The organism is Bradyrhizobium sp. 160 (genome assembly GCF_023073735.1).
Classification (GTDB): Bacteria; Pseudomonadota; Alphaproteobacteria; order Rhizobiales; family Xanthobacteraceae; genus Bradyrhizobium.
This window is the reverse complement of sequence record NZ_JADPKD010000063.1, coordinates 1-227365: the sequence shown is the minus strand read 5'-3', so window position 1 is coordinate 227365 and position 227365 is coordinate 1. Positions and strand designations below refer to the sequence as shown.

The 227365-nt window shown below is 63.4% G+C and carries 208 protein-coding genes, 1 tRNA gene, 8 pseudogenes and 1 riboswitch (1 of these 218 cut by a window edge); of the genes and pseudogenes, 124 read left to right on the top strand and 93 right to left on the bottom strand.

Going from position 1 to position 227365, the window contains the following annotated elements:
* Positions 1–931, bottom strand: partial view of a thiamine pyrophosphate-requiring protein gene (locus IVA98_RS26705; protein WP_247355775.1) — the 5' portion only. Its footprint begins 857 nt before the window's first position; the window shows 931 of its 1788 coding nt (coding positions 1–931); it begins with the start codon at positions 929–931; its stop codon lies off the left edge, out of view.
* Between the two features lie 144 nt (positions 932–1075).
* Here IVA98_RS26705 and IVA98_RS26700 point away from each other — a divergent pair, with 144 nt between their 5' ends.
* The 7 genes from IVA98_RS26700 to IVA98_RS26670 all read left to right on the top strand — a co-directional run bounded on the left by IVA98_RS26700 (position 1076) and on the right by IVA98_RS26670 (position 8920).
* Positions 1076–1450 (top strand): PRC-barrel domain-containing protein, encoded by a 375-nt coding sequence (locus tag IVA98_RS26700; protein ID WP_247333031.1) that lies wholly within the window; start codon positions 1076–1078, stop codon positions 1448–1450.
* A gap of 362 nt (positions 1451–1812) precedes the next feature.
* On the top strand, positions 1813–2967 hold the full coding sequence (locus IVA98_RS26695) for an HlyD family secretion protein (protein WP_247355774.1): 1155 nt from the start codon (positions 1813–1815) through the stop codon (positions 2965–2967).
* Positions 2964–4583, top strand: coding sequence for a DHA2 family efflux MFS transporter permease subunit (locus tag IVA98_RS26690; protein WP_247303261.1), 1620 nt, complete (start codon positions 2964–2966; stop codon positions 4581–4583). Before IVA98_RS26695 ends, IVA98_RS26690 begins: the two co-directional genes overlap by 4 nt.
* A 94-nt stretch (positions 4584–4677) precedes the next feature.
* Entirely contained in the window at positions 4678–5679 is a 1002-nt protein-coding gene (locus IVA98_RS26685) for an NAD(P)H-dependent flavin oxidoreductase (protein ID WP_247303260.1), read from the top strand.
* A 104-nt stretch (positions 5680–5783) separates the two neighbouring features.
* Entirely contained in the window at positions 5784–6203 is a 420-nt protein-coding gene (locus tag IVA98_RS26680) for a hypothetical protein (protein WP_247303258.1), read from the top strand.
* A 190-nt stretch (positions 6204–6393) separates the two neighbouring features.
* Positions 6394–7968, top strand: coding sequence for an alkaline phosphatase D family protein (locus IVA98_RS26675; RefSeq protein ID WP_247303256.1), 1575 nt, complete (start codon positions 6394–6396; stop codon positions 7966–7968).
* 133 nt (positions 7969–8101) lie between these two features.
* Positions 8102–8920, top strand: a complete 819-nt coding sequence (locus IVA98_RS26670; RefSeq protein ID WP_247303254.1) for an aldo/keto reductase — start codon at positions 8102–8104, stop codon at positions 8918–8920.
* Between the two features lie 66 nt (positions 8921–8986).
* Here the strand turns inward: IVA98_RS26670 and IVA98_RS26665 are convergent, their stop codons facing one another.
* From IVA98_RS26665 to IVA98_RS26650, 4 genes are all read right to left on the bottom strand, one after another.
* A complete protein-coding gene (locus tag IVA98_RS26665; RefSeq protein WP_247303252.1) occupies positions 8987–9220 on the bottom strand; it encodes a hypothetical protein in 234 nt (77 codons plus the stop codon).
* A gap of 86 nt (positions 9221–9306) precedes the next feature.
* The gene (locus tag IVA98_RS26660; protein ID WP_247303250.1) at positions 9307–9759 is read right to left on the bottom strand and encodes a hypothetical protein; all 453 of its coding nucleotides are present in this window, start codon (positions 9757–9759) and stop codon (positions 9307–9309) included.
* 304 nt (positions 9760–10063) lie between these two features.
* On the bottom strand, positions 10064–11296 hold the full coding sequence (locus IVA98_RS26655) for an aminotransferase-like domain-containing protein (protein ID WP_247303248.1): 1233 nt from the start codon (positions 11294–11296) through the stop codon (positions 10064–10066).
* A gap of 52 nt (positions 11297–11348) precedes the next feature.
* Complete coding sequence (locus IVA98_RS26650; RefSeq protein WP_247303246.1) at positions 11349–11876, bottom strand: DUF3124 domain-containing protein; 528 nt, start codon at positions 11874–11876, stop codon at positions 11349–11351.
* A 67-nt stretch (positions 11877–11943) separates the two neighbouring features.
* Between IVA98_RS26650 and IVA98_RS26645 the strand changes: the two genes are divergently transcribed.
* The 4 genes from IVA98_RS26645 (at position 11944) to IVA98_RS26630 (ending at position 17424) form a co-directional block, all read left to right on the top strand.
* The gene (locus IVA98_RS26645) at positions 11944–13674 is read left to right on the top strand and encodes a cation:proton antiporter domain-containing protein (RefSeq protein ID WP_247303244.1); all 1731 of its coding nucleotides are present in this window, start codon (positions 11944–11946) and stop codon (positions 13672–13674) included.
* 171 nt (positions 13675–13845) lie between these two features.
* Positions 13846–14922 (top strand): 3,4-dihydroxy-2-butanone-4-phosphate synthase, encoded by a 1077-nt coding sequence (gene ribB, locus IVA98_RS26640; protein WP_247303242.1) that lies wholly within the window; start codon positions 13846–13848, stop codon positions 14920–14922.
* Positions 14923–15111: 189 nt separating this feature from the next.
* Positions 15112–16326, top strand: coding sequence for an acyl-CoA dehydrogenase (locus IVA98_RS26635; protein WP_247303240.1), 1215 nt, complete (start codon positions 15112–15114; stop codon positions 16324–16326).
* Between the two features lie 180 nt (positions 16327–16506).
* The gene (locus IVA98_RS26630; RefSeq protein WP_247303238.1) at positions 16507–17424 is read left to right on the top strand and encodes an MBL fold metallo-hydrolase; all 918 of its coding nucleotides are present in this window, start codon (positions 16507–16509) and stop codon (positions 17422–17424) included.
* 71 nt (positions 17425–17495) lie between these two features.
* Here IVA98_RS26630 and IVA98_RS26625 read toward each other — a convergent pair whose 3' ends face one another.
* Complete coding sequence (locus IVA98_RS26625) at positions 17496–18350, bottom strand: DUF1499 domain-containing protein (RefSeq protein ID WP_247303236.1); 855 nt, start codon at positions 18348–18350, stop codon at positions 17496–17498.
* Between the two features lie 204 nt (positions 18351–18554).
* Positions 18555–20183, bottom strand: coding sequence for a fatty-acid--CoA ligase (locus IVA98_RS26620; protein ID WP_247303235.1), 1629 nt, complete (start codon positions 20181–20183; stop codon positions 18555–18557).
* Positions 20184–20248: 65 nt separating this feature from the next.
* On the opposite strand from IVA98_RS26620, the gene IVA98_RS26615 reads away from it, so the two are divergent.
* Positions 20249–21325: an extensin family protein gene (locus IVA98_RS26615; RefSeq protein ID WP_247303233.1), complete on the top strand. Its 1077-nt coding sequence runs from the start codon at positions 20249–20251 to the stop codon at positions 21323–21325.
* A 35-nt stretch (positions 21326–21360) separates the two neighbouring features.
* On the opposite strand, the gene IVA98_RS26610 is transcribed toward IVA98_RS26615, so the two are convergent.
* Positions 21361–22047, bottom strand: coding sequence for a L,D-transpeptidase (locus IVA98_RS26610; RefSeq protein WP_247303231.1), 687 nt, complete (start codon positions 22045–22047; stop codon positions 21361–21363).
* A 341-nt stretch (positions 22048–22388) separates the two neighbouring features.
* On the opposite strand from IVA98_RS26610, the gene IVA98_RS26605 reads away from it, so the two are divergent.
* Positions 22389–23366: a magnesium transporter CorA family protein gene (locus IVA98_RS26605; RefSeq protein WP_247303229.1), complete on the top strand. Its 978-nt coding sequence runs from the start codon at positions 22389–22391 to the stop codon at positions 23364–23366.
* A 290-nt stretch (positions 23367–23656) separates the two neighbouring features.
* A complete protein-coding gene (locus tag IVA98_RS26600; protein ID WP_247279174.1) occupies positions 23657–23875 on the top strand; it encodes a hypothetical protein in 219 nt (72 codons plus the stop codon).
* 96 nt (positions 23876–23971) lie between these two features.
* Here the strand turns inward: IVA98_RS26600 and IVA98_RS26595 are convergent, their stop codons facing one another.
* Positions 23972–24724 carry an SDR family NAD(P)-dependent oxidoreductase gene (locus IVA98_RS26595; protein WP_247303227.1) on the bottom strand — a complete coding sequence of 251 codons (753 nt, stop codon included), beginning with the start codon at positions 24722–24724 and terminating at the stop codon, positions 23972–23974.
* A 35-nt stretch (positions 24725–24759) separates the two neighbouring features.
* Complete coding sequence (gene pdxH, locus IVA98_RS26590; protein WP_247333039.1) at positions 24760–25401, bottom strand: pyridoxamine 5'-phosphate oxidase; 642 nt, start codon at positions 25399–25401, stop codon at positions 24760–24762.
* 113 nt (positions 25402–25514) lie between these two features.
* Between pdxH and IVA98_RS26585 the strand changes: the two genes are divergently transcribed.
* On the top strand, positions 25515–25922 hold the full coding sequence (locus tag IVA98_RS26585) for an RT0821/Lpp0805 family surface protein (RefSeq protein ID WP_247355773.1): 408 nt from the start codon (positions 25515–25517) through the stop codon (positions 25920–25922).
* Between the two features lie 186 nt (positions 25923–26108).
* Complete coding sequence (locus IVA98_RS26580) at positions 26109–27071, top strand: DnaJ C-terminal domain-containing protein (RefSeq protein ID WP_247355772.1); 963 nt, start codon at positions 26109–26111, stop codon at positions 27069–27071.
* A gap of 378 nt (positions 27072–27449) precedes the next feature.
* Here the strand turns inward: IVA98_RS26580 and IVA98_RS26575 are convergent, their stop codons facing one another.
* Together IVA98_RS26575 and IVA98_RS26570 are read right to left on the bottom strand one after the other, a co-directional pair.
* Positions 27450–28220, bottom strand: coding sequence for an anti-sigma factor family protein (locus tag IVA98_RS26575; protein WP_247303221.1), 771 nt, complete (start codon positions 28218–28220; stop codon positions 27450–27452).
* Between the two features lie 103 nt (positions 28221–28323).
* Positions 28324–28812 carry an RNA polymerase sigma factor gene (locus IVA98_RS26570; RefSeq protein WP_247303220.1) on the bottom strand — a complete coding sequence of 163 codons (489 nt, stop codon included), beginning with the start codon at positions 28810–28812 and terminating at the stop codon, positions 28324–28326.
* A 170-nt stretch (positions 28813–28982) separates the two neighbouring features.
* On the opposite strand from IVA98_RS26570, the gene fabI reads away from it, so the two are divergent.
* The 4 genes from fabI to IVA98_RS26550 all read left to right on the top strand — a co-directional run bounded on the left by fabI (position 28983) and on the right by IVA98_RS26550 (position 32978).
* The gene (gene fabI / locus IVA98_RS26565) at positions 28983–29798 is read left to right on the top strand and encodes an enoyl-ACP reductase FabI (RefSeq protein ID WP_247303219.1); all 816 of its coding nucleotides are present in this window, start codon (positions 28983–28985) and stop codon (positions 29796–29798) included.
* Between the two features lie 12 nt (positions 29799–29810).
* Complete coding sequence (locus tag IVA98_RS26560) at positions 29811–30410, top strand: histidine phosphatase family protein (protein ID WP_247303218.1); 600 nt, start codon at positions 29811–29813, stop codon at positions 30408–30410.
* Between the two features lie 176 nt (positions 30411–30586).
* The gene (gene aroC, locus IVA98_RS26555) at positions 30587–31675 is read left to right on the top strand and encodes a chorismate synthase (protein WP_247303217.1); all 1089 of its coding nucleotides are present in this window, start codon (positions 30587–30589) and stop codon (positions 31673–31675) included.
* Positions 31676–31787: 112 nt separating this feature from the next.
* Positions 31788–32978, top strand: a complete 1191-nt coding sequence (locus IVA98_RS26550; protein WP_247303216.1) for an adenylate/guanylate cyclase domain-containing protein — start codon at positions 31788–31790, stop codon at positions 32976–32978.
* Between the two features lie 120 nt (positions 32979–33098).
* On the opposite strand, the gene IVA98_RS26545 is transcribed toward IVA98_RS26550, so the two are convergent.
* The 6 genes from IVA98_RS26545 to IVA98_RS26520 form a co-directional block, all read right to left on the bottom strand.
* The gene (locus IVA98_RS26545) at positions 33099–33860 is read right to left on the bottom strand and encodes a hypothetical protein (RefSeq protein WP_247303215.1); all 762 of its coding nucleotides are present in this window, start codon (positions 33858–33860) and stop codon (positions 33099–33101) included.
* A 77-nt stretch (positions 33861–33937) separates the two neighbouring features.
* Positions 33938–34243 carry an ATP-dependent Clp protease adapter ClpS gene (gene clpS / locus IVA98_RS26540; protein WP_057753578.1) on the bottom strand — a complete coding sequence of 102 codons (306 nt, stop codon included), beginning with the start codon at positions 34241–34243 and terminating at the stop codon, positions 33938–33940.
* Positions 34244–34286: 43 nt separating this feature from the next.
* The gene (locus IVA98_RS26535; RefSeq protein ID WP_247303213.1) at positions 34287–34628 is read right to left on the bottom strand and encodes a putative PII-like signaling protein; all 342 of its coding nucleotides are present in this window, start codon (positions 34626–34628) and stop codon (positions 34287–34289) included.
* Between the two features lie 2 nt (positions 34629–34630).
* On the bottom strand, positions 34631–35059 hold the full coding sequence (crcB, locus tag IVA98_RS26530; RefSeq protein WP_247333044.1) for a fluoride efflux transporter CrcB: 429 nt from the start codon (positions 35057–35059) through the stop codon (positions 34631–34633).
* A gap of 6 nt (positions 35060–35065) precedes the next feature.
* The gene (gene crcB, locus IVA98_RS26525) at positions 35066–35455 is read right to left on the bottom strand and encodes a fluoride efflux transporter CrcB (RefSeq protein WP_247303210.1); all 390 of its coding nucleotides are present in this window, start codon (positions 35453–35455) and stop codon (positions 35066–35068) included.
* Between the two features lie 19 nt (positions 35456–35474).
* On the bottom strand, positions 35475–36680 hold the full coding sequence (locus IVA98_RS26520) for an MFS transporter (RefSeq protein WP_247303207.1): 1206 nt from the start codon (positions 36678–36680) through the stop codon (positions 35475–35477).
* Positions 36681–36795: 115 nt separating this feature from the next.
* Positions 36796–36873: riboswitch (Fluoride riboswitch) on the bottom strand.
* A gap of 273 nt (positions 36874–37146) precedes the next feature.
* Here IVA98_RS26520 and IVA98_RS26515 point away from each other — a divergent pair.
* Positions 37147–38010, top strand: coding sequence for a DUF1194 domain-containing protein (locus tag IVA98_RS26515; protein WP_247303206.1), 864 nt, complete (start codon positions 37147–37149; stop codon positions 38008–38010).
* 179 nt (positions 38011–38189) lie between these two features.
* Positions 38190–38825, top strand: a complete 636-nt coding sequence (locus tag IVA98_RS26510; protein WP_247303204.1) for a hypothetical protein — start codon at positions 38190–38192, stop codon at positions 38823–38825.
* A 42-nt stretch (positions 38826–38867) separates the two neighbouring features.
* Here IVA98_RS26510 and IVA98_RS26505 read toward each other — a convergent pair whose 3' ends face one another.
* Complete coding sequence (locus IVA98_RS26505; protein WP_247303202.1) at positions 38868–39035, bottom strand: nucleotidyltransferase domain-containing protein; 168 nt, start codon at positions 39033–39035, stop codon at positions 38868–38870.
* Positions 39036–39143: 108 nt separating this feature from the next.
* Here IVA98_RS26505 and IVA98_RS26500 point away from each other — a divergent pair, with 108 nt between their 5' ends.
* On the top strand, positions 39144–39743 hold the full coding sequence (locus IVA98_RS26500; protein ID WP_247303200.1) for a hypothetical protein: 600 nt from the start codon (positions 39144–39146) through the stop codon (positions 39741–39743).
* 93 nt (positions 39744–39836) lie between these two features.
* On the opposite strand, the gene IVA98_RS26495 is transcribed toward IVA98_RS26500, so the two are convergent.
* The 9 genes from IVA98_RS26495 to IVA98_RS26455 form a co-directional block, all read right to left on the bottom strand.
* Positions 39837–41084, bottom strand: a complete 1248-nt coding sequence (locus tag IVA98_RS26495; RefSeq protein WP_247303198.1) for a class I SAM-dependent RNA methyltransferase — start codon at positions 41082–41084, stop codon at positions 39837–39839.
* Entirely contained in the window at positions 41077–41811 is a 735-nt protein-coding gene (locus IVA98_RS26490; protein ID WP_247303196.1) for a TlyA family RNA methyltransferase, read from the bottom strand. Before IVA98_RS26490 ends, IVA98_RS26495 begins: the two co-directional genes overlap by 8 nt.
* 28 nt (positions 41812–41839) lie before the next feature.
* Entirely contained in the window at positions 41840–42394 is a 555-nt protein-coding gene (locus tag IVA98_RS26485) for a nucleoside 2-deoxyribosyltransferase (protein WP_247303195.1), read from the bottom strand.
* Positions 42395–42573: 179 nt separating this feature from the next.
* Complete coding sequence (gene dxs, locus IVA98_RS26480) at positions 42574–44502, bottom strand: 1-deoxy-D-xylulose-5-phosphate synthase (RefSeq protein ID WP_247279195.1); 1929 nt, start codon at positions 44500–44502, stop codon at positions 42574–42576.
* A gap of 590 nt (positions 44503–45092) precedes the next feature.
* On the bottom strand, positions 45093–45344 hold the full coding sequence (locus IVA98_RS26475; protein WP_008551229.1) for an exodeoxyribonuclease VII small subunit: 252 nt from the start codon (positions 45342–45344) through the stop codon (positions 45093–45095).
* A gap of 73 nt (positions 45345–45417) precedes the next feature.
* The gene (locus tag IVA98_RS26470) at positions 45418–46347 is read right to left on the bottom strand and encodes a histone deacetylase family protein (protein ID WP_247303194.1); all 930 of its coding nucleotides are present in this window, start codon (positions 46345–46347) and stop codon (positions 45418–45420) included.
* Between the two features lie 136 nt (positions 46348–46483).
* A complete protein-coding gene (locus IVA98_RS26465) occupies positions 46484–48139 on the bottom strand; it encodes a bifunctional metallophosphatase/5'-nucleotidase (protein ID WP_247303193.1) in 1656 nt (551 codons plus the stop codon).
* 261 nt (positions 48140–48400) lie between these two features.
* Positions 48401–49159 (bottom strand): enoyl-CoA hydratase-related protein, encoded by a 759-nt coding sequence (locus IVA98_RS26460; RefSeq protein ID WP_247303192.1) that lies wholly within the window; start codon positions 49157–49159, stop codon positions 48401–48403.
* Positions 49160–49703: 544 nt separating this feature from the next.
* Positions 49704–51482, bottom strand: a complete 1779-nt coding sequence (locus IVA98_RS26455) for an acyl-CoA dehydrogenase family protein (protein ID WP_247303191.1) — start codon at positions 51480–51482, stop codon at positions 49704–49706.
* Positions 51483–51753: 271 nt separating this feature from the next.
* Here IVA98_RS26455 and IVA98_RS26450 point away from each other — a divergent pair.
* A tRNA-Gln gene (locus tag IVA98_RS26450) sits at positions 51754–51828 on the top strand.
* A gap of 7 nt (positions 51829–51835) precedes the next feature.
* On the opposite strand, the gene IVA98_RS26445 is transcribed toward IVA98_RS26450, so the two are convergent.
* Positions 51836–53119 (bottom strand): site-specific integrase, encoded by a 1284-nt coding sequence (locus IVA98_RS26445; protein ID WP_247355771.1) that lies wholly within the window; start codon positions 53117–53119, stop codon positions 51836–51838.
* Positions 53120–53519: 400 nt separating this feature from the next.
* On the opposite strand from IVA98_RS26445, the gene IVA98_RS26440 reads away from it, so the two are divergent.
* From IVA98_RS26440 to IVA98_RS26425, 4 genes are all read left to right on the top strand, one after another.
* Entirely contained in the window at positions 53520–53729 is a 210-nt protein-coding gene (locus IVA98_RS26440) for a helix-turn-helix transcriptional regulator (RefSeq protein WP_247355770.1), read from the top strand.
* Positions 53730–53858: 129 nt separating this feature from the next.
* A complete protein-coding gene (locus IVA98_RS26435) occupies positions 53859–54314 on the top strand; it encodes a hypothetical protein (RefSeq protein ID WP_247355769.1) in 456 nt (151 codons plus the stop codon).
* 6 nt (positions 54315–54320) lie between these two features.
* A complete protein-coding gene (locus IVA98_RS26430) occupies positions 54321–56057 on the top strand; it encodes a virulence-associated E family protein (RefSeq protein ID WP_247355780.1) in 1737 nt (578 codons plus the stop codon).
* A gap of 996 nt (positions 56058–57053) precedes the next feature.
* The gene (locus IVA98_RS26425) at positions 57054–57593 is read left to right on the top strand and encodes a terminase small subunit (protein WP_247355768.1); all 540 of its coding nucleotides are present in this window, start codon (positions 57054–57056) and stop codon (positions 57591–57593) included.
* Between the two features lie 190 nt (positions 57594–57783).
* Here the strand turns inward: IVA98_RS26425 and IVA98_RS26420 are convergent, their stop codons facing one another.
* The gene (locus tag IVA98_RS26420; protein WP_247355767.1) at positions 57784–58791 is read right to left on the bottom strand and encodes a hypothetical protein; all 1008 of its coding nucleotides are present in this window, start codon (positions 58789–58791) and stop codon (positions 57784–57786) included.
* Complete coding sequence (locus tag IVA98_RS26415) at positions 58781–59641, bottom strand: hypothetical protein (RefSeq protein ID WP_247355766.1); 861 nt, start codon at positions 59639–59641, stop codon at positions 58781–58783. The genes IVA98_RS26420 and IVA98_RS26415 overlap by 11 nt, the downstream gene beginning before the upstream one ends.
* A 97-nt stretch (positions 59642–59738) precedes the next feature.
* Here IVA98_RS26415 and IVA98_RS26410 point away from each other — a divergent pair, with 97 nt between their 5' ends.
* The 6 genes and pseudogenes from IVA98_RS26410 to IVA98_RS26380 all read left to right on the top strand — a co-directional run bounded on the left by IVA98_RS26410 (position 59739) and on the right by IVA98_RS26380 (position 68656).
* Positions 59739–60740 (top strand): alpha/beta hydrolase, encoded by a 1002-nt coding sequence (locus IVA98_RS26410; protein WP_247355765.1) that lies wholly within the window; start codon positions 59739–59741, stop codon positions 60738–60740.
* Positions 60741–60802: 62 nt separating this feature from the next.
* Positions 60803–61216, top strand: coding sequence for a hypothetical protein (locus IVA98_RS26405; RefSeq protein WP_247355764.1), 414 nt, complete (start codon positions 60803–60805; stop codon positions 61214–61216).
* Positions 61217–61254: 38 nt separating this feature from the next.
* Positions 61255–62595: a S1 family peptidase gene (locus tag IVA98_RS26400; protein ID WP_247355763.1), complete on the top strand. Its 1341-nt coding sequence runs from the start codon at positions 61255–61257 to the stop codon at positions 62593–62595.
* A gap of 372 nt (positions 62596–62967) precedes the next feature.
* Positions 62968–63506: pseudogene (locus IVA98_RS26390) on the top strand (terminase small subunit).
* Between the two features lie 191 nt (positions 63507–63697).
* Positions 63698–67633 (top strand): P-loop NTPase family protein, encoded by a 3936-nt coding sequence (locus tag IVA98_RS26385; RefSeq protein ID WP_247355761.1) that lies wholly within the window; start codon positions 63698–63700, stop codon positions 67631–67633.
* A gap of 330 nt (positions 67634–67963) precedes the next feature.
* The gene (locus IVA98_RS26380) at positions 67964–68656 is read left to right on the top strand and encodes a recombinase family protein (protein WP_247355760.1); all 693 of its coding nucleotides are present in this window, start codon (positions 67964–67966) and stop codon (positions 68654–68656) included.
* A gap of 124 nt (positions 68657–68780) precedes the next feature.
* Here IVA98_RS26380 and IVA98_RS26375 read toward each other — a convergent pair whose 3' ends face one another.
* Positions 68781–69176, bottom strand: coding sequence for a hypothetical protein (locus IVA98_RS26375; RefSeq protein WP_247355759.1), 396 nt, complete (start codon positions 69174–69176; stop codon positions 68781–68783).
* The gene (locus IVA98_RS37740; RefSeq protein WP_524536415.1) at positions 69076–69462 is read right to left on the bottom strand and encodes a DUF6602 domain-containing protein; all 387 of its coding nucleotides are present in this window, start codon (positions 69460–69462) and stop codon (positions 69076–69078) included. The genes IVA98_RS26375 and IVA98_RS37740 overlap by 101 nt, the downstream gene beginning before the upstream one ends.
* Between IVA98_RS37740 and IVA98_RS26370 the strand changes: the two genes are divergently transcribed.
* Positions 69364–69618, top strand: coding sequence for a hypothetical protein (locus IVA98_RS26370; protein ID WP_247355758.1), 255 nt, complete (start codon positions 69364–69366; stop codon positions 69616–69618). The genes IVA98_RS37740 and IVA98_RS26370 overlap by 99 nt on opposite strands.
* A 30-nt stretch (positions 69619–69648) precedes the next feature.
* Here IVA98_RS26370 and IVA98_RS26365 read toward each other — a convergent pair whose 3' ends face one another.
* Positions 69649–69891, bottom strand: coding sequence for a hypothetical protein (locus IVA98_RS26365; RefSeq protein ID WP_247355757.1), 243 nt, complete (start codon positions 69889–69891; stop codon positions 69649–69651).
* A gap of 451 nt (positions 69892–70342) precedes the next feature.
* Here IVA98_RS26365 and IVA98_RS26360 point away from each other — a divergent pair, with 451 nt between their 5' ends.
* On the top strand, positions 70343–70804 hold the full coding sequence (locus tag IVA98_RS26360; RefSeq protein WP_247355756.1) for a DUF3010 family protein: 462 nt from the start codon (positions 70343–70345) through the stop codon (positions 70802–70804).
* Positions 70805–70976: 172 nt separating this feature from the next.
* Positions 70977–71900 (top strand): protein kinase domain-containing protein, encoded by a 924-nt coding sequence (locus IVA98_RS26355; RefSeq protein ID WP_256468182.1) that lies wholly within the window; start codon positions 70977–70979, stop codon positions 71898–71900.
* A gap of 421 nt (positions 71901–72321) precedes the next feature.
* On the opposite strand, the gene IVA98_RS26350 is transcribed toward IVA98_RS26355, so the two are convergent.
* Both IVA98_RS26350 and IVA98_RS26345 read right to left on the bottom strand, forming a co-directional pair.
* Positions 72322–73305, bottom strand: coding sequence for an SMP-30/gluconolactonase/LRE family protein (locus IVA98_RS26350; protein ID WP_247355754.1), 984 nt, complete (start codon positions 73303–73305; stop codon positions 72322–72324).
* 11 nt (positions 73306–73316) lie between these two features.
* On the bottom strand, positions 73317–73985 hold the full coding sequence (locus tag IVA98_RS26345; protein WP_247303190.1) for a GntR family transcriptional regulator: 669 nt from the start codon (positions 73983–73985) through the stop codon (positions 73317–73319).
* A 143-nt stretch (positions 73986–74128) separates the two neighbouring features.
* Here IVA98_RS26345 and IVA98_RS26340 point away from each other — a divergent pair, with 143 nt between their 5' ends.
* The 5 genes and pseudogenes from IVA98_RS26340 (at position 74129) to IVA98_RS26320 (ending at position 78191) form a co-directional block, all read left to right on the top strand.
* Positions 74129–75145: a TRAP transporter substrate-binding protein gene (locus tag IVA98_RS26340; RefSeq protein ID WP_247303189.1), complete on the top strand. Its 1017-nt coding sequence runs from the start codon at positions 74129–74131 to the stop codon at positions 75143–75145.
* A 20-nt stretch (positions 75146–75165) separates the two neighbouring features.
* Positions 75166–75681 (top strand): TRAP transporter small permease, encoded by a 516-nt coding sequence (locus IVA98_RS26335; protein ID WP_247303188.1) that lies wholly within the window; start codon positions 75166–75168, stop codon positions 75679–75681.
* Positions 75682–75715: 34 nt separating this feature from the next.
* On the top strand, positions 75716–76996 hold the full coding sequence (locus tag IVA98_RS26330; RefSeq protein WP_247355753.1) for a TRAP transporter large permease subunit: 1281 nt from the start codon (positions 75716–75718) through the stop codon (positions 76994–76996).
* A 27-nt stretch (positions 76997–77023) separates the two neighbouring features.
* Positions 77024–77519, top strand: a pseudogene (locus IVA98_RS26325) (type II 3-dehydroquinate dehydratase).
* A 15-nt stretch (positions 77520–77534) separates the two neighbouring features.
* Positions 77535–78191: a hypothetical protein gene (locus IVA98_RS26320; RefSeq protein ID WP_247355752.1), complete on the top strand. Its 657-nt coding sequence runs from the start codon at positions 77535–77537 to the stop codon at positions 78189–78191.
* Positions 78192–78376: 185 nt separating this feature from the next.
* Here the strand turns inward: IVA98_RS26320 and IVA98_RS26315 are convergent, their stop codons facing one another.
* The gene (locus IVA98_RS26315) at positions 78377–79264 is read right to left on the bottom strand and encodes a VOC family protein (RefSeq protein ID WP_247303184.1); all 888 of its coding nucleotides are present in this window, start codon (positions 79262–79264) and stop codon (positions 78377–78379) included.
* A 280-nt stretch (positions 79265–79544) separates the two neighbouring features.
* On the opposite strand from IVA98_RS26315, the gene groES reads away from it, so the two are divergent.
* The 3 genes from groES (at position 79545) to IVA98_RS26300 (ending at position 81939) form a co-directional block, all read left to right on the top strand.
* The gene (gene groES, locus IVA98_RS26310; protein WP_247279209.1) at positions 79545–79859 is read left to right on the top strand and encodes a co-chaperone GroES; all 315 of its coding nucleotides are present in this window, start codon (positions 79545–79547) and stop codon (positions 79857–79859) included.
* Positions 79860–79895: 36 nt separating this feature from the next.
* A complete protein-coding gene (gene groL / locus IVA98_RS26305; protein WP_247303182.1) occupies positions 79896–81515 on the top strand; it encodes a chaperonin GroEL in 1620 nt (539 codons plus the stop codon).
* Positions 81516–81603: 88 nt separating this feature from the next.
* Complete coding sequence (locus IVA98_RS26300) at positions 81604–81939, top strand: hypothetical protein (protein ID WP_247333053.1); 336 nt, start codon at positions 81604–81606, stop codon at positions 81937–81939.
* Positions 81940–82286: 347 nt separating this feature from the next.
* Here the strand turns inward: IVA98_RS26300 and rpoH are convergent, their stop codons facing one another.
* Entirely contained in the window at positions 82287–83174 is an 888-nt protein-coding gene (rpoH, locus tag IVA98_RS26295) for an RNA polymerase sigma factor RpoH (protein ID WP_247303180.1), read from the bottom strand.
* Positions 83175–83639: 465 nt separating this feature from the next.
* On the opposite strand from rpoH, the gene IVA98_RS26290 reads away from it, so the two are divergent.
* On the top strand, positions 83640–83873 hold the full coding sequence (locus IVA98_RS26290; RefSeq protein WP_247303179.1) for a hypothetical protein: 234 nt from the start codon (positions 83640–83642) through the stop codon (positions 83871–83873).
* 20 nt (positions 83874–83893) lie between these two features.
* Here the strand turns inward: IVA98_RS26290 and ftsH are convergent, their stop codons facing one another.
* Together ftsH and IVA98_RS26280 are read right to left on the bottom strand one after the other, a co-directional pair.
* On the bottom strand, positions 83894–85735 hold the full coding sequence (gene ftsH, locus IVA98_RS26285; protein WP_247303178.1) for an ATP-dependent zinc metalloprotease FtsH: 1842 nt from the start codon (positions 85733–85735) through the stop codon (positions 83894–83896).
* A 245-nt stretch (positions 85736–85980) separates the two neighbouring features.
* On the bottom strand, positions 85981–86256 hold the full coding sequence (locus IVA98_RS26280; RefSeq protein ID WP_247303177.1) for a hypothetical protein: 276 nt from the start codon (positions 86254–86256) through the stop codon (positions 85981–85983).
* Positions 86257–86503: 247 nt separating this feature from the next.
* Between IVA98_RS26280 and IVA98_RS26275 the strand changes: the two genes are divergently transcribed.
* The 3 genes from IVA98_RS26275 (at position 86504) to IVA98_RS26265 (ending at position 88374) form a co-directional block, all read left to right on the top strand.
* A complete protein-coding gene (locus IVA98_RS26275; RefSeq protein WP_247303176.1) occupies positions 86504–87691 on the top strand; it encodes a CaiB/BaiF CoA transferase family protein in 1188 nt (395 codons plus the stop codon).
* Positions 87692–87970: 279 nt separating this feature from the next.
* Positions 87971–88198 carry a hypothetical protein gene (locus IVA98_RS26270; protein WP_524536413.1) on the top strand — a complete coding sequence of 76 codons (228 nt, stop codon included), beginning with the start codon at positions 87971–87973 and terminating at the stop codon, positions 88196–88198.
* The gene (locus IVA98_RS26265) at positions 88195–88374 is read left to right on the top strand and encodes a hypothetical protein (RefSeq protein WP_247279214.1); all 180 of its coding nucleotides are present in this window, start codon (positions 88195–88197) and stop codon (positions 88372–88374) included. The genes IVA98_RS26270 and IVA98_RS26265 overlap by 4 nt, the downstream gene beginning before the upstream one ends.
* 51 nt (positions 88375–88425) lie before the next feature.
* On the opposite strand, the gene IVA98_RS26260 is transcribed toward IVA98_RS26265, so the two are convergent.
* Positions 88426–89148 (bottom strand): DUF72 domain-containing protein, encoded by a 723-nt coding sequence (locus IVA98_RS26260; protein WP_247303174.1) that lies wholly within the window; start codon positions 89146–89148, stop codon positions 88426–88428.
* A 91-nt stretch (positions 89149–89239) separates the two neighbouring features.
* Here IVA98_RS26260 and IVA98_RS26255 point away from each other — a divergent pair, with 91 nt between their 5' ends.
* Positions 89240–89458, top strand: coding sequence for a hypothetical protein (locus IVA98_RS26255; protein ID WP_247279216.1), 219 nt, complete (start codon positions 89240–89242; stop codon positions 89456–89458).
* A 12-nt stretch (positions 89459–89470) separates the two neighbouring features.
* Here the strand turns inward: IVA98_RS26255 and IVA98_RS26250 are convergent, their stop codons facing one another.
* From IVA98_RS26250 to IVA98_RS26235, 4 genes and pseudogenes are all read right to left on the bottom strand, one after another.
* Positions 89471–90619, bottom strand: coding sequence for an amidohydrolase (locus tag IVA98_RS26250; protein WP_247333054.1), 1149 nt, complete (start codon positions 90617–90619; stop codon positions 89471–89473).
* A gap of 273 nt (positions 90620–90892) precedes the next feature.
* Positions 90893–91981 carry a mandelate racemase/muconate lactonizing enzyme family protein gene (locus IVA98_RS26245; RefSeq protein ID WP_247303169.1) on the bottom strand — a complete coding sequence of 363 codons (1089 nt, stop codon included), beginning with the start codon at positions 91979–91981 and terminating at the stop codon, positions 90893–90895.
* Between the two features lie 74 nt (positions 91982–92055).
* A pseudogene (locus IVA98_RS26240) lies at positions 92056–93248 on the bottom strand (M20/M25/M40 family metallo-hydrolase).
* 33 nt (positions 93249–93281) lie between these two features.
* Positions 93282–94529, bottom strand: a complete 1248-nt coding sequence (locus IVA98_RS26235) for an MFS transporter (protein ID WP_247355751.1) — start codon at positions 94527–94529, stop codon at positions 93282–93284.
* A 302-nt stretch (positions 94530–94831) separates the two neighbouring features.
* Here IVA98_RS26235 and IVA98_RS26230 point away from each other — a divergent pair, with 302 nt between their 5' ends.
* The 3 genes from IVA98_RS26230 (at position 94832) to IVA98_RS26220 (ending at position 97006) form a co-directional block, all read left to right on the top strand.
* The gene (locus tag IVA98_RS26230) at positions 94832–96262 is read left to right on the top strand and encodes a TAXI family TRAP transporter solute-binding subunit (RefSeq protein WP_247303163.1); all 1431 of its coding nucleotides are present in this window, start codon (positions 94832–94834) and stop codon (positions 96260–96262) included.
* 161 nt (positions 96263–96423) lie between these two features.
* On the top strand, positions 96424–96648 hold the full coding sequence (locus IVA98_RS26225; RefSeq protein WP_247303160.1) for a DUF3606 domain-containing protein: 225 nt from the start codon (positions 96424–96426) through the stop codon (positions 96646–96648).
* A 178-nt stretch (positions 96649–96826) separates the two neighbouring features.
* Positions 96827–97006 (top strand): hypothetical protein, encoded by a 180-nt coding sequence (locus IVA98_RS26220; RefSeq protein WP_247279223.1) that lies wholly within the window; start codon positions 96827–96829, stop codon positions 97004–97006.
* A gap of 159 nt (positions 97007–97165) precedes the next feature.
* On the opposite strand, the gene IVA98_RS26215 is transcribed toward IVA98_RS26220, so the two are convergent.
* The 5 genes from IVA98_RS26215 to IVA98_RS26200 all read right to left on the bottom strand — a co-directional run bounded on the left by IVA98_RS26215 (position 97166) and on the right by IVA98_RS26200 (position 99560).
* Positions 97166–97546: an avidin/streptavidin family protein gene (locus tag IVA98_RS26215; RefSeq protein ID WP_247333055.1), complete on the bottom strand. Its 381-nt coding sequence runs from the start codon at positions 97544–97546 to the stop codon at positions 97166–97168.
* Between the two features lie 130 nt (positions 97547–97676).
* A complete protein-coding gene (locus IVA98_RS26210) occupies positions 97677–98117 on the bottom strand; it encodes a CBS domain-containing protein (protein ID WP_247303156.1) in 441 nt (146 codons plus the stop codon).
* Between the two features lie 184 nt (positions 98118–98301).
* Complete coding sequence (locus IVA98_RS37100; RefSeq protein ID WP_276576804.1) at positions 98302–98538, bottom strand: HGGxSTG domain-containing protein; 237 nt, start codon at positions 98536–98538, stop codon at positions 98302–98304.
* Between the two features lie 29 nt (positions 98539–98567).
* On the bottom strand, positions 98568–99215 hold the full coding sequence (locus tag IVA98_RS26205) for a hypothetical protein (protein ID WP_247303154.1): 648 nt from the start codon (positions 99213–99215) through the stop codon (positions 98568–98570).
* 81 nt (positions 99216–99296) lie between these two features.
* Positions 99297–99560, bottom strand: a complete 264-nt coding sequence (locus tag IVA98_RS26200) for a hypothetical protein (RefSeq protein WP_247303152.1) — start codon at positions 99558–99560, stop codon at positions 99297–99299.
* 101 nt (positions 99561–99661) lie between these two features.
* Between IVA98_RS26200 and IVA98_RS26195 the strand changes: the two genes are divergently transcribed.
* On the top strand, positions 99662–100636 hold the full coding sequence (locus IVA98_RS26195) for a Bug family tripartite tricarboxylate transporter substrate binding protein (protein ID WP_247303149.1): 975 nt from the start codon (positions 99662–99664) through the stop codon (positions 100634–100636).
* Positions 100637–100678: 42 nt separating this feature from the next.
* On the opposite strand, the gene IVA98_RS26190 is transcribed toward IVA98_RS26195, so the two are convergent.
* Positions 100679–101140 (bottom strand): NUDIX hydrolase, encoded by a 462-nt coding sequence (locus IVA98_RS26190; protein ID WP_247303146.1) that lies wholly within the window; start codon positions 101138–101140, stop codon positions 100679–100681.
* Positions 101141–101243: 103 nt separating this feature from the next.
* Between IVA98_RS26190 and IVA98_RS26185 the strand changes: the two genes are divergently transcribed.
* Entirely contained in the window at positions 101244–102368 is a 1125-nt protein-coding gene (locus tag IVA98_RS26185) for a DUF1236 domain-containing protein (RefSeq protein ID WP_247355750.1), read from the top strand.
* A 50-nt stretch (positions 102369–102418) separates the two neighbouring features.
* On the opposite strand, the gene IVA98_RS26180 is transcribed toward IVA98_RS26185, so the two are convergent.
* Positions 102419–103381, bottom strand: coding sequence for a lytic transglycosylase domain-containing protein (locus tag IVA98_RS26180; RefSeq protein WP_247303143.1), 963 nt, complete (start codon positions 103379–103381; stop codon positions 102419–102421).
* A 182-nt stretch (positions 103382–103563) separates the two neighbouring features.
* On the opposite strand from IVA98_RS26180, the gene IVA98_RS26175 reads away from it, so the two are divergent.
* Positions 103564–104598 (top strand): L,D-transpeptidase family protein, encoded by a 1035-nt coding sequence (locus IVA98_RS26175; protein WP_247303141.1) that lies wholly within the window; start codon positions 103564–103566, stop codon positions 104596–104598.
* 142 nt (positions 104599–104740) lie between these two features.
* On the opposite strand, the gene IVA98_RS26170 is transcribed toward IVA98_RS26175, so the two are convergent.
* Together IVA98_RS26170 and IVA98_RS26165 are read right to left on the bottom strand one after the other, a co-directional pair.
* A complete protein-coding gene (locus IVA98_RS26170) occupies positions 104741–105598 on the bottom strand; it encodes a VOC family protein (protein ID WP_247303138.1) in 858 nt (285 codons plus the stop codon).
* A 144-nt stretch (positions 105599–105742) separates the two neighbouring features.
* Complete coding sequence (locus IVA98_RS26165; RefSeq protein ID WP_247303136.1) at positions 105743–106945, bottom strand: urate hydroxylase PuuD; 1203 nt, start codon at positions 106943–106945, stop codon at positions 105743–105745.
* A gap of 230 nt (positions 106946–107175) precedes the next feature.
* Here IVA98_RS26165 and IVA98_RS26160 point away from each other — a divergent pair, with 230 nt between their 5' ends.
* Positions 107176–108513, top strand: coding sequence for a PQQ-dependent sugar dehydrogenase (locus tag IVA98_RS26160; protein WP_247355749.1), 1338 nt, complete (start codon positions 107176–107178; stop codon positions 108511–108513).
* 183 nt (positions 108514–108696) lie between these two features.
* On the opposite strand, the gene IVA98_RS26155 is transcribed toward IVA98_RS26160, so the two are convergent.
* Positions 108697–109497: an SDR family NAD(P)-dependent oxidoreductase gene (locus IVA98_RS26155; protein WP_247303133.1), complete on the bottom strand. Its 801-nt coding sequence runs from the start codon at positions 109495–109497 to the stop codon at positions 108697–108699.
* Between the two features lie 255 nt (positions 109498–109752).
* Between IVA98_RS26155 and IVA98_RS26150 the strand changes: the two genes are divergently transcribed.
* The 4 genes from IVA98_RS26150 to cyoD are packed head-to-tail and all read left to right on the top strand — an operon-like array spanning position 109753 to position 113603.
* The gene (locus IVA98_RS26150; protein ID WP_247303131.1) at positions 109753–110586 is read left to right on the top strand and encodes a cytochrome ubiquinol oxidase subunit II family protein; all 834 of its coding nucleotides are present in this window, start codon (positions 109753–109755) and stop codon (positions 110584–110586) included.
* Entirely contained in the window at positions 110576–112576 is a 2001-nt protein-coding gene (gene cyoB / locus IVA98_RS26145; protein ID WP_247333060.1) for a cytochrome o ubiquinol oxidase subunit I, read from the top strand. The genes IVA98_RS26150 and cyoB overlap by 11 nt, the downstream gene beginning before the upstream one ends.
* Positions 112576–113217: a cytochrome (ubi)quinol oxidase subunit III gene (locus IVA98_RS26140; protein WP_247303127.1), complete on the top strand. Its 642-nt coding sequence runs from the start codon at positions 112576–112578 to the stop codon at positions 113215–113217. The genes cyoB and IVA98_RS26140 overlap by 1 nt, the downstream gene beginning before the upstream one ends.
* Positions 113214–113603, top strand: a complete 390-nt coding sequence (cyoD, locus tag IVA98_RS26135) for a cytochrome o ubiquinol oxidase subunit IV (protein WP_247303125.1) — start codon at positions 113214–113216, stop codon at positions 113601–113603. The genes IVA98_RS26140 and cyoD overlap by 4 nt, the downstream gene beginning before the upstream one ends.
* Positions 113604–113821: 218 nt before the next feature.
* On the opposite strand, the gene IVA98_RS26130 is transcribed toward cyoD, so the two are convergent.
* Entirely contained in the window at positions 113822–114610 is a 789-nt protein-coding gene (locus IVA98_RS26130; protein ID WP_247303123.1) for a thermonuclease family protein, read from the bottom strand.
* A 199-nt stretch (positions 114611–114809) separates the two neighbouring features.
* Between IVA98_RS26130 and IVA98_RS26125 the strand changes: the two genes are divergently transcribed.
* From IVA98_RS26125 to IVA98_RS26115, 3 genes are all read left to right on the top strand, one after another.
* Complete coding sequence (locus IVA98_RS26125; protein WP_247355748.1) at positions 114810–116408, top strand: GMC family oxidoreductase; 1599 nt, start codon at positions 114810–114812, stop codon at positions 116406–116408.
* A 9-nt stretch (positions 116409–116417) separates the two neighbouring features.
* Complete coding sequence (locus IVA98_RS26120) at positions 116418–116867, top strand: hypothetical protein (protein ID WP_247303119.1); 450 nt, start codon at positions 116418–116420, stop codon at positions 116865–116867.
* Between the two features lie 92 nt (positions 116868–116959).
* Positions 116960–117979: a S1C family serine protease gene (locus IVA98_RS26115; RefSeq protein WP_247303117.1), complete on the top strand. Its 1020-nt coding sequence runs from the start codon at positions 116960–116962 to the stop codon at positions 117977–117979.
* 51 nt (positions 117980–118030) lie between these two features.
* On the opposite strand, the gene IVA98_RS26110 is transcribed toward IVA98_RS26115, so the two are convergent.
* Positions 118031–121504 carry an indolepyruvate ferredoxin oxidoreductase family protein gene (locus IVA98_RS26110; RefSeq protein ID WP_247355747.1) on the bottom strand — a complete coding sequence of 1158 codons (3474 nt, stop codon included), beginning with the start codon at positions 121502–121504 and terminating at the stop codon, positions 118031–118033.
* A 162-nt stretch (positions 121505–121666) separates the two neighbouring features.
* On the opposite strand from IVA98_RS26110, the gene IVA98_RS26105 reads away from it, so the two are divergent.
* Together IVA98_RS26105 and IVA98_RS26100 are read left to right on the top strand one after the other, a co-directional pair.
* Positions 121667–122620 (top strand): hypothetical protein, encoded by a 954-nt coding sequence (locus IVA98_RS26105; RefSeq protein WP_247355746.1) that lies wholly within the window; start codon positions 121667–121669, stop codon positions 122618–122620.
* A gap of 117 nt (positions 122621–122737) precedes the next feature.
* Entirely contained in the window at positions 122738–123436 is a 699-nt protein-coding gene (locus tag IVA98_RS26100) for a cysteine hydrolase family protein (RefSeq protein ID WP_247303114.1), read from the top strand.
* Between the two features lie 18 nt (positions 123437–123454).
* Here the strand turns inward: IVA98_RS26100 and soxA are convergent, their stop codons facing one another.
* Genes soxA through IVA98_RS26065 form a run of 7 tightly spaced genes read right to left on the bottom strand, consistent with a single transcriptional unit; the run spans position 123455 to position 129439 of the window.
* Positions 123455–124231 carry a sulfur oxidation c-type cytochrome SoxA gene (soxA, locus tag IVA98_RS26095; RefSeq protein ID WP_247303112.1) on the bottom strand — a complete coding sequence of 259 codons (777 nt, stop codon included), beginning with the start codon at positions 124229–124231 and terminating at the stop codon, positions 123455–123457.
* Positions 124228–124545 carry a thiosulfate oxidation carrier complex protein SoxZ gene (soxZ, locus tag IVA98_RS26090; RefSeq protein ID WP_247303111.1) on the bottom strand — a complete coding sequence of 106 codons (318 nt, stop codon included), beginning with the start codon at positions 124543–124545 and terminating at the stop codon, positions 124228–124230. The genes soxA and soxZ overlap by 4 nt, the downstream gene beginning before the upstream one ends.
* On the bottom strand, positions 124545–125012 hold the full coding sequence (locus IVA98_RS26085) for a SoxY-related AACIE arm protein (RefSeq protein WP_247303109.1): 468 nt from the start codon (positions 125010–125012) through the stop codon (positions 124545–124547). The genes soxZ and IVA98_RS26085 overlap by 1 nt, the downstream gene beginning before the upstream one ends.
* 8 nt (positions 125013–125020) lie before the next feature.
* Complete coding sequence (soxX, locus tag IVA98_RS26080) at positions 125021–125473, bottom strand: sulfur oxidation c-type cytochrome SoxX (protein ID WP_247336140.1); 453 nt, start codon at positions 125471–125473, stop codon at positions 125021–125023.
* Positions 125466–126737, bottom strand: a complete 1272-nt coding sequence (locus IVA98_RS26075; RefSeq protein ID WP_247336144.1) for an NAD(P)/FAD-dependent oxidoreductase — start codon at positions 126735–126737, stop codon at positions 125466–125468. Before IVA98_RS26075 ends, soxX begins: the two co-directional genes overlap by 8 nt.
* 53 nt (positions 126738–126790) lie before the next feature.
* Positions 126791–128977 (bottom strand): xanthine dehydrogenase family protein molybdopterin-binding subunit, encoded by a 2187-nt coding sequence (locus tag IVA98_RS26070; protein WP_247303103.1) that lies wholly within the window; start codon positions 128975–128977, stop codon positions 126791–126793.
* A gap of 12 nt (positions 128978–128989) precedes the next feature.
* On the bottom strand, positions 128990–129439 hold the full coding sequence (locus IVA98_RS26065; protein ID WP_247279253.1) for a (2Fe-2S)-binding protein: 450 nt from the start codon (positions 129437–129439) through the stop codon (positions 128990–128992).
* A 333-nt stretch (positions 129440–129772) separates the two neighbouring features.
* Here IVA98_RS26065 and IVA98_RS26060 point away from each other — a divergent pair, with 333 nt between their 5' ends.
* Positions 129773–131377 carry a B12-binding domain-containing radical SAM protein gene (locus tag IVA98_RS26060; protein WP_247303100.1) on the top strand — a complete coding sequence of 535 codons (1605 nt, stop codon included), beginning with the start codon at positions 129773–129775 and terminating at the stop codon, positions 131375–131377.
* Positions 131378–131392: 15 nt separating this feature from the next.
* Here IVA98_RS26060 and IVA98_RS26055 read toward each other — a convergent pair whose 3' ends face one another.
* The 3 genes from IVA98_RS26055 to IVA98_RS26045 all read right to left on the bottom strand — a co-directional run bounded on the left by IVA98_RS26055 (position 131393) and on the right by IVA98_RS26045 (position 134401).
* Positions 131393–132781, bottom strand: coding sequence for an MFS transporter (locus IVA98_RS26055; RefSeq protein ID WP_247303098.1), 1389 nt, complete (start codon positions 132779–132781; stop codon positions 131393–131395).
* 383 nt (positions 132782–133164) lie between these two features.
* Positions 133165–134142, bottom strand: a complete 978-nt coding sequence (locus IVA98_RS26050) for an NADPH:quinone oxidoreductase family protein (protein WP_247303095.1) — start codon at positions 134140–134142, stop codon at positions 133165–133167.
* A gap of 118 nt (positions 134143–134260) precedes the next feature.
* Complete coding sequence (locus IVA98_RS26045) at positions 134261–134401, bottom strand: hypothetical protein (RefSeq protein ID WP_247355745.1); 141 nt, start codon at positions 134399–134401, stop codon at positions 134261–134263.
* A 223-nt stretch (positions 134402–134624) separates the two neighbouring features.
* On the opposite strand from IVA98_RS26045, the gene IVA98_RS26040 reads away from it, so the two are divergent.
* The 4 genes from IVA98_RS26040 (at position 134625) to IVA98_RS26025 (ending at position 138592) form a co-directional block, all read left to right on the top strand.
* Complete coding sequence (locus IVA98_RS26040) at positions 134625–136217, top strand: coiled-coil domain-containing protein (RefSeq protein WP_247303093.1); 1593 nt, start codon at positions 134625–134627, stop codon at positions 136215–136217.
* A gap of 63 nt (positions 136218–136280) precedes the next feature.
* The gene (locus IVA98_RS26035) at positions 136281–137324 is read left to right on the top strand and encodes a TAXI family TRAP transporter solute-binding subunit (RefSeq protein WP_247303091.1); all 1044 of its coding nucleotides are present in this window, start codon (positions 136281–136283) and stop codon (positions 137322–137324) included.
* The gene (locus IVA98_RS26030) at positions 137321–137950 is read left to right on the top strand and encodes a hypothetical protein (RefSeq protein ID WP_247303089.1); all 630 of its coding nucleotides are present in this window, start codon (positions 137321–137323) and stop codon (positions 137948–137950) included. The genes IVA98_RS26035 and IVA98_RS26030 overlap by 4 nt, the downstream gene beginning before the upstream one ends.
* Before the next feature lie 69 nt (positions 137951–138019).
* Positions 138020–138592, top strand: coding sequence for a DsrE family protein (locus IVA98_RS26025; RefSeq protein ID WP_247355744.1), 573 nt, complete (start codon positions 138020–138022; stop codon positions 138590–138592).
* 285 nt (positions 138593–138877) lie between these two features.
* Here IVA98_RS26025 and IVA98_RS26020 read toward each other — a convergent pair whose 3' ends face one another.
* Entirely contained in the window at positions 138878–139621 is a 744-nt protein-coding gene (locus IVA98_RS26020; protein ID WP_247303395.1) for an SDR family NAD(P)-dependent oxidoreductase, read from the bottom strand.
* A gap of 142 nt (positions 139622–139763) precedes the next feature.
* On the opposite strand from IVA98_RS26020, the gene IVA98_RS26015 reads away from it, so the two are divergent.
* The 5 genes and pseudogenes from IVA98_RS26015 (at position 139764) to IVA98_RS25995 (ending at position 145980) form a co-directional block, all read left to right on the top strand.
* The gene (locus IVA98_RS26015; RefSeq protein ID WP_247303085.1) at positions 139764–140534 is read left to right on the top strand and encodes a methyltransferase domain-containing protein; all 771 of its coding nucleotides are present in this window, start codon (positions 139764–139766) and stop codon (positions 140532–140534) included.
* A gap of 196 nt (positions 140535–140730) precedes the next feature.
* Positions 140731–141732: a DctP family TRAP transporter solute-binding subunit gene (locus IVA98_RS26010; protein WP_247303083.1), complete on the top strand. Its 1002-nt coding sequence runs from the start codon at positions 140731–140733 to the stop codon at positions 141730–141732.
* Positions 141733–141887: 155 nt separating this feature from the next.
* Positions 141888–142367, top strand: a pseudogene (locus IVA98_RS37310) (TRAP transporter small permease); the annotation flags it as partial.
* A 216-nt stretch (positions 142368–142583) separates the two neighbouring features.
* Positions 142584–143864 carry a TRAP transporter large permease gene (locus IVA98_RS37305; RefSeq protein ID WP_247303394.1) on the top strand — a complete coding sequence of 427 codons (1281 nt, stop codon included), beginning with the start codon at positions 142584–142586 and terminating at the stop codon, positions 143862–143864.
* A gap of 186 nt (positions 143865–144050) precedes the next feature.
* Positions 144051–145980: pseudogene (locus tag IVA98_RS25995) on the top strand (alkyl/aryl-sulfatase).
* 202 nt (positions 145981–146182) lie between these two features.
* Here IVA98_RS25995 and IVA98_RS25990 read toward each other — a convergent pair.
* Positions 146183–147253 carry a glycosyltransferase family 4 protein gene (locus IVA98_RS25990; RefSeq protein ID WP_247303079.1) on the bottom strand — a complete coding sequence of 357 codons (1071 nt, stop codon included), beginning with the start codon at positions 147251–147253 and terminating at the stop codon, positions 146183–146185.
* Positions 147254–147529: 276 nt separating this feature from the next.
* Between IVA98_RS25990 and IVA98_RS25985 the strand changes: the two genes are divergently transcribed.
* The 4 genes from IVA98_RS25985 to IVA98_RS25970 are packed head-to-tail and all read left to right on the top strand — an operon-like array spanning position 147530 to position 153438.
* The gene (locus IVA98_RS25985) at positions 147530–149293 is read left to right on the top strand and encodes an ABC transporter ATP-binding protein (RefSeq protein ID WP_247303077.1); all 1764 of its coding nucleotides are present in this window, start codon (positions 147530–147532) and stop codon (positions 149291–149293) included.
* Between the two features lie 58 nt (positions 149294–149351).
* On the top strand, positions 149352–151556 hold the full coding sequence (locus tag IVA98_RS25980; protein ID WP_247303075.1) for an amylo-alpha-1,6-glucosidase: 2205 nt from the start codon (positions 149352–149354) through the stop codon (positions 151554–151556).
* 23 nt (positions 151557–151579) lie between these two features.
* On the top strand, positions 151580–152098 hold the full coding sequence (locus IVA98_RS25975) for a PRC-barrel domain-containing protein (protein ID WP_247303073.1): 519 nt from the start codon (positions 151580–151582) through the stop codon (positions 152096–152098).
* Positions 152099–152121: 23 nt separating this feature from the next.
* Positions 152122–153438, top strand: a complete 1317-nt coding sequence (locus tag IVA98_RS25970) for an MFS transporter (RefSeq protein WP_247303071.1) — start codon at positions 152122–152124, stop codon at positions 153436–153438.
* Positions 153439–153441: 3 nt separating this feature from the next.
* On the opposite strand, the pseudogene IVA98_RS25965 reads toward IVA98_RS25970, so the two are convergent.
* Positions 153442–153607: pseudogene (locus IVA98_RS25965) on the bottom strand (MFS transporter); the annotation flags it as partial.
* A 127-nt stretch (positions 153608–153734) separates the two neighbouring features.
* Between IVA98_RS25965 and IVA98_RS25960 the strand changes: the two are divergent.
* Complete coding sequence (locus IVA98_RS25960) at positions 153735–154682, top strand: oxygenase MpaB family protein (protein ID WP_247303069.1); 948 nt, start codon at positions 153735–153737, stop codon at positions 154680–154682.
* Between the two features lie 128 nt (positions 154683–154810).
* Here IVA98_RS25960 and glgA read toward each other — a convergent pair whose 3' ends face one another.
* The gene (glgA, locus tag IVA98_RS25955; RefSeq protein WP_247355743.1) at positions 154811–156226 is read right to left on the bottom strand and encodes a glycogen synthase GlgA; all 1416 of its coding nucleotides are present in this window, start codon (positions 156224–156226) and stop codon (positions 154811–154813) included.
* A 181-nt stretch (positions 156227–156407) separates the two neighbouring features.
* On the opposite strand from glgA, the gene IVA98_RS25950 reads away from it, so the two are divergent.
* From IVA98_RS25950 to IVA98_RS25915, 8 genes are all read left to right on the top strand, one after another.
* Positions 156408–157604 (top strand): CaiB/BaiF CoA transferase family protein, encoded by a 1197-nt coding sequence (locus IVA98_RS25950; RefSeq protein ID WP_247303064.1) that lies wholly within the window; start codon positions 156408–156410, stop codon positions 157602–157604.
* A gap of 132 nt (positions 157605–157736) precedes the next feature.
* Positions 157737–159272 (top strand): ABC transporter substrate-binding protein, encoded by a 1536-nt coding sequence (locus IVA98_RS25945; protein WP_247303062.1) that lies wholly within the window; start codon positions 157737–157739, stop codon positions 159270–159272.
* A 7-nt stretch (positions 159273–159279) separates the two neighbouring features.
* Positions 159280–160230, top strand: a complete 951-nt coding sequence (locus IVA98_RS25940; protein WP_247279274.1) for an ABC transporter permease — start codon at positions 159280–159282, stop codon at positions 160228–160230.
* Positions 160217–161089, top strand: coding sequence for an ABC transporter permease (locus IVA98_RS25935; RefSeq protein WP_247303059.1), 873 nt, complete (start codon positions 160217–160219; stop codon positions 161087–161089). The genes IVA98_RS25940 and IVA98_RS25935 overlap by 14 nt, the downstream gene beginning before the upstream one ends.
* Positions 161086–162078, top strand: a complete 993-nt coding sequence (locus IVA98_RS25930; RefSeq protein ID WP_247336151.1) for an ABC transporter ATP-binding protein — start codon at positions 161086–161088, stop codon at positions 162076–162078. The genes IVA98_RS25935 and IVA98_RS25930 overlap by 4 nt, the downstream gene beginning before the upstream one ends.
* Positions 162075–163046 carry an ABC transporter ATP-binding protein gene (locus IVA98_RS25925; protein WP_247303056.1) on the top strand — a complete coding sequence of 324 codons (972 nt, stop codon included), beginning with the start codon at positions 162075–162077 and terminating at the stop codon, positions 163044–163046. Before IVA98_RS25930 ends, IVA98_RS25925 begins: the two co-directional genes overlap by 4 nt.
* Positions 163047–163128: 82 nt before the next feature.
* Positions 163129–164196, top strand: a complete 1068-nt coding sequence (locus IVA98_RS25920; RefSeq protein ID WP_247303054.1) for an alcohol dehydrogenase — start codon at positions 163129–163131, stop codon at positions 164194–164196.
* Between the two features lie 110 nt (positions 164197–164306).
* The gene (locus IVA98_RS25915) at positions 164307–165386 is read left to right on the top strand and encodes an isocitrate/isopropylmalate dehydrogenase family protein (protein WP_247303052.1); all 1080 of its coding nucleotides are present in this window, start codon (positions 164307–164309) and stop codon (positions 165384–165386) included.
* Between the two features lie 34 nt (positions 165387–165420).
* Here IVA98_RS25915 and IVA98_RS25910 read toward each other — a convergent pair whose 3' ends face one another.
* The 4 genes from IVA98_RS25910 to IVA98_RS25895 form a co-directional block, all read right to left on the bottom strand.
* Positions 165421–165699, bottom strand: a complete 279-nt coding sequence (locus IVA98_RS25910; RefSeq protein WP_247303050.1) for a hypothetical protein — start codon at positions 165697–165699, stop codon at positions 165421–165423.
* 104 nt (positions 165700–165803) lie between these two features.
* On the bottom strand, positions 165804–166625 hold the full coding sequence (locus IVA98_RS25905) for an enoyl-CoA hydratase (RefSeq protein ID WP_247355742.1): 822 nt from the start codon (positions 166623–166625) through the stop codon (positions 165804–165806).
* Between the two features lie 296 nt (positions 166626–166921).
* The gene (locus IVA98_RS25900; protein ID WP_014497036.1) at positions 166922–167293 is read right to left on the bottom strand and encodes a helix-turn-helix domain-containing protein; all 372 of its coding nucleotides are present in this window, start codon (positions 167291–167293) and stop codon (positions 166922–166924) included.
* Positions 167294–167319: 26 nt separating this feature from the next.
* Positions 167320–168369 carry a LysR family transcriptional regulator gene (locus IVA98_RS25895; protein WP_247303045.1) on the bottom strand — a complete coding sequence of 350 codons (1050 nt, stop codon included), beginning with the start codon at positions 168367–168369 and terminating at the stop codon, positions 167320–167322.
* A 482-nt stretch (positions 168370–168851) separates the two neighbouring features.
* On the opposite strand from IVA98_RS25895, the gene IVA98_RS25890 reads away from it, so the two are divergent.
* Entirely contained in the window at positions 168852–169118 is a 267-nt protein-coding gene (locus tag IVA98_RS25890; RefSeq protein WP_524536414.1) for a hypothetical protein, read from the top strand.
* 205 nt (positions 169119–169323) lie between these two features.
* Positions 169324–170055 (top strand): cytochrome c biogenesis CcdA family protein, encoded by a 732-nt coding sequence (locus IVA98_RS25885; RefSeq protein ID WP_247303040.1) that lies wholly within the window; start codon positions 169324–169326, stop codon positions 170053–170055.
* Positions 170056–170120: 65 nt separating this feature from the next.
* Here IVA98_RS25885 and IVA98_RS25880 read toward each other — a convergent pair.
* Positions 170121–171577, bottom strand: a pseudogene (locus tag IVA98_RS25880) (sensor histidine kinase).
* A gap of 333 nt (positions 171578–171910) precedes the next feature.
* Positions 171911–172255 (bottom strand): DUF1236 domain-containing protein, encoded by a 345-nt coding sequence (locus tag IVA98_RS25875; protein ID WP_247303038.1) that lies wholly within the window; start codon positions 172253–172255, stop codon positions 171911–171913.
* Positions 172256–172394: 139 nt separating this feature from the next.
* Between IVA98_RS25875 and IVA98_RS25870 the strand changes: the two genes are divergently transcribed.
* Complete coding sequence (locus IVA98_RS25870; RefSeq protein ID WP_247303037.1) at positions 172395–172628, top strand: hypothetical protein; 234 nt, start codon at positions 172395–172397, stop codon at positions 172626–172628.
* Positions 172629–172782: 154 nt separating this feature from the next.
* Here the strand turns inward: IVA98_RS25870 and IVA98_RS25865 are convergent, their stop codons facing one another.
* Entirely contained in the window at positions 172783–172923 is a 141-nt protein-coding gene (locus IVA98_RS25865; RefSeq protein ID WP_247303035.1) for a hypothetical protein, read from the bottom strand.
* An 80-nt stretch (positions 172924–173003) separates the two neighbouring features.
* Here IVA98_RS25865 and IVA98_RS25860 point away from each other — a divergent pair, with 80 nt between their 5' ends.
* The 3 genes from IVA98_RS25860 (at position 173004) to IVA98_RS25850 (ending at position 175906) form a co-directional block, all read left to right on the top strand.
* Entirely contained in the window at positions 173004–173993 is a 990-nt protein-coding gene (locus IVA98_RS25860) for a TRAP transporter substrate-binding protein (RefSeq protein WP_247303033.1), read from the top strand.
* Positions 173994–174074: 81 nt separating this feature from the next.
* Positions 174075–174590: a TRAP transporter small permease gene (locus IVA98_RS25855; protein WP_247303032.1), complete on the top strand. Its 516-nt coding sequence runs from the start codon at positions 174075–174077 to the stop codon at positions 174588–174590.
* On the top strand, positions 174587–175906 hold the full coding sequence (locus IVA98_RS25850) for a TRAP transporter large permease (protein WP_247303030.1): 1320 nt from the start codon (positions 174587–174589) through the stop codon (positions 175904–175906). The genes IVA98_RS25855 and IVA98_RS25850 overlap by 4 nt, the downstream gene beginning before the upstream one ends.
* Before the next feature lie 51 nt (positions 175907–175957).
* Here IVA98_RS25850 and IVA98_RS25845 read toward each other — a convergent pair whose 3' ends face one another.
* A complete protein-coding gene (locus IVA98_RS25845; protein ID WP_247303028.1) occupies positions 175958–177232 on the bottom strand; it encodes a serine hydrolase domain-containing protein in 1275 nt (424 codons plus the stop codon).
* A gap of 172 nt (positions 177233–177404) precedes the next feature.
* On the opposite strand from IVA98_RS25845, the gene IVA98_RS25840 reads away from it, so the two are divergent.
* Positions 177405–178322, top strand: a complete 918-nt coding sequence (locus IVA98_RS25840) for an intradiol ring-cleavage dioxygenase (RefSeq protein ID WP_247303026.1) — start codon at positions 177405–177407, stop codon at positions 178320–178322.
* Positions 178323–178354: 32 nt separating this feature from the next.
* Here IVA98_RS25840 and IVA98_RS25835 read toward each other — a convergent pair whose 3' ends face one another.
* Positions 178355–179248 (bottom strand): LysR family transcriptional regulator, encoded by an 894-nt coding sequence (locus IVA98_RS25835; RefSeq protein WP_247303024.1) that lies wholly within the window; start codon positions 179246–179248, stop codon positions 178355–178357.
* A gap of 102 nt (positions 179249–179350) precedes the next feature.
* On the opposite strand from IVA98_RS25835, the gene IVA98_RS25830 reads away from it, so the two are divergent.
* Together IVA98_RS25830 and IVA98_RS25825 are read left to right on the top strand one after the other, a co-directional pair.
* Positions 179351–180220: an SDR family oxidoreductase gene (locus tag IVA98_RS25830; protein WP_247303021.1), complete on the top strand. Its 870-nt coding sequence runs from the start codon at positions 179351–179353 to the stop codon at positions 180218–180220.
* A gap of 136 nt (positions 180221–180356) precedes the next feature.
* Positions 180357–180482, top strand: a pseudogene (locus IVA98_RS25825) (flavin reductase); the annotation flags it as partial.
* A 23-nt stretch (positions 180483–180505) separates the two neighbouring features.
* Here the strand turns inward: IVA98_RS25825 and IVA98_RS25820 are convergent.
* The gene (locus IVA98_RS25820; protein ID WP_247355741.1) at positions 180506–182236 is read right to left on the bottom strand and encodes a bifunctional protein-serine/threonine kinase/phosphatase; all 1731 of its coding nucleotides are present in this window, start codon (positions 182234–182236) and stop codon (positions 180506–180508) included.
* A gap of 66 nt (positions 182237–182302) precedes the next feature.
* Positions 182303–183142, bottom strand: coding sequence for a formate/nitrite transporter family protein (locus tag IVA98_RS25815; protein ID WP_247303017.1), 840 nt, complete (start codon positions 183140–183142; stop codon positions 182303–182305).
* Between the two features lie 670 nt (positions 183143–183812).
* Here IVA98_RS25815 and IVA98_RS25810 point away from each other — a divergent pair.
* From IVA98_RS25810 to IVA98_RS25770, 9 genes are all read left to right on the top strand, one after another.
* Positions 183813–185132, top strand: coding sequence for a CmpA/NrtA family ABC transporter substrate-binding protein (locus IVA98_RS25810; RefSeq protein WP_247303015.1), 1320 nt, complete (start codon positions 183813–183815; stop codon positions 185130–185132).
* Between the two features lie 60 nt (positions 185133–185192).
* Positions 185193–186089: a nitrate ABC transporter permease gene (ntrB, locus tag IVA98_RS25805; protein ID WP_247303013.1), complete on the top strand. Its 897-nt coding sequence runs from the start codon at positions 185193–185195 to the stop codon at positions 186087–186089.
* Between the two features lie 11 nt (positions 186090–186100).
* On the top strand, positions 186101–186895 hold the full coding sequence (locus tag IVA98_RS25800; protein WP_247303011.1) for an ABC transporter ATP-binding protein: 795 nt from the start codon (positions 186101–186103) through the stop codon (positions 186893–186895).
* A gap of 339 nt (positions 186896–187234) precedes the next feature.
* Entirely contained in the window at positions 187235–188614 is a 1380-nt protein-coding gene (locus tag IVA98_RS25795; protein ID WP_247303009.1) for an MFS transporter, read from the top strand.
* Positions 188615–188688: 74 nt separating this feature from the next.
* Positions 188689–189906, top strand: coding sequence for an NAD(P)/FAD-dependent oxidoreductase (locus IVA98_RS25790; RefSeq protein ID WP_247303007.1), 1218 nt, complete (start codon positions 188689–188691; stop codon positions 189904–189906).
* A gap of 27 nt (positions 189907–189933) precedes the next feature.
* Positions 189934–192636 (top strand): nitrate reductase, encoded by a 2703-nt coding sequence (locus IVA98_RS25785; RefSeq protein ID WP_247355740.1) that lies wholly within the window; start codon positions 189934–189936, stop codon positions 192634–192636.
* Between the two features lie 128 nt (positions 192637–192764).
* Positions 192765–193604: an aldo/keto reductase gene (locus IVA98_RS25780; protein WP_247303392.1), complete on the top strand. Its 840-nt coding sequence runs from the start codon at positions 192765–192767 to the stop codon at positions 193602–193604.
* 187 nt (positions 193605–193791) lie between these two features.
* Complete coding sequence (locus IVA98_RS25775) at positions 193792–194733, top strand: DMT family transporter (RefSeq protein WP_247303391.1); 942 nt, start codon at positions 193792–193794, stop codon at positions 194731–194733.
* Between the two features lie 60 nt (positions 194734–194793).
* Positions 194794–195873, top strand: a complete 1080-nt coding sequence (locus IVA98_RS25770) for a zinc-binding dehydrogenase (protein ID WP_247303003.1) — start codon at positions 194794–194796, stop codon at positions 195871–195873.
* Positions 195874–195876: 3 nt separating this feature from the next.
* On the opposite strand, the gene IVA98_RS25765 is transcribed toward IVA98_RS25770, so the two are convergent.
* Positions 195877–196338: an Lrp/AsnC family transcriptional regulator gene (locus IVA98_RS25765; protein ID WP_247279301.1), complete on the bottom strand. Its 462-nt coding sequence runs from the start codon at positions 196336–196338 to the stop codon at positions 195877–195879.
* A gap of 134 nt (positions 196339–196472) precedes the next feature.
* Here IVA98_RS25765 and IVA98_RS25760 point away from each other — a divergent pair, with 134 nt between their 5' ends.
* On the top strand, positions 196473–198836 hold the full coding sequence (locus tag IVA98_RS25760) for a thiamine pyrophosphate-binding protein (protein WP_247303001.1): 2364 nt from the start codon (positions 196473–196475) through the stop codon (positions 198834–198836).
* A gap of 248 nt (positions 198837–199084) precedes the next feature.
* A complete protein-coding gene (locus IVA98_RS25755; RefSeq protein ID WP_247302999.1) occupies positions 199085–200515 on the top strand; it encodes an aldehyde dehydrogenase family protein in 1431 nt (476 codons plus the stop codon).
* A 161-nt stretch (positions 200516–200676) separates the two neighbouring features.
* Here the strand turns inward: IVA98_RS25755 and IVA98_RS25750 are convergent, their stop codons facing one another.
* Positions 200677–201645, bottom strand: coding sequence for an SMP-30/gluconolactonase/LRE family protein (locus IVA98_RS25750; protein WP_247355739.1), 969 nt, complete (start codon positions 201643–201645; stop codon positions 200677–200679).
* Positions 201646–201736: 91 nt separating this feature from the next.
* Here IVA98_RS25750 and IVA98_RS25745 point away from each other — a divergent pair, with 91 nt between their 5' ends.
* Entirely contained in the window at positions 201737–202561 is an 825-nt protein-coding gene (locus tag IVA98_RS25745) for an NAD-dependent epimerase/dehydratase family protein (RefSeq protein WP_247355738.1), read from the top strand.
* Between the two features lie 166 nt (positions 202562–202727).
* Here IVA98_RS25745 and IVA98_RS25740 read toward each other — a convergent pair whose 3' ends face one another.
* The 3 genes from IVA98_RS25740 to IVA98_RS25730 all read right to left on the bottom strand — a co-directional run bounded on the left by IVA98_RS25740 (position 202728) and on the right by IVA98_RS25730 (position 205384).
* On the bottom strand, positions 202728–203303 hold the full coding sequence (locus tag IVA98_RS25740; RefSeq protein WP_247336173.1) for a hypothetical protein: 576 nt from the start codon (positions 203301–203303) through the stop codon (positions 202728–202730).
* A 34-nt stretch (positions 203304–203337) separates the two neighbouring features.
* Positions 203338–204339 carry a TAXI family TRAP transporter solute-binding subunit gene (locus tag IVA98_RS25735; RefSeq protein ID WP_247302989.1) on the bottom strand — a complete coding sequence of 334 codons (1002 nt, stop codon included), beginning with the start codon at positions 204337–204339 and terminating at the stop codon, positions 203338–203340.
* A 358-nt stretch (positions 204340–204697) separates the two neighbouring features.
* On the bottom strand, positions 204698–205384 hold the full coding sequence (locus IVA98_RS25730) for a GntR family transcriptional regulator (RefSeq protein WP_247302987.1): 687 nt from the start codon (positions 205382–205384) through the stop codon (positions 204698–204700).
* 176 nt (positions 205385–205560) lie between these two features.
* Between IVA98_RS25730 and IVA98_RS25725 the strand changes: the two genes are divergently transcribed.
* Entirely contained in the window at positions 205561–207279 is a 1719-nt protein-coding gene (locus tag IVA98_RS25725) for an IlvD/Edd family dehydratase (protein WP_247302985.1), read from the top strand.
* 19 nt (positions 207280–207298) lie between these two features.
* On the opposite strand, the gene IVA98_RS25720 is transcribed toward IVA98_RS25725, so the two are convergent.
* Positions 207299–208093: an enoyl-CoA hydratase/isomerase family protein gene (locus IVA98_RS25720; protein ID WP_247355737.1), complete on the bottom strand. Its 795-nt coding sequence runs from the start codon at positions 208091–208093 to the stop codon at positions 207299–207301.
* 230 nt (positions 208094–208323) lie between these two features.
* Between IVA98_RS25720 and IVA98_RS25715 the strand changes: the two genes are divergently transcribed.
* The gene (locus IVA98_RS25715; RefSeq protein WP_247302981.1) at positions 208324–209544 is read left to right on the top strand and encodes an NAD(P)/FAD-dependent oxidoreductase; all 1221 of its coding nucleotides are present in this window, start codon (positions 208324–208326) and stop codon (positions 209542–209544) included.
* Here IVA98_RS25715 and rbsK read toward each other — a convergent pair whose 3' ends face one another.
* Together rbsK and IVA98_RS25705 are read right to left on the bottom strand one after the other, a co-directional pair.
* Positions 209545–210462, bottom strand: a complete 918-nt coding sequence (rbsK, locus tag IVA98_RS25710) for a ribokinase (RefSeq protein ID WP_247302979.1) — start codon at positions 210460–210462, stop codon at positions 209545–209547. It lies immediately after the preceding gene.
* 19 nt (positions 210463–210481) lie between these two features.
* The gene (locus tag IVA98_RS25705) at positions 210482–211375 is read right to left on the bottom strand and encodes a sugar kinase (RefSeq protein WP_247302977.1); all 894 of its coding nucleotides are present in this window, start codon (positions 211373–211375) and stop codon (positions 210482–210484) included.
* Positions 211376–211596: 221 nt separating this feature from the next.
* Between IVA98_RS25705 and IVA98_RS25700 the strand changes: the two genes are divergently transcribed.
* The 9 genes from IVA98_RS25700 (at position 211597) to IVA98_RS25660 (ending at position 221200) form a co-directional block, all read left to right on the top strand.
* Positions 211597–212445, top strand: coding sequence for a VOC family protein (locus IVA98_RS25700; protein WP_247355736.1), 849 nt, complete (start codon positions 211597–211599; stop codon positions 212443–212445).
* A 142-nt stretch (positions 212446–212587) separates the two neighbouring features.
* Entirely contained in the window at positions 212588–213295 is a 708-nt protein-coding gene (locus IVA98_RS25695) for a TetR/AcrR family transcriptional regulator (protein WP_247355735.1), read from the top strand.
* A gap of 225 nt (positions 213296–213520) precedes the next feature.
* Positions 213521–214330, top strand: a complete 810-nt coding sequence (locus IVA98_RS25690; RefSeq protein ID WP_247355734.1) for an ABC transporter permease — start codon at positions 213521–213523, stop codon at positions 214328–214330.
* 74 nt (positions 214331–214404) lie between these two features.
* Positions 214405–215397, top strand: coding sequence for an ABC transporter substrate-binding protein (locus IVA98_RS25685; protein ID WP_247302970.1), 993 nt, complete (start codon positions 214405–214407; stop codon positions 215395–215397).
* Positions 215398–215411: 14 nt separating this feature from the next.
* Positions 215412–216242, top strand: a complete 831-nt coding sequence (locus tag IVA98_RS25680) for an ABC transporter ATP-binding protein (protein ID WP_247302968.1) — start codon at positions 215412–215414, stop codon at positions 216240–216242.
* A 214-nt stretch (positions 216243–216456) separates the two neighbouring features.
* Positions 216457–217854, top strand: coding sequence for an enolase-like domain-containing protein (locus IVA98_RS25675; protein ID WP_247306839.1), 1398 nt, complete (start codon positions 216457–216459; stop codon positions 217852–217854).
* Positions 217851–219002, top strand: a complete 1152-nt coding sequence (locus IVA98_RS25670; RefSeq protein WP_247306842.1) for a Gfo/Idh/MocA family protein — start codon at positions 217851–217853, stop codon at positions 219000–219002. The genes IVA98_RS25675 and IVA98_RS25670 overlap by 4 nt, the downstream gene beginning before the upstream one ends.
* A 129-nt stretch (positions 219003–219131) precedes the next feature.
* Positions 219132–220337, top strand: a complete 1206-nt coding sequence (locus tag IVA98_RS25665; RefSeq protein ID WP_247306845.1) for a dihydrodipicolinate synthase family protein — start codon at positions 219132–219134, stop codon at positions 220335–220337.
* Positions 220337–221200, top strand: a complete 864-nt coding sequence (locus tag IVA98_RS25660; protein ID WP_247306847.1) for a sugar phosphate isomerase/epimerase family protein — start codon at positions 220337–220339, stop codon at positions 221198–221200. Before IVA98_RS25665 ends, IVA98_RS25660 begins: the two co-directional genes overlap by 1 nt.
* 18 nt (positions 221201–221218) lie before the next feature.
* Here the strand turns inward: IVA98_RS25660 and IVA98_RS25655 are convergent, their stop codons facing one another.
* The 3 genes from IVA98_RS25655 to IVA98_RS25645 all read right to left on the bottom strand — a co-directional run bounded on the left by IVA98_RS25655 (position 221219) and on the right by IVA98_RS25645 (position 225832).
* Positions 221219–222667, bottom strand: a complete 1449-nt coding sequence (locus IVA98_RS25655) for a Spy/CpxP family protein refolding chaperone (protein ID WP_247355733.1) — start codon at positions 222665–222667, stop codon at positions 221219–221221.
* Between the two features lie 523 nt (positions 222668–223190).
* Complete coding sequence (gene rocD / locus IVA98_RS25650) at positions 223191–224405, bottom strand: ornithine--oxo-acid transaminase (protein ID WP_247306855.1); 1215 nt, start codon at positions 224403–224405, stop codon at positions 223191–223193.
* Between the two features lie 197 nt (positions 224406–224602).
* On the bottom strand, positions 224603–225832 hold the full coding sequence (locus tag IVA98_RS25645) for a cytochrome P450 (protein ID WP_247306858.1): 1230 nt from the start codon (positions 225830–225832) through the stop codon (positions 224603–224605).
* A gap of 106 nt (positions 225833–225938) precedes the next feature.
* Between IVA98_RS25645 and IVA98_RS25640 the strand changes: the two genes are divergently transcribed.
* From IVA98_RS25640 to IVA98_RS25630, 3 genes are all read left to right on the top strand, one after another.
* The gene (locus IVA98_RS25640; protein WP_247306860.1) at positions 225939–226487 is read left to right on the top strand and encodes a phosphonopyruvate decarboxylase; all 549 of its coding nucleotides are present in this window, start codon (positions 225939–225941) and stop codon (positions 226485–226487) included.
* Positions 226484–227074 (top strand): thiamine pyrophosphate-dependent enzyme, encoded by a 591-nt coding sequence (locus IVA98_RS25635; RefSeq protein ID WP_247306862.1) that lies wholly within the window; start codon positions 226484–226486, stop codon positions 227072–227074. The genes IVA98_RS25640 and IVA98_RS25635 overlap by 4 nt, the downstream gene beginning before the upstream one ends.
* Positions 227075–227200: 126 nt before the next feature.
* A partial coding sequence (locus tag IVA98_RS25630) for a TetR/AcrR family transcriptional regulator (RefSeq protein WP_247355778.1) occupies positions 227201–227365 on the top strand: 165 nt, incomplete at its 3' end.

The following is a 227365-nucleotide window of genomic DNA, read 5'->3' as shown; positions in this document are numbered from 1 at the left end:
AACGGATCGACATCATGCTGGCATCGATATCGATCTGCACGCCGCGCGCCGCACCTTCCTTGGGCAGGAATTCGGCGTAAGGAAAGGCGGAGCCTATCATCAGCAGCGTATCGCATTCCATCATCATGTTGTAGCTGGGCTCGGTGCCGAGCAGGCCGATCGAGCCGGTGACCCATGGCAGGTCGTCCGGGAGTGCGGCCTTGCCGAGCAGCGCCTTGGCGCAGCCGGCCGACAGCCGGTCGGCGACCGCGATGACTTCGTCGGTGGCGCCAAGCGCGCCGGCCCCGACGAGCATCGCAACCTTATTGCCGGCATTGAGGATGTCCGCCGCGCGGTCGAGATCGGCGTCACGCGGCGTGATGCTGGGCGCGCTGTAGCCGATGCCAGAATGCAACGTGCCGTGCGCACGGGGCGGGTCCTCGTAAGGCTCTTCCTGGATGTCGTTGGGCAGGATGATCGCTGTCGGGACTCGTCTCGCCAGGGCGGTCCGCACGGCGCGATCGATCAAGTGCCGGACCTGCGCGGGCGAAGAGGCTTGTGCGACATAGGCGCCGGCGACGTCCTTGAACATCGACACCAGGTCAAGTTCCTGCTGGTAGCTCCCACCCAGCGCATTGCGCGCCTGCTGGCCGACGATGGCGAGCACCGGCTGGTGATCCAGCAGTGCATCGTAGAGACCGGTGACGAGGTGCGAAGCGCCGGGCCCCGAGGTCGCGATACAGACGCCGAGCTGGCCCGCGAATTTCGCGTAGGCGGTCGCCATGAATGCCGCCATCTCCTCGTGCCGCGCCTGCACGAAGCCGATCTGGCCTTCAGCCCGGTTCATGGCGCCGAACACGCCGTTAATGCCGTCTCCGGGGTAACCGAAGATGTGACGCACGCCCCATTGATGCAGGCGCTGAACGATGAAGTCTGAGACGGTCTGAGACATTACGGGCGGCTCTCTCGGTTCGGACCTGGTTAGACTCAGAGAACCTGTTGTTTCCGGCGATGTTCCTTGGCTCTTGCGGAACCGCGTCGGAACGATCGCTGACCTCGCGCCGTTGATTCACAAATGGCTGAGTGGAGAATGACGATGCTGGATCAGGGTGAACTGGACCAAAACGAGATGGGCCGGCTGATCGGAAGTGACAAGGTCGAAGGAACATCGGTCTATGGGGCCGATCGAAACCGGATCGGTTCAATCGAACGCGTCATGATCGACAAGATCAGCGGCAAGGTCTCTTACGCAGTGCTTGGCTTCGGCGGATTTCTCGGCCTCGGCAATGATCATTACCCGTTGCCCTGGCAGTCCCTGAAATACGACACCGAGCTCGGCGGCTATGTTACCGCGATTACCGCGAAGGATCTGGAAGGCGCTCCGAAATATGGTGAGAAGGCTGAGTGGAACTGGGGTGATGATGCTGCCGTACGCGGTATCAATGCCTATTACGGCGTTCCCTTCGCGTAGCAAAGGACGATACGATGAGTAAGGAACGGCCTACCGATGATCCCCGGACTGAGAGCGACTGGGGTTCGCACAGGCAGACGGACAAGCCTTGGAAGGGCAATCCGGAAAAAGAGCAGGGATCGGACAAAGTAAAGCCCGACCTCGAGAAATGGCACGAGACCAAGACGCACTAACGTCCACTTTCCGTAAGAGCGATCGAGAAGCGCAGCGCGGCGGTGCCGCGCTTTCTGAGCACCGCATTCACGAATGACAGCGGTGGTCCAGCAAGTCGGAACCATGCTTCGGCGCTGCGGTTGGGCTGCCGGCGCGCAAGCTTGGCTCAATTGGCTTGCGACCGGTAGCCCCGATAAAAGGTGGTCAGCGTGGATGCTCAAACCCGGGAGCGTGGGCCGTCCGCGGAGCAGCCGCAGTGGACGAAGGAAGCTCCGAGAACGAATCCTGATCAATCCCGCGACGTCAAGGAGCAGTCGGGCGAACCGGCGCCGCCGTTGCGCGCGAGGCTTCGCCAGCATTGGCTGTTGGCAACTGTCGGCGCCATCGTGCTGATCGCGGCGCTCGTCGGCGGTCTGCTCTATTGGCTTGAGGTCCGCCATTACGAATCCACCGACGACGCTTTCGTCGCCGCGCGCAGTTTTTCGGTGGCTTCGAAGGTCGGTGGTTACGTGACCGACATCCCGGTCACGGACAACCAGCACGTCAATGCCGGCGACCTTCTCGCCAAGCTCGACGAGCGCGACTATCGCATCGCCATCGATCAAGCCGATGCGCAGGTCGCGGCGGCCAAAGCGAACATCGCCAATGTCGGGGCGCAAATCGACTCCCAGCAGGAGCAGATCAAGCAGGCCCAGGCGCAGCTCGAACAGGCTGAGGCCCAACTCCAGTTCTCGCAGGAAGAATTCGCGCGCGCCCAGGATCTGGTCGAAAAGGGAGCCGGAACCGTGCAGCGCCAGCAACAGACCCGTTCCGACCTTCAGGCGCAGCAGGCCAACACCGAGCGCGCCAAGACCGCGGTGACGGCCGCGCAACCGAGCATCAAATCGCTACAAGCGCAGCTCGAAGGCGCCAAGGCGCAGCTCGGGCAATCGCAGGCGCAGCTCGATCAGGCCAAGCTGAACCTGCAATATACCAGCGTCGTTGCGGCGCAGTCCGGTCGCGTCGTCAAGCTCTCCGCCGCCAAGGGCACATTCGTCACCGCCGGCCAGAGCCTGATGATGTTCGTGCCCGACGAGGTCTGGATCGTCGCCAACTATAAAGAAACACAGCTCAACGACATGCGGCCAGGCCAGCCGGTAGAGATGCGCATCGATGCCTATCCCGGCCGCAAGCTGACCGGCCACGTCGATTCGGTGCAGCCGGGCTCAGGCACCGCGTTCAGCCTGCTGCCGGCGGAGAATGCCACCGGCAACTACGTCAAGGTGGTGCAGCGTGTGCCGGTGAAGATCGTGGTCGACAACTGGCCGCCCGATCTGCCGGTCGGACCGGGCATGTCGGTCGTGCCCTGGACCAGGGTGCGATGACGGACGTCACGCAAGGCGGCGCGTCCGCCGGGGGTTGGTCGCCGGAGCGGTCGGCGGCGGGCGGGCACAATCCCTATCTGATCGCCTTCGTGGTCTCGATCGCGACCTTCATGGAGGTGCTCGACACCACCATCGCCAACGTCGCCTTGCGCCACATTGCCGGCGGGCTCGCGGTCGGCATCGACGAGAGCACCTACGTCATCACCAGCTATCTCGTCGCCAACGCCGTCGTGCTGTCGATCTCGGGCTGGCTGTCGACCGTGATCGGCCGCAAGCGCTTCTACATGATGTGCGTCGCGACGTTCTCGATCGCGTCGCTCCTGTGCGGCTTCGCCTGGAATTTGCAATCGCTGGTACTGTTCCGGATCTTGCAAGGCCTTGGTGGCGGCGGCATGGCGACCAGCGAGCAGGCGATCCTCGCCGATTCCTTCCCACCGCATAAGCGTGGCCAGGCCTTTGCCATCTACGGCGTCGCCGTCGTGGTCGCGCCAGTGATCGGGCCGACGCTCGGCGGCTGGATTACCGATACGTATACTTGGCACTGGGTGTTCCTGATCAACGTTCCCATGGGATTGCTGTCGTTGTTCCTGGTCGGCACGCTGGTCAAAGAGCCGTCGGGCGCAGAGGAGGAGAGGGAGAAGCTGCTCAGCAAGGGTCTGCGCGTCGACTATGTCGGTTTCGCCCTCGTTGCGATCGGGCTCGGCTCGCTCGAATTCGTGCTCGACGAAGGCCAGCGCAATGACTGGTTCGGATCGAACATGATCGTCGTCTTCGCGGTGCTCGCGGCCGTCTCGCTGCTCTCGCTCATTCCCTGGGAGCTGACGCGGGAGCAGCCCATCGTCGACCTTCGCCTGCTTGGCCGCCGTCAGTTCGCCGCCTGCTTCCTCGTCATGCTCGGCACCGGCGCGGTGCTGATCTCGACGACGCAGCTCCTGCCGCAACTGCTCCAGACCGAGCTGAACTACACCGCGATGCTGGCCGGTCTCGCGTTGTCGCCCGGCGGCGTCGCGACGCTGGTGCTGATGCCGGTGGTTGGCCGCCTCGTCGGCATCGTGCAGCCGAAATATCTCATCATGTGTGGTGCCGCCATCGTCGCGTTCTCGATGTGGCATCTCACCGGGCTGACCGGCGACATCACCTACGGCTACGCTGCGCTGTCGCGCATCTTCCTTGCGCTCGGTCTCCCCTTCCTGTTCCTGCCGGTGACGACCGCGTCCTATGACGGCATCCCGCCGGACAGGACCAACCAGGCCTCGGCGCTGATCAATGTCGCCCGCAATATCGGCGGCTCCATGGGTGTCGCGCTGGCGCAGACCATTCTGGCGCAGCGCCAGCAATTCCACCAGAGCCGCCTGATCGAGCACGCAGCGCCGTCCGATCTCGGCTACCAGCAGACCATCGACGCCATGACACGTTACTTCCAAGCGCAGGGCTCCAATGCAAGCGATGCCGCGTCGCAGGCGGTCGCATGGGTTGGCAAGACCTTGCAGCAGCAGGTCGACCTCCTCGCCTATATCGACGTGTTCTGGACGCTTGCGATTATCGCCCTGCTGATGATCCCCACCGCAGCCGTGCTCCGCAGGATCGATTTGAGCGCGCCGGCGCGGGGGCACTGACGGGCTCTCCCGTTCAGAGAGAAGGGGTGACCGCGGCACGAGACTGCGGCTAGACTGAACCTGACATCAAGCAAAGCCCTGGGAGGAAACTGACGTGAAGACCGCGATCACCGAACTGTTCGGCATCGAGCACCCGATCATCCAGGGCGGCATGCATTTCGTCGGCTTTGCCGAGCTGGCCGCCGCCGTCTCCAATGCCGGCGGGCTCGGCATCATCACCGGGCTTACGCAGAAGACGCCCGAGCTGCTGGCCAAGGAGATCGCGCGCTGCCGCGACATGACGGACAAGCCGTTCGGCGTGAATCTCACCTTCCTGCCGACCTTCTCGGCGCCGCCTTATCCGGAATACATCGCGGCCATCGTCGAAGGTGGCATCAAAGCGGTGGAGACAGCGGGCCGCAGCCCGGAAGCATACATGCCGGCGCTGAAGGCGGCCGGCATCAAGGTCATCCACAAATGCACCTCGGTGCGCCACTCCCTGAAGGCGGAGCGGATCGGCTGCGACGCCGTCAGCGTCGACGGCTTTGAATGCGGCGGCCATCCCGGCGAGGACGACGTTCCCAACATGATCCTGCTGCCGCGCGCGGCGGAAGAGTTGAAGATTCCCTTCGTCGCCTCCGGGGGCATGGCCGACGGGCGCAGCCTGGTCGCGGCGTTGTCACTCGGCGCAGCCGGCATGAACATGGGCACTCGCTTCATCGCCACCAAGGAAGCGCCGGTGCATCAGAACGTCAAGAACGCGCTGGTCGCCGCCACCGAACTCGACACCCGCCTGATCATGCGGGCGCTGCGCAATACCGAGCGCGTCCTGAAGAACGCCAATGTCGACCGCCTGCTCGAGATCGAGCGCGAGAAGGGCACCAAGCTCACCATCGACGACATTCACGACCAGGTCGCGGGTGTCTATCCCAGGATCATGCTGGACGGTCAGATGGACGCGGGCGCCTGGAGCTGCGGCATGGTCGCAGGCCTCATCCACGACATTCCCTCCTGCAAGGAGCTCGTCGACCGCATCATGAGTGAGGCGGAAACCATCATCCGCAGCCGCCTGATCGGGTTCCTGGATGGGACGGAGACGACGCGAAAAGTCGCCTGACTCCGCCAAACTTCTTAACCACGGCGGCAATTGGCCGCTGGAATTGCGCGTGGCGCCTCCTAAATAGGGGTAAATTACCCCTTCATCAATTTCAGGAGGTGCTCGTGGTCCTGAAAAGCGTTCCCTTTGCAATTGCGATGGCGCTCGTGCTCGCAGCGGCGGGCCTCGCGAGTGCTGACGACTACAAGCCTGACGAATATCTGGGTCTCGATCTGTCCAAGGCCGTGCTGTCGCCGAAGCGGCTTGGTCCTGAGACGCAGTTCGCGCCGGTCGCTTTGGAGGCACGCGGCGGCAACGAGGCGCAGGCGCGCGCCGAGCCGATCCACGTGCCGAAGAAGGTTGCCGCCGAACGCGTGCACGTGGCCGAGCCCAAGGTCGGGCATGGCCGGAGCGTTCAGCCGCGCGGTACGGCCCGCACCAAACTCTCGCATCGCCACGGCAATCCGCTCGACGCACAGGCGCTGGACACGCGTATCCAGACTTGGCCATGCCGCTCCGGCGGCATCTGCAATTGGAAGCGTTAGTCGCAGCGCTGCTGCCTCTTCACCTCGCCGCCGCAAGCGGGCGAGGAAGCGCACCTGCACCGTGGTTACGCTTGCCAGTCGAAACCGTCATCCGCGCGTCGTAAAATCGTAGGCGCGAAGTCAAGAAACCGTAAGGATAGAGTCAAGGAGCGCAGGCACCTTCCGTTGCGATTCGACGAAGGTTTCCTGAATGGCAACGCTCCGCGCCGCGCGGGCATGGACCCGGCGGCAATTTTTGGTCCATTCAACCTCCAGTCTCGCCGTCGCCTCGCTTGGGACGCTCGCAAAGCCGCATCTCAGTCGCGCTGCCGACCGTCCGCAGATCACGAGCGGCATCCAGTCCGGCGATGTCTCTGGAGCCTCCGCCGTGATCTGGGCGCGTGCCGACCGAGCGGCGCGGATGCGGGTGGAGTGCTCGACCCTCGAGAGCTTCAAGGCGATCGTCGCGTCGGCCTCCGGCGATGCGCTGCCCGAGGCCGATTTCACCTCAAAACTACTGCTGAACGATCTGCCTCCCGGGCAGGACATCTTCTACCGCGTCCGCTTAGACGACGCCGCGACCGGGATTGCCGGCGAAAGCCGCGTCGGCCATTTCCGCACCGCGCCGGCTGCGGGCCAGTCGATCTCGTTCCTGTGGTCCGGCGACACCGCGGGGCAGGGCTGGGGCATCGACGTCTCGCGCGGCGGATATCGCAGCTATCGCACCATGCTCGACAACCGCCCGGATTTCTTCATCCATTCCGGCGACCACATCTATGCAGACTGCACGATTCCTGCCGAACAAAACCTGCCGAACGGCGGAATTTGGCGCAACATCGTCACTGAGGAAAAATCCGAGGTCGCGCACACGCTGGCGCAGTTCCGCGGCAATTACAAATACAACCACCTCGACGAACACTTTCGCGCCTTCCATGCCGAGGTGCCGATGTTGGCGCAGTGGGATGATCACGAGGTCACCAACGACTGGTCGCCGACCGGCAGCTACGACGCCGCCGGTTACGAGGACGACGGCACGCCGCTCTTGGTCGCGCGCGCCCGCCGCGCCTTCTTCGATTTCGTGCCGATCCGCGACGTTGGCGCGCGGCAGGGTCGGGTCTATCGCAAGATCGCTTACGGCCCGCTGCTCGACGTTTTCATGATCGACATGCGTAGCTATCGCGATGGCACCTGGAACAAGGGATGCGACCATCGCGGCTGGATCCTCGGCACCGAGCAGCTCGCCTGGTTGAAGCGCGAGCTCGCTGCCTCACGCGCGACCTGGAAGGTGATTGCGGCCGATTTGCCGATCGGCCTGATCAGCCTGGACGCCGTTGCGCTCGGCAATGGGCCGCCCGACCGGCGTGAGCACGAGATCGCCGATCTGCTGGCGTTCATCAAGCGCGCCGGAATCCGCAACATCGTCTGGCTCACTGCCGACATGCACTACACCGCCGCGCACTATTACGATCCCAACAAGGCGCAATTCCAGGACTTCGATCCGTTCTGGGAGTTCGTCTCCGGCCCGCTGCATGCCGGCACCTGGAGCCCGGGCGAACTCGATGACACGTTTGGTCCGGTCGCAATGTACCAGCATGGCTGTAGCGCTGCGCAGGGCGAGAATCTGGCGCCGTGCTTCGGCTTGCAGTTCTTCGGCCGGGTCGACATCGACGGCCGCAGCGGTGTGATGAGAGTGACCTTGAAGGACGTCGATAACCGCGATCTCTGGTCAGTCGATATCCAGCCGCAGCAGCAGGCACGACCGGCCGTCGTGGCTCAGCATTCGTAGGCCATTAACTCGATCTTGATTGGCCGCCCGGCGTCTCCCGCGCTATGGTCGCTGCTCCTGCCACTTCCTTTCCATCACCGAAGAGTCTGTCACCGCGCGTCTGGCGCGATGAACTACGTCAGGAGCCTGTTTCATGCACCATCTGCAGACACAGGGCATTAGCATGCCCAAGCTCGGCCTCGGCACCTTCCGCATGCAGGGCGATGCCTGCCGGGCCGCGGTCGAGAGCGCCCTGTCGATTGGCTATCGCCACATCGACACCGCCGAGATGTACGCCAATGAGGAGTCGATCGGCTCGGCCATCGCCGCTTCCCGCCTGCCGCGCGGCGAACTGCACATCACCACAAAGGTCTGGCACGAGAATCTGGCGCCGGAGGCGATCCGTCGCGCTTTCGATGCCAGCCTAAAGAAGCTCAGGCTCGACCATGTCGACCTCTATCTCGTGCACTGGCCGTCGAAAATCGCCAATTGGGGCGCGGTGTTCGAGACCCTGATGAAGCTCAAGGAGGAGGGGCGGACGCGGGCGATCGGCGTTGCGAACTTTACCACCGCGCTGCTCAAGATTGCCGTCGAGGACATCAAGGCGCCAATCGCCTGCAACCAGGTCGAATATCACGCCATGCTCGATCAATCGAAGGTGTTGGCCTATCTCAGTGCCAGGAGGATTCCGCTGGTCGCCTATTGTCCGCTGGCGCAGGGGCGCTTCGCAACAGATCCGGTGCTGAGCGAGATCGGCGTTAAGCACAACGCGACCGCGGCTCAAGTGGCGCTGAAATGGTTGCTCGATCAAGACGGCGTCGTGGCGATCCCGAAGGCGTCGCGGCGCGAGAGCCAGCAGGCCAATCTCGATGCCCTGAAGATCACGCTCGACGATGCCGACCGAAACAAGATCGCCGCACTGCCGAAGGACAGGCGCTGCGTCAATCCCGGCTTTGCGCCGGCGTGGGATTAGCCCCGAGTGCTTTCGAACGCGCAGAAAATGGCCCCGCGAGGGGCCATCTCCATGCTGCGTTGCGCTTTAGTCCCAGTGATGGTGGCGATGACTGCGCTTGATTACGACGACCTTGTCGCCGCGATGGTGCCAGCCGCGATGCCAGCCGTGGTCACGATGCATGCCGTATTCGGCGCGGGCAGCGTACGGGCCGTGATGATGATGACCGCGCTTGATCACCACCGTCTCGGCGCTCGCCAGAGTCGGCCCTGCGATCACGAGCGCGCCGAGAGCTGCAACCACATAACCACGCTTCTTCATGATGTCCTCCTCCAATCGAATGCACATCTAAACCGTACATGCACGCGAACGTTCCGGAGGAACGGCGGGAGAATTCTGAACGGCTGTTAATCACAGCGTTGCTGCGCCGGTGTTGGCGCGCCGGTCGCGACGTATTTGCCGTCTCTGATCGTGTACTCGCCGCGCTCGCTGCGATTGTAGATCGCGCGCAGGCTGCCATCCTCCTGCAAGAGGAGTCCGAATTCGCGCGTCTGATGGAGCGAGGGGAAGAACACCATCACATTGAGCAGGCCTTCGGCATCGACCGTGGCGGAGACCACCTCGTTCTCGTCCCTGGCGTCGCCGAAATTGCGCCGGTACATCACCCGGCCGTCCTTCGTGATCTCGTAAGTCAACCGTGCGCCCTTGTCGCGGTCGGGCCGAGCCGCGCAGTCGACCGCCCAAGAGCCGAGCAGGCCCCATTGTTCGACCCTTACCGCAAGCGTCTCGGCATGCGCCGCGGACACGAGTGCGACCCACGGCAGCGCAGCCGCGATCCAGCGGCTCAAGCAACGCGTCATGTCCTGGCAAGCCCCGCCTCGAAGAATTTCAAAGTACAGCATCCCGCTCACGGCCGCCCACGCTGGCTGCCGATCGCGCGCGAATCGGATCCGCGTCAATGAGGCCGGCCGCTTCCGGGTAGGATGCACTTTCCGGAGGCGAACGTGGATAGACCACTGCTGAATCAAGTCGTCAATTTTGCGGGCGAAGGGATTTTTGAGCGTTACGTCGTCCAGATCGAGGCCGGTAAGAGCAACATCTCGGTGGTCCTCTTGCTGCGGCTAGCCTCCGCATCCGCGGCAGCCAGCCCCAGCTGGCTTGGTATCAGGCCCTCTTCTCGATATTGGCACTGCGGGCCGGCACGCCAAATTCCTTGCGGCAAACCTCGGCCAGTACGGCGACGCCCTCACGGATCTGCTGATGCGTAGGGCTCGCAAAGCAGAGCCTCAGTCGTGAGCTGGAATGGTTCTTGTTGGTCGACCATTCCGGCCCCGGATTGATCGAGACACCGGCGGCAAGCGCGGCTTGATACAGTTTGAGCGTATCGACCTGGTCGGGCAGTTTCACCCAGAGGAAGATGCCGCCCTTGGGCTCATCGAACTCGGCCGCCGTCCCGAACTGCTCGTTGAGGGCCTCCATCAACGTATCGAGCTTGGTGCGCAACGCTTTCGTCAGTGCCGGCACATGGCTCGCGAAGTGCGGCTTGCAATAGGTCGCGAGCACCATCTGCTCCAGCGCGCCCGAGCCGGCATCCGTCTTCAGCGCCAGCATCCGCGACATCACATCCCAGGGTGCTACGACGAAGCCGACGCGCAGCGCCGGCGCGATCGATTTCGAGAACGAGCCGATATGGATCACGCCGCCGTTTCGGCTCATCGCATGGATCGCCGGCGGCCGCTGCCCGGACCAGACGAGGTCCGCATAGCAATCGTCTTCGAAGATCGGCACGCCGTATTCGGATGACAGGCGCAGCAGCTCGGCGCGTCGGCTCTCTGGCATGATGCTGCCGGTCGGGTTCTGCACGGTCGGAATCGTGTAGATGTATTTCGGCCGGATGCCGCGGCTCTTCAGATCGGCGAGAGTGGAGGCCAGCACGTCCATGCGCATGCCGTCCTTGTCGAGGGGGATGCCCACCACGTTGACGCCGAGCCGCGCCAGGCGGGTCAGCGAGCCCTGATAGCTCTCCTGCTCGAAAATGACGGTGTCGCCGCGCGCTAGCAGCGTGGCGTTGACGAGATCGAGCGCCTGAAGCGAGCCGGAGACGATCAGGAGGTCGTCGACCGTGCAGGTGATGCCGGCATCGCGCTTGAGCTTGGTCACCAGGAATTCGCGCAAGGGCAAATACCCCTGAGGTCCATGCGCCAGCCCATAGGTGGCGAGCGAGCGGCCCTCGCGCTGTAGTGCCAGGTTTGTCGCCTCGATCAGGCCCTCGAGCGGCACCTGTTCGGAGTCGTTGTTGCCGCCGACGAAGCTGTATTTGGCAAGGCCCGTCCAGCGCGCGGAGGGGGCCGGCAGCCCCGCGGGAAACAGGGGTGCGAAATCGAAGCTGGACGTCATGGGCGTTCCTCGTCTTGTTCTTGTTGGGGCGGTCGGCGTGCACCGGCCTCTCTTACTTCTTGCCGGCCGTCCGGGTCGGACGTCCCTGGCTGATGAAAGCGTAATGCGCATTGGCGACGCCGCCAACCATCAAGGCTTCGACCACGGGCTCGGCGATCTCGCTTGGCGCGGCCCAGTCGACGAGAAAATTGGCTCCAGTCCCGCCCCGTACGTCGTCGGTCGGAATGAAGATCGAGACGGTGGCGAGCGGTCTCAAGGCGACCGGCGCCTTCAGATAGCTCTCGACCTGCTTGCCTGCGGTGTCGAAATAGGCGATGCGTTTGACCACCAGCGGCTGGGTCTCGGAGGCGTTGTGCACGCTCAGCGTCACCGAGAAGTCGACACGCAGCTTGCCCTGGCTCATCGCGACGCTGGAATAGGCGGGCACGTAGAACCCGCCGGATACGGCGAGTTCGTCCTTCGGCAGCGCGGTGAGCGAATCGGCAAAGCTTTGTTCGATACTGATTTTCGATTGCGCGGCGGTGGGCACGGCATAGGCGAGGGGGCATAGCAGCATTGCTGCGAAGAGCCCTTCGCGCATGTGACGAATTGCTCGCTTGCCGCACCGCGACCCATCTCTAGGGTGCGGCAAAACGGACCAATTTGGCATGCACGAGCTCATTCGCGACATCACTCTCTGTATTCTGTTTGCCTGGATGCTGGGCCTGCTCGCCCATTTCTCCCGGCAGCCCCTGATCCTGGCCTACCTTATCGCCGGTTTCTGCATAGGTCCATTCGGCGCCGGCTGGGTCAAATCGCAGGAATCGATCAGCGTCATCTCCGAGCTCGGCCTGATCTTCATGCTGTTCATGATCGGGCTGGAGATCGACCTGAAGAAGATCGTGCGGGCGGGAAAGGTGATCCTGTTCGCGGCAGCCGGCCAGCTGCTCGGGGGCTGCCTGCTCGGGGTCCTGTTCTTCGTCGGCATTGGCTTGTCCCTCGGCAGCGGGCATTTCGATGCTGTCTATCTCTGTGTCGCCTGCGCGTTGTCGAGCACCGTCATCATCGTCAAGGTGCTCTACGAGAAGCGCGAGCTCGACACGCTGCCAGGGCGTATCACCCTCGGCGTGCTGGTGCTCCAGGATATCTTCGCCATCCTGTTCCTGGCGGTGCAGCCGAGCCTGGCTAATCTGCAAGTCAGCGTCATCCTGCTCTCGATCGGCCGCGTCGCAGTGCTGGTCGCCGCCGCGCTGTTGGTCAGCCGCTACGTGCTGCCGCGCCTGTTTCACCAGATCGCCCGGCGGCCCGAGCTGATCCTGCTCGGCGCGCTGGCCTGGTGCTTTCTCGTCGCCGAGATGGCGGAGCGGCTGTCGCTGTCGCGCGAGATGGGCGCCCTGATCGCCGGCGTCTCGCTTTCGACCTTTCCCTATGCGCTCGATGTCACGGCCAAGGTCACCACGCTCCGCGACTTCTTCATCACCCTGTTCTTCGTCGCACTCGGCATGACCATCCCCGTGCCCGGCCTCTCCGTGATCGGGCTCGCTTTGATGATCGCGGCGTTTACCGTGGTGAGCCGGCTCGTGACCACCTTTACTCCGCTTTATCTGATGAAACAGGGGCTGCGCGCCAGCCTGTTGCCGGCCCTCAACCTCGCCCAGATCTCCGAGTTCTCGCTGGTGGTGATCCAGACCGGCATCGCCGACCATCACATCGCAGCCGAGACGGCGAACGCGGCCTCCTTTGCCTTCGTGGTTCTGGCCGTGCTCTCGACCTTCGTGATGACGCGCAGTGACGAGATCACCCGCTGGATGATTGGGCCCCTGAAGCGGATTGGCCTGCGCGACCTCGATCATGGCAGTGGCCATGCCGAGGAGGCCCATGAGGGCGGCCACGGCGAGGCCCGCCGCATCGTCATCCTCGGCTTTTTCCGTGCGGCGAGCGCGTTGCTAGCCGAGATCGAGCGGCAGGCTCCGGTGCTGCTGGAGCAGATCACGGTGGTCGATTTCAACCCGAATGTGTACCAGACCCTGCTCTCGCGGGGACTGCACGTGATCTATGGCGACATCAGCAATGTCGACACGCTACTCCATGCCGGCATCGGCAAGTCCGAGATCATCATCCTCAGTGTGCCGGATTCGCTGCTGAAAGGCGCCACCAACGAGAAGCTGGTCCGCCACGTCCGCGCGCTCAACCCCACCGCCCTGATCGTGGCCACGGCCGACCTCCTGGCCGACGTCGGCGAACTCTACGAGGCCGGCGCCAGCTATGTCACGGTGACCCGGCTCAGCGACGCCCACGAGCTGTTCACGGTGATCGAAGCCGCCCAGGCTGGCCTTCTGGCCGACAAGCGCGCCGAGCTCGATCAACGGCTCGGCGAGCGGCGCGAAGTGCTACCCTGACCGGCCGGCCTTCCTCTCCGGCGCGCGCCGCCTATATCCTTGATATCTTCGCTGCAAGCCTGAATGACCCTGGCAGGCCTGCCGCCTGGCATATGTGGTTGCGCTGGGGAGACTAGCGCCCCGGCCCAAGTCCGGCTAAGCCTCCCGGCTATAACCGATAGAGATTGGGAAATGCCCGATAGCGTCCAGGAAGTCTTGCAGGCCTTTGCCCGAGGCGAGCTCGTCGTCGTCACCGATGATGAGGATCGCGAGGGCGAGGGCGATCTGATCGTCGCCGCCTCGCTCTGCACCGCCGAGAAGATGGCGTTCATCATCCGCCATACCTCCGGCATCGTCTGCGCGCCCGTGACCACCGAGGACGCGCGCCGTCTGCGGCTCGATCCGATGGTCGCCCACAACGATTCGGCGCACACCACCGCGTTCACGGTCTCAATCGACTACAAGCCCGATGGCGGCACCGGCATCTCGGCCGAGGAACGTGCCTCGTGCTGTCGCGCGCTGGCCAATCCCAATGTCGGCGCTAACGACTTCGCCCGGCCTGGCCACATCTTCCCGCTGATTGCCAAGGACGGCGGCGTGCTGCTGCGCTCCGGCCACACTGAAGCCGCGGTTGACCTCTGCAAGCTCTCCGGCCTGCCGCCGGTGGGTGTCATCAGCGAGCTCATGAACGACGACGGCAGCGTGATGAAGGGTGAGCAAGTCGCCCGCTTCGCCGCCGAGCACAAGCTCAAGCACGTCACCATCGCGGATATGATCGCCTACCGCCAGGCGCGCGAGAAGCTGATCGAGCGGGTCTCGACCTTCATCACCGAGAGCCCGATCGGACCCTTGCAGGGCTATGCCTACCGCTCGCCGTTCGATTCCATCGCCCACGTCGCCTTCGTCTACAATGGCGTTGGCGACGGCAAGAACGTGCTGACGCGCTTCCACAAGCCGAACATCGTCAAGGACACTTTCACGGGCCATAAGCGCATGGCGGCGGTGCTCGAGCATTTCAAGAAATCCGGCCGTGGCGTGCTGGTTTACCTGCGCGACGGCGCAGCCGGTGTGCCCGTGGCGCCGCTGCCGGACGAGTCGTCCACGGAAGCTGACCGCAACCGCCAATGGCGTGAGGTCGGCGTCGGCGCGCAGATCCTGCGCGATCTCGGCGTCACTTCGATCCGGCACCTCACGTCCTCGGTGCACGACTACAAAGGCCTGTCGGGCTTCGGCATCGAGATCGTCGCCAACGAGCAGCTCGAAAGCTGACACGCAGTGTCATTCCGGGATTGCGCTGAAAGCGCCAGACGCCGAATCTCGATGTCGTAGAAGCGAGGAGATTCCGGGTTCGATGCTTCGCCTCGCATCGATCGAAACCAGGATGCAATTGCACTTGTTGCCGCGGCGCTCTAATTTGTCCGGCAATTTATGACGGAACCAGACGCGAAAGGACGTTTCATGAGCGTGCGCCCTCAGGCCAAGGACAAGCCGGCTGCGGCTTCATTCCAGTGGGACGATCCGTTCCTGCTCGACGAGCAACTCACCGAAGACGAGCGCATGGTGCGCGACACCGCTCGCGCCTATGCCCAGGACAAGCTGCTGCCACGCGTCTCCCAGGCCTATCTCGAAGAGAAGACGGACCGCGAGATCTTCAACGAAATGGGTGAACTCGGCCTGATCGGCATCACCTTGCCGGAGGAATATGGCTGCGCCAATGCGAGCTACGTCGCCTATGGCCTCGTCGCGCGCGAGATCGAGCGGGTCGATTCCGGCTATCGCTCGATGAACTCGGTGCAGTCCTCGCTGGTGATGTATCCGATCTACGCCTATGGCGACGAGAACCAGCGCAAGAAATACCTGCCGAAGCTCGCCAGCGGCGAGTGGGTCGGCTGCTTCGGCCTGACCGAGCCCGACGCCGGCTCCGACCCCGCCGGCATGAAGACCCGTGCCGAGAAGGTTTCGGACGGCTATCGCCTCACTGGCAGCAAGATGTGGATCTCGAACGCGCCGATCGCCGATGTGTTCGTGGTGTGGGCCAAGTCGGCGGCGCACGACAACCAGATCCGCGGCTTCGTGCTGGAGAAGGGCATGAAGGGTCTCTCCGCGCCGAAGATCGGGGGCAAGCTGTCGCTTCGCGCCTCAATTACCGGCGAGATCGTGATGGACGGCGTCGTGGTTCCCGAGGACGCCCTGCTGCCCAACGTCTCCGGCCTGAAGGGCCCGTTCGGCTGTCTCAACCGCGCCCGTTACGGTATCTCCTGGGGTGCGCTAGGGGCCGCTGAAGACTGCATGCACCGCGCCCGCCAGTACACGCTCGACCGCAAGCAGTTCGGCAAGCCGCTTGCCGCGACCCAGCTGGTGCAGAAGAAGCTCGCCGACATGGAGACCGAGATCGCGCTCGGCCTTCAGGGCTCGCTTCGCGTCGGCCGCCTGATGGACGAGGGCAAGTTCGCGCCCGAGATGATCTCGCTCATGAAGCGCAACAATTGCGGCAAGGCGCTCGACATCGCCCGCACCGCCCGCGACATGCACGGCGGCAACGGCATCTCGATCGAGTACCACGTGATGCGCCACGTCCAGAATCTCGAGACGGTCAACACCTACGAGGGCACCCACGACGTCCACGCCCTGATCCTGGGCCGCGCGATCACGGGCATTCAGGCTTTTTTCTAACCACGTCTTCGGTGGCCATTATCTTGCTCAGCTGTCATCGCCCGCCTTGTGCGCAGTTGCGCACTGGGGCGGGCGATCCAGTATTCCAGAGATCGCGCCTTTCGCCACAGACGCCGCGGCGTACTGGATACCCCCTTCGCGGGGTATGACGGCGAGGGTCGGCAGTGCACAGGAAGTCCCATGTCCGACAATGACGACGTCCCGTTCAACCGCAACTTTCCGCTAACGCCCGGAATCGTCGAGGAGGTCCGCCCCGGCGTGCGGCGCGTGCTCTGCAACAATCCGAGCCCGTTCACCTTCACCGGCACGGTCAGCTACATCGTGGGCAAGGGCAACGTCGCCATCATCGACCCCGGCCCGGACGACGAGGCGCATGCGGCGGCGCTGCTGGAGGCCGTGCGCGGCGAGACGGTGAGCCACATCTTCGTCACCCACACCCACCGCGATCACTCGCCGAACACCGCGCGGATCAAGCAGGTAACAAGCGCGCCCGTTTATGCCGAAGGCCCGCACCGTGCCTCGCGCCCACGCTTCGAGAGTGAGAAGCACAATCCGGAATCCGGCGCCGATCGCGATTTCACGCCCGATGTCAGGATCGCCCATGGCGACGTCATCGAAGGCGCCGGTTGGCGGCTCGAGGCGGTGGCGACGCCCGGCCACACCGCAAACCATCTCGCCTTTGCCTGGCCCGAGCGGAAATTCAACTTCGTCGGCGATCACGTCATGGGATGGTCGACATCGATCGTGGCGCCGCCCGACGGCTCGATGATCGACTATATGGACTCGCTGGACCGTCTCGCGTCCCGCGAGGAGGATCTCTACTTCTCCGGCCACGGCCCGGAGATTCCGGACGGCCCGCGCTTCGTGCGCTTCCTGATCCGTCATCGCAAGGCGCGCGAGGCCTCGATCCTGCATCGCCTCGCCAAGGGCGAGACTGACATCCCGACCATGGTGCGTGCGATCTATATCGGGATCGACCCCAGGCTGACGACCGCCGCCGGCTACTCCGTGCTGGCGCACCTGGAGGACCTGGTCGCGCGGGGCGTGGTTGCGACGGACGGCGATCCCGTGATCGGCGGCACGTACCGGATGGCCTGAGGGCGAATAGCGAATGGGGAATGGCGAATGGACGGCTCCATTCGCTATTCGCTATTCCCCATTCGCCAATTTCACTTCTTCACCGTCTTCGCCGGCGTCTTTGGCGGCGCGACCGGGGCCTTCTTCACCGGCTTGAGCGCATCGGCATCGGCGGCGGTGTTGAGATCATCAATGAATTTCTTGACGCGGGCAGCGTTACTGCCGAGGTCGCTCTCGAAATAACGCGAGGCAGAGCGGATATCGACACGCGAATCATCGCCATCAGGCACGATCCGTATCGAGACGTCCTCGCGGAACCCCATGATCGGCGTGCGCGCGACTGCCTCGATGCGGCCGATACGGCGCGGCGGCTGCGGCGCGCGCTCGTCGATGACGAGCCATTTGCGCTTATTGACGAGCTGACGCGCGATCGCATAGGCGCGGTCCACCGGGATCTCCAGCTCGATCGGCTCGATGTCGGGATAAAACTGGCGTTGCTGCTCAGCCGAATAGAGGCCAGCATAGACCGCGGTGTTGGTGCCATCGCCGGTGCGTACGGGCGCCAGCGCGTCGAAGCGCGGCGGGTCGATTGGGTTGGTGGTGATGTCGTGGATCGCCGGCAGCTTGCGGTATTGCAGGCCAAGATAGGCCGGATAGGCGAGGATCGCGCCGTCGATCAGGAAAGCGAGCAGGATGCGCCCCATGCCGCGCGAGCCGTTCTGCCAGATCGCGGCAAAGCCGGCGAGCCCGAACAGGATCGAGAGGACGGCGATCGCGAGCCCGCCGAAGAAGGCCATCAGCGCGGGCTTCATCTCCAGGAAGTCGAAGCGGACGATGATGATCGAGACCACCACCGCCACCACCGCGAACACGGCCAGATTACGCGCCCAGCTTGCGAGGCTGGACACGGGCTCCGACTGATAGGGAGCGGAAAACCTGCGGGCCATCGGGTGAGCTCTGCCGGGGTTCTGAAGGCGGTGCCGGCCAGATCTGGCGCGACGATGCGCCGTTGAGACCATGGCCCGGGGGCAAATTCAAGGGAGACCGGACTGTTACGGCCCGCCATTCCGGGGCGATGCGGAGCATCGAACCCGGAATCTCCAGATTCCGGATCGGCTCTTTGAGCCGCCCGGAATGACGCGCGTAATGTCCTACGCCGCCGCGTTCGGGAAGCGGTAATCCTTGAACTGGTCGCGCAACGCCGTCTTGAGGATCTTGCCCGTCGCGGTATGCGGGATGCCGTCGACGAAGGCGACGTCGTCGGGCATCCACCATTTGGCGATCTTGCCGTCCATGAACTTCAGGATGTCCTCGCGCGTGGCCTGCTGGCCCTGCTTGAGCTGCACGATCAGGAGCGGCCGCTCGTCCCATTTCGGGTGGAACACGCCGATCACTGCGGCTTCGGCCACGGCCGGATGGCCGACCGCGAGGTTTTCGAGCTCGATCGAGGAGATCCACTCGCCGCCGGACTTGATCACGTCCTTAGAGCGGTCGGTAATGCGCATGTAGCCGTCCTCGTCGATGGTCGAGACGTCGCCGGTGTCGAAGAAGCCGTCCTCGTCGAGGATGTTGGCGTCGACCCGGTAATAGGCCTTGGCAACGGCCGGGCCGGCGACCTTGAGGCGGCCGAAGGTCTTGCCGTCCCAGGGCAGTTCCTTGCCGGCATCGTCGGTGATCTTCATCTGCACCCCAAATGGCGCGTAGCCCTGCATCTGGAGCACGTCGAGCCGCGCCTCGCCGGTCGCGTTCTGGAACGGCGGCTTCAGCGCCGCGACGCTGCCGATCGGGCTCATCTCGGTCATGCCCCAGGCGTGGCGGACGTTCGAGCCCATGTCGAGGAAGGCCTTGATCATCGAGCGCGGCATCGCCGAGCCGCCGCAGATCACCATCTTCAGGTCCGGCAGCTTCAGGTTGTTGGCGCTCATGTGCTGGAGCAGCATCAGCCACACAGTAGGCACGCCGGCCGTGTGCGTCACCTTCTCGGTCGAGAGCAACTCGTAGACGGAGGCACCGTCGAGCTTGGCGCCGGGCATCACCAGCTTGGTGCCCTGCGAGGGCGCGGAGAAGGCGATGCCCCAGCTGTTGGCGTGGAACAGCGGCACGACCGGCAGCATCGTCTCGGAGGCGCTGGTGCCGAGCGCGTCGACATTGTTGGCCATCAGCGCGTGCAACACGTTGGAGCGATGCGAATACAGCACACCCTTTGGGTCGCCCGTCGTGCCCGACGTGTAGCACATCGCGGCTGCCGTGTTCTCGTCAAAGTCCTTCCATTTGAATTTGCCGTCGGCCTGCGCAATCCAGTCCTCGTAGGCGACCACATTCTTCAGCGTGGTTTCCGGCATATGCGCTTTGTCGGTGAGTACGACGTAGCGTTCCACGCTCGGAAGTTTGTCGGCGATCTTCTCCAGGATCGGAACGAAGGTGATGTCGGTCACCACGATGCGGTCCTGCGCATGGTTGATGATCCAGGCGATCTGCTCGGGGAAAAGGCGAGGATTGACGGTATGGCAGATGGCGCCGATTCCCATGATGCCGTACCACACCTCGAGATGGCGCCAGGTGTTCCAGGCGATCGTGGCGACGCGGGCACCGAGCTTGATGCCGTCGCGCTCCAGCATCTGCGAGACCTTGAGCGCGCGCTGATGGATTTGGGCGTAGTTGGTGCGATGGATCGGTCCTTCGACCGAGCGCGTCACCACCTCTTGCTTGCCATGAATCCTGGCAGCGTGTTCGATGATCCGGTGGCAGAGCAGGGGCCAATCTTGCATCAAACCGAGCATTCTGACGTTCCTCCGAGAAGTCGCTGGGCGCGTTATCGCTCTCAGCGTTGGGCCAAAGAATTGTCATGAGTTTTAGCCTGCCGGACTTTCGCCGCAAATGGTCTTGTCGCGGCTATATGTCCGCCGGCGCAGCAATGCTTACCGCTGCGATCGGGCTGTCGCTTGTGCTCGCCGAGGGGGCGGAGGCGCGGAAATCTCCTGCGCCGCTGGATATCTTCGGCCTTGGTACACCACGGCCGCGCGCAGCCGTTCGTCCCGCCAAGATTCCATTGCCGCGACCCCGCCCTGAGGAGGCCCCCAAGGCAGCGGACGAGGGGGCGTCGGACGCGGAAGACAAGGCCTCTGCCGACAAGCCAAGCGCTGACAAGCCCGCCGAAGCTGCGCCGTCGCCCGAGAAGCAGGTCTCGGCCTGCCGGCTAGCGCTGACCGAGGAGATCGCGATCGCGCCCTCCATTCCGGATATCCGCGGCCCCGGCGCCTGCCGCGGCGAGGATCTGGTGCGGTTGGAGGCCATCGTGCTGCCGGACAAGCGCAAGGTGGCGGTCAAACCGGCGGCGATCCTCCGTTGCACCATGGCATCGGCGGTCGCCGATTGGGTGCGCAAGGACATGGCGCCACTGGCCGCGAGCCTCGGCTCTGCCATCAGCGACCTCGACAATTTCGACAGCTTCGAGTGCCGCGGCCGTAACCGCGTCGTCGGCGCGATGCTGTCCGAGCACGGCAAGGCCAATGCGCTCGACGTCCGCGCGATCAAGCTCGCCAACGGGCAGTCGATCGGCCTCACCGACCGGACCATGTCGCGCGAGGTGCGCGAGCGCGTGCTGCAGTCCGTATGCGCGCGCTTTTCTACCGTGCTCGGTCCGGGCTCGGACTGGTACCACGAGGACCACATCCATCTCGATTTGGCGCAGCGGCGCAATGACTATCGGATCTGCCAGTGGAACGTCTGGGATCCCTTGCCGCAGGTCGCCCCGCTGCTGCCGGCGGAACGTCCCGAGGAGGCGCCGCCGCGCGAGGTCGCGGCCAAGCCCGAAGCGAACGAGGACGCGGGCGACGGGGCGGAGAAACCGCCCGCGGACAAACCGACCGCTACTGGCAGCAAAGCCCGGTCGCACAAGCCGGCAACAAAAAAACGCCGGTGAAACCGGCGCTTTTGAATGTCAGAGATCGAAGCCGATCAGTAGCTGCCAGCCTGGCCAGTTTGGCTGCTGCCGAGCGCCAGCCGCGAATTATACGGCGAGTCGCCATGCTTCGGCTCGAGGACCACGACGATGGTGCCGACCTTGACGCGGTTGTAGAGATCGATCGCGTCCTCATTGGTCAGGCGGATGCAGCCCGACGAGATCGAGGCGCCGATATATTCCGGCTGGTTGGTGCCGTGGATGCGGAACAGCGTGTCCTTGCCGCCCGAATAGAGATACATGGCGCGGGAGCCCATCGGATTGTCCGGTCCCGGCGCGACATAGGTCGGCACGCCCAGGCGCGAAATCTCGCCGGGGGTCGGATGCCAGGCCGGCCACTCGGTCATGCTGCCGACCTTGGCGATGCCCGACCAAGCCATGGCTTCTTCACCGACGGTGATGCCGTAGCGGATCGCCTTGCCGCCCTCCAGCACGTAGTAGAGGTAGTGATTGTCGGAATCGACCACGATCGAGCCCGGCGATTCCTTACGGTGATACTCGACGATGGCGCGGCGGAACGGCTCTGCGACCGGAGTGTTCTCGTATTTGACCTTGGCCAGGAGTTCCTTGTCCTTCGGCTTGAAGGCCTTGGTGTCCGTCGCCTCGAAATGCGTAGCCTGCATGCAGCCCGACAGCATCAGGCCAGCGGCCAAAATCCCAAATTTAACTTTCAGCGACGACATGGTTTGGTTCCAATCAAAACAATACCGTGCGGAAGGCCTGAGCTTGGCGCCCAAATTCCTCGATTCCGCTAATCCCATTATGGTTGAAATCTGCCACAATTCCAGCACAGAAGCCCTTATCCCGCGCTGCAAGAGCCAAGCTGTGGCTTTTCTGCCGCAAGTTTTACGGTGCTGTGTGAGTTTTGCGGCAAAGGCGCCCGGGACTGTCGATTCCGTGCCACAGTTGAGCCGCGGCCCCGCCCCACATACCAACGCTCCGTTAATCCGACTGTCATCGTGAACTTGTCAGAATCGCGCTAAGGGCGTGGCTGTCATTCCGTCGCAAGTTCTCTGGAGTTGTCATGTTTTCGGTGTTTATTCCCTCCGAGGCCTCCCTCAAGAAGGCCGTCATCGAGGATCTCACTGCGCTGCCTGAGAGCGCGGTCTGGATCGACCTCGTCAACCCGAGTGCGGCCGAGGACAAGGCGGTGGAGCGGCTGGCGGGAATCGCGATCCCGACCCGCGAAGACATGCAGGAGATCGAGATCTCCAGCCGGCTCTATATCGAGAACGGCGCGCGCTACATGACCGCGACGCTGATGTGCCACTCCGATACCGATATGCCCCGGACCACGGCAGTGACCTTCATCCTCGGCGACCACCGCCTGGTGACGGTGCGGTATGACTTGCCAAAGCCGTTCGCCCTGGTCGAGGCCAAGCTCGCCCGCTCCTGCACGCCGGCGATCACCGGCGAGATGGTGCTGATGGAACTCCTGGACGCGGTGATCGACCGCTGCGCCGACATTCTGGAGCGCTGCGGCGCCGAGATCGACCAGGTCTCGCACGACATCTTCGAGCCCGAGAGCGAGCGCCACGGACAGGCCAAGCGATATTCACAGATCCTGATCTCGATCGGCCGCAAGGGCGATCTGACCTCGAAGGTTCGCGAGAGCCTGGTGTCGATCGGCCGCGTCGTGACCTTCTTGTCCGCAGTGGTCGAAGGCGTGAAATGGTCGAAGGATATGCGCGAGCAGCTCAAGACCATGCAGCGCGACGTGGCCTCGCTGACCGATCACGCATCCTATCTCTCCAACAAGATCACTTTCGTGCTCGACGCCATGCTCGGCGTCGTCAATCTCGAGCAGAACAACATCATCAAGCTGTTCTCGGTCATGGCCGTCGTCCTGATGCCGCCGACGCTGATCGCCTCGATCTACGGCATGAATTTCAAGATCATGCCGGAACTCGAATGGGTCCACGGCTATCCGATGGCGCTGGTGATGATGTTGATCGCGGCGATCGTCCCGTACTGGATCTTCAAGTGGAAGAAGTGGCTGTAGGAGCATGATCCGACCCGGAGGGCCGCGTTAGCGCAAAATGTGCGGCGGTTTTCCCTCGCGACAAACGCGAACGCGTTTGCGCCGAGATCATGCTCAAGCAAAGATCCCTACCGAGACCTTACGCCAGTCGCACAGACATAGTCGATCGTGTCGCAGAATAGAGCGGGATTGAGGCGGTGCGGTGACCTGTGCTCTGTGCCCCAATTCCTCCGGTAAAATTTGAGCGGTGGGCTGAACGTTTGCGCGAAACTTGTCTGCGATAAGCAGCGTGTTAGCCGCGAGGAACAGCCATGGTTGAAAAACACATAACGACGCCCCGCAACGTTATCGATCTGGCGAACTATCGACAGGTCGTGACGAGCGGCAAGGCGCCGTCATTGTCGGCACGCATGTGCCGGCACTGTGGTGCTCCGCTGCTCGACGGCGAGAACGACGACGACTGCTCGACAGCATTCAACGCGGCCGCTCCACGGCCGCGCGAGAGGTCGCGTCGGATTCGACTCGATTGAGGAACGGAAGGAAGGGCGATCCAGGTCTTGCGGCGGCGTTGTCTGGATCGCCTTGCTTGCCTAAGCAGCTAACAGCCCAATCATCGGCAAAAGCAATCACACGTGCTGGCCGCCGTTGATGTGGATCTCGGCGCCGTTGACGTAGGAACTGGTGTCCGTGCACAGCACGTAGATGATCTTGGCAACCTCGTCAGGCGTGCCGAGCCGGTGCATCGGGATCTGCTGCTCGACGATCTTCTCGGTGCCGGGTGACAGGATCGAGGTGTCGATCTCGCCCGGCGCGATCGCGTTGACGCGCACGCCGATGCGGCCGAAGTCGGAAGCCATCTCGCGCGTCAGCGAGGCGAGCGCAGCCTTGGACGTCGCGTAGGCGGCGCCGGCGAAGGGATGGACGCGCGAGCCCGCGATCGAGGTGACGTTGACGACTGATCCTTTTGCCGCCTTCAGCTCTTCGATGAGTCCGCGCGCCATCCTGATCGGCGCGAAAAAGTTGACGTTGAAGACGTGCGTCCAGGTATCGAGGTCGGTGTCGACCGAACCGAGCCGCGCGCCGTCCGGGCCCTTCGGCGAGATCGCGGCGTTGTTCACCAGCGCATGCAGCGTGCCGCCCTCGAGCCGGCGCCGGATCTCGGTGATCGCGCGCGCGGTATCCTGGGGATCGCCGAGGTCGACCTGGATGTGGTCCTCGGGGCCTGCGTCCCACGGGCAGTCTTCCGGGAAAGGATGCCGTGAGCAGGTGATGACGCGCCAGCCGGCCGAGGAGAACCGGATCACGGTGGCGTGGCCGATGCCGCGGCTGGCTCCGGTCAGGAGCAGCGTACGACGCGGCACATTGGATGAATGCGGCATGGACATCTTTCAGGTCGGAAAGCTGGAGACAAGGCTCAAGGATACATCCGCGTCTTGGACCACGGTCGACCGGCCGCGTCACGGCGAAATTCGATGCGGTCGTGTAGGCGGAATGGGCGGTCGTGCCAAAACTCGATCCGCATCGGCGCGATGCGCCAGCCGCTCCAGCCCGGCGGCCGCGGCACCTCGCCGATGACGTATTTGGCCGCGACTTTTGCGATGGCCTGTTCGAACGCGAAGCGGCTCTCCAGCGGCTCGGACTGCTTGCTCGCCCAGGCGCCGATCTGCGCCTGCTTGGGGCGGGTGGCGAAATAGGCATCGGCCTCGGCGTCGGTCACCGGCGTCACGTTGCCGCGGATGCGGACCTGACGGCGCAGTGACTTCCAGTGGAAAAGTAATGCTGCCTTAGGATTTGCGGCGAGTTCGCGGCCCTTCTGGCTTGCGATGTGGCTGTAGAAGACGAAACCCTCGGTATCGAAGCCCTTCATCAGCACCATGCGCACGTCCGGAAGCCCGTCCGCGTCCACGGTCGCGAGCGCCATCGCGTTCGGATCGTTCGGCTCGCTCTTGATCGCCTCGTTCAGCCAGGCCTCGAACAGCGCAAATGGCTCGTCGGCGGTGGTGAAATCACCGGATGTTAAGGGTGTCTGGTGTTTCATCGAGGTCGTGTCGGTCATGTCTGGAGTCCGAATTGCGTCCCGCGGCCCAAAACGCGCTGTTGTCCGCTACCGCCCTATATAGGGCATGGCGACGCGTTGGCCTATCGACGATCCGACCGTCCGGCTTCGTCATGACGCTGATTCTGATCGGGCTTGGTGCCGGCGGCTGCAGCTTTTCGCGCAACGACAGCAGCGCCTATGCCAGGGCCGACGACAGCGACCTGACTGGATCGATCGCGCGGCCGGCGAAGGACGCCCCGCCGACCGAGACTGATCTCGCCTTCGCCCGCAACGCTGCCTCGGACGTCCTCAGCAAGGGCGACAAGGATTCGAGCCAGCACTGGGAGAACCCGGAGACCGGCGCGCGCGGCTCGGTCACCCCGATCGCGCAATCCTATGCCGCCGAAGACGGCCGCAAGTGCCGCGACTTTCTGGCAAGCTATGTCAACGGCAATACCGAAAGCTGGCTCCAGGGCGCCGGCTGCCAAAGCAGCCATGGCCGTTGGGAGATTCATCCGCTAAAGCCGTGGCGGAGCTGAGCATGATCCGGACGCGAAGGGCCACCCTCGCGAATGTGGGAACCGGTCTTCCGCTAAGATCATGCTCGAACCATCTAGAGTCAGCACGCGCCCCTAGTTGCAAAAATGCCACTCTCTCCCCACATGACTGGCAGGTGGGGCAGGGAGCCCTTTGAACAATTCGATTTCTTGAAGGAGACGTGACGGATGCGCGACCCCTATGAGGTCTTGGGGGTGCCGCGGAGCGCCAGCGCTGCCGCCATCAAGAGCGCCTATCGCAAGCTTGCCAAGAGGCATCATCCCGACAACAACAAGGGTGACCCGAAGGCCGCCGAGCGCTTCGCCGAGATCAATTCGGCCAACGAGATTCTGGGCGACGAGGACAAGCGCAAGCAGTTCGACCGCGGCGAGATCGACGCCGAGGGCAAGCCGCGCTTCCAGGGCTTTCCGGGTGGCGGCGGGCCGCGCGGCCGCACAGGGCCCGGCGGTTTCGAGAGCTATACATTCCGGAGCGGCGGTGCGGGTGGCGCCCCTGGCGGCGGTGCGTTCGAGGATATCCTCAACAGCATGTTCGGGGGTGGGATGCGTGGCGCGCGCCCTGGGGCTGGGGCGGCCCAGTTCGACTTCGACACCGGCGGGATCGGACTCGATCTCGACGTGAACGTTGCCATGTCCGTCTCGCTGGAAGAGGCGGTCAAGGGCGGCGAGAAGCGCGTCCGGCTGCCGACGGGCAAGGAGCTTAATGTCAAGATTCCGGCTGGCGTCACCGAAGGCCAGCAGATCCGGCTGCGGGGGCAGGGCGAAAGTGCGCAAGGCCATCCGCCCGGCGATCTCCTGATCACCATCAACATCGCGCCCCACCCCTACTTTAAGGTCGAAGGCGCCGACTTGCGCATCGATCTGCCGGTCACTCTGTACGAGGCGGTGCTCGGCGCCAAGGTCCGCGTGCCTACGCTCGGCAACGCCGTGGAGCTCTCGGTGCCGAAAAACACCTCCAGCGGTCGGACCTTCCGCCTCAAGGGCAAAGGGCTGCCGAAGGCGGGTGGAACCGGGGATCTCTTCGTGACAATCAGGATTATGCTACCGGACGGGAACGACGCTGAGCTTGAAGCATTGATGGAAAAGTGGCGGGACCAACACCGCTACAATCCACGGAGCGGACTCGGCTAACGCACGATCCGGAAAACGGCGCAGCGGTTTTTTGAAAAGGTTATGCGCGAACGACAGGGCGCTATCCGAGCCCGCCTCGACGATCGGAGCATTCTCTTCCCGAAAGGATGATGCTCAACCCACGCCTGAAGCGTAGTCGCGCTTCGACGCAGATGTTTGAGACGTGTCAGCTGTCCGGCGGGGCAGCCGACAAAAAGGTGCGGCCTCGAGAGGGGGACCAGCGCGGTACCAAAAACCCCAATCGAGGCCGCCCGCGTCGATCGGCGGATCGAACGCTGCGCATTTTCGCGTGATCATCCGGTGCGATAATGAGACGCGCCGATGTCGTGATTCCAAATTTTCAATGACGGAATCGAGGCACGCGTTTGCTCGGGTTGTCTACCTCCCGTTCTTCTCGGCTTGGTCGTACACGGCCTGGGCCACCTTGGTCAGCCGGTCACGATCGGTACCGCCGCTGACGACGTAGCCAACTCCACGTTCGGCCCAGAACAGCGCACCGTCCTTATCCGTCTTGGCATAGCGCATCTGTGTCGCGCCGTTCTCGGTCTTGGCGGCGTAGATCGTGTACCGCTCGCCGGAGGCGCCTTCATACATCAGGAACGACGCCGGACCGTTCGGGCCCGGCAAGAGCCGGCCGCCGACGAGCTTCAGCCCGCTCGCCTCCAGGTTCGGAGCGAACACAGTCCAGCCGCAGCGCCGTGTCAGCCAAGCCTGCAGGTGGTCACGCTCGTTGCCGCCGACCTCGACAGGGTGGCGGACCTCGACGACGTAGAGGCGGTGGGCGTCGAGCGCGTCGGCCGTGAAGCTCTGGAAGGTCGAGGGCGCGTTGGCGGCGCCATGCGCCACCCACCCGGCTGTGCCGCCGGCAACGAAGGCAACCAGCACAGCCGCGGCGGCGCCATAGAGCCATTGCCGCGGGCGGCGCTCCAGCCGCTCAAGCTCCAGCCGTGCCGGCACCGGCTCGTGGGCGATGGAATCGTAGCGGGCGTGCAGCATCTCGGCCATGGCGCGCCACGACTGCACACGCTCGGCCTCGCCAGGGTTGGCGGCAAGCCAGGCCTCGACATCGGCGCGACGTTCGGCCGGCAGCTCGCCGTCGACATAGGCGTGCAGCTCGTCTTCGGTCACCGGGATCTTGCGATCGTTCATATCGGTTGTCTCTGGCTCTGGGGCCCAAAATGTTCTTCGTGGCTCAATGTCGCTCGCTCCATCGGCATGTGGGCGGACAACACGCGATGCATCAACTCTGCCATCATTTCACCCGCCTGAGCGCCGGGCGCTCGCCGTTCAGCGAGGCTTTGACGTGGGCGCGGGCGCGCGCCAGGCGCGACATCACGGTGCCGATCGGCACGCCCTGAATGTCGGCGACCTCGCGATAGCTCATGCCCTCCAGCATCACCAGCAGCAGCACCGAACGCTGCTCCTCGACGAGGGTGGCCAGCGCCTTCTCGATATCGCGTCCTTCGGCCTCGGTCCCGCTGGCGTCCGGATTGTTTTCGGTCAGCGGCATCAATTGCGGCCGCCTCGCCAGTGAGCGCCGCCGGTTCTTGTTGAGGTTGGTCAGGATCGTGTAGAGCCAGCTCCTGACGTCGCCTCCGAGGAACAGGCGCTCGGAGCGCAGCGCGCGCACCAACGTATCCTGCACCAGATCGTCGGCCGCATCCCCATCGCGCGTGAGCGCGCGGGCATAGCGGCGCAACGCCGGGATCATGGCTTCCACACTCTGGCGAAACGCATTCATTGCGGTTTTCACGTCCCAGTGTCCGGCGCGAGCGCCTCAACGATCATAACACCCGAATGAAACGGCTATTCCGGCGCTCGAAACAGCGTTAACGCCGTGCATTAGGACTGTACCGCGAAGGAGGGCTGGTGTACCTCCAGACCTTAACCCGCTCGATGGGACGTTGAGAAATGGCGCAGAATTCAGGTCTGATGCAGGGCAAACGGGGCGTGATCCTCGGTGTTGCCAACAACCGCTCGATCGCCTGGGGCATCGCCAAGGCATGCCGCGCGGCCGGTGCCGAGCTCGCCTTCACCTATCAGGGCGATGCGCTGAAGAAGCGCGTCGAGCCGCTCGCCGCGGAGGTCGGCGGTCTCGTGCTCGGCCATTGCGACGTCACCGACGCTGCCACCATCGACGCCGCCTTCGCGGTGCTGAAGGAGAAATGGGGCAAGATCGACTTCCTGGTGCACGCGATCGCCTATGGCGAGCAGCTCGACGGTCGCTACGTCGACACCACGCAGGAGAATTTTTCGAAGTCGATGCTGATCTCCTGCTACTCGTTCACCGCGGTGGCGCAGCGCGCCGAGAAGCTGATGACGGACGGCGGCTCGCTCATCACGCTCAGCTATTACGGTGCCGAGAAATGGATGCCGCATTACAACGTCATGGGCGTGGCCAAGGCCGCGCTGGAAGCCAGCGTGCGCTATCTCGCCGCCGATCTCGGCGAGAAAAACATCCGCGTCAACGCGATCTCGGCAGGTCCCATCAAGACGCTCGCCGCGTCCGGCATCGGCGATTTCCGCTATATCCTGAAGTGGAACGAGTACAACGCGCCGATGCGGCGCAACGTTTCGACCGAAGACGTCGGTGGCAGCGCGCTGTATTTCCTCTCCGACTTGTCGCGCGGCGTGACCGGCGAGGTTCACCACGTCGATTCCGGCTATCACGTGCTCGGCATGAAGCGCCCGGACGCGCCTGATATCTCGCTGGGTGGCAAGGACTAACTTTCAGCGGCAATGCCCGTGCCTACGATCTACTTTCTGCGCCACGGCGAGACCGAGTGGAACGCGCTCGGGCGGCTTCAGGGCACCCAGGACATCCCGCTGAACGCACGTGGCCGCAGCCAGGCCGCGCACGCGGCTGACGTTCTGGCCGATCTGTTCAGGCGCGACGGCAAGGACAAGGCGGCGCTGCCCTACGTCTCGAGCCCGCTCGGGCGTGCGCGCCAGACCATGGAACTGGTCCGCCGCAAGCTTGAATTGCCGCTTGCCGATTACTCGCTCGACGACCGCCTGCGGGAGATCGGCTACGGCACGTGGGAGGGGCTGACATTGGCCGAAAGCGAGGCCTCCGATCCTGATGTCTATGCAAGGCGCCTCGCCGACAAATGGACGGTCGCGCCCGCTGGCGGCGAGACCTATGCGGCCGTACAGCTGCGCGTCCTCGATTGGTACGAGTCGCTTCTGGTCGATACCGTCGCGGTCGCCCATGGCGGCACCTGCCGGGCCCTGATGGTGGCTTTGGGCATCGAGACCCCCGCCAGCGCCGCCGACCTCTATATCCAGCAGGGCGCCGTCTACGTGTTCCGCGACGGCCGGCTGGAGAAGTTTTATTAGGCGAGATTTCGTCATCCCGGGGCGCCCGAAGGGCGAACCGGGAATCTCGAGATTCCGGGTTCGATGCTCTGCATCGCCCCGGAGTGACGGAACTAGGCTTGAATGCCGTGGCCCTCGGGGCTACGACGTTGACATACAACGTTTATGTAAAAAGTAAGCACAGGCGACAGCCAAGCATGTCCTTCAACACCTTCGGCCACATGTTCCGTGTCACCACCTTCGGCGAGAGCCACGGAGTGGCGATCGGCTGCGTGGTCGACGGCTGTCCTCCCATGATCCCGCTCAGCGAGAGCGACATCCAGGGCGACCTCGACCGCCGCCGGCCGGGCCAGTCGCGCTTCACCACCCAGCGCCAGGAGCCGGACCAGGTGAAGATCCTGTCCGGCGTGATGGCGCATCCGGAGACCGGCGTGCAGGTAACGACGGGCACCCCGATCGGGCTCCTGATCGAGAACACCGACCAGCGCTCGAAGGACTATTCCGAGATCAAGGACAAGTTTCGGCCTGGTCATGCCGACTTCACCTATGAGGCGAAGTACGGCCTGCGCGACTATCGCGGCGGCGGGCGCTCCTCGGCGCGCGAGACCGCGACGCGCGTTGCCGCCGGTGCGATCGCGCGAAAAGTGCTGCCCGACGTCAAGGTGCGCGGCGCGCTGGTGCAGATGGGCCCGCACAAGATCGACCGCACCAAATGGGACTGGGACGAGATCGGGAAAAATCCGTTCTTCTGTCCCGACAAGGACAAGGCCGCCTTCTTCGAGACCTATCTCGACGGCATCCGCAAGAGCGGCTCCTCGATCGGCGCGGTGATCGAGGTTGTCGCCGAAGGCGTGCCGGCAGGCCTTGGCGCGCCGATCTATGCCAAGCTCGACTCCGATCTGGCCGCCGCGATGATGACCATCAACGCCGTGAAGGGCGTCGAGATCGGCGCCGGCTTTGGCGCGGCCGAATTGACCGGCGAGGAGAACGCCGACGAGATGCGCACCGGCAACGACGGCACGCGCTTTCTCTCCAACCATGCCGGCGGCGTTCTGGGCGGCATCTCCACCGGACAGCCGGTGGTGGTGCGCTTCGCAGTGAAGCCGACCTCGTCGATCCTGCAGCCGCGCCTCACCGTCGACCGCAAGGGCACTGATACCGAGATCTTCACCAAGGGCCGCCACGACCCCTGCGTCGGCATCCGTGCCGTCCCCGTCGGTGAGGCCATGATGGCCTGCGTGCTGGCCGACCACTTTTTGCGCGATCGCGGCCAAGTCGGACGCTAGTTTTTCACCTCTCCCCGACCGGTAGAGCTGAACGCCGCCGCCGGCGTTCGTGTCGCACCACAAGCTCTCCGCGCAGCTTGACGGGCCCGCAACTTCGTCCGCAAATGCGGACATGAACAGCTCCGAGCTCCAGCGCATTACCAACTGGCTGATCGACGGCGCTTGGACGTCGCAAGAGCCGGCCGAGATGATCGCCGATTTCTGCGAACGTCTGGTCGCGGCCGGCCTGCCGCTGTGGCGGTTCGGTATCTTCATCCGCACGCTGCATCCGGAAATCTTCGGTCGCAACTTCATATGGCGGCAGGGCGAGGAGGTCGAAATCGGCAGCGTCGATTTCGATATTCTGGACACGCCCGAATTCGCCCGCAGCCCGCTCCGCATCGTGTTCGAGCAGAGGCTGGAGGTCAGGGGACGCGCGAGCGATCCTGACAGCAAGCGATTTCCGTTCCTCGACGACATGCGTGCCGAAGGCGCGACCGACTATATCGCGGTGCCGGTGCCGTTTCTCGACGGATCCATCCACGCGACGAGCTGGATCACGCAGCATCCCGGCGGCTTCAGCGACGACGACATCGCGGCGATCCGAACCATCATAGCGCCGCTGGCGCGCGTCAGCGAGATCATCAGCCTGCGGCGCACCGCCGAGATGCTGCTCGACACCTATGTCGGCAACCGCGCCGGCGCGCGCATTCTCGGGGGCCAGATTCGCCGTGGCCACACCGACACCATGCAGGCGGTGATCTGGCTGTCGGACCTGCGCGGCTTCACCGCGCTGTCGGACCGGCTGCCGGCGGAGACGGTGGTCGCGATCCTCAACCATTATTTCGATTGCCAGGTCACCGCGATCCGGGGCCATGGCGGCGAGGTGCTGAAATTCATGGGCGACGGCCTGCTCGCGGTGTTTCCGATCGACGAATATGTCGGCGATGCTGCCCATGTCTGCGCGCGCGTGCTGGAGGCCGCGCGCGAAGCGCGCGCCAGCGTGGAGTCGCTCGCGTTTCCGGTCGGCGATGCCGTCGAGCGCTTCCGTTTCGGGGTCGCGCTGCACGTCGGCAACATCCTCTACGGCAATATCGGCGGCGGCAACCGGCTGGACTTCACCTGCATTGGCCCCGCCGTCAATCTCGCGGCCCGGCTGGAGAAGATCACGGGGCGGCTGGGCCGGACCGTCGTCGCCTCGGAGGGTTTTGCCAATGTCTGCCACCACCACTGGCACGAGCTCGGCGAGTTTCCGATCGCGGGCTTTTCCAAGGCGCAGCGCGTGTACGGGCTGGCGGAAGAGACGCCGGTGGTGATGGCCTAAAGCATGATCCGGAAAGGTGCGCAGCGGTTTTCCGAAGAGATCATGTTCAACAACAATCTAAAGCGCGATGACGATTCGTTCTATTCGCATCGCGCTCTAGGGCTGGCGCTGCCGGCGGCTCTAGCTGTCGCGAACATAAGACTGTTTCAGACCGAGAGTCAGCACCCTCAAGGTGATCCACAGCCGCAGCATGGCGAAGCTGAAGATGAAGACGAAATAGATCAGGTTCTTGGTGAACTGCGTCGAGGACGAGGTCTGCCAGAAGTTCCAGATCGCGGTACGCACCGCCTCCTGTCCATAGGCGAGAGCCACGTTGATGACGCCGAGGGCGATGACGGCGGCGCCGAGCCACAGCCCGCGTCGTGCGAATTCGCCGATCGCCGCAAACAGGGCGACCCTGCCGTCGTCGCGCTCGGCACGCACGATCATGAGCAGCACGATCGCGGCGATCCATGCGCTCCAGAAACGTCCGGGATGGGTGAACTGATCGAACGCCATGCCGTCGAGGCCGGCCATGAGATGATACGTAGCTCCGTAACCGGCCGCTGCGGCGCTGAGCGCAGCTGCGATCATCACGAGCATGATCCGCCACAGGATCGAGAAGGAAAGCTTGAACTGCTCGCCCATTGTCAGCGCACCCAGCGAGGATTGGCCACCCGCCGCCTCGATCGATTGTTGCGCCGTCGCAAAGAAGGCCAGCAGCACCGAAATGTCGGAAACGATGATTGCGGGCAACGCCACGGCGCCGCCGCCGAACGCGATCACACGCATCGCGGCCGCCAGGATCAGCCAGGGCAGGGCATGCAGCAGCCTGAACGGACCGAACGAGGTTTCGGGGCGGGCCGGCTTGAGCTCGAGTTGTTTGCGCAGTGTGACTGTCATCGCATGGTGGTGACACAGGAGATTAAACCTGCGGTAGCACGGATCGCTAAAATTGACCCGAAGCGGGCAGGCGGCGCCTATTCCTCCGGCTCCGTCGTGAACAGCAGCGGATAACCCTTGGCGCGTCCGGCATCGGTGGCGCGCGTCGCCTTGGTCTCGGCGACGTCCTTGGTGAACACGGCGACGACGCAGGCGCCCAGCTTGTGCGCGGTGATCATCACCTTGTAGGCCTGATCCTCGGTCATGCGGAATTCGGCCTTGAGCACCATCGTGACGAATTCGCGCGGCGTGTAGTCATCGTTGATCAGGATGACCTTGTGCAGCTTCGGCCGCTCGACCTTGGTCTTCGTCCTGGTTTTCGGTGTGGTAACGGTATCGTTCATTCCGCCTCCCGGACACGGCGGGCTCGGGTTCCTGCTGGAGGGATCAGCTCGCGACCTTCGCACCATATTGCAGGACCTGCACCTTCTCCAAGGTGATCAGCCCGCTCGACATCATGCCATCGAGGATGGGCAGGAATGCGTTGATGTTGTCCTCGCTGTCGACGATCTCGATCAGCAGCGGCAGGTCTTCCGAAAGTCGCAGGATCTTCGACGTGTGCAGCCGGCTCGACCTGCCGAAGCCCATCGGACCGCGCAGCACGGTGGCGCCGGCGAGGTGCCGCTCGCGCGCCGTCATCACGATCGCTTCATAGAGCGGCTTGCCGTCGAAATGGTCGCTCTCGCCGATGAAGATCCGGAGCGAAACTGCCTGAGCGGGGATTTGCATGGTCAGCTCCTTGTCAAGCCGTTATAGCGGCTCGCCATCATATGGCCGATCCAGACCGACACCAGCCAGCAGATCACGGACGCGGCAATGTAGGCGAGCGCGGTGTATTTCATGCCGCCGTGGAGCAGGCGGAAGGTCTCCAGGCTGAAGGTGGAGAACGTGGTGTAGCCGCCGCAGAACCCGGTCATGACGAACTGTCGGTGCTCGGGCCGCGCCAGCACGCGGCCGTCGGGGCCGGTCAGCGTCGCGTAGAAGCCGATGATCAACGATCCCGTCGCGTTGATGAACAGCGTGGCGAAGGGAAAGCCCGGCCCGGTGTCGAGCGCGAGACCGACCAGATAACGCGTCAGCCCGCCGACGATGCTGCCGCCGGCAACCCAGGTGTAAAGTATCGCGCTACGCCAGCGATCGGCGGAGGAGGGGACGCTCATGTGCTGCTATCCTCCAAGACTGTCCGCAAGGAGAAAGCCGCAACTAACGGCGGCGAGGCACAGCCCGACCGAGAACACGACGTTGCCGAGTGCGTGCATTGGCTCGCCGCTCCGCGCCAGCGTCAGGGTTTGCAGGCTGAACGAGGACACCGTGGTGTAGCAGCCGAGAAAGCCGGTCACCGCGAACAGCCAAGGGTTGGGCGTGGCGAAAACCGAGCCGGGATGGGCCGCGAGCGCGCCAACAATGCCGATCAGGAAGGCGCCGGTGACGTTGATCGTCATGGTGCCCCACGGAAACGTCTCGCCCAGCCGCCGCGCGATCGCGCCGGACACGAAATAGCGCGCGCAGCCGCCGAGCACGCTCCCGATCATGATCGCAAGCACTCCACTCAGCACGACGAAAAGCTCCCCCTCATCATTTTTGCTCCGCTGCCAGACCGTTGCCGACGGCAAGCAGTCCTACGAGCGAGATCAGCGCAAAGCCGAGCCCTGCCAGAAACGTGCCTGCCGGACCGTAGGCATCCCACAACGCGCCGGCGATCACGCTCGCGGCTAACAAGGCGAGGCCCGTGAACAGGTTGAAATAGCCGAACGCGGTGCCGCGCAGGCTCGGCGGCGCGGCGTCGGCGACGAGGGCCGAGAGCAGGCCTTGCGTCAATCCCATATGCAGCCCCCACAGCACGACGCCGAGCGCGAGGCCTGCAAGGCTCGGGAGCAATGCCAGCGCGAGGTCGGCCCCGGCAAGGAAGATGAGGCCGAGCGCGAGCAGGCCGGTTCGGTTGATCCGGTCCGACAGCACGCCGGCCGGATAGGCCGACAGTGCATAAGCGACGTTCATCAGCACCAGCACCGCCGGCACCCACATCGCATTGAGCCCGATGTTCTGCGCGCGCAGGATCAGGAAGGCCTCGCTGAAGCGCGCGAGCGTGAAGACGACGCCGACCGCGACGACGCGCCAGTAGACCGATCCGAGCTGCCGCATCGCGGCAAGATTGAGCGGGTTCTTCGCAGGCTCCCGGCTCGGATCCGCCGGCTCGTGCACGGCAAGTGCGATCAGTCCGAAGGACAGGAAGGCCGGCAGCACCGCAACCCAGAACACGATCGTAAAATTGTCCGCCGTCCACCACATTAGGCCGATGGCCGCGAGCGGCCCGACGAAGGCACCGATCGTGTCGAGCGATTGTCGCAGGCCAAAGCTCGCGCCGCGCAGGCCGATGGGAGCGATGTCGGCGATCAGGGCATCGCGCGGCGCGCCGCGAATGCCCTTGCCGACGCGATCGATGAAGCGCGCCGCCACCAGCCACCCGACGCTCGACGCGAGCGGAAACAGCGGTTTGGTGAAAGCGGCTAGCCCATAGCCGAGCGCGGCGAGCAGCTTGCGCCGACCAAGCCAGTCCGACAGGGCGCCGGAGAAGATTTTCGTGATCGAGGCGGTCGCCTCGGCAATGCCCTCGATGAAACCGACCGTGAGCGTGGAGGCGCCGAGCACGGTGACGAGATAGACCGGCAGCAGCGCATGGATCATCTCGGAGGAGATGTCCATCAGCATCGAGACGAAGCCGAGCACCCAGATTCCCCTGGGCAGTGAGGCGCGCGCGGCATTCGGTGTCGTCGTCGTCACGTCTTCGCCTTCTCCTGCCCTGGCTTGCTGGCCTTCGTCACCAGGCAACAAAAAACCCGCCATCGGCGGGTTGGTCCATGCTCCCACCAAAGGCGAAGGCCTAACGATTGCCCCACCTCAAGCAGGAGTCATCAGCCCACTACGATCATCGACCGCCGGGCGGTTGTCGGGGGACTCCATCCCCATCTGTGGGTCCAGCCTAGCATGGAAATTGCGCCGGACAAGTGGGCGGGGAAGTGTGCCTACACACCACATCATTACATCCGGGCTTGGCTCTGCGAAGCGCCCCGGAGTGCCGGTGCGTATATGACCGCTCGTGTTCCGGCGGCGCGAGCGCGGCAACAGCGCGGCAGCTTTGCGCAAATTGGGCCGATCCTAACTCGAATGTGAAGCGCAAGCGATCTTCGCACTTTGCGGCAAGGCGATTGCATGTCACCATCGCGTCATACGACGGGAGACTGGTGCGATGCGCTTGCTGTTCTCGATCGGGGCTGTACTGGTGGCCGGCGTGCTTGCCGGAGGGGAAGTCGCGGGCATCGCGGCGCCAGGACCAAAATTCGAGCTGCCCGAGAATCAGGCGCAGCGGCCGGTTGCCGACAAGGATGCGCAGACGGTCGACGTCGAACTGATCCTCGCCGTCGACGTGTCCTACTCCATGGACATGGACGAGCTCGCGATCCAGCGCGAAGGCTACGCGCAGGCGATCCAGTCGAAGGAATTCCTCCAGGCGCTGAAGCTCGGTCCGAACGGCCGCATCGCCGTGACCTATTTCGAGTGGGCCGCTTCCAGCGACCAGAAGATCATCATCCCCTGGCGGCTGATCGACGGCCCCGAGACCGCGGATGCGGTCGCCGCCGAGATCATGAAGACGCCGATCCGGCGCGCCTCGCGCACCTCGATCTCCGGCGCGATCACGTTCGCGATGCCGCTGTTCGACGAGGATCCCTACCGGGGCTTGCGTCGCGTGATCGACGTTTCCGGCGACGGCCCCAACAACAATGGCGGCCCGGTCACGGTGGCGCGCGATGCCGCGCTCGAGAAGGGCATCGTCATCAACGGTCTGCCAATCATGGTCAAGGAGCCATCCTATTCGACCATGGATATCGACAATCTCGACTTCTACTACGAGGACTGCGTCATCGGCGGTCCCGGCTCTTTCGTCATCACGATCAAGGACCGCGACAAGTTCAAGGAAGCGATCCGCACCAAGCTGCTGATGGAGGTCGCCGGCCGCACGCCGGAGCGCCCCGTGATGCGGGTTGCGGACAAGGAGCCGCGCGTCAATTGCATGATCGGCGAGAAGATCTGGTCGGACCGCTGGGGCCGCTAATGGCGCACGGCGATTGGGACCTTTCGCCTCATCCCGCCCGACGGTTGAATTTAACCGCTCGTTAACCGGCACATGGCCCTAATTCGACTGCTTCAGTTCGTTTCCGATTGCTGTTTTGACCCTGCTGTCGGGCGCGATCGAGAGCGGGGGTTCGTCGAACCCGTCCACCGAGCAGACCAATGGCCATCGTCGCCTCGAGCACCAGCCAGATTTCGCCCGCCAATGAGCGGGTCTTTCACCAGAGCAAATTGCTCGGTGAATGGAAGGGCAATTGGGTCGGCAACAACCAGCCTGTCAGCTTCAAGGTCGTGAACATCCGCGGTGCCCGGGCGCAGGTCGAGTACACTCATAACGGGCATACCGAGCGGGGCTTTGCCGAGGTCAATGGCTCGCTGATCACCTTCGGCGGGGTCACGGTCGGCACCAAGGACGGTAAGAGCATGGTGCTGTTGTTCTCGGCGGGCGGCGCTGGCAAGCAGAGCGCCAATCTCGAGAAGCAGGAACCGCCGGCTTCCGACAGCCGCCTCATGGGAAGCTGGGGCGGCTATTCCAGCGATAACGGCAAGAGCGCGAGCTTCAAGGTGCTCTCGGTCAACGGCAAGGAAGCCCAGGTCAGCGTCACCACCGACGGCGTCACCCGCCAGGGCACCGGCACCGTCTACAAGAACGTCATCATGTTCGGGCAGGCGCAGATCGCAACCGACGACGGACAGAATGGCAAGGTCATCTATCAGGTCGGCACAAAATCTTTCATGGTGCCGGTGACGAAATATCCGCCGGCGGACTCCTCGTCTTCGATCGACAAGACGGCCTGAAAGCTGCCTTTCGCCATTTCGGCGGCCGCTCCACGAACGCCCTCAAGCCCTCCTGCGCGTGCGGCCGCGAGCTCGGCATAGCCCGATGTCGTAGTCGGAGGAGGGATGCACGCTGCCCCGCGCGCGTGAGCCGCCGAGCACCACGGCCTGAACGCCCGGTACCTCCGCAAGAATGGGGGTCAGGCGGGTGAGCAAGGGATCGAGGAACATCAGGTGCAACTCTCCGGAAGGCCCGCGCCGTGACGTCGGCCGGATCGCTCCGCTGGCATTGGTAAGGTCCGGCGAGTATAATTTGCAAAACTCTTGACGGTCATCTGAATGTTCAACGTCGCAGATTCATGTGCTCTTGCAACTCTCGCAGTGCTCTGCCTGACCGGCGCACCTGTTCATGCGCAGGTTGCGCCGCTGAGATATTGGATACCCGGCGGGCCTTTCGGCCTTGGTAACGGTGCGGACCAGAACTCCGATACTTACGGCAGCTTCTCGAGCTTCAATGCCGGCGATGCGGCTTGGCGCACCAGCTATGCGAATGGTTTCTTCGTCGGCAGCGAGCGCGGCAATTTTGGTTTGAGCGGCTTCAACCAGGCTGGTTCGGCCGCCAATTTCAGCGCGCTGTCCTATGACAGCACGCAGTTCGGCTACACCACCAAGGCGGCAGGTGGTTTGCCTGTCACGTTCTTCGCCGGTTTCGATACGTTGAAGTACGGCAATGGCATCGGCAGCTCGCTGGCGCCGCTGACCTCCACCGCCACGCCCGGTTATGGTGCGTTCGCGGGTGTCGAGTTCAAGCCGACCCCCAACCTCAGCCTGTCGTTCGGCGCCGGTTTCAGCCAGCAGCAATCGGGACGCATGGACAGCGACATCAACTCCTCGATGCTCCCCGGCGAGTCGCCGGTTTTGGGCGGCCTGCGGCGCTAGAGCATGATCCGGAAAGTGCGAAGCCGTTTTCCGAAAAGATCATGCTCAAAACAAAACCTAAAGCGCGGCGGTTCATCCTGCTCTCATTGCGCTTTAGCGCGTAAGCCGCGCCACCAGCTCCACATGCGGCGTGTGCCGGAACTGGTCGACCGGCACCACCGCCTCCAGCCGATAGCCGCCGTCGATCAGCAGTCGCGCATCGCGGGCAAAGGTCGCGACGTTGCAGGACACGGCGATCACGACAGGCACCTTGCTAGCGGCGAGCTTCAGCGCCTGGGCCTGCGCGCCCTGGCGCGGCGGGTCGAACACCACCGCGTCGAAGTCGCGCAGCTCCGGCGGGACCAGGGGACGGCGGAACAGGTCGCGTGGCTCGGCTTTGATTGGCTTCAGGCCGGGCGTGCGCGCCGCTTTCGCGAGCGCGGCGATCGCGCCGGCGTCGCTGTCATAGGCAGTGACGCGGGCCTTCTCGGCGAGCCTCAACGCAAACGGGCCGACGCCGCAGAAGAGGTCGAGAACTTCCTTGGCCTTGCCGACGCGCTCGGCGACGAGCGCCGCCAGCGTCTCTTCGCCCGCGACCGTCGCCTGCAGGAACGAGCCCGGCGGCAGCGTCACCTCCGCGCGGCCCATCTTCACCGTCGGCGGCAGGCGTTGCAGCACCAGCTCGCCATGCCGCGTCAGTCGTGCCAAGCGGTGCTGATCGGCGACGCGCGACAGCGCCGTGACCAGCGGCGTCGGCAGCGGGCCGGAGCCGCGCACGTCGATATCGAGGCCGTTGGCCGTGGCGGTGACCTGGATGTCGAGCGGTTTCGTCACCGGCATCTTGGACGTCAGCGGCTCGGCGAGCGCCCAGGCGGCATCGAGCGCGCCGGCGAGCGCGGGATCAAGGATGGGGCAGCGATGGATCGGAATGACGTCGTGCGAGCTCGCCGCGGAGAAGCCGACCTTGAGGATGTCATGCGTGCCGAACCGGCCGTGCAGCGTGATGCGTCTGCGCCCCGCGCCGTGCGCATCGACCAGCGGCGCCACTTCGCAATCCACGCCGGCCTGCGCCAGCGTCTCGACCACGATGCCGCGCTTCCAGGCGCGATAGGGCTCGGCCGCCCAATGCTGGATGGCGCAGCCGCCGCAGACGCCGAAATGCGGGCAGAACGGCTCGATGCGCTCGGGGCTTGCGACGTCCACCGCGAGCAGCTTGCGGCGATCGGGATGATGGCCTGCGGCGTGATCGACCTCGACGGTCTCGCCTCGAAGCGTATAGGGCACATAGATCGCTTCGCCCGTCGCCAGCGAGACGCCGTCGCCGCGATGGCCGACGTGATCGATCGTCAGGCGCTCAACCACGCCGCGCGCCCAGGAAGAATTCGATGTTGCCGTCACCCCCCGTGATCGATGACGGAAACACATCGATGTCGGTGCAGCCGAGCGAGGCCGCGAACGCTGCGATGTCGTCACAGATCTCCCGGTGCACGACGGTGTCGCGGATGATGCCTTTCTTGTTGTGCTTCCGGTCGGCCTCGAATTGCGGCTTGATCAGCGCCAGCAGGCTCATGGGCGCCGCTGCCAGCGACAGCGCCACCGGCAGCACCGCCTTGAGCGAAATGAAGCTGACGTCGATGACGACGATATCGGGCCGCGCCGGCAGGCGCTTGCCTTCGTAGGACCGGATGTCGGTCTCCTCCATCGACACGATCTTGGGATGATCGCGCAGCGAGGGATGCAACTGGCTGGTGCCGACGTCGATGGCGAACACCAGGCTGGCCCCGTTCGCCAGCAGCACCTCGGTGAAGCCGCCGGTGGAGGCGCCGACGTCGAGGCAGACATGATCCTCGATTTCAATCGGGTAATGCTCGAGCGCGCCAGCGAGCTTGACGCCGCCGCGGGAAACATAGGGGTGGGCCGGCTCGGCCTGGATCACCGCGTCCTCGGCGATCGTCTCCGATGGCTTGGTCACCTGCTTGTCATCGGCCGTGACCAGCCCGGCCTCGATCGCCGCGCGCGCCCGCGCCCGGCTTTCGAACAGGCCGCGCTCGACCAGCAATACGTCCGCGCGCTTGCGGGGAGTGGACATTACGCTCTCATGGGCACGACTGAGCTGCTTATGTAGCGATCAATCGCGCAGCCGCCATCCGGACGCAAGCCTCGAACGCGGCGAGATCGTGCCAGACATCGATTGGCATCTCGGCCGGCGTCACCAGCGGGCAGCCATGCCGCTCCAGCGCATGGATCATCATGAGGTTGTCGACCAGGCCGAAATCCTCGACCGTCAGTCCCTGCGCATCGACCAGCCGTCCATCCTCGGAGGCGACCTCCATAAAACGGCCGACGCGGTCGGCATAGGCGGCGCCATCATTGGAATAGGCGAGGCAGAATTTACGCCGCCCGGCCATGTAGCCGAGTTCGTAGACGGTACCGGGATCGGCGCCTGCGCCGCGGAACGGGGTGAGATTGGCGATGATGGCATCGGCCTCGTTCATCATCGCCTCGTTGCCACAAAAGATCTGCCGCGAAGCGTCGGGCGCAGTGAGGTCGATCGCGTTGTCGAGCGGATAGAGGCCGGTGAGACCGTGAGCCGTGCAGATATCGATCTTGCGGCGGCCGATCTCGATCGCGTCCGGCAGGAACACGTCGGGGCCTGCAAGATAGATTTTCATGGGATCAAAGCCCGAAAATCATGGATCGAGACCCGAGCCGCGGGGCGTGCTCTGCTCCCTCCCCCGCTTGCGGGGAAGGACTGGGGAGAGGGTGTCTCCTCGATCGAGAACCCCCGAGAGGAAAGAGCCCTCACGCGACGCTTCGCGTCGACCGCTCCCGCAAACGGGAGAGGTGAACATCAAGCCAGCTTGACCGTCTCGGCCTTGACGTCCTTGCCGAGCGCTTCGAACACCTTGGCGACGATGCCCTTGGCGTCGAGACCGGCGCGGGCGTACATCGCGGCGGGCGTGTCGTGATCCAGGAACACGTCGGGCAGCACCATCGAGCGGAACTTGACCATGCCGGTGTCCAGCACGCCCTGATCGGTCAGGAACTGGGCGACATGCGAGCCAAAGCCGCCGATCGAGCCTTCTTCGATCGTGATCAGGATCTCATGGTCGCGGGCGAGCTTGAGCACCAGCTCGGTGTCGAGCGGCTTCATGAAGCGCGCATCCGCAATCGAGGTCGACAGGCCGTGGGCTGCGAGCTCGTCGGCCGCCTTCTCGCATTCGGCGAGGCGCGTGCCGAACGAGAGCAGGGCGATCTTGCTGCCCTGGCGGATCATGCGGCCCTTGCCGATTTCGAGCGGAATGCCGACTTCGGGCATCTCGATGCCGCGGCCTTCGCCGCGCGGATAGCGCAACGAGCTCGGACGGTCATCGATCGCGACCTGCGTCGCCACCATATGCACGAGCTCGGCCTCGTCCGCCGCCGCCATGATCACCATGTTTGGCAGGCAGCCGAGATAGGCGTTGTCGAACGAGCCGGCATGGGTCGCGCCGTCGGCGCCGACCAGGCCTGCGCGGTCGATGGCGAAGCGGACGGGCAGGCTCTGAATTGCGACGTCATGCACGATCTGGTCGTAGCCGCGCTGGAGGAAGGTCGAGTAGATCGCGCAGAACGGCTTGTAGCCTTCGGTCGCAAGACCGGCGGCGAACGTCACCGCATGCTGCTCGGCGATGCCGACGTCGAAGGTGCGGTCGGGGAACGCCTTGTTGAAGATGTCGACGCCGGTGCCCGACGGCATGGCCGCGGTGATGGCTACGATCTTGTCGTCCTTCTGCGCTTCCTTGACGAGGCTCTGGCCGAACACGTTCTGGTAGGCCGGCGCGTTCGGCTTGGCTTTGGCCTGCGTGCCGGTCGCGACGTCGAACTTGACGACGGCATGGTACTTGTCGGCGGACGCTTCCGCCGGGCCATAGCCCTTGCCCTTCTGCGTCACCACGTGGACCAGGATCGGTCCCTCCTCCATGTCGCGCACGTTCTTCAGCACGGGCAGAAGGTGATCGAGATTGTGACCGTCGATCGGGCCGACGTAATAGAAGCCGAGCTCCTCGAACAGCGTGCCGCCATCCATCATGAAGCCGCGGGAGTACTCCTCGACACGGTTGGCGCGGTTGGCGATGATCTTGGGCAGGCGCTTGTTGATCTGCTTGGCCGCATCGCGCAGCGTGCGATAGGTCTTGCCGGAGTAGAGGCGCGACAGATAGGCGCTCATGGCGCCGACCGGCGGCGCGATCGACATGTCGTTGTCGTTGAGGATGACGATCAGGCGCGAGTTCATCGCACCGGCATTGTTCATGGCCTCGTAGGCCATGCCCGCCGACATCGCGCCATCACCGATCACGGCGATCACGTTGTTCTTGCCGCCGGAGAGATCGCGTGCCACGGCCATGCCGAGGCCGGCCGAGATCGAGGTCGAGGAATGCGCCGCGCCGAACGGATCGTAATCGCTCTCGCTGCGCTTGGTGAAGCCGGACAGGCCGCCGCCGGTGCGCAGCGTGCGGATGCGGTCGCGCCGGCCGGTGAGGATCTTGTGCGGATAGGCCTGATGGCCGACGTCCCAGATCAGCCGGTCGCGCGGCGTGTCGAAGACGTAATGGATCGCGGTCGTGAGTTCGACGACGCCGAGACCCGCGCCGAAGTGACCCCCGGTCACCGAGACGGCATCGATGGTCTCCTGCCGCAGCTCGTCGGCGACCTGGCGAACCTGCTCGATCTTCAGCTTGCGCAGGTCTTCCGGCGTCCGGATGGTGTCGAGAAGCGGCGTTTTACTGTATGCGTTCACGGCGATTTCCAATTTGTCAGCGCCGGAAGGTCATTCCGGTGCGCGATGGGTTTGCTCAATATCGGCGCAGCGCGAGTCCTCAAACCGTCGGAGCCACCTGCATGGGGCAAGGCCCCGTCTTCAGCTTAGGTAAGCTTAAGTGCGCTCCGGTTCAGTCTCTGTGATCCCTGTCACTTAGATCGGCTTCGCCCGTCTCAGCCCATTTCTTTAGCAGTTTGAAGCCCTTGTCGTCGGTAATCGATGCCCACGCAAGGCTTACAAAAAGCCACACTCCGCGCAGCTTTACACCAAACCTTTGGCCAAAGCCAACCCGCTGGGCCGATTGGGGGTATGCAGGTGCAACCGGCGGGCCGGAGTGGTTAACTGCGGCCCGTGACGCAGGGTTCCGGGCCTGCCGGGTCCTTCGCGGGCTTTTTTGGCCAGAATCGGGTCTTTTTGGTCTCTCAGGGTAGGAATCTGGTACCGGCCGCACCGGTTGGAACCGTCACGTTCGTGGAACGGCGAGGGTGCGATCACGAAAGGTGCAGCTACGCTCCAACCTGCCCTGTTACAGGGCCGACCGGGTCAGAAACCGTGGGGAAGCCTTTGGCTTATTGGACGTCGAGCGGCGCGGTGCCGGTGGCCTGGCCGCTGGCATCGGTGGTGATCTTGTCGACGCGCGCCTCGGCCTGCCGCAGTAGATCCTCGCAGCGGCGCTTCAGGGCCTCGCCGCGCTCATAGATCGTCACGGATTCCTCGAGCGGCACCTTGCCGTCTTCGAGCCGCTTCACGATCGTTTCGAGTTCCTCGATCGCGCGCTCGAAGGTGAGCCTGGAGACGTCGATTTGGGTATTTTCGGCCATATCCGTTTCCGATTGCCCGGTTCGCTTCACATGAGAAAAAGCAGACTTTTGCGGGATTAATGTGGCGGGTGCGTCATGCGCCCATCAGGGCACCGACATGCGCCGTAACAGATTCTTTCAGTCCTTGCAGGTCATAGCCGCCCTCGAGCACCGAAACAATGCGGCCTCCTGCGGTCTTGTCGGCGAGGTCCATCAGCTTGCGCGTCACCCAGGAATAGTCCTCGGCGCGCAGGTTCAGCGAGGCGAGCGGGTCGCGGTAATGCGCGTCGAAACCTGCTGAGATGATGAGCAGCTCGGGGCTGAATTTTTCGAGCTGCGGCAGGATCAAATGCTCGAACGCGGAACGGAATTCCGGCCCGCCGTCCTCCGACGCGAGCGGCGCATTGACGATGGTGTCGTGGTCGCCGCGCTCGCTCTTGGCTCCGGTACCCGGGAACAGTGGCATCTGGTGCGTCGAGCAGTACATCACGGTCGGGTCCGACCAGAAGATGTCCTGCGTGCCGTTGCCGTGATGCACGTCGAAATCGACGATCGCCGCGCGCTTGATGCCGTATTTGCGCTGCGCATGGCGCGCCGCGATAGCGACATTGTCGAAGAAGCAGAAGCCCATCGGCTTGCCGATCTCGGCGTGATGTCCGGGCGGGCGCACCGCGACGAAGGCGTTGCGATGCTGGCCCGTCATCACGGCTTCGGTTGCCGCGACCGCGCCGCCGACGCCGCGCATCACCGCTTCCCACGTGCCCGGCGACATCGAGGTGTCGCCGTCGATGTAGACTTGGCCGCTGGTCGGCGCGATGTGGCGCAACTCGGTGACGTAATGCTCGTTGTGGCACAGCGTGACCAGATCGAGATCGCCCTCCGGGGCCTGGTCGCGCACCAGAAACTGGAAACGCTCGTGCGACAGCGCTTCCTCCACCGCGCGCAGGCGATCCGGCCTTTCAGGATGTCCCGGCGGCGTGACGTGGTCGAGGCAGGCCTTGTGGGAGAGGAGAAGCGTGCTCATCAGGTCGGCCTCATGGGATGCGGGCTCTTGGCGTCGCTTGGCGCATCCGGCGCCAAAACGCAAATGCAAAACCCAAATCTAGGCGTTTGGGCGGCAACGGCAATGGGCCGTCCCGGGCCGTCCCGTTCGATCCGGATCAATTCACGCGCAGGATGCGGGTAGGCGGCAGCGGTCCAATCGGCCCATGCGCTCGGAAGAACGCGAACAGCGCGTCCGCGTCGTAACCGCCATATTGTGGCGCGGTGCCCTGTTTGGCGACGGTAAAGCCGTCGCCGCCGACGGCGAGGTAATCGTTGAGGGTGACGCGGTAGCCGCTTCCAGGTTCGATCGGCCTGCCGCCGAGACTCATCCTGTCGGTGATCACGCGCTCGCCTAATGGCTTCGCCGCATCCCAGGCATAGCTGAACCCGTTCGACACCTGGAGGATCCGTGGCCGCTTCGGGTCCAACCATTGCTGCTCGAGCAAGTCCTTGAGCAGGCGGCCCGTGAGCGTCATGGTGACGAGGCGGTTGCGAAACGGTTGGCTGGCGAAGACATCGCCGAACGTGATCGCGCCATTCTCCTTGGGAACGATGTCGGTGCGGATGCCGCCGGGATTGGTGAGCGCGATCACGGCGCCGCCGTCCTTGGCATCGCGGGTTGCAAGCAATTGCGCATCGGCAATGACGTCGCCGAGCGCGCTTTCGCCGGCCTCGTTCGGAATGCGCGACAGCGTCTGGGTCACCGATCCGGCCGGCCGGTTGGCGATTGGCGCCGACAGCTTGTCGTAGGCCTCGATCAGCGCGGTCTGATCCGGATCTTTCGCAAGCGAGGCATTGGCGACGACGACGTTCTCGGCCCTGGCGCTGACGATGTCGCGGCTTGCGGGATCGAGCTTGAGATCGATCGCGGTGACCAGCGTGCCGTATTTGTCGCCGCTGGTGACGAGGCGTCCATCGATATCGCAGACATAGGCGCGGTGGGTGTGGCCGCTGACGACGATGTCGACGGCCCGGTCGAATTTCTTCACGATGTCGACGATCGGACCCGAGATGCCGGGACATTCGTTGTAGTCGCCGGTGGGCTCGCCGCCTTCGTGGATCAGCACGACGATCGCTTCCACCCCACGCGCCTTCAATTGCGGCACGAGCGCATTGACTGTCTCGGCTTCGTCGCGAAATTCGAGACCGGCGATGCCGGCGGGCGAGACGATGCCGGCGGTGCCCTTCAGCGTCAGTCCGATGAAGCCGACGGGAACGCCGTCGAACTCCCTGATCTCGTACGGCGGCAGCACGCTGTTGCCGGTGGCGGTCTCGATGGTCGAGGCCGCGAGATAGTGGAATTTGGCGCCCGTGAAGGGATGCGGCCCCTGGCAGCCGTCGACCGGATGGCAGCCGCCGTTCTGCATCCGCAAGAGCTCGGCCTTGCCCTCGTCGAATTCGTGATTGCCGATCGAACTGATCGCAAGACCCATCTTCGAGAGCGACTCGATTGAAGGCTCGTCGTGAAACATCGCCGACAGGAACGGGCTCGCGCCGATCAGATCGCCTGCGGCGACGAAGATCGTGTTCCTGTGTCCTTCGCGCAGCTGCTTCACCAGCGTCGCCATGTATTCGGCGCCGCCGGCCGCCACCATCACCTTCCTGGCCTTGTCCTCGGGATCATTGATGCGAATGCCCCCTGGCGAAGGCCGCAGATTGCCGTGGAAATCGTTGATCGCGAGGATGCGCAGCTCGACCGGGGCTGCGGTCTCGGCTGAGGCGGGGAGGGTGCTGGCGAGAGCGAGGGCGGCAAGGATGGATGGGTATCGCATGGAACAAGATTAGTCGGTCCGCACAAAGATTTCACGAAACTCTTTTGTTGAAGCACCGCGCCTGCCGCACGCTCCCGCCCGCCCCTTGAGGGAGCGGGTCGGCTCGCATGAAATGCGAACCGGGGCGGGGCGACAGACCATCCCGTGAGGAGGTGTTGGCGAGGTTCGTATCCCGGCGAGAGTCTTCGTGCGGCTCACCCTGCCCCGCGCTTCGCGCGAGCGACCCTCCTCCAGGGTCAGGGTGACAGCCGAGTGCTCGCCCTACCGCTTCTTCCTGTTCGCAAACCCATTGAACGCTGCAATCGCCTCTTCCGACTTGAGCCGCTCGCCGAACAAATGGGCTTCCTGGTCGATGCGGCGGGTCAACTCCTCCGGCGGGGCGCGCAGCAGTCTGCGCGAGGTCGCGACCGCCTCGGCCGGCAGCCGGCAGATCTCGCGCGCCACCTTGCGTGCCTCGACCTCGGTGTGTCCGGGCGAGACCACGGTGTTGACGAAACCTGCGGCATGCGCCTCCGCGGCGGAAAAAGTCCGCCCCATCACCAGCATCGCGAAGGCGCGCTGGTAGCCCATCGTGTTCGGCACCAGCAGGCTGGCCGCGCCGACCGGGACGAGCCCGAGATGGATGTAGGGCGCGGAGAAGGTCGCAGCGTTCGAGGCGAGCACATAGTCGCAGTGGAACAGCATCACGGTGCCGATCCCGATCGAGACGCCGTCGACGGCCGCGATGATCGGCTTGGCATTGAGGGCGAGCGAATAGAGAAACTTGGCCCCGTTCGACAGCATTTCGGGGTGCGAGGCGTCGGCCTTCAGGAAATCCTCGATATCGTCGCCGGCGGTGAACACGCCGGAGCCACCGGTGATGATCATGCAGCGGATATCAGGGTTGTTCTGCGCGGTGTCGATCGCGCGGCTCATCTCCTGATACATGTGCTGCGTGATCGCGTTCTTCTTGCTCGGACGACGCAGGGTGATTACGCGCGTTCCACGCTCTTCGGTGACGACGATATTGCCATTCGGCATGAGAGCCCCCTGCGGTCGCCGCGGCGCTTGCCTTCGGCGTGTCTCACGAAGGGTCAGCCTACATCATCTTGCAGGCCTGCCAATGCGCTGCTCAAGCTTTTCGATACCGATCTTGTGTCGTCAGCACAGGCCGCGCGCCGCATCGCTCGTTACGCGCTGTCGCGCGTTACAACATTGGGATACAATGTTTCATTTGAAGAACTGCTGGTTGTGGGGCATGATCGGGCCTGGTGCCGTTTCCTTTGATTGATTGCTCGATCAATGATTGCCGCAGCTGCTGTCGCTGACCGGCAGCATCGGCTTCCGTTCCGCGATGCTGGCGGTCACGCTCGCGATGATGCGGCTGGTGTTGCCGGTGGTCGTGACGTTCATCGGTCGGCCCGCCGGGACCTCGCTGGCATCGGCCGACCGGACGTCCATCCGGTGGCGATGCGGTCGCGCCGAGCCACTCGCGAGCCAAGGGAAGGCCCTCGTCAAAAACGCGGTGTCGTCCCGACGAAGGCCGGGACAGATTGGTTGTGGGGCAGGCAGCAGCCGCCGCCTTCTACCCCAGCAGCACCGCATCCGCCGCCGCAACCGATTCCGCGCTCTCCGTCACCGTGCGCTCGAGCGAAGGCGCCTGCACGGTGATGTTCTCTGCGAAGAAGCGGGCGAGCGAGACGTAGCGGGCGGCGTCCGTGATGCCGTCGGCCTTGGCGGCGAGCGCTTCGGAGGCCAGCATGCAGCCGCCGAGCGTGGCGCCGAACTGCTGCAAATAGGGCGTAGCTCCCGCAAGCGCCTCGTTCGGTGCGGACGCAGCCCGCTCCAAAAGCCATTTGCTGGTGCGCGTCAGCGCCTCCAGCGCCTCGCGCAGCTTGGTGCCCGTGGTGCCGAAGCTGGGATCGTTGGAGGCCTCGACCTGGCTGACGGTGGCCGAGAGCTCGTCGAGCAGCGTCCATACCGAGGCGCCGCCATTGGCCGCGAGCTTGCGCATGACGAGGTCGATCGCCTGGATGCCGTTGGTGCCTTCGTAGATCGCGGTGATGCGGGAATCGCGATAATGCTGCGCAGCGCCGGTCTCCTCGATGAAGCCCATGCCGCCATGAACCTGCACGCCGAGATAGGCGACCTCGTTGCCGATGTCGGTGGAATAACCCTTGGCGATCGGCGTCAGCAGCGCCGCGCGTGCGGCCGCATCGGCCCGCACCTTCGCGTCCTTGGCGCGGTTGGACACGTCGATGGCGACCGCGGTCGCATAGCAGATGGTGCGCGCGGCGGCGGTCTGCGCCCGCATTCGCATCAGCATGCGCTTGACGTCGGGATGGACGAAGATCGCATCCGCGCCGTCGCCCTTGTTGCCGACCGCGCGGCCCTGCTTGCGCTCCTGGGCGTAGGACAGCGCCTGCTGGTAGGCGCGATCGGCGAGCCCGACGCCCTCCAGGCCGACGCCGAGGCGGGCCTGGTTCATCATCGTGAACATGCAGCGCATGCCCTGGTTCTCTTCGCCGATCAGGAAACCGATCGCCCCGCCGTGATCGCCCATGGTCATGGTGCAGGTCGGCGAAGCATGGATGCCGAGCTTGTGCTCGACGCCGCTCGCATAGATGTCGTTGCGCTGCCCCAGCGAGCCGTCTTCGTTGACCATGAACTTCGGCACGAGGAACAGCGAGATTCCCTTGGTGCCGGCGGGCGCGTCAGGCAGGCGCGCGAGCACGAAATGCACGATGTTGTCGGTCATGTCGTGCTCGCCATAGGTGATGAAGATCTTCGTCCCCTTGATGCGATAGGTGCCGTCGGCCTGCCGCTCGGCGCGGGTGCGCAGCGCGCCAACGTCGGAGCCGGCCTGCGGCTCGGTGAGCTGCATCGTGCCGGTCCATTCGCCGGAGACGAGCTTCTCGAGATAGATCTTTTTCAGCTCGTCGCTGCCATGCGCCTCCAGCGCCTCGATCGCGGAGGCCGTCAGCAGCGGGCAGAGGCCGAAGGCGATATTGGCGGCGCTCCAGATCTCGGTGCAGGCGGCGTTGATCGCGAGTGGCAGGCCCTGGCCGCCAAAGCCTTCCGGGCCCGAGACGGCGTTCCAGCCGCCCTCGGTCCAACGCTTGTAGGCATCCGGCCAGCCCGGCGCGGTCGTGACCTTGCCCTCGCTCAGCTTGATGCCGTGCTCGTCGCCGACGCGGTTGAGCGGCGCCAGCACGTCGGACGCGAACTTCCCCGCTTCCTCCAGCACGGCCGCGACAATGTCGGCGTCGAAATCGCCGTAATGGCCGGCCGCCACGGCGGCCTTGAGGCCCGCGCCGTGGTTGAGCGACAGCAGCATGTCAGAGATCGGCGCGCGGTAGGTCATGGCTCACTCCCGTGGACAAATATTGGTGCCGTATTCCCATGAAACGGGGGCGGTCTCAATGGCCGGGAGGGATGGCGCTGGCTGGCGGGACCCGGCGGTTGTCGGGCCTCTTAATAGAGTAGAGCGAGACACGGATGCTTCGGCCGGTCTTCCCAGGCCGCGGTATTTTGCCCCTCCAGGCGGTTGAAATGCCGCCCCGCTCCCTATAGACCGGCTGCGACCCGAGGGAATCTGCGGTAGCCAGTTCTTCCGCCGGCCCCCGGTCGCCAGTTGGGGCGTAGCCAAGCGGTAAGGCAGCGGATTTTGATTCCGCCATTCGGAGGTTCGATCCCTCCCGCCCCAGCCAGTTGATATTACGTCGAAATCTTCTTTTGTTCGGGGGTGTCGTTCCGAACGCTTTCCGACGCCTCATTCCGAACGGAATCCCCCGGTTCGTTCTGCCCTGCCAACCGGTGCGCGTGGCGCTTTCGCGTCGCGGACAGCATGCGTTTTGCTGTGCGCTTCGCGTAGCCTTCGTAAGACTGCTGGGTCTTGTGCGTCGAGAGCGCGCGGCCCTGACCGTCTGTCAACTCCGCCTCCTCCAATTCGGTCATGCCACCATGCCGGCACGCGTCCAACGTGAAGTGAGCGGGAAGGCCCAGCTTCTTGCGCATGCGCTGAACCTTGTGCTGCATCGTTGGGAAGGCAAACGGCTTAGCGACACCCTTTGAGACCTCGCGCAGGATCATCGACACGCCGCGTCGCGGCACTGCTGCCAGCACTTCCTCAGCATCACCGTAGAACTTGACCACGGTGCCGTCCGGCAGCACTTCTTCGAGCGGGTGGGGGGCCACCGTGCCTGTCTTGTGATGAGCTACGCGGATGATCGTCGGCGCGCTCGGTGCGCGATAGTCGCTCCACTTGATGTGGCCGGCGATGACGTTTTCGGGACGCTGTAGCCACTCAAAGCAAATCACCGCGACGCCCGCGACCTCAGGCTCACCAGCAGCGATGCAGCCTTGAGCAAAGTCGTAGACCTCGTCACGTGTAACTGCCGGTTTTGTCTTCTTAACACGGCTTTCGAGGGTGACGCCCAACCAGGGGTTAGGCACATCTTTTGCGAATTCGTCGGGGAATAACCGATGAACGACCCGCCACGCCTTCCGGCATAGCTTTACGACCTTCTCGGCCGTGCGGTCGCGACGCCCATTCGGGCCTAGGACGATCTTCTGGTAGAGTTTGTCCGCGCCGCGCGGTGTGATGGTTCTAGTCGGCCTAGACCCAACTCTGTCGCCGCTCTTCGTCAGCGTGTCGCACAGGAGGGTCATGGCCCATTCGTAGTCCCGTCGCGATCGAACGGCGACCTTCTTGGTGTACGCCAAGCTCTGCTTGTACTCGCGGAACAGCCAATCGACGGTGCCGATCTTCGGCGCTGCCGGCGTATCGATCGGCTGGCCCTTGCGCTGCTGATCCCATTCATCGAACAGCCTATTGAGGGTGTCAGCTTTCTGGCATGCGATCGCAAAATCAGAACCTAGCGGCTCACTCGGAACAGGAGATTTCATGTTCCGATACTTGGTCGGGACCTCGTAATAAAACGACGTCGCGCCAGATTTCAGCCTCTTAATCCGGACATGGCGAGGAAGCTGCAACGTCACAAATCCTCTGCGATGTCGCCTGGCACGCCCGGGGCTATCGCCGCGTCCAGATCGTCCCTCAGCCATAGTTTCCGCCGCCCCTCCAGCACGCGTGGCTGGGGGTATTCCTTCCCAACCCGCTGCAAGAATGCCTCTATCGTGGACTCGCCGCAATAGCCGGCTGCGAACGCCGCGGCCATGCGGCGCGGCCATGATCCTGGCGGGATGGCGGCTGGTCGGGTGCGGGACATCGGCGGTGCATCCGTTCGTTTCGATGTGTCCCACTGAATCACACCAACAGTTGCCGGCATGAACCGCCCCCGCCCACCGGGCACGCAAAAAAAGCTGGGCGGGCATCCTTGCGATTCATGCCGGCAACCATTCGTGTGGTTCGATGTGTCCCATTGAAACAGCGGAGCCCATGAAAATGGTCGATGAAACTAGTGACCCGATGCTCACGGCCTCAGATTGCGCAAGCTTGCTCGGGGTGTCAGTTACGACGTTCTGGCGCTGGATCGCCGGTGGGCGCGCGCCAAAACCGATCAAGCTCGGCAAGTTGTCGCGCTGGCCGAAATCCGAGATTTTGGGCTTGATGCAGCGCGCGAAAGCTGCACGCCAAATTGCCGCCTAATCCGTCACGCTCGGGGCAAAGAAAATGCCCCGAAGATTTCTCTCCGGGGCGGCACCGCGTTTAGATTGTGATGTGACAGTTGCATCTCTACAACAATGGTCCCGCTCTTACAAGATGTAAGGGCACAACATGAACGCTCACGTTCCTCCGACAGATTGGCTCGTCGCCGATATTGGTCTTGATCCATTCGATGCCATCGATCCGCGCATTGCAGACAAGGCGAGACGACTGCACCGAGTACAGAACTGGGTATTCTTCCCAAAGGGCTGGGTCACCGAACCGGGCGGTTCGTTGCTGATTTTCGACGGTCGGCTCTATCCGTTGTGTCGTAAGCAGCCAGACGGCGCGGTTGCCATCCTGCCGATGATCGATTTCGAGCATCCGCCAATCTTCTCGCTCAAAAGGTCGCGTTTTCTCTATGGTAGCTTCGATCACCCCTGTGACACTGAGGAAACGCAACAACGCTTGATCGGCGTGGTGCAACGTCTTGGCCTGCAAGGGGAAGTCCACAGCCGTTACGACGCGCTTCACCGAGAGCTTGCGGCGCGCCGCAGGAACTTCAGGCGGCTTCTGGGCAGGCGATGATTGAAGATGAATGCCCCTGTTGAAGTCCTCCCGCTCTACGGGTTGCAGACACTCGGCGATGCCCGGCAGGTGATCGTCGTCGAGGGCGAGAAGTGCCGCGACGCGCTCGCCGGCGAGACGGGCAGGACGGTGGTGTCTTGGGCGGGCGGCACGCAAGGCGTCCAGCATACCGATTGGACGCCGCTCGCGGGACGCAACGTCGTGATCTGGCCTGGGGCTGATCAGTCAGCAGATCAGATCGCGAGCGTTCTTACCGGGCTCAAATGCACCGTGCGCTTCTTGGCCGCGACAAATGAGACCAGCCTCCCGAGCGTCGCGGACGCGATCCGCAGTGGCTGGGACAAGGCGCGGCTCGATACCTTCATGCGGGAGACCGTGCGTCCCTGGTCGCCGCCTGCGCCGCCGCCAGCGGAGCCCGCCGACGAGGCCATCGCTCCAGCCGGTCCCCTTGAGCGTCCTATGGCGGCGAAGCCCGCTCGTGTTGCTGAGGTGACCGAGTTTAAACGCGTCGATCGCTCGAACGAGCGCGTCGGCCAGATACTCGGCGTGGAGCGGTTTGACGTCGAGATCGAGGCGTGGCTTGAGGATCGCGGGTGGCTCGTGAAATTGAACCGCCTATCTGGAGAGCTTGAAATCCACCTCGCGGGCGGCATCGTGCCGATGACGGATGAGCGGCTCGCAGAAATCCGGTTCACGGTCGCTTATGCCGCCAACGGCAAGGAACCGGCGAAAGACAAGATCGCAGACGCCGTGGCCCTGATTGGCGAGCGGCGGTCCTATCACCCGGTTCGCGACTATCTCGCCGGCCTCCGCTGGGATGGTGTAGAGCGCCTAGACGAATGGCTAATGAAGTATGCGGGAGCTGAGGATACGCCGCTCAATCGGGCTTTCGGCCGGAAAATTCTCTCTGCGGCTGTCCGTCGCGTCATGCAGCCCGGCGCAAAGTTCGACGCCATGCTTGTGCTTGAAGGTGCGCAGGACCTTGGCAAGTCTTCCCTTGTCCGAGCTTTGTGCCGTGACGAGAACTGGTTCACCGATCAGTTGGAGGTTGGCGCTGATGCTAAGGTGACGATCGAGAAAACGTCAGGTTCCTGGATCGTCGAGATGCCCGAGCTTGACGGCATGGGCAGGCGCGATACGAACCGCGTCAAGTCGTTCATCACCACAACGCGGGATCGCTCAAGGCTGGCATACGGCCGCTATGCGGTCACGCGGGATCGGCAGTTCGTTCTTTTCGGCACAACCAACGAAAGCCATTACCTTTCCGATCTGACTGGAAACCGCCGCTTCTGGATTGTAAGATCCACCAAAGCTGACCCTGCCGGCCTCGCGGAAATCCGCGATCAGCTTTGGGCCGAGGCCGTTGCGGCCGAACCGAACGAAAATCTGTGGCTGGAGGTCGACCTGAAATCGGCGGCAGCAAAGATCACCCGCGAGGCGTCGGATTTTGGGCCGTGGCTTGAAATTCTTGGAAGTCGTATCCCGGAGGGGCCGCTCAAGATCAGGGTTGTCGATGTGTGGAAGCTCGTTGGCTTCGATAGTCCCGAGAGCATCAACAAGCTGACGAAGGTGCACCACTCTCACATAAAGGCGGCAATGGCGGGGCTCGGTTTCGAACGCAAGGATGGCGGAATTCGCGACTTGCTCGGCAAAACCGTAAAGGCATACGTCCGTGGCGATCTTCACGAAGCAGAATGGTGGTCACCAGGCGATCCATCAGCCGCGCCAGCGGTGAACTGGTAGCCGATGCCTTCGATCTGCGCGGCTGACGTGAACCGGCAGGACAAGCCCATGCCGGTTTCTCGGGCAGCTAGGTGCTAGTTCCTTTGCCCCCGTGGGTTTTCAGGTGGAAGGTTGGCGACGCGGTGTCGTTCCACTCGGCCATTACCTTACCGCAATCTTCACAGGTGGCCCTATCGTGGTCACGCGCTGGGAATCGTCGAACTGTGACCGCATAAACTGCCCCGCAATGTGGGCAGGTGAAATCCTCACCGGGACCGGTTTTCCAAGTCTGTACCATCGCCGGAATATGGACCGGAGAGGGGCCGATTGCCACCCCGTCTCCGCTCGCTCCAACAAAAATGTAGTTCTCGATTTGCGTTATCAACCGCAACCGGTTCGACTTTATGAACCGGTTGCAGATCCTTCGCCGAACCCGACGAACCGGTTGCGATGCATCCGGTGTAACCGGTTGCCTCGCGAACCGGTGACAAAAACCGATTGCGAATTCATGCTTGTAATCGGTGCAACCACTGCAACCGGTTATTTCATTGAAGTGGCTTAATCCCCCTTACTCGCCCATTGTGCGCCGCTACACCTCGCCTAAGGCAAGTCTTAGTAAAAACGGGTTGAACCGGTTGCAGCGCTTGCCATGCGGAGGTTCCGCGTACGCAGTTTTGCCTTCATTTAACGCCGTCTCATTTGTGACAGAGTCGTCGAACTGCCGAATTCACGGCAGATCGGAAGGAATTCAACATGGTCGAGAAGGATAGGAAGGACGCTGAAAAGGGGCGAGACCAAGAGAGGACAGATGATGACCGTCGAATTCCCCAATCTTCGCGCGCGCCTTCGTCCCGGCGAAGCAGGATTAATGATTTCGACGTGTTTGCTCCGTCTCGTCACGACTTCAATATTTGACTAAGAGAGGCCGCTGTACGGTTGGCGGCCTCTCCACGTACATCCTCATGAAAACTTATGCCTGAGTGGTCGCGGCAACCATCTGCATGCCACGTCTCTCGCATGGCTCTGACCGCGAAACAGCAATGCTTCGTCCAGGAATACCTGCTGGATTTGAACGCCACCAAGGCGGCGATACGTGCTGGCTACAGCAAGCGCAGTGCGCAGGAGCAGGGTTCGCAGATGTTGGCCCGTCAGGAGATCAGCGACGCGATTGACGAGGCCAAGCCCGCGCGATCTGAGCGGACAGAGGTCGATGCTGACTGGGTGCTCCGTCGTCTCGCCGATGAAGTCGAGGCTGACCTTGCAGACCTCTACGACGACAACGGCGATCTCAGGCCGATAGACGAATGGCCAGAGATTTGGCGGCAAGGGCTCGTTGCGGGTGTCGAGATCGACGCTTTGTACGAAGGGTCGGGCGAGGATCGCAGGCAGGTCGGCCACCTCAAGAAGATCAAGCTCAGTGATCGCCTGCGCCGATTGGAGCTGATCGGTAGACATGTGCGCGTGAATGCGTTCCAGGATCAGGTTGTGATGAGCGGCGTCGAAGGGCTGGCGGATCGGATCGCCCGCGCGAAACTGCGTAACGGAAGCGATGGCTAACGTGATTTGAGAGGCTTGACGCTCCCTAGGGGAAACCGCCGAACTTTGCAGTCTTAGAAAGATGCTCGGACTTATTGTATTGACGGCAGCAGATTGAACGAGCCGTTATCAGAGAGCTATTTCGAGCGCGGCACGCGGGCATAGCCACCCTGGCGGCACGATAGTCGCCGACCCTCCCGTCTCGCGGGGCTCATCGCGGCCGGTAGGTTTGTATGAAGTCCTCAATGATTTTGGGAGCAATCTCGTCGAGCTCGTTGGGTAGACCTTCGCGTATCTTGACCGGCTTGAGCCGGCCGGAACTGTCACCGTACGCCGCCAGGCTATCTCTAACGCGAATGGAAAGCCAAGCAGCCTTGCTGTCCTGGGGGTCCGGGTTGAGTAGCCCATCCCAGTGAAACGTTGCCACTCGGGCGCCGAGGCTTTGAAGGGCGTCATAGTTGACATTACCGGGTGCCGCGCAGAAACCGAGAGCCTCCTTAAAACCTAATCCCTGGATAGAAAGGTCGAGACCACGTTTGCTCGCGGCCCTGCTGAGATGGAATGGCATTTCCAGCGTAAGCGTGCGGCTTAGTTGTTGGAGTGTCATATTCTCCGGTTGAGTGGCCGTAATACAATAGAACTGCGCGGCTCCGCGGGGCAATCGGGCCCCCTCTTGCGAGGATGCGCCGGCTTCCGTTGTTGCGATCCTCCTCGCAATCGCCGCACTGAAATCCGACAGTTTGGTGTCGATTTCACCGTAGTTGCTAGTGCCCGCAAGCAGCAGAACTTCCTCAAAGTCATAACTCACACGCGATGTCCGGCGATCGAATCCGACAATCCGAGCGGAAACGCGCACGCCCAGGCTCCCCGTGCTGACAATGCTCGGGATGATCACGACTGGCGGAGTGTCAGATGGCAGCGTCCCTTGTGCCAAGTTGATCGGACCGGTACGAACGATTGATACCGGACGATCAAAGCCTCTTTCGAAGACTCGTTGAATATAGTTCGGAAGGAGTTCACCCACCGTCCGGGCGATCAAATTGCTGAGTTTACCGCTTGGCTCTCCTTGAGCCGCGTTCGGGTCGTCGCTCCGCAGGTCGACGGGGGCGAGCCCTATCGTAAGTGGTCCGGAAACCCAATCGATTCCCGATCGAGCGGGTGTTGTAAGGGCGATCGCCAACGTGATCCCGATGGCATGTCGCAACCAACTATTTTTCATTTAAAAGCCCTTCCACGGTTTCGGTAACGCGTTTCAGGAATGCAGGCCAATCCTGTAGATCAAGCGGGATTGTTTCCCGACTCGTGAGATTGCGATCACGGCTACTAACGACAATGAACACCTCCGGCTTACCGGGAGACAGTTGCTCGATCGACCCGTGTACGGTGAGAGTGTCGGAACGTAGTGAGCCAAGTCTTGGTCGTTGCAACTGCACGCACCACCACTGGTAGTCGTTCGGAAAAGGCGGAACAAGTCGAATCACGCCGAACCGATGAATGAGAGTCGCGTTCCCGGATAGCTGAGTTGGATAACGCTGGCTGACCGACCATGCGAGTGGCTCCACGCCGCTTGCTCCGGTCGACGGCGCAAACACACAATCGGCAAATAGAATCGGGCGGTCGCTGCCCTGCGCAACTTCATGAACGCGAACCACAAGCGCAGGAAGCACATCGTCGGAAATCGCTTTTCCGAGTGTTTCGGGGCTCGCAGTTTTAAGTAGACGACTATCCAATCTGATCCAGGTGTTACGGACACGCTCATAGAGTTGAGCCTGATATCTGAAGCCTTTTTGGCCAACCGTCAGCAACACTTGGAAAATTAAGTCCGCGCTGTTGAGCGCAGTCGATGGGGCCGCGGTGCCATCCACCGTCACGTGGTGCTCGATCTGTATTTCGAGGATGCGTCGCGCAAGCACCTCCTTCAGATCGGCAGCGATGTCCGCTTGCTCCTTTGTGGGCGGGTCATCGGGATCGAGATATGGCTCTTCGACCAGCACGGTCACCTGCCGTGGTGCTGCTAGCGCCGCGTCCACGGTCATCAAAGTAAACAGCACGAGGCCAAGACGGATCATTTGTGATCCCCAGCTAGGGCACAGTCTTGCAAGTTGTTACGATCTGATCAACTATATTTTTGGTCGAAGTTTCAGGTTAGGTTCGTGGGGGAGTCAAATGTCCCGAATTGCCTGGTCCCTGGTCGCGATCTTCGTCTACAGCTCCCTATGGACGAACCCTGTGCTGGCCGAGCCGGACCGCCCGGTTATTGTGGTCCCGGGCATCCTCGGCTCTAAACTTTGCGAGCGTGCGTCAGGGAAGGTGGTGTGGGGGACCAAATGGTCTTTGTCCAATTTTTCTGATCTCGCTCTACCGTTCAACTATGATCCGACCAACCTGAAGCATTTGTCCTGTGGCCTGATCGAGGGCATCGACCTTCTCGGACCTTGGCAGATCCACCAATATGACGATCTGCTCAAGACGCTCGCGGGTCTGGGCTATCAAAACGGCAAGACACTGTTCGTATTCGATTACGATTGGCGACTGAGCAATCGGCAATCCGCGCGGCAGCTCGATGAGTTCATTCAAAAATACGTGCCGTCAGGCAAGGTCGACATTATCGCCCACAGTATGGGCGGATTGATCGCAAAGGTTTGGCTCGCCGAGTTTGGCGGTAACAGCCGGATATCCTGGCTGGTGACGTTGGGCACACCATTTCTCGGTTCGGCCTCGACATTCAAGACGTTAGATGACGGCTGGGGATTCTGGGCCAACCTAGCCGCTCACGGCCTCGGCACCGTGCGGGAAACCGCGATGACATTTCCGAGCCTCTACGAAATGTTGCCGGCATATGCCCGATGCTGCGGGTTTCAGTCTTCTGGACCACAACCGACGTTCTTCGACCCGTTTGCACTCGTTAACTGGCAACGATTCAAATGGTTGCCGGCCCGCTTTACCTCCGCCGACGGACAAGCGTGGCTCGGCCGGACTCTGGCAGACGCGAGAGCAATCGCGCGGCTTGAAATTCCGCCCGGAACGCGCGTCATCACCGTCGTAACCGGTCTCATTCCGACCGCGTGGCGCGTACTGTTCGATCCAAAAGACGGCCACTGCTCAATTATGTTCCCCTGGCGGGCGACGGCACTGTCTACCAAAACAGCGCCGCCAACAACCGACTAGTCGACGCGCGGCCGTCGCTCACATCTCATCAGACGATCTTTGCCGACGACGCGTCGCGGCAGGTGCTGCGTTGGGTCTTGCTTGGAGGAGCCGAGCCGACCAAAGGCGTCCTTGCTGACATCCAGGCACGGCTGCGCAGCAAGACTGGCGACCTGTTCGACATTAGCGCAGCGTCGGCGGAGCTCAAGCCGAACGTACTCACGCCCGGATCGCAGGGTGACTTCCTCGTTGAGCTGCATGGACTTAAGGAGCTCAAATTGGCGGACCTGACGAACATCCAAGCGTTTCGTGATGCCGCACCGGCCGTGGTATTCATGCCTCCAACGCGGGAAGTTGAGGAGGACGCTGCCGGCAATGTGATCGTGCGCTTCCTGTTTAAGTTTGATGCGCCGGCCGAGCCGGGCGCTTTCTCCGCTAACGTCTATTTGCCCGGCGTGACGATCCTATCCGATACCGGAGTCGTGGTGCCCCAATGAGGTTGAGCTGTTCCCGCCTTCTCGTGGGTTCGCTCTTGATGTGCTGGGCAGCGAGCTCGCCGGGACAATGCGAAGATTTCGCCGCCATCAATGCTCGCGCCAGGGCGAGCATTTTGCAAATTCTCGTAACGGGGACGGGGGCCGCAAACCAGGAAACTACATCACCCGGAACCGGCTTCGTCGTCCATGCTGATGCAGCGCTGCCCTACACGTTCGTGTTTACAGCCGCACACGTGATCGGCAGGGACGATGACTGGCTTCTCAATAATGATGGCAAGCCGGTCAAACGCAAGATCGTCGTCCGACAGTCGGACGGCACTGGCATGGTGTCAGTGAGCGAGAACGCCGAGGTCGTTGGTATAGACCACAGCGCGGATGTCGCGGTGATAGCCATTCCCAAACGCCCGATCAATCCCATCCCAGTGGCAGGTTACGTTCACCTCAAGGAACTCCAACCCCTTATGGCGAACGGCTTTCCCGCGAACGAAAACAAGCAAGTTCCGATTTACTGTTCGGTCCGTACGCTTGACTATTCCAGGCAGCGCATAGAGATCGACAGGTTCTTCGCATCCGGACAAAGCGGAGCCCCCGTTATCGATGGAAACGGCTGGGCCGTTGGCATCGCCAGTGAAAACAATGACAAGTTAACGCCAACTTTCCACAGAGCTGCAGTGGTCTCCGCGGCGGTATCCCTGCTGAATTCTTATCTGAGCAAAGCGGGCCGCCCTCAATTGGTTCTCAAAACACATTCGGACAGTCCGTTGTCTATCTCCACCCGAAGCGGCCGCGCAAAGGTAAGGATCGCTGGCGATACTGGAGCCTTGGCCGGCGATTTACAATCGGAGCGCTCCCTAACAGAGGCAACGTCAGCTGAGCTGAATGCCAGTGGCGAAGAACGCAGCGAATGCGATGAAGCGTCCGGCAGGACCCGCTCCAACGCACAGGCGCATGCCTCGGTGCAGCTGTTCGAAAACAACGGACTCAAGATTCCGATCAGCCTCGCGGTTCAAGGAGGCCACTATCGAACGGCCACAACGTGTATTGGGGGGAAGCCCGTCGGTCTCACCGGACATGATACCGAGGCGCGCGCCAGTGCGGACGTCGAGGGTCAGATCGATTTCGACCTACAGTCTGCGCCGGCCGACCTGCGCGTCGTCTGGCAGGACGTGCCTCCCGGGACTCGGGTTGCGTTGGTGGGACCGGACGGCGCAGTTCGCAAAAGCATCGAGGTCTCGGGTACCTCAGAGCAAGCTATCCAATTGCCCGAGAGCGGCCACTGGCGTTTGCAGGCAAGTATATCGCGGCAGCTCCGTGCAAAAGGCGGGAGTGGGCAGGAAAGATATAATTTGCAATCGATCCTCTTGATCGCGCTACGCTGAAAACATCGCGCCGCAAGGCTCATAGAATGGGACGGCGATGCCTGTTGTCAGGCTAGCTGACGTTTTCCTCGTTGACCGGGGGGCACACGGGAGTTCCATCGGCCGGTGCGTTCAAGTCAGTATGGGAGGCCGCGTGGTCACTTTCACGATATTTCAAGCGCGATTTCTCCTGACCCTTCGCAGCTTCACCGTCCTGACACGGCATCATCGACAGTTACCACGAATCCAAGCCGACATGTCTAAAGGCTGGCTCAGGTGCTGCTGCGACTATTCCACACTTAGCGCCGAGGTAGCGGCGTTAGTCCTTCGACACTCCTTGTAATAACTTAGACCTGGTGGTGGCGGCAACCATTCGCATGCTGTGTCTCGCGAATGGCATTGACCGCGAAACAGCAACAATTCATCTATGAATTCCTACTGGACCTGAACGCGACCCAGGCCGCGATCCGTGCCGGCTATAACCCGAAGACCGCGCACGTCCAGGCTCGCAACTATTGGCCCTTCCCGAAATCAGCACGGCGATCGATGCCGCCAAGCTCCAGCGCTCAGAGCGTACGGAAATCGACGCTGACTGGATGTTGCGTCGCCTCGTTGATGAGCCTGAGGCCGATCTTGCCGACCTGTACGACGAGCGCGGCGATCTCAAGCCTATAGAGGAATGGCCAAAAATCTGGCGGCGGGGTCTCGTTGCCTGTGTCGAGATCGACGCGCTGTACGATGGAGCGGGCGACAATCGGCGGCAAGTCGGCCATGTGAAGAAAATCAGGTTGAGCGATCGTCTGCGCCGCCTGGAGCTGATCGGTAAGCACGTCCGGGTGAATGCGTTCCAGGATCAGGTTGCGATGAGCGGGGTCGAGGGGCTGGCGGACCGGATCGCCCGCGCCAAACTTCGCAGCGGAAGCGATGGCTAACCTGATGGTCAAAAGAGGGGCATGCGCAGCCGAGCGTGATGCACAACGGCCGGCGGCATCGACCCGCGCGATGGCGGCGGCGCGAGCGCAACGAGGCCTTCGAAATCACCGTCTGCAGGGAGGCATGGCCTAACTACCATCGGCTCGCGCCCAGGAAATTTGCGCGCTCCCTTCAAGGGCAAAACTTCTTTGTGACGGTTGCCCCGATCCACTGCATCATCCCCTTTCAGCGCAAATATCTGTATGTTTTGGCAAATTCGATTGATTCCAACATTGGCTCGCTCATGCACCCCGTCTTTTCTGTAACCTCTGAAGAAATTCAAAATCTTACGGATGTGCAAGCGCGAGAATTGGTCGCGAGACTCTGTAAGTCGGAACTACGGGTCAAGGACATCTCATCGGCTGCGGTGAGTTGGGGAGGAGATCAACGAGCAAAGGATGGGGGTGTTGACGTTCGCGTTGATGTAAGTCCACCGCGCGGGATTGGCGGTTATGTCAAGAAAGATCGCTGCGCCTTTCAGGTGAAGGCGGAGACCTTTGGCGCGTCAAAGATACCGGGTGAAATGGCACCGAAGGGCGCCCTCCGCCCAGCTATATTGGACCTTGCGGCAAGCGGTGGTGCTTATGTCATTGCTTCAACGAGAGATAATCTTTCGGATAGCTCGCTAGCTGATCGAAAAGCAGCGATGGAAAAGTGTTTGGCTCGATTTTCCCTGGCCGGCAAGGTTGAGATCGATTTCTTCGATTGTCGCCGTATCGCAGATTGGGTCGAACAGCATCCAGCGATGGCAATTTGGGTAAAATCTGCTTCGGGAAAACCGCTGGTAGGCTGGAAGCCATATGGTCCGTGGGCATATCAAGAACACGACGCGGACGCTGAATACCTCATCGATGATCGCGTCAAGATTTTTGTCCCAGAAGCTGACGAGGGGATCGACGTCTCATCTGCCATAAGACGACTTCGAACGGATTTGAGCAGGAGCGTATCCGTTAGACTGGTGGGCTTATCGGGGGTAGGCAAAACGAGGCTTGTCCAGGCCCTGTTCGACAAACGGATATGCACGGACCAGCCGGCGCTTGATCCGGAAAACGTAATTTATGCAGACCTGTCGGACACCGTCGCACCGCAACCGGTCATGATGGTTGAGTCTCTCGTCGAATCGGCTGCTGACTGTGTAGTCGTTGTCGATAACTGCGGTCCTGATGTGCATCAGAGGCTGACCGAAATTGCAAAGCGACCGGGAAGCAAAATACGACTTATCACTGTTGAATATGATATTCGTGATGATCTACCTGAGGGTACTGTTTGCTATCGTCTCGAAGGTTCTTCTGACGAAATAATAAAAAGCCTTCTGAAGCGCCGGTTCAATCTCCTTTCAGAAAATGACGTCGACAAAATTGCGGAGTTCTCAGATGGTAATGCCCGCGTTGCCTATGCTCTCGCGTCCACTAGCGAGGCAAAAGGCGAGCTTGCCCGGCTTCGAGATAGCGAGCTCTTTCATCGCCTTTTTCATCAGAAGAATGTTGAAAGTAGCGAACTCTTGATTTGTGCTGAGACTGCTAGCCTTCTGTATTCCTTCGACGGGCAGAACGCATCGGATGGTTCCGAGATAAGCATTCTGGCCGGGTTGGCTGAAGTCTCAGAAGTTGCCTTTCTACGCAACGTGATTCAGTTGCAAAGGCGCGGTCTAGTCCAACAGCGCGGTAAATGGCGCGCCGTGCTTCCTCACGCAATTTCCAATCGTTTGGCCGCAAATGCCGTGGAGATGTACCAGCCAGAGCGCCTGAAACGCCTCCTGATTGACAATGCCTCTGGTCGTGTAGCCCGGTCGTTCTCTCGCCGACTTGGATACTTGCATATTTCAAGGCGCGCGGCAGAAATGGTCTCATCATGGCTTAAACCTGATGGGCTGCTCGGCGATTTGACAACATTGAATGACCTTGGCCGCGCAATCTTCAGCAATGTGGCGCCGGTAAGTGAAGAGGCAGCGTTGGCCGCCCTGGAGCGGGCGGTTACGGACAGCGATTTCACGTCTACCGACAATCTGAGCCGACGTGAGTTTGCTCGTGTCGCGAGATCGATTGCGTATGATCCGCGTTTTTTTGACCGCGCGGTCCAGGTGCTTGTCCGCTTTGCATTGGCTGAGCCGGTTCATTACAACTACGAACCCGCTCGCGATGTTCTCAGGTCGTTGTTCTTTTGCCGTCTCTCTGGAACCGAAGCCAAGTCCGCGCAAAGGTCCCAAGTCGTTCGAACGCTCCTATTCTCAACCGACGAGCGCGAGCGAAAGCTCGGGTTCGTGCTCTTGGATGCGGCTCTGGAGGCTTGGCATTTCACATCCTTGCACGGATTTGAATTCGGCGCTCGAAGGCGTGGCTTCGGATGGTGGCCTCGAACGCAAGATGATGTTCGAGAGTGGTACACGCCCTTTCTGAGTATTGCGGTTGAGCTCGGCGGCACAAACACGAACCAAGGCCGAGAGGCGAGGTCGGTCCTAGGCGAGTCAGTTCGCGGCCTTTGGGTGCGAGCCCGATTGACGGATGAGATCGTCAGGGTAGCTGAAGTGCTGAAGGCGATAGATGGTTGGCCCGACGGCTGGCTAGGTACGCGGCGCATACTTCAGTGGGATAAGGATGCTCTCAGCGGCGAGTCGCTTACCCAGCTTCGAACGCTAGAGATTGAATTGAGACCGCGTGATTTGAGAGCGCAGATCGGCGCGAGAGTTCTCGCTCGCGGATCGTTCACGGATGATATCGATCCTATCGAAACGGAGGAGGGCGAGCGAGCCGGTGCTGCCTCTCGATTCCGGACGTCAGAGAAGGTGGCTGAGAATCTTGGAAAAAGCGCAGCACACGAAGAGAGCCTCTTGCTCGAAATTTTGCCGGACCTACTTCGCCATAGCAGCAACAGCAAAGTTTGGAACTTCGGATTTGGCATAGGTCAAGAAAGCGGGGATGTAGTTGGGTTGATGGAGAAGGCTCGGGCTTTGATCGTCGATGCCTTGTCGGGTTCGCTAAGCCTGATTTTCATCCGCGGTGTGCTCTCCGGCTGGCACAAAGCGAATCCGATGCAAGTGGCATCCTTCCTGGATCGTGCGCTCTATGACGAAGTTTGGGGGAAGTGGTTTCCTGAGCTTCAGCTCTGCGTGCAGCTCGACACCAGTGGCTACGAACGATTGTCGAAATCGCTTGAGCTGGGTACTTCTCCGATATGGCAGTACCAATACTTGGGCATGGGGCGAGCGACCGATCCGCTGTCCATTGGGCAGATCTCGAATTTGGTCGTCGGCATTTCAAAAAAGCTAAACGGCCTTGCGGTGGCTTTCGACGTATTGAGCATGGTTATTCACTGTGCAGCGGAAAAGGACGATTTGTACCGCAGTAAACTTGGACGCTTCTCTGTTGAATTCCTTCGGAACTTGGATTGGTCGAATTTTCCGACCGACAACGATAGCTTGGACCACGACCTTAATGTAATTCTGGAATTTGCTCTTGGTGCGCCAGAAGCGGAGGCCGACAAGCTGGACATATTGCGCAATCTGATTGCGTTTGAACGATCCTCGCCGCGATCCTACTCTTACAAGCGGGGCCAACTGCTCGCCCCCTTTTTCAAGTACTATCCGAGAGCGACGCTCGATGCGATTTATGTCCCCGACGACGATGGAGCCTTCCGCACGGCCATGAGAGTCGTTTCCGAAACCAATATCGACAGAGAGGAAACGGCCGTTTGGAGAGTTCCAGCCGATGCGCTCATAGAATGGTGCGAAACCTCCCCTACTGATAGATTTGTCTTCGCCGCTGAGACCTGCCGCCTCTTCGAAAAAAGCTCCGAAGATTCGGAATCCCAAACAATCGCGGACGTGGCGGTGCGCATCCTTGCGGCGGCGGATGACAAGGGGAGGGTTCTAAATATCTTTATCAGCCGTTTTCGACCCAAGAGCTGGTCGGGCCCTCTCTCAGCGGTCCTTCGCGAGCGTTTGCCTTTGCTTGGTAAATTGAATTCGACAGGCGATTCTGCGATGCAGGGGAAAATTGACGAAGCTCAGAAGGAGTTCTCCGATTGGATTTCTAAAGAAGAGAAAAGGGAAGAAAACGAAGAGAGGGCGCGAAGCGAAAGCTTCGAATAGACGTAGTTTTCAGATCGCTTTAGTTTCGAGCATGCGTTGCCTGACAGGCAAAGGGCAACGCGCCGCTTTTAGCACGACAGGACAACGTGGCATCGCGTGTTGCCCCTACAAATCGGATCGATTGCCGAAGCAAACGCATCGCCGCCACAGAAGGTTCAGATGGAAACGATTGGGCGGAGCCACTGATAATGAGGTCCTGTGCAGAAAACTTTCGACCTATCGAGTCGACTGCCTGCCGCAATCTCCATGAGTCAGAATGTCGCGGCGACATGCGGGCCTGCCGCTGTTACGAATGCGTCAACGGACGTTGACATATTTGTGACGAGGACCATGACACGGCACAACGGGAAATTCGTCGCGTACTATCGGGTCTCGACCGGCAAGCAAGGCAAGAGCGGGCTCGGGATCGACGCACAGCGCGCGGCAGTCGCGGCCTACCTGAATGGCGGTAGCTGGTCCATTGTCGCAGAGTTCACTGAGATCGAGAGCGGCAAGCGATCGGACCGCCTGGAGCTGGACAAGGCGTTGGCCGCGGCAAGGCTCCATCGCGCTGCCCTGGTGGTTAGCAAGGTAGACCGTCTTACCCGGTCGGTCGCCTTTCTATCCAAATTGCTCGAAGCTGGCGTTGACGTTCGGTTCGCCGATCTCCCCGCGATCGAAGGCGCAACCGGCCGATTCCTCCTTCAGCAGATGGTCGCCGTCGCTGAACTTGAAGCGGGCATGATCTCGGCCCGCACTAAGGCCGCGTTGGCCGCGGCTAAGCGGCGTGGCAAAAAGCTCGGTGGCAACCGTGGCGTTGTCCCCGGCGCGAAGATGCACGCGGCCTCCAGGAAGGCGCTGCATGAGCGGTCTGTGGCACGGGCGGCGGATATCGCTCCGGTGATCCGCGAGCTACAGGCATCTGGGAAAACGAGCCTGCGTGCCATCGCAAGCGGACTGAACGAAGCCGGCATTCCGACGAGCCGCGGCACTGGCCAGTGGTCAGCGGTGCAAGTCAGTCGAGTCCTTGAGCGGCTTGCCTAGCTTCACGCGCCCGTTGCGGCAAACCAGACTTGCCAGACAGAAAGCCAGGCCCAGCGCTGGGCATTGATTTTGGCGAGGCGCCGCCTCAATCTAGCTGATTGATGGCGGTTCGTGGGAGTAGCGTTCATGCGCCGGCATTGCTTGGGCCGGCTTGTTCAGGCAGCGGCGGTGAATCTGGGGGCGGCGCCTCGGCGCCTGGGATTTGGTCCAGGTAGGCGTCAAGATCGACCGGATAGATACTGTAGTTCTGTTGCCCTTTGAGCAGCGCGGAATAAAACCGGAGAAGGCCGTGACGATCCCAGCCGTACAGCTCGGTCGCAGGCTTGTAAGCCAACCTTCCCGCGAACCAATCATTCTTCAATATGCAAACACCATGGATGAAGGTGTCTGGATTTTCCAGATTTGCTGAAAGCTTTTTTCTAAAATCGGAATAGGTTCTGCCGAACCCTTTTTGCTCGAAAGCGATAACATAGTTGCGCGGCGGGACATTGAGGACTCGTTTGATAGGGGCAGAAACCAAGCGATCTCCTTTGTCTGAACGCCGGAACGACGTAGTGCCGCTGGCTTCCAAGCGATCGAAGCTTCCGAATTGCGGCCAGGGATTTGTGAAGTTCGGCCTTAGTAAGCACCGACTTCACTTCGATCGTCGCGTGAACGATCTCAACGGGAAAAAGGCATGCTCCAAACTCAGATAGAAGAGGGGCGTTGTGAAAATTGTCATAAATCACGATATCGATTTGAGGGCTGCAATCACCACTCGCGGAGATGACCACGCCAGTGCCGATCGAAAAGCGCTTCGGCAAAATGCGTCTGAGAATGCTCTTAATGATCTCCTCGGCGATGCGACCACGTTCTCCCATGTGTGGCATGAGCGTAGCGAGCTCCTGCCGAGATTGATCGGCTATCAGTTGGAGCATACGCAAATACGTGAGGTGCTGATCTACCCTGCGCGTGGTTCCTGAAACCTTCATCCCCCCGGTATTCCTCGGCTTTCAATTGGCGCGCCGCGGCCATTCGTCAGTCTGGCGCTCGAGGAGATGGTCCTGTAGCGGCTTCCAGTTCGCTAGGATCGTCATCAGCGATTTGGCCGCTGAAAAGCTCAATTCGACCAAATGCACTTGGCCGCCTAACGAGTCCATTTGCACTTGAATCGTTGGGTTGCTGGAATCGGCGAACGCGCCGAGTTCGCTTGCGGACGGACAAGATGTGATCAGCGGAAGCTTAATCGGCGTCATTGGCCCAAGCGATCTTCCTATATCGCGCCACCGGCAACAAATCCGCCATGCGCGCTTCCTAACTCACTCGGTGTGCTAGCGATCGGCCAAATCACGCCGCGATCGCAACTGATTCTCCCCATTCCATTCCGAACGTACAGAATTCGCGAGTATTACAAAGAGAAATCTGCGGATTTTGATTTCGCCATTCGGAGTTCGATCCCTCCCGCCCCAGCAAATTGATATTGCTAGAGAATTTTGCTTTCACACCTGGGGCATTCTGACAAAATTTTAGCCCATCGTTCCGACAAAGCCGCCGTTTGCCTCGGCCACAGCCTTCCGTTGCAGCGGACAAGATTGTTTCATATCGCTTGTGCGGTATGTTTTGCGGATTCGGTCGGAATCGGCTGCGGCCTTCGCAGGCGATCTGAGTTTGCTCTGCGATCAATAACCTGACGAATCAGTCAGGATAATGAGGTCGCCGATCGCCGTGTTAGAAATGTCAGGTGATAACAAGATGAAATGCTGCGGTGTTGAGATTACTGGCAGTGAGGTAATTCTGGTGACTGTCGAAAAAGGAGAAGATGGTGATTTCAAAATCATCCCATCACAGTCAACGAGGATTGTCCTCCACGACAGTTCCGATCAAGGCTCAGTTCGCAGCTTTTACGACGCGATTTGCGCATTTGTGAAAAATCATGGTGTGTTGGATTTGGCTGTGCGTGGGCGAAACGCGAAGGGCGAGTTCGCTGGCGGTGCGATGACCTTCAAAATTGAGGGTCTATTGCAGATTGTTGACGGATGCTCAGTTCAGATTTTGCACCCTACGACGATCGCAGCTTCAAAAAGAAAGCACGATTTCGAAGCACCTAGTGATGCCTTCAAATATCAAAAGAATGCCTTTCAAGCAGCGTGTTGCTTTTTGTTGAAGTAACGATGACACCACTTTTAAAAGACCCCGCCGCCCCCGAAGAGATTGTCGCTGAACTAGAGAACCTCTCGCCAAAGTACGACATAAAAGTTCATACTAGGCAGGGAGGCAACGGGTTTATATTCTCCGCGACAAACCGGATTTTGCAGTCCGAGGTCATCATCAAATTCTACTATTGGGGAGGACAAAAAAGCTCCATGCGGAGCCGCAAGCCCTTATGTCCCTACAATCTCCTTACGTCCTACAGGTACTCGAGGCGGGATATGCGGGCAATGAATGGGCCTATTTTGTTACGCCGCATTGTGCCGAAGGAGACCTCGATAATCTTCTCCAAGCTAACCAAACGTCGAATCTAGCCGCGCTGGATAAATGCTCAAATATCCTGATGGGTCTTGCAGAGCTGCATGGGCGACGGCTGCTTCATCGCGACATCAAGCCGGAGAACGTTTACCTGCACAATGAAAAGGCGATCATCGGAGATTTTGGCTCGATAGCAAAATTGCCTGAAGGGAATGATGCAGTTGTAGCGTCCAAACACGCTGTGCTCTATCGTCCACCAGAATCTGTGGTGTCGAACACATACGGATTTGGCGGTGATATCTATCAATGTGGGGTCGTGCTCTATCAACTGTTAGGAGGAGCGCTCCCTTATGACGAAATAAACTGGTTAAACAAAACGCAGAAGCTGAAATATCAAAAGCTGCCGTATCCTGATAGCACGCTCTATGCTGATGATTGTATCCGTGAAAGGATCGCCAAGGGTAGGCTGTTGGACTTCTCTACGATAAACGCCTGGGCGCCGGATGGCCTTGTTAAAATTGCGCGTAGAGCTTGCTCAAGAGATCCGAAAGCGAGATTTTCGTCAGTCGCTGAGTTTTTGGCAAGGTTGTCTGAGACGCGCGCCTTTGTCCACGATTGGAAGCGTACAAGTGAAGACGAACTGATGGTAGAAGGATCGACTTCGTACCTGATTAAGCGGGTCGGTCAGCAGTATCGCATTCTGAAACGCAAAAGTTCGTCCGAATGGCGCTCCGACAACACAATTACGGGTGGATCCGATCTTAAGAAGATCGTTCGCGACATCGAAGCCAAGCTTTGATGCCAAACCGGGGGCCGCGAGCATCGCTTCTCGGTGCGCTTGGCGTATCTGGCATAAGACTGTTGGGTGCGGTGCGCGGGAGGGGCGCGGCCCCGTCAACTCCAGTTCGGTCATGACGCCGTGCCGGCATGCATCGAAGGTGAAGTGCGCGTGCATGTCTAGGACCTTGCGAATGCGCTGGTCCTTGTACTGCATCGTGCTCACGCCAAACGTTCAGCGCTTGCGGGGACCCCTTTCCGGGAGAAACATTCACCATGTGCTCGCCAAGGCGCGGCAAGCGCGCGAGCATCTCTTCGGCGTCTTCGTAAAAACTTGCCGCCGTCCGCCTCTAGGGCGTTCCGACAAGCCGGAATCCCCTAGTGTTATCAGTGGGAGAACAGAGGGCGAATTGTGGGAACGCGCGTTGATTTTATTGAGGTTCTCAGCGGATTTTGATTCCGCCATTCGGAGGTTCGATCCCTCCCGCCCCAGCCAGAAGCTCCGCTTGATCCGATCCTGCCCCGCTGCGTGGATCAACGAGCGGCGAACCGGTGTTCGGCAAGTCCCTGCGCGATGCGTGAATGGCAAGCAGATGGCCGGCTTCGGACTCCCGGTCCAATTGCATGGGGTCGAGGAATTTTCTTGCGGTGGTGATGAACATGGTGGTCAGGTCACGACCGCCGAAGCAAACGCATGTCGGATTGGTCACGGGGAGGGGAATGATCGTGTCGATCCGGCCGTCCGGCCGATAGCGCACGATCCGGCCGCCGGAGAAGAACGCGGTCCAGAGCCCGCCATTGACGTCGACGCAGGCGCCGTCCGGTCGCTCTTTCGAGGCGGTATAGTCTGCGAACAGTCTTCTGTTGCCGATCACGCCATCATCAAGGTCGAAGTCGAACTGCCAGGTGCAGTATCGCCGCGTATCGGTGAAGTAGAGCGTGCGATTGTCCGGCGAAAACGCAACTCCGTTGCTGACGATGACGCCCGCGAACATCGGCGTGGCTGCACTGCCGTCGACGCGATAGAGCGAGCCGTTCGGCCGGTGCAGATCATTGTCCATCGTCCCGATCCACAGGCGGCCGCGCGCATCGACCCGTCCGTCGTTGAGCCGATTGTCGCGTCCCGTCTCGACTTCGCAGAAGCGGCTCGATCGCCGGCTTGCAGCATCGTAGCGAAACAGCCCCAGATCCTGCGCGAGGATGTGCGAGCCGTCCGACACCAGCGCCTGGCTTCCGAGAAACCGGCAATTGTGGCGAGTTGTCCGGTGAGCACCGGTCGACGGATCGAACGATTGATGAAGCTGGCGGTCGATATCGATCCACCACAGCTTGTTTAAGCGGCTGCACCACAAGGGCGTCTCGCCCAGCACGTCGCCGGCCGGCACCGCGGTTTGCACCTTGTCGGCAGCGATGATCCTCGCCGTCACCGTGCGCTCCTTCAGCGCAGCGCGCTGTTGGCGAGCGCATCGGCAACACAGTTGTTGACATGCGCGCAGAGCACCTTCTGCGCCGTCTCGGCGTCGCGCTTCAGCGCGCATTCCAGCAGTGCCCTGTGCTGCTCGGCCGGCTCGGCGCCACGATAGCGGAAAGCCACCATCTGGTAGCGGAAGTATTTGTCGAAGACGAGGCTGTGCGTTTCCATCAGCAGGCGCGACCCGCAATTCGAGATCAGCGCCTGGTGAAACTCGCCATCATAGCGCTTCCATTGCTCCGGCTCGCCGATCCCCGAGTCCATCAGCCGCTCCGTCGAGGCGAGCTTGTGATGGGCCGAGACGATGCGTCCCTCCCATTCGACGTCGGCGCTGGCGAAAGAGATCGCCATGGCGTGCGACTCCAGCAAAAGCCGCAAGCCGGCGAGCTCGCGCAGATTATCGGCGGACACCCCGGCAACTTCGAAGCCGCGCTTGCCTTCTGCGGCCACGAAGCCTTCCGCCGCCAGCCGGCTCAGGATCTCGCGCAGCGTGCTGACGCTCACGCCATAGCTCTCGCGCAGCGCTTCGAGCCTGAGCCGATGGGCTGGCTTCAGCCGTCCGAAAACGATGTCAGCTCGGATTCTGCGATAGCAGTCCTCGCCGATCGCTGATTCCTCTTTATCAATCAAGGGCATCGTCCGGTCTCCCATGCAAGTATATGATAATTCGAAATTCATATGATGAAAGTGATTTCATACTTTGACTCCGATAATACCCTATGTTTATGCTCCCCAATAAGCCGCGGCCTCAGATCGCGGCGTGATCGAGGGAGGTGGGCATGCAGAGGAAAATGCTGGGCTGGGCCGTCATCGCGGTGGGGGCAGTTCTCGCCGTGCTACCTGCGGTTGCGCAGGTGCAGGAGCGGACGATCCGCTGGGGGCACCTCAACAACACCGACCACCCCGTCAGCCTCGGCGTGCAGAAATTTGCCGAGGTCCTGGCCGCCAAGAGCGGGGGCAAGCTGAAGATTCGCGAATTTGCCGCGTCCCAGCTCGGAAACGAATTGCAGCAGCAATCGGCCGTCCGCGGCGGCACCCAGGAAATCTTCTCGGCGTCGACCACCTCGCTCGCCAGCGTCGTCAAGGATCTTGGCCTGTTCGATTTCCCCTTCAGCGTCGCCACCTTCGACCAGGCGACCGCACTTGCCGATGGACCGTTCGGCAAGACGATGATGGACCTCCTGCCCGAGAAGGACCTGATCGCGCTCGGCTATTGGGGGCTGGGCTTCCGCAACGTCACCAACAGCAGAGGGCCGGTGGCGAAGCTCGAAGATCTCGCCGGCCTGAAGCTGCGTGTGATTCCGAACCCGGTCTATTTGGAGACCTTCAAGGCCTTCAAGGCCAACCCGGTGCCGATGGCGTTCGGCGAGCTCTACACCGCCCTCGAGAACAAGACGGTCGACGGTCAGGAAAATCCCTACAGCGTCATCCTGTCCAACAAATTCTACGAGGTGCAGAAATACGTCTCGGCGACCAACCACACGTTCACCCAGAACATCATCATCGTGAGCAAGAAGTTCTGGGACAAGCTCTCGCCCGAGGAGCAGAAGATGTTCCGCGACACCTACGCGGAGACGGTCCAGTATCAGCGCGAGCAGACCAAACTCGCCGCCGATCGGGCGCTCGGCGAGCTGAAGGCCAAGGGCATGCAGTTCAACGAGATCGCGCCGGCGGAATATGCGCGGATGCAGGAGGCGGTGAAGCCCGTCATCGAGAAGTTCTCCAGCGAATACGATCCGGGCAAGGTGAAGCTCTTCAACGCCGAGCTCGCGCGCATTCGCAGCGCGATCAAGTGACGAGGCGGTAGGTAAAGCGAATGGCAAAGGTCCTCGACGCTTATTGCGAGGTGTTGAAGGCAGCGGTCGCCGTTTGCCTTGCTGCGATGGTCGTGCTCGTTTTCAGCAACGTGGTGCTGCGCTACATCTTCAATTCGGGTATCGCGGTATCCGAGGAGCTGTCGCGCTGGCTCCTGGTGTGGCTGACCTTTCTCGGCGCCATCGTCGCACTGCGCCAGCACGCACATCTCGGCGTCGATACGCTCGTGCGTGCGCTGCCGCCGCGAGGCAGGATTCTCTGCTTCGTGGTCAGCTACCTCCTGATGCTCTATGCCGATTGGCTGCTGACGCTCGGAAGCTGGAAGCAAGCCGTTCTGACCTTCGGCGACACCGCGCCGGCGTCGGGTATCTCGGTCGGGCTTTTCTTCTACTCGTCCGGGCTCGTCTTCGGCGTCTCGGCGGCCACCATTCTCGCTTACGATCTCTTCCAGGTCGTCACCGGCGCGGCGAGCGGCGAAGACCTCATTGCCGTGAAGGAAAGCGACGGGCACAGCTGAGCTCCGCAAGCCCTGTTCTCGGCCGGATTGCACCATGACGATTGTCGTCTTCACAGTCTCGCTCCTCGGCGCCATGGCGCTGGGCATGCCGATCGCGTTTGCGCTGATCGTCTGCGGCATCGCCTTGATGCACTTCCTCGACATATTCGACTCCCAGATCGTCGCGCAGAACATCATCAACGGCGCTGACAGTTTCCCGCTGATGGCGGTACCGTTCTTCATGCTTGCCGGCGAAATCATGAACAAGGGCGGGCTTGCCAGGCGAATCGTGGACATCGCGTTCGCGGTCGTCGGCCACGTGCGGGGCGGGCTCGGCTATGTCGCGATCCTGGCATCCTGCGCGCTCGCCTCGCTGTCCGGATCGGCGGCGGCGGATGCTGCGGCGCTGGCCGCCCTGCTGGTCCCGATGATGGTCGCGGCAGGCCACAAGAAGATGTACGCGGCCGGGCTGGTCGCGGCGGGAGGGATCATCGCACCTGTCATCCCACCGAGCATCGGCTTCGTCTTGTTCGGTGTCGCCGGCGGCGTGTCGATCTCGAAGCTGTTTCTCGCCGGCATCGTGCCCGGGCTGCTGCTCGGCCTCGGCCTTTGTGTTGCGTGGTGGTGGGTCGCCCGTGACGAGAACATCGAAAGCCCGCCGCGCAAGTCCTTTCGTGAGATAGCGAAAGCGGTGTCCGACGGATTTTGGGCGCTGATGCTGCCGGTCATCGTCGTCGTCGGTTTGCGTTTCGGCATTTTCACGCCGACCGAAGCGGCAGTCGTGGTGGCGGTCTATGCGTTATTCGTCGCCACCTGCATCTACCGGGAGCTGAACCTCTCGCAGCTCTACGAGGTGATGGTCTCGGCGGCGCTCAGCACAAGCATCGTGATGTTTCTGGTCGCGGCAGCGCTGGTCTCGTCCTGGCTCATCACGGTAGCCGAGATCGCGACCCAGGTCGTCGATCTCGTGCACCCGTTCATGGGCAGCCCGACGCTGTTGATGCTCGCGATCATGATCCTCGTCGTCATCGTCGGCACCGCGCTCGATATGGCGCCGACTATCCTGATCCTGACGCCGATCCTCATGCCGATCGTCAAGCAGGCCGGGATCGATCCAGTCTATTTTGGCGTGCTGTTCATCATCAACAATGCGATCGGCCTGATAACGCCGCCAGTGGGCGTCGTGCTGAACGTCGTCTGCGGCGTCTCGCGGATCAGCATGGAGGACGTCATCAAGGGCGTCTGGCCCTTCCTGATCGCGCAACTCGCCGTGTTGCTTCTGATGGTGCTTTTCCCCCAATTGGTCACGGAGCCGGCAAAATGGTTCGGTGGCTAGTCACATCCTGTCGAAAGGAGCGGCCCCATGGCCACCCGGATCATGATCCTGAACGGCCCCAATCTCAATTTCCTCGGCATCAGGGAGCCACACATCTATGGCTCAACGACGCTTGGCGAAATCGAGGCAAGCTGCCTGGAGCTCGCCGGGCTCCTTGATGTCTCGCTGTCGTTTCATCAATCGAATATCGAAGGTGAGCTCGTCGGCCTGATCCAATCGGCTCGTGGCAACGCGGATGCGATTATCATGAACCCGGCGGCGTTCTCGTTCACTTCGATTGCTTTGATCGATGCCTTGAAGATCTTCGATGGCCCCACGATCGAAGTGCACATCTCCAACATTCACGCCCGCGATGAGCTGCACCGGCATTCGATCACGTCCAGCGCGTCGACGGCCGTGATCTGCGGGCTTGGTCCTTACGGCTATATCGCCGCCATTCTGGCGGCCGTTCAGCGGCTCGGACGATTGCCCGATGGCGCGTCCGGCTGCATTGCACGGCTTGAAGCCGAGGAGCAAGGCGTAGAGCAGGGAGGAGCGGATGCGCGGCGCGGGATTTCTGGCAATCTGGAGCGATATCGCGTCTGAGGACCTGACAGATTATCGGCATTGGCTGACCCGCGAGCATACGACGGAACGTGTGACGACGCGGGGCTTTCTCGCCTGCCGTGTCTTCCGCGCGTCGCGCGCCGATATCAACCGCTTCTTCATCTTGTACGAGCTCGAAACGCCTGACGTCCTGGACGGTCCGGCCTATCTGGCGCGCCTCAATTCACCGACGCCCTGGTCGCGGCGCATCATGCCCCGGCTGGGCAATTTCGTTCGCGGCGGGGGCAATGTGACAGTTCGCGCCGGACGCGGCGAAGGCGGCACCGCGATGGTGCTGCGGATCGACCGGCCTCCGGACGATCCGGCAGGGTTTGCCAATGCCATTGCCGGTTGCGACGACGTGGTCGCCGTTCAGATCGGTGCGACGGATCAGGATCGGACCTCAGTTCCGACGGTCGAAAAGGGTATGCGGACGAGCGAAGGCATTTTTGCCGGCCTGCTGATGGTCGAGGCTCTCGACGAGACGGCGCTCCAGGCCGCTTGGCACAAGGCCGCCGAACTGGCGCCTGATGTCGTTGGCCGCCTTGGGAATCCGGAAATTTACCAAGGCATTTTCGCACTCGATGCGCGTATCGCGGATTTCAGCTGATGCGGTCGAGCGGGCGTTCGCAACCAACGGCCTGACACCAGGATGGATAGGCGATGGCGCGCGCGTGGTGTCTCCTTCAGGAGAGGTGGCGATCGGCGCGCGCAGCGGCGTGATTCTGTCCTTGCCGCAACGGTACGCCTGCTGCGCAGGCGCTACGCCGTGGGCAATGATGCGGCAGGCTTAGCCTATCCCTCATACTGATCCGGCCCCATCGCCCAGGCCGCCTCGTCATGTCCGTAAGCATAGTTCCGGTTGGTCAGCGCCGGGTTGCGATTCACCATCGGCCGCATGAACATCGGGTGGGTCGCGCTGCGCACCTCGTGCTCGACGGTGAAGAGGCGCTTGCCGCTATCGAGGTCGACGATGTCGCAAAACCGGTACTGGTATTGATTGTCCTCGCGGGAAATCAGATCGCGGGCCAGGAGCTTGCGATAGGGACCGGAGAAGTCGGTGATGTAGAACTGGACATGGTGGCCGTCATAGTCCGGCTGCGGCCGATCGGTCTCGCGGAACAACAGGTGCTGGTCGCGGCCCGTCTTCACCGCGGCCACCTTGCCCTCGCCGTTTCGCAAGTCGGCGGGCATGCCCAGGACTTCAGGATAGAACGCGCAGATGCCGGTTGCCGATCCCACCGGCACGTCGAACTCGACATAGGGAATCCCGAGCGCGATGCGCCCGAAGCGCGCGGCGTCGGGCTCGTAGCAGCGCAAGCGGTTGCCCCATGGACAAACCGCCTCGACATGGTCGTTGCGCTCGGCGAAGGTGAACGCGGTGCCCTCTAGCTTTTTGGCGACCGAAGCCAGCCGCGCGAGCAGCGCCTCGCGGCCGGCAATGACCAGCCCGACATGGCCGCGCAGCACCTGCGGCCTGCCGCTCGGCAAATGAAACTGGCTCCGTCCGGCGTTGATCCACATGTTGGTGTCCGACACCATCAGATAGGGATCGCGGGTCAGCCCGAGTCCTGCCACGTAGAACAGGGTGGCGAGGCGCTGATCGGGGACCTGGATGTTGACGTGCTCGAAATGGATCGCGTTGCCGAGATCTTCCTTGGAGCGATCGAATGGCTGCGGCATGGATGGGGGCACTGGCTGGGGCACGGAGTTCATATTAGAGCAAACTTCTCCGCCAGTCGAAATTGTTCGCGCACGGGCATCATGTCCATTGCCAAGCCTTGCTGGGGTCGCCAGTCGCTGCAGGCCGCACCGTGCGAGCAGGCGCCGGCGTGTGACGGGGGAAAAATTTTTGCGGAGCCCCCTTGAACAAAGATCGCTTTGTTCCTAGGTCGTTTGCCGCCCGGGGGCCGGTTCCGGACCCGGATTTTGGACATCGCTGAACCTAGCAAGGAGGATGTGCATGCATTTCCGCCCGTTGCACGACCGTGTGCTCGTGCGCCGCATCGATGCCGAGGAGAAGACCGCCGGCGGCATCATCATTCCCGACACCGCCAAGGAGAAGCCGCAGCAGGGCGAGATCATCGCCGCTGGGCCGGGGGCGCGTAACGAGCAAGGCCAGCTCGTGCCGCTCGACGTCAAGGTCGGTGACCGGGTGCTGTTCGGCAAATGGTCGGGCACCGAGGTCAAGATCGACGGCGAGGAGCTCTTGATCATGAAGGAAAGCGATCTTCTCGGCGTGGTCGAACAGGCCGGCACGCTGAAGAAGGCGGCGTAACACTGACAGTCATCGAACGGAAAGGAGTTTGCAAAAATGGCTGCCAAGGACGTGAAGTTCGCGACCGAGGCCCGCGAGCGCATGCTGCGGGGCGTCGATACACTGGCGAATGCGGTGAAGGTCACGCTCGGTCCAAAGGGACGCAACGTCGTCATCGAAAAGTCGTTCGGTGCGCCGCGCATCACCAAGGATGGCGTCACCGTCGCCAAGGAGATCGAACTGGAGGACAAGTTCGAGAATATGGGCGCACAGATGGTGCGCGAGGTCGCGTCAAAGACCAATGATCTTGCCGGAGACGGCACCACGACGGCGACTGTGCTGGCGCAGGCCATCGTCAAGGAGGGTGCCAAAGCAGTCGCCGCCGGGATGAACCCGATGGATCTCAAGCGCGGCATCGACCTTGCCGTGGATGCCATCGTGACGGACCTCAAATCGCACGCCAAGAAGGTTACCTCCAACGACGAGATTGCCCAGGTCGGCACCATTTCCGCCAATGGCGATACCGAGATCGGGCGCTTCCTGGCCGAGGCCATGCAGAAGGTCGGCAATGAGGGCGTGATCACGGTCGAAGAAGCCAAGAGCCTCCACACCGAGCTCGAGGTGGTCGAGGGCATGCAGTTCGATCGCGGCTACGTCTCGCCCTACTTTGTCACCAATCCGGAGAAGATGCGGGTCGAGCTCGAAGACCCCTATGTGCTGATCCACGAGAAGAAGCTGTCGGGCCTGCAGACGATGCTGCCGCTGCTCGAACAGGTCGTGCAATCGGGCAAGCCGCTGCTGATCATCGCAGAGGAGGTCGAGGGCGAGGCGCTGGCGACATTGGTCGTCAACCGTCTGCGCGGCGGTCTGAAGGTTGCCGCCGTCAAGGCGCCGGGCTTTGGCGACCGCCGCAAGGCGATGCTGGAGGACATCGCGATCCTCACCGGCGGCACCGTGATCTCCGAAGATCTCGGCATCAAGCTGGAGAACGTCTCGGTGAAGATGCTGGGCCGCGCCAAGAAGGTCGTCATTGACAAGGAGAACACCACGATCGTCGACGGGGCCGGCGCCAAGAAGGACATCGAGGCGAGAAGCCAGCAGATCAGGACCCAGATCGAGGAAACCACCTCGGATTACGACCGCGAGAAGCTCCAGGAGCGGCTGGCCAAACTCGCCGGCGGCGTCGCGGTGATCCGCGTCGGCGGCGCGACCGAGGTCGAGGTGAAGGAACGCAAGGACCGCGTCGACGACGCGCTGCATGCGACCCGGGCCGCGGTCGAGGAGGGCATTCTGCCTGGCGGCGGCGTGGCCCTGCTGCGCTCCCTCAAGGCGCTCGAGGGCGTCAACACCGCCAATGCCGACCAGAAGGCCGGCGTGGATATCGTGCGTCGCGCAATCCAGGTGCCGGCTCGTCAGATCGTGCAGAATGCAGGCGAGGACGGCTCCGTCATCGTCGGCAAGCTCCTCGAGAACCAGACCTACACTTGGGGCTTCAATGCGGCGACCGGCGAGTACCAGGACATGGTGCAGGCCGGCGTGATCGATCCTGCCAAGGTGGTGCGCACGGCCCTGCAGGACGCGGCCTCGGTTGCTTCGCTGCTCATCACGACCGAAGCGCTGGTCGCCGACCAGCCGAAGAAGACGGAAGCGGCAAGCGCTCCCGCGATGGACTTCTGAGACGAGCGAGCCCGGCCCAGCGGCCGGGCTCGTTCTCCATGAGCTGTCACGATCGATTGAATCTGTTTTCGAACGATAGGAGGATGAGATGATCAAGGATCGTACGTTCTCCGCTCGCGCGGAGAACGCCCGAACAATGCTGCGGCACCTCGCCGCGCTGGCCGTTGGTGCCGGCCTTTCCCTCGTGCCCTTTGCGGCCTACGGCGCCGAAAGTCCCGGTTCTGTCAGGAACGCGCCAGACAGTTTCGAACAGCTCGCGTTGCCGCCGATCCTGTACCTGGACACGATGCCCTGGCAGAATTGGGAGCGGGCCAATGCAACCATGAAGGTGGATACATTGCTGTCGCCGGTCCTGGGACCATCAGGCATCCGGCTCGATCTCGCGCCGCCGGATCGGGTCCGAACACAGCCTGCCATGAGCTGACAGCGGAGCGGCCGGCCGGCCGCTCCGGACGTCACGCGGCCGCTCACTGCCGCGAACCGAAAGGAGGATGATCAGAGATGAGAGGCGTTATCGCTGCCATTGCCTTGTTGGGGATGCTCAATGCGCTTCAGGCCAAAGAGGCGGACTCTCCGCGCGCAGAGGCGCGGATTTCGGCCGAGCCCGCCCGGCAGCTCGCTACCAGTTCCGTTGCAACGTCTCGGAGCAATGCTGAAAAAGTGCGCCAGAATGGGCGCAGAAGCGCTGACTTTTCTGCGGAACGTATCGTCCCCGACATCTGCAGAGGATGCTGATCGGCCTTGGCCGATCAGCATCCGTTTCGCGCTCATCTAATGTATCGCAAGGGTCGGATCGGCCAGGGCCGCGCAGACCTTCGCCTTGATCCGTTGCAACGCGCGCTGCTCGATCTGGCGGATTCGCTCGCGCGAGATGCCGAACTTGCCGGCGAGCGCGTCCAACGTCTTGTGCGGCTCGTCCAAAAATCGTGCTTCGATGATGCTGCGCTCCCGTGGCGACAGGGCAGCAATGGCGTCCGTGAGGGCAGCTTTCTTTCGTTCACGATCGGCTGCTTCCAGCAGCAGACTTTCAGGATCGGGGGAGGGATCCACGAGACGATCCTGCCATTCATCGCCTTCTGTCTCGACGCTGAGCGGCACGTTGAGCGAGATGTCGCCGCGCAACCTGCCATTCATCTCGACCACGTCGTCCTCCTTCACCTCGAGACTATCGGCGATATATCTGAGCTGGTCGGCGCGCAGATCGCCATCCTCGGCCATGCCAAGCCTGCGCTTCAGCTTGCGGAGATTGAAGAAAAGCTTCTTCTGCGCCGCGGTGGTGCCCAGCTTGACCAGCGACCATGATCTCAGGATGAATTCCTGCACTGATGCCCTGATCCACCAGGAGGCATAAGTCGCAAGCCGGAAGCCTTTCTCCGGATCGAACCGCTTGACGGCGAGCATCAGTCCGACGTTAGCCTCCGAGATGAGGTCGGCGATTGCCAAGCCGTAGCGGCGATGCTGCAGCGCAATCTTGGCTGCCAGCCGCAGGTGGCTCGTCACCAGCCGATAGGCCGCGTCACGATCGCCGCAATCGCGCAAGCGCCGGGCGTATTCGGCTTCTTCCGACGCTTCGAGCAGCGGAAATCGATGGATCTCCTTTAGGTAGCGGGATAGCCCGCCTTCGGAATGGATCGCGGGAAGTGATGAGGCAAGTAACATCGCGCACCCCCCCTCACGAACATCGTTCGCGCCGATCGGGGGCGCGCTGCTGATCAATGTGGGAGTGGCGAAGAAGCGCCGAAAGCGGCAGAGCTGGGAGCGCGGCGATTTTGGCGGGCCGCGCGGTCGTAGCGCAGGCAGGTTTCATGTCCAAATCCTCAATCGAGCAAGATGGTCAGAATCACCACCAGCCTCACTCGCTGAGCCCGAACTTGGCACCCAGACGCTCTCGGGCCGGTGGACGCATTTAGAATTTGAAAATCGGCGGAAGGTTCCGACTTGAATGTTGCATGCTGAAACTGGCAAAGGAGCGGCCTGCCCCTTCTCCGATGCAGACAGCCTCTTGAAACCTGAGGCCTTCGTTCCAATTTGGTCCACGCACGTGGTGGAGTTCTGCGAATGCCATTCGCGTGCCCGGCAGGTCGGTTGGCCCCCTTCGCCTGGTGCGCATGTCTGGTTAGTGGGATGGATGATTATCGTGATCTTGTCAGCGCGGCTCTTGCGCTGTTCTGCGCCGGCGTGATGTTGGTGGCCGGCCATCTCTTGATCGAATGGCACGCCAGGCATGCCGAGCCCGGCATAGAGATCGAGGCGCCGAAGAGCGGAGGCTCGCCTTCGCCGCTCCTCTCGAACGGCTCGCCGCCAAATGGGAAGATGATCGAATTATCAACAGAGGTCAGGCGGAAGCGGCCTACTTGAGCTGTCTTGCGCCATGAAGGTCAAATCGCACGCAGCCCCTCCTTGGGCATTTCGTGGATCAGCGCATCGATATCGCTCTGCTCCAGTGTCTCCCGTTCCAAAAGCTTCTTCGCGGCGCGGTCCAGGATCGGCCGCCGCGTGTTCAGGATGCCCTGGGTGCGCTGGAAGACTTGATCGACAATGGCTTTCACCTCGCGGTCGACTGCGGCCGCAGTTTCTTCCGCATAGTCGCGCTCGCGAACCGGATAGGGACGGTCGGCGCCGGCAAGGAAGTTGCCGGGATCGCGTTCATAGGCGACGCTGCCCAGTCTCTCGGACATGCCGTACCGCGTCACCATGCTGCGGGCGATGTCGGTCACGCGCCGCAGATCGTCGGCCGCACCGGTGGACAGGTGTCCGAACACGATCAGCTCCGCGGCGCGGCCGCCGAGCAGCACCGCCATCTTGTTCTCCAGCTCCTCCTTGGTCATCAGGAAGCGGTCTTCGATCGGTCGCTGAATGGTGTAGCCGAGCGCGCCCACACCGCGCGGGATGATCGAGACCTTGTGCACGGGATCCGTCCCCGGCAGCGACAGCGCGACGAGGGCGTGCCCCATCTCGTGATAGGCGACGATCTCGCGTTCCTTGGCGTTGAGCAGGCGATTGCGTTTTTCGAGGCCGGCGACCATGCGCTCGACCGCATTGTTGAAGTCACTCATGCTCACCGCATCAGCCGCGCGGCGCGTCGCCAGCAGCGCCGCTTCATTGACCAGATTGGCGAGGTCCGCACCCGTGAAACCCGGGGTGAGCGCGGCAACGGCGTCCGCATCGACGCCTGCCGCCAGCCGCACTTTCTTCATGTGCACCTTGAGGATCTCTATACGGCCCTTTTTGTCGGGCCGGTCGACCAGCACCTGCCGGTCGAAGCGTCCGGCGCGGAGCAAGGCGGGATCGAGGATTTCGGGCCGGTTGGTGGCGGCGAGGATGACGAGCCCGGAGCGCGAATCGAAACCGTCGAGCTCGACGAGCAGCTGGTTGAGCGTTTGCTCCTTCTCATCATGGCCGCCGGCGAAAGGGCCGATGCCGCGGGCCCGGCCAAGCGCATCGAGCTCGTCGATGAAGATGATGGCCGGCGCCTTCTCATGCGCCTGCTGGAACAGGTCCCGCACACGCGCGGCGCCGACGCCGACGAACATCTCGACGAACTCCGAACCCGAGATCGAGAAGAATGGCACTCTGGCCTCGCCGGCGACGGCCTTGGCCAGCAGGGTCTTGCCTGTGCCCGGCGGGCCGACCAGAAGCACGCCTTTCGGCATGCGGCCGCCGAGGCGGCTATAATCGGTCGGGTTCTTCAGGAAATCGACGACCTCGCGAAGCTCGTCCTTGGCTTCGTCGACCCCGGCGACGTCGGCAAAGGTGACCCCGGTATTGGACTCGACATAGACCTTGGCCTTGCTCTTGCCGATGGCCATCAATCCGCCGCCGATCCCGCCGCCTTCCGCCATGCGGCGGCCGATGTACCACCACAGGCCGAAGAACAGCAGCACGGGCATGACCCACGACAAAAGGTCGCGCAGGAACGTGCTCTCGATCTGCCCGGTGAAACGGACGTTGTATTTCTCCAGCTCCTGCGCAACGTCCTGGTCGACACGCGTGGTGACGAATTGTTTCTGGCCGCCCGGCAGCGGCTCCTTCAGCGTGCCCTGCAGGGTGCGGTCGGAGATGCCCACGCTATCGACCTTCCCCTGACGCAGGAGCTGCTGGTATTCGCTAAAGGGGATCACGGCTATCTGGTGGGCCGCGGAGATCAGGTGCTGGATCAAGAAGACCGCGAAGATTGCGGCGACAGCATACCCAAGATTGAAGCGGACATTCTTGTTCATGCGAAAGCCAGGTGCGATATTGTTGCGCAGCCGGGTAGCCTCGAGGCGCGTTTTTTAGCGCGCTCGTTTGGGCCCGGTACGCATCCGGACCTGCATCGTACCGACAGAACTTTTCCCGCCGCCATCTGTTCCTGGCAGACCAACTGCGCTCGCGGTGAGAGGTACTCGCATCCGCAGGGGCGTGTTCAGGCATGGCGACGTAAGATAGCGATAAGGCCCGGTTGCAGGCCGGGCCTTATCTCAGCTCACCAGGGATACCAATAGGGATACGCCGCCGGATAATAGCGGACGGTCCGATAGTATCGGGGTCCATAATAGACCGGCGGACCATAGACCGGCTCATAATAAACCGGCGGTGCAGTCGCGGCAGCCAATGCTCCGGTGAACAGGCCGAGCGCGACGGCCGGACCGATGCCTGGACCACCCCAGTGATGATAGCCTCGCCAGTGGGCCGAAGCCGGCGCAACCGTTCCGATGAGGAGCGTTGCTGCCGCGGCGATTGCAAGAGCAAGCTTTCTCATGTGACTTCCCTCGACTACGCGCCCGCGAAAGCGCGGGCTTCCCAATCCTCTGCATGAGTTCCGTTTTGCCGAACACGCGGCCCGGCAGCATCAAAATTTAGGATTGGCCGGGGCGAGTTCAAGTCTCGTGCTTTCTGCTCCTTTGCGGATCCGACGTTTGGTCGCACTGCCGAACGTGCTCGGCCTCCCTTGCCGTGGCGGCCAGCCGCTGTAGTTTGGAGCGCAAATATCAGGGGGGAAGCGATCGATGGGAGGAGTTCTGCAAGGCGTCCGCGTGCTCGATTTCGGGCGCTATATCGCGGGGCCCTATTGCGCGACATTGCTGGCCGAATTCGGCGCCGAGGTCATTCGCGTCGAAAAGCGCGACGGCAGCGAGGATCGCTTCGTGGCACCGGTCGGCGAAGATGGCGAAGGCGCGCTGTTTCTCCAGATCAACCGCAACAAGAAATGCATCACGCTCGATCCGATGAAGGAGGAGGGGCAGGAGGTGATGCGCCGCCTGGTTGTCACCGCGGACGTGGTCGTCGCCAATCTGCCGCCGCAGACCCTGCGCGCGATGAAGCTCGACTACGCGTCGTTGCAGACGATCAAGCCCGACATCATTCTGACCACGGCGACCGCGTTCGGCGGGCCGGGGCCCTGGTCCGACCGGGTCGGCTTCGATGGCGTGGGGCAGGTGATGTCGGGGGCGGTGTACATGACCGGCGCAGGCGATCCGCCGTATCGGGCCGCGGTGAACTGGGTCGATTTCGGCACGGCGCTGCACTGCGCGTTCGGAACGCTTGCCGCGCTGATCGAGCGCGGCAAATCCGGGTGCGGGCAGATCGTCGAGGGCGCGCTGCTCGCAACCGCTTTGTCCTTCACCAATGCCACCTTGATCGAGCAGGCCGTCATCAACGTCAATCGCGTGCCGACCGGCAACCTCGGCCAGACCGCGGCGCCAGCCGACATCTACCGCACCAAGGACGGCTGGGTGCTGTGCCAGGTCACGGGTCAGCCGCTGTTCAAGCGCTGGGCGAGGCTGATGGGCGAGGAGGAGCTGTGGCTGAACGACCCGCGCTTTGCCGACGACATCAGCCGCGGCAACAACGGCCCCGTCATCAGCGAGCGGATGGCGCGCTGGTGCGCCGAGCGCACCACGCAGGAGGCGGTCGACACCCTGGGCCAGGCCATGATTCCGACCGGACCTGTCCTCAGCCCGCAACAGGCGCTGGACCACCCGCACATTCGCGCCGCCGGCTTCATGCAGGACGTCGACTATCCGGGCCTGCCGAAGCCGGCACCGACCGCCCGCGCCGCCGTGCGGCTGTCGGAGACGCCGGGCGAAATCGCAACGCGCCCGCCGACGCTGGGCGAGCACACCGATCTCGTCCTCACCGAGCTCGGCTACGATGGGGCCGCGATCGCGGCGCTTCGGCGAGATGGCGTCATCTAGACCATGACAGGAGGGCGCAGCCGATCCGAAGGCTGCGAGCACGCCCGCCACTGAACACTCCGCGGCGAAAAACCGGTTAGAGCGGCGCAAAGGTCTTGCAAGGAGGGAGCAAAAAAATCGATCGCGGACGCTCGCGTCCGGCGGACAAACGGAACGAGGCGGGGAGCGGCGAAGGAGCATCTTGACAGCGTGACAAGCCGGAATATTTTTCACGCCGGAAGAACCGTCTTTCGATATATCGAAATCAAGAGGACCGTGGAAAGACCGTCAGGAGTGACGATGATGCTCGACCAGGATCTGGCCCGCATTCGTGCGCACCGAAGCAACCTCCAGCGCTATCGGCGCCTGCTGAAGACGAAGCTCTCAGACATCGAACGCCAGTTCATCGACCGACGGCTCGCCGAAGAGCAGGCCGCGCTCGAGGCGCTTGCCGCCGATGTTTTTCCCGCCGCGTTCACGCTGCCGAATATGCAATCGGCTTCCGCCGCGATGGGAGCGGAACGATGAGCGACGTCCGCAACCTCCTCATCCGCGGCAGCGAGAAGGTGATCCAGCACTATCGCCTGCTGCTGGCCAGCGCGAAGACCGAAAGCGAGCGCCAGCTCTATCGGAGCCGGATCGAGCGAGAGCAGCGCCTGCTCGAGACGCTGCAAGACGGTGTCCCCCAGCGATCGGCGGCATGAGGTCCCACGCTGGTGTAGCGACAATCAGGTGCAGCGCAGTGTGGCCGGGCGCTACAGCAATTGCTTCAACGCCCGGGCATCCGCCGGCGCCGCGCTCTTCTGGTCATTGTCGAAATAAACATAGACGTCGCAGCCCTGCCGCTTCCACGATTTGATACGTCGCGCCCATTGCGCCAGCATGGCCTTGGTATAGTGCCCGTGATAGCGCCCGCTCGGCCCGTGTCCGCGCACATAGACGAAATCCGCCGTGCGCTTCCAGGGCGCCGGCGCATCGTGATGATCCGACAGGCACAGCGAGATGTTCTCGTCGGCCAGCATGCGCAGGATGCGCGGCTGGTACCAGCTCGGATGACGGAATTCGAAGCTGTAGCGCCGTTTCCTCGACAACAGCTTGAAGAAGGCGGCGAGGCGGTCCGCGTTCGCCTCGAATTGCGGCGGAAGCTGGAACAGGATCGGGCCGGCCTTGCCGCCCAGCCGTGAGATGCGATCCTCCATCAGCTCGAGGCTGTTGACGGAGCGGTCCGACAGGCGCTTCCAATGCGTGATGAATTTCGACGCCTTCCAGGCGAAGACGAAATCGCGGCCGGTCTGCTCGCGCCACCCCTTCACCGCTTCCGGCGTCGGCGTGCGGTAAAACACGCCGTTCAGCTCGGTGGTATCGAACTGTCCGGCGTAGTAGCCAAGCTGCTGCTTCAGCGGCAGGCCTTCGGGAAAGAACGGTCCTCGCCAGGAATCGTAGTGCCAGCCGGAGGTGCCGATCAGAACGCGCGCCATGTTTCACGTGCCATCCGTTGCCATTTGCCGGAGGGAACGTCCGCGCGGCCGATACGTTGCTCGTGAGCTTGATCAACGCAGGACCGAACCGATGTACGCGCTGTTCGAAGGCAACAAGCAGATCGGGGATCCCTTTCCGACCGAGAAAGAGGTGTGGGAGGCCGCCTTGATCGAGGGATTGGTGACCGACGTCCCGGTCGCCGACGAGGAGGGCGGCGGCCGGCTGCTGCCTGCCGGCTATCATGTCGAGCGGGTGGAAGAGGTTTGCGAGCCGCGGCCGGACTGGAAGCTGCCGCGCGAGATCTCCTGAATAGGCCCGCGCCTAATTCGACGCCAGCGCCATCTTGGCGACCTCGGCCATCCAGCCAGATGCGACGGGGAGGATCGCGTCGTTGAAATCGTAGCGCGGGCCGTGCAGCTCCGCACCGTCCCGCAAGTCCCCGTTGCCGATCCAGACGAAGGCGCCCGGCCGCTGCTGGAGATAGAATGCAAAGTCCTCGCCGGCCATGCTGGGCGCGAGGTCGCGCCGCACGGGAGCCTGCACCTTCTCCGCGGCGATGCGAGCAAGCTCCGCTTCGGCCGGCGTGTTGATCACCACACCCACACCCCAGACGATCTCGGGCGTGACCGTGACGCCGAAGCTCGTCGCAATCCCGGCGCAGGTGCGCTCGATCCCCTCGAGGATGGTGTCCTTGACCGCGTCGCGATGGTACCGCAGCGTGCCGCGGATCACGACGCGTCCGGCGATCTGGTTCGGCGCGGTGCCGCCTTCGATGGTGCAGAGCGAGACCACTGCGGTGTCGAGCGGATCGACGCTGCGCGAGGTGATCGATTGCAGCGCCACGATCAGATGGCCGGCCGCCACCACCGGATCGCGCGTCAGATGCGGCATGCCGGCATGTCCGGCATGGCCCTCGATGGTGATGGTGATGCGCCCGCCCGAGGCCATGACGACGCCGTCATGCACCGCGATGGTGCCGGCCGCAAGGCCCGGCCAGTTGTGAAAGCCGAACACCCGCTCCATCGGAAAGCGGTCGAACAGCCCGGCCGCGACCATCGCGCGCGAGCCACCAAAGCCTTCCTCGGCCGGCTGGAAGATGAAATCCACCGTGCCGCTCCAATCGGTGTCGGCGGCGAGCAGTGCTGCTGCGCCGAGCAGCGAGGCGGTATGCCCGTCATGGCCGCAGGCATGCATCACGCCGGGAGTTTTTGAGGCGTAGGGCAGGCCGCTGTCCTCGGTGATCGGCAGCGCATCCATGTCGGCGCGCAGGCCGACGCGCCTCTGCGCATGCCCGCGCATCAACGTCGCGACGATGCCGTGGCCGCCAATGCCTGAGACGAAGGAAATGCCGAGCTCGGTGAGCCTGTCCTGCACGAAGGCAGAGGTCTCCTTCTCCTGCAGGGACAATTCGGGATGCGCATGCAGGTGGCGGCGCCACGCGGTCAGTTTCTGGTGCAGCTCGGGTGTCAAGGCAGGGCTCTTGAGTGATGTCGGTTGTCGCCATCATATCGAAGTTTGCGACCCACGCATCTAGCAGGGGGGAATAGCACGCGTGCAGCAACGATGAACGGCATGATTGGTGATGGAGCAATCGTGGCGCGGGCTCCACTTCACCTCTCCCCTTTGCGGGAGAGGTCGGCGCTTAGCGCCGGGTGAGGGTTCTTTCGCCTGGGGGGTTGTCTCCCCAACCCTCTCCCGCAAGCGGGAGAGGGAGCGCACCTCGTTCGCGGCCGCGATTGTGCCCTACGCCGCCAGCTTCGCCAGCCCCTTCCAGTCAAAACCGACGCCGTGGCCGGGACGATCCGGCGCCAGTGCCATGCCGTCCTTCAGCACCAGCGGATGCTCGATATAGGCGTCGAGCCCGAAACCATGCGCCTCCAGATAGGAGCGGTTCGGGCAGGCCGCGAGCAGATGCACGGTGATGTCATGCGCGCCGTGGCTGGTGACGGGCAGGTTGAAGGCCTCCGCCAGCCGCGCGATCTTCATGAACGCACTCACCCCGCCGCAATTGGTGACGTCGGGCTCGGGATAGGACACCGCGGCATTGGCGATGTAGTTCTTGAACTCCCACAGCGAACGCAGATTCTCGCCCGCTGCGATCGGCACACAGCCCTCCTGCATGATCCGCGCGTGGCCTGCGACGTCATCGGGGATGATCGGCTCCTCGAGCCAGGTGAGGTCGAAGGGCTGAAGCGCGCGGGCGGCGCGGATGGCCTCCTCGACGGTCCATTTCATATTGGCGTCCGCCATCAGCGGAAAACCGTCGCCGAGATGTTGTCGCATCGCGGAGACGCGCGCGATGTCGGATTTCAGGTCGGGCCGGCCGACCTTCATCTTGATGGCGCGAAATCCCTTGGCGAGATTGCCGTCGGTCTGCTTGAGCAGCGCCTCCAAGGAAAGATCGAGGTCGATGCCGCCGGCATAGCACGGCACGGCAGCGTCAAAACCGCCGAGCAGACGGAACAGCGGCAGCTTCGCGCGCCGCGCCTTCAGATCCCACAGCGCGATGTCGAGCGCGGAGAGCGCCAGCACCACCGGCCCGCCGCGGCCGCCATAGTGCAGGGCCCACCAGACATGATGCCATATCGCCTCGGTGTCCTCCGCCTCGCGGCCCTCGATGAGCGGTGCAATTTCGCGCTTGAGGATATCCGCAGTCGCCCCGCCATTGCGTCCGACCGTGTAAGTGTAGCCCACGCCTTCGGCACCGTCAGCATCGCGGATGCGGCAGGTGATCAGCTCGAACGCCGCCATCTCGCCATGCATGGAATCGGAGAGCGTAACGGGCAGCGGGATCCGGAACAGTCCGGTCTCGATCGTCGCGATGCGTGCCATGTTTCCTTCCTGCGCTTTTCACGCAGGCTAGGGCGATGTGCGCGCCCCCGCAAGCGCGCACCGTGCAAGGCAGCTCACCGCATCGTCGCGAGCTGCACGGCCAGCGCACAGGCGCGGTCGTATTCGTCAAGATTGATCCACTCGTCGATGGTGTGCGCCTCGTTCTGGCCGGCGCCGAAGGTCACCGTCGGAATGCCGTGGCGGACCATCCAGTTGGCATCCAGGCCGCCATTGGCGGCGCGGACGTTCGGGGTTCCGCCGATCGCGGACACCGCCGCGATCGCGCGTTTGACCACGGGCAGGCTCTCCTTCATGCGGAACGGATAATAGTCGGTCTCGGCCTTGAATTTGACCCGACCGGACTTGCCTTGCGCGTTGGTGACCTTCTTGGCGGCCTTCTCGAACGCGGCCTTGTAGGACCTGGTGATCTCTTTGAAGAATTTTCCGTCGTGGCTGCGGCTCTCGCCGCGCACATGCACGTAGTCTGTGACCACATTGGTGGCATCGCCGGCGGGGCGGCCCTCGCCGCCGGTGACGGGACCGACATTGCTGGTGCCTTGCCGCTTGCCCTTCACCACCTTGCCGAACCAGCCGCCGGCCTTCACCTCGGCAAGTGCGACCGCCATGATCATCGTCGAGGAGATGCCGCGCTCCGGCGCGACGCCGGCATGCGAGGCGCGGCCGAAGATCTCGACGGTCCAACGGTCGGCGCCGACCGCGCCGATGACGACGTTGGAGGCCGAGCCGCCGTCATAGTTGAATGCCATCACCGGCGCGCCGAGCTCGTCGAGCTTGACGTGGCGCGCGCCGTAGAGCCCGCTCTCCTCGCGCACGCAGAACAGCAGCGTGATCGGCGGATGATCGAGCTTCTGCTTGGCAAGCTCCGCGGCCAGCGTCACCAGCACGCCGCAGCCGCAGCGATTGTCGCCGCCGAGCGCGGTCCTGGCCTCGTTCACGATCTTGCGCCCCGATTTCTTCGGCTTGGCGCCGGCGCAGAGCGGCACGGTGTCCATGTGGGTCATGAACATGATGCGTGGCTGGTTGTGCAGCGCGCCGCGGCCGGGCAGGTCGACGATGAGGTTGCCGGTCTCGGTCGGCACGGGAATGCGCGTGTTGGCACGTCGAGCCGGATCGCCTTCGCCGGCACGCCGCTCTCCCTCAGCGCGGCCGCGAGCTCACGCCCGATCGCCGCCTCCTGTCCCGTCACGCCCTCGACAGAGAGGAAGCGCATGAGGCGGTCGGTGGCGGCTTTGGTGTCGACAGGCATGAATGATTCCTTTGGCGAGCGGGGCGCGTCATCCTATGGGCTTGGCGCGGTGTAAGCCAAGAAGATCAGCACGCCGAATGCGAGCATGGCAGCCATGAACAGCAGCACCGCCGGCAGCCCGGCGAGCGCCGCCACCGCACCGGTGACCGACTGCATCAAGGCCGCGCCGAGAAAGAACGCGAGGTTCACGGCTGCGAGCGCCTTGCCCGCTGTCTGCGCATCGACCAGCTGCCGGGACATGCCGAACAGCAGCGGCTGCGCAGAGGTCGCAAGGCCAATGAGCACGAACAGCACGAGATCGTATTGCGGCGGCATCATCGGAAGGCCGAACAGCACGGAGACCGCGTAATGCGGTGCCCCCAACGCCATCAGCGCCAACAACAGCGCCCCGACCATATGCGTGCCTGCCACAAGCGCGCGGCGGCGGCCCAGCCTGCGGTCGATCATACCGATGCACAGCGGGCCGGCGATCATCGCCAGCGTGAACGCGCCGAGCTGGTTGCCGGCTTCGACCCGCGACAGGTCCTTGACCTGCATCAGCCACGGACCGCCCCACAGGCCGCGCAGCACCAGCGAGGTCGCCAGCGACACCAGCGCCAGTGCGATCAGGCCGCGCAGGGGCCGCGACAGTCCGAGCCGGAGCACCTCGATCATCTGCGACAGCGGCGAGGACTCGTCCTTGTGCTCGGCCGCCTGGTGCGGCACCAGCGCGACCACGGCGAGCGCCACCGCGACGCCGCCAGCCGCGGAGATCCAGAACCCGGCGCGCCAGCCCCAAGTGTCGACCACGAAGGCGAGCGGGCTCGACGACAACAGCATGCCGATATTGCCGATCGAGAGGATCGCGCCAGACCATAGGCCGAAGCGACTTGCCGACAATTGCTTGGCCGCCAGCGTCATCGGGCACATCAGCATGCCCGAGGTGGCAACGCCGAGCAGCACCTGCCCGACGGCAAAGCTCGCAGGTCCGGCCGCAAACCCCGACGCGATGGCGCCGATCACGGTACCCGCGAGCAGGCTGAGCGAAACGGGGCGCACACCGAAGCGGTCCATCGCCGCCCCGACCGGGATCTGCGCCGCGGCAAAAGCGAAAGGATAGACCGAGGTGAGGCTGGCGAGCGCCTGCGGCTCGATATGGAAATCCGCCGCCATCAGGTCGAGGCTGACCGCAGGAATCGTGCGCAGCAACGTGGAAAGCATGTGCCCGCAGGCGAGCGCGAGCAGCGCGAAGATCAGCGCGCGGGTGCCATCTCCCGCGTCATCCGTGGCAGCGGTCGTCATGAGCGTCCCGTCCCTGGAAGGTTTCAGATCGGCGTACATGATCGTCGGGCGGACGCCAATGGCGGCAGCGGGACCCCCTCATTCCCGAATGTGGCTTCTGGATCACCGCGCGAAATGACCAGGTGCAGACAGCCGGCAATCAGCATGGCGCTTGCCGAGCGCCGGCCGTCACGCCGACGCGCTTGGCAGGCGTTCAGGCTGCGGACGGTTTGTGAACCAGGACGGACGCCAGGACGTTATACTCGGGAAAAACGTGGTATCCTGCCAGGCAGGAAGCGCCATGATCTGCGGCAGCAGCGGCAATGTCTTCGTCCGAGAGTCCAAGTCAGACGACCAGCGACGCGGCCCGCCGAGAGCGGAGAAGGAGCAATTCGTTACTGTTGGTCCTCGCCGTTGGATTTCTTGTTTTTGGCGTCGCGGCGGGTGCACTCTATTATGCGTTACGGCCGGACATTCTGCGGATCGCCGTTGGACCGCCGGGCAGCGACGACTACAAAACAATTCAGGCGATGGCCGATGCCTTCGGCAGCGAAAGCCGAACGATCAGGCTGGCTCCGATCAAGACCGAAGGGGCGGTGGAGTCTCTCGCCCTGCTTGGAGCGGGCAAGGCAGATCTTGCCGTCGGCCGCGGCGATCTGGAAATGCCCGCCGAGGCGCAGACCGTTGCAGTCGTGCGTAAGAATTTCGTCGTGCTATGGGCGCCGTCTGGACTTGCCGGCAAGAACTCCAAAAGAAAACCCTCGCCGAAAATCAAGGAAGTCGCCGATCTCGCCGGACGCCGTGTCGGCGTGATCGGGCGGACCCCGGTGAACGCCGCGTTGCTGCGGGTCATCCTGAGCGCGTCCGGAGTACAGGCGGACAAGGTCGCGGTGGCGCAATTTGGCACTGACCAAATCGAGGAACTAGCACGCGATCTCACCCTGGATGCATTCATGGCGGTCGGGCCCCTCGACAGCAAGATCACATCCGATGCGGTGGCCGCAACGGCGCGGGTGCGCGGCGAGCCGAAGTTTCTCCCCATCGAGACATCGGAAGCGATCGCCCTGAAGCACCCCCGCTATGAATCCGAGGAGATTCCGCCCAGCGTCTTCAATGCGGATCCGGCTTGGCCGGATGACAAAGTTGAGACGGTCAGCGTCAGCCACCTCATCGTGGCGAGAAAGAGCTTGCCCGAAACGACGGTCGCCGCGTTTTTCCGGCAGCTCTTTGCCGTTCGTCAGGCGATTGCGAGGCAGGTCCCCGGTGCGGCACACATCACCAAGCCGGACCTCGAGAAGGACTCCGAGCTGCAGGTACATCGGGGAGCGGCCGCCGTCATTGACGGCAATGAACGCACCTTCCTCGATCGCTATGGCGATTACTTCTGGTTCGGGCTCCTGCTTCTCTCCGGAATCGGCTCGGCCGCCGCCTGGTTGCGCCGCTATTTGAACCGCGACGAAAGGGAGGATAACACCAGCCATCGCAAGAGAATCCTGGCCATGGTTTCCAGCGCGCGGACCGCGGAATCCAACCAGGAACTACTGGCCCTGCAGCGTGAGGCCGATGCCATCATCGCCGAGACGCTCGAGTGCTACGATGACGGTGCTATCGAGGAAGAGGAGCTCGCGGCATTCGGGCTGGTGCTCGACCTCTTGAGCAATGCCATTGCCGAGAGGCGAGCCGCGCTGCAACGGGCTAGCTTCGAAACCGTTCGCGGCGCGGCAACAAGCCATGGCGTCACGCCGCGCGGATAAGGGCAGCCATCTGAACCTGTCGTAGCGGGCTCCGCGGCGCCTGCGACGGCTGCCATTCGCCGCCTCGCCGTACTCACTTCCCTTCTTGAGTGGCCTTCCGGTCGGCGGACGCAGGAACCAAAAAGACATCGTCGCTCTTACCTCGGTCAGGAGACCTACTCATGCTGTCCTCAAAACCGCCACGGCCCATTCGCACAACGCTCGATCTTGCGAACGCAGAGCAGGTCAAGTCTGTACGCAGGCGGCTTCGCATCTCAGCTACCGATCTGGTCAGGATCGTCGACAAGATCGGCAACTCTCTAACAGCCATAGAGAAGGAAGTGGAGCTCGAAAAGCTCACCGTTCAGCAGTGTAATGCCAAGAACGCGCCCACGACCCTCGAATAAATTTCGAGTCATCCCGTCGAAAAAGGAGAATTGCTATGAACGGCCTGATTTACCTCATAGGCCTAGTCGTTGTGATCGCGGCCATTCTTTCGTTCTTTGGCTTGCGATGACGGTCTCGGTCCTGCAGGCTGACGCACCGCCGATCCGGTGAAATCGTTCGCAATTTCGCGTGCAGCAAATGGTTGATCCGCACCAGGTGAATACCATCATAGCCACGACGATTTGTGCGTTCTTCAAGGGACATCCTGACGCCCAAATCGGAGCGGAAGAAGCCAAGCTGCTGGCCAAGCAGATCACTGAAGCGCTGAACGGGGCTGGGCTGCAGATTGCTGCCGTCAATGAGATCACGCCGCGCTAGCCCTGCCGCTGGTGGGGATTTAGCTCGATGCGTGGAGATCGGGCTTGGCGGCGGCGGCGGCAGCCGTGCATCGTTCGGCGCGAGATCGAACATGTGCGCACCGTTTGGGGCACCGTCGGGTCATTTGTCGGCCAGGATCGTCGGATCCGGGGCTGAGCGCTAGCTCCGTTCGAATGTATCGACGTTCGTTGTCACGGCGCGCCACCAATTCACCGCTTTCAGCTTCGCCGGCTCGCCCTCGCTGGAGGCGCTCAGCGCTTGGTCTGCAATCACGACCCAGGCGGTCTCCATCTTTCCGTGACGCAACAGTCCGGTGTAGGAGACGGCCCGGTCGCCCGTCGCAGACGAGCCCACCGCGACAAAGGCGATGCAATTGCCCTTGTGAAACCCGGTGATCGGCACCGCTTGCCCGTAAAAGCCGCTGTCTTCGAGCGCGGTCTCGAAATTCCCCTCGATGCGGCCGTTCGCATCATCAGTGATGCGCAAGATGGAGCCGAATTGATTTCGCCAATTGCCGACCCAGGCCATCTCGGTTCCCATGCCGGTTCTCCTACGCTCGTCCATTTGGCTCGGCGCGCAGCCGGGCAGCCTGTCCACTTCCTTCGCGACGCCGCCCGGCTCTGGCTGATCTTGCTGCCCCTTCGAACGCCTCGAGAGGCGCGACGGTGCTTCAGCCGGAGATCGCGCCCGCGTGCTGTCCGCCTGCCTGTGAAATCCCATGCAGCGCCTTCGCGGCACCGTCGCCCGGCTTGCACACGGCGATGTCGCCGAGCGAGATGATGCCGACCAGCCGCTTGTCTCGATTGAGCACGGGCAGCCGCCGCACCTGGATGTCGGCCATGTTGCGGGTGACCTCGTCGATGTCCTGGTCGTCGAAACAATATTTGACGTCTGCCGTCATGACGTCACGGACCGGCGCATCCGGTCCCAAGCCCATCGCGACACCTCGCGTGGCGATATCGCGATCTGAGATCATGCCGACCAGGCGGTCATCGTCGGTGACCGGCAACAGCCCGACATTGAGCGCCGCCATCGCCTCGGCGGCCTCCCTGATGGTGTCTTGGGGTGTGCAAAGCTGCACGTCGTGGGTCATTGCGTCGCTAACTCTCATTGGAAACCTCCATCGCTGATAGGCCGCCAACAAAAATCGCTGGCGGTCGTTCCTCCGGGAGCAGGTCGCCGAAGGCGACGAATTCATGACGTGGCGATGGCGTGCCCATGGCAGGTTTCTCGGGAGCGACAGCGCATTTGACTGACCTGCCACGGACCATCTGGCGCGTGGGGCGCACTGCAACTTACTTTAAGTCATTCAGAAGCTTCCATGCTTCATCCAGCAAGACCTGAACCTGCCGTCGCTCGGCGACACTATCCTTTGTGAACATTCCGTGCTTCCGCGCATTCTGATTTCCCTTCGGCGCGCCGGATCTCCGTGCGCCGCCGTGCATGCGGCAGCGGACCTTGCCGTGCATTGCCGGCGCACGACAGACGGTGCCGCTGCGCGTCCGTGCGCCGCAGCGCGGGCTCGACTGCATTGCATCCGTGTTGCGGACGTGCTCGCTGCTCATGCGCTCGCGTCATTTTCCACGCCGAGTCCGTCTTGTCCGCCCTCGCGTGCCGGCGCCGTTTCTGCCTCCGCCGCGCCTGGCTGCGCCACGATCACGCTCGCATGCTGGGTGACGTTGCCCACAATAGCGCTGCCGCCGTCCTGCACCGACACGTTCTGCACCGTGATGGCGCGCTCGCCATTGCTGCGGTGGCGGCTGAGCGCCTCGGTCTGGGCTGCAAACGTGCGGGCCAACCGGGTCAATGCGCGGGTGATGCCTTCCTGCTGCTGAAGATTGTCGGTGAGGGCGAGGCGAAAGGCGGAGCGCATCGCCGCGACGTGGACGGACACCATCTGCGCCATCAGCATGGTTTCGATGGAATCCCTAGGCCCGATGCTCTTCATCATCGAGATCATGAAGGCGAGATTGGCCTCGTCCGGCTTTTGGTTGATCACGCTGGCCTTGAGCAATTGCTTGAGGATGCCATGCAGCGCGTCGCGATCGACGGCACCGAGCGCCTCGGCCAGCAGCCGCTCGCCGGCTTGCGGGTCGGGATGTTGGATCGTCAAGCGCCGTCGGGTGAGCTTGATGCGAGGCGTGGGTCTGCCGCGGTCCGTTGTTGCCGCGGCGGGTGCCGTGCTGGTGCAATTGAGAGATGTCGTCATGTCCTGGATCCCTTGGCCGAAGAGGCGCGAGCGCTTGCCGCGCGAAGGCGCGTCACGCTGGGCGCGCGGTGATTGCGATTTTCAGATGTCGATGAAGGGCTTATGCGCAACCAGCTCGATGTGCCCGGGGGCTGGAACGGCCTGGACGCTCACGGCTGCTGCGATGATGCCATTCTGCCAGTGTTTTGCCCGACGAGTCAATTCGATTTCGCAATACCAGAAATTCCGCTCGTGCTGCGCAAGCCCTTGTTCCGACAGCGGTCCGCTACTGTGCATGGGGTTGTTTTCGCATTTTTCGTTGCAGAGCTGCTCTCTCGTGCCGCGCGGCGGAATGCCTGCGTGCAAACGTGATTGCGAATTTTGGCGGAGCCGCCCATCATGAACTACGAGCGCGTCGCGCCAACAAGCATGCACAAGCGGCGCGACGAGGTCTGGGGAGGGAACGAATGCAACGAACGCTTCGCCTGCTGGCGATTGTCGCCGGATTGTGCGTGACGACACAGGCGCTCGCGCAGAAATATCCGGCGCGGCCGGTTAAGATCATGGTCGGCTTCAGCGCCGGCGGCCCGGTCGACGTCGTCGCGCGCATCATCGGCGATCGCTTAAGCAACAAGCTCGGACAGCCCTTCGTGGTCGAGAACCGCGCCGGCGCCAACGGCATGATCGCGGCCGAAGGCGTCGCGCGCGCGGACGCGGACGGCTACACCATCCTCGCCTGCAATTCGTCCACGATCACGCTCAACAAGACGCTGTTCAGGGATATCCGCTACGATCCGGAGAAGGACTTCGCGCCGCTCACCACGGTGGTCTCGGCACCGCTCGTGCTCGTCGTCAATCCCGAGAATCCCAAGACGACGAACATCAAATCGCTGGCCGATCTCGTCGCCGCCGCGAAGGCCGCGCCCGGCGCGCTCGCCTACGGCTCGGGCGGCAACGGCAACCTCGCGCATCTCGCCATGGAGCTGCTCAGCCAGAAGGCCGGCATCAAGATGATCCATGTGCCCTATCGCGGAGGTTCGGCGTCCGAGGTCGCCCTGCTCGCTCAGGAGGTGCTGGCGGTGTTCGATCCGCTCTCCGCGGTGCCGCTGGTGAAGGCCGGCAAGCTGCGCGCCCTCGCGGTGTCCTCAGCCGAGCGGCTGCCGTCGCTGCCTGATGTGCCGACCGTTGCGGAAGCCGGCTATCCCGGCTTCGATATCTCGTTCTGGGTCGGCTTCTTCATGCCGAAGGCGACACCCGCGCCGATCCTGGAGACGCTGCACCGGGAGATCATCACTGCTGCCAGGGATCCGGCGGTCGAGGATAAGCTCGGCTCGCAAGGCGTGGTCAGTGTGCTCAGCCCGACCGAGTACGCCGCCAAGATCGCGAAGGAGACCAAGGAGCTCGCCGACGTCGTGGCGGCCGCGAACATCAAGGCGGAATAGGAAAGTCTGCTTGGCTTGAAATGGCCGTCATCGCCACGGCCCCTATTCGCCGCCGGCCAGTCGCTTCAGCCGATCAAGCAGCGGGCGTTGTCCTGCGTTGATCCTCGCCTGCGCCTCTTCGAGGGTGAACCATTCGGCACGGTCGACCTCCGGGAAGGTCTGCCGTTTGCCGCTGCGTGGCGGCCATTCCATCTCGAACGTGTTGCTATGTATGCTGCGCGTGTCGATGTCGAACTCGGCTGCGAACGCGGTGACGAGTTTGCCGCCGCGCTGCCTGACCTCTCCAAGCGCGATCAGCGGCACGGACAGCTCGAGTCCAAGCTCCTCGGCAAACTCCCGCCGCGCGGCGATTTCCGCCTCTTCTTCGTCCGCATACTCCCCCTTTGGGATCGACCATGCACCGAGTTCCTTGTTGCGCCAGAACGGGCCTCCGGGATGAACCAGGAGAACCTCGAGCCTGCGGCCCTTCCGATAGGCGATGATCCCGGCGCTCTTCGATGGCATCGCAGTTCCGTGGCGGGGTCTGTCCGTCTCTCGGGAAAAAGTGGAACCGAGGGTTGTAATACAAGTTGGTAGCCAATGTTCATTTGATAAAATGGAGTGAACCATGATCCGCCTGTTGGCAACCACCGCCTTAGGGCTGGTGCTGGCGAGCGCCGCTCTTGCGCAATCGCCAAACACGACCACGAAGTCCGAGCAGACACCGCAATCCCAATCAAATTCCACCGCGCCGTCCACCACCTCGCCATCGGGCGCGGCTGACAAGCAGTCGACTACATCGCAACCGCAGCAATCACCGCCGACAGGACACTCGGCGCAGAATGCGCAGACAAGCGCACCGCCTTCCGGGCCTGCGAACTCCGGTTCCGGGACCTCCAATGCTGCCAACAGCACGGACACGTCCACGCGGCCGCAGAGCGGCACGGCAGGCTCGAACACGGCCGGCAACCAGCCTGCGACGCAGCAGGACGCCAACCCGCCACCGGCGAACACCAACCAGGCGCAGGATCGGTCCAATCCGCCGCCGGCCAATCAGGCTCAGCAGGCGCCCGCGGCATCTGGGGCCAACCAGGCGCAACAGTCGCCGAATGCGCCAGCCAGCAATCAGGCGCAGGGCGAGCGGTCCGGCACCAATTCACAGGCGGCCGCCCAGACCGACGTCAACCTCAACAAGCAGCAGGAGACCAAGATCAGTACCTCAATCTCGCGCCTGAACGTGCGGCCGCTGACCAACGTGAATTTCTCGCTGAATGTCGGCACCGTGGTGCCGCGCGACGTGCATCTCTCGACATTGCCGCCTGACGTCGTCGAGATCGTGCCGCAATATCGCGGCTACAGCTTCGCGCTGGTGAAGGATCAGATCGTCGTGGTCGATCCGGCGACCTACAGGATCGTGACGGTGCTGCCATATTCGGGGCAGTCCACCGCAACAACGACGACGACCACGCGCGAGCGTAGCGCGAGCAAGTTTTCAGATCGCGATCGTGAAGCGATCCGTAAGCATGTGAAGACCCGCACCGAAGGACGGAGCGAACGGCAGACCACCGGCAGCACGGCACGCACCGAGTTTCGCGTCGGCGACCGCGTTCCTGAGAGCGTCGAGGTGGAAGAATTTCCGAGCACCGTCTATCGCGATGCGCCGGACCTGCGGGAATATCGCTACCTCCACCGTGACACGCGGACCTACGTCATCGAGCCGCGCGAGCGTCGCGTGATCGAGGAGATCGACTAGCCTCCCGCCGATCGGAAGTCGCTCCATCGAGCGGCTTCCGAATCGGAGCATCAGCCCGAAGTTCGTTCGCGCGCGGCGAAACGGATAGCGCGGTCCTTCGCGCTCTTTGCGGCCGCGCGCGCTGCAATCATGCTGCGCGCCTTGCCGTGAGCCGAAGTGTTCTTCCGCAGCAAGGTCGCGAACCGCTTGCGGGCGCGGTTTGCGGTCAGCCGCGCGGCAAGCTGTTCGCCCTTGCGAATGATGGTCGTGACCGAAGGCGTCAGGTTGACCGGAACCCAGGCGACATCCTTGGCTTTTGAGAGGCTGCCGACGCCTTCGCACGGCGCTTCGCGCGGCAGGTCGATCCGGATCGCAAGCGCTTCCGCGCGCTCGGTCCAGTCGTCGGCCCTGGTCCCGGTGATGATGCGGACATAGTCGCGTGTCTCGCGCGGCAGCTCGCTCTCCTTTGCAAGCCACTTCTGGATGCGGCCGGGGCCTGCGTTGTAGGCGGCGGCCGCGAGGCCCAGATTGCCGAAATCGTCACGGAGCTTGCGCAGGAATTTTGCCGATGCCGGCAGCGCCTTCATGGGATCGAAGGGATCGTCGAGCCCGACCTCGGCGGCGGTCTCGGGCATGAATTGCGCGACGCCCTGCGCGCCGGCGTGGCTAACCTCGTTGGACTTGAAGCGGCTCTCCTGCCAGATGAGACGCGCGAAGAACGGCACCGGAATGCCGCTGGCTTCGGCCGCCTCACGAAGCGCGTGGCAGAACCGGTCTGTCGGTGAAACGGGCCCCTCGGCGACGGTTTCGGTCGCGCGCGGCGGATCGCTCTTCTCCTCATAGGCCGCGCGTGCATTGGCGAGCTCGATCGCCTGCACGCTGGCAAGGAAGAGCTCGACCACCGGAACAAGTGGCGAGGCATGATTGTTCTGAAGAACAGTGGTGTCGAATGTTGATGTTTGCCGGGACGCCGACGGATCGAGATCGCACATCAGAATCAGAAATGCGGCGCAAGCCGCGACGACAAATCGCATTACTGGGACAACCTCGAACTGTGGGGTGAGCGGCCAGCGATGCGCCGGCGATAAGGAGTTCTTAATCGCGCGATTGCGGCAAAGCTGCGGTCTCATGGGTTCCGTCGGTGCTACTACGGTGTTCCCACAGAGAAACTCTCCGCGGGTTTGCGGATCGCTGTTGCGAGCTGGGACGAGCGATCATGGTGCGATGGATGCTTGGCGCGGTGATGTCGCTCTGGTTGCTCTGCCCGGCATTCGCGGGCAATCTCGATGCAGCAGCGGTGAACGATGCTGCGCGTCCTGAAAAGCAACCGGCGACCGACAAGATCAACGCTTCGGTGTTGAAGCTTCAGATCCTGCTCGATCGTGCGCTATTCTCTCCCGGCCAGATCGACGGCAAGTTCGGCGAGAACGCGCAGAAGGCGCTGAAGGCATTCGCCGAGCAGAACGGGATCGCATCCGACACGGGCATAGCACCGGAGCTCTGGGAGAGGCTGAGCACGGCGAGCGAAGGTCCTGTCGTCGTCGACTACAAGATTACCGAAGCAGATGTGAAGGGGCCGTTCCTCAAAAAGCTGCCGGCCAAGCTCGATGACATGAAGTCGCTGCAGGCGCTGAGCTACACCAGTCCGCTCGAAGGGCTCGCGGAAAAATTCCACATGAGCGAGGAGCTGTTGAAGGCGCTCAATCCAAGAAAGGCCTTCGACAAAGCCGGTGAGACGATTGTCGTGGCCAATGTTCCGGCGCGACGGGAGCTTCCGCGCATTGCGCGGGTCGAGATCGACAAGACCAACGCAACACTGAAGGCGTTCGATGACACCGGTCGTCTCATCGCGTTCTATCCGGCGTCAATCGGCAGTCCGGATCGCCCGACGCCAACGGGGACGCTGAAGGTAACCGGCACCAACGAGCAGCCGACCTATCACTACAATCCCGAGTACAAGTTCAAGAGCGTCAAATCCAAAAGGCCGTTCGACATCAAGCCGGGGCCGAACAATCCGGTGGGTTCGTACTGGATCGGCCTGTCGGCGCAGGGCTACGGCATTCATGGAACGGCAGAGCCCGACAGGGTCAGCAAGTCCGCGTCTCACGGCTGCATCAGGCTCACCAATTGGGACGCTCGTGTGCTCGGCGAGAACGTGAAGCGCGGTACCCCCGTCGTCTTCCTCGATGCGCCGACGGAATCCTCCTCCAAGCAGCGGAGCAGACCGACCGGCGGGCGGACCTCGAACTGATCTTTCGGAAATCTTGCGGATCGCGATCTCGGCGGCATCGCCGGGGCTGCAGCACCGTCTGGAAGGCTGGCTTGGACGCTGAACGCTAAACAGCCGGGAAATACCAGGGCTGCCGGTAGGCTTGTTAAAGAATTGATTCAGATCAGCCGGCAACGAAGGCGAGCAGGGTGCCGTTGGCCTTGGCCGGCGGCACGCAGATCGCGTCGCGGCTGCGCATGGCTGCCGAACCGAGCGCCTTCTCGGTTGCCGCGAGGTCGCCGCTGATGAGCACCAGCGCCGCGCCGCCGCGCTCGGAGAGGCCCGCGAGCGGCACGCCGGGATAGCGCTTGCCGAGTTGGTCCAGCGTCAAATAGACGAAATCGGCGCGATCGCCGCCGGAGGGCACGGTGACCGCGCCGTCCGCCTCTGCCTTCGGCTCGCGATCGATCAGTTGGCCGAGATGCGCAGCTTCTTTCGCGGGCTCGCGCGTTGCGATCAGCGTCTGCTTGATCCGCCTGGCTGCATTGGCATGCTTCATCAATTCAGGAATCCACACCGTCTCGCGGGTCTTGTGCTGGCAGGCGAAGATGCGGACGCCGCCCGGCGCCTCCACGGTCGGCCACATGAAGGTGCGGAATTTTGCCGCCGAGACCGTGCCATTCGGCAGCGTCACGGGCCGTTCGAAATCGGTCGGGCCGATCGGCTCCAGGCCCCGTGCACGGATCTCTTCGGCGCCTGCGGCGGAATCGACCGCGGTGAAGGCGATGCGCTCGATGCCTTCGCCGTGCTTGTCGAGGAAAGCGCGCGCCGGGGCATTGAGCTCGGTCGTAGCGAGCACGCCGAGCAGCTCCATATAGTCGGGATCGAACATGATGGTGTAGTTGCCCGTGCCCATATGGACGCTGTGGGTGCCGCGCGGGGAGACGGTGAAGCCGAGCTGCCGATAGTTCTCGGCGGCCTTGTCGAGGTCCTTCACCATGACCACGGCGTGGTCGATACCGATGACGTTCTTGAGGGCCACTGTTCTTTCCCCGATTGCGAGCTGAATTGGGCCGCTCCGGCGGCTGCCGGTCCTGTCTACGCCTGATAGACGGTCAAGTCATTTTCAATTCAGCGAAACATGCGGAAATTTCATTCTGCGAAATGCTGTCGATGCGCGGCGGCATCAACGGGCCTGCTCGATGTAAGCGGCGAGGATGGCGCGCTCCTCACTGGTCATCTCGGTGATGTTGCCCGGCGGCATCGCATTGGACCAAGCCGCGACGCGGCCGATCAGCCGGATGTTGCGATGGATGTGCTCGGGCGCGTCGAGCAATATCCCTTTCGGTGCGGCGACGATACCGGCCCAGACCGGCTCGGCGGCGTGGCACATGCTACAGCGGGACATCACGATCTCCTTGACATCGGCGAGCGTCGGCTGCGCCGGCAGGGCGCTGGTCTTGACGTTGCGCGGTCCGGCGGCGGAGAGGAACAGGATCGCGATCACGCCAACCGCTGCCACGCCCCACACCCACCACGGCGATTTGCGCCCCGCATGCCGCGCGTTGAAGAAGTGGCGGATCACCGGGCCGAGTGCCAGGATGATCGCGACGATGATCCAGTTGAAGCGCGTGGCGTAGAGCAGGGGATAGTGGTTGCTGATCATCAGCACGACCACGGGCAGCGTCAGATAATTGTTGTGGACCGAGCGTTCCTTGCTGGCCTTGCCGAGCCCGGGATCGGGCGCCTGTCCAGCGATCAGGCTGGCTACGATCTTCTTCTGGTTCGGGATGATCAGCGCGAAGACGTTGGCGACCATGATGGTGCCAATGATCGCGCCGATCTGGTTGAAGGCGCCGCGACCGCTCAGCACATGCGTGAAGGCGTAGGTCAGCGCGACCAGGAACAGATAGCCGCCGATGGCAAAGGGCAGCTCGCGCCGCGCAAGCCCGGTGCGACAGGCAGCCTCATAAAGCAGCCACGCCAGCGCGAGGCTGAAGAAGCTGAACAGGCCGGCGTGGAACGGCGTGAGGTCGAGGATCGATCTGTCGACCAGGAACAAATCGGCCTCGAGATAATACACCACCACCATCAGCGCGAAGCCGGACAGCCAGGTGGTGTAGGCCTCCCATTTGAACCAGGTCAGCTCGTCCGGCATCTGGCTCGGTGCGACCAGATATTTCATGATCCGATAGAAGCCGCCGCCATGGACCTGCCAGGCTTCGCCCTGCACGCCGTCAGGCAAGTCGCCCGGTGGCTCGCTCTTGGGCCTGAGGCCGAGGTCGAGGGCGATGAAGTAGAAGGAACTGCCGATCCAGGCAATCGCCGCCACCACGTGCAGCCAGCGTAGCAGCAGGCTGGCCCATTCCGATAAGACGGATCCCCACATGATCACCCCAATCGGTCGCGACACCAATGCCGCAGCTTTGAACAACCGGCAGTCGCGCCCCAGCAATGTGTCGCACCGATCAGCCGCATTTTCCAGTACGATGGGCCGCGGCTGATGCCCATCGTGCGGGCATGAACTGACGTCGGATTTGGCAGGCGCATGACCTGCCGCAGAACGTTCGCGGATCGTTTGCGTATTGACCTTTGAGACGCGCAGGCCGGGAGGAAGACGTGAAGAACAGAATATGGTCCGTTGCGATGTTCGCGGGATTGCTGGTCGCGGCTGCCACCAGCGCACAAGGTGAGCCGGTGCTGCAGGGCAAGGATGCCTACGGCGATTGGCGGGCCGACAAGCCCGGCACGGTCAGGTTGATCCGACCACAGGATCTGGTCAGGCCCGGCGCGACGCGCTCCGTTGCGAGCTCGTCGCGTGTGGTGTCGCGTCCAGCGGAGGCCGCGCTCCAGGTCCCGGCCGGATTCAAGATCGAGCTGTTCGCCGAAGGCCTGCGCGCGCCGCGCATCGTGCGGGTCGCGCCAAATGGGGATGTCTTCGTCGCGGAAACACGGGCCGGCACCATCCGCGTGCTGCGCGCGGGCGATGGCGGCAAGGCCGCGACCAACGAGGTGTTTGCCGGCGGCCTGAGGCAGCCGTTCGGCATCGCCTTCTTTCCGGGCGGTGACAACCCGCAATGGGTCTATGTCGCCAAGACCGACAGCGTCGTTCGCTTTCCCTACCAGGCCGGCGATCTCAAGGCACGCGGCAAGGCGGAAACGATCGTGGCAAGCCTGCCGCATGACGGCGGACATTCCACCCGCGACATCGTGTTCACGCCCGACAACAAACGCATGCTGGTGTCGGTTGGCTCGCTCAGCAACGTCGCCGAGGGCATGGGCACGCCGCCGGGTGGATTGGAGGCGTGGTCGAAAGCGCAACCGCTTGGCGCTGCCTGGGCCAGCGAGACGGAGCGCGCCGCCGTGCTGGCCTTCAATCCCGACGGCAAGGAGCGGAAGATCTACGCCACGGGCCTGCGCAATTGCGTTGGTCTTGCGATCCAGCCGCAGACTGGGCTGCCCTGGTGCTCGACCAACGAGCGCGACGGCCTCGGCGACGATCTCGTGCCCGATTACGTGACCAGTGTGAAGGAGGGCGGCTTCTACGGCTGGCCCTGGTTCTATATCGGCAACAATGAAGACCCGCGCCACGCCGGCGCGCGGCCGGACCTCAAGGACAAGGTGACCGTCCCGGACGTGCTGATCCAGCCGCATTCGGCCTCGCTCGGCATGACCTTCTATCAGGGCACGCAGTTTCCGCCCGAGTATCAGGGCGACGCCTTCGCCGCCGAGCACGGCTCCTGGAACAGATCGAAGCGCACCGGCTACAAGGTGATCCGCATCCGCATGAAGGACGGCAAGCCGACGGGCGAGTACGAGGATTTCGTCACGGGGTTCGTCGTGAGCGACACTGAAGTGTGGGGACGGCCGGTTGGCGTTGCTGTGGCGAAGGACGGATCGCTGCTGGTGTCGGAGGATGGCAACGGCACGATCTGGCGGGTGACATATTCGCGCTGAGCGCGCCGCGTGACGCTGCCCCTCTCCCCTTGTGGGACCTTGTGGGAGAGGGTGGCTCGCCGCGAAGCGGCGAGACGGGTGAGGGGGTCTCCATCCTCACGAACGGTTGGGCGATTGGAGAGAACCCGTCATCCGGCGCTTCGCGCCACCTTCTCCCACAAGCGGAGAAGGTGACAGAGAACCCTACCCCCGTCTCACGCTCGCACCGCCATCCACCGGCAGCGTCACGCCGGTGATGAAGCTCGCTTCATCTGAAGCCAGGAACAGCGCGGCATTCGCGACGTCCCATCCGGTGCCCATCTTCCTGCGCAGCGGCACCTTGCTGTCGCGTTCGGCTTCGACTTCGGCGCGGGTCTTGTGCCATTCGCGGGCGCGGGTATCGACGGCCATCGGCGTGTTCATCAGGCCGGGCAAAATGACATTGGCGCGGATGCCGTATTCGGCATTCTGGTAGGCGAGCTGTTCGGTGAAGGCGATCATCGCCGATTTCGTCGCCTTGTAGGCGACGTAAGGATAGGTCGTGATCGCCGCCATCGAGGAGATGTTGATGATGGCGCCGTCTCTCTGCGTGCGCATGATCGGGATCACCTCTTTCGCGGCGAGAATGCAGCTCTTCAGATTGATGGCGACGACGCGGTCGAACGCTTCTTCGGTCAGTTGCAACAATTCTGCATCGCCGCCGGCAAGGCTGACGCCGACATTGTTGTGCAGCACGTCGATCCGGCCCCAGCGCGATTGCGCGTCCGCGACCATCGCCTTGATGTCGGCGGCTTTGGTCACGTCGGCCTTGAAGGCTGCGGCTGTGCCCTGCTTCGCCGTGATCATCGCGACCGTCTCCTGCGCCGAGTCCACATGATGATCGACGCACAGGACCTTGGCACCCTCCCGCGCGAAGGTGAGCGCAGTGGCGCGGCCGTTGCCCATGCCCTCGCCCGGGCTCTGCCCCGCGCCGACGACGATCGCAACCTTGTCCTTCAAGCGCATCTCGGTTTACTCCCGGGCCCGGATCCTGTTGATCCAATATTTTCGTGCAGATTAGCAATCGCCTCGACCGGAGAGAAGGGCGCCGCTCCCGCGTTCATGTCATTGACATCACATGCGATTGCATGTTGCGGCCGGCCGACCGCGCATGGCTGACCCCAGCGGTTCAGGAACCGTTCTGAGGTCGCAGCGTTTGTTGCGGAGCCTTTCCCGCGCTAGGCTCTGTCCCGGGGCTTTCCAACCGCCAGTGGCTTGCCGATGAATCTGCTCGATCCGCAAGGGCCTGTGGCTGCGGCCAACAGCACCATCCTGATCGATTCCGTCTTCATCATGCTCGTGATCGTGGTGCCGACCATCGCCGCGATACTCGGCTTCGCGTTCTGGTTTCGCGCGTCCAATCCGAAAGCGCGTTACCAGCCCCACTTCGTCTATTCCGGGCGCGTCGAGATGGTGGTGTGGGCGATCCCTGCGCTCACCGTCATCCTGCTCGGCGGCGTCGCCTGGATTGGCTCGCATCAGCTTGATCCCGCAGCACCGGTGCCGGGCACCGGCAGCCCGGTGCGCATCCAGGCCGTCTCGCTCGACTGGAAATGGCTGTTCATCTATCCGGATCAGCGCATCGCCACCGTCAACACGCTGACGGTGCCGGCCGGCGCCGAGCTGAATTTCCAGCTGACGTCGTCGAGCGTGATGAACACGTTCTTTATCCCGCAACTCGGCAGCATGATCTACACCATGAACGGCATGGTGACGAAGCTGAACTTGCGCGCCGACCACGAGGGCAGGCTCCAGGGCCTGTCGGCGCATTTCTCCGGCGACGGCTTCCCCGACATGATGTTCGACGTCAACGTGATCTCGCCGCTCGCTTTTCCGGACTGGGTGGCGACCACCGCGAAGACCGATGCCGTGCTGAATGCGGACAGCTACAAGAAGCTGATGCAGCAGGGGGTCGAGAAGAGCCGGCCGACCTATCGGCTCGAGGATCCGCGCCTGTTCGACCTGATCGCAACCCAGCACATTCCGCCGGGTCCTGGACCGGAGCTGGCATCCGAAGCCGGCCGGTCGCACAGTGGAGGCCACGATGCTCGGTAAGCTCGATTGGTCCGCCATTCCGTTCGATCAGCCGATTCCGCTCGTCGCCGGCGCGGTGGTGCTGGTTGCCATCCTGGGCGTGCTGGCCTGGGTCGTGGTGAGGGGGCATCTGCCCTATCTCTGGAGCGAATGGATCACCAGCGTCGATCACAAGCGCATCGGCGTCATGTATGTGCTGCTGGCCTCGGTGATGCTGCTGCGCGGCGGCAGCGATGCCATCATGATGCGAATCCAGCAGGCGGTCGCCTACCAGTCGCAAGGCTATCTCCCGCCCGAGCACTACAACCAGATTTTTTCCGCGCACGGCACCATCATGATCTTCTTCGTGGCGATGCCGTTCGTGATCGGGCTGATGAACCTGATCGTGCCGCTCCAACTCGGCGTGCGCGATGTCGCGTTCCCGACGCTCAATTCGGTCGGGTTCTGGCTGACCGCGACCGGCGCACTGCTGGTCAATATTTCGCTCGTGGTCGGTGAATTCGCGCGCACCGGCTGGCTCGCTTTTCCGCCACTCTCAGAACTGTCCTACTCGCCCGGGGTCGGCGTCGACTATTACGCCTGGTCACTCCAGATCTCCGGCGTCGGCACGCTGGTCGCCGGCATCAATCTCGTCACCACCGTGCTGAAGCTGCGCACCAAGGGCATGAACTATCTGCGCATGCCGATGTTCTGCTGGACCACGCTGGCCTCGAACCTCCTCATCGTCGCCGCGTTCCCGATCCTCACCGCCACGCTGGCGATGCTCTTGCTCGACCGTTACCTCGGCTTCCACTTCTTCACCAACGAGGCCGGCGGCAACGTCATGATGTTCATGAACCTGATCTGGGCTTGGGGGCATCCCGAGGTCTACATCCTGGTGCTGCCGGCCTTTGGCATCTTCTCCGAGGTGGTTTCGACCTTCTCCGGCAAGGCGCTGTTCGGCTATCGCTCGATGGTGCTCGCGACCATGGCGATCTGCGTCATCTCCTTCATGGTGTGGTTGCATCATTTCTTCACGATGGGTGCCGGCCCCGACGTCAACGCCATCTTCGGCATCGCCAGCATGATCATCGCGGTGCCGACGGGGGTGAAGATTTACAATTGGCTGTTCACGATGTATGGCGGCCGCATCCGTTTTGCGACGCCGATGCTGTGGGCGGTCGGCTTCATGGTGACGTTCATCGTCGGCGGATTGACCGGCGTCCTGCTCGCGGTGCCGCCGGCCGACTTCATGCTTCACAACAGCATGTTCCTGGTGGCGCACTTCCACAATGTCATCATCGGCGGCGTGCTGTTCGGCGCCTTCGCCGGCTTCGAATATTGGTTTCCGAAGGCGTTCGGTTTCCGCCTCGACGAACGCTGGGGCAAGGCTGCGTTCTGGTTCACTTTCCTCGGCTTCTTCATCACCTTCATGCCGCTCTATGTCGCCGGCATGCTCGGCATGACGCGGCGCATGCAGCATTACGATGTCGCGGCCTGGCGGCCCTGGATGCTGGTGGCGGCGGTGGGCATGGCGGTGCTGACGATCGGCGTGATCTGCCAGATCGTGCAGATCGTGGTCAGCATCCGCAACCGCGAGGCCTTGCGTGACCGCACCGGCGATCCCTGGGACGGCCGCTCGCTGGAATGGGCGACCTCGTCGCCGCCGCCGGTGTTCAATTTCGCGTTCCACCCCGACGTGCGCGGCGAGGACGCCTATTGGGAGATGAAGGCCCACGCCAAGCAGCAACTGCTCGAGCACGAAGAGCCGGAATATCAGGACATCGAGATGCCTCGGAATTCTCCCACCGGTTTCGTCTGCGCGTTCTTCGCCACCATCATGGGCTTTGCGCTGATCTGGCACATCTGGTGGATGGTGATCCTGGGCGGCCTGGGTGCCTTCGCGACCTTCGTCGTGTTCGCCTGGCGCGACCATGACGAATACGTCATCCCGGCCGATGAGGTCGCCCGCATCGACCGTATCAATCTCGAGGAGCGGCGCAGCCTCGTCAGCATGGCGGGGGCAGTCTGATGTCGATGACCGCCACGGCCGGCCGCGCCCACGCCGATCCACATCACATCGGGCTCATCATCGAGCATCCCGGACCCGCGCCGAAGCGGATCGTGACCGCCTACGGCTTCTGGATCTTCCTGCTCTCCGACATCGTGATGTTCTCCTGCTTCTTTGCGGCCTATGCGGTGCTGGCCGGCCAGACCGCCGGCGGCCCGAAGGGCTCGGAGATCTTCGAGCCGAAGAACGTGGCGATCGAAACGGTCTGCCTGTTGCTGTCGAGCTTCACCTGCGGCATGGCCAGCATTGCCGCCGACGTGCGCAACCGGCTCTGGTTCTATCTCGGCATGGCCGTGACCTGTGTGCTCGGCCTCATATTCCTCGCCATCGAGTTCCGCGAATTCGCCGACCTCGTCGCCCGTGGCTATGGCCCGTCGCGCAGCGCGTTCCTGACCGCGTTCTTCTCGCTGGTCGGGTGTCATGGCCTGCACGTCTCGGCCGGAGTGCTGTGGCTGCTCACCATGATGGCCCAGGTGTTCGCCAAGGGCTTTCGCGCCGACATATTGCGGCGGATGATGTGCTTTGCGCTGTTCTGGCACGCGCTCGACATCATCTGGGTCGCGGTGTTTTCCGTGGTCTACCTGCTCGGGAGCGCGCCATGAGTGATCAGACCCATGGGTTAGTCAAACACGACCTCGCGCCCGGCGAGGAAGAGCAACACAGTGTCGGCACCCGCATCCTCGGTTATGTCGTCGGTCTTGTCTTGGCCCTGCTGCTCACGGCGACGTCGTTCTTCATCGCCGGTACGGATCTGGTCTGGCAGCCGTCGATCCCTGTCGCGCTGATCGTGCTCGCGATCGCACAGATGGGCGTGCATCTCGTGTTCTTCCTGCACATCACCACAGGTCCGGACAACACCAATAACGTGCTGGCGCTCGCCTTCGGGCTTCTGGTTGTCTTCCTGGTGGTCGGAGGAACGGTCTGGATTATGGCGCATCTGAACGCCAACATGCCACCGATGGACCACATCATGCAGATGCGGACTTAGGACCCGCCCAAAAAGAAAGAGCCGCTTGGATGGCAAGCGGCCCAAGTCAAGGGAGGAAACGCCCGAGCAAGGCAATCGGACCGAAGCCGGATTGCTGCCAAAGGAAACGCTCGCGCAAAGCGCTTGCGTACGCATACGAATGACGCAACTCCCGATAGACTTCAATTCCAGATCAATACGGTCTCGGACTACTACTCACGGATGTGTGAAGGAATTGTTCACTTCGGCCGACGGCAATTATAGGCCTTGCGGAAACCGGCGGCCTGGGCGTCGTCCTCCGAGCAGAACCAGCGGTCGGGCTTCGTCGTCGCCGGATAGCTCGGGCAGCCCCGCAAATGATAGATGCCGATATTGCCGGTGACGCGTGCGCGCACCGCGAGCTTGCCCTTGATGCTGCAACTCGGCGGCATCGTCAGCTCCTCGGGGAACAGCACGGCGCGGATTTCCTTGTCCCGGTCGGGGCGGCACGCGGCGCCGAGAAGCGCGCCATCCCTCTTGCCGGCGCGGAAATCTTGCGGTGCAACAAAGCAGCCCTTCCAGATCCCAGCGGCCGCCGTCTTGGCCTCGGTGGCCGCCGGTTTGACGTTGGCCTTGATCGGCTCGCGCGCGAGGGCGAAGCCGAGCTTGATCAACTGCTCGTTCAAGCTGGCCTTGTCGCCCTCGGCCGTGCAGATGGCGCGGTGCCGCTTGCCAAAACTCTTTTCCGGCCCGACGTCGTCGCAGCGCACCGTCCGTTTTCCGATCAGTTTCGTCAGCTGGTCGCGGGCCTCGATGCCGCAGCTCCAGGAATCGGCGTGCTCGTCGATGCAGACCTGATCAAGTTCGGGCGCATCAACGCCGTCGAGCCGGTAGGTGACGTCGCCGAGCTGGATGGAGTTGCCGTCGCGGGCTGTCGCGGCGGCAGTCAGCGCGGAGGCTGGTCCGGGCGAGACCAGAAATCCGGACAAGGCGAAAAATGAAGCGAGCGCAAAAGCGCGCGCGGAGGCAAAGAAATTTCGGAAGGACATACGATCTCGCTATCGATGGCTCGTGCGGCCCTGTTCCTAGCATCCGGATGTGGCGAGACCAATGGTCTGCGCCCTGCGAAGTGCGACATTCCGGCCTCGCGGCTTTACTCAGCCGTTGCTCTGATCCTATCGTTCGCCGGCCTTGCGGGCCGCAGGGCCGAATCGCCTGGTAAGCGGCGAGGGGGAGGAAAAGGTTGCAATGAAAGACCCCGTGGACGTCCTGATCATCGGCGCCGGCGCTTCCGGCGCAGCGGTGGCGTGGTCGCTGGCCGAGACCAAGATGCACATTCTCTGCCTGGAGCAGGGCGGCTGGATGAATCCGGCGGAATATCCCAGCACCGGGCGGGACTGGGAAGCCAAGTTCTACGGCGAATGGTCGTCGAGCCCCAACGTCCGGGGCCGGCCCGAGGACTATCCGATCAACGACGACAATTCGCCGATCAAGGTCGTCAACTACAATGCAGTGGGCGGCTCGACGGTCATGTACACCGCGCACTGGCCGCGGCTGCATCCCTCCGATTTCAAGGTGAGGACGCTCGACGGCGTCGCCGACGACTGGCCGATCGACTACGATGCGCTGACCCCGTTCTTCGAGGAGAACGACCGGATAATGGGGACGTCCGGCCTGTCAGGCGATCCGCTTTCGCCGCTGACGCATCCGCCGATGCCGCAACAGCCGCTCGGATTGTCCGGCGCCATCATCGGCAAGGCCATGAACAAGCTCGGCTGGCACTGGTGGCCGTCTGACACGACGGTCGCGACCATGGATTATGAGGGCCGGGCGCGCTGCATCAATCTCGGCCATTGCACGCCGGCCTGCGCGCAAGGCGCAAAGTCTTCCACCGACATCACCTATTGGCCGCATGCGATCCGTGCCGGCGTCGAGCTGCGAACCCATTGCCGCGTGCGTGAGATCACTACCGACGAGACCGGCATGGCCTCGGGCGTCGTCTATTACGACAAGGACGGCATCGAGCAATTTCAGCCCGCCCACGTCGTCATCATCGCCTGCAACGGCGTCGGCACGCCGCGACTGCTGCTGAACTCGGCCTCGGGGCGTTTTCCGAATGGACTTGCCAATTCGTCCGGCCTCGTCGGCAAGAACCTGATGTTTCACCCCTATGCGCAGATCTACGGCTATGTGAAGGAGCCGACGGACAGCAACCGCGCGCCGCCGACCTGCCTGTGGAGCAAGCAGTGGTATGACACGGACCTGTCGCGCGGCTTCGTGCGCGGCTACGGCGTGCAGTTCGTTCGCGGGGCAGGGCCGGTGTTCGAGGCCGTCGTCAGCGAGCAGAAGGGCATTTTGCCCTGGGGCGCCGACCATCACCGCGTCTTCCGCAAGCTCAATGGCCATCGGCTGGGTTTCTCCGCGATCTGCGAGGACCTGCCCGAAGAGCATAATCGCGTCACGCTGGATCCGGTGCTGAAGGACAGCCATGGCATTCCCGCACCGAAGATCGATTATACGATCAGCGAGAACAGCCGGAAGATGATGGAGCATGCGCTCGCCCGCGGCCGCGAGGTTCTTGAAGCGGCGGGCGCGACCGACATCTGCATCAATTCGCCGATCCCGTGGGGCGGCTGGCACCTGCTCGGCACCGCGCGGATGGGCACCGACCCCGAACGCTCGGTCGTCAACGAATGGGGCCGCACCCACGACGTCGAGAACCTCTTCATCGTCGACGGCAGCATCTTCGTCACTTCGGGCGGGGTAAACCCGACCTCCACCATCCAGGCCCTCGCGCTCTACATCGCCGACCAGATGAAGCAGCGCCTGGCCAATTTGTTCGATTAGAGGATCGCCATGTCCGAGCAGCCGACCCTCACGCCGCGGCAGCGCGATGACCTCCGCACCATTGCCGCGATGATCATTCCTCCGAGCGAGGAATATCGCGTTCCGGGCGCCGACGACGACATCATCCAGGCCGACATCCTCGCAACGCTCGGCCGCGACACCAAACAGGTCGCGGCGGCGCTGGATCATTTGGCGCAGTTGGCCGGCATGCCTTTGGCCGATCTCGAGCCGGCCGCGCGTGACGGCGTTGCCCGGCAGTTCCGCACCTCCGGCGGCGTTCCTGCCGCAACCCTCGTCCGTGTCGTGCTGCAATGCTACTACCGCGATGACCGCGTGCTGGGCTCGCTCGGGCTCGAGCTGCGCGCGCCATTTCCCAAGGGCCATGTGCTTCCGGACGGGGACTGGTCGCTGCTCGATCCGGTCAAGGCAAGAGGCGGCTCGCTGCGGCGGTCGCCCTAGCCATCTGGCCAGTCAGGCGTTGCGCTCCGGGCGGGCCACTTGCGTCGACGGGAGCAGGCCACCATCTGTGTGAGCCTTCGAGGACTCTTACCATGTTAGACTTCACCTCAGATGTCGCCGATGACGCATCGTCATCGCAAACGACTGCGGCCGCCCCGGTCGATGACCGGGCGCTGCTGGACGCCTATTCCAATGCGGTGATCGACGTCACCGACCGGGTCGGGCCCGCGGTCGTGCGGGTCGAGACTGGACCAAAAGTGCCTGATAGACGCGAGCGCGGCGGGCTCGGCTCGGGCATCGTGATCTCGCCGGATGGACTCGTGCTCACCAACAGCCATGTGGTCGGCACGTCGAAGGAGATCCGGCTGCGCGACGTTGAGGGGCACGTCGGCGACGCCCAGGTGCTCGGTGCCGATCCCGACACTGATCTCGCGCTCCTGCGCGCCAACGGCGTGCGCCACTTGCCTTATGCCGCGCTTGGCAACTCCAAGAGCCTGCGGCGTGGCCAACTCGTGATCGCGATCGGCAATCCGCTCGGCTTCGAGTCGACCGTCACGGCCGGCGTCGTCTCGGCGCTCGGCCGCTCGATCCGCTCGGTCAGCGGGCGCACCATCGAGGATGTGATCCAGACCGATGCCGCGCTCAATCCCGGCAATTCCGGCGGACCGCTGGTGTCGTCGAATGCCGAGGTGATAGGCATCAACACCGCCATCATCAACGGGGCGCAGGGCATCTGCTTTGCGGTCGCCAGCAACACCGCGCAGTTCGTGCTGTCGGAGATCATCCGCCACGGTTATGTCCGCCGCGCCTATATCGGCGTTGCCGGGCAGACCGCGCCGGTCCCGCGGCGGCATGCGGTGCTGGCCGGTGTCGAGAACAAGATGGGCGCGCTCTTGATGCAAATCGAGCCGGACGGCCCGGCGGCGAAGGCGGGCCTGTTGCCCGGTGACGTCGTGATCAGGCTCGACGGCATCGAGATCAACGGCGTCGACGATCTGATCCGCGTGCTCGACCGCGACCGGATCGGCCGGCGGCTGTCGATGGACGTGCTGCGGCTCGGCCGCCTGCGGGCGATCGATATCGATCCGATCGAACGCAAGCCAGCGCGCTAGCGCGGTTCCCCACTCGCAATGACGCGGGGCGAGAGCTTCGCACTCTCGCCGCTACTCGGCCGCGGCGGCAAAGCGGCTGTTCTCCAGCTCCGCTTCTAGCCGCGCCGTCTCGGCCGAGGCAAGTTTGATGTTTGCTTCCTTTACGTGGCCGAAGCCGCGGATCATTTCCGGCACGCGCGCAAGCCGCACCAGCAGCGGGATCTGCTCTGCCTTCAGTCCCGCGATCCGCTGATCGATCATGCCGAGATAGTCTTCAATCAGCTTGCGCTCTGTCTTGCGCTCCTCGGTACGGCCGAACGGATCGAACGCGGTGCCACGCAGGTACTTGAGTTTCGCGAGAACGCGGAAGGCGTGGATCATCCAGCCGCCGAACTCCTGTTTTTGAAGCCGGCCCGTCTTGTCGCGTTTCGCGAAGATCGGCGGGGCAAGATGGTATTTCAGCGTGAAGTCGCCGTCGAATTTTTCCGACACCTTCTTGGCGAAGCTGCCATCGGTGTAGAGCCGTGCGACCTCATACTCGTCCTTATAGGACATCAGCTTGAACAGGTTCTTTGCGACGGCCTCGGTCAGCTCGGCGGAGCCCGGCGTGGCCGCGCTCTCCGCCTTGCGTACCTTGGCGACGGCTGCGAGGTAGCGCTCGGCATATGCCCTATTCTGATAGCCAGTCAGGAACTCGGCGCGGATCGCGGTGATGTCGTCGAGCGACTTGGTCGGTGCGGCCGCCCTGTTCTTGAACTGGAGCACGCTGCGCACCCGCGACATGTCGTGGGCGGCGAGACGGCCCCAGGTGAAGGCGCGCTTGTTCATCTCGATCGCGGTGCCGTTGATCTCGAAGGCGCGGAGCAGGGCCTCCAGCGACAACGGGATCGCGCCCTTCTGGAAGGCGAAGCCGAGCATGAAGGGGTTGGTGGCGATGCTGTCGCCCATCAGCGCGGCGGCAACGCCCGTCGCGTCGATGATGTCGAGATTCTTGTCCCCGACGGCATCGCGCAGCACCGTCTGCATCGTTCCCATCTCGAAATCGAGATCCGGGTTTTGCACGAAGCTCGCGGTCGGCTGTAGATCGGCGTTGATGTAGGCCTTGGTCACGCCGCGCTCGGCGCGGCTCAGCGCGGTCGCACCGGCCGAGACGATCATGTCGCAGCCGAGGATGACGTCGGCGCCGCCGGTGGTGATGCGGACGGCGGAGATATCCTCCGGCTTCGGCGCGATACGGACATGGCTCATCACCGCGCCGTTCTTCTGCGACAGTCCGGTGAAATCGAGCGCCGAGCAGCCGCGGCCCTCGACATGGGCGGCCATGCCGAGCAGCGCGCCGATGGTGATGACGCCAGTGCCGCCGATGCCGGTGACGAGGATGTTATAAGGGCGGTCCAGCTCGCGCATTGGGGGCAGCGGCAGGTCCGCGAACAGTTGGCCGGAATCGACCGCTGACGTCTTCATGCGCTTCAGGCTGCCGCCATGCACGGTCACAAAACTCGGGCAAAAGCCCTCGACGCAGGAAAAGTCCTTGTTGCAGTTCGACTGGTCGATCTGGCGCTTGCGGCCGAACTCGGTCTCCAGCGGCTGCACCGAGACGCAGTTGGAGGCCTGCGAGCAGTCGCCGCAGCCTTCGCAGACGAGCTCGTTGATGAAGGCGCGCTTGGCGGGATCGGGATAGAGCCCGCGCTTGCGGCGGCGGCGCTTTTCGGCGGCGCAGGTCTGGTCGTAGATGATGACCGTGAGGCCCTCGATGTCGCGCAGCTCGCGCTGCACGGCGTCGAGCTCGCGGCGGTGATGGATGGTCGCGCCTTGCGGGAAGTAATGTCCTGGCGGATACTTGCTCGGATCGTCCGAGACGATCGCGAGGCGCTTGACGCCTTCGGCCCAGACCTGGTGCGCGATCTGCGCGACGTTAAAGCTGCCTTCGGCTGGCTGGCCGCCGGTCATGGCGACGGCATCGTTGTAGAGAATCTTGTAGGTGATGTTGATGCCGGCAGCCGAAGCGGCGCGGAGCGCCAGAAGTCCGGAATGGGTATAGGTGCCGTCACCGAGATTTTGAAAAATGTGCTTCTCGGTGGTGAAGGGCGATTGGCCGATCCAGTTCACGCCTTCGGCGCCCATATGCGAGATCAGATCGGTGCGGCGCGTCGGCATGCTCAGGGCCATGCCGTGGCAGCCGATGCCGGCCATGGCGCGGCTTCCTTCGGGCACGCGCGTCGAGGAGTTGTGCGGACAGCCCGAGCAGAAGAACGGCGTGCGCGCGAGCTTGATCGGCGTGATGGCGGTAACAGGGTTGTCGAACGCCTCGAGCCGCGCGAGGCGCTGCTCCAGCACCGGGCTATGATGGCCGAGCTTACGTAACCGCGCCACCAGCGCAGAGGCAACGATGGTGGGCGTCAGCTCGCCCTCGCTCGGCAGCAGCGGCGCGCCGCGCTCGTCGCGCTTTCCCGTGACAGTCGGGCGCTTCGAAGCATCGATGTTGTAGAGGATGCGCATCAGCTGGTCTTCGATGAAGCCGCGCTTCTCCTCGACCACGAGCACGTCCTGAAGACCCTCGGCGAAACGCTTGGCGCCGCTCTCTTCCAGCGGCCAGGTCATCGCAACCTTGTAGATGCGAAGGCCGAGGTCCTGCGCGTCCTTGTCGGTGATCCCTAGGTCGGCGAGCGCTTGGCGCAGATCGAGATAGGCCTTGCCGGTCGCGACGATGCCGAGCCGAGCCGGCTTGGAATCGAGCACGATACGGTCGAGCTGGTTGGCTCGGGCGAAAGCCTGCACCGCTTCCATTTTCGGCCCGAACAGGCGCCTCTCGGCCTCCAGCGGCGGATCGGGCCAGCGGATGTTGAGACCGCCGGCCGGCATCTCGAAATCTTCGGGAAGCCTGATCTGGATGCGCTCGGGGTCGCTATAGATCGAGGCCGAGCTCTCGACAGTTTCGCTGATCGCCTTGAAGCCGACCCAGCAGCCGGAGAAGCGCGACAGCGCAAAGCCATAAAGGCCGAGGTCGAGATAATCCTGAAGCGTGGCGGGATTGATCACCGGGATCAGCGCTGCCGCCAACACCTGCTCGCTCTGATGAGCCAGCGTCGAGGACTGGCAGCCATGATCGTCACCGGCCAGCGCCAGCACGCCGCCATTGCGCGAGGTGCCAGCGGCGTTGGCGTGCTTGAGCGCATCGACCGAGCGATCGACGCCGGGGCCCTTGCCGTACCAGATGCCGAACACGCCATCGACCTTGGCGCCGGGAAACAGCCCGACCTGCTGGCTGCCCCAGACCGCGGTCGCCGCAAGGTCCTCGTTGAGGCCGGGGACGAAGGCGATGTCGTGCTGCTGCAGATGCGATTTCGCGCGCCACAGCGCGTGGTCATACATCCCGAGCGGGGAACCGCGATAGCCCGAGATGAAACCGCCGGTGTTGAGCCCCTGAAGCCGGTCGCGTTCGCGCTGCAACATTGGCAAGCGGACCAGGGCCTGGGTGCCGGACAGGAAGATCCGCTTCGATTCGAGCCGGTATTTATCGTCCAGCTCGACCTGCATTAGCGTCATTTCGGAAGTCCTCGTCTTCTTGCTCGGCGTGGGATCTGTGCTGCGGGAGGGATTGCGCGGCGCGACGCGAATTGTGACAGTCAAAGCATGGGTCGGCGAAGTCAATATCGCTGGCCGCATCCGTGGCGCTCCTGCTAGTCATGGCTGCTTGTGGAGAACACCATGGCTGCAAACGCATTCGACATCGAGATCACTGAGACGGCCCAGGCGTTGATCGGACCGTGGCGCAGGCCGCGCCAGATGCTGCAAGCGCAAACTTACGAGGCGCACGCCTCGATCCATGACGACGCCACGGCGCAGAAGCTCGGCTTCAAGGGCGGCACCATCGAGGGGCCCACGCATTTCAGCCAGTTCGCACCGCTCGGCGAACGGCTGTGGGGGCGCGCTTGGTTCGAAACCGCGTGCCTCTCCGCGCATTACCGCAGCGTCTGCTATGAGGGTGAGGAGGTGCAGGCAATCCTGTCGAAGCCGCTGCCGGCTACCCGCCAGTGCGAGATCCAGATGGTCAAGCGCGACGGCACCGAGGTGCTGCGCGGCACCGCCTCGGTCGGCGAGCCGCACGTAGCGACCGCGCTCGAGACGCGCCTTGGCGAGCTCAAGCCGCTGACCGATCCCGTGATTCTGCGCGACGTGAAGGTGGCGCAGACCAGCAAATGGCAGACTGTCCGCATGGCATTTGATCAGAATATGGGCGATCTCTACCCGTTCTCGCTGCGGCAGAAACTCGCGGTCATCACGGAGAGCTCTCCGTACTACTCTGGCGCCGACAATCCATGGCGCAAGCCGATCATCCCGATGGAGATGCTCAGCGTGCTGTTCCAGTACCGCTCCAAGGACGATCCGCTGCCGGCCAAGGGGCCGGCGGTCGGCCTGTTCGCCGATCAGGAGATCCGCCTGCTGAAAGGCCCGCTCTTCGTCGACGAGGACTATGAGGTGGAGCGCGAGGTGGTCGCACTCTCCGGCAGCCGGCGAACCGAAAGCGCCTGGGTCAAGACGCGCGTGTTCGACAAGGCGAATGCACAGGTCGCCACCATGCTGCTGAACATGGCTACGCTGAAGGAGTCGTACGCGCCATACGAGGACGAGTATCGGCAGCTGTATGGGGCGGGAGGGTAGCGGCGAGCGGTGGCGTCCGCCTCTCCCGTGAGAACGGGAGCAAGACCAGAGAGCGTCGCTTCGAATGGCACGGCGCTTGCACAAGTTTGCGATACAGCGTTTCGGGCGGGGGGCATCATGCTGAACTCAACCAAGCCGGCACGGGGAATCATCAACGCCGAGCCCGAGCCGATCGGGCTCGACTGGCGCGTCACCGCGCTCCTCATTATCGACATGCAGCGCGACTTCATGGAGCCCGGCGGCTTCGGTGAGACGCTGGGCAACGACGTCAGCCAGCTCGCGCGCGCGGTGAATCCGATCGGCGCGGTGCTGAAGGCGGCGCGCGACACCGGCATGCTGGTGATCCACACCCGGGAAGGCCATCTGCCGGATCTCTCCGACGCACCGCCGGCAAAGGTCGAACGCGGCGCGCCGTCCTTGCGCATCGGCGATCCCGGCCCGATGGGGCGTATTCTCATTCGCGGAGAGGCCGGGCACGATATCATTCCCGAACTCTATCCGCTCGACAGTGAGATCGTGATCGACAAGCCGGGCAAAGGTGCGTTCTACGCCACCGAGCTCGGCGACGTCTTGGAGAAATACGGCATCGAAAACTTGCTCGTGTGCGGTGTCACCACGGAGGTCTGCGTCCACACCACGGTGCGCGAGGCCAATGACCGCGGCTATCGCTGCGTCGTCATCTCCGACGGCTGCGCATCCTACTTTCCCGAGTTTCACGAAATGGGCCTGAAGATGATCAAGGCTCAGGGCGGCATCTTCGGCTGGGTCGCGGATTCGGCCGCCATCCTGGTGGCGATGAAGACTTCGACGGGCTAGACGACGGCCAGTTATCACTTACGGCCGCACCGCCGGCGTCTCCATTGGCAAGCCGCGCGCCCGCGACATCAGATAGAGCTCGAGCGCGACGAGCTCGGGCGAGCCGTAATCATAAGCCTGGGCGCGCACGCCGGTCATGCAGCTGCGCAGCCGTCGCTCCAGCGAACCCAGCGTCTGCCATTCCAGGCGATAGAGTGGATATCCGGTCGGCTGTCCCTGCGTGATCGGCGCACCGGCGAGACGTTTATCGAAATTGTCGTCATGGCAATTGGAGCAGGCAAGATTGAGCTGGCCCTCGCGCTGCATGAACAGGTCGCGGCCCTGGTCGACGAAGGGTCTTACTTGCGGATCGTCGCCGGCGGTGATCGGAACGCCGCGCGATTGATGGGCGATGAAAGCGGACAACGCCAGCAGGTCGTGGCTCTCGTATGGCAGTGGCGTAGCCTGCTGGTGGTTGCTACGGCAGAGATTGACGCGTTGGTCGAGCGTGACGGGGCGGCCGAGCGCCTTGTCGAAGGCGGGATAGCGCGCCGCGACGCCCTTCATGCTGCCGCGGGCATCGCCATGGCAGTCGGCGCAGGACTTCTGCGCACGGCCGGTCTTCTTCCCCCACAGCGCCTCGCCGTCGAGCACGAACAGCATGCCCGGATTGGAGGTGTCGTCATCCTGCATCGCGCGCGTGTCGGGTCCCATGAAGGAATAGCCGGAGCGACGTGCCTCGGGCGGGATTTCACCGGCGAGCAGGGCAGGGACCGTGGCGGTCAGCGCCACCGCTATCGCGCGCCAAAACCTCATTCGACTAGGATGGACGCCGATGCGGTGGACGAATAGCCGTTGTCGCCGATCCATTCGAATTCGAACTTGCCGCTGTCCTTGGCGACCGTGAAGAACGACAGATAAGGGTTCGCGGCGATCGCCGGGAATAGATCCGCGCGGAAGATCTCGGTGCCGTTGTAGCGGCACGTGAAGCTCGTGATGATGTCGCGCGGCACCAGCGCGCCGGCTGCGGTGTGGCGGAAGCCGGTCTCCATCGTGTGTGAAGTCAGCGTGCGGATCTCGATGATCTCGCCGCGTTTGGCCTTGGCCGGAACATTGATGAGCGCTGCCATCAGTTCATCTCCTCAGTGCAGGCGGCCAGCGTCACGACGACGTCGGCGGCGACCTGCCAAAACGTGTCGTCGGAAAGGCGCGCGATCGCGACCACCTTCTGGCTGTCGGCGAGCCGAATCCGAGTCGAGACCTGGGCGCGGCCGGAGGAGGGACCGAGATGGAAATTGCCAATGTTCGGCTGCGGGTTCTTCTCGTTGAAGACGTGGATGCTCTTGACGTAGTCCGCGGCCGTCATTGGACTTGCGACGCTCACCGTCAACGGCACGGTATTGCCGTTCTCGACCAGCGGCGGGATGTCGAGCTTGATCTTGCCGGTGCGAATCTGTGCCTCACCGACGACGTTGCGGATCGCGGTGTTGAGCATTGCCGGTGTCGCCTCGACTGGCCGAAGCGTGACGATCGGGATCGTGCCGGCGGCCGTCACGCTGCCGGCGAGGCTTAAGAATTGTCGTCGCGTGGTTGGCATGAGCGATCCTAGTCTCGAAGCGTTGCAAGATAGGCCACGATGTCCTCGATCTCGATGGCCGACAATATCGGCTTGCCGGCGAAATTGCGCCCGACGCGCACAAGCCCGTCATTGCGATAATAGGACGGCATGATGGTCTGCGGGTTGAAGCGCGAGGCATCGACCAGACGAAGCCGCAACTGGCTCGCCGTCCACCGGTTCCCGGCACCGGTGAGATCGGGCGCGAGATCGCCCTGGAACTGCGTTTCCGGGAATGGACCGGAATGGCAGAGGATGCATGTCGTCGTGCGAGCCAGCACCAGCGCGCGGCCGCGCACGGCATCGCCGGGCGCGCCGGTGAGTGATTCAGGAATGCCGTCGCCGATGATTGTGTAGGGCGCGAGCTCTTCGGCTCTTGCACCGCAGGCCAGGGCGAGACTGGTGACGATCAGCGCTGCGATAGGAACGGATGCTCTAGCCAAAGGTGTCCGCCGTGATGGTTTGAAACCAATGCTCGGCCTCAATCGCCTCGCGCGCGCGAAGCTCGCGCGGCGCGTCAACGGGGCTGGTCGCGCCGCCTTCGACCTCCGCAAAGATGTCGCCCTTCGGCTGGTAATTGCCGGCAAGTGAAAAGCCGTAGCTGGGAGCGACAATGTTGTAGCAGACGCCGGTGAGCCGTGGCGTCTCCGGCGCACGGCCGGCAAGGAGGTTCACGATGGCAGCGGCGCAAGCCCTGCCTTGCGCGCTTGCAGCGGAAGCCGATTTGGGAATGCCGCCGCCGAGGCAGGCATCGCCAATGACGTGGACATTCTTGACGAGCTTTGACTCGAAGGTAATGGGATCGATCGGGCACCAGCCGGTTGCATCCGCAGCGCCTGCGATTTCGGCAATGCGCCCTGCGCGCTGCGGCGGAATCACATTGGCAACGTCAGGGGTGTAGTTGCCGAACTCGGTGACGATGGTTCTGGTTGCGGCATCGACCGACGTGACGCGGCCGCCTTGCGATAGCGCGACGCGCTCGATCATATCGCCGTAGAGCTCCTTCCATGCCGTTTCGAACAGCCGCTGCTGCGAGAAACTGTCCTTGGCGTCGAGGATCAGCACCTTCGAGCGCGGCTTGTTCGTCTTCAGGTAATGCGCAATCAGGCTGGCACGCTCGTAAGGCGCTGGCGGACAGCGCGAGGGATTGGCGGGAATTGCGATCGCGACGGTGCCGCCGTCCGCCATCGCCTCCAATTGCTTGCGCAGTAGCAGTGTCTGCGCACCCGCCTTCCAGCCGTGCGGCATCCTTTCCGACGCGGCGTCGTCATAGCCGGGCAGCGCTTCGACATGGAAGTCGATGCCGGGCGATAGCACGAGACGGTCATAACCGAACGCTTCGCCATCGGCCGCCGTCACGCTGCGCTTTTGCGTGTCCATGGCCGTCGCAGCCTGAGCGACGACACTGATGCCCTCGGCGGTGAGCTTGTCGTAACCGAACTGCTGCGCCTCGATCTCGCGCAGGCCCGCGATCACCTCGTTGCTGAAGGGGCAGGAGATGAAGGTCTTGTTCGGCTCGATCAGGGTCACCTGCAATTTCGCGTCGGCACGCTTGAGCGCGCGGGCACAGGCCGCGCCGCCAAAGCCGCCGCCGACCACGACGACGCGGCCCGCCGATTGCGCGCGCAGGATCGAAGGTGCGGCGAGCGATGTGGCCGCAGCGGTGATGCCGAGGACGGCATTCCGCCGTGTCACCGGCGCATTCATGAGACTTGTCCGGAAAATGCTGCGGCTGCCGTTGTGGCAGCCGCAGCGCTCTCTTAGGCGAAGGTGATGTTCTGGTCGCGCAGCGGCACCGAGCGGATGCGCTTGCCCGTTGCCGCGAAGTAGGCGTTGAGCACCGCCGGCGCCGCGACGCCGATGGTCGGCTCGCCGACGCCGCCCCAGAACCCGCCGCTCGGCACCATCACCGTCTCGACCTTCGGCATCTCGTTGATGCGCATCGAGTTGTAGGTGTCGAAGTTGGTTTGCTCGATCTTGCCGTCCTTGACAGTGCAGCCGCCGTAGAACAGCGCGGAGAGGCCATAGACGAAGGAGCCAGCGATCTGCCGCTCCACCTGAGCCGGATTGACGACGTAGCCGGGATCGGTGGAGGCGACGATTCGATGCACCTTGATCTTGCTGCCATCGGTCACCGAGATTTCGGCGGCGCCGGCGACATAGCTGCCATAGCCCATGACCTGCGCGATGCCGCGATAGACGCCCTGCGGCGCCGGCGTGCTCCAGCCGATCTTCTCGGCCACGGCATTGAGCACCGCGAGGTGCTTGGGGTGATTGCCCATCAGCTTGCGGCGGAATTCGAGCGGGTCCTGGCCTGCGGCCTCGGCCAGTTCGTCCATGAAGCATTCCATATAGATCGCGTTGTGATTGACGTTGACGCCGCGCCAGAAGCCGGGCGGAACGTGCGGGTTACGCATCGCGTGCTCGATCAGCAAGTTCGGCACCGAGTAGCCGAACGCGGCCTCGCCCGATTGGGCGACGCCCTGGAATGCGGCCGGATCCATGCCATTCTGCAACGCTTCGGGGCGTAGCGAGAACAGGATCGATTGCCCGGACAGGCGGTAGTGCAGCGCGATCAGATTGTTGTCGGCATCGAACGCGCCAGTCATCTTGCACTGGGTGATCGGGTGATACTTGCCGTGCGCCATGTCCTCTTCGCGCGACCACAACAGCTTGATCGGTGTGCCCGGCATCTGCTTGGCGATCATGACCGCCTGGCGGACATAGTCTGTCTGACCGCGCCGGCCGAAGCCGCCGCCGAGCATCACCTTGTGCACGTCGCACTTCTCCGCCGGCAGGCCCGACGCCTCCAGCACCGCCGCGAACGCCGCCTCGCCATTCTGCGTCCCGCACCAGACCTCGCATTTGTCCGCGGTGTAGAGCGCCGTGGCGTTCATCGGCTCCATGGTGGCGTGGTTCTGGTACGGGTAGCTATAGACGGCCTCGATCTTCTTGGCGGCACCGGCGATTGCCGCTTTGGCGTCGCCGTTCTTGTTGCCGACATAGGCCGGCTGCGAATCGTCGAGGCCCTCGGCCAGCCATTTCGCAATCGACTCGCTGGAGACCTTGGCGTTGTCGCCCTCGTCCCAGACGATCGGCAGCGCCTCCAGCGCGGTCTTGGCGTGCCACCAGGTATCGGCAACGACCGCAACCGCGGTATCGCCGACCTTGACGACCTTCTTGACGCCCTTCATGTCGGAGACCTTGGCCTCGTCAAAGCTCTTCAGCTTGCCGCCGAACACCGGGCAATCCTTGATTGCGGCGTTCAACATGCCGGGCAGCTTGACGTCGATGCCGTAGATCATGGCGCCGGTGGTCTTGTCGGCGGTGTCGAGCCGCTTCACGCCCTTGCCGATCAGCTTCCAGTCCTTCGGATCCTTCAGCTTGACGTCCGCCGGCGGACTAAGCTTGGCCGCAGCCTCGGCGACCTTGCCGTAGGTCGTGGTCCTGCCCGAGGGTGTATGGGTAATGACGCTGTTCGCGGCCGTGCATTCGGATGCCGGCACTTTCCACGCATCGGCGGCGGCCTGGATCAGCATCACGCGCGCGGTGGCGCCACCCTTGCGGACATAGTCCTGCGAGGAGCGGATGCCGCGGCTGCCGCCGGTCGAGAAATCGCCCCAGACACGCTTGCGGGCGACGCTCTGGCCGGGCGTTGGATATTCGGTCGTGACCTTGGTCCAGTCGCATTCGAGCTCCTCGGCGACGAGCTGGGCGAGACCGGTCAGCGAGCCCTGACCCATTTCCGAACGGGCGATGCGGATCACCACGGTGTCGTCGGGCCGGACCACGACCCAGGCGCCGATCTCAGGCGAGCCGTCGGCGGCGCGGACCACGGCGGGGCCGCCGAACGGGATGTCGAGGCCGATTGCGAGGCCTGCGCCGACCGCGGCCGTGCCGATGACGAAGGCACGACGGTTCATTTGGGGCGAGACATGCTTGTTCATGTTGCGGCTCCTTTAAGCGCTTGCGATCGTGTGGATCGCCTCGCGCACCTGGGCGAAGGTGCCGCAGCGGCAGATATTGGTGATGGCCTCGTCGATGTCGGCGTCGGTCGGCTTCGGCTTCTCGTTCAAGAGCGCGGCCACCGCCATGATCATGCCGCTCTGGCAATAGCCGCATTGCGGCACGTCCTGGGCGATCCAGGCTTCCTGCACCTTGTGCAGCGAATCTCCGGAGGCGAGCCCTTCGATCGTGGTGATCTTCTTGCCCTCGGCCTCACTGACGGAAACGCCGCAGGAGCGCATCGCCACGCCATCGATGTGAACCGTGCAGGCGCCGCATTGTGCAATGCCGCAACCGTATTTGGTGCCGGTCAGGCCGGCGTTCTCGCGGATCGCCCAGAGCAGCGGCGTATCCGGCTCGACGTCGAGCGTGAAGGTTTTTCCGTTGATTGTTAGATTTGCCATCGCAAGTCCCCTGATTGGCCCAATCCACCGATTGAACTCAGGGGCGCAATGTGTCGGGCAAACTGGAACTGTTCAAATCAACAGTCCGAGGGTAGCTATTGCACTGCCACTCCAGAGGATGGACCGAAGCGCTGTTTTGCCTCATCCCTTCTCGATCGATTCGAGCTGACGCCTCTTCCGTGGGCGCCAATCCGCGGCTTAACGCGACGTCCGGCCGTGAACGCCGGTTCCAGGCTGGACCGCCGCCGCAGCACAGCGGCGACAGTTTGTCCCTTTTGCGGGATGCAAGACGCAGGCACTTTGGTACACTGCGCCGCCGCCAACAGGAGTTCCATGAACGTGCCGAGTCCCTGCAACGTACTGATGCTCTACCCGCTGTTCTCGGCAGAGTCCTTCTGGACCTTTGGCGAATCTTGCAAGGTGCTGGGCGTCAAGCGCCCGGCCGCCCCTTTGGGGTTGATCACCGTCGCCGCAATGCTCCCCAAGAGCTGGACGATCCGGCTGATCGATTGCAACACGGCGCCCTTCAGCGACGAAGATCTCGCCTGGGCGGACGTCGTCTTCACCGGCGGAATGTTGCCGCAGCAGGCCGACACGCTGCGCCTGATCGAGCTCTGCCGCGCCGCCGGCAAGCCGGTGGTCGTCGGCGGTCCCGATCCTACCTCGAGCCCCCACATCTATGAGCGGGCCGACTTCCGGGTGCTCGGCGAGGCCGAGAGCGTCATCGACGAATTCATTGCGGCCTGGGACAGCGGCGCCCGGTCAGGCGTCTTCACCGCGCCGAAATTCCAGGCCGACGTCACCACGACGCCGGTTCCGCGTTTCGACCTGCTCAAGTTCGAGGACTATCTCTATCTTGGGGTGCAGTATTCCCGCGGATGTCCGTTCACCTGCGAGTTCTGCGACATCATCGAGCTCTACGGACGCGTGCCGCGGACCAAGACCAACGAGCAGATCCTGCGCGAGCTCGATACGCTCTACCAGATGGGCTATCGGGGCCATCTCGACTTCGTCGACGACAATTTCATCGGCAACAAGAAGTCGCTGCGGCTGTTCCTGCCCCAGCTCGCCGAATGGCAGCGCGCCCACGGCTATCCGTTCGAATTCTCCACCGAAGCCTCGGTCAACCTCGCCGACGATCCGGAGCTCCTGGAGCTGATGGGGGCGGCCAATTTCTTTGGCATCTTCGTCGGCATTGAGAGCCCTGATCCGGCGACGCTGGTCGCGATGCGGAAGAAGCAGAACACGCGGCGCAATATCGCCGAGAGCATCCACAAGATCTACGCCGCCGGCATTCTCGTCACCGCGGGCTTCATCGTCGGATTCGACAACGAGAAGGTCTCGATGGCGGAGGCGATGATCGATTTCATCGAGGAGGCAGCGATCCCCGTCAGCATGGTCGGCCTGCTCTATGCCTTGCCGAACACGCAGCTGACGCGCCGCCTGGAGCGGGAAGGCCGGCTACATCCGGGCCACGATGTGGCGCCGACGATCGGCGCCGATCAGTGCACGGCCGGGATCAACTTCGATCCGGTGCGCCCGCTGCGTGACATCCTGACGGATTACAAGCGGGTACTCGAGCACATCTACAGCCCTTCGTCCTATGCAGGACGCGTCGACCGCTTGATGACGCTGCTCGACCGTTCCAGGCAGCGCCACGAACTCGCGGAAGGCGACAAGCGCGCCAAGCTCGGCGCGATGGAGACGGTGCACCGTGTGGTCACCGCCCTTCCCGAGGCGCGCGGGCCGCTGTGGCAGACTTTCATGAACTGCGCCAAGCGCGATACCTCATCGGCGCGCATCGCCGTGCAGATGATCGCCGCCTACGCCCATCTCGGACCGTTCTCGCGCAAGGTCATCGCTGCCATCGATGAGCGCCTGGCGGCGCTGGACAACGAAACCGTCACTCCGGCGATTGTCGACGTGACGGCGGCTTGACACCTGCTCGAGAGCCTACTTCACCGCCAGACGCAGGAAGCTCATCACGCTGCCGAGCGCGGCAAAGCCTGCGCCGAGCGCCAGCGCCAATGTCGTGCCGTCGTGGCCTGCGAGCGCGAAGCAGGCCGCGGCGAGCGCCGCGCCCGTGGTCTGCCCGGTCAGGCGCGCGGTGGCGACGATGCCGGAGGCGCTACCGCTGCGATGCGGCGGCGCGCTCGACATGACCGCCTTCATGTTCGGCGCCTGGAAGAAGCCGAATCCCATGCCGCAGATCACCATCCGCCAGATGATGTCGGCAATGGCGGGATTGGCCGGCAGCATCGCGAGCAGCGCCATGCCGAGGCCGAGCAGCACGAGGCCGATGCCGCCGAGCAGGCCGACCGCGTGGCGGTCGGATAGGCGCCCGGCGATCGGCGCCATGATGCCGACCACCAGCGGCCATGGCGTCATGAAGAATCCAGTCTCGACCTGTGAGCGCCCGAGCACGTCCTCGAAGTAGAACGGCAGCGAGACGAAGGCGAGGCCCTGCACGGCGAAGGAGCACACCGCGGTTGCCGCCGACAGCGCGAACATCGGCCGGCTGAACAGGTCGATCGGCAGCATCGGCGCGGGATGGCCGGCATGGCGGCGCGTCAGGATGATTCCGAGCGCGAGCGCCGAGACCAACTCGATGCCGACAACCACCGGCGACAAATTATGCGCGGCGCTGCCGATGCCGATGATGAACAGGCCGAGACAGGCGGACGCCAGGATCGCGCCGAGAAAGTCGAAACCGTGATCGGCGCGCGGTGTCTTCGGCAGCATTGCAAAGCCGATGCCGATCGCGATCAGGCCGAACGGGATGTTGACGGCGAACAGCCATGGCCACGGGCCGAGCGCCAGGATCGCCGATGCAATGGACGGCCCGAAGGTGAAGGCGGTCGCAACCACCAGCGCGTTGTGGCCGAAGCCGCGGCCCTGCATCCGGCCGGGATAGACGAAGCGGACCAAGGCAGTGTTGACGCTCATGATGCCGCTGGCCCCTAGGCCTTGCAGCGTGCGTGCGACGAGCAGGCTGTCCAGCGACCAGGCCACCGCGCAGAACAGCGAGGAGATGGTGAACAGGATCAGGCCGCCGAGATAGATGCGCTGGTGCCCGACGATCTCGCCGAGCGCCCCGAGCGGCAACAGCGTCGCCACCAGCGCGATCTGATAGACGTTGACGACCCAGACCGATTGCTCCGGCGTGACGTGCAGGTCGGCGGCAATGGCGGGCAGGGCGATATTGGCGATCGCGGTGTCGAGCGAGGCCATCGCCAACGCGGTGAAGATCGCGGCGATGGCCCAGCGCCGCTGCGCGGCCGGCAGGCCATCGGAAATGGTGTGATCGGGCTCGCGCGCTGCGGCAGGTAACGTGATTGTCATTGCGTTATTGTCATTGCCTTGCGCATTGCACCGGCGGCGTGTTGAGGGGCTTTCGGCATGTACTACGGCCGGGCCGCCTGCCACAGAGACAAGCATGCATGCTGTGTATGCGCACGCCCGCAGCTGGGCGCTCAGACAAAAGTGCGAAAACAACCCCATGCACAGTAGGGATGGGTTTGATCGATAAGGGAATTTTCAAGCTGCATCGGGACGACATCCGCCGTCGCGGCGACGTTGACACGTCGGGCAAAACACCGGCAGGATGCTAGCTTGCCATCGCTGGGCCCAGGGACCGCATAGGTTCGGCTGGAATGCGCGGTCCACTTTGCGAGCAGCAGATCCGATCATCTTGTCGTCACGCGCCGACTCGATGCCCGCTGTCGTCAACTGATCCGGACAACCATCTTCCCGAGGGCGGAGCGCGTTGTCATCGCCGCGAACGCATCCCGGAATTCCTCGAAAGGGAAAACCTTTCCGACAACCGGAATAAGCGTCTTGTTGCTGAGCCAGTCAAACAATTGGGCAACCGAACGGTCTCGTACCTCCGGCTCTCGACGGCCGATCTGGGCCAGGTCCACGCCCAGCAGCGCACCCCCTTTCAGGAGGGGCAGGTTGAACCGCAGCGCCGGAATGGTCCCTGAGGCAAAGCCGATCACGAGGTGCCGGCCGTTCCACGCGATCGACCGAAACGCCTGAAGGCTCAGGTCCCCGCCGACCGGATCATAGATGACATCGGCGCCGTGACCCCCTGTCAGCTCGCTGAGCTCGTCGCGCCACTTCTCACCCGTGTAGTCCAGGGCGGCATCCGCGCCGAACCTGATCGCAAATCTTCGCTTGTCTTCGGTGGATGCCGCCGCGATCACTCGCGCGCCCAGCAACTTTCCGACTTGAACGGCGGCTATGCCGACGCCGCCCGCAGCACCCAAAACCAGAAGTGTCTCGCCGCTGACCAGCTTGGCCCGCGCACTGAGCGCATAGAGTGCCGTGAGATAGTTGGCAAAGAAGGCGGCGCCCGTTTCTGGATCGATGCCATTCGGCGTCACGAAGAGGTCTGCGGCCCGAACGCAAATATAGTCTGCAAGGCCGCCGTTTCGGACCATCCCGATGACCGGCGTCCCTCGTGCAAAGCCCGCCACATCGGAAGCCGCCTCATCGACGACGCCCGCAAATTCCGAGCCGGGCGTAAAAGGCAGAGGGTCCTTGGTCTGGTAGAGGCCCTGCACCTTCAAGCCGTCCACGAACCCGACCGCGGCCGCCTGGACCCGAACCCTGACGCGCCCTGGCGACAGCTCCGGCCTCGCGACCTCCTTGATGGCGATGTTTTCAATGCGATCGTAGTTTTCGACGACAACTGCTCTCATGACTCGTTCCCAAACCTGGCGTCGGGCGAGGACGAAGCTCCGCTGCCGCTCGAAAAGCAAATGGTATTGTTCGCTTCCTCCTCCGGCAATAGCGCCCATCGGTTGCCTTCGAACTTCATCAAACGAACCTTCGCTGGAAGTCCATCTGCTGACGGCTGACCTTGAACAGCGCCAGATCGCGGCGGTTGTCGGCCTGGAGATCCGCCGAGACGGACCAGACTTGCTTCAGGCGATGCGCTGGTGCGGTCCGTGCCCGCATGCATGATTTAATTTGACTTTTGTACAGCGTCAAAATTATATGGTTAATACATTTAAATATTTAATAATTATAAGTGGTTATTTCGATCTAAGGGTGTTTTGGGCGAGGACTGAAACCGTGCGAACAGGTCGAGCTATTCGCCGCAACGGACTCGCTGTCGAACGAGGCCTGATCCATGCGCCGACCAATTGATACTGCACCGAGGAACGGAGAATGCATCTGGGTGGAAGATGCGACCGGGGCTGTTGAGGTTGGCCATTGGTCATCGGAGGCGGGCAAATGGGTCTGGCAGGACGGCTCTCCCATCAATCCTGCGCCGACCCATTGGTGTCCGGTAATCGAGGATGCCGATCCAGAGGAGGAACGATCGGGCAGTTGGCTGGTGGCGGTTGCCATTTTTGTTCCCATCATCCTAGTTGGCGCTTCCCTGCTCGGTGTGTTCGAGCCCTTCAATGCGCAAACGTTACCGGACATGACGCGCATCGGCAGTGAGAGCGCCCTCAGCCTCGATCAGCGGCCGGAAATCACGACCGGATCGCTAGCTCTCCTTCAGCACGAAACGGCCGGAGCCCTGATGCACGCGGAGCCGGCAAGCGTGGTTCGAGCTCAGCAGCGGCTGGACGAAAACGCTCCGCGCGTTGAAGCACTCGCCAATCAGCTGGCCGAGGCGCACCGAGTGCTCGACGAGCAAGTCCTGCGCACGCAGACGGTGGAAGTCGCCGCGGAGGAGCTGCGGAAATCACTTCAACAGGAGCAAGCCCACAGCGCCGCGCTCGTGAACGAACTTGCCGAAGCCCGCCGCGAGATCGATGCTGGTAAGGCACAATCCCGAAAGGCGGACGAAGTGGCCGCGCAGCAGAGAGAGGCGGCGGCGGGCGAGATCGCAGAACTGCAGCAGTCCCTTCAGCAGGAGCGGCAAAGAAGCGGCCTGCTCGTGAAGCAGGCGAACACCGCGCAGGCAGCAGCAGCGAGCGCTGAGCAACAACGCCACGAGGCGCAGGCACGCGCCGCCGCACTCGCGAGCGAACTCGCCGGAATACCTCGCGGATCGCTCATGGCGGAAGCTGCGGCAGCGGAACAAAGCGAGGCGGCGGAGCGGGAGATTGCGGAGTTGCGGCAGCCTTTGCAAGACGAGCGGCAGAAGAACGCCGACCTCGTCGCGGGAGCCAAAGTAGCGCAAGCGATGACGGCCAATGCCGAACAACAACGTCGCGCTCTCGAAGAGGCCCAGGCGCATGCAACCGCGCTCGCGAGAGAACTTGCGGAAACGCGCCGTGAGATCGAAACCCGGAACGTGCAATTGCGCGAGGCGGCCGATGCGGCCTCGCAGCAGAGACAGGCAACGACGCGCGAGATTGCCGAGTTGCGGCAGTCGCTGCAACAGGAGCGGAGCGCGGTGGAAGCTCGGGAAAGAGCCGGCGCATCGGCAACGGGCCTGACCGATGTGCGCCTGCCGGTGGAGCAAACGAATGAAGGCGTCCTCTTGCCGGCGAGGCAGAACGTGGAAGTGACCGTACCAGAGGCGCCGACAGCCGCAAATCAAAACGAGGCGGAGGCCCGATTGATCCCGCGCGCCAGGGCATTGCTCGACCAGGGAAATATCGGTGCAGCGCGGATTGTCCTCGAGCTCGCGGCTGAGAAGGACATTGCGCAGGCAAGCTTCATGCTCGCGGAGACTTATGATCCGGCGGTCTTATCCGCCTGGGGGACTTATGGAACGCGCGGCGAAGCGGCCAAGGCGCGAGAACTCTACGCGAAGGCACACCGGGGCGGTATTCGCGAAGCGAAGGAACGGCTGGATGCGCTGCGGCGCTGAGAATCGGCCCGTTGCATTGCGGCGGGACGAAAGGTTGCGACAGATGATCCAGAAGGGAACGACATGAACAGGGTGCCAAATTCAACCTCGTTGCTTCTGCTCGCCGCGCTGACGACATTCGCCTCGATGCTTCAGCCGGCTCGCCTGGAAGCGCAAACCGGAAAAAGCGCCAGGGCCGAGGCGCAAATGGTCCGACGGCCGCTCCCGCTAGAGAACGAAAAAGACCGGATGAACGCCTGGACGGTCGGGCTCGCCAGCGGCCTGCTCGAGGGCGCGCCGATCCGCCTCGCCGCAGAAATGGCTCGCGTCGTCGATGACGGAGCAGACCTGCATCTCCTGCCGATCGTCACCCGGGGCGCCACCGACAATCTGAATGCGCTGCTCTACTTGCGTGGCGTCGATACCGCCATCATCAATTCCGACGCACTCGAAGAGTACAAGGTTCAGGCACCGCAGATCCGAAGCCGCATCACGTATCTGCTCAATCTCTTCCCATCCGAACTGCACATTTTCGTGCGACCGGAAATCGCGACTCTGCAGGATCTTGCCGGCAAGAAAGTGAACTTCAACACTCTGGGCACCGCAGCCGCCTATTCAGGACCACTGATCTTCAGCCGTCTCGGCATCGATGTCGACAAGACATTCATTCCGCATCAAGTGGCCTTGGAACAGATGCGCAAGGGCGAGATGTCGGCCGTGGTGTTCATCACATCGAAACCGGTCGACGCCTTCGTAAAGGGCCGCTGGGAGGCTGGATTCAAGTTCCTCCCGGTCCCTTACGACAGCAAGTTCGAGGACTATTATCTGCCCGCGAGCCTGGACGCCAATGAGTATCCCAATCTGATCAGGCAAGGCGAGCGGGTCTCGACCATCGCGGTGCCGACAGCGCTCGTTGCCTTCAACTGGCCGCAACGTTCGAATCGCTACCAACGCGTGGCGCGCCTTGTCGAGTACCTGTTCTCGCGAATCGACCGCCTGCAGGCTCCAGGCTTCGATCCGAAATGGCAGTCGATCAATCTCGCGGCAGAGGTTCCAGGGCTCACCCGCTTCCGAGCTGCGCAGGTATGGTTGGATCGCAAGGCGCGCAGCGTACAGGCGAGGCCATGAAGACTGCCGCTCCTCCGATCGCCCTCGCCTTGAACGTCGCCTGCGGAATCGCTTACGCGCAAAACACGAGTGATCCCATGGAAGCACTTCGGACTTGTTCGGCGATGGAGGGGGCGGTCCGGCTGGAATGTCTACAAGATCTGTCCCGCAAGATTCCGCCGCCCGGCCGGCGGGCGTCGGACGATAGCTGGCTGGTCAGCGAGACCACTTCGCCGGTCGACTATTCACCAATCGTCACCGCCACCACCTCTTCCATTGGCGGCTCGGATGGCGCGGCGATGCAACTCGCAATCCACTGCCGCAAAGGCCGCACGGAAGTCATGGTCACAGGACCGACGGTGTCACGCAATGCAAACGAATACGTCGTCACCTTTCAGCTCAATGCGGAGCCGCCAATGCAACTCACGGCAGCCTCGCCGTCATTCGGCTCTGGCGTCGCTTTCGGCGGCGACGTCGTGCAATTGCTGAGGTCGCTGCCCGATGACGGTTACATCGATGTGCGTCTTTCCACCCGTACTGGCGCGGTGCAAGAAGGACACTTCCTGCTCAGCGGATTCAAGAATGTGCGCAAAAAAATGGGGGCTGCATGCAAATGGCCACATGCCGTCGCCAGACCAGGAAAGTGATGGTCAGGGAACGGGAGACACGAGATGATCAATCCAAACTTGACGACGGCCGTCATCAGCGGCTTGGCGATGCTGCTTCTGGTCGGACCAAGCGCGCAGGCGCAGCAGGACAACCAGTGGCTCCCGCAGGCGAGTGCGAACAGTCACGCGAGCTACCCGAAGCATCCGGCACGACAGAAGCAGGCGAGAAAGCCGGAGCATAACCACACGAGCAAGCAGGCCGCTGCGAACAACACGATGGTGACGCAGGCGACAAAAACGGAGAGCGCCAGCAAGCCGCACCGGCTGATCCTGCAGGTCAATTCCAACGAACCTGCGATGATGAACCTCACACTCAACAATGCGACCAACGTCGCGCAATACTACCGCGATCGCGGTGAACCAGTATCGATCGAGGTTGTCACCTTTGGCCCAGGTCTTCACATGCTGCGTGACGACACCTCGCCGGTAAAGCCTCGGATCGAGGTGCTCGCGATGAGCAATCCCGAAATCGCCTTCAAGGCTTGCGGCAACACGCAGGAAAACATGCGTAAGGCGGAGAACAAGGACATAAGCCTGATTCCACAGGCCACAATTGTCAAATCCGGTGTCGTCCGTGTCATGGAGCTGCAGGAACAGGGCTGGAGCTACGTCAAACCGTGAGGTCCGCCCGCAAACCCAGGGCAATCGCATATGGCAAGCAGGATTCTCTGCGGCCCATCCTTCGGGACGCCCGCTTTGGCGGGCTCCTCAGGATGAGGGCGGAGTGTGCGGCAGCAGTTCAACGGGCTCGATGCCAATTAGCCTCATCCTGAGGAGACCGCTGCAAGCGGTCGTCTCGAAGGACGAGGCGCTTGCTTAGGCCGTTCCAAGAGATCATATGCGACGGCCCTGCCAGCAAACCGCACCCCGCATGCATTCGCGGGCCGAGCGGATCAGCAGCCCGCCCTAAAACTGATATCTCCGCAAGCCGCCGTCCACCGGGATCACCGTGCCCGTGATGTAGCGCGCCACCGGTGATGCCAGGAACACCGCGAGCGCGGCGAGATCCTCCGGCTCGCCCCAATAGCCGACCGGGATCTCTTCCTCGGCAAAGCGCTCGCGATAATCCGGCGGGTAGTTGCGGCGGATCTGCTCGCTCATGATGCGGCCGGGCGGGATGCAGTTGATGGTGATGCCGTGCGCGCCGATCTCGCGTGACAGGCCCTTGGCCCAGGCGTGCACGGCGGCCTTGGCGGCGAAGGCGGCGTTCAGGCCCTCCGGCTCGGACTTGCCCGTGATATTGACGATGCGGCCCCATTTGCGTTCGATCATCTGCGGCAGCAGCGCGTGCGCGATGCGGCGGTAGCTGGTGAAATTCAGCGCCATCGCCTCGTCCCATTTGCTGTCGGGCGCATCGACGGGCAGCGGACGGCTGCCACCGGCATTGTTGACGAGGATGTCGACATGGCCGAGCTCGCGCACGGCGAAGGCCGCGATGTTCTCGGCGGCGTCCTTCGCCATCACGTCCTGCTCGAACGGAGCAATCAACCCGCCGCCGACTTCTTTCACCAGTTCGGCGAGCAGGGCGTTCCGCCGCGCCACGCCCACGACGCGCACGCCTTCGGCGGCAAGGCCCTTGGCGATGGCGCGGCCGATGCCGATGCTCGCGCCCGTGACGACAGCGGTTTTCGATTTGAGCCCGAGGTCCATGGTCACACGCCTTCTCGATTGCTTCTGGCTGTTGCTTTCGTTTCCTGCCCCGTCCTGCGGCCTTGCGAATTGCCCGACCGGGACTAGCAGTGGTAACCAGAAGCTTCGGCGAAGGAAACACGAAAAAGAAAAGGCGCGAGCGATGGTTTGGGACCCGCAGCAATATCTGAAGTTCTCCGGCCACCGGCTCCGGCCCGCCGTAGATCTGTTGATGCGGATTCCGGATTTCGCACCGCGCGCGATCGCCGATCTCGGCGCCGGCGCCGGCAACGTGACGAAACTGATTAGGGAGCGTTGGCCTGAGGCCACCGTGACGGGAGTCGAGGGCTCGGCCGAGATGGTCGCGGCGGGACGCAAGGCCGCGCCCGACGTGGAATGGTCGCATGAGGATCTTGGCCACTGGCGCCCTGCCAAACAGTACGACTTGATCTATTCCAATGCCGCACTGCACTGGCTGCCCAATCACGCGGCGCTGTTTCCGTCGGTGATGGAGAAGGTGACCCCCGGCGGCATGCTCGCGGTGCAGATGCCGCGCAACTTCACCGCACCGTCGCACGTGCTGATCGGCGAGACCGCGCTGAATGGTCCCTGGCGGTCCAAGGTCGCGCATCTCGTTACGCCACCGCCGGTCGAAGCGCCGGCCTTATATCATGATCTGCTTGCACCGATGTCGGCCCATATCGACATCTGGGAGACGGAATATCTGCAAGTGCTCGAAGGCGAGAACCCCGTGAAGGAATGGACCAAGGGGACCTGGCTGACGCGCTATCTCGATGTGTTGCAGGGAGATGAGAAGGCCGCGTTCGAAGCGGCCTATGGGATGCGCGTTGCAAAGGCCTATCCGAAGAATGCGGCGGGGCAGACGCTGTTCCCGTTCCGGCGTCTCTTCATAGTCGCCCAGCGCAAAAGCTGATGGCTGCCGCAATGCGGCATAAGCGCTCGCTTCCTTGCACTGTAGCGGGCTCCGGGTTGCGCACCCGGCCGCCGTCAAGTTAGCTTGGCTGCGGCAAATTGGGCTTAGGTCTAGTTGTTCGGGTGGCAGATTGCTGCCACTACTGACCTGAAAAACAAAAAGAACCCGGCTTTCGAGGTTGTTGGGAGGTTACTTCATGCGCAAGCTGCTTGTTGCGGTCGCCGCCACGGCCATTCTCGTGGCCTCCGCCGCTGCCCAGACCCAGAACCCCGTCGTCATCAAGTTCAGCCACGTCGTTGCCAACGATACTCCGAAGGGCAAGGGCGCGCTGAAATTCAAGGAGCTCGCTGAGAAGTACACCGACGGCAAGGTCAAAGTCGAGGTCTATCCGAACTCCACGCTGTACAAGGACAAGGAGGAGATCGAGGCGCTCCAGCTCGGCTCGGTGCAGATGCTCGCGCCGTCGACCGCGAAATTCGCGCCACTCGGCATCAAGGAGTTCGAGGCGCTCGACTTGCCGTGGCTGTTCAAGGACGACCAGACCTATGCCAACGCGATGAAGGGCACGGTCGGCAAGTGGCTGTTCCAGAAGCTCGAGGCCAAGGGCATCACCGGGCTCGCTTATTGGGACAACGGCTTCCACATGGTCTCCGCCAATCGCCCGCTGATGAAGCCGACCGATTTCCAGGGCCTCAAGTTCCGCATCTCGGGATCGAAGATTGCCGACCAGTATTTCCGCCTGGTCGGCTCGATCCCGCAGATCATGGCGTTCTCCGAAGTCTATCAGGCGCTCCAGACCGGCGTGGTCGACGGCTGCGAGAACACGGCGTCCAACTATCTGACGCAAAAGTTTTACGAGGTGCAGAAGGACATCACCGTCTCTTATCACGCGCATCTGCAATATGCCGTCATCGTCAACTCGAAATTCTGGTCGGGCTTGCCGCCCGACATCCGCACCCAGCTCGACAAGGCGATGGCGGAGGCGACCGACTACACCAACTCGATCGCGCGCCAGGAGAACGAGGACGCGCTGGCCGAGATCAAGAAGACGGGCAAGACGACGCTGCATTATCTCAGCGACGCCGATCGCAAAGCGTGGCAGGAGGCGATGCAGCCGACCTACAAATGGGCGAAGGGCCGGGTCGGGCAGGAGGTGCTCGATCTCCTCGCCAAGGAACTCGACGTCAAGATGAACTGACGGCCGCGCCCTAATAAGAACAATAACAACGGTCGGGGGTGATCGCACTCCCGGCCGTTTCGCTCTTGAATGGACGAGCCAATGCTGGGGGGACCAAGTTGCTGCGGGTACTGAATCGTTTTCTCGATCATCTCGAGGAATGGCTGATCGCGACGATGATCGCGGCTGCGACGTTTCTGATCTTCGTCGCCGTGCTGCACCGCTACGGGGCAGGGCTGTCGATCGATATCGCCAAATGGGCCGAAGCCCGCAACCTGGCTTTCCTCGCCGTACCCGCGCGCGCTGTGTTCGTGTGGCTTGCTTCGCTCGACCTGTCCTGGGCGCAAGAGCTCTGCATCTACATGTTCATCTGGATGGCGAAGTTCGGCGCGGCCTACGGCGTGCGCACCGGCATCCATGTCGGCGTCGACGTGCTCGTCAACATCCTTCCGGGCGGATCGCGCCGTCGCGTTATCACCTTCGGGCTGTTGTGCGGCGCGCTCTTCACCGCCATCGTGGGCTATTTCGGGGCCGCGTTCGTCGGCCAGATGTGGCAGACGGGCCAGCAGTCCAACGATCTCGAAGCGCCGATGTGGATGGTGTATCTCACCATCCCGCTCGGCTCCGGCCTGATGTGCTTCCGCTTCCTGCAAGTAGCGTGGTCGTTCTACCGCACCGGCGAGCTGCCGCATCACGACATGGCGGGCGTCGAGGGCGTCGAAGCGGATCCGGTGCATCCGGCCCCGGTCACGCCCAGCCAGGTCGCCAGGGACGAGCGCAGCCCGCTCGGCTGGATCCTGATGCTGCTGCCGGTTCTGATCGTCGCCCTGTGCTTTGCGCATGCCGGCCACGTCATCACACTGCCGCAAGGCCTGCGCGTCGCCATCGTGTTCGCGCTGCTGCTGTCATTGATGCTGACGGGCATGCCGATCTCGATCGCGCTTGGTCTGACCGTGCTCAGCTTCATGTTCACGCTGACCGACGTGCGCACGGAATCGGTGGCGCTGAAGCTGTTCACCGGCATCGAGAATTTCGAGATCATGGCGATCCCGTTCTTCATTCTCGCCGGCAACTTCCTGACCCATGGCGGCGTGGCACGCCGGATGATCACGTTCGCGACCGCGCTGGTCGGCCATTGGTACGGCGGCCTCGCACTCTCCGGCGTGGTCGCCTGCGCGCTGTTCGCGGCGATTTCCGGCTCCTCGCCGGCGACCGTGGTGGCGATCGGCTCGGTGATCCTGCCTGCGATGGTCGCGCAAGGATTTCCCAAGCGGTTCGGGGCGGGAGTGATCACGACCTCCGGCTCGCTCGGCATTCTCATTCCGCCGTCGATCCCGATGGTTCTCTACGCCGTCTCCACCAACAGCTCGGTGGGCAAGCTGTTCATCGCCGGCATCGTGCCGGGGTTGGTGCTGGCCTCGCTGCTTGGGGCGACGACATTCTATCGGGCCTGGCGCAACGACTATCCGCGGATGCCGAAGGCTACGTTCCTCCAGCGTCTCGACGCATTTCGCAAATCGATCTGGGGCATTTTGCTGATCGTCATCGTGATCGGCGGCATCTATAGCGGCCTGTTCACGCCGACGGAAGCTGCCGCCGTCAGCGCGGTCTACGCCTTCATCGTCGCAGTGTTCATCTACAAGGATCTGAAGCTGCGCGACGTGCCGCGGGTTCTGCTGTCGTCGGCGAACCTATCGGCGATGCTGCTCTATATCATCACCAACGCGGTGCTGTTCTCGTTCCTGATGACCTACGAGAACGTGCCGCAGGCGCTGGCACAATGGATGATCGACCAGGGCCTGGGCTGGATCGGCTTCCTGCTGCTCGTCAACCTCCTGCTGCTGCTGGCGGGCAACGTGATGGAGCCGTCCTCGATCATCCTGATCATGGCGCCGATCCTGTTTCCGGTCGCGGTCAAGCTCGGCATCGATCCGATTCATTTCGGCATCCTGATGACGGTCAATATGGAGGTCGGGCTGTGCCATCCGCCCGTCGGCCTCAATCTCTACGTCGCATCAGGTATCGCCAAGATGGGCATCACCGAGCTCACCGTCGCGGTGTGGCCCTGGTTGCTGACGATGCTGTGCTTCCTGGTGGTCGTGACGTATTGGCCGGGTCTGTCGTTGTGGCTGCCGAGGCTGCTGGGGATGTAGCTGATAGCCCTCTCCTTGTCGGAGAGGGTGGCTCGCCGCGCAGCGGCGAGACGGGTGAGGGGTCTCTCTCTGCGCGTGACGCTCGCGCAATTGAGTTCGCGGAGAGAGACCCCTCATCCGGCGCTTCGCGCCGCCTTCTTTCACAAGGCGCGAAGGGAATGGGGCACTGTCCGGGAGGAGAGCAACATGGCTGAACCCAACAACGAATCGAAAGACGCTTCTCCCTCCGTCATCGCGCAGCATGACGCCATGCTGAACGCGCTGCCGTTTTTAGACAGGCGCGATTTCGACGATGCCGCGCGCGGTTTTCTCGGCACGATCGAGAACGCGACGATCACAAATCCGCAAGGGCGGACGGTCTGGAGCCTGGAGCCTTACGGCTTTCTCTCTGCTGAACGGGCGCCAGCCACCGTCAATCCGAGCCTGTGGCGGCAGTCGCGGCTCAACATGCATCACGGCTTGTTCGAGGTCGTGCCCGGCGTGTATCAGGTGCGCGGGTTCGACATCGCCAACATGACGCTGATCGAGGGCGACAGCGGCGTCATCGTCGTGGATACCCTGACCTCGATCGAGGGCGCGCGCGCCGCGCTCGATCTCTACTTCAGCCATCGTGGCAAGCGCCCGGTCGCGGCCGTCATCTTCACGCACACCCACACCGATCATTGGGGCGGCGCGCGCGGCGTGCTGGAGGAAGAGGCGCTGGCGGCCAGCCGCGTGCCGATCATCGCGCCGAACCTGTTCATGGAGCACGCCGTCTCCGAGAACATCATCGCCGGACCGGCGATGCTGCGCCGGGCGCAGTACCAGTTCGGTCCCTTTCTCGCGAAGGGCGTACGCGGGCAGGTGGATTGCGGGCTCGGCAAGTCGATGGCGGCGGGATCGGTCGCACTGCTGCGCCCGACCGACTTGATCATGGCGACCGGCGAGACGCGTGTCATCGACGGCGTCGAGTTCGAATTTCAGATGGCGCCGAACAGCGAAGCGCCGGCGGAGATGCATTTCTTCGTCCCGCGCTACAAGCTGCTGAACCTTGCCGAGAACTGCACCCACAATTTCCACAATCTGCTGCCGTTCCGTGGCGCCGACGTGCGCGATGCGCTGGCCTGGTCGAAATATCTGGGCGAGGCCCTGCTGCTTTGGGACGGCAAGGCGGAGGCGATGTGCGGCCAGCATCACTGGCCCGGTGTGGGGGCGGGAGCGCATCGGCACCATGATCCGGCAGCAGCGCGATCTCTACAAATTCGCGCACGACCAGACCATCCGCCTGATGAACCACGGCCTTACCGCCGCCGAGATCGCCGAGACGATCCAGCTGCCGAAGAGCCTTGAGGCCGCTTGGCACGGCCGCGGCTATTACGGCCACATCCGGCACAACGTGAAGGCGATCTACCAGAAATATCTCGGCTGGTACGACGCCAATCCGGTCAATCTCGATCCGCTGCCGCCGGTGGAATCAGGCAAGAAGTATGTCGAATACATGGGTGGTGCGGATGCCATTCTGGCGCGGGCACGGACGGATTTCGACAAGGGCGAGTTTCGTTTCATCGCGCAAGCGCTCGGCCATCTCGTCTTCGCCGAGCCGGATAATCAGGCGGCGCGCGCGTTGCTGGCGGATACGCTCGAGCAGCTCGGCTATGCCGCCGAAAGCGCGACCTGGCGCAACGCCTATCTGTTCGGCGCGCAGGAGCTGCGAAACGGCATGCCGAAGACGGCGCCGCGCCCGCCAATGCCGCGCGAGGCGCTGGCCGCATTGCGCACCTCGCAGCTCTGGGACCTGCTCGGCATCCGCCTCAACGGCCCGAAAGCGGAAGGCAAGCACATCGTGCTGAACTGGAGTTTTTCCGACACCGGCGAGACCTTCGTGCTCAATCTGGAGAACTCTGCGTTGACCTATGCCGAGGGCGTGCAGGCGGAGCGCGCGGATGCCAGCTTTACGCTGACACGCGCGACGCTCGACGAAGTCATTGCGAAACAGACGACCTTTCCGGAGGCGGTCGCCGCCGGCAAGATCAAGCTATCAGGCAATCCGATGCGGCTCGCCGAGCTGATGGGCCTGATGGACGAATTCCCGCGCATGTTCGAGATCGTCGAGCCGAAGCGAGCGGTGGTGAGCTAGGCGCGCGGTCCGTTGGCTCTGACCTGTTTCCTTCTCCCCTTGTGGGAGAAGGTGGCGCGAAGCGCCGGATGAGGGGTCCGTTTCCGCGGAAAGATTTTTCCGTGGCGAGGCAAACCCCTCACCCAAGCGAGTGTGCCGCGCAGGCCTTGAGCCCTCTCCCACAACGGGAGAGGGCACTTCGACCAGCAGCGGTGCAGAAGCTCTACTCCGCGCTGCTCACCAGCTTGATCCGCGGCGCCTGTGCCTCGGTCAGGCTGCGATACGCCGCGAGATAGTCCAGTGCCATCCGCCGCGCCGTGAAGCGGGTCTCGAACTGCTTGCGGATCGCAGTGCGGTCCAGTTGCGCGAGGCGGTTGACCACTCCCGCTGCGCTGATGACGTCCTCGACGATGAAGCCGGTGAGGCCCTCGTCGATGATCTCCGGCACCGAGCCGCGGTTGAAGGCGACCACCGGCGTTCCGCACGCCATCGCTTCGATCATCACCAGACCGAACGGCTCCGGCCAGTCGATTGGCAGCAAGAGACCGAGCGCGCCGCTCAAAAAGTCCGATTTCTCGTGATCGCTGATCTCGCCGATGAACTCGACCAGCGGATTGTTCTCGATCATCGGCCGGATCAGTTCGTCGTAATAATCCTGGTCGGCGCGATCGACCTTGGCGGCGATCTTCAGCGGGATGCCGCAATGGGTCGCGATCTTGATGGCGCGGTCGACGCCCTTCTCGGGCGCGATGCGGCCGAGCACGGCGAGATATTCCTGCTTGACGGGCTTCGGCGTCAGCAGATTCTCTGGCAGGCCATGATGAATGGTGGTGACCCAGTTCGCCTGCGGCACGGGCCGCCGCTGCGCATTGGAGATCGAAATGACCGGCATTTTCGAGAAAGTGTTGAACACCGGCTGGTGCTCCGGCAGGTCGAGACGGCCGTGCAGCGTGGTCACGAACGGCGTTGGCTGCCGATAGAACAGCGACCACGGATAATAGTCGAGGTGGAAGTGAAGGAAGTCGAACTCCTCGTCGTCACATTTCTGCCGCACGCGCTCCAGCAACACCATATGCAGCGCGTTGGGATCACGCACGGAACCGTCGAGGCGGAGCGCCCGCGGCCATAATGCATCTAGCTTTGCCGAGGTTTGCGAGTCGCCGCTGGCGAACAGCGTCACATCGTGTCCAAGGGCCACCAGCTCTTCCGTCAACCAATGCACCACCCGCTCGGTGCCGCCATACAGTTTGGGTGGAACAGCCTCCGTCAACGGAGCAACCTGCGCGATGCGCATCTCACCATCTCCTCTGTGCGATCATGTATTGAAAACCCCCCGCCTGTACGGCACCGGCAATGCCAGACAAGGGAACGTTCCCGCACCTGCGAAGTTCCTTCCTCCGAACGTTACATATTCGACACGTCAGGGGGACGTCTCGATGCTGCCACTACATCTTCTCAGATCGTCCGTATCCGCATGTCGTGATCGCCGGGCCCGGGAACCGAGGCGAAGTGGTCGCTGTTCACTCGACCAGTAACGAAATGAAAACCAGCATAACGGGGCGATAGCCATATGGATCAGCTTTCTGGATACGCGCGCAGGCCATTTGCCTTTGTCTTGCGCTACCTCCGGCGTCGTCTCGCGTCACACCTGGTGATCCTGACGGCTGTCGTGGCAGCCGTTGCCTGCTCCGTGGGCACCCAGTACGGCGTCAAATCGCTGGTCGACAGCCTGTCCGCCGGACCATCTCATGGCGGCAGCGTATGGCTGGCATTCATTCTGCTCATGTCACTGATCGCCGCCGACAACTTCCTGTGGCGGATCGCGAGCTGGACGGCGAGCTTCACCTTCGTCCGGGTCACCGGTGATTTACGTCGCGACATATTTCGTCATCTGACCGGCCACGCCCCGAGCTATTTCTCCGATCGCATGCCGGGCATGCTGACGAGTCGCATCACGGCGACTTCCAACGCGGTGTTCACGGTCGAGAACATGTTCGTCTGGAACGTGCTGCCGCCCTGCATTGCCACAATTGCGGCAATCATGCTGATCGGAACCGTGAGTCCGTATATGGCGCTGGGCCTGATCGTGATCGCCGGCGGCATGGTGGTCGCGATGTTCCACCTGGCCGCCGCCGGCAAGCCGCTGCATGATGATTTCGCCGACAAGGCCGCGGTGGTCGACGGCGAGATGATCGACGTGATCAGCAACATGCCGCTGGTGCGCGCCTTCTGTGGCATCAGCCACGAGCATGAGCGGTTCGACGCGACGGTGAATCGGGAGCTCACCGCGCGGGGCCGCAGCCTGCGGTATCTGGAGAAGCTGCGGATCACGCATGCCGGCGTGACCGTCGTGCTGACCGTGGCGCTGATGGCCTGGGCGATCACGCTGTGGCAGAAGGGCGAGGCGACCACCGGCGACGTCGTGCTGGTCTGCACCCTCGGCCTGTCCATTCTCAATGCAACGCGCGATCTCGCGGTGGCGCTGGTCGACGTGACCCAGCACGTCGCGCGGCTGACCGAGGCCATCGCCACCCTGCTGGTGCCGCACGAACTGCGCGATCACCCCGAGGCCGAGCCTCTGGTCAAGAGCGGCGCCGCGATCGCGTTCAATAACGTCACCTTCGGCTATCCCGGCGGCGAGAAGATTTTTGAGCGGTTCAGTCTACGCTTGCAACCCGGCCAGCGCGTCGGCCTGGTCGGCCAGTCCGGCGGCGGCAAATCGACCCTGTTCACGCTGCTGCAGCGCTTCTACGACGTCGACGAGGGTAACATCACCATCGATGGCCAGGACATTTCCAAGGTGACGCAGCTGAGCCTGCGCGAGGCGATCTCAGTTGTGCCGCAGGACATCTCCCTGTTCCACCGCTCCATCCGCGAGAACATCCGTTATGGCCGGCCGAACGCCACCGACGACGAGGTGCTGCGCGCGGCGATCGCGGCGCGTTGCGATTTCGTCGAGAGCTTGCCGGAAGGTCTCGATACCATGGTCGGCGACCGCGGTGTGAAGATGTCGGGCGGCCAGCGCCAGCGCATCGCGATCGCGCGCGCCTTCCTCAAGGACGCGCCGATCCTGCTGCTCGACGAGGCAACCGCAGCGCTCGACAGCGAATCGGAGGAGGCGATCCGCGAGGCACTGTCGCGGCTGATGCGCGGCCGCACCGTGGTTGCGATCGCGCATCGCTTGGCGACGCTGCGCAATTTCGACCGCGTGGTCGTGCTCAAGGCCGGCAAGATCATCGAGGACGGCGCGCCCGACCGGCTGATGCAGGGTCACGGCCCCTACCGTGAGCTGGTGACGCAGGAGATGAGCCGGCTCGCGAAGGTCGCCGCGTAGATCGAGCAGTCACATTCGCGTTGGTTGCGTTTCGAATCAAGGCGCAGGGGAGCAGCTCATGGCAGCCGAAACCGTAACCCAGATCATTTCCGTGTCCCAGACGGTGGAGGCCGTCGCGGAGCAGACGTTCTACATTCCGATGACGGGACCCGCCGCCCGGCCGCGGCGGTCCCTCAAGCACGACGATACCTTCATCGTGCTCGACAGCCACGGCGACATCGGCGCTTCGGCGGGCGGGCCGGACGGGCTGTTTCACTCCGACACGCGCTACCTGGCGCGGCTGGAGCTCGTGCTCGACGATCTTCAGCCGCTGCTGCTCGGCTCGAACCTCCGCGACGACAATTCGGCGTTGACGGTCGATCTCACCAATCCCGACATCTATCGTCAGGGCCGCCTCGTGTTCCAAAAGGATCTGCTGCACATCGTGCGCACGATCTTCCTGTGGCGCGGTAGCGCTTATCAGCGCATCGGCGTGCAGAACCACGGCGACGCACGCGCCAGCTTCGAGCTGACGCTGCTGTTCGACAACGACTTTGCCGACCTGTTCGAGGTCCGCGGCGAGCGGCGCCCGCGCCGTGGCACCGGTACGAGCCGCTTGTTAGGTCCGACCGACGTGCTGTTCGAGTATCGCGGCCTCGACGAGGCCGAGCGCATCACTGGGCTGCATTTCGATCCGCGTCCGACGCGGCTGTCGGTCAATGCTGCGACTTGGCAGCTCGAGCTCGACCCGCACGAGGCCAGATCGCTGTTCGTTGCCGTCTCTTGCAACCGGCCGGTGACGGAAAAGCCGGCGCGGTTCTTCCCGGGCCTCTTGGCGCACCGCCGCGAGATGCGGCAGTCGACCATGGGCGCCGCCAGCATCGAGACCTCCAACAACATCTTCAACGAGGTGCTGTGCCAGGCCATGGCCGACCTCAACATGCTGATGACGGAGACGCCGCAAGGGCGTTATCCCTATGCCGGCATTCCCTGGTACTCGACGACGTTCGGTCGCGACGGCCTGATCACCGCGCTCCAGATGCTCTGGGTCGATCCGCGCGTCGCCAAGGGCGTATTGCGGCGCCTTGCGCATTTCCAGGCGAAGGCGGTCGATCCGCTCGCCGACGCCGCGCCCGGAAAGATCCTGCACGAGATGCGCGGCGGCGAGATGGCGGCGTTGGGCGAGGTGCCGTTCTCCCAATATTACGGCAGCGTCGATTCGACCGCGCTATTCGTCCTGCTCGCGGGAAGCTATTTCGAACGTACCGGCGACGAGGCCACGTTGATCGAGCTGTGGCCGGCGATCGAGGCCGGGCTCGCCTGGATCGACGGCCCCGGCGATCCCGATCAGGACGGTTTCGTCGAATACCAGCGCGCGACGGAGAAAGGACTCGCCAACCAGGGCTGGAAGGATTCCTACGACGCGATCTTCCATGCCGACGGCCAGCTCGCGGAAGGCAATATCGCTCTCGCCGAAGTCCAGGGCTACGTCTACATGGCCAAGCAGTCGGCGGCGCGCTGTGCCCTGCAGCTCGGCAAGCCGGACCGCGCGCGCCAGCTCGAGGCCGAAGCCAAGGCGCTGGCCGAGCACTTCGAGAAGGCGTTCTGGTGCGAGGAGCTCGGCACTTATGCGCTCGCCCTCGACGGCAAGAAGCGCCCCTGCAAGGTGCGGACCTCGAATGCCGGGCAGGTACTGTTCAGCGGCATGATCCGCGAGGACCGCGCCCGTCTGGTCGCAGCCGATCTAATGCGGCCGCATTTCTATTCGGGCTGGGGCATCCGCACCGTCGCGCAAGGCGAGGTCCGCTACAACCCGATGTCCTATCATAACGGGTCGATCTGGCCGCACGACAACGCGCTGATCGCGCTCGGGCTCGCGCGCTACGGCCTCAAGCATTCGGTGGCCCATGTCTTCAAGGGGCTGTTCGACGCGGCGACCTATATGGATTTGCGTCGGCTGCCCGAATTGTTCTGCGGCTTTCGGCGCGAGAAGCGGCGCGGCCCGACGCTGTATCCGGTCGCCTGCGCGCCGCAGGCCTGGGCCAGCGCGACGCCGTTCACGTTGCTGGAGGCGGCGCTCGGCATCGAGTTCGACGTGGCGCGCGGGGAGATTCGCCTGCGCAATCCGCATCTGCCGGCGTTCCTGAACGAGGTGATCCTGCGTGATGTGCGGCTGGGCGAGTCCAGCGTGGATCTGCGCGTCAGCCGCCATGCCGATGACGTGGCGCTGGAAGTGTTGCGCACGCGCGGCCAGATCCAGGTCTCGATCGTGCTGGCGCGCTAGCGGCGTGCCGTGAGGAGGGTGTGATGCGTGCTATCGGAGCGCTGATCCTGGGCATAGCCATCGTCGCGGGCCTGGCGGCTGCGCCCTCGCGCGCCGCGGAGGATCAGCCCGCGAGCCAGAGCGAAGCGAATGCGCCGCCGGCACAGCCGCCGGCCTCGACCGTTCCGGTCACCCCGAAGGATGCCGCCCCGCCGCCCTCGGTGACCATCATCGGCGCGAGCGAAGCGCATGGCGTCCTTGGCCGCGACGTGCGCAGCGCCGCCGGCGAAGACATGGGCCGTATCGTCGACGTCATCGTCGATCGCACCGGCCATGTGCGCGCGGCGGCGATCGATTTCGGCGGCTTCCTCGGCGTCGGCAGCCGTAAGATCGTGGTGGACTGGAACGCGCTGCGCTTCGGCAAGATCGCCAACAAGAAGGACAGCATCACGCTGGAATTGACCAAGGCGCAGGTCGCGGCTGCGCCGGAATACAAGGAAGACACGCCGATCGTGGTGCTCGGCGCGTCCGGCAGCCTTCAACCGCTGCAAGCGATTCAGTGAGGTGCCCGGAGGGCTGACCGCCTGTGCTGTTGTCGAGCAAGCCGAAACATGCAGATCGCGACGCCCCGGTTGAGCAGGACCACGCCGCCGCGCTATCGGCTGCAGGTCTTCCGGCACCGTCGCGTCAGAGCCTGCGCGGGCTCGACTGGTTCATCTTCTTCCTCGCCGATGTGCAGACCGGATTCGGTCCGTTCATCGCGGTTTACCTCACGACGCAGAAATGGACCCAGGTCGAGATCGGCCTCGTGCTGTCGATCGGCGGCATCGTCGCCCTGATCGGGCAGATGCCGGGCGGGGCAATCATCGATGCGGCGAAATCGGAACGGCTGGTGGCCGCGCTTGCGATTGCCACCATCGGCTGCTGCGCGCTGGCCTACGCCGCGATGCCGATCTTCCCAGTGGTGGTGACCGCCGCCACCCTGCATGCGATGGCGAGCTGCGTGCTGGGGCCGGCGATTGCCGCGATCAGCCTCGGCCTGGTCGGTCCGCTCGCGATCGGCGAGCGTCTTGGCCGCAATGCGCGCTTTGCCTCGCTCGGCAACGGCGTCGCGGCGGCGGTAATGGGTACCGCCGGCTACCTGCTGTCGAGCCGCTCGGTATTCCTGGTCACCTTCCTGCTCGCGATCCCGACCCTGATCGCGCTTTCGCGCATCCGCGAGCACGAGGTCGACATCGCGCGCTGTCACGGTGAGATGCCGCCTGAGGCAGCCGATCGCGGCGACACCAATGTCTGGCACCTGATCCGGCAGCGTCCGCTGATCGTGTTCGCGCTGAGCGTGCTCTTGTTGCAGCTCGCGAACGCGGCGATGATGCCGCTGATGGCGAGCGCGGTGACGGCGCGGTCGAGCCAGTGGGCGACGGTGCTCGTCGCCTTTTGCATCGTCGTCCCGCAGGCGATCGTGGCGCTGCTGTCGCCGACGGTCGGGCGCAAGGCACAACTTTGGGGCCGACGGCCGCTGCTCCTGATCGGATTCGGCGCGTTGACGATTCGCGGTCTGCTGTTCGCAACCGTGCGCGATCCCTATCTGCTCGTGCTGGTGCAGGTGTTCGATGGGCTCACCGCGGCCGTGTTCGCGGTGATGATTCCGCTGATCGTCGCCGACGTTGCCTTCGGCAGCGGTCACTTCAACCTGGCGCAGGGCATCGTCGGCACCGCGACCGGCATCGGTGCGGCCTTGAGCACCGCGCTTGGCGGCTATGTCAGCGACAAGTTCGGCAACGCCACCGCCTTCATCGGACTGTCCGGGGTTGCCGCGACGGGGCTTCTGCTGATTCTGTTCGTAATGCCGGAGACGCGGCGCGCGGGTATGACTGCAGCAGCGGATCGTCCATCCTGGTGATACTCAATTCGTCGCTGGCGTAGCGCCCACGCCGGCCACGCAACCGTGCCAGCCGAAAGCATCGAACGACCGCCAGCACGGCCGTGCCGACCAGTCCGCCACAGAAATAGCAGGCAAGATAGGTGCCGCCGGCGATGCCGCTGTTGTCCGAGGCCGCCTGTCCGACGAAGCGGATATGGACGCACTGCCGATTGCGGCGGACTGAGAGCCTTGTTGGTCATTGTTTTGCGCAATGGCGATTTCGCAGGCGCGCGGTCCGGGCTATTGTCGCCATGTCTTCGTCGCGAGGCTTGCAATTGGTTGGTGAAAAAGATCTGGAGGCATCGCTCGATAGGCTGCGCGCGAACGCAGCGGGACCGGTCGCCGGCGTGTTCGGTCCGGCCTCGCTGACCTGGCAGATCGACCGGGAGGCCGTAATTTTTCTCGGCGCCGGCCGCGCGCTGCTGCTGCAACTGGCGCATCCTTGGGTCGCGGCGGCGATCGCCGAGCATTCGCGCACCCTTGCCGATCCGATCGGCCGCTTCCATCGCACTTTCGACATCGTCTTTACCATGGTGTTCGGCTCGCTGGACCGGGCGCTGCGGTCGTCCCGGCAGTTGCACCGGCGCCACAGCATGATCGTCGGCGAGATGCCCGACACCGTCGGGCCGTTCGCGGCCGGCTCGCGCTACTGCGCCAACGACATTCCCTCGCTCCGCTGGGTCCATGCGACGCTGGTCGAGACCGCACTGATGGCGCATGATCTGGTGCTGCCGCCACTCTCGGCGGAGGAGCGCGAGCGCTATTGGAGCGAGGCCCGGCTTTACGGCGCCCTGTTCGGATTGACGGGGGATGATCTGCCGGCGGACTGGTCGGGCTTCGCAGCCTACACCAAGGCGATGGCGCAGTCGGATACGCTGACCGTCAGCCCGGCGGCGCGCGAGATCGCCGAGCAGATCTTCAGCGGCGCCCGTCCCTGGTTGCGGCCGCCGCGATGGTACCGCGCGCTCACGGCGAGGATGCTGCCGGAACGCTTGCGGGCCGGCTTCGGATTTGAGCTCGATGAGCGGGACATCAGAACTGCCGATCACGCGCTGAAATGGATACGGCGTGTCTATCCGAGATTGCCCGACAGGCTGCGCTATGTCGGGCCCTATCAGGAGGCGCAAGCGCGGCTGCGCGGCGAGCCGCAACCCGATTGGCTGACCCGATGCCTCAACAGAGCCTGGATCGGGCGGCCGCAGATGGATGTGCGGGGGCAGTAGAGCCTCAAAAGCCAGGCCTGTCCGGTCGTCCGTGCCGTTCACGGGGTGCCGTTATCCTCCATCATTCCGGCGGTACGATGGATTCCGGGCTCGCGCCAAAACCCGCGCCCCGGAATGACAGCGTCGCCTCACACCGCCGCCAGCTTCCGGTACAGCGCGCTGTAGCTGCCGGCCGAGATGCTCCAGGAGAACGATCGTCCCATCGCGCTGCGGCGCATGGTATCGAGCTGGTCCTGCGCCATGAACGCCTCGAACGCGCGGCGGACGCCGCCGAGGAAGGATTCACGCGAGGGTCTTGAGAACAGGAAGCCGGTCTCGCCGTCAGTGATGGTTTCGGCAAGGCCGCCGGTCTGGTGTCCGATCGGCAGCGAGCCGAAGCGCTGCGCGTACATCTGGCTGAGCCCGCACGGCTCGAAGCGTGAGGGCATCAGGGTGAAATCGCTGCCGGCGAAAATACGGCGAGCCTGGGCGTCGTTGAAGCCGATCACGACCCCGATGGCGTCGGGGCGGCGCCGGTGCGCGTCGATCAAGGCTTGCTCGAGCGCCGGCTCGCCGGAGCCGGTGACCACGATCTGCCCGCCGGCGTCGACGATCTCGTCGGCGGCCGACAGCACGAGGTCGATGCCCTTCTGGTGCACAAGGCGGGCAACGATGCCGAACATGGGACCGCGTGAGACCGCAAGCCCGAATTGCTTGCGCACGTAGTCCGCATTCGCTTTCTTGCCGACCCAGTCGCCCGCGCCGAATTGCTGCGCGAGCTGTGCGCAGGAGCGTGGGTCCCAGCTCTCGTCGATGCCGTTGAGGATGCCGGTGAGCTCGGCCGCGTCGGAGCGGACGCGAAGCAGGCCTTCGAGGCCGCAGCCGTATTCGGCCGTCGTGATCTCGCGCGCATAGGTGCCGCTGACCGTGGTGAGGTGAGACGCATAGACCAGCCCCGCCTTGAGGAAGGAGACCTGGTCGTAGAATTCGACGCCGTCAATGTGGAACGAGCTCTCCGGAGCGCCGATCCGCCGCAGCGAGTCCTTCGGGAAGAGACCCTGATAAGCGAGATTGTGGATGGTCAGGATCGACGGCAGCTTGGCGCCGCGCCAGGCGAGATAGGCCGGCACGAGCGAGGCCTGCCAGTCGTTGGCATGGATCAGGTCTGCTGCCCAATTCTTGTCCAGCGTGCCCATGGCCAGCTCAGCGGCGGCCGAGGCAAGGCGCGCGAAGCGGATGTCATTGTCCGGCCAGTCGCGCCCGGATTCGTCGCCATAGGGATTGCCGGGTCGGTCGTAGAGCTGTGAGCACAACAGCACGTAGACCGGCAGGCCATCCTTGGTCGCGGCCCGTCCGAGCGAGCAGGCCGGCATCTCCGCAAATGCCAGACAGCGGCCAACGATTTGAATGTGCGTGAGTTGCTCGATGATGTCGCGATAGCCGGGCAGCATGATCCGGATATCGGCAAAGGAGCGAAGGGCGCGAGGAAGGGCCGCGGAAACGGCGCCAAGTCCGCCCACGCGGACGAAGTCGTCCATCTCTGTCGTGACGAACAAGACCCTCAAGAACAGCTGCCCTCTGCCGAGCCCGCTTGCCTCTATGCAAGAACGGGTCCAGTTGCCGTCACATTCAAATCCCCGCCCACGCGGCCTGTCCGTTCGGTAAAGACTTTCCTACTCAGCCGCCGCCCTCTAGGGTCGGCGCATCAACAACAAAGAACACTGAAGGTTCCATGGGGCTCCGCGGATGCAGCTAGCAGATAAGCATGGGGGAAAGACGACAAAGGCCTTCGCGGGCCTGCGGGTCCTGGATTTTTCGACCACGATTGCCGGTCCCCATTGCACGCGGATGCTCGCCGACATGGGCGCTGAGGTCATCAAAATCGAGACCGATGGCGGAGAGACGATGCGGACCCGACCGCCGCTCCGCAAGGGTTGCAGCACCACGTTCGGCCAGCTCAATGTCGGCAAGAAGAGCGTGGTGCTCGACCTCAAATCCGAGGACGGCAAGGAGGCGGTGCGCCGGCTGGCCACAACCGCCGACATCCTCGTCGAGAACTTCCGCCCGGGGGTGATGCGCCGGCTGCGGCTCGACTACGACAGCATGCGTCAGATCAACCAAAGGCTGATCTACTGCTCGATCTCCGGCTACGGCCAGACCGGGCCGTCGGCCGAACTGCCGGCCTATGCGCCGGTGATCCATGCGGCCTCGGGCTACGACATGGCGCATCTTGCCTACCAGCCCGGTCGCAGCCGTCCCGACTATTGCGGCATCTACCATGCCGACGTCGTCACTGGCACCTACGGCTTCGGCGCGATCGCGTCTGCGCTCTATCAGCGCACCGTTACGGGCCTTGGCCAGCATATCGACGTTTCCATGCTGGAAACGATGCTGTCGCTGACGCTGACCGAGTTGCAGAGTTCGCAATTCGCCGTGAAGCCGCCGCCGCGCCCGATGTTCGGGCCGACGGAGACGGCCAGCGGCTACGTCATGATCACAGTCGCCAGCGAGAAGACGTTTCGAGGTCTGATGGAGGTGATCGGCCGCACCCAATGGATTTCCGATCCGCGCTTTTCGACCTACGCCGCGCGCCGCGAGAACTGGGCCGAGATGATGGACGGCGTCGAAGCCTGGTCGCGGCAGCTCACGACCGATGCATGCCTTGCCGCGCTCGGCGCGGCCGGCGTCCCGGCCTCGGCCTATCGCACCGTGTCCGAAGCGCTGGCCGATCCGCAGCTCGCGCACCGGCAGGCGCTGTCCGAAGTGCGGGATGAAGGCGGCTCATTCCAGGTGCTCAATTTGCCGTTCCGGATGTCGGGCGCGGAGACCGCGCCAGCCAAGACGATGGCCGTGCTCGGCGAGCATACGGATGCGCTGCGCGCCGAGATCGGTCTTGCGAGCGATGCACCAATTCCGTCAGGCAAAACGGCCGCAACGCGCTGAACGCAACGCGCCGCGACATGCGGCGCTCGAACTCTCGTGCGTTCCTCTTGCCGTGGCGGACATTTGTCGCCAATCTTGCTCCCGAGTCATTCAACGATCCGAAACATCGGACGAGGGATCCTGGGAGGAACCATGACGAAGGCGGCTGCAGTCGCACGCAAGCGCGTGCCGATTTTCCTCGTCGCGGCATTTGCTCTGGCCGCGCCTGCGCAAGCGCAGAAATCGGGCGGCAGCATCACCGTCGGACAGGAGCTGGAAATTGCAGGGTTCGACCCGCTCAAAGTCGGCGTCTACGACACCTCCACCTTCACCGCGGCCGCCGCAATCTTCGACACGCTGACGACGCTCGATGAGAAAGGGCAGGCCGCGCCAAAACTGGCGGTGTCCTGGACCCATTCCGATGATTACAAGAGCTGGACCTTCAAGCTGCGCCAGGGCGTGAAATTCCATGACGGCACGCCGTTCAACGCGCAGGCTTTCAAGGAGAATTTCGACCGGCAGAAGGACCCCGCCAACAAGTGCCGCTGCGCCTTCTACATCACCAACGTCAAGGAGGTGCTGGCGCCCGACGAGTACACCATCGTCTATAATCTTACCGATCCGGCCGTGAACCTGCCGGCGACGATAACCATCCAGAGCCAGAACAACGTCGTGCATTCGCCGACGGCCTGGAAGACCAAGGGCGACGACTATAATCGCAATCCCGTCGGCACCGGCCCCTACATGCTGAAATCCTGGACTGCGGGCGACCGCATGGTGCTGGAAAAGAACCCCAACTACTGGGACAAGGGCCGCCCCTATCTTGACCGCATCATCCTAAAGCCGCTGCCGGACGCGCAGTCGCGCTTCGCTTCGCTGCAATCCGGCGAGGCCGACATCATCTGGGACGACGAGAACGACGCCGACAACATCATGAGGGCGCAGAAGGATCCCAAGCTCACCGTGCACACCTACAAGGGCTCGGGCGCGCAGGTCTATGCCTTCAACACCAAGGTTGCGCCGTTCGACGATGTCCGCGTGCGGCAGGCGCTGGTGATGGCGATCGACCGTCCAAAAATGTCGCAGGCGATCAGCAACGGCCTGAGCCGGCCGGCGAGCAATCCCTATGGCGACGGCTCCTGGGTCAAGTGCAAGGACGACGGTGCGCTGCCGTTCGACGTCGAGAAGGCCAAGGCGCTGATCAAGGATTATGGCAAACCGGTCGAGTTCAAGATGCTGGTAACCGCGACGCCGCGTGGTCGCATGATCGGCCAGGTGCTCCAGCAGTTCTGGAAGCGCGTCGGCGCCAACATGGAGATCGAGCAGGTCGACCAGGCCACCATTCCGTCGCGCGCCTTCGCCCGCCAGTTCCAGCTGACGCCATGGCGCATCGTCGATCTCGCCGATCCCGATCCGCAGATGTACGCCAACTTCCGCAGCGGCAGCCCACTCGCGCTCGCGGGCTTTTCAGATCCCGAACTCGACCGGCTGCTCGATCACGCCCGCGTCACCGCTGATCCGGCACAGCGCACCGAGGATTATTGCGCGATCAGCCGCCTCATCAACAAGGAGGCGATCTGGTTCTGGACGTTCCAGAACACCTATTACGCGCTGTCGAGCGCCAAGCTGAGAGGCTTTCCGAAAATCTACAACGGCGTGATCGACGTCTCGAGCACCTGGCTGGAATGAAAGCGCGATGCTGAACTTCGTCGTTCGGCGGCTCCTTGCGATCCTGCCGGTTCTGCTGGCCGTCTCGTTGCTGACCTTCCTGATCGCATCGCTGCTGCCGGGCGATCTCGCTTTGGTCATCCTCGGCGACCAGGCGACGCCGGAGAACGTTGCGGCACTGCGCCGTGACATGGGGCTCGACCAGCCGCTGTGGTGGCGTTACCTGAGCTGGCTCGGTCATGTCTTGCAGGGCGATCTCGGCCGCTCCTTCCGCACCGGGCAGACGGTGCTCCAGGCAGTGGCCGAGCGCATCCCGGTCTCGCTCCAGCTAATGCTGATGGCGGAGTTCATCGGGCTCCTGATCGGCGTGCCGCTCGCGATCGCCTGCGCTGCGCGCGCCGGCGGCGCCTTCGACCGCTTTATGACCGGCAGCGCCTTTGCCATGCTGTCGATGCCGTCCTTCCTGACGGCGATCCTCCTGATCTATCTGTTCGCGGTCGAGCTGCACTGGTTGCCGGCGACCGGCTATGTGCCGTTCACGGAGGCGCCGCTGGCCAATCTGCGCTTCTTCGTGCTGCCCGCGCTGACGCTGGCGCTGGCGGAATGGCCGGGCATCATGCGCGTGCTGCGCTCCGACATGATCGCGACCTTGCAGGAGGACTATATCGCGTTGGCCAAGGCCAAGGGCCTCAAGCCAGCGCGCATTCTGTTCGTGCATGCGCTCAAGCCGTCGTCGCTGACGCTGGTGACGGTGACCGGAATCAATATCGGCCGCTTGCTCGGCGGCACGCTGATCGTGGAATCGATCTTTGCGCTGCCTGGCATCGGCCGGCTGCTGGTCGGCGCGATCTATACCCGCGATCTTGTCATCCTCCAGGGTGTGGTGCTGCTGGTCGCCTGCGGCTTCGTGCTCGTGAACTTCATCGTCGATATGCTTTACGCCGTGCTCGACCCCAGGATCCGCCATGGCCACGCTTGAGCTCTCGATGCAGGACGATGCGACGTCCGCGCCCGTTCGCGGCAGGCATAAGCTCGGCCTGCTGTTTTGGCTCGCGAGCGGCTGGCTCGCGATCGTTGTTGCGCTCGCGATCCTCGCGCCGGTGCTGCCGCTGCAGAACCCTGTAGACATGGACATGCTGGAGCGCCGCGCGGCGTTCTCCGGAGAGCACTGGCTCGGCACCGACGGGCTCGGCCGCGACGAGTTCGCTCGCCTGATCTTTGGCGCGCGGGTGTCGCTGACAGTCGGGCTGATCGCGCCGATGATCAGTCTCGTTTTCGGCGGCGCGCTCGGCCTGCTCGCCGGCTATTTCCGCGGCCGGTTCGAGACGCTGGTGGTCGGCAGCATGGACGTGCTGCTGGCCTTTCCGCCGCTGATCTTCGCGCTGGCCGTGACTGCCTATCTCGGCCAATCCGTCCCCAATCTCACCTTGATCCTCGGCGTGCTCGGCATTCCCGCCTTCATGCGGGTGGCACGCGCGGCGACGCTGACGCTGGCGCGGCGCGAATTCGTGATTGCAGCAGAGGCGCTCGGCGCCAGCCATGCCCGCATCATCTTGCGCGAGCTGCTGCCGAACGTGATCCTGCCGCTGCTCGCCTTCTTCCTGCTCGGTGTCGCCGTCACCATCGTGGTCGAGGGCGCGCTGTCCTTCCTCGGTCTCGGCGTGCCGCCGCCGATGGCGAGCTGGGGCAGCATGATCGGCGAAGGACGCGACAGTCTCGACGTCGCGCCGCGGCTCGCCTTCTTGCCGGCGGCGGCGCTGTTCCTGACCGTCCTGGCCTTCAACCTCGTCGGCGATACCTTGCGGGCGCTGACCGACCCGCGTCAGGGGGCATTGTGAGCGTGCCGCTCCTGAGCATCGAGCACGTCGCGGTCGAGCTGCCGACACCGCGCGGCAATCTGCGTGCTGTGGATCACGTCGACCTGTCGCTGGCGGCCGGCCGCACGCTCGGCATCGTCGGTGAGTCTGGCTGCGGCAAGACCATGCTGTCGCGCGCGGTGCTGCAGCTGCTGCCGAAGAAGGCGAAGCTCACCGGCCGGGTGATGTTCGACGGTGAGGATCTGGTGCGGCTCGATGCGGAACGGCTGCGGCGCTTGCGTGGGCGCGATCTCGCGGTCGTGTTCCAGGATCCGATGACCTCGCTCAATCCGGTGCTCACCATTGGCACCCAGCTGATGGAGACGATCCAGGAGCATCTCGAGCTGGATGCCCCGGCGGCACGGAAGCGCAGCATCGAGCTGCTGGCCGCTGTTGGCATTCCGGCACCGGAGCAGCGGCTCGCGCAATACCCGCATCAATGCTCCGGCGGCATGCGCCAGCGCATCGCGATCGCGATCGCGCTGTCCTGCGAACCGAAGCTGCTGATCGCGGATGAGCCCACCACGGCACTCGACGTGACCATCCAGGCGCAGATTCTCGATCTCCTGGCGCGTGAGCAGCGCCGCCGTCATATGGCGATGATCATCATCACCCATGATCTCGGCGTCGTCGCCGGCCGCGCCGACGAGGTCGCCGTGATGTATGCGGGCAGGGTGGTGGAGCGCGCACCGACGTCGGCGCTGTTCAAGCGCATGCATATGCCCTACACCGAGGCGCTGCTGGGGGCGATTCCGAAGTTGGACACCGCGCCGCATACGCTGCTGCCTGCGATCTCCGGCCGTCCGCCGGACCCGATACGGCCGCTGCGTGGCTGCTCCTTTGCGCCGCGCTGCCGCTATGCCGCGGGGCGCTGTCACGAGGCCAAGCCCGAACTAAAGAGCGCGGAGATGCCGGAGCATCTCTATGCCTGCTTCCATCCGATCCGGATGGCCGAGGGGATCGGCGCATGATGCAGCTTGCCGTGCGCCCCGAGCCGCTGCTGAACGTCGACAATCTCGTCGTCGAATATGGTCTCGGCAACAAGACGGTGCATGCCGTCTCCGGTGTCAGCTTCCAGGTCGCGCGCGGCGAGACGCTGGGGCTGGTGGGTGAATCCGGCTGCGGCAAGTCGACGCTGGGGCGCGCGGTCCTGCAATTGCGTCGCGCCAGGTCCGGGCGGGTGATGTTCGACGGCCAGGATCTGACGGCGATGGAGGGCGAGGCGCTGCGCAAGATGCGCCGCCGCGTGCAGCTGATCTTCCAGGATCCGATCGCCTCGCTCAATCCGCGCCGGCGTATCGGCGACATCGTCGCCGAGCCGCTGATCATCGCCGGCGTCAAGGATGCCGCCGAGCGCAAGCGGCGCGTTCACGAGGTGCTCGTCGCGGTCGGGCTCGATCCCGATATCGTGGCGGGCCGTTTGCCGCATGAATTCTCGGGCGGGCAGTGCCAGCGCATCTGCATCGCGCGGTCGCTGGTGCTCAATCCTGAGTTCATCGTCTGCGACGAACCGGTCTCGGCGCTCGATGTCTCCATCCGCGCGCAGATTCTCAATCTGCTGGAGGAGATGAAAGCGCGCTTTGGCCTGACGCTGCTGTTCATCGCGCATGATCTCGCGGTGGTCAAAGCCGTCAGCGACCGCGTCGCGGTGATGTATCTCGGCCGGCTCTGCGAGGTCGGGCCGTCGGAGCAATTGTTCGCAAGGCCTGCGCATCCCTACACGGACCTGCTGTTGCGGGCGATCCCGGTGCCGGATCCGGACGTGCGTCCCGCCGAGAGTGTGGCGACCGGCGAGCCGCCATCGCCGATTGCGCCGCCGTCCGGCTGCCGCTTCCGCACCCGCTGTCCGCGCGCCGATCAGCAATGCAGCGCACAGATACCGGAGTTGCGCGAGGTCGCAATCGGCCAGTTCGTGGCTTGCCATCATCCGCTGGCCTAAACTAAGACGGCTTCGGGGTTTGTCTCGTCGTGTCGGCCATGGCATGGTGGCGCGACAACAAGAACATGCCGGGAGGATGTCGATGAAGAGCTTCAAGGTCGCCGATTTCAAGGCGCCGCTGCAGGAGTTCGACCAGCCCACGCCGCAGCCGTCGGGTACCCAGGTGCTGATCAAGGTCAAGGCGGCCGGCGTCTGCCACAGCGACCTCCACATCTGGGAGGGCGGCTACGATCTCGGTCACGGTCGCAAGCCGCTGTCGCTGAAGGACCGGGGCATCAGTTTGCCGCTGACGATGGGCCACGAGACGGTCGGCGAAATTTTGGCGTTCGGTCCCGACGTGAAGCCGACCGACCAGGGCGACCTCAAGCTCGGCGATGTCGGCCTGGTCTATCCGTGGATCGGTTGCGGCAAGTGCGCCACCTGCCTCGGCGGCGACGAGAACATGTGCCTGACGCCGCGCTCGCTCGGCGTCTATTGCGATGGCGGTTATGCCGATCACATGCTGGTGCCGCATCCGCGCTATCTGCTCAATCTCCGGGGGCTCGATCCCGCGACAACCGCCCCCTACGCCTGCTCGGGCGTCACCACCTACAGCGCGCTGAAGAAGGTCGAGCAGCATTTCGATACGCCGATCGTGATGTTCGGCGCCGGCGGCCTCGGCCTGATGGCGCTGTCGCTCTTGAAAGCGATGGGCGGCAAGGGCGCGATCATGATCGACATCGATGCGAAGAAGCGCGAGGCGGCGGAAAGGGCCGGTGCGCTCGCGACCGTCGATCCCAAGGCGCCGGATGCGCTGGAGCAACTCGCCAAGAAGGCGGGCGGGCCGATCCGCGCCGTGATCGACCTCGTCGGCAACGCCGCGACGACGCAACTCGGCTTCGACTGTCTGACCAAAGGCGGCAAGCTCGTCATCGTCGGCCTGTTCGGCGGCGGCGCGACCTGGGCGCTGCCGCTGATTCCGATCAAGGCCGTGACGATCCAGGGCAGCTATGTCGGCAATTTGCGCGAGACGCAGGAACTGCTCGATCTGGTGCGGACGAAGAAAGTGGCACCGATCCCGGTGACGCCGCTGCCGCTCGCCAGGGCCAACGACGCGCTGGCGCAATTGCAGCAGGGCGCGGTGGTCGGACGCACCGTGCTGACGCCGTAGTTTCAAATCGTCGTTCCGGGGCGATGCAAAGCATCGAACCCGGAACCTCGAGATTCCAGGTTCGGTCCTGCGGACCGCCCCGGAATGACATCCCTGGATCAGGAACGTCCATGTCCGCAAATAACGCCTTCCACATTGCCGTGCTGGCCGGTGACGGCATCGGTCCAGAAGTCATGGCGCCGGCGATCGAGGTGCTGCGCAGGATCGAGCAGAAATCGGATTTGAACTTCCGCTTCACGGAGGCCCCGGCCGGCGCCAACAATTATCTCGCGACCGGAAAGTCGATGCCCGACACTACGATCAAGCTGTGCGAGGAGGCGGACGCGATCCTGCTCGGTGCCTGCGGGCTGCCGTCGGTGCGCTATCCCGACAACACCGAGATTGCGCCGCAGATCGAGCTACGCTTCATCTTCGATCTCTATGCCGGCGTGCGTCCGGCGCGGCTCATTCCGGGCGTGCCGAGCCCGATCGTCGGCGCCGACCAGCGCGGCATCGATCTCGTCGTGATCAGGGAATCGACCGAAGGCCTGTTCGCCTCGATGGGCAAGGGCATCGTCACCCATGAGGACGCGCGCGAGATCATGGTGATCACGCGCAAGACGTCCGAGCGCCTGTTCGAGTTTTCGTTTCGCCTTGCCGAGCGGCGCAGGGCGCGCGGCAAGCCCGGTGCGCTCACCTGCGTCGACAAGGCGAACGTGTTCAAGGCTTTTGCCTTCTTCCGCGGCATCTTCGACGAGATTGCCAAGACGCATCCGGAGGTGAAGACCGACCGGCTCTATGTCGATGCCTGCTCGGCGATGCTGGTGAAGCGTCCCTGGGAGTTCGACGTGATGGTGATGGAGAACATGTTCGGCGACATCGTCTCCGACATCACCGCGAGCCTGATCGGCGGCCTCGGCATGGCGCCGTCGGCCGATATCGGTGACAAATACGCCGTGTTCCAGCCCTGCCACGGCACCGCCCCCGATATCATGGGGCAGGGCAAGGCCAACCCCACCGGCATGATCTTGTCGGCGGCAATGATGCTCGACTGGCTCGCCGACAAGCACGGCGTCGAGAGCGCGGCGGAAGCGGGCGAAACGATCGAGCGCGCGGTGGATCAGATCTATGCCGGCGGCATCAAGCCGATGGAGTTCGGCGGCAGCAACGGCACCGCCGATATCACGAAGGCGGTCCTGGGCGCGCTGTAGTCAAAGAAAAGGGGCCCGCGGGGCCCCTTGTCGTTCACCAGCGGTGCCAATAGCGGTGACGCCAGCCCCACGGACGCGGACCGTAGAAGCGCGGACCGCCGTAAAAACCGTAGGCGCGATAATAGTTCGGACGCCACCAGCAGCGGCCCCAGGGGTTACAGACCCAGCGCACCTGTTCGACTTCAGCGGCCGGGCCGCTGGCAATCTTGTCCGCCTGCGGAATGCCGTTCGGCATTGCCGCGAGCGCAGGGCCCGAGGCGAGCGCCGCACCGCCCAAGGCAGCCAGACCAAGAATAGCAAATTTGAGTGTCATCGCAATCTCCCTCGTTGGTGGCGGGAGAACTTTCGACAGATCAACTGGTTGCTGCTGCATCGAATTGCGCGAGGAATTTAATCTTCCTGAACGTCGGTTCAGCTTCAGCGCCCCTGGAACTTGGGCCTGCGCTTTTCCATGAAGGCCTGCCGGCCCTCGCGAAAATCCTGGGAGTCCATGCAGGCGTTGCCGATCGCCTTGATCGTGTCCATGTCGCGCTGGCTCTCGTCCTTCAGAATTTGCGCGATGGTGATCTTGGCGGCCTTGATTGCGAGCGGCGCGTTTTCGGAAATGGTCTGCGCGATTGCCATGGTCTCGCCCCAGAGTTGATCATCGGGGATCACGCGCTCGACGAGGCCGATGCGCAGCGCCTCGGAGGAATCGATGCGCATGCCCGTGTACATCAACAGGCGCGCCCAGGACGGGCCCACCAGCGACACCAGGTGCCGCAAGCCGTCGTAGCCATAGGCGATGCCGAGCCTGGCCGCGGGAATGCCGAACTCGCTGTCATGCGAGGCGATGCGGATGTCGGCAAGCATCGCGACCTGCATGCCGCCGCCGAGGCAAAAACCCTGGATGCAGGCGATGGTCGGCTTGGGATAATCAGCGAGCAGCGCGCGCTGGGCGGCGCTGCGCTTGGCGTACTGCTCGGACGCCGCTGCGTTGTGCCGCGTCTTCTCGAACTGGCTGATGTCCGCGCCCGACACGAACGCCTTGCCGCCGGCGCCGCGGAGGATCACGACGCGCACCGTCTCGTCGTCGCGCAGGCTGGTCAGCGCCTCGCCAAATCCCTCCCACATCTCCAGCGATATCGCGTTGCGTTTGTCGGGATTGTTGAAGGTGATCACGCCGACGCCGCCGGTCGTGTGCTTGAGGATCTTGCGGCCGGCGTAAGCCGTTTCTGTCGTGTCGGTCATGTCGGACATCGCGCGCTCGCTGGTCGTTGACGAGGCAATGTGCGGCGCGGGCGCCGCCGCGGTCAACCGGGTAGGGCGAGGTGTATTGCATCCGCCTGTGCCGCGATCGCATGGCGCGGCGAGGTGTCGGCAAAAGCCGCGGGCGAGTGGCAGTAAGTGCCATGAAAAAAGGGCGGTCATGCCGCCCCGAGAAGGCCGCGCGCACCCGCGCGGGCTCAGATACGCCAATCCGCTCGTTCAATCCGGCCGCGCCCCGCGACGCGACGGATTGAACATCGGCCGTTGAGGCCAGAGCGTCGATCGAATCAGGCTTCGTTCGCTGCGATCGATTCCATCAGCGAGACGAGCTGACGCTGCACCGTCTGGTCCTTGATCTTGCTGTAGGCGCGCAGCAGCCGGAGGCTGAAGGCGCTGTCGAGGAAGAGCAGGCTCTCCACTTCCCGCGCCTTGTTGTCGCCGTCATAGAAGAAGGTCACGGGCACGTCGAGGGCGGTGGCGATCTGCTGAAGCCGAGCCGCGCCGACGCGATTGACGCCCTTCTCGTATTTCTGGACCTGCTGGAAGCTGACGCCAAGCTTCTCGCCGAGCTCGGCCTGCGAGATCTTCATCTCGACGCGCCGCAGACGGATCCGCTTGCCAAGCTCAATGTCCGGCTTGCCGGCACTGCGCTGCTTCATTCTCTTCGCCGCTGTTTTCATACTTCTCACCGTTGTTCTTCGGTTGAAAATCCCCCGAAGAGCTGGGTCAGGGGTTCGCCCATATACGAGTCGTTGAATTCATGCGGATGCACGAACTCTTCCTTAAACCACGGGAAGCGGGCCGGATTGAAAGCCTCGATCAGCCAGTCAATCATGTGCCGCACGCGGGGAATCCGGCCGCTACCGGGATGGTAGGACAGCCAGATGTCCAGCGGTCGGTTCAGCTCGACCTCCAGTGGAATCAACTTCCCGCCAAGCGCAATGGCGTAGCTCGGAAATACGCCGATTCCGGCGCCATTCGCGACCGCCCAGTAATTGGCGCTCGAGACGTTGGTCTTCATGACCAGAAGGTCGCGCTCCGACACGCCCGGGAAGAAGCTCTCGAAAGATTCCTTCGCGGCGAGCTGGTCGGCGAATTGCAGCACCAGGCGGTGCTTGATCAATTCGGCTGCCGAGCGCGGCGCGCCATGTTTTGCGATGTATTTCTCCGAGGCCCAGAACATCAGATGCATACGGCCGAGCCGCACCAGCTTGACGTCGAGCGCCGAGGGACGCGACAGATGGATGGCGACATCGGCCTCGTGGCGGGAGACGTCGGCCGAACGCATCGCGCAATGCAGGTCGACCAGGATCTTCGGATAGGCTTGCTGGAATTCAACCAGCCGCGGTGCGAGCCAGAACGTCCCTAGTCCCTCGGTGACGGCGACGCGGACTTCGCCGGACAGGGCGTTGGCCGTCGAATCGCTGGTCCGCAGCACGTCGAAGGCCGCCGCCTCCATGCGCTCGACGGCGGAGACCACCGTCGCGCCTTCGTCGGTCAGATGGGTGCCGTGGACGTCGCGGGTGAACAGGGTGGTGCCGGTCTGACGCTCGAAATCATCGATCCGGCGACGGACGGCGTTGATCGACAGCGACAGGCGTTCGGCCGCCGAGCGGAAACTTCCACATCGGACGACTTCCAGGAATATGCGGGCCGCGTCCCAATCGGAGAGGCCGCTGATATTTGTGTTTGGGCGTTCTTCCAGCGGAACGCCCCTTTCCGCCAAGGAGTGCATACAATTCCCTTCGGTTTGCTAAACTGGCAGAATCTGGCGCAAACTACAACCACGGCGGGTTGCGGGGTGATGAGTTTTGAACGTCATCCTTACTGCGACGCGAGCGGTATTTGAGTGCTGCCGGGGTTGGGAATCGGGCAGACTGTTGCTCGTTTGAGGGGTCATCGCGTGAGTTCCGTTGCGAGCCTTGAGATGGCTGCGGGATTGTCGGAGCTGTCCGCAGTGGTCGTTCATGCGCGCGAGCCGTTGCCATCATCCCGGATGGATCAATCGCTGCACACCAGACGTTTGGTCCCGGATCGCTCCGGCGGTTGCCGCTGGCGTCGTGGCACGATGTTGGCGGGAACCGCCGTTTCACCGCAGAAGCACACTGAAATCGTGTTCAGAGGCTCAGAGGCCTCATGTTATCGTTGTCGCTCCACGGGGGCCGAAGGGGTCGTCACAACCACGTCTCGCAGGCCGATTTAACGGAAAGAACGCCGGTGTCGCATTCAGACGAACAGTTGCAGTCGGTGCTGGAAACGCTCGAGGAGTGCCGCAGGGTTCTCAATGCGAGCAACAGCCGCGAGTCGGCCGAGCTGCTGTCCATTGTCATTCTCGACGTCAGGATGAAGCTCAAAGGCATTGACGATGCCGATCTCAAGGCATTGTGCGACGAAATGCTGCGGAGCGCTGCGAGCGAACCGCATTCCCCTTCCAAGCAGACGCAGGTCCAGCCCCGGCGTCCGCTGCTCCGCGTGGTGAAGTAGCCGCGCCGCCGAGTCTCGCTTTTCGGCGAGATTTGAGCGCATCCCGATGCCGCACCTGTGATCAGAGACGGCATCGGGAGGAGCCCTGGATTCGCGCGCCTCTGTTGCGCATTCTCAGCCATCGGTTACACCAGAGCCGGTTCGGCCCTGGTCCGCGCGCGTTCCCCGCGCCTGGTGCCGGGCCTGAAATGGCTCCGACTGCATCATGCAAAATGTCTCGATTCCGGCGGCGCTGATTGCCGGCCTCGTCAGCTTCCTCTCGCCGTGCGTCCTGCCTTTGGTCCCGCCCTATCTGATCTATCTTACGGGCGCCACGATCGAGCATGTCGAAAGCGACCAGCCGGCCGCGGCGTCCAAGCGCGCGATCATGATGTCGGCGCTCTTGTTCGTGCTTGGCTTCTCGACCGTGTTCGTGGCGCTCGGTGCCAGCGCCTCGCTGATCGGAGGTCTGATCCGCGCCTGGTCGGCCGAGCTGTCGATTCTCGCAGGCATCGTCATCATCATCATGGGCCTGCACTTCCTGGGACTGACGCGGATCGGCCTGTTGATGCGCGAGGGCCGGCTGCCGATCCCCAAGCCCGTCGGGCTCTGGGGCGCCTACATCATGGGGCTCGCCTTCGCGTTCGGCTGGACGCCCTGCATCGGCCCGATCCTCGCCGCGATCCTGTCGATTGCCGCGGCCGAAGCGACGGTCACCAAGGGGGCGGGCCTGCTCGCCGTCTATTCCGCGGGCCTCGGCATTCCCTTCCTGATCGCCGCCCTGATGATCGAGCAGTTCTCCGCGCTGTTCACGCGGATGAAGGGCCAGCTCGTCAACGTCGAGCGCGCCATGGGCGTATTGATGGTGATCACCGGCATCGGTTTCCTCACCGGCGCGGTTTCGAACGTGAGCATCTGGCTGCTGGAGACGTTCCCGGCGTTGCAGACGATCGGGTAGATTGGCTGTTTTTCGGTGCAGATCAGGCAACCGCCCGACTCATCGCCGATGCCTCTTCATTTCGTTCACCGCATCTCGTCCAGCGCGCACGTCACCGTGCAGACGACGCCGCGCGGCAGGAAGTCGACAGTTGCCTCGCCGCCGAGTTGGTCGCGCGCGCTGCGCTCGATCAGGCGCGAGCCGAAGCCGCGTTGCACTGGGGCCGTCACCGGCGGTCCGCCGATCTCGGTCCAGATCAGCCGCAGCCGCGGCTTCGGCGCATCGCCGATGACCTCCCAGTCCAGGGTCACCCGGCCGGTCTCGTTGGACAGCGCGCCGTACTTCGCCGCGTTGGTGGCGATCTCGTGCACGATCATCGACAGCACCACGGCGGGCCGCGGCGACAACGGCACAGCCGGGCCGGCCATCCGGATGCGGTCGGGCTTGCCGGGCAGGAACGGCTGAATTGCGCGGGCAATAACGCCTCTCAGCTCCGAGCCCGCCCACTTCTCCTGGCTCAAGAGATTGTGCGCTTCGGCCAGCGCGCCGAGCCGTCCCTCGAACTTGGTCCGCTCGTCCCGGCTGGCGCTGCGGAAGGTCTGCACCGCGATCGCCTGCATCAGGGCCAGCGTGTTCTTGACTCGGTGGTTGAGCTCCTCAATCAGCAGATTGTGCAGCATCTCACCGCGCGCGATCGTGGTCGCCATCCTGACCGCGAAGGTCAGCCGGTCAGCAGCAGGATGCCGCCGATCAGGCTGGTGATGGCGATGTTGCGCCAGAGCGGCGCGATCAACGAGCTCTCGGCGACGCCAGCCACGACCGTCCAACCGGTCAGGTGCGACCTGGTAAAGGCTGAGGACAGCGCGACCCCGTCGAGCGAAACGGTCGAAAGGGCTGCCTCCGACGCCCGAGACATCGCATCGTACAGCGCGCCGGAAGCCTGCTTGCCGACCGTCTCGGCAGGGTTCGGTGCGCGCGCGAATACGACGCCCTTGGTGTCGAGCAGGGCCACTGTCCAAAGCCGGTCAGGGCGCTGCTTCTCCACCAGCTCCTGAAAGATGCTGATCGGCGGGCTGAAGCAGAGATCGTAGATCACCTCGCCGTCGCGCAATACCGGGACCTCGACGGTGAGCACCTGCCGCCCATTGATCGCGCCGGTGAACAGGTCGGAATATTGCGGCGACCTGGTCGCGAATACCTTTTCGATGATCTCCAGATTGCCGCGCGGCGGCAGGCGCTCGATGTCTTCCGTCGTCGAGGAGAACAACAGCCGGCCCTTGCGGTCGGAGATCAACACGAGACCGCCCTTGCCATACTGGTCGAGGAAGCCGAGCGCGATGCGGCGGAAATTCTGGAAGTCGTCGTTGCGCAGCGAATTCGTCAGCGCCAGGACCTGCAGGCCGCCGGTCATCCGCTGCACTTCGGAGTCCAGCACAAGGCGCATGCTGCGCACGTTCTCCAGCACGCGGCTGGTCGCGTCAGTTCGATCCTGCTTGTAATTGTAGACGGCAATGCCGACCGCGAAGATGATCAGCGGCAACATCGTTCCCGCGACCAGGAGAGCGAGCCGGACTGGCAGGGTAAGCTTTGACAAACGCGGGCGTCCCGATTCCAGCGCAGCGGCGCCAGATTATGGGTTTGGCAAAGACCATAAGGGCAGCCCTTTTCCGGCGCCACGATTTTCGCATCCGCGAGCAGTCCGGGAGATTTTGCGATGCAGCCGGAGGGGGGCAGGTCATCGCGATCGCGGTCAATAGCAGACGCGTGGCGTAGACAGCCGTCACACTGAGCCCGGCGATCCGGGGCCTCTCGATGCGATTTCATGCTCTAAGTGGGCGGCCGCCGCTGGCGGCAGCCGCCGGAGGTCACGTCGTGATCAATCGATTTCCTGAACGACCGTGCGTGAGCCCGGATCCACCAGCATCACGCGATCGCCGGAATAGACGTAGCGGTACTTCGTCAGCGACGGGCCCCAATCCGCCGGAACGGCCTCAAGCTCGACGTCGGCTGGCACCGTCGCGCCGACCACGATCTTCTCCTTCGTCGTCACCGGACGGACGCGGTGCTCGGTGATGTAGGATTTGATCTTGGTTCGGTATTGCGGCTCGATCTGAACTGTCGCCGCATGACCCGTTCCGGTGGTGGTCACCACAGTGGATTGCGCGAAAGCGCCGGTCGATATCAGGACCGCCGCAGCGGACAGCAGGAACAGCTTTTTCATCTTGTTCTCCTCAAAGGAATTAAGTGTGCCACCAACAACCTGGGGTGAGCGAGGTTCCCAGCCGAGGGAACAAATTGCCGCTTTTTCCCGTTTGTAAATCGACCGGGCCACACTGCCCGGGAAGTTGGAGGAGGAAAACATGAAGCTGAAGATTGCGACCGCAGCACTGATGGTTGCTGCTTTCTCCCTGCCAGCGTTCGCGGCCGACGAGTTCTACGTCGTCCAGGACGTCAAGACCAAGAAGTGCACTGTCGTCGATAAGAAGCCGACAGACGCCTCCATGACCGTCGTCAGCCCTTCAGGAACGGTCTACAAGACGCGCACCGAGGCTGAGAGCAGCATGAAGACCGTCAAGGTCTGCACATCCAATTAGGGAGAGTGTTGATGCCCGTATTTATTCTCTGGGCCGTGCCGGCGATCATTGTGATCGGCGGCGGCATCTATCTGATTGGCCACATGCACTAGGCCTGTCGCGGGAGGCGGGCGGACCTCTGCGTGCAGCGCACAAGCCCGCAAGCCTTCCGTCTTTACGAGAGCCGGAAGTGGCGCATGCGGCCTTGCGCCAGCAGGAACGAGTTGCAGTGCAACAGATCGCGCAGGCGTAGCTCTGTGACGAAGAGGAGCGACAACGTCCGCGAAATGACTTCCGTCCCGCCGTAGTTTTTCATACGCTCCCCGAACGCCGGCCGTAAGCCGGCCGCGCTCACGCCCCGGCCACAGGGGCGGAGCATCAAAGGGAGGGGAGACGATGAAGCGAAGGTCATTTCTCGCTGGTATCGGCGCGACCGCTGCGATCGGCATGCCTTCGATCCTCAGGGCGCAAGCACCGATCACGCTGAACGGCGCGGTCCAGTTCAACGACGATCATGCCTTCAACCGGGCGCTGATCCGGTTCGAGGAGCTGGTGAAGAAGTACTACGGCAAGCCGGTCAATTTCACGCTGCACAAGAACTCCTCGCTCGGCCTCGAGAAGCAATATTTCGAGTATATGTCGCAGGGCAAGGCGGTCGACTACGGCATCGTCTCGCCGGCCCATATGTCGACCTTCGCCAAGGCGGCCCCATTCATCGATGCCCCCTTCGTGTTCAAGGGCATCGAGCACATGAACAAGGTCGTCGAGGCCAATATCCTGACGCCGATCGCCGACGAGGTCGCGGCGAAGGCCGAGGTCGTTCTGATCGGTTATGCCGGTGGTGGCATCCGCAACATCTTCGCCAACAAGCCGCTCAAGAATCTCGCCGATCTTAGGGGTCTCAAGGTTCGCGTGCAGGGCGCGCCGATCTGGTCGAAGACATTTGCGGCGGTCGGCATGAGCCCGACGGTGATCGCCTATAACGAGATCTACAACGCGATTCAGAATGGTGTGATATCGGCCGGCGAAAACGAGGCGGCCGGCGTCGAAGCGATGAAGTTCTATGAAGTGGCCCCGCATCTCAGCCTGACGCAGCACGCGGTGTCGATCCGGCCGATCTGCTTCTCGGTGAAGACGCTGAAGACCTTGCCGAAGGATCTGCAGGACGCGATCATGAAGGCCGGCAAGGAGGCAGGCGACTACGGCCGTCAGCTCGAATCGAGCGAAGAGGTCGTCAAGCTCGACACGCTCGAGAAGGCCGGCAAGCTCAAGCGCGTTCCCTTCGAGGAGCGCGACGCCATGAAGAAGCTCGCCGATCCCGTGATGGCCACCTACGCCAAGGAAATTGGTGCCGAAGCCATTTTCGAGAAGATCAACGTCGTCTGAGGTCGCTTTGTCCGCCGACAATAGTCCGGGCAGGCCCCGCTTCTTGCCCGGAAGGCGGATGAACTGCGGCAGGGAGCCCCAATGTCTGAAATGCCCGTCCCGTCCACACCGTCGCTGTGGCGTCGCGTCACGGCGGCCTATGGGAAGCTGCTCGAATTCCTGCTGGCCGCCAGCGTCGGTATTTTGGTTCTTCCGGTCACGCTGCAAATCATCTCGCGCTACACGCCCTTCATTCCCTCCTACATCTGGACGGAGGAGATGGCGCGGTTTCTCTTCATCTGGACCATCATGATCGGGGCCATCGTCGGTGTGCGGGAAGCGCAGCATTTTGAGGTCGACGTGTGGCCCAATCTGTCGCGGCGATCGGAGGCTGCGGTGCGGATCCTCGCCCGTCTCGGCGTGCTGGCATTGGCGTTGGTGTTTTTATTGGCCGGCATGGAGTTTACCCGCTTCGCCTGGAACAGAACTTCGGAACTTGCCGATCTGCCGCTTTGGTTGATTCACATTGCCTGGCCCGTGACCGGCGCGACGTGGATCGTCTTTGCAGGCGAACAGATCATTGATGAAATGCGCGTTCTGGTTGGGGCAGGGCGATGAGCGGCAATGTACTCTCTGCCGGACAGGCCGCGATGGTGCTGTTCGGGGTCTTCATCAGCCTGCTCATCGTGCGCGTGCCGGTCGCTTTCGCACTCGGTCTTGCCTGCGTGCCGATCCTGCTGATCGAGCCGCACCTGTCACTGATGACGCTCGCGCAGGAGACCTTCAACGCGTATAATTCATTCATCCTGCTCGCGGTCCCGTTTTTCCTGCTGACGGCGAATCTGATGAGCATCGGCGGCATCACCGACCGCCTGGTGGCGCTGTCGCGCTCGTTGGTCGGGCACTGGCCGGGATCCCTGGCGCAGATCAACGTCGTGCTGTCGGTGTTCTTTGCAGGAATTTCCGGCTCCTCGACCGCCGACGCGGCGAGCCAATCAAAAATCTTCATCGATGCACAGACCAAGGAGGGCTACGATCTCTCCTTTTCCATCGCCATCACCGCGGTTTCTGCGGTGCTGGCTGTCATCATCCCGCCATCGATCCTCATGATCGTCTGGGGCGGGCTGATCTCGACCTCGATCGCGGCGATGTATCTAGCCGGCATCGTGCCGGGCCTGCTGATCGCGGGCGCGCAGATGGCGACGGTGCACGTCTATGCCGTGCGCCGCGGCTACCCGACCTATCCGAAGGCGACCTGGGTCGAGATGCGATGCGCCATTTGGCGGTCGATACCAGCGCTGATGACTCCGTTCATCATCGTCGGCGGCATTCTGCTCGGGTGGTTCACTGCAACCGAGTCCGCCTGCGTCGCGGTGCTCTATTCCGTCGCCCTCTCGGCGTTCTTCTATCGCGAGACAGGCCCGCGCCAATTGTACAAGGCCCTGCTCGATACCGGACGCCTTTCCGGCGTGGCGCTGTTTTGCGTCGGCACCGCGAGCGCGTTCGGCTGGCTGCTTGCCTATTACAGGATCCCGCAAGAGCTGCTGGCCAACGTCTCGACATGGGGCATGGGCAGCGTCGCGGCCGGCTTCTTCATCGCCTTCTGCTTCCTGGTGGTGGGCTGCTTCCTCGACGCCATCCCGGCGATCATCATCGTCGGCACGGTGCTGGAGCCGCTAGCCAAATCCGTCGACCTCCATCCGGTCCAGTTCGCGATCATCTCCATCGTCTCGCTGGCCTTCGGACTGGTGACGCCGCCCTATGGTCTATGTCTGATGATCGCCTGTTCGATCGCGGGCGTGCGGCTGCGTTATGCTCTGAAGGACACGGTGATCATGCTGATTCCGATGCTGCTCGTGCTGGCGGCGCTCATCGTTTGGCCGAGCGTGTCGCTGTTCTTGCCGCGTCTGATCGTGCCGGAGATGCTCAAATGAGGCGCTGATGGCGCGATCCCGCGGCGACGGCCGCGGGATCCATTCCATCGCTTACAGATTGCTCTCGGTGATCGCGGCGTAGACCATGCTGCGCAGCTCGCGACGGATCGGATAGGCGCTCGAGGGCAATACCTGCGTCATGAAGATCGTGATCAGCTCTTCGGCGGGGTCGATCCAGAACGAGGTCGTGGCCGCGCCGCCCCAATTGTATTCGCCGGGGCTGCCGGCGATCAGCGTGTCGGCCGGGCGCATGGTCACGGCAAAGCCAAGACCGAAGCCGATACCGTTATAGGCAGCTTCCGAAAACAGCGAGCGTGACACCTCGGGCAGGAAGCGTCCGCCCGGAATGTGGTTGCTCGTCATCAGCGCCAGCGTCTTCGGCCCGATTAGCCTGACGCCACCGAGCTCGCCACCGTTGAGCAGCGCGCGGCAGAAGGTGAGATAATCGGCGACCGTCGAGCACAGCCCGCCGCCGCCGGAGATGAAGGAGGGCGGCGACAGGAAGGAGCTGGTTGCCGGATCATCCTGGAGCGTCAGGCCCTCGCGCCGCTGGCCCGCATGGAACGTCATTCCGCCGCCTGGATCGGCGGAATAGCAGGCCGCGAACCGATGCGCCTTCGAGGCTGGCACGTGGAAATCGGTGTCGGTCATGCCGAGTGGATCGAGGATGCGCGCTTTCAGGAACTGCTCGAACGGCATGCCTGAAATCTTGCCGACGAGATAGCCGAGCACGTCGGTCGCGACCGAGTAGTTCCAGGCCTCGCCCGGCGAGAACTCCAGCGGGATCTTTGCAAGGGCCTCGATCATGGTCTGGAGCGTGCCGGACTTCTCGACCTCGCCGATCTTCTCGGCGCGATAGGCGGCATCGACATTGGAGCGCTGCTGGAAGCCGTAGGTGAGGCCGGAAGTATGGCGCAGGAGGTCGACGATCAGCATCGGCCGGGACGGCGGCCGGGTCAGGAAGGCCGGGTAGGTGCCGGCGACGAACACGCCGAGATCCTTCCATTCCGGAATGTACTTGGCGACGGGCTCGTCGATCGCGACGAGACCTTGCTCGACCAGCATCATGAAGGCGATGCTGGTGAGCGGCTTCGTCATGGAATAGATGCGGTAGATGGTGTCGTCCTTGACCGGCACTTTGCGCTCGAGGTCGGCAAGGCCCTGAACCGAGCTGTGCGCGACCTTGCCGCGGCGGTAGACGAGGAGATGCGCACCCGGGAACCGGCCCGCGTCGATGTACCGGTTCTTCAGATGCGCATCGACGCGGTCGAGTGCGGTCTTGGACATGCCTACGGATTCGGGCGAGGCGGGTGTGGGCGCGAGCATCAGTTCCTCCGGGCAGTTTTTGTTGCTCCGTGATAGCCGAAATGGCGGACTCATTCCAAGCCGGTCGCGCTTAACGCCGGCCGGCCGGTTGGTGTAGGCTCCAATCTGGAACGCCGCCAAGCAGCCCCAAGAGATCCCAACGGGCCAACGAGAAAACGCAGGCAAACGCACCATGACCCAGTTCAACGAGACCGAGCTCACCGAAGCCGTCATCCGGAGCTTTGACCGGACACCCAACCCGCGCGCGAAATTCCTGCTCCAGGAATTGGTGAAGTCGCTGCACGACTACGTGAGCAAGACCGGTCTCACCTTCGAGGAGTGGGAATACGCCATCGATTTCCTGACCCGCACCGGCCAGAAATGCACCGACACCCGCCAGGAGTTCATCCTGCTGTCAGACGTGCTCGGCGTCTCCATGCTGGTCGACGCGGTCAATCACCGCGACCGCGAGGGCGCAACCCAGACCACGGTGCTCGGCCCGTTCTACGTCGGCGAGCACAAGGTGACCGCGCACGGCACCGACATCTCGCCGAACAATCAGACCGGCGAACGGATGTTCGTGCAGAGCCGCGTCACCGATCTCAAGGGCAAGCCGCTCGCGAATGTCCCCGTCGACGTCTGGCATGCCGACGATGACGGCTTCTATGATTCACAGAAGCCGAACTATAACGAGGTCGGCGCCTCAGCGCGGGCGCGCTTCATCACCGATGACGACGGCCGGTTCTTCTTCCGCACCATCCTGCCGTGCAGCTACCCGATCCCGACCGACGGTCCGGTCGGAGAGATGATCATGCAGACCAACCGCCATCCGATGCGCCCGGCGCATGTCCATTTCCTGGTCAATGCAAAGGGCTATGAGCCGCTGATCACCCACGTCTTCATGGATGGCGACAAATACCTGGATTCCGACGTGGTGTTCGGTGTGAAGGACGATCTGGTGGCCAAGGTCGAGCCGCGCAACGACCTTGAGATGCCCGACGGCACCAAGGCGAACGGGCAGTGGCACCTGATGAGCTATGAATTCCGCCTCAAGCCGGGCGGCGGTATGGCGCCGAAGCCGCTGGGGACGAAGGCGGAGGAGCCGGCCTGACGGTCAGGCGCGAGCAGCGCGCGCCGCCTCTCTCAGCGCCCAATGAAGGCCGCCAGCTCGTCAGGCGTGCCCATCGGAAAGGCTTCTTTCATGAAGTCGAGGAAGGCGGATACGCGCGCGCTCAAGAGCCGCCGCGATGGATAGAGCGTCCACAACGCGATCTCGGGTCCGTCGATGTCGCCCCAATGCACCAGCGTGCCGGCAGCCAGGTCGTGACTGACCAGTGACACGGGAAGGCGCGCGGCGCCGACGCCCGCCCGGACTGCATCGCGGACCATGACGAGCGATGACAGGCGCAGGACCGGATCAACCGTGATGCGCGATCTTCCGCCTGGCACCGTCACTTCCCAGGTTGTTAGCTGGTCGCCCGCTCCGCGCATGACAGCCGGCACAGCGATACCGTCCCTCGGCCGCTTCAAATCCGGGCTCGCCACGACCACCAGCCGGTCGCGCAGAAAGATCCGTCCCACAAGGCTCTCGTCCGGAGCCGGATTGACCCGAATGACGAGGTCATACCCTTCCTCCACCATGTCCACGGAGCGATCTTCCGTTGTGACCTCAAGACGGACCTCCGGATATCTGAGCGCGAACCCGGCCGCGAGATTCCCCATTGCAGTTTGCGAGAACAGCAAAGGCGCGCTGATCCGCAGGCGGCCCCGCGGCCTGTCCCCACCCGAAGCGATTGCCGCGGCCGTCTCGTCGAGCTCGGTAAGCAATGCTCCCGTCCGCTCGTAAAGGGCGCGTCCTTCCTGGGTGAGTTTCAGGTCGCGCGCGCCGCGCTCGAACAGGCGCAGGTCGAGCGCGGCCTCCAGCTCGGCGACCCGCCGGGACAAGGTGGCTTTCGGGCGCCCGGCGGCCCGTGCGGCGCGTCCGAACCCGCCGTGTCGGGCGACGAGGTTGAAGTCGGCGAGTGCGAGCAGGTCCATCGTTCCACCAGTGAGACGATCCGTCTACATATATCGTCTATCGGTTCAAATGTGGACCACTAATTCCCGGGTGTCTTCTTCACCAAAACCCGGAGTGATCCCATGACCATCCTCGTTACCGGCGCAACCGGCACCATTGGCCGCCACGTCGTCGAACAACTCGTCAAGCGCGGCGCCGATGTCCGTGCTCTCGCCCGCGATCCTGCAAAGGCAAACCTCCCGGCAGGCGTCACTGTCGTGCAGGGCGACCTGCTCGATGTCGACGCGCTCCGCGGCGCGTTTAGCGGAGTCTCGACCCTGTTCCTGCTCAACGCAGTGGTGCCGGATGAATTCACGCAGGCGCTGATTGCGCTCAACGTCGCCCGCGAGGCCGGCATCGAGCGGGTCGTCTACCTCTCGGTGATCCACAGCGACCGCTACGTGAACGTGCCGCACTTTGCCGGCAAGTTCGGCGTCGAGCGGATGATCGAGCAGATGGGCTTCAACGCCGCCATCCTGCGCCCCGCTTACTTCATGAACAACGACGTCACGATCAAGGACGTGGTGACCGGATACGGCATCTATCCGATGCCCATCGGGAGCAAGGGGCTGGCCATGATCGACGCACGCGACATCGGCGAGATCGCGGCCGTCGAACTCATCCGTCGTGAGCGAGCCGCAACATCGCTGCCGCTCGCCCGCATCAACCTCGTCGGCCCCGAAACGCTAACCGGCGCGAAAGCCGCCGCGGTCTGGTCGGAGGTGCTGGGTCGCACCATCGCCTATCCCGGCGACGATACCGCCGGCTTCGAGAAGAATCTCAGGCAGTTCATGCCGAACTGGATGGCCTTCGACATGCGGCTGATGAGCGAGCGTTTCCTCATCGAGGGAATGGTGCCCGAAGCCGGCGACGTCGAGCGTCTGACCGCGCTGCTGGGCCGTCCCCTGCGCTCCTACCGCGACTTCGTCTCCGAGATCGCGGCCTCCGCCTGACGATACGGCACGCCCCAATCCTCACAAGGAATTCGATCATGATCGCTTCAACGGGCACCGTTCCGGTGAATCCGGACGGCGCAGCGAAGATACTGGTACTTGGCGCCACCGGCCGGCTGATCGTCAGCCAGGCGGTCGGGCCCTGACGGATCTTTCGGACTTCCATGGCGGCAGCATTGCGCGCGAAGACGTTGCGAAATTCGTGCTGGATCAGGTGCGCGCGGATGCATGGCTGCATCAGTCTCCGCTGATCACGTGGTGAGCCCTGCGAGGCCACGCCCCTGATCAGCGCGCGTGCAATATCGCCAGCAGCACGACGACCGCGCAGGCGAGCGCCGCCGTGGTCAATTTCCAGAACATCAGCGGACTGCGCTCCAAAAGCGGCGTGATGCGCGTGTCGAGATAGACCGGATTGGGCGTGCGAAGCTCGTAGATGAATTCGGACAGATCGTCGTGCCGCTTGTAGGGATCAGGATGTAGCGCGCGCCTGAGCGCGCCGTCGACCCAGGCCGGCACATTGCGGTCGTCGTCGGCTGGGCGATACTGAAGTCGCCGCACGTCCGCCTTGCGCCGAATTCGGGCGACCTGGGTGCCATAGGGCAGCTTTCCCGTCAGCATCTGGTAGCAGATCACAGCCAACGAAAACATGTCGGAGCGCGGCGAGCCGCCTTCGCCGAGAAAGTACTCCGGCGCCGTATACTGGACCGTTCCCAGGATGTCGTCGGCCTCGTCTCGCGGCGCCGCTTCCGCGACGCCCGCCACCCTGACCGATCCGAAGTCGATGATCTTGGCGGTGCCGGTCTTGTCGATCAGGATGTTGTCCGGCCTGAGGTCCTGATGCAGCATCTCCATGCGGTGGAAGGCGCGTAAGCCCGCGGCGACCTGCTCGATGAGGGCGCGGACGGTTTCGAGATCGGGGCGTGGATTGTCGGTCATCCACTGCTTCAAGGTCTGGCCTTCGACGAATTCGGTCGCGATGTAGAGATAGCTGCGCCGTCTCGAGTGTGACCGCGGCTTCAGCACGTGCGGGCTGTCGATCCGGCGCGCGATCCATTCCTCCATCAGGAAGCGCTTGAGATAGGCGGCGTTATCGCGCAGGTCGACCGACGGCAGCTTGAGCGCGACCGGTTCCTCGGTCTCGGTGTCGACGGCAAGGTAGATATGACTGCGGCTGCTGCCGTGGATCTCGCGCACGATCCGGTAGCCGTCGAAGATCGCGCGCGGTTCCGGCAGCGGAGGCAGCGGCAATTGGGACGTCTGATTGAAGATGCCGGCCGGCTCGCGCTGCGGCACTGCATCGATGCGCAGGATCTGGACCGTGATGTTGTCGTCGCTGCCGCGCCGGTAGGCTTCCTCGACGATGGCCTTGGCCGCCGCGTCGAGCTCGCCTGCGTGCTCGTTCAGCGCGCTCGTGACGAAGCGCGCGTCGACGAATTCGTAGGCGCCGTCGGTCGCCAGCAGAAAGGTGTCGCCCGCCTCGATCTCGAAGGCCTGATAGTCGATCTCGAGCTGCGGATTGATGCCGAGTGCGCGGCCGAGATAAGTCTGCTCCGACGACACGATGATCCGGTGATCGTCGGTCAGTTGCTCGAGCGCCTTACCGGCGACGCGGTAGACGCGGCAGTCGCCGACATGGAAGATATGCGCGGTGGTCGCCTTGATGACCATGGCGGTGAGGGTGCAGACATAGCCCTTGTCGCGATCATAGGCGTATTGGCTCTTGCGCGTCTGCGCGTGCAGCCAGGAATTGGTCGCATCCAGCACGCGGCGGGCGGACGTCTTCACGGTCCAGGATTCCGACGTGCAGTAATAGTCCATCAGGAAGCTCTTGACCGCCGACTCGCTGGCGATCTGGCTCACCGTGCTGCTCGAAATGCCGTCGGCGAGGACGGCGGCGATGCCCTTCAGGCTAAGCAGCGGCTCCTCTGGAATGAGGACGCCATGAAAATCTTGGTTGACGGGCTTGCGACCCTTGTCGGAGTGCTGGCCGACCGAAATCAGGAGTCCGGGGGTCATGGTCGTCACCAGGAAAGAAGAACCTCACCCTGCGCGGGCGAGGCTCCTCTGTCGAGACGTATTCGATTAGGCCGCAACGCGGGGCTTCGTAGCCTTGCCAAGCTCGCGCTTCGGCAGGGTCATAACGTGCGTGGCGTAGAGGGTCATGCCGGTGAAGGCGAGGCCGCCGACGAGGTTGCCGAGCACCGTCGGGATCTCGTTCCAGATCAGATAGTCCATGATCGAGAATTTCGCATGCAGCATAAGGCCCGACGGGAACAGAAACATGTTCACGACGGAATGCTCGAACACCATGTAGAAGAACACCAGGATCGGCATCCACATCGCGATGACCTTGCCGGGGACCGAGGTCGAAATCATGGCGCCGACCACGCCGGTCGAGACCATCCAGTTGCAGAGCATGCCGCGCAGGAACAGCGTTGCCATGCCGGCCGCGCCGTGCGCCGCATATCCCAGGGTTCGGCCTTCACCGATGTTGCCGATGGCTGCGCCCACCTTGTCGGGCGCCTGGGTAAAGCCGAATGTCGTCACGAAGGCCATCATGAAGGCGACGGTGAAAGCGCCGGCGAAATTGCCGATGAACACCAGGCCCCAGTTGCGCAGCACGCCGCCGAGGGTGACGCCCGGGCGCTTGTCGATCAGCGCGAGCGGCGAGAGCACGAACACGCCGGTCAGGAGGTCGAAGCCCAGTAGATAGAGCATGACGAAGCCGACGGGGAACAGAAGCGCGCCGACCAGCGGCTGGCCGGTGTTGACGTTGATCGTGACGGCGAACCAGGCTGCCAACGCCAGGATCGCGCCGGCCATGTAGGCGCGGATGATGGTATCCCGGGTGGACATGAAGATCTTGGACTCGCCCGCATCCACCATCTTGGTGACGAATTCCGAAGGCGCGAGATACGACATCAATGGTTCCTTTTGCTTCGTAAGTGAGATCGACACACCCTCATTGAGAGTGCGCTGAACGTCTTGGCGCCGTGCGGGCTGGCCTGCCGCGCACGAGGGCTATGGAGTTGGAAGCCTTGGGAATCGCGTCACGACGAGCGAGAGGACCGCGAAGCAGTTGAGCTTCCGGAATGCAGCCGTCAGAGGCTGCAACCATGCGGCAAGCCGCAGTCTTCGTTGACGCCCAAGGAGATGCAAGTTGCGTGCCGCTCGTGCGCGGAAGAAAACTGAAGCGATATCAGCAGGATGTGTCTCTGCTCAAGCGGCCCCCGAAGCGCCTGTCGGCCTCCTGCTTGGTCTTCTGCACAAGGTTTGTGCGTCGCACAAAGATTGAGCAGATCGCAAGTTTCACATGCGAAGCGCTGATGCGGCAGCCTGCCGCAATTCCAGTAACATGTTGATTGTTCTTACGTATTGTGGCCGTCGGGCTTGGCACGAAGCTTGAATAGTTCGGTGCCGACGCCATTGAAGCCGTCCCGCGAGACTTCTCATCCGACTTGCCGACGCCACCAGACGGGGGTTTCCCCGGTCGTGCGTTCGCATGCGCCAAAGACGGCGCCGCCGGACGGACGGGCTGATCGTGTGCACTGAAGCCATCAATTCTGCAACGACGCAAAGGACGACACTGCCTATGACCAAGCGCACCCGCCGGCCCTCGGATAACGGGCTTAGCCGCCGCCAATTGATGAAGGCGACCGGCGCTACCGCCGCACTTCTCGCCGCCGCAAAACTGAATTTCCCCGCTGGCGCCTTCGCGCAGGAGGCAGGCCCCGAGGTCAAGGGCGCCAAGCTCGGCTTCATCGCGCTCAGCGATGCCGGCCCGCTGTTCGTGGCCAAGGACAAGGGCCTGTTCGCAAAATACGGCATGCCCGACACCGACGTGCAGAAGCAGGCCTCCTGGGGCACCACGCGCGACAACCTCGTGCTCGGCTCCGAAGGCAATGGCATCGACGGCGCACATATCCTCACCCCGATGCCGTATCTGATCTCGGCCGGCAAGGTGACGCAGAACAACCAGCCGACGCCGATGTACATCCTGGCCCGGCTCAATCTCGACAGCCAGTGCATCTCCGTTGCGAACGAATATGCTGACCTCAAGCTCGGCGTCGATGCGACGCCCTTCAAGGCTGCGCTGGACAAGAAGAAGGCGTCCGGCAAGGCGGTGAAGGCGGCAATGACCTTTCCCGGTGGTACGCATGATCTCTGGATCCGCTACTGGCTCGCCGCCGGCGGCATCGACCCCGATAAGGACATCGAGACCATCGTCGTGCCGCCGCCGCAGATGGTGGCCAACATGAAGGTCGGCACCATGGACTGCTTCTGCGTCGGCGAGCCCTGGAATCTGCAGCTGATCCATCAGAATATCGGCTACACCGCGCTGACGACCGGCGAGCTCTGGAATAAGCATCCGGAGAAATCCTTCGGCATGCGCGCCGCCTTCGTCGACAAGTACCCAAAGGCCGCCAAGGCGCTATTGATGGCGGTGATGGAAGCCCAGCAATGGGCCGACAAGGCCGAGAACAAGGCCGAGCTTGCCGCCATCATGGGCAAGCGGCAGTGGATGAACTGCCCGGTCGAGGACGTGCTCGATCGTACCGCAGGCAAGTTCGACTACGGCATCCCCGGCAAGGTGGTGGAGAAGTCTCCGCACATCATGAAGTATTGGCGCGACTTCGCCTCGTACCCCTTCCAGAGCCACGATCTGTGGTTCCTCACCGAGGACATCCGCTGGGGCAAGTACGAGGCGAATTTCGACACCAAGGCGCTCATCGCCAAGGTCAATCGCGAGGACATGTGGCGCGATGCGGCCAAGACGCTCGGTGTCGCGGCCTCCGAGATCCCGGCCTCCACCTCGCGCGGTAAGGAGACCTTCTTCGACGGCAAGGTGTTCGATCCGGAAAATCCGGCTGCTTATCTGAAGTCGCTCGCGATCAAGCGTGTCGAAGTCTGATCGGGGGCCAGCGGCCGCCTTTGCGCGGCCGCATCGTCTTTTGAAGCCGGAGAGATTGCAATGAATATGTCCGCCGCCAAGATCGAGATTGAAACGGCGACGCCTGCGGCCAGCGCCGCGCCGGTCGTCGCGATGACGCCAAAGCGTCCCCCGCGCACTGAAGCTTACGCACGCATGGCACGGGAGACGGCCGCGCGCGTGATCCCGCCGCTGGTCGTGATCGCGCTGCTGACGCTGGTCTGGGAGCTGGTCTGCCGCCGCGCCGGCTCGGCGCTGCCGCCGCCATCAAAAGTGTTCAAGGACACCAAGGAGCTGATCCTCGATCCGTTCTTCGACCATGGCGGTATCGACAAGGGCCTGTTCTGGCATCTCTCCGCCAGTCTCCAGCGCGTCGCCTTCGGCTATTCGCTCTCGGCGATTGCCGGCATCGCGTTGGGCGTGCTGGTCGGACAGTCGGTCTGGGCGATGCGCGGGCTCGATCCGCTGTTCCAGGTGCTGCGCACCATCCCGCCGCTCGCCTGGCTGCCGCTCTCGCTCGCCGCCTTTCGCGATGGCCAACCCTCGGCGATCTTCGTCATCTTCATCACCTCGATCTGGCCGATCATCATCAACACCGCGGTCGGCATCCGCAACATCCCGCAGGACTACCGCAACGTCGCGGCCGTGGTGCAGCTCAATCCGCTCGAGTTCTTCTCCAAGATCATGATTCCGGCGGCCGCGCCCTACATTTTCACCGGCCTGCGCATCGGCATCGGCCTGTCGTGGCTCGCCATCGTCGCCGCCGAAATGCTGATCGGCGGCGTCGGCATCGGTTTCTTCATCTGGGACGCCTGGAACTCCTCGCACATCAGCGAGATCATCCTGGCGCTGTTTTATGTGGGCATCGTCGGCTTCGTGCTGGACCGCCTGATCGCGGGCCTCGGCAAGTTCGTCACCCGCGGCACCGCGCAGAATTGAGAGGAGGGCACATGACCGCCTATTTGAAGCTCGACCACATCGACAAGGTCTTCACTCGCGGCGCGGCCACCACGGAGGTGCTCAAGGAAATCAACCTGACGATCGAGAAGGGCGAATATGTCTCGATCATCGGCCATTCCGGCTGCGGCAAGTCGACCCTGCTCAACATCATCGCAGGCCTGACCGGCGCGACCACCGGCGGCGTGCTGCTGGAGAACCGCGAGGTCAACTCGCCGGGGCCCGATCGCGCCGTCGTGTTCCAGAACCACAGCCTGCTGCCGTGGCTGACCGTCTATGAGAACGTCAGGCTCGGCGTCGACAAGGTCTTTTCCAGGACCAAATCCCGCGCCGAACGCGACGCCTGGGTGATGCACAATCTCAACCTGGTGCAGATGGCCCACGCCAGGGACAAGCGTCCTTCCGAAATCTCCGGCGGCATGAAGCAGCGCGTCGGCATTGCGCGGGCGCTGGCGATGGAGCCGAAGGTGCTGCTGCTCGACGAGCCCTTCGGCGCGCTCGACGCGCTGACCCGAGCGCATCTCCAGGACTCCGTGATGGCGCTGCATCAGAAGCTCGGCAACACCATCCTGATGATCACCCACGATGTCGACGAGGCGGTGCTGTTGTCCGACCGCATCGTCATGATGACAAACGGGCCGAGCGCGCGCATCGGCGAGGTGCTGGAGGTGCCGCTGACGCGGCCGCGCAAGCGGCTCGAGCTTGCGACCAGCGCCACCTACTTGAAGTGCCGGCAGCGCGTGCTCGAATTCCTCTACGAGCGTCATCGCTTCGTCGAGGCCGCCTAACCGAAGCGTTAACGGGCGATATGCGCGCGCCTAATTAATCGACATGCCGCTCAATCCTTGTGCGTCGCACAAGGATTGAGCGAATCGCAAATTTAGCGTGCGGAAAGGCCCTGCAAAAAATTCGGGCAATACGAATAACGTGCTGAAATCCCTATATTTCCAGCGTGCGCGCAACTGGCACGGAAATTGAAATGTAATTGCGCGACGCCAACGACGACGTCCCTCAACATCATCAATCAGCATCGTGAACTCGCCACCGGGGTGACGCCTCGGAGCGTGCCTCCGTGGCCGGAGGCTGAGCCTGCAACGACGCAGCGGTGAGCCTAGAAGGGATACTCAATGACGAAGAATCCAACCTGGATTTCAGACTGGCGCCCCGAAGATGAGGCGTTCTGGAATACGACTGGCAAGACCATCGCGCGACGCAACCTGATCTGGTCGATCGTGGCCGAGCATATCGGCTTCTCGGTCTGGCTGATCTGGAGCATCGTCGCCACCAAGCTGCCGCAGGCGGGCTTCCACTACACCACCGACCAGCTGTTCCAGCTCGTCGCCGTGCCGGGCCTGATCGGCGCCCTGATGCGCTTCCCCTACACATTTGCCGTGACGACCTTCGGCGGCCGCAACTGGACCGTCTTCAGTGCAGCGATCCTGTTCATTCCGACGCTGTCGCTTGCCTATTTCGTGAGCCAACCCGACACGCCGTTCTGGCTGATGCTGCTGGTTGCCTCGGCCGCGGGCCTCGGGGGAGGCAATTTCGCCTCCAGCATGACCAACATCTCCTTCTTCTTTCCCGACCGGATGAAGGGATGGGCGCTCGGCCTCAACGCCGCCGGCGGCAATATCGGCGTCTCCAGCGTGCAGCTCTTGACCCCGATCCTGATGACGCTCGCGGTTATCAACCTGTTCCAGGCCACGCCCGTCGATGGCGTCTTCCTCCAGAACGCCGGCTTGATGTGGGTGCTGCCGATCGCGATCGCGGTGTTCGGCGCCGTGTTCTTCATGAACAACCTGACCTCGGCGAAATCATCGGTGAAGAATCAGCTCGCGATCGTCAAGCGCAAGCACACCTGGATCATGGCCTATCTTTATATCGGTACATTCGGCTCCTTCATCGGCTACTCCGCCGCGTTCCCGCTGCTGATCAAGACGCAGTTTCCAGCCGTGACGATCTCGATCGCCTTCCTGGGGCCACTGGTCGGCTCGCTCTCGCGCCCGCTCGGCGGCTGGCTTGCCGACAAGATCGGCGGCTCAATCATCACCTTCTGGAACTTCATCATGATGGCGGGCGCCACGGTTGGCGTGCTCTACTTCGTGGGACAGAAGGATTTCATCGGCTTCCTGTCGATGTTCCTGATCCTGTTCGTGACGACGGGCATCGGCAACGGCTCGACCTATCGCATGATCCCCTCGATCTTTCGCGAGGAGAATCTGTTCAAAGTGCGCGGCAAGGGCGATACGGCGCGCGCACTCGCGCTGAAGACGGCGAGCATCGAGAGCGGCGCGGCGGTCGGCTTCATCGGTGCGATCGGCGCGGTCGGCGGCTACCTGATCCCGACCGGCTTCGGCAAGTCGATCGCCCTGACCGGCGGGCCGCAGCTCGCGCTTGCGATCTATCTCGCCTTCTACGCCTCCTGCCTCGCTCTGACCTGGTGGTTCTACCTGCGTCGCAGCCCGCAGGGTGAAGGCGCGTCGAGCCTTGCGGAAGCAAGAGTGTGACACTCGATACGAAGCTCGCTTCTCCCCGTACGCGGGGAGAAGCTCCACCGCAGGCTATGGAATAGGGAATTGCCATGAGTGAACCGCTCGTCATTGTCGGTAACGGTATGGCGGCTGCGCGACTGGTCGATGAGCTCGCCAAGACCGCGCTCGGCCGCTACGCGGTCGCCGTCATCGGCGAAGAGCCGCGGCTCGCTTACAACCGCGTGCTGCTCTCATCCGTGCTGGCTGGCGAGACCGGCTCGCACGAGATCGAGCTCCGGCCGGCCGACTGGTGGCGCCATCGCGGCGTCACGGTGCGCTACGGTTATCGGGTCACCGAGATTGATACCGGCCGCCGCGAGCTCAAGATCGCCGGCGAGGAGAGCATGGAATATTCCAAGCTGGTGCTCGCCACCGGCTCGACGCCGCTGCGGCTTAACGTGCCGGGCGCCGATTTAGCCGGAGTGCACACTTTCCGCGATACGCGTGACGTCGATCTGTTGCTGACGCTAGCTGCGGCGAAGAAGCGCGTCGTCGTGGTCGGCGGCGGCCTGCTCGGTCTCGAAGCGGCGTATGGCCTTGCCAAGGCCGGCGCGCCGGTGACGCTGCTGCATCTGATGGACCGGCTGATGGAGCGCCAGCTCGACGGGCCGGCCGCCGATCTGCTCAAGACGCTGGTCGAGCGCAAGGGCATCCGGATCCTGCTCAATGCCTCGACCGCCCGCATTCATGGAGAGGGCCGTGTCGAGGTCGTCGAGCTTGCCGATGGCAGCCGTATCGAGGCCGACGCCGTAATCTTCGCCGCCGGGATCAAGCCGAACGTCGCACTGGCCGAGGACGCCGGCATCGCGGTCAACCGCGGCATCGTCGTCAACGACGTGATGCAGACGGCTTCGCCCGACATCTTCGCGCTCGGCGAATGCGCCGAGCATCGCGGCATCTGCTATGGCCTGGTCGAGCCGGCTTACGAGCAGGCGCGGGTGCTGGCGCGGCATCTGGCCGGCCGTCCGGCCGCCTACCAGGGCAGCGTGGTCTCGACCAATCTGAAAGTCTCCGGTGTCGGCGTGTTCTCGGCCGGCGACTTCATGGGCGGGGAGGGCAGCGAGAACCTCGTGCTCACCGACCGCAGGCGCGGCACCTACAAGAAGCTCGTCATTGCCGATGGCCGGCTCGCCGGCGCCGTACTGATCGGCGATACCGTCGATGCGCTCTGGTATCTCGAACTGATCCGCAATCGCGACAAGGTGGCGGCGATCCGCACCGACATGATGTTCGGCCGCGCGCTGGCGCGTCCCTCCAAGGCGGCTTGACAAGGCAGCTTGATAAGGCAGTTCGATATGACGGCGATCGATCCCGCGCTCCGCACGACCAAGACGACCTGTCCCTATTGCGGCGTCGGCTGCGGCGTGTTGGCGACGCCCGACGGCAAGGGCGGCGCGGCGATCGCGGGCGACCCCGAGCATCCCGCCAATTTCGGCCGGCTGTGCTCTAAGGGCTCAGCGCTGGGCGAGACCGTCGGCCTCGAAAGCCGACTGCTCTATCCGATGATCCGCTGCAAGGGCGTGCTCGAGCGCGTCGCCTGGAGCGATGCGCTCGATCACGTCGCCCACCGCATGCAGCACATCGTGGCGCGCGACGGCGCCAACGCGGTGGCGTTCTATCTCTCCGGCCAATTGCTTACCGAGGACTATTACGTCGCCAACAAGCTGATGAAGGGCTTTGTGGGCACCGCCAATGTCGACACCAATTCGCGGCTGTGCATGTCGTCCTCGGTCGCCGGTCATCGCCGCGCCTTCGGCGCCGACACTGTGCCCGGCTGCTACGAGGATCTCGACCAGGCTGACCTGCTGGTGTTCGTCGGATCGAATGCGGCCTGGTGCCATCCCGTGCTGTTCCAGCGCATGCTGAAGAACCGGCAGGAGCATGGTGCGCGGATGATCGTGATCGATCCGCGCCGCACCGACACCGCTGATGACGTCGATCTGTTCCTCGGCCTCAAGCCCGGAACCGACACCGCGCTGTTTTCCGGCTTGTTTGTCCATCTCGCTGACAACAGCGCGCTGGATCAGAACTACATCGCGAACAACACCTCAGGCTTCGACGATGCGCTGGCTCGCGCGCGCAACATTGCTGGCAGCGTCACTGCGACGGCGCTGGCCACGGGCCTCTCCGAACAGGATGTTGCGGCCTTCTTTCAGATGTTCCGCGACACGCCGCGCGTCGTCACGCTCTATTCGCAAGGCGTCAACCAGTCGGCGCAGGGCACCGATAAGGTCAACGCGATCCTGAACTGCCATCTTGCGACGGGACGCATTGGCAAGCCGGGCGCCTCGCCGTTCTCGCTCACCGGCCAGCCCAACGCCATGGGCGGCCGCGAGGTCGGCGGCCTCGCCAATATGCTCGCCGCGCATATGGGCTTCACGCCGCCCGACATCGATCGTGTCAGGCGGTTCTGGAAGGCGCCGCGCATCGCCACGCATGAGGGATTGAAGGCGGTGCAATTGTTCGAGGCGATCGACCGCGGCGAGGTCAAGGCACTCTGGGTGATGGGCACCAACCCGGCAGTGTCGCTTCCCGACGCCGACTTCGTGCGCGAGGCGCTGAAGAAGCTCGAGCTGTTCGTGGTCTCCGAGAACGTGCTTTTCAACGACACCGTCGAAGCGGGCCCGCATGTGCTGCTGCCGGCACTCGCCTGGGGCGAGAAGTCGGGCACGGTGACCAACTCCGAACGCCGCATCTCGCGCCAGCGCTCGTTCCTGCCGGCGCCGGGCGAGGCACGCCCCGATTGGTGGATCCTGAGCGAGACCGCAAAACGTCTCGGCTTCGGCGACAGCTTCAACTACAAATCGGCCGCCGAGATTTTTCGCGAGCACGCGGCGCTCTCGGCCTTCGAGAACGACGGCAGCCGTGATTTCGACATCGGCGCGCTGACCTCGCTGTCGGACGAAGCTTTCGATGCACTCAAGCCGGTGCAGTGGCCGGCGCGCCAAGGCGAGGCGCCCGGCGCGCGCTTCTTCGCGAATGGCGGCTTCTTCACCAATGACGGCAAGGGCCGCTTCGTCGCGCCGGAAGTGCCGGCGTTGCGCAGCGAGACCGGCGCCTCGCGTCCCCTGAGGCTCAACACCGGACGCATCCGCGACCAGTGGCACACCATGACGCGCACGGGCCTCAGCCAGCGGCTCGGCGCGCATCTGCCCGAGCCGTTTGTCGAGATCCACCCGGACGACGCCAGCAAATACGGCATCGTCGATGACGGCTATGCCCGCGTCAGCACTGATTACGGCCAGTGCATCCTGAAGGTCGCTGTCACAGAACGCCAGCAGCGCGGCACGCTGTTCGTTCCGATCCACTGGAGCGCGATGAATGCCTCGCATGGCCGCGTCGGGGCGTTGGTGCAGTCGTTCACGGATCCGTTCTCCGGACAGCCCGAGTCCAAGGCGACCCCAGTCGCGATCGCGCCTTACGAATACGTCTTTCGCGGCTTTGCGCTGTCGCGACAGCAGCTCGATCTGCCGCCGAACCTGTTGTGGACCCGCGTCACGGTCCCCGGCGGGTTCGGCTATCTGTTCGCCGACAATGCGGATCTATCGCGCTGGCCGGCCTGGCTCGACGGCGTCGCCGGCGAGGACGTTGCCGAATACCGCGATTTCGGCGGCGGCATCTATCGCGCAGCCTCGTTCGCGGGCGATCGCATCGAGGCCTGCCTGTTCGTCGGCCCCGGGCATGACGCCGGCGATTGGGAAGTGGTCAGAAATGTCTTTGCCTCCGATCACGTCACCGACGAGCAGCGCCGCATGCTGCTGGCAGGCAAGTCGACGGAGGGCGCGGCCTCGACCGGGCCGATCGTCTGCGCCTGCTTCGGCGTCGGCCGCGGCACGATCTGCGACACCATCGCCGCCGGGGCGCGCACCGCGGCCGAGATCGGCGCCAAGCTCAAGGCCGGCACCAATTGCGGCTCCTGCATCCCCGAGCTGAAGCGGTTGATTGCAACGACGGAAGTGCCGGCGAAGCAGGGTAAGCTTGCGGGGGCGGCGGGGTAGCAGCGCGCTACTTCCATCTCATCGCGCGCGGAACGGAACTGTCGCCATCGTCTTCTGTAACAACATCTCCCTGTGGTAATGGTCCTGCATTCGCCGGGTCGACATAGGCAGTGGAGATAGGATTGCAGATGAAATCAAACCCGTTCGGCACGACCGGCGCCAACGTCTCCGTCATCGGACAGGGCACCTGGTATCTCGACCATGGCGACCGCAAGCGCGCCGTTGCCGCGCTTCAGCGCGGGCTCGATCTCGGCATGACCCACATCGACACCGCCGAGATGTATGGCGATGCCGAGCTCGTCATTGCGGACGCGATTGCGGGCCGTCGCGATGAAGTGTTCCTCGTCTCAAAAGTGCTGCCGAGCAACGCCTCGCGCCGCGGCACGATCACGGCGTGTGAGCGTTCGCTGAAACGCCTGAAGACCGATCGGCTCGACTGCTATCTGTTACACTGGCGCGGCTCCTATTCGCTCGAGGACACCGTCGCCGCGTTCGAAGAGCTGGTGAAGACCGGCAAGATCAAGTCCTGGGGCGTCTCCAATTTCGACGCTGAGGATCTTGAGGAAATACTCGAGGTTGCGGGCGAGGGGCGGATCGCATGCAATCAGGTGCTCTATCATCTCAAGGAACGCGCGATCGAGCATGCCGTGATTCCCTGGTGTGAGCGGCATGATGTCGCCGTGGTCGCCTATTCGCCGTTTGGTCATGACGATTTCCCGGACGCGCGCAGCAAGGGTGGTGCCGTGCTCGGGCGCATTGCGGAGGCGCGTGGCGTGACGCCGCGTCAGGTCGCACTGAGCTTCCTCACCCGTGCAACTACGGTGTTCGCGATTCCGAAGGCCTCGTCCGCGGAACATGCCGGCGAAAATGCGGCCGCTGGCGATCTCGTGCTGACGAAAGACGAGATTGCGGCGCTCGATGCGGCGTTTCCGCGCGGGCCGAAGCCGCGCAGCCTGCCCATGTTGTAATGCACAAACGCGCATTATTAATGGAGTATTGACGCGCGCGGACGTCAGCGCATATCGGCATCCTGTTTTCGGAAGTTGCGAGCGCGGCGCATTTGTCGTTTTTTACGAGCGTTCTCGATTCGCATTTTCCCGGGTTCCAGCCGTGACACCGCCGCCCGCCGCAGCCGCAAGGCTCGACAATATTCCCATGCCCGTGCCGGAGAAGAAGCAGGAAGTTCGCCGCGCGCCCGCGCGCGTCGATCATCCCTTCAAAGGCATTGCGCTGGTGTTGCTGTCGACGGTGTTTCTCGGCACATCCGACGCCACCGCGAAATATCTCTCGACCAGCCTGCCGTCGATCGAGATCACCTGGATCCGCTTCGTCACCTTCGCGCTGATGTTCACGCCGGTGATGCTGCCGGGCTCGCCGCTGCATGCGATGCGCACCGAGCGCCTTGGCTTGCAATTGATGCGCGGCGCCGCGCTGCTCGGCTCCTCCCTGTTCTTCATCACCGGTCTCCGCTTCCTCCCCATTGCGGAAGCCTCCGCCACCGGCTTCGTCTCGCCGCTGTTCGTCACCGCGCTATCGATCATCTTCCTGAGCGAGAAGGTCGGACTGCGCCGCTGGATCGCCACGGCGATCGGCCTGACCGGCGTGATGATCATCCTGCGCCCGGGCTCCAGCGCATTTCATGCCGCGGCGTTCTTCCCGATCATCTCGGCGTTCTGCTGGGCTGCCGCGCTGATCCTGACGCGCATGATGAGCGGTCGCGAGGCGGTTCTCACCACCATGGCTTATTCGGCGCTGACGGGCGTTGCGATCCTTTCCGTGATGGTGCCGTTCGTCTGGGTCACGCCGAGCTGGACCGCGATCGGGCTTGGCATCGTGATCGGAGTTGCCTCTACCGTCGGCCAATGGATCATCGTGCTGGCCTATCGCTATGGCGATGCCTCGGTGCTGGCGCCGTTCTCCTACACCCAGCTGCTCTGGGTCAGCATTCTGGGCTTCTTCATCTTCGGTGAGGTGCCTGACCTCTGGACCATCGTCGGCGCGGCCTTCATCGTCGCGAGCGGCCTCTACATCGCCCATCGCGAGCGGGTGCGCCGCGCCCAGCTTCTGGTGCTGGAAGAGCGCTCCCCGAACCCCTGACACAAGATCGCGTGTCGCGCCTCGTGCTATCAACGGCTCCAACACCACGGGAGGAGCCGGATGCGCGCTGCGATTTTCAGGAACGGTGAGATCGTCGTCGACCGGATGGCGGAGCCGACGCCGGGTCCCGGCCAGGTTCTGGTCAAGACGCTCGCCTGCGGCATTTGCGGGTCCGATCTGCACGCACGCCAGCACGCCCACCGCATGGTGGAGATGGCGCGGAAGACCGGCCGCAAGCCGATGGACCTCAGCCGCGACGTCGTGTTCGGTCATGAGTTCTGCTGCGAGATCGTCGATTACGGACCGGGCACCGAACGCAAGCTTAGGCCGGGGACGCGGGTCTGCTCGCTGCCGGCCCTGGTGACGCCGCAGGGCATTGAAGGCATCGGCTATTCCAACGACAATATCGGCGGCTATGCCGAGGCGATGCTGCTGAGCGAGCCGCTGCTGCTCGAAGTGCCCAACGGCCTTGCGCCGGAACATGCCGCGCTGACCGAGCCGCTCGCCGTCGGCGTTCACGCCGTCGCAAAAGCCAATATCCGTGGTGGCGAGGTGCCGCTGGTGATCGGCTGCGGCCCGGTCGGGCTTGCGGTGATCGCTGCGCTCAAGCTCAAGGGGCTGCATCCGATCGTCGCCGCCGACTATTCGCCGGCGCGATGCGCGCTTGCGGCCAGGCTTGGCGCCGATATCGTCGTCGATCCCCGGGTGTCGCAGCCGTATGCGACCTGGGCCGAGCACGCCCAGATGTCGGAGGCCGAGAAGGCAGCGCGACCGCCATTCCAGGCCATGCTGCCGGCGCTGAAGCCTGCGATCATTTTCGAATGTGTCGGCGTGCCCGGCCTGTTACAGCAGGTGTTCGAAGGCGCGCCGCGCGATGCGCGCGTTGTCGTGGTCGGCGTCTGCATGGAAACCGACAAAAGCGAGCCGATGCTGGGCATCATGAAGGAGCTCAACGTCCAGTACGTGCTCGGCTACACCCCGGACGAGTTCGCAGCGTCGCTGCGTCTCATCGCGGAAGGGCAGGTGGATGCGGCGGCGATGGTGACCGCTGAGGTCGGTATTGACGGCGTCGCAAAAGCGTTCGCCGATCTCGCCAATCCCGAGGCGCACACCAAGATCATCGTGCAGCCGTGGCGGTGAATCCTACACCGGCAGCGCGATCGAATACTTCACCTGGCTCAGCGCAAAGCTCGATTCGATCGAAGCGATGCCGTCGAGCCGGGTCAGCTTGGTCTTCAGGAACGTCTCGTAGGAGGCGAGGTCGGCGGCCACCACGCGCAGCAGATAATCGCGATTGCCGGTCATCAGATAGCATTCCAGCACCTCGTCCCATTTCGAGATCGCGCGGGCGAAGCGGTTGAGGTCTTCCTCCTTCTGCCGCGCCAGCTTGATCGAGATGAAGACGCTGACGTGTAGCCCCAGCGCCTTCTGGTCGACGGTCGCAACGTAGCGCGAGATGACGCCGCGTTCCTCCAGAAGCTTGACGCGGCGGTGGCAGGGCGAGACCGAGAGCCCGACCTTGTCGGCAAGCTCCTGCATGGTCATGCGGCTGTCGGTCTGGAGCAGCGCGAGGATTTTCCGATCGATGGTGTCGAGCTCGGGCATTGGGATCAACCCTGTGTATTTGGCCTTCCGTTGGTAAAGTATCCCAAGACAAGCGGGTATGGCGCGAAAAATTGAGAAGTCTGGCGCGGCCGGCCGGCGTATCATCGGCCCGACCTGTTTCCGGGAGCATTGCCATGCCCGTTGATTCCGCCCGCCTCGACATCCTGACCGCCCTTAGCCGCAAGGCGCTGTGGCTCTCGTCCTGGACCATCCACCACGCCAACCACATCCGCCCGAGCGCGGACGGCCTCAAGGTCGGCGGCCACCAGGCCTCATCCGCCTCGCTCGCCACCATCATGTCGGCCCTTTATTTTAGCGTTCTGAGACCCGAGGATCGCGTTGCAGTGAAGCCGCATGCGAGCCCGGTGTTCCATGCCATCCAATATCTGTTCGGACGGCAGACCCGCGAGAAGCTGGAGAATTTTCGCGGCTTCAAGGGCGCGCAGTCCTATCCCTCACGCACCAAGGATGTCGACGACGTCGATTTCTCCACCGGCTCGGTCGGCCTCGGCGTCGCGCAGACGCTGTTCGCCTCGCTGGTGCAGGATTACGTCAAGGCGCATGGCTGGATGAAGGATCGCAGCGAAGGGCGGATGATTGCGCTGGTCGGCGATGCCGAGATGGACGAGGGCAACATCTTCGAAGCCCTTGCAGAAGGCTGGAAGCACGGCCTGCGCAACACCTGGTGGGTGGTCGACTATAACAGGCAGTCGCTCGATGCCGTCGTGCGCGAAGGGCTCTGGGAAAAGTTCGAGACAATGTTCCGCAATTTCGGCTGGGACGTGGTGATCGTCAAATATGGCCGGCTGATGCGCGAGGCCTTTGCCGAGCCGGGTGGCGAGGCGTTGAAGCGCTGGATCGACAATTGTCCGAACGCGCTTTATGCGGCGCTGTGTTTTCAGGGCGGCGCGGCGTTCCGCAAGCATCTGCACGATGAGATCGGCGACCAGGGCCCGATCACCAAGCTGATCGACAAGCGCAGCGACGACGAGCTCTTGGCGCTGATGTCGAATCTCGGCGGCCACGACATGGCGAGCATGCTGGAGGCGTTCGAGTCCATCGACCACGATCACCCGGTCTGCTTCATCGCCTACACCATCAAGGGCGTCGGCCTGCCGTTCCAGGGTCACAAGGACAACCACGCGGGGCTGATGACGGTCGCGCAGATGGAGAAGTTTCGCGACAGCCAGAACATCCGGCCCGGGCATGAATGGGACAAGTTCGAGGGGCTCGCGCAAGACCCGGCCGAACTCGAAGCTTTTCTGGCGCGGGTGCCGTTCAACCAGGATGGCCGTCGCTTGAACGCGCCCGCGGTCGAGGTGCCTCAGCAGCTCGCGTTCAAGCCGTCGCCGCAGATGTCGACGCAGCAGGGCTTTGGTCTCGTGCTGAACGAGATCGCGCGCAGCGACAGCGAGCTCGCGAAGCGCATCGTCACGACCTCGCCCGACGTGACCGTCTCGACCAATCTCGGCCCCTGGGTCAATCGCCGCGGCCTGTTCGCGCGGGCCGAGAAGGCGGACTTATTCCGCAGCGAGAAAATTCCTTCGACCTATAATTGGGATGCTTCCCCGAAGGGGCAGCATCTCGAGCTCGGCATCGCCGAGATGAACCTGTTCATCATGCTCTCGGCGCTCGGCCTGTCGCATCAGATCAACGGCGAGCGGCTGCTGCCGGTCGGCACGCTCTACGATCCTTTCATCGAGCGCGGGCTCGATGCGCTGAATTATGCCTGCTATCAGGATGCGCGCTTCATGGTGGCGGCAACGCCATCGGGCATCACGCTCGCGCCTGAAGGCGGCGCGCACCAGTCGATCGCAACGCCGTTGATCGGCATGGCGCAGGATGGGCTCGCCTCATTCGAGCCGGCCTTCGTCGACGAGCTCGCGGTCATCATGGCTTTCGGCTTCGAGCACATGCAGCGCGAGGCCGGCGAGGGCGGCTCGGTCTATTTGCGGCTGTCGACGCGCAGCATCGAGCAGGCGCAGCGCATCATGACTCCGGAGCTGAGGCAGGGCATCACCGATGGCGCCTATTGGCTGCGCAAGCCGGGGCCGAATGCCGAAGTCGTGATCGCCTATACCGGCGCAGTCGCGCCGGAAGCGATCGAGGCGACCGGCTTCATCGGCGAGAGCCGCCGCGACGTAGGCCTGCTCGCGATCACCTCGGCCGACCGTCTCCACGCTGGCTGGACCGCCGCGCGAAGATTGCGGCGCGACCGCCGCGGCGTGCAGCATCTCAGCCACATCGAGAAACTGCTGGCGCCGTTGCCGCGCGACTGCGGCATCGTGACCGTGATCGACGGCCATCCCGCCGCGCTCGGCTGGCTCGGCAGCGTCCGCGGCCACCGCGTCGAGGCACTCGGCGTCGATCAGTTCGGTCAGACCGGCACGATCGCCGAGCTCTACCGCCACCACGGCATCGATGCCAACGCCATCATCGATGCGGCCGAAAGCCTCACCACCGGCGCGCCGGTGCTGCACCGGAAGATGGCGGTGTAGTGAGGTAACGACGTCGTCATTCCGGGGCGATGCGCAGCATCGAACCCGGAATCTCGAGATTCCGGGTTCGGCTCTTCGAGCCGCCCCGGAATGACGATCGAGAGAACCTTGCCACGTTCCCACCGCCGGCTCATATACCTCAGTCCGCCGCAACGCTGGTCCCGCATATGGCGGGTTCAATTGCCGGCGCTTTCGTGCAAGGATGCCTGCCGAAACGCCCCCTCCAAGCCCCCAAGAAGAGGTTAACGATGGTCAATCGCATGCAATTCTACATCGACGGCGCCTGGGTCGATCCCGCCGTCAAGAAATCCACCGCCGTGGTCAATCCGGCGACGGAAGAGGCGATGTACGAGGTTGCGCTGGGCTCCAAGGCCGACGTCGACAAGGCCGTTGCCGCCGCCAAGCGCGCCTTTGCAACGTTCTCCCAGACCAGCCGCGAGGAGCGCGTCGCGCTGCTCACGAAAATCATTGAGATCTACAAGGGCCGCCTCAAGGAGATCGGCGCCGCCGTCTCCGACGAGATGGGGGCACCGCTGCCGATGGCAGAGAAGCTCCAGGCCGGCGCCGGCCTCGGCCATCTCATGACCACGCTCGACGTGCTCAAGAACTACCATTTCGAGGAGCCGGTCGGCACCGCCATGGTGCTGCGCGAGCCGATCGGCGTCGTCGGCATGATCACGCCCTGGAACTGGCCGCTGAACCAGATCGCCTGCAAGGTTGCGCCTGCGCTCGCCGCCGGCTGCACCATGATCCTGAAGCCGTCGGAGTTCACACCGACCTCGGCGCTGATCTTCGCGGAGATCCTGCATGAAGCGGGCGTGCCGAAGGGTGTGTTCAATCTCATCAACGGCCTCGGCCCCGAGGTCGGCGCCGCCATGAGCGAGCACCCCGATATCGACATGATCTCGTTCACCGGCTCGACCCGCGCCGGCATCGACGTGGCGAAACGCGCAGCTCCGACCGTCAAGCGCGTCAGCCAGGAGCTCGGCGGCAAGTCGCCGAACGTCATCCTCGAAGGCGCCGACCTGCAGAAGGCGGTGACCGGCGGCGTGATGCATATGTTCAACAACTCCGGCCAGTCCTGCAACGCGCCCTCGCGCATGATCGTGCCGCTGTCGAAGATGAAGGAAGTCGCCGCGATCGCGAAGGCCGTCGCCGACAAGACCAAGGCGGGCGATCCCCGCGCCGAAGGCACCACCATCGGCCCGGTCGTCAACCGCGGCCAGTGGGACAAGATCCAGGCGCTGATCAAGAAGGGCATCGACGAGGGCGCGACGCTCGTTGCCGGCGGCCCGGGCCTGCCCGAAGGCGTCAACAAGGGCTTTTATGTCCGCCCGACCATCTTCGCCGACGTCACCAGCGACATGACGATCGCCCGTGAGGAAATCTTCGGACCGGTGCTGACCATCATCGGCGCCAAGGACGAGGCCGATGCGGTGAAGATCGCCAACGACACGCCATATGGTCTTGCCGGCTACGTCTCGGGCGCGACTGTCGAGGACGCCAAGCGGGTGGCGCGTCAGATCCGCGCCGGCAACGTCAACCTTCAGGGCGTGCCCAACGACCGCACCGCGCCGTTCGGCGGCTACAAGCAGTCCGGCAACGGCCGCGAGTGGGGCAAGTACGGCCTGGAAGACTTCCTCGAAGTGAAGGCCGTCGCCGGCTTCAACGCGGCGTAAGCTTTATCGTCTGAACCAAATTTGACGCCGGAGCGGGAAACCGCTCCGGCTTTTTTTAGTCATTGCGAGCGAAGCGAAGCAATCCAGAGTCCCTCCACGGAGAAAGTCTGGATTTGCTTCGTCGCAAGTGCTCCTCGCAACGACGGAGGAGAGAGTAGGACCTATCCCCCCACCGCGCCCTGCGTGTTCACAAACAGCGCGTAGATCGACTGGCTCGCCGCCATGAACAGGCGGTTGCGCTTGACGCCGCCAAAGCAGAGATTGGCGCAGCGCTCGGGCAGCGCGATGCGGCCGATCATGACGCCGTCGGGCGCGAACACGACCACGCCGTCGAGCTCGGGATCGCCCATGCCCCAACCGCACCAGAGATTGCCGTCGATGTCGCAGCGCATGCCGTCCGGCGTGCCGGGACCTGCATCGATGTGGACGCGCTTATTGGCGATCGTGGTGCCGTCCGCCGCGACGTCATAGGCGAGGATCTTTCGGTTCGGTTGCCCACGCGATTCCACGACGTACAGAATCTTCTCGTCAGGCGAGAAGCACAGCCCGTTCGGTCCGAGCACGCCTTCTGCGACGATGGTCGCCTTGCCGGTCGCAGGATCGAGCCGGTAGACGTTCGGTTCGATCTCGGGCTCGGCCTTGTAGCCCTCGTAATTGCCGAGCAGGCCGAAGGTCGGATCGGTGAACCAGATCGAGCCGTCGGACTTCACCACGATGTCGTTCGGCGAGTTCAGCCGCTTGCCATTGAACGAATCCATCAGCACGGTGATGGTGCCGTCATATTCGGTGCGGGTTACACGGCGGCCGCCATGCTCGCAGGTGACGAGCCGGCCCTGGCGATCCCTGGTGTTGCCATTGGCGAAATTCGAGGGTTTCCGGAACACGCTGACGGTGCCGGTTTCCTCCTCCCATTTGATGATACGCTGGTTCGGGATGTCGCTGCACAAGAGGTAGCGCCCGTCGCCGAACCACACCGGCCCCTCGGCCCAGCGCAGGCCGCTCGCCAGCCGCTCCACCGCCGAAAGTTTTAGCCAGTATTTTTCGAAGCGGGGATCGAGTGCACGTATTGCCGGATCGGGGTAATAGGTCGCCGGCCGCCAGCCTTGCGTGTGGGACGATGCATCGTTCATGTGCAGGTCTCGTTGTTGCGTTCCCTCTGTGCAAGTCTGCTAGCATCAGATATCTACGGCCGCAAATCGGTCGCTACATACGAGGAACGACATGCCGCGCATTTTGATGACGGGAGCTTCGGGCGGGATTGGTACGCGGCTGCGGAAATTGCTGCCGCCGATCTACCCGGACCTGCTGCTCAGTGACATTCGCAAGCCTGCCGATCTCGGCCCGAACGAGCAGTTCAAGGCCGCCGACCTCTCCGACATTTCGCAGGTCGAGGCGATCTGCGATGGCATCGACGGCATCATCCATTTCGGCGGCTATTCGGTCGAAGGCCCCTGGGACGACATCCTCCAGGCCAACATCATCGGTTGCTACAATCTGTTCGAGGCCGCGTACCGCAAGGGCGTCAAGCGTGTGGTGTTTGCCTCGTCGAACCATGCCGTAGGCTTCTATCCGCGCCACCACAAGATCGGCACCGACGTCACCCCGCGCCCCGACGGCCGCTATGGCGTCAGCAAGGTGTTCGGCGAGGCCGTCGGCGCGCTCTACGCCGACAAGCACGGGCTGAAGGTGACTTGCCTGCGCATCGGCAATTTCGGTGACATGCCGCTCGACCATCGCCGGCTCGCGATCTGGCTCAAGCCCGACGACCTCGTGCAACTCTGCCAGATCGGGCTCGAGCATCCCGACATCCATTTCGAGATCTTCTACGGCGTGTCCCTGAACGAGCGCGCCTGGTGGGACAACCACCGCGCCTACGAGTTCGGCTATCGGCCCACCGGGCGCTCTGAGGATCATGTGGCGCACGTAATGGCCGAGCAGGCCAAGCTCAAGCCGGATCCGATCGGTGATCACTATCAAGGCGGCGCCTTCTGCAGCAACGAGTTTGACGGCGACGCGAGCCGGATCATCGACTGGAATAAGCGCTAAACGGGTTTCCCATGCCTGACATTTGCTGCAGTCGGACCAAGCGCCCGGCTGCGCTCAAGGCGGGCAATTGTAGCCGATCAACGCATGTCCGCGAGCGCCGCGCGCAAATCGTTCGTGACGTGCTCGAACAAGGCGGAGCCCGTGTGATCGCATGAGCTGGCGCACGTCATTTTGCAACCCGCGCCTCCTGTTTCTTGGTCACATGCCAGAGCACCACATGGTAGTGCGGCACATCCACGCCGGGGTGACCCGCGTTGAAGTAGAGGCTGACATGATCAACCGGTGCCGCGGACCCCGCCCCGTCCAATGACTTGTGATCTTCGATGTCCTTGTTCGGGACCATGTACACGGTCGCCACCAAGCGATCCCTGCGATCGAAGCACAGGAACGGCCCCAGCGGTAAAGTGTCGGGCTTGACGAAGATGATGCCGAGGCCCGGAAAGAACTTCGGGAAGTTCACGAGATCGCTGACCCGCTTGTATCCGTTTCTTTCGGCGACCTTCCGCTGATTTGGCGGCCGACGAACGACTTCGTGCTTCTCCTCGTGCTTCCTATCCGCCTTGCTGCTTCGGTGAGGGGCTGTCCTGGTTTGCTCGGTCGTGTCGGCCGGCGGCGCGGTGGTCGGTGCGAACGTCTGCGGCGCTGGCGGAAAGAAGGGAGCAAATTGCGCTGCAGGATGCCTCACGTCGGCGATCAAGGCGAGCAACGCAGCCAAGGCTGTGCTCACAAGCGCGTTGCGCATCGACACCTCCCGAAATTTGCCTGCCAAATTTTGCTCACTTATCCGGATTGCGTTCTCGCCAGCGCAGGAAGTCCCGGAACAATTCTTCGCGGTCTGGCGGATTGGCGGTTGGCTTTCCCTCAAGGAACCGGCCGAACGCCTTGCGAAGCGCGGCCTCGCCGCCGGATTGCTGCTGGAGCCAGCGCTCTGCCGGTCGGAATCGTTGCCATCCCGGGAGCAGCGCGGCCAGGTTCACCTCGCGCCATTTGGGGTGATGTGCGTCGCCGAGAAATTCAGGAAACCGCGTGAACAGTGTTTGGACGAACAATTCCAGCAGCCGAAACCGTTCGCTGCGAGGCGGCCAGTTGTAGGCGAAGAGAGCGGATTTGATCGCGATCGTGTCCACAGCTGCATTGACCCCGATGATATCTGGGTAATCCTCGTGGCGAAGCGTCGATGGCAGGTAGTTTTGCTGCAGCAGTTCGTTGGAATAGGGGATGGGCAGGAAGTGAATGCCCTTGGCCTGCCCGGCACGTGCGAGGAAGCTGACTGGTTTTCCTGAGACCAGTAGGGCGGCCGAGATGTCTCCCTTCCGCATCCCCTCCAGCGCGGCGTCCGGCCCCAGGCTGGATTCGCTGATCTTGACGCCCAGACGGTTCAGCACCTCGCGGCCAAGCACGGCACCGGCACTGCCGTCCTCGCCAAGATTGACCCTCTTCCCCGCAAGATCCGTCAGGCTTGCGATCTCCGGCCGTGCGAGGAGATGGAACTCTTCGACATGGAGCGAGGCAATGTAGGCAAGCTTATCGGAGATGTCTCCGAACGTCTTTGCCTCCCGGAGCCGGTCGACCAGGATAACAGGTGCGATCGCCACGTCGGCACCTGCCAGAGTGAGCACGTCGAGGATGCTGCGGGTGCCGCCGTTTCCCACGATTGGCAGGACCCGCAAAGCGACTTCGCCATGCGGACCCGTCTCCTGGCCACTCGCCAGTGTGGTCGCAATGTCCTGAGCTATTGCGAATTCAGTGCATTGCGGCGTACCGGTTACGAAGCCCACCGTAAATGGATCCGCAGGTCGTCTCGTTTCTTTCCTGGGGGCGCTTTCTTTTGGCGGAGACGCTTTCCCGGATTCACTCGGAGAGGCGAAAGGTTGCCGTTGTGCGAAGGACTCCTGGACCTGTCCGCCGAGCCAGGCCGCCGCAATCAATGCGAAGAACAAACCGGCCCGCATCGCTCCGCAGACCCTCATGTTCAAACCTGTGCGGTAGCCAGCCCTCCCTTGGGCTGACATGTTCCGATCGATCGTCACCCGGCTACGCGCGCGAATGAATCCCGCTCGAGCGTTCCAACGCGCCCCGGCTAGCGGCGTTCCTTCTTGGACGTATACGGGTCGTTCGTGGCAGGTACTTGCTCACCTAGAGTCCGGCCCCATCATCGGCGATGCGCTTGAGGTAATCTTTCTTGCTGACCTGCATGTGATCCACGCAGAGTTGCGCCAGCGCCCAACTGTCGCGGCCCTTGAGCAGCTCGATCATCAGCTCGTGCTGGCGCCGCGATTGTGCGAGACCCTCGCGATCGGCGAGGTTCTTCGCGCGCATCGGCAGCGTCAGGTTCATGTAGTCCTGGAGCGAGCGCACCAGATAGGGATTGCCGCAGGCCGAGAACAGCGCAAGGTGGAAGGCGTCGTTGGCCTCGTGAATGCCGCGCAGATCCTGCGCGTCGGCCCTTGCGCAGTATTGCCGTTGCAGCGCGGAGAGTTCGTCGATCAGGCCTTGCGGCGCGGGCAGGGGGATCATCAGCGCAGCCTGCCGCGTCAGCATCTCCCGCACCTCGTAGATCTGATGGACTTCCTCGGCCGAGTAGAACCGTACGGTGGCGCCGACATTCTTCTCACGGCGGATGATGCCGCGCCGCTCCGCATCCAGCAGCGCTTGGCGCACGAAGTGCCGCGAGGTGCCGTAGCGCGACATCAGCGCGTCCTCGGTAAGGCGCGCGCCCGGTGCGAGGAGGCCGAAGATGATGTCCTCTTCCAGGCGCGCGACGACGTCGTCCGGATCGTCGCGCCGGACCGGCATTGCTTCAGCAGTGCGAATGTCGGACATGCCCTTAGCCTCCCGGCGGTCGGCCGGTTGGTCCTGTGGAGCAGGAGGGGCTTGGATTGTCAATAATTTGTGCCGCAAGAGCCGCCAAAAGCCAGAAAGTGCGACAATATTGGCCAATCTTATTGACAATCCTGGGCGAGGCTGTACCACGGTGGCAACTCGGAAGGAGTGGCATGATGACGAGTGGCCTGCGCAAGGGTTTGACGAGCTATGGCGATGCCGGCTTCTCGCTGTTCCTGCGCAAGGCGTTCATCAAGGCCATGGGCTATTCCGACGATGCGCTGGAGCGCCCGATCGTCGGCATCACCAACACCTATAGCGACTACAATCCCTGCCACGGCAACGTCCCGCAGATTATCGAAGCCGCCAAGCGCGGCGTGATGCTGTCCGGCGCGATGCCGTTCGTATTCCCGACCATCTCGATCGCCGAGAGCTTTGCCCATCCGACCTCGATGTACTTGCGCAATCTCATGGCGATGGACACCGAGGAGATGATCCGCGCCCAGCCAATGGATGCGGTGATCGTGATCGGCGGCTGCGACAAGACTCTTCCTGCGCAGGTGATGGCGGCGATCAGCGCCGATCTGCCGACGGTGGTCATTCCGGTCGGGCCCATGGTGGTCGGCCATCACAAGGGGGAAGTGCTGGGCGCCTGCACCGATTGCCGCAGGTTGTGGGCAAAATACCGCGCCGGCGACATGGACGATGCCGAGATCGAAGCCGTGAACGGCCGTCTCGCGCCGTCCGTCGGCACCTGCATGGTGATGGGCACGGCCTCGACCATGGCCTGCATGATCGAAGCCATGGGCCTGTCGCTGCCGATGAGCGCGACAATCCCGGCGCCGCACGCCGAGCGTTTCCGTCTTGCGGAGGCCAGCGGCAAAGTCGCCGCCGAGATGGCAAAGACGAAGAGGCCGAAGCCGAGCGAGTTGCTGACGCCGGCCTCGTTCAGGAACGCGCAGGTCGTGCTTCAAGCGATTGGCGGCTCGACCAACGGCCTGATCCATCTGACCGCGATGGCGCACCGATCGCCGTACCGGCTCGATCTCGGAGTGTTCGACCAGATCGGCCGCGAGGTGCCGGTGCTGGTCGATCTCAAGCCGTCCGGCGAACATTACATGGAGCATTTCCATCACGCCGGTGGCGTGCCGAAACTGCTGGCGCAACTCGGTGATCTCGTCGATCTCGATGCCGGGACGATCAGCGGCCAGACGCTACGCGAGGTCGTGGCGAATGCGGAGCACGTGCCGGGCCAGGACGCGATTCGTTCGCGCGACAATCCGATCAAGAAGGAGGGCGGTCTTGCCGTCCTGCACGGCAATCTCGCGCCGCGCGGTGCGGTCATCAAGCAATCGGCCGCCAGTCCAAAGCTGTTGCAGCACACCGGGCGCGCGGTGGTGTTCGAATCCGTCGAGGACATGACCCTGCGGGTCGACGATCCCGATCTCGACGTCACGGCCGACGACGTGCTGGTGCTGCGTAATGCCGGCCCGAAGGGCGCGCCGGGCATGCCCGAGGCGGGCTATTTGCCGATTCCGAAGAAGCTCGCGCGGAACGGCACCAAGGACATGGTGCGCATTTCGGACGCACGCATGAGCGGCACCGCGTTCGGCACCATCGTGCTGCACATCACGCCGGAATCTTCTGTCGGCGGGCCACTCGCGCTGGTGCAGAACGGCGACATGATCCGCCTCGATGTGGCCAAGCGCAGCATTGAGCTGTTGGTCGATGCGGCCGAACTCGAGCGGCGCCGCGCCGCGTTGAAGCCGGCCGCAGCGCCAGAGGAGGCCCGGCGCGGCTACGCTTGGTTGTTCAACGAGACCATCATGCAGGCCGACGAGGGCTGCGACTTCGATTTCATGCAGAGGACTGGACCAAGGACCGAGAAGGAGTGAGGGACCAGGCCTAAGGCAGCTACTTGCCCTTGCTGGTGAACTTCTTCACGGCGGCGCGGAACTCCGCCGTGTTCATCGCCATGATGATCTTGTGCTCCTCGGCATCCAACTGCTGCTTCACCGGCGTGGTCGCGGCCTGGTAGACGAGCGATTTGGTGCCGGTGATCGCCGCCGGCGGGTTTTGCGCGAGACGCTCGGCGAGTTTTTGCGTGGCTGCTTTCAGATCAGCGGCGGGAACGATCCTGGCAACCAGGCCCCACTCGTAAGCCTGCTGCGCGGTAAAATTATCCTCGGACAGGAAGATTTGTAGCCCGCGGCGGGAGCCGACCGTGCCGACGATGCCGACCGTGGAGCCGCCGTCCGGCGACACGCCGATCTTGGCATAGGCCGGCGTGAACTTGGCGTCGTCGGCGGCAATGCAGAGATCGGTGACGAAGGCGAGCCCCATGCCCGCGCCGGCGGCGGAGCCGTGGACGCTGGACAGCGAGATCTTTGGCATGCGGCGGATGATCTCGATAAAGGCATGATAGTGCTTCAAGAGCTCGCCGACCACGGGCGTCACCGTGCCTGCTTCGGCGGCTGCCCCGATCGTCTGAAGATCGCCGCCGGCCGAGAAGGCGCGGCCTTCGCCTTCGAGGACAACGACCTTGATGTCGTCCGCGCCTTCGATATAGGCCGCGAGCTGCTCGAGCTTCTGCGCGATCGCCAGGTTGATAGAGTTGAATGCGGCAGGGCGGTTAAGCGTGATGGTCGCGATCGGGCCCTCGATCCGCAGCAGGGCGGGATCATCGGGCTGGGAGATGGGAGCTGGCATCTGAGAAAATCCCCGGCAAGAGGTTCGTTGCTGCAACTAAATCGCAGAAGGCGAGGGGTGACAATCCCCGCCCGCCGCTCTTGCGCTGGGCGGAACGATAGGCTCAAATGGGCCCGCCTTCGCCAAGGGACGGACACGAGCGCCGGCTCCTCGTCAGGCCAGCAAACCAAAATCAGCGAGAGAGGAGACGACATGGGTCACGCTCGTGTCTTGCGGAAGTGGGCTGTCCAATGACGGATGGTCCGGTGATCATCGTCGGGGCCGGCCATGGCGGCTACCAGGTCGCGGCATCGCTGCGCCAGGCGGGCTTTTCGCAGCGCATCTGCCTGATCAATGACGAGGCGCATCTGCCCTATCAGCGGCCGCCGCTGTCAAAAGCCTACATCAAGGGCTCGGCCGGGCCGGAGAGCCTGATGTTCCGGCCGGAGAAGTTTTACCAGGACCAGAAGATCGAGCTGATCGCCGGCCGCGCCGTCTCGATCGACCGCGCTGGCCGCAAGCTGCATCTGGCCTCGGGCGAGACGCTGCCTTACGGTCACCTCGTGCTGGCCACGGGCGCGCGCAACCGCCTGCTCGACCTGCCCAACGCCAATCTGCCCGACGTGAAATACTTGCGTATCCTCGACGACAGCGAGGCACTGCGCCAGGTCATCCCGTCGAAGACACGCGTCGTGGTCATCGGCGCCGGCTTCATCGGCCTCGAATTCGCGTCCACCGCGCGGATCAAGGGCCTCGAGGTCGACGTGCTCGAGCTCGCCCCGCGCGTGATGGCGCGCGCGGTGACGGCCGAGGTCTCCGAATATTTTCAGGCGCGGCACCGCGGGGCCGGCATCCGCATCCATCTCGGCGTGCAGGCCACTTCCATCGAAGCCGAGGGCGGCAAGGTCACCGGCGTCTCCTTGAGCGACGGACGGCATCTGCCCGCCGATCTCGTCGTGGTCGGTGTCGGTGTGCTGCCGAACATCGAGCTTGCGGCTGAAGCGGGGCTTCCCGTTGCCGCCGGCATCGTTGTCGACGAATATCTTGCGACGGCTGATCCCGATATTTCGGCGATCGGCGACTGCGCGCTGTTCGCAAGCCCGCGCTTCGGCGGTTCGCTGCGGCTGGAATCGGTGCAGAACGCCACCGATCACGCCCGCTGCCTCGCGGCGCGGCTGACCGGCGACAGCAAGCCCTATGACAGCCATCCCTGGTTCTGGAGCGACCAGGGCGAGGACAAGCTCCAGATCACCGGCCTCACCACCGGTTACGATCGCGTCGTGCTGCGCGGCAACCCCGCGAGCAAGGCGTTTTCGGCGTTCTGCTACAAGGGCGAGACGCTGCTGGGCATCGAGTCGATCAACCGCGCCGGCGACCACATGTTCGGGCGCCGATTGCAGGCTATGCACCGCTCGATCTCACCGGAGCAGGCCGCGGACCAGAGTTTCGACCTGAAGAGCGCACTGGCGTGATCAGCTTGCGTCGATCACGGCAGCCACTTCCTTTGCCGTCGGCATCGACGGCCCCGCGCCCATCCGCTGCACGCTGATCGAAGCGGCGGCGTTGGCAAACGTGAGCGCGCCGCGCAGTGTCGCGCCGTCAGCCAGTTGCGCCGCGAGCGCGCCGACGAAGCAATCGCCGGCGCCGGTGGTGTCGACCGCCTTCACCGTGCGCCCCTGCACCGAAATCTCCTCGCGCCCCGCCAGCGCGAGCACGCCGCGCCTGCCGAGCGTGACGCAGATGGTCTGGTCCCGCCGCGCCTGAAGTTGTCGCGCGACGTCGATGATCCGCGCGGCCTCGTCGCCGTCGGAGAGCTCGGTGCCGGCGAGCAAGCCGAGCTCGGTCTCGTTCAGCACGAGGATGTCGACCAGCGCGAGCAGCTCGCCAGGCATGCTTTGCGCCGGCGCCGGGTTGAGCAGCGTCGTGGCTACGGCGGCGCGTGCCCGCTGGAAGAACGCGGCAATCGCCGGCAGCGGAATTTCGAACTGGCTGACCGCGACGTCGCCCTCCAGCAGCGGCACAACGCTGACGTCATCAGCGTCGACCAATGCATTGGCGCCGGGGATGACGACGATGGTATTGTCAGCCTCCGCCACCGTGATGATGGCCGTGCCGGTGTGCGCGTCAGCCGTCTGCTGCACGTAGCCGAGATCGATGCCCTGACTGCGAAGGAAAACCTTCAGCTCGGTCCCAAACGAATCCTTCCCCAGCCGCCCGATCAGCGTGGTCCTGGCGCCAAGCCGCGACGCGGCGACCGCCTGGTTCGCGCCCTTGCCACCTGGAAAATACAGCACCTGCTTGCCAGCAACGGTCTCGCCGACGCGTGGATGGCGGTCGGCTGTTGCCACCACATCCATGTTGATGCTGCCGGCGACGAAGACGCGACCCATGACACACCTTTTGCGAGCGCTAGACCCTGACCTCGAATTCGTGCCTGACCTTGGCGATGTCGACCAGCGTCGGCAGGCCGGCCTCGTTGCCGAGGCGCTGGATCTTGAAGGTCGAGGCGGCGCGGGCGAAATCAAAATGCTCGCGCCAGCTTTTGCCGGGATGGGCGAGGTAGGAATAGACATAGGCGCCGTGGAAGACGTCGCCGGCGCCGTTGGTGTCGATCACGCGCTCGCGCGGGATCGGCATCGCCGGCATCACCTGCACCGTCCCGGTCTCGTCGTACCAGAAAAGGCCCTTCTCGCCCATGGTGACGCCGCCGATCTTGCAGCCGCGGCTCTTGAGGTAATCGAGCATCTTCTCCGGCGTCAGGTCCATCTGCTCGCACAGCCGCTCGGCGACGATGGCGACGTCGATATATTCCAGCAGCTCATGCGTGTTGGTGCGCAGGCCGCCGCCGTCGAGCGAGGTCAGGATGCCGGCCTCGCGGCAGACTTTTGCATAGTGGATCGCGGCGTCCGGCTGATGGCCGTCGACATGCAGCGCGCGGCAGCCGCCGAGATTGAGCATCGGGAACGGATGGATGTGCTCGTCGTCGCGGCAGCGGACGATGGCACGCTTGCCGTCCTTGGGCATGATGAAGGAGAGCGAGGACTGGTTCACCTTCCGCCCGTGCAGCGAGATTGCGTATTTCGCGCACATGTCCTGGAACATGCGCCCCAGCCAGTCATTGGCGACTGTTGCGATCAGATCGGGCACGATGCCGAGCTTGGCGCAGCAGAACGCCGCCGTCACCGCGTTGCCGCCGAACGAAACCGCGTAATCCGAAGCTACGTGCTTCTCGTCGCCGGTCGGCAGGTGGTCGGTGATGAAGACGACGTCGATATAGGTCTGTCCGATGAAGAGAGCCTGCATTGCTTGTCCGTGATGCGCTTGTGGTCCGGCCGGCGCGTTTACTCTAGCACCGGTTCCGCTCCGGAGGGACGCTGAAATTATTCGCAAATCTGCCGCCCGGAGCGCTTGAGGTCAGCATGGTGCCGGAATACGACCATGACAGGCCGATGCCAAGCCCGGACAAACGCCGTCTTTCGGCCCAGGGGTTCCGGGTCAATTACGAGTCGATAAAAGGGGGGAAGATGATCATCGGGCTCGATCACGTCGTCGTCCTGGTCAGGGATATCGCTGCGGCAAAAGCGGCCTATCAGACGCTGCTCGCCCGCGCGCCGGCCTGGCAGAACTCCGGCGAGGGCGCCGACCGGGTCCTGTTCACTTTGGACAACATGACGACCGAATTGATGGCGCCGAGCGGCTTCAGTGTCGCCGCCGACCGCATGCGCGCGCTGCTCGACGATCAGGAGGGCGTGCTCGCCAGCCTGTGCTTTCGCGTCGCAGACATGAGCAAGACGCACCGCCGCCTGGAACGCGTGGCCTTGAGGCCGGAGCCGGTCGCGGAGGTCCAAAGCAGCGATGCCGCATCCGATGCCGTGCTGCAGTGGAAGCGCACGCGTGCCGCTACGGAGCTCACGCGCGGCGTGCGCATGTTCTTCCTCGAGCTCGCCGACGAGCGCCCCAGATCCGTTGCGACCGACGTCGCGCCGATCGAGGCGCTTGATCACGTCGTGATCACCACCGAGGATTCCGAGCGCGCCGCCGCACTTTATGGCGCGCGGCTCGGGCTCGATCTGGCGCTCGACCGCTCCCATCAGGATTGGGGCCAGCTGATGTTCTTCCGCTGCGGCGATCTCATCGTCGAGGTGGTGCGCCGCCCGGTGGCGGGCGGCGATGCCGCGCATGACCGGCTCTGGGGCCTCAGCTGGCGGGTGGCCGACATCGACGCCACCCGCGCCCGCCTGATCACTGCCGGTCTCGACGTTTCCGAGGTCCGCAACGGCCGCAAGCCGGGCACGCGGGTGATGACGGTGCGGAACGGCACCTGCGGCATCCAGACCGTGCTGCTGGAGCGTTCGCCGAAGCCGGTGGATTGAGGGACGTCTTTCCTCCGAGCGAAGCGAAGAAATGCAGAAGCCCTCCGCGGCGGCCGTCTGATTGCTTCGTCGCAAGGGCGCCTCGCAATGACGACTTCCTCGTGGTACACGCTGATCTGAGACCACCCAGCGAGCAACCGGTTTGGCGAAGGCAAAGCGAACTCTGAAATGGCAGCGCGATCCCGAGGGGATGCGGCTGCGTATTCTCGAGGCCGCCAAGCAGGAGTTTGCGGCCCACGGGCTCGCCGGCGCGCGCGTCGACCGCATCGCCGCCAAGGCTGGCGCCAACAAGCGTATGCTCTACTACCATGTCGGCAACAAGGACGAGCTCTATCTCGCCGTGCTTGAAGGTGCCTATGACAAAATCCGCAGCGAGGAGCGCGGGCTCGATCTCGAGCATCTCGACCCGCCCGAGGCGATCCGGCGGCTGATCGAATTCACCTGGAATTACTTCCTGCGCAATCCCGAATTCCTGTCGCTGCTCCAGACCGAGAATCTCGCGCGCGCAAAGCACCTGAAGCGCTCGACCAAGGTCAAGTCGATGCACTCGCCCTTCGTCGAGATGATCCGCACCGTGGTGCGCCGCGGCGTCGACAGCGGCGACTTCCAGGTTGCGATCGATCCGGTGCAGCTCTACATCTCGATCGCGGGACTCTGCTTCTTCTATCTCTCGAATTCGGCGACGCTCAGCGTGATCTTCGGCCGCGATCTGTTGGACAAGAAGGCCAAGGACGAACGGCTGGCGCACATGGTTGGACTCGTGCTGGCTGCGCTGACGGGTCAGTCCGTGGCGCTGTTCGAGATCGCGAAGCCGCCAAAGTCGCCCACCGCGGTGGCGCAAACGGTTTAGTGGCCGTCGGCGCCGCTCGACTGGGATTCTTTTGCTTTTCCAATCTTGGCTGTCATCGCCCACTACACCGAGATTTCGCCGCAGTCCCTCCACGCGGCCCTTCACACGACCCCCTTCACATTCAGCGACCGGAACCTGGCGCAAAACGTCACAGGGAAAGCTCTGGACAGTATTTATCCAACGGGTTAATTTCTCCGCCAACGACAAGATTGCCGGGAGTGAGACGTGGCTGAGTTGAAGCCGCAGAGTGCGGTGTCCAAGATGCTGAATGCGGCCTGGATTCGGCCGTTTTTGTTCCTGGTCTTCATCGTCGTGGCCTGGGATCTGGCGATCCGGCTGTTCAAAATTCCCGCCTACCAGATCCCGTCGCCCGCCGACGTCGCGGCGGTGCTGCGCACCGAATGGCCGGAACTGCTGCGCCAGTCGTGGCCGACCACCTATGCGACCGTGTGTGGCTTCGTGCTGTCGGCGCTGTTCGGCATTCCCGTCGCAATGCTGATTGCCGGCTCCAAGACAGTGGAGAGCTACGTCTATCCGCTGTTGGTGTTCTCGCAATCCGTGCCGAAGATTGCGATCGCGCCGCTGTTTGTGGTCTGGTTCGGTTTCGGCATCATCCCGAAGGTGATCTCGGCGTTCCTGCTGGGCTTCTTCCCCGTCGTTGTCTCGGCCGTGCAGGGCTTTAAATCGGTCGATCCTGATATGGTCGATCTCGCCCGCGCTATGCAGGGCAGCCGCTTCCAGGTGTTCCGTGCGGTGAACCTGCCGCATGCGCTGCCCGCGATCTTCTCCGGTCTCAAAGTCTCGGTGACGCTCGCCGTGGTCGGCGCCGTCGTCGGCGAGTTTGTCGGCTCCAATTCCGGCATCGGCTACGTCATGCAGCGCTCGATCGGCACCTTCGACCTGCCGACGATGTTCGCTGCCCTTGTGATCCTGGCACTACTCGGTGTGGTCCTGTTCTGGATCGTGGACCGGATCGAGAAGCTGGTCATCCCCTGGCACGTCAGCCAGCGTGAGGACGTGCTTTTCGCCTCTTAAGTAATTTTCGGCTCTGAAGTGAAGCAACGAACGGCCACCAACGGCCGACGCAACAACGACATGGGAGAGTAACGATGAAGCGGTGGATAGGGGGCGTCTCGGCAGCGCTGATGGTGTTCGCGGCACTGCCGGCACAGGCGGCCGATAAGGTCGTGCTGATGCTGAACTGGTACGTCTATGGCGAGCACGCGCCGTTCTATTACGGCAAGGCCAAGGGCATCTATGCGGCCGAAGGCATCGACCTCGAGATCCAGGAAGGCCGCGGCTCGGCTGCGACCACGCAGGCCGTCGCGGCGAAGACCGCCGATTTCGGCTATGTCGACGTTCCCACCATGATGCGCGCCGCGATCAAGGGCGCGCCGGTGGTTGCGACCGGCGTGCTGCTCCAGACCAGCCCGATGTCCGCCATGGGCTTCGTCGACAAGAACATCAAGAAGCCCGAAGACATCAAGGGCAAGACGGTGGCGATCACGCCGGCCGATTCCATGACCCAGATCTGGCCGCTGTTCCTGAAGAAGACCGGCCTGAAGGAGAGCGACTTCAAAACCGTTGCCGGCGACGGCCAGACCAAGCTCAACGCCGTCATCAACGGCCAGGCGGATCTCTTGCTCGGCTACGTCATGGACCAGTCGATGAAGATCAAGGACGCCACCGGCAAGGACGTCTATCCGATCAAGTTCGCCGACTACGGCATCAACATGGTTTCATCAGGCATCATCGCCAACACTGACTATGTGAAGGCGAATGCCGATCTGGTTCGCCGCTTCATGTCGGCGACTACCAAGGCGGTCGAGGCCGCCGAGAAGGAGCCGAAGGCCGCGGCGCAATCGATCCTCGATGCTAATCCCAAGGGCGGCAAGATCGATACGCTGACACAGGGCTTCGAGCTGACCATCCCGCTCTACCGGACCGCGGACACCAAGAGCAAGCGGCCATTCCAGGTCACCGACCAGAACATGACCGAGACCGTCAATCTTCTCGTCGAATATGGCGGCCTCGATGCCAAGGCCAAGGAGAACCCGAAGGCGTTTTACACCAACGACTATTTGCCGAAGAGCGGATCGTGAAACCTGCGACAGCAATGAACGCAACCCTGCAGCCGGCCGCGCATCTGAGACTGGTGAGTGACCGGGCTGCCGGCGATGCGTCGGGCATCAAACTGTCCGGCGTGTCCAAGACCTACCGGACGCGCGACGGCGATGTGCCGTCGCTGCGGCCGCTCGATTTCAACATTAATGATGGCGAGTTCTTCGTCGTGGTGGGCCCAAGCGGCTGCGGCAAGTCCACGCTGCTCAAGCTGATCTCGGGATTGCTGCCGCCGACCACGGGCGAGATCCTGGTCGAGGGCGAGAGGGTGACGACGCCGCACGGCAATGTCGGCATCGTCTTCCAGAACGCGTTGCTCCTGCCCTGGCGCAACATCCTCAACAATGTCATGCTGCCGATCGACATGAAGCGGCTGGCGCGGGATAAATATCTCGCTCGCGCCAAGGATCTGTTGAAGCTGGTCGGGCTCGAAGGCTTCGAGAAGAAGCTGCCATGGCAGCTCTCCGGCGGCATGCAGCAGCGCGCCTCGATCTGCCGAGCGCTGGTGCACGATCCCAAGATCATGCTGATGGACGAGCCGTTCGGCGCGCTCGATGCGCTGACACGCGAACGCATGAATGTCGAATTGATGCGGATCCAGCGCGAGACCAGGAAAACGGTGCTGCTGATCACGCATTCGATTCCGGAAGCCGTCTTCCTCGCCGACCGCGTACTGGTCATGACCGAGCGCCCCGGTGCGATCGCCGCGATCTATGATGTGCCGCTGCCGCGTCCGCGCTCGCTCGACGTGATGGCCGATCCCGTGTTCACCGAGCTCGTGCAACGCATCCGCAAGCATTTCTTCTCCCAAGGTGCACTGGACTAAGAGCAATGCGATTGAGCCGGGCTGTGATCACGAAGACGGTGCGCTCCCTCCCCCGCCTGCGGGGGAGGGCTGGGGAGAGGGTGCCTCGGCTGGCAAGACTCCCCAAGAGGAGAAAACCCTCACCCGGCGCTGCGCGCCGACCTCTCCCGCAAGCGGGCGAGGTGCACCGTCTCCGCGGTCGCACCGGCTTCACTAACCGTCATTCGGTAACACCATGTCACCCCGTCTGAAGCTGCGAGATATCGCATTGTTCGAACGTCCCGTGCATTTCGCGCGGCCGTTCCGCTTTGGCGCGATGACCATCAGCGCGACGCCGCAGCTGTTCGTGCGGGTCGAGATCGAGGTCGAGGGCAGGGGAAGCGCGGTCGGCGCCAGCGCCGAGCTGCTGGTGCCGAAATGGTTCGACAAGCGGCCGGAGCTGTCGCCGGCGCAGACGGTCGATGGTTTGCGACGCTCGCTGGAGATTGCGCGCGGACTTTATCTGGCGCGGACTGGATATTTGACGGCGTTCGATCTGCATGCCTCGTGCATCGGCGCCCAGGTCGCGACCTGCGCGAAGAAGAACATTCCGGCGCTTGCCGCGGCCTATGGTCCAGCGGAAATCGACAAGGCGATCCTCGATGCCCTGCTCCGCGCCGCCGAGACCAGCTTCTTCGATGGGATGGCCGCTAATATCGCCGGCATCGATGCGCGGCTGTCGCCTGACCTGAGCGAAAGGGACATCAGAACGTTTCTCTCGAGCCGGAAACGGCTGGAGCGTGTTGCCATCAGGCACACCGTCGGCCTTGATGATGCCGTTGAAGGTGACGGCGGAGTTGCCGATCCACGCGAGAACGCCGGTGCTCGCTATTTCAAGCTCAAGCTGTCGGGCGATCCCGCCGCCGATGCGGTGCGGCTGGCGCGGATCGGCAAGGAGCTTGATACGATCGGACATGATTACAAGGTGTCGCTCGACGCCAACGAGCAATACGCCGATCTCGCCGCGTTGCAGGCGCTGATGGATCGCCTCGATCACGATCCCGCGTTGCGGCCGATCGCCTCGCGCCTGCTCTATGTCGAGCAGCCGATGCCGCGCGACATCACGAGGCAATCGCCACTGGGCTCGCTTGCCGCGCGCGGTTTCATCATCGACGAAGCCGACGATAGCTACGATGCGTTCCCCGCAGCGCGGGCCCTCGGCTATCGCGGTATCTCCTCAAAATCCTGCAAGGGTCTCTACAAGGCCATCGTCAACGCCACGCGCGCGGCGAAATGGAGCGCGGAAGGCGAGGCGTTCTTCGTCACGGCCGAGGATTTGACCTGCCAAGCCGGCCTTGCCGTGCAGCAGGACCTCGCGCTCGGTGCCCTGATCGGCGTCACCCATGCCGAACGCAACGGCCATCACTATGTCGACGGCTTCGGCGACACGCCCGCCGCTGAAGCTGCAGCTTTCGCGGCGGCGCATCCCGATCTCTATGCCGATGCCGGGCAGGGCATCCGTCTCTCCATTCACGACGGCGATCTCCTGACGGGATCGCTTCATGCTGCGGGCTTCGCCACCTCGGTCCATCCGGACTGGTCGGCGCTTCGCCCGCTCGAACAGCCAAAATCACTTCAGGAGCAATTGGCATGACTACCCAACGCCTCGGCCTCATCATGAACGGCGTCACCGGCCGCATGGGGCTCAACCAGCATCTGATCCGCTCGATCGTCGCGATCCGCGACCAGGGCGGCGTCCGCTTGAAGAACGGCGATCGCGTGATGCCCGACCCGATCCTGGTCGGCCGCAGCGCCGAGAAGGTCGAGGCCCTGGCCAAGCGCTACAACATCACGCGCTGGACCACTGACCTCGACGCCGCGCTCGCCGACAAGAACGACACCATGTTCTTCGACGCCGCGACCACGCAGGCCCGACCCGGCCTTCTGACCCAGGCCATCAATGCCGGCAAGCATGTCTATTGCGAGAAGCCGATTGCGACGAATTTCGAGGAGGCCGTCGAGGTCGTGAAACTCGCTCACGCAAAGGGCGTCAAGCACGGCACGGTGCAGGACAAGCTGTTCCTGCCCGGCCTGAAGAAGATCGCCTTCCTGCGCGACTCCGGATTCTTCGGCCGCATCCTCTCGGTGCGCGGCGAGTTCGGCTATTGGGTGTTTGAAGGCGGTTGGCAGGAGGCGCAGCGGCCGTCCTGGAACTACCGCGACGAGGACGGCGGTGGCATCATCTTGGACATGGTCTGCCACTGGCGCTACGTGCTCGATAATCTCTTCGGCGAGGTCGAGAGCGTGAGCTGCATTGGCAACACAGACATTCCCGAGCGCTACGACGAGCAGGGCAAGAAATACAAGGCGACCGCGGACGACTCGGCGTACGCGACGTTCCAGCTCAAGGGCGGCGTCATCGCCCACATCAATATGTCCTGGGTGACGCGGGTCTATCGCGACGACCTCGTCACTTTCCAGGTCGACGGCACGCTCGGCTCCGCGGTCGCAGGGCTCACCGATTGCGTGATTCAGGCCCGGCAGGCGACGCCCCGTCCGGTGTGGAATCCCGATGAGAAGCGGCTGCACGATTTCTACGGCGACTGGCAGAAGATGCCCGACAACGTCTCCTACGATAACGGCTTCAAGGAGCAATGGGAGATGTTCATCCGCCACGTCTACGAGGATGCGCCCTACAAGTTCACGCTGCTCGAAGGCGCCAAGGGCGTGCAGCTCGCCGAGTGCGCGTTGAAGAGCTGGAAGGAGCGGCGCTGGATCGACGTCGCCCCGATCAAGGCCTGAAGCCGAGTCCTAGTGTCAGTTGAGCCGTCATTGCGAGGAGCGAAGCGACGAAGCAATTCCAGACTTTCTTTGCGGAGACGCTCTGGATTGCTTCGCTTCGCTCGCAATGACGGGGAGAGGTCAAAAATTATGAACAAGCCAGTCCAGCCCAAGCCTGCTCCTTCAATGTCGTCATTGTCGCTCAAGCTGCCGAAGGCCGATCGTTCGATCGAGACCTATCGGCTCGCGGCCTCGCGCCCGTTTCCCGCAAAGCTCGAGGGCCCGCTGAACCGCATCGCCTTCTCGGCCGTGCACACGGTCGCCGATCCCTTCGCCGACAACGATCCCTGGCTTTCGGTCGCTGTCGACTGGGACAAGACCATCGCCTTCCGCGAGCACGTCTGGGACCTCGGTCTCGGCGTTGCCGAGGCGATGGACACCGCGCAGCGCGGCATGGGGCTGGACTGGCCGACCTCGCTGGAGCTGATCACGCGCTCGGTCGCTGCCGCGAAGCGTCGCAACGCGCTGGTGTTCTCCGGCGCGGGCACCGATCATCTCGCGATCGAGGATGCCAGGAACCTCGACGACGTGATCCGCGCCTATGAGGAGCAGATCTCGGCGGTCGAGAAGGTCGGCGGCCGCATCATCCTGATGGCGTCGCGGGCGCTTTCCAAGTTCGGCCGCAATGCCGATGATTACGCCAAGGTCTACGATCGCGTGCTCTCGCAGGTCCGTGAGCCCGTGATCATCCACTGGCTGGGCGATATGTTCGATCCGGCGCTGACGGGCTATTGGGGCACCAAGGATCTCGACAAGGCGATGGATATTGCGGTCGCCATCATCAACGCCAACGCTGCCAAGGTCGACGGCGTCAAGGTCTCGCTGCTCGACAAGCAGCGTGAAATCGATATGCGCCGTCGCCTCGACAAGCGCATCAAGATGTATACTGGCGACGATTTCAACTATGCGGAGCTGATCGCCGGGGACAGCGAAGGCTTTTCGCATGCGCTGCTTGGCATCTTCGACGCCATCGCGCCGGCAGCATCCTACGCACTGTCGCGGCTGGCGGCCGGCGATGAAGCCGGCTTCCACGACGTGCTGGGACCGACCGTTCCCTTGTCGCGCCACATCTTCAAAGCGCCGACGCGCTTCTACAAGACCGGCGTGGTGTTCATGGCTTATCTCAACGGCCACCAGGACCACTTCACCATGGTGGGCGGCCAGGAGAGCGCGCGCTCGATGCTGCATCTGGCCGAGCTGTTTCGCCTTGCCGATCAGGCTGGCCTGCTCGCCAATCCGGAACTCGCGACACAGCGGATGAAGACTGTGCTGGCCTCGCACGGACTTGAACCCTGATGCGCGATTTCTCGTCCGACCATCGCTGGCTGTCGCTGAACACGGCGACGGTCCGCAAGCAGGGTGACCTCGTCGAGATCATCGATGCCTGTGCGAAGCAGGGCATCCGCGCCATCGATCCCTGGCGCGACCAGGTTGCTTCTGTCGGGCTCGACCGCGCGGTACGCGCCGTGCGCGACGCCGGCCTCGATCTCTCAGGTTATTGCCGTGGCGGCATGTTCACCTCGGATTCTTCGCGGCGGGGCGAAGTGCGCGACGACAACCGGCGCTGTGTGGACGAGGCGAAGGCGCTCGGCGCGCCCTGCATCGTGCTCGTGGTCGGCGGCCTGCCGCAATATTCGCGGCCGGGCAGCGAGGCCTCGAAGGACATCGCGGCAGCGCGCGGCCAGGTCGAGGAAGCGCTGGCCGAGATGCTCGATTACGCCAAGCAGGCAGGCCTGCCATTGGCGATCGAGCCATTGCACCCGGCCTATGCAGCCGACCGCGCCTGCGTGAACACCACAAAACAGGCGCTCGACATCTGCGACCGGCTCGACCCCGGCCGCAGCGGCATGCTCGGCGTTGCGCTCGACGTCTATCACATCTGGTGGGATCCGGAGCTGATGGGCCAGATCGCGCGCGCCGGCCAAGATCGCCTGCTCGCCTTCCACGTCTGCGATTGGATGGTGCCGACCAAGGACATCCTCAACGACCGCGGCATGATGGGCGACGGCGTGATTGACATCAAATCGGTGCGTCAAGCGGTCGAAGCGCAGGGCTTTGCCGGCTATTCGGAGATCGAAATCTTCTCCAATGACTGGTGGGCCAAACCGATGGACGAGGTGCTGCGCACCTGCATCGCGCGGCACAAGACGGTGGTGTAGGTCACGCGCGCGCTGCCCTTACGGTCCTGCAACCTGTTGCAGCGTGTTGAAGCGCGCCTTCTGCTCGCTGCTCAGCGTCGCGTAGAACTCCTCCAGTGCGGGTTGCACCAGCTTGGCGGCGGCGAGCATGGCTTGGAGACGATCCCCCATGGCTTCCAGGCGTCCGACGGGTGTCAACGGCACACTGTCCGGGCAGACGGCTTGCAGTGCTGCGACTGCCTGCTTCGTCGCGTCGTCCAAGCGCTCGAGCGCATCCTTCTGCTTGCCGGCCGGGCGGACAACGGCGTCGATGCGTTCGATCGGCAACTGGGTCAGGCCGGACTTCGGATCGCCGCAACCCTCGCTACTCGCTTCCTGCTGCTGTGACGAGCGGTCGCCGACAGGGGGCCCAAGCGCGTTGAAGCGCGCTTGCTGTTCGTCGCTGAGCGAGTTGTAGAATTTCTCCAGTGCCGGTCGCACGATCTTGACCGCTTCCAGCGTCGCGCTGATGCGATTCATCATCGCGCGCAGGCGGCCAGGCGGCGTCAATGCATAAGTCTCCGCGCAGGAATCCTTGAACACGGCGGCCGCGTTGGCCGCCGCGGTCTTCAACTCGTCGAGCAGCGCGCGTTGCTCCGGCGTCGGCTGCACTGCTTTCGCGATATCGGCAAGCGGCCAAGCCGTCACGCCCTTGTCTGGTGTGCCGCACAATTGCTGTAGCGTCTGCGGGCTCACGCTGGCGCGCGGGCGCGCCCGGCGGCCGCCGCCGGCGTGCGGATAGTCATACGGATTGGTGCTGGCATAGGCGGAATAGGGGCCGTCACCGCCCCAGAACACGGTGTCGACGAAATCGTCATACGCGTACGCCCAATAGCCGGGCTCATAAGCATAGGACCAGAACGTGTAGTTGAAAATGTCGGAATAGGCGTATGGCCAGAACACCGGCCCAAGCCACGCCACGAACGCCGCGGGATGGCGGTGACGCCAAGCCTGCCGGGGAGCCCAGCCGCTCTGGCGGGTGAGGAGGGCCGCTTGGGTCTGCGGATTGGCCTGCTCACGGAAGCGCGCGGCAAACCGCCCGCGCTCAGCAGCCTGCGCGGCGGCCGTGGTGGCCGGGGCGCGCGCGGCCGGAGCCTGGAGGCCAAGCCGCTGCTGGCGCGCCAGGTCGCTCTGCTGCGCGCGCTGCTCGCGATCAAGCAAGCGGTTCTGCGTCTGGAGCATCCGTTGCTGCAGGCGTTGCGCCCGCACGCTTTCCGGCTTTTGCGACTGCAATTGCTGCACACGCTGCTGGAGTCGTTCGATACGGGTCTGACGCTCCGTCGTCTGGCGCGACAGCATCTCGCGCTGCCGCTGCTGCACCATCTGCTCACGCTGCTGGACTTGCTGCTGGCGCTGTTGCGCGCGCTGTTCAATCTGATCCCGCCGCGACAGCCGCTCGCTCGCGGCCGGCGGTCCGCTGGGGCGCGATGGGGCCGCGATGTGCGGCATCGGCCGAGGCGCCATGGCCGGATGTTGCCGTGCTGCCGGCGACCGATGGAATTCAGGCCGCGGTGTCGCCACGTGCGGGGCTGCCCGCGGCGGTGCAGCGAAATGTGGGGACGGGCGCGGTGGCGGTGAGGCAATACGCGGCGCCGGATGTGGCGCCATGGCTGGTCGCTGCGGCATGGCCGGCCGCTGCATGGCCGGGGGATGATGGAAAGCCGGCGCTGCGGGGCGTGCCATGGCTGGCGGCGCCGCCGGATGGGCCGTGGCCGGTGGTGCTGCTGGCCGAGCCGCCGGTGCTGCGGCCGGACCGGGTGGTCCGCCCCTTCCGTGTCCGAGTCCTTGGGCGAAAGCGCCGGCGCTCGTCGCCAGCACCGAGACACCAACTAAAAAAGCCGTAAGGCAAACGCAACGCGGAAGCATGGTTCTAGCTCCCAGCTCGTCATCGCCCACGACGTTCAACGCACAGGTGGCCGGATCGTTCGTTCTTGGCCGCGGCCGGCCTTGCGATCTTCCGACGCAGGCAGCCTCAAGAGAAATCCTGGGTCAAGGTGGTGGCGAGCCGCTCCAGCGCCCAGTCGACCTGGTCGCTGGTGATCACCAGCGGCGGGGCGATGCGGATCGTGTATTCATGCGTATCCTTGGCGAGGATGCCCTTGCCCTGGAGCGCCTCACAATAGCGGCGTGCGCCCCCGGCCTCGGGATGCAGCTCGACCGCCAGCATCAAGCCGCGTCCGCGCACCTCGCGGATCATGTTGGCACGGATGCCCTTCAAGCCTTCGAGGAAGCGCGCGCCCTGCCTGGCCGCGTTCTCGATCATGCCTTCCTCGACCAGCACGCGCATCGCCGCGCGCGCCACCGCGCAGGCAAGCGGATTGCCGCCAAAGGTCGAACCATGCTGCCCGGGTCTCAATGTCCCGAGCACGTCGTTGTTCGAGAGCACGGCCGACACGGGATAGAAGCCACCGGACAGGGCCTTGCCGAGCAGCGTCACGTCCGCCTCGATTCCCTCGTGCTGTTCGGCGAGCAGCTTGCCGGTACGGCCGAGCCCGGTCTGGATCTCGTCGAGCACCAGCATCACGTTGTTGGCGGTGCAGAGCTGGCGCACCTTCGTGAAATAGCCGGCTGGAGGAATGACGACACCGGCTTCGCCCTGGATCGGCTCGACCAGAAAGGCGACGGTGTTGGGCGTGATTGCGTCTTCCAGCGCCGCGGCATCGCCGAACGGGATGATCCTGAAGCCAGGCGCGAACGGACCGAAATGTGTGCGTGTCTCGGGATCGGTGGAAAACCCGACGATGCCCAGCGTGCGTCCATGGAAATTGTTGGCGCAGACGATGATCTCGGCCTGGCCGTCCGGCACGCCCTTCACCTCATAGCCCCATTTGCGGACCGACTTGATCGCGCTTTCGACCGCCTCGGCGCCGCTGTTCATCGGCAGCACCTTGTGCGAGCCGGTGAGCGCCGCGATTTCCTCGTAGAACAAGGCGAGCTGGTCGTTGTGAAAGGCGCGCGAGGTCAGCGTCAGCCTGTGCGCCTGTTCGACCAGCGCTGCCAGGATCTTGGGGTGGCAGTGGCCCTGGCTGACCGCCGAATAGGCCGAGAGGCAATCGAGATAACGGTTGCCTTCGGTATCCCACACCCAGACACCTTCGCCGCGGGACAGGACGACCCCGATCGGCTCGTAATTGTGGGCCCCAAAGCGTGCTTCTGTTGCGATGAAATCAATGACCGACGAGCTCATGTGTCGTCACTCCATGGCCGCGCACGGCGGCGTCAACCGACTGCACCGCCGGCGACCCTCAACTTGATCTGGGTATCAACTTGTCGCCTCGGAAGCCTGCATGCGTCCGATGGCGTAGCCCCCACCCGATTTGCCTGAAATGTCAGAGGGTTCTCTACTGTGCATGGGGTTGTTTTCGTCATTTTTGTTTGGAGGCTTCATCCGATCGCGCAGGGCACGCTCAAAAAGCCGCGAAACCGGACCCGCCCGCCCCGCACCGGCTGCCCGGCCACGGCATAGTTTGGGAAGCGCGCCAGGAAGCGCGAGATCGCGATCGCGCCTTCCAGCCGCGCCAGGGCCATGCCCGCGCATTGATGCGCGCCGGTGGCGAAGGCGAGGTGCCGGTTCGGCGTGCGCGCGATGTCGAAGCGTTCGGGCTCCGGAAACTGTGCGGGGTCGCGGTTGGCCGCGCCAATGCACAGCGTGACCGAGGTGCCGGCGTCGAGCATGACGCCGCCGAGCTCGACCTTTTCCGTGGTCATCCGATTGCCGAGCTGGTTGGAGCTCTCGTAGCGCAGCATCTCCTCGACGGCGGTCTTGATCATGTCGGGGTTGTCGATCAAGCGCTGCTTCTGGTCCGGATTGCGGTGCAGCGCGACGAGGCCGTTGCCGATCAGGTTGGTGGTCGTCTCGTGGCCGGCATTGAGCAGGAAGATGCAATTGTGCAGCAGCTCCTTCTCGGTCAGCCGCTCGCCGTTCTCCTCGCTCCCTTCTCCTTGGATCAGGCGCGTCAGCACGTCGCGCTCGGGATTGCCGGGCTTTCGGCGCCGGCGCGCGACCAGCGTCTCGAGATAGGCGAGGAAGTCCTGCACCGCTCTGTTGCCGCGCGCGGCCGCTTCGGGCGACACCACCGGTTCGAGTGCGCCCAGGATCGCCAGAGACCACTCGCGCAGCGGCGCGCGTTCCTCGTGGGGCACGTCGAGCAGATTGCCGATCACCTCGATCGGAATGGAGGCGGCAAAGTCCTCGATCAGCTCGCAAGCCCCCTTGGCGGCGATGGCGTCGAGCAGGCCGTCGACCAGCTTGATGAGGTCGCCCTCCATGCCGGCGATGGCGCGAGGCGACAGTGCTCCCATGATCAGGCGGCGCACGCGGGTATGGGACGGCGGATCGTTGAAGACGAGGCTCGTGGTGTGATGCTCGTAGAGCAGGCTGTCGCCGTATTTCGGCGCGAACTCGCGCTTCTTGTCCGAGCTGAACGATTTGGTGTTCTTGTAGGTGGTGACGAGATCGTCATAGCGGGTCAGGAAGACGGTGCCGTTCGGCAGGCGTTTGACCGGTTCGTTCTCCCGCAGTGCACGATAGGTCGGATAGGGGTTGTCGTAGAACTCGGGCGTCAGCTTCTCGAGATCGAAGCTTGCCGCCAGCTCCTTCGCATCTGCGTTCATTCCGTTATACTCGCCGGTTAAAGCCGATATGCCGTTTTTGTTGTTCTGGCCGACGCGCGCATGCGTCTACAGTCGCGCCGTCTTTGCTAGCTGACCGGACAGGAAAATGCACGCGCGCGCTGACGCTCCCGACACGGCCCCGAGTGTTCTCTGGCCGGACGATATTTTCGCGACATTGCAGCGCTTCGACGTCCGGCAGGTGCCGTACGTGCCCGATGCCGGTCACTCGAAGCTGATCCAGCGCGTGCTGGCCTCCTCCACGATGCGCGGCATACCGCTGACGACGGAGGAGGAGGGCGTGGCACTTCTCGCCGGCGCCTGGGCGGGCGGACAGCGCGGCGTGTTGCTGATGCAGTCGAGCGGCGTCGGCAATTGCATCAACATGCTGTCGCTGATCCCGATCCTGCGCTTTCCGTTCCTCACGCTCGTGACCATGCGCGGCGAGTGGGGCGAGTTCAACCCGTGGCAGGTGCCGATGGGGTCGACCACGCAGGGCGTATTCGAGCTTTCCGGCGTCAAGGTGCTGCGTGCCTCGAACCCGGCCGAGGTGCCGGCCGTGCTGGAGGCGGCCGCAGCGCAGGCCTACAACGCACTCACTCCCACCGCCGTCCTTCTGTCGCAGCGCCTGATCGGCGCCAAGGTTTTCACCAAATGAGCAAGGCCAATCTCCTCGACCGCCGCCAAGTGGTGTCCACACTGCTCGCGGAGCGCAAGGATGTGGTTGCGATTGGCGGCTTAGGTGCCTCCACCAACGACATGTGCGCGGCCGGCGACCACGCACGCAACTTCTATCTCTGGGGTGGCATGGGCGGAGCTGCGATGATCGGGCTCGGGCTCGCGCTGGCGCAGCCAAAGCTGCCGGTGCTGGTCATCACGGGCGACGGCGAGATGCTGATGGGCATGGGCAGTTTGGCCACCATCGGGCTGCAGAAGCCGGCCAATCTCTCCATCGTCGTGCTCGACAATGAGGCCTATGGCGAGACTGGCGGCCAGACCAGCCACACCTCCGCGGCTGCCGACCTCGTCGGCGTCGCTCGGGCCTGCGGCATCGAGGACAGCCGGGCCGTCACGACCATGGCCGAGGTCGAGGCCTTGGCCAAAGTCGTCCACGACGTTTCCGCGGGGCCACGCTTTGCCAATGTGAAGATCGACAGCGCCAGCGTTGAGCGGATCTTGCCGACCCGGGACGGGACCTACATCGTCAACCGGCTCCGGGGCGACCTGGGCTTCCGGCCGATTTAGGGCCGGCCTTGCCGATGTCGTCGTCCTGCTCGTGCGCCGTGTGCGCGAGCCAGTTTCGACCCAATCTAGAGGTTGCGATGCAGCATAGTGCTTGACTTTTGCGTGGGTGAGTGCTTACTCACTAGCATGAGCTCATTGCGTATGACGAGCGACCTGAGGCGTCAATTGATCCTCGGTGCCGCGAAACGTTGCTTTGCCCGACACGGCTATAACGGCACCACGACCAAGAGCGTGGCGGCCGCCGCTGCTATTTCCGAGGCGCTGCTGTTCAAGCATTTCCCCTCCAAGGCG

Excerpts from the sequence above, each read along its gene's own strand:
- IVA98_RS25685 (WP_247302970.1), top strand. The coding sequence starts at position 214,405 with ATGAAGCGGTGGATAGGGGGCGTCTCGGCAGCGCTGATGGTGTTCGCG.
- IVA98_RS26690 (WP_247303261.1), top strand. The coding sequence starts at position 2,964 with ATGACGGACGTCACGCAAGGCGGCGCGTCCGCCGGGGGTTGGTCGCCG.
- IVA98_RS26280 (WP_247303177.1), bottom strand. The coding sequence starts at position 86,256 with ATGAGAAAGCTTGCTCTTGCAATCGCCGCGGCAGCAACGCTCCTCATC.
- IVA98_RS25715 (WP_247302981.1), top strand. The coding sequence starts at position 208,324 with ATGACGGATGGTCCGGTGATCATCGTCGGGGCCGGCCATGGCGGCTAC.
- IVA98_RS25640 (WP_247306860.1), top strand. The coding sequence starts at position 225,939 with ATGCACGCGCGCGCTGACGCTCCCGACACGGCCCCGAGTGTTCTCTGG.
- IVA98_RS26235 (WP_247355751.1), bottom strand. The coding sequence starts at position 94,529 with ATGACGACCGCTGCCACGGATGACGCGGGAGATGGCACCCGCGCGCTG.
- IVA98_RS25820 (WP_247355741.1), bottom strand. The coding sequence starts at position 182,236 with ATGACCCCCGGACTCCTGATTTCGGTCGGCCAGCACTCCGACAAGGGT.
- IVA98_RS37100 (WP_276576804.1), bottom strand. The coding sequence starts at position 98,538 with ATGCAGTCGAGCCCGCGCTGCGGCGCACGGACGCGCAGCGGCACCGTC.
- IVA98_RS26045 (WP_247355745.1), bottom strand. The coding sequence starts at position 134,401 with ATGCGGGCACGGACCGCACCAGCGCATCGCCTGAAGCAAGTCTGGTCC.
- IVA98_RS26230 (WP_247303163.1), top strand. The coding sequence starts at position 94,832 with ATGTCTTCGTCCGAGAGTCCAAGTCAGACGACCAGCGACGCGGCCCGC.
- IVA98_RS26615 (WP_247303233.1), top strand. The coding sequence starts at position 20,249 with ATGAGTTTTAGCCTGCCGGACTTTCGCCGCAAATGGTCTTGTCGCGGC.
- clpS (WP_057753578.1), bottom strand. The coding sequence starts at position 34,243 with ATGAACGATACCGTTACCACACCGAAAACCAGGACGAAGACCAAGGTC.
- IVA98_RS26055 (WP_247303098.1), bottom strand. The coding sequence starts at position 132,781 with ATGACAATCACGTTACCTGCCGCAGCGCGCGAGCCCGATCACACCATT.
- cyoB (WP_247333060.1), top strand. The coding sequence starts at position 110,576 with ATGCTCGGTAAGCTCGATTGGTCCGCCATTCCGTTCGATCAGCCGATT.
- IVA98_RS25765 (WP_247279301.1), bottom strand. The coding sequence starts at position 196,338 with ATGCCCGAGCTCGACACCATCGATCGGAAAATCCTCGCGCTGCTCCAG.
- IVA98_RS26020 (WP_247303395.1), bottom strand. The coding sequence starts at position 139,621 with ATGGACCTCGGGCTCAAATCGAAAACCGCTGTCGTCACGGGCGCGAGC.
- IVA98_RS26505 (WP_247303202.1), bottom strand. The coding sequence starts at position 39,035 with ATGTTCCTCGATCCCTTGCTCACCCGCCTGACCCCCATTCTTGCGGAG.
- IVA98_RS26340 (WP_247303189.1), top strand. The coding sequence starts at position 74,129 with ATGCAGAGGAAAATGCTGGGCTGGGCCGTCATCGCGGTGGGGGCAGTT.
- IVA98_RS26165 (WP_247303136.1), bottom strand. The coding sequence starts at position 106,945 with ATGTGGGGATCCGTCTTATCGGAATGGGCCAGCCTGCTGCTACGCTGG.
- IVA98_RS25775 (WP_247303391.1), top strand. The coding sequence starts at position 193,792 with ATGCCCGTGCCGGAGAAGAAGCAGGAAGTTCGCCGCGCGCCCGCGCGC.
- IVA98_RS26595 (WP_247303227.1), bottom strand. The coding sequence starts at position 24,724 with ATGCCGCATTCATCCAATGTGCCGCGTCGTACGCTGCTCCTGACCGGA.
- IVA98_RS26220 (WP_247279223.1), top strand. The coding sequence starts at position 96,827 with ATGGTTGATCCGCACCAGGTGAATACCATCATAGCCACGACGATTTGT.
- IVA98_RS25840 (WP_247303026.1), top strand. The coding sequence starts at position 177,405 with ATGACCCAGTTCAACGAGACCGAGCTCACCGAAGCCGTCATCCGGAGC.
- IVA98_RS25950 (WP_247303064.1), top strand. The coding sequence starts at position 156,408 with ATGCAGCTAGCAGATAAGCATGGGGGAAAGACGACAAAGGCCTTCGCG.
- rocD (WP_247306855.1), bottom strand. The coding sequence starts at position 224,405 with ATGAGCTCGTCGGTCATTGATTTCATCGCAACAGAAGCACGCTTTGGG.
- IVA98_RS26535 (WP_247303213.1), bottom strand. The coding sequence starts at position 34,628 with ATGCAAATCCCCGCTCAGGCAGTTTCGCTCCGGATCTTCATCGGCGAG.
- IVA98_RS26120 (WP_247303119.1), top strand. The coding sequence starts at position 116,418 with ATGTCCGAGCAGCCGACCCTCACGCCGCGGCAGCGCGATGACCTCCGC.
- IVA98_RS25935 (WP_247303059.1), top strand. The coding sequence starts at position 160,217 with ATGGCCACGCTTGAGCTCTCGATGCAGGACGATGCGACGTCCGCGCCC.
- IVA98_RS26610 (WP_247303231.1), bottom strand. The coding sequence starts at position 22,047 with ATGTCGTCGCTGAAAGTTAAATTTGGGATTTTGGCCGCTGGCCTGATG.
- soxA (WP_247303112.1), bottom strand. The coding sequence starts at position 124,231 with ATGAGGTTTTGGCGCGCGATAGCGGTGGCGCTGACCGCCACGGTCCCT.
- IVA98_RS26050 (WP_247303095.1), bottom strand. The coding sequence starts at position 134,142 with ATGAGAGCAGTTGTCGTCGAAAACTACGATCGCATTGAAAACATCGCC.
- IVA98_RS26660 (WP_247303250.1), bottom strand. The coding sequence starts at position 9,759 with ATGACGCGTTGCTTGAGCCGCTGGATCGCGGCTGCGCTGCCGTGGGTC.
- IVA98_RS26245 (WP_247303169.1), bottom strand. The coding sequence starts at position 91,981 with ATGGCACGCATCGCGACGATCGAGACCGGACTGTTCCGGATCCCGCTG.
- IVA98_RS26600 (WP_247279174.1), top strand. The coding sequence starts at position 23,657 with ATGGTTGAAAAACACATAACGACGCCCCGCAACGTTATCGATCTGGCG.
- IVA98_RS26630 (WP_247303238.1), top strand. The coding sequence starts at position 16,507 with ATGTCCGACAATGACGACGTCCCGTTCAACCGCAACTTTCCGCTAACG.
- soxZ (WP_247303111.1), bottom strand. The coding sequence starts at position 124,545 with ATGGCAGCGCTCATCAATGTTCCGGCCAAGGCCAAACGCGGCGAGATC.
- IVA98_RS26155 (WP_247303133.1), bottom strand. The coding sequence starts at position 109,497 with ATGCGCTTGAAGGACAAGGTTGCGATCGTCGTCGGCGCGGGGCAGAGC.
- IVA98_RS25850 (WP_247303030.1), top strand. The coding sequence starts at position 174,587 with ATGAGCGGCAATGTACTCTCTGCCGGACAGGCCGCGATGGTGCTGTTC.
- IVA98_RS26150 (WP_247303131.1), top strand. The coding sequence starts at position 109,753 with ATGAATCTGCTCGATCCGCAAGGGCCTGTGGCTGCGGCCAACAGCACC.
- IVA98_RS25720 (WP_247355737.1), bottom strand. The coding sequence starts at position 208,093 with ATGCCAGCTCCCATCTCCCAGCCCGATGATCCCGCCCTGCTGCGGATC.
- IVA98_RS26185 (WP_247355750.1), top strand. The coding sequence starts at position 101,244 with ATGATCCGCCTGTTGGCAACCACCGCCTTAGGGCTGGTGCTGGCGAGC.
- IVA98_RS26105 (WP_247355746.1), top strand. The coding sequence starts at position 121,667 with ATGGCTGCAAACGCATTCGACATCGAGATCACTGAGACGGCCCAGGCG.
- cyoD (WP_247303125.1), top strand. The coding sequence starts at position 113,214 with ATGAGTGATCAGACCCATGGGTTAGTCAAACACGACCTCGCGCCCGGC.
- IVA98_RS26625 (WP_247303236.1), bottom strand. The coding sequence starts at position 18,350 with ATGGCCCGCAGGTTTTCCGCTCCCTATCAGTCGGAGCCCGTGTCCAGC.
- IVA98_RS25770 (WP_247303003.1), top strand. The coding sequence starts at position 194,794 with ATGCGCGCTGCGATTTTCAGGAACGGTGAGATCGTCGTCGACCGGATG.
- IVA98_RS25810 (WP_247303015.1), top strand. The coding sequence starts at position 183,813 with ATGACCAAGCGCACCCGCCGGCCCTCGGATAACGGGCTTAGCCGCCGC.
- IVA98_RS26205 (WP_247303154.1), bottom strand. The coding sequence starts at position 99,215 with ATGACGACATCTCTCAATTGCACCAGCACGGCACCCGCCGCGGCAACA.
- IVA98_RS26645 (WP_247303244.1), top strand. The coding sequence starts at position 11,944 with ATGCACGAGCTCATTCGCGACATCACTCTCTGTATTCTGTTTGCCTGG.
- aroC (WP_247303217.1), top strand. The coding sequence starts at position 30,587 with ATGTCCTTCAACACCTTCGGCCACATGTTCCGTGTCACCACCTTCGGC.
- IVA98_RS26315 (WP_247303184.1), bottom strand. The coding sequence starts at position 79,264 with ATGCCGCAGCCATTCGATCGCTCCAAGGAAGATCTCGGCAACGCGATC.
- IVA98_RS26100 (WP_247303114.1), top strand. The coding sequence starts at position 122,738 with ATGCTGAACTCAACCAAGCCGGCACGGGGAATCATCAACGCCGAGCCC.
- IVA98_RS25980 (WP_247303075.1), top strand. The coding sequence starts at position 149,352 with ATGGCAGCCGAAACCGTAACCCAGATCATTTCCGTGTCCCAGACGGTG.
- IVA98_RS26560 (WP_247303218.1), top strand. The coding sequence starts at position 29,811 with ATGCCCGTGCCTACGATCTACTTTCTGCGCCACGGCGAGACCGAGTGG.
- IVA98_RS25985 (WP_247303077.1), top strand. The coding sequence starts at position 147,530 with ATGGATCAGCTTTCTGGATACGCGCGCAGGCCATTTGCCTTTGTCTTG.
- IVA98_RS26410 (WP_247355765.1), top strand. The coding sequence starts at position 59,739 with ATGTCCCGAATTGCCTGGTCCCTGGTCGCGATCTTCGTCTACAGCTCC.
- IVA98_RS25780 (WP_247303392.1), top strand. The coding sequence starts at position 192,765 with ATGAAATCAAACCCGTTCGGCACGACCGGCGCCAACGTCTCCGTCATC.
- IVA98_RS26455 (WP_247303191.1), bottom strand. The coding sequence starts at position 51,482 with ATGACCTACCGCGCGCCGATCTCTGACATGCTGCTGTCGCTCAACCAC.
- IVA98_RS25940 (WP_247279274.1), top strand. The coding sequence starts at position 159,280 with ATGCTGAACTTCGTCGTTCGGCGGCTCCTTGCGATCCTGCCGGTTCTG.
- IVA98_RS26360 (WP_247355756.1), top strand. The coding sequence starts at position 70,343 with ATGAGGTCGCCGATCGCCGTGTTAGAAATGTCAGGTGATAACAAGATG.
- IVA98_RS25945 (WP_247303062.1), top strand. The coding sequence starts at position 157,737 with ATGACGAAGGCGGCTGCAGTCGCACGCAAGCGCGTGCCGATTTTCCTC.
- IVA98_RS26210 (WP_247303156.1), bottom strand. The coding sequence starts at position 98,117 with ATGAGAGTTAGCGACGCAATGACCCACGACGTGCAGCTTTGCACACCC.
- IVA98_RS25910 (WP_247303050.1), bottom strand. The coding sequence starts at position 165,699 with ATGACACTCAAATTTGCTATTCTTGGTCTGGCTGCCTTGGGCGGTGCG.
- IVA98_RS25925 (WP_247303056.1), top strand. The coding sequence starts at position 162,075 with ATGATGCAGCTTGCCGTGCGCCCCGAGCCGCTGCTGAACGTCGACAAT.
- groES (WP_247279209.1), top strand. The coding sequence starts at position 79,545 with ATGCATTTCCGCCCGTTGCACGACCGTGTGCTCGTGCGCCGCATCGAT.
- IVA98_RS26655 (WP_247303248.1), bottom strand. The coding sequence starts at position 11,296 with ATGACGTCCAGCTTCGATTTCGCACCCCTGTTTCCCGCGGGGCTGCCG.
- IVA98_RS26430 (WP_247355780.1), top strand. The coding sequence starts at position 54,321 with ATGAATGCCCCTGTTGAAGTCCTCCCGCTCTACGGGTTGCAGACACTC.
- IVA98_RS26030 (WP_247303089.1), top strand. The coding sequence starts at position 137,321 with ATGAAGACTGCCGCTCCTCCGATCGCCCTCGCCTTGAACGTCGCCTGC.
- IVA98_RS26345 (WP_247303190.1), bottom strand. The coding sequence starts at position 73,985 with ATGCCCTTGATTGATAAAGAGGAATCAGCGATCGGCGAGGACTGCTAT.
- IVA98_RS25725 (WP_247302985.1), top strand. The coding sequence starts at position 205,561 with ATGACGAGTGGCCTGCGCAAGGGTTTGACGAGCTATGGCGATGCCGGC.
- IVA98_RS26270 (WP_524536413.1), top strand. The coding sequence starts at position 87,971 with ATGATGCTCGACCAGGATCTGGCCCGCATTCGTGCGCACCGAAGCAAC.
- IVA98_RS26140 (WP_247303127.1), top strand. The coding sequence starts at position 112,576 with ATGTCGATGACCGCCACGGCCGGCCGCGCCCACGCCGATCCACATCAC.
- IVA98_RS25675 (WP_247306839.1), top strand. The coding sequence starts at position 216,457 with ATGTCACCCCGTCTGAAGCTGCGAGATATCGCATTGTTCGAACGTCCC.
- IVA98_RS26265 (WP_247279214.1), top strand. The coding sequence starts at position 88,195 with ATGAGCGACGTCCGCAACCTCCTCATCCGCGGCAGCGAGAAGGTGATC.
- IVA98_RS25680 (WP_247302968.1), top strand. The coding sequence starts at position 215,412 with ATGAACGCAACCCTGCAGCCGGCCGCGCATCTGAGACTGGTGAGTGAC.
- IVA98_RS26010 (WP_247303083.1), top strand. The coding sequence starts at position 140,731 with ATGCGCAAGCTGCTTGTTGCGGTCGCCGCCACGGCCATTCTCGTGGCC.
- IVA98_RS25655 (WP_247355733.1), bottom strand. The coding sequence starts at position 222,667 with ATGCCGCACATCGCGGCCCCATCGCGCCCCAGCGGACCGCCGGCCGCG.
- IVA98_RS26365 (WP_247355757.1), bottom strand. The coding sequence starts at position 69,891 with ATGACGCCGATTAAGCTTCCGCTGATCACATCTTGTCCGTCCGCAAGC.
- ftsH (WP_247303178.1), bottom strand. The coding sequence starts at position 85,735 with ATGAACAAGAATGTCCGCTTCAATCTTGGGTATGCTGTCGCCGCAATC.
- IVA98_RS25915 (WP_247303052.1), top strand. The coding sequence starts at position 164,307 with ATGTCCGCAAATAACGCCTTCCACATTGCCGTGCTGGCCGGTGACGGC.
- IVA98_RS26670 (WP_247303254.1), top strand. The coding sequence starts at position 8,102 with ATGCACCATCTGCAGACACAGGGCATTAGCATGCCCAAGCTCGGCCTC.
- IVA98_RS25750 (WP_247355739.1), bottom strand. The coding sequence starts at position 201,645 with ATGAACGATGCATCGTCCCACACGCAAGGCTGGCGGCCGGCGACCTAT.
- IVA98_RS25855 (WP_247303032.1), top strand. The coding sequence starts at position 174,075 with ATGTCTGAAATGCCCGTCCCGTCCACACCGTCGCTGTGGCGTCGCGTC.
- IVA98_RS25830 (WP_247303021.1), top strand. The coding sequence starts at position 179,351 with ATGACCATCCTCGTTACCGGCGCAACCGGCACCATTGGCCGCCACGTC.
- IVA98_RS26255 (WP_247279216.1), top strand. The coding sequence starts at position 89,240 with ATGTACGCGCTGTTCGAAGGCAACAAGCAGATCGGGGATCCCTTTCCG.
- IVA98_RS25700 (WP_247355736.1), top strand. The coding sequence starts at position 211,597 with ATGATCATCGGGCTCGATCACGTCGTCGTCCTGGTCAGGGATATCGCT.
- IVA98_RS26060 (WP_247303100.1), top strand. The coding sequence starts at position 129,773 with ATGAACGTGCCGAGTCCCTGCAACGTACTGATGCTCTACCCGCTGTTC.
- IVA98_RS25785 (WP_247355740.1), top strand. The coding sequence starts at position 189,934 with ATGACGGCGATCGATCCCGCGCTCCGCACGACCAAGACGACCTGTCCC.
- IVA98_RS26605 (WP_247303229.1), top strand. The coding sequence starts at position 22,389 with ATGTTTTCGGTGTTTATTCCCTCCGAGGCCTCCCTCAAGAAGGCCGTC.
- IVA98_RS26470 (WP_247303194.1), bottom strand. The coding sequence starts at position 46,347 with ATGAGCACGCTTCTCCTCTCCCACAAGGCCTGCCTCGACCACGTCACG.
- IVA98_RS26400 (WP_247355763.1), top strand. The coding sequence starts at position 61,255 with ATGTGCTGGGCAGCGAGCTCGCCGGGACAATGCGAAGATTTCGCCGCC.
- IVA98_RS26380 (WP_247355760.1), top strand. The coding sequence starts at position 67,964 with ATGACACGGCACAACGGGAAATTCGTCGCGTACTATCGGGTCTCGACC.
- IVA98_RS26550 (WP_247303216.1), top strand. The coding sequence starts at position 31,788 with ATGAACAGCTCCGAGCTCCAGCGCATTACCAACTGGCTGATCGACGGC.
- crcB (WP_247333044.1), bottom strand. The coding sequence starts at position 35,059 with ATGAGCGTCCCCTCCTCCGCCGATCGCTGGCGTAGCGCGATACTTTAC.
- IVA98_RS26500 (WP_247303200.1), top strand. The coding sequence starts at position 39,144 with ATGTTCAACGTCGCAGATTCATGTGCTCTTGCAACTCTCGCAGTGCTC.
- IVA98_RS25665 (WP_247306845.1), top strand. The coding sequence starts at position 219,132 with ATGAACAAGCCAGTCCAGCCCAAGCCTGCTCCTTCAATGTCGTCATTG.
- IVA98_RS25835 (WP_247303024.1), bottom strand. The coding sequence starts at position 179,248 with ATGGACCTGCTCGCACTCGCCGACTTCAACCTCGTCGCCCGACACGGC.
- IVA98_RS26125 (WP_247355748.1), top strand. The coding sequence starts at position 114,810 with ATGAAAGACCCCGTGGACGTCCTGATCATCGGCGCCGGCGCTTCCGGC.
- IVA98_RS26300 (WP_247333053.1), top strand. The coding sequence starts at position 81,604 with ATGATCAAGGATCGTACGTTCTCCGCTCGCGCGGAGAACGCCCGAACA.
- IVA98_RS25885 (WP_247303040.1), top strand. The coding sequence starts at position 169,324 with ATGCAAAATGTCTCGATTCCGGCGGCGCTGATTGCCGGCCTCGTCAGC.
- IVA98_RS26575 (WP_247303221.1), bottom strand. The coding sequence starts at position 28,220 with ATGAACGATCGCAAGATCCCGGTGACCGAAGACGAGCTGCACGCCTAT.
- IVA98_RS25920 (WP_247303054.1), top strand. The coding sequence starts at position 163,129 with ATGAAGAGCTTCAAGGTCGCCGATTTCAAGGCGCCGCTGCAGGAGTTC.
- IVA98_RS25660 (WP_247306847.1), top strand. The coding sequence starts at position 220,337 with ATGCGCGATTTCTCGTCCGACCATCGCTGGCTGTCGCTGAACACGGCG.
- IVA98_RS26635 (WP_247303240.1), top strand. The coding sequence starts at position 15,112 with ATGAGCGTGCGCCCTCAGGCCAAGGACAAGCCGGCTGCGGCTTCATTC.
- IVA98_RS26580 (WP_247355772.1), top strand. The coding sequence starts at position 26,109 with ATGCGCGACCCCTATGAGGTCTTGGGGGTGCCGCGGAGCGCCAGCGCT.
- IVA98_RS26585 (WP_247355773.1), top strand. The coding sequence starts at position 25,515 with ATGACGCTGATTCTGATCGGGCTTGGTGCCGGCGGCTGCAGCTTTTCG.
- IVA98_RS25740 (WP_247336173.1), bottom strand. The coding sequence starts at position 203,303 with ATGCGCAACGCGCTTGTGAGCACAGCCTTGGCTGCGTTGCTCGCCTTG.
- IVA98_RS25800 (WP_247303011.1), top strand. The coding sequence starts at position 186,101 with ATGACCGCCTATTTGAAGCTCGACCACATCGACAAGGTCTTCACTCGC.
- IVA98_RS26190 (WP_247303146.1), bottom strand. The coding sequence starts at position 101,140 with ATGCCATCGAAGAGCGCCGGGATCATCGCCTATCGGAAGGGCCGCAGG.
- IVA98_RS26320 (WP_247355752.1), top strand. The coding sequence starts at position 77,535 with ATGCGCGGCGCGGGATTTCTGGCAATCTGGAGCGATATCGCGTCTGAG.
- IVA98_RS25795 (WP_247303009.1), top strand. The coding sequence starts at position 187,235 with ATGACGAAGAATCCAACCTGGATTTCAGACTGGCGCCCCGAAGATGAG.
- IVA98_RS26665 (WP_247303252.1), bottom strand. The coding sequence starts at position 9,220 with ATGAAGAAGCGTGGTTATGTGGTTGCAGCTCTCGGCGCGCTCGTGATC.
- IVA98_RS25645 (WP_247306858.1), bottom strand. The coding sequence starts at position 225,832 with ATGAACGCAGATGCGAAGGAGCTGGCGGCAAGCTTCGATCTCGAGAAG.
- IVA98_RS26130 (WP_247303123.1), bottom strand. The coding sequence starts at position 114,610 with ATGTCCTTCCGAAATTTCTTTGCCTCCGCGCGCGCTTTTGCGCTCGCT.
- pdxH (WP_247333039.1), bottom strand. The coding sequence starts at position 25,401 with ATGACCGACACGACCTCGATGAAACACCAGACACCCTTAACATCCGGT.
- IVA98_RS26115 (WP_247303117.1), top strand. The coding sequence starts at position 116,960 with ATGTTAGACTTCACCTCAGATGTCGCCGATGACGCATCGTCATCGCAA.
- IVA98_RS26510 (WP_247303204.1), top strand. The coding sequence starts at position 38,190 with ATGGCCATCGTCGCCTCGAGCACCAGCCAGATTTCGCCCGCCAATGAG.
- IVA98_RS26475 (WP_008551229.1), bottom strand. The coding sequence starts at position 45,344 with ATGGCCGAAAATACCCAAATCGACGTCTCCAGGCTCACCTTCGAGCGC.
- IVA98_RS25975 (WP_247303073.1), top strand. The coding sequence starts at position 151,580 with ATGCGTGCTATCGGAGCGCTGATCCTGGGCATAGCCATCGTCGCGGGC.
- IVA98_RS26085 (WP_247303109.1), bottom strand. The coding sequence starts at position 125,012 with ATGCCAACCACGCGACGACAATTCTTAAGCCTCGCCGGCAGCGTGACG.
- ribB (WP_247303242.1), top strand. The coding sequence starts at position 13,846 with ATGCCCGATAGCGTCCAGGAAGTCTTGCAGGCCTTTGCCCGAGGCGAG.
- groL (WP_247303182.1), top strand. The coding sequence starts at position 79,896 with ATGGCTGCCAAGGACGTGAAGTTCGCGACCGAGGCCCGCGAGCGCATG.
- rpoH (WP_247303180.1), bottom strand. The coding sequence starts at position 83,174 with ATGTTACTTGCCTCATCACTTCCCGCGATCCATTCCGAAGGCGGGCTA.
- IVA98_RS26025 (WP_247355744.1), top strand. The coding sequence starts at position 138,020 with ATGCTGCTTCTGGTCGGACCAAGCGCGCAGGCGCAGCAGGACAACCAG.
- IVA98_RS26485 (WP_247303195.1), bottom strand. The coding sequence starts at position 42,394 with ATGAAAATCTATCTTGCAGGCCCCGACGTGTTCCTGCCGGACGCGATC.
- IVA98_RS25900 (WP_014497036.1), bottom strand. The coding sequence starts at position 167,293 with ATGAAGCAGCGCAGTGCCGGCAAGCCGGACATTGAGCTTGGCAAGCGG.
- IVA98_RS26070 (WP_247303103.1), bottom strand. The coding sequence starts at position 128,977 with ATGAACAAGCATGTCTCGCCCCAAATGAACCGTCGTGCCTTCGTCATC.
- IVA98_RS25815 (WP_247303017.1), bottom strand. The coding sequence starts at position 183,142 with ATGTCGTATCTCGCGCCTTCGGAATTCGTCACCAAGATGGTGGATGCG.
- IVA98_RS26180 (WP_247303143.1), bottom strand. The coding sequence starts at position 103,381 with ATGCGATTTGTCGTCGCGGCTTGCGCCGCATTTCTGATTCTGATGTGC.
- IVA98_RS26175 (WP_247303141.1), top strand. The coding sequence starts at position 103,564 with ATGGTGCGATGGATGCTTGGCGCGGTGATGTCGCTCTGGTTGCTCTGC.
- IVA98_RS26335 (WP_247303188.1), top strand. The coding sequence starts at position 75,166 with ATGGCAAAGGTCCTCGACGCTTATTGCGAGGTGTTGAAGGCAGCGGTC.
- IVA98_RS26465 (WP_247303193.1), bottom strand. The coding sequence starts at position 48,139 with ATGCGATACCCATCCATCCTTGCCGCCCTCGCTCTCGCCAGCACCCTC.
- IVA98_RS26460 (WP_247303192.1), bottom strand. The coding sequence starts at position 49,159 with ATGCCGAATGGCAATATCGTCGTCACCGAAGAGCGTGGAACGCGCGTA.
- IVA98_RS26065 (WP_247279253.1), bottom strand. The coding sequence starts at position 129,439 with ATGGCAAATCTAACAATCAACGGAAAAACCTTCACGCTCGACGTCGAG.
- fabI (WP_247303219.1), top strand. The coding sequence starts at position 28,983 with ATGGCGCAGAATTCAGGTCTGATGCAGGGCAAACGGGGCGTGATCCTC.
- IVA98_RS26075 (WP_247336144.1), bottom strand. The coding sequence starts at position 126,737 with ATGAATGCGCCGGTGACACGGCGGAATGCCGTCCTCGGCATCACCGCT.
- IVA98_RS26545 (WP_247303215.1), bottom strand. The coding sequence starts at position 33,860 with ATGACAGTCACACTGCGCAAACAACTCGAGCTCAAGCCGGCCCGCCCC.
- IVA98_RS26035 (WP_247303091.1), top strand. The coding sequence starts at position 136,281 with ATGAACAGGGTGCCAAATTCAACCTCGTTGCTTCTGCTCGCCGCGCTG.
- IVA98_RS26435 (WP_247355769.1), top strand. The coding sequence starts at position 53,859 with ATGAACGCTCACGTTCCTCCGACAGATTGGCTCGTCGCCGATATTGGT.
- IVA98_RS26015 (WP_247303085.1), top strand. The coding sequence starts at position 139,764 with ATGGTTTGGGACCCGCAGCAATATCTGAAGTTCTCCGGCCACCGGCTC.
- IVA98_RS26440 (WP_247355770.1), top strand. The coding sequence starts at position 53,520 with ATGAAAATGGTCGATGAAACTAGTGACCCGATGCTCACGGCCTCAGAT.
- IVA98_RS26275 (WP_247303176.1), top strand. The coding sequence starts at position 86,504 with ATGGGAGGAGTTCTGCAAGGCGTCCGCGTGCTCGATTTCGGGCGCTAT.
- ntrB (WP_247303013.1), top strand. The coding sequence starts at position 185,193 with ATGAATATGTCCGCCGCCAAGATCGAGATTGAAACGGCGACGCCTGCG.
- IVA98_RS26290 (WP_247303179.1), top strand. The coding sequence starts at position 83,640 with ATGGATGATTATCGTGATCTTGTCAGCGCGGCTCTTGCGCTGTTCTGC.
- IVA98_RS26515 (WP_247303206.1), top strand. The coding sequence starts at position 37,147 with ATGCGCTTGCTGTTCTCGATCGGGGCTGTACTGGTGGCCGGCGTGCTT.
- IVA98_RS25755 (WP_247302999.1), top strand. The coding sequence starts at position 199,085 with ATGGTCAATCGCATGCAATTCTACATCGACGGCGCCTGGGTCGATCCC.
- IVA98_RS25745 (WP_247355738.1), top strand. The coding sequence starts at position 201,737 with ATGCCGCGCATTTTGATGACGGGAGCTTCGGGCGGGATTGGTACGCGG.
- IVA98_RS26420 (WP_247355767.1), bottom strand. The coding sequence starts at position 58,791 with ATGAAAAATAGTTGGTTGCGACATGCCATCGGGATCACGTTGGCGATC.
- IVA98_RS25730 (WP_247302987.1), bottom strand. The coding sequence starts at position 205,384 with ATGTCCGACATTCGCACTGCTGAAGCAATGCCGGTCCGGCGCGACGAT.
- IVA98_RS26425 (WP_247355768.1), top strand. The coding sequence starts at position 57,054 with ATGGCTCTGACCGCGAAACAGCAATGCTTCGTCCAGGAATACCTGCTG.
- IVA98_RS26415 (WP_247355766.1), bottom strand. The coding sequence starts at position 59,641 with ATGATCCGTCTTGGCCTCGTGCTGTTTACTTTGATGACCGTGGACGCG.
- IVA98_RS26675 (WP_247303256.1), top strand. The coding sequence starts at position 6,394 with ATGGCAACGCTCCGCGCCGCGCGGGCATGGACCCGGCGGCAATTTTTG.
- IVA98_RS25760 (WP_247303001.1), top strand. The coding sequence starts at position 196,473 with ATGCCCGTTGATTCCGCCCGCCTCGACATCCTGACCGCCCTTAGCCGC.
- rbsK (WP_247302979.1), bottom strand. The coding sequence starts at position 210,462 with ATGGGTCGCGTCTTCGTCGCCGGCAGCATCAACATGGATGTGGTGGCA.
- IVA98_RS26225 (WP_247303160.1), top strand. The coding sequence starts at position 96,424 with ATGCTGTCCTCAAAACCGCCACGGCCCATTCGCACAACGCTCGATCTT.
- IVA98_RS26570 (WP_247303220.1), bottom strand. The coding sequence starts at position 28,812 with ATGAATGCGTTTCGCCAGAGTGTGGAAGCCATGATCCCGGCGTTGCGC.
- IVA98_RS25870 (WP_247303037.1), top strand. The coding sequence starts at position 172,395 with ATGAAGCTGAAGATTGCGACCGCAGCACTGATGGTTGCTGCTTTCTCC.
- IVA98_RS26110 (WP_247355747.1), bottom strand. The coding sequence starts at position 121,504 with ATGACGCTAATGCAGGTCGAGCTGGACGATAAATACCGGCTCGAATCG.
- IVA98_RS25865 (WP_247303035.1), bottom strand. The coding sequence starts at position 172,923 with ATGAAAAACTACGGCGGGACGGAAGTCATTTCGCGGACGTTGTCGCTC.
- IVA98_RS25990 (WP_247303079.1), bottom strand. The coding sequence starts at position 147,253 with ATGCGCATCGCGCAGGTTGCTCCGTTGACGGAGGCTGTTCCACCCAAA.
- IVA98_RS26330 (WP_247355753.1), top strand. The coding sequence starts at position 75,716 with ATGACGATTGTCGTCTTCACAGTCTCGCTCCTCGGCGCCATGGCGCTG.
- IVA98_RS25635 (WP_247306862.1), top strand. The coding sequence starts at position 226,484 with ATGAGCAAGGCCAATCTCCTCGACCGCCGCCAAGTGGTGTCCACACTG.
- IVA98_RS25670 (WP_247306842.1), top strand. The coding sequence starts at position 217,851 with ATGACTACCCAACGCCTCGGCCTCATCATGAACGGCGTCACCGGCCGC.
- IVA98_RS26260 (WP_247303174.1), bottom strand. The coding sequence starts at position 89,148 with ATGGCGCGCGTTCTGATCGGCACCTCCGGCTGGCACTACGATTCCTGG.
- IVA98_RS25705 (WP_247302977.1), bottom strand. The coding sequence starts at position 211,375 with ATGCAGGCTCTCTTCATCGGACAGACCTATATCGACGTCGTCTTCATC.
- IVA98_RS25875 (WP_247303038.1), bottom strand. The coding sequence starts at position 172,255 with ATGAAAAAGCTGTTCCTGCTGTCCGCTGCGGCGGTCCTGATATCGACC.
- IVA98_RS26215 (WP_247333055.1), bottom strand. The coding sequence starts at position 97,546 with ATGGGAACCGAGATGGCCTGGGTCGGCAATTGGCGAAATCAATTCGGC.
- IVA98_RS25860 (WP_247303033.1), top strand. The coding sequence starts at position 173,004 with ATGAAGCGAAGGTCATTTCTCGCTGGTATCGGCGCGACCGCTGCGATC.
- IVA98_RS26700 (WP_247333031.1), top strand. The coding sequence starts at position 1,076 with ATGCTGGATCAGGGTGAACTGGACCAAAACGAGATGGGCCGGCTGATC.
- IVA98_RS25845 (WP_247303028.1), bottom strand. The coding sequence starts at position 177,232 with ATGCTCGCGCCCACACCCGCCTCGCCCGAATCCGTAGGCATGTCCAAG.
- IVA98_RS25790 (WP_247303007.1), top strand. The coding sequence starts at position 188,689 with ATGAGTGAACCGCTCGTCATTGTCGGTAACGGTATGGCGGCTGCGCGA.
- IVA98_RS26650 (WP_247303246.1), bottom strand. The coding sequence starts at position 11,876 with ATGCGCGAAGGGCTCTTCGCAGCAATGCTGCTATGCCCCCTCGCCTAT.
- IVA98_RS26490 (WP_247303196.1), bottom strand. The coding sequence starts at position 41,811 with ATGTCCACTCCCCGCAAGCGCGCGGACGTATTGCTGGTCGAGCGCGGC.
- IVA98_RS26620 (WP_247303235.1), bottom strand. The coding sequence starts at position 20,183 with ATGCTCGGTTTGATGCAAGATTGGCCCCTGCTCTGCCACCGGATCATC.
- IVA98_RS25905 (WP_247355742.1), bottom strand. The coding sequence starts at position 166,625 with ATGTCCGACATGACCGACACGACAGAAACGGCTTACGCCGGCCGCAAG.
- IVA98_RS25895 (WP_247303045.1), bottom strand. The coding sequence starts at position 168,369 with ATGCACTCCTTGGCGGAAAGGGGCGTTCCGCTGGAAGAACGCCCAAAC.
- IVA98_RS26195 (WP_247303149.1), top strand. The coding sequence starts at position 99,662 with ATGCAACGAACGCTTCGCCTGCTGGCGATTGTCGCCGGATTGTGCGTG.